The 162,221-nt window shown below is 65.8% G+C and carries 144 protein-coding genes, 2 tRNA genes, 1 other RNA gene and 3 pseudogenes (1 of these 150 cut by a window edge); 77 read left to right on the plus strand and 73 right to left on the minus strand.

All coding sequences use genetic code 11. The features are described from left to right. The 5 genes and pseudogenes from IB229_RS18850 to ppc all read right to left on the minus strand — a co-directional run. Positions 1-193: the 5' end (the start) of a DUF72 domain-containing protein gene (locus IB229_RS18850; protein ID WP_192331620.1), read on the minus strand. The gene continues 668 nt to the left of window position 1, outside the view; the window shows 193 of its 861 coding nt (coding positions 1-193); its start codon is at positions 191-193; the stop codon falls past the left edge of the window. Further along, positions 193-537, minus strand: a complete 345-nt coding sequence (locus IB229_RS18855) for a hypothetical protein (protein WP_192331435.1) — start codon at positions 535-537, stop codon at positions 193-195. The genes IB229_RS18850 and IB229_RS18855 overlap by 1 nt, the downstream gene beginning before the upstream one ends. An 85-nt stretch (positions 538-622) precedes the next feature. Then, complete coding sequence (tsaB, locus tag IB229_RS18860) at positions 623-1,300, minus strand: tRNA (adenosine(37)-N6)-threonylcarbamoyltransferase complex dimerization subunit type 1 TsaB (RefSeq protein WP_192331436.1); 678 nt, start codon at positions 1,298-1,300, stop codon at positions 623-625. An 84-nt stretch (positions 1,301-1,384) separates the two neighbouring features. Next, entirely contained in the window at positions 1,385-2,032 is a 648-nt protein-coding gene (adk, locus tag IB229_RS18865; protein WP_192331437.1) for an adenylate kinase, read from the minus strand. Between the two features lie 159 nt (positions 2,033-2,191). Next, positions 2,192-4,828: pseudogene (gene ppc, locus IB229_RS18870) on the minus strand (phosphoenolpyruvate carboxylase). Between the two features lie 194 nt (positions 4,829-5,022). Here ppc and IB229_RS18875 point away from each other — a divergent pair. From IB229_RS18875 to IB229_RS18885, 3 genes are all read left to right on the plus strand, one after another. Then, positions 5,023-5,367, plus strand: a complete 345-nt coding sequence (locus tag IB229_RS18875) for a pilin assembly protein (protein ID WP_192331438.1) — start codon at positions 5,023-5,025, stop codon at positions 5,365-5,367. A gap of 273 nt (positions 5,368-5,640) precedes the next feature. After that, positions 5,641-6,051, plus strand: a complete 411-nt coding sequence (locus tag IB229_RS18880; protein WP_192331439.1) for a DUF4398 domain-containing protein — start codon at positions 5,641-5,643, stop codon at positions 6,049-6,051. A 42-nt stretch (positions 6,052-6,093) separates the two neighbouring features. Beyond that, positions 6,094-6,870 (plus strand): OmpA family protein, encoded by a 777-nt coding sequence (locus IB229_RS18885; RefSeq protein WP_192331440.1) that lies wholly within the window; start codon positions 6,094-6,096, stop codon positions 6,868-6,870. A gap of 40 nt (positions 6,871-6,910) precedes the next feature. Here the strand turns inward: IB229_RS18885 and IB229_RS18890 are convergent, their stop codons facing one another. The 19 genes and pseudogenes from IB229_RS18890 to IB229_RS18980 form a co-directional block, all read right to left on the minus strand. Then, positions 6,911-7,258, minus strand: coding sequence for a hypothetical protein (locus tag IB229_RS18890; RefSeq protein WP_192331441.1), 348 nt, complete (start codon positions 7,256-7,258; stop codon positions 6,911-6,913). Between the two features lie 12 nt (positions 7,259-7,270). Next, entirely contained in the window at positions 7,271-8,158 is an 888-nt protein-coding gene (locus IB229_RS18895) for an alpha/beta hydrolase (protein ID WP_192331442.1), read from the minus strand. 9 nt (positions 8,159-8,167) lie between these two features. Next, a pseudogene (locus tag IB229_RS18900) lies at positions 8,168-8,296 on the minus strand (TIGR00266 family protein); the annotation flags it as partial. 116 nt (positions 8,297-8,412) lie between these two features. Then, on the minus strand, positions 8,413-9,702 hold the full coding sequence (locus IB229_RS18905) for a flavohemoglobin expression-modulating QEGLA motif protein (protein ID WP_192331444.1): 1,290 nt from the start codon (positions 9,700-9,702) through the stop codon (positions 8,413-8,415). An 11-nt stretch (positions 9,703-9,713) separates the two neighbouring features. Continuing rightward, on the minus strand, positions 9,714-10,268 hold the full coding sequence (locus IB229_RS18910) for a hypothetical protein (RefSeq protein WP_192331445.1): 555 nt from the start codon (positions 10,266-10,268) through the stop codon (positions 9,714-9,716). 83 nt (positions 10,269-10,351) lie between these two features. After that, positions 10,352-11,065: a TetR/AcrR family transcriptional regulator gene (locus IB229_RS18915; RefSeq protein WP_192331446.1), complete on the minus strand. Its 714-nt coding sequence runs from the start codon at positions 11,063-11,065 to the stop codon at positions 10,352-10,354. 290 nt (positions 11,066-11,355) lie between these two features. Next, the gene (gene lysS / locus IB229_RS18920; RefSeq protein ID WP_192331447.1) at positions 11,356-12,858 is read right to left on the minus strand and encodes a lysine--tRNA ligase; all 1,503 of its coding nucleotides are present in this window, start codon (positions 12,856-12,858) and stop codon (positions 11,356-11,358) included. 62 nt (positions 12,859-12,920) lie between these two features. Next, a protein-coding gene (gene prfB, locus IB229_RS18925) for a peptide chain release factor 2 (protein ID WP_192331448.1) occupies positions 12,921-14,016 on the minus strand; the annotation gives its coding sequence in 2 pieces (ribosomal slippage) (positions 12,921-13,943 and positions 13,945-14,016; 1,095 coding nt in all). Positions 14,017-14,118: 102 nt separating this feature from the next. Further along, a complete protein-coding gene (gene xrtQ, locus IB229_RS18930) occupies positions 14,119-15,471 on the minus strand; it encodes an exosortase Q (RefSeq protein ID WP_192331449.1) in 1,353 nt (450 codons plus the stop codon). After that, positions 15,468-17,486: a VIT domain-containing protein gene (locus IB229_RS18935; protein WP_192331450.1), complete on the minus strand. Its 2,019-nt coding sequence runs from the start codon at positions 17,484-17,486 to the stop codon at positions 15,468-15,470. Before IB229_RS18935 ends, xrtQ begins: the two co-directional genes overlap by 4 nt. A gap of 188 nt (positions 17,487-17,674) precedes the next feature. Beyond that, positions 17,675-18,718 (minus strand): autotransporter domain-containing protein, encoded by a 1,044-nt coding sequence (locus tag IB229_RS18940; RefSeq protein WP_192331451.1) that lies wholly within the window; start codon positions 18,716-18,718, stop codon positions 17,675-17,677. Then, a complete protein-coding gene (locus IB229_RS18945; protein ID WP_192331452.1) occupies positions 18,696-19,727 on the minus strand; it encodes a response regulator in 1,032 nt (343 codons plus the stop codon). The genes IB229_RS18940 and IB229_RS18945 overlap by 23 nt, the downstream gene beginning before the upstream one ends. An 83-nt stretch (positions 19,728-19,810) precedes the next feature. Continuing rightward, entirely contained in the window at positions 19,811-20,815 is a 1,005-nt protein-coding gene (locus tag IB229_RS18950) for a chemotaxis response regulator protein-glutamate methylesterase (protein WP_192331453.1), read from the minus strand. Next, complete coding sequence (locus tag IB229_RS18955; RefSeq protein ID WP_192331454.1) at positions 20,812-23,115, minus strand: hybrid sensor histidine kinase/response regulator; 2,304 nt, start codon at positions 23,113-23,115, stop codon at positions 20,812-20,814. Before IB229_RS18955 ends, IB229_RS18950 begins: the two co-directional genes overlap by 4 nt. Beyond that, on the minus strand, positions 23,112-23,798 hold the full coding sequence (locus IB229_RS18960; protein WP_192331455.1) for a chemotaxis protein CheW: 687 nt from the start codon (positions 23,796-23,798) through the stop codon (positions 23,112-23,114). Before IB229_RS18960 ends, IB229_RS18955 begins: the two co-directional genes overlap by 4 nt. Next, positions 23,795-25,039: a CheR family methyltransferase gene (locus IB229_RS18965; RefSeq protein ID WP_192331456.1), complete on the minus strand. Its 1,245-nt coding sequence runs from the start codon at positions 25,037-25,039 to the stop codon at positions 23,795-23,797. The genes IB229_RS18960 and IB229_RS18965 overlap by 4 nt, the downstream gene beginning before the upstream one ends. Further along, complete coding sequence (locus IB229_RS18970; RefSeq protein WP_263864170.1) at positions 25,036-25,542, minus strand: chemotaxis protein CheW; 507 nt, start codon at positions 25,540-25,542, stop codon at positions 25,036-25,038. The genes IB229_RS18965 and IB229_RS18970 overlap by 4 nt, the downstream gene beginning before the upstream one ends. Continuing rightward, a complete protein-coding gene (locus IB229_RS18975) occupies positions 25,539-27,161 on the minus strand; it encodes a methyl-accepting chemotaxis protein (protein WP_192331457.1) in 1,623 nt (540 codons plus the stop codon). Before IB229_RS18975 ends, IB229_RS18970 begins: the two co-directional genes overlap by 4 nt. 216 nt (positions 27,162-27,377) lie before the next feature. Then, positions 27,378-28,130, minus strand: a complete 753-nt coding sequence (locus IB229_RS18980; protein WP_192331458.1) for a tellurite resistance TerB family protein — start codon at positions 28,128-28,130, stop codon at positions 27,378-27,380. A 187-nt stretch (positions 28,131-28,317) separates the two neighbouring features. On the opposite strand from IB229_RS18980, the gene IB229_RS18985 reads away from it, so the two are divergent. The 9 genes from IB229_RS18985 (at position 28,318) to IB229_RS19025 (ending at position 37,684) form a co-directional block, all read left to right on the plus strand. Next, positions 28,318-29,229, plus strand: a complete 912-nt coding sequence (locus IB229_RS18985) for a LysR family transcriptional regulator (protein WP_192331622.1) — start codon at positions 28,318-28,320, stop codon at positions 29,227-29,229. A gap of 132 nt (positions 29,230-29,361) precedes the next feature. Next, positions 29,362-30,816 carry a gamma-aminobutyraldehyde dehydrogenase gene (locus IB229_RS18990; protein WP_192331459.1) on the plus strand — a complete coding sequence of 485 codons (1,455 nt, stop codon included), beginning with the start codon at positions 29,362-29,364 and terminating at the stop codon, positions 30,814-30,816. Between the two features lie 76 nt (positions 30,817-30,892). Further along, complete coding sequence (gene ydcS / locus IB229_RS18995) at positions 30,893-32,068, plus strand: putative ABC transporter substrate-binding protein YdcS (protein WP_192331460.1); 1,176 nt, start codon at positions 30,893-30,895, stop codon at positions 32,066-32,068. A gap of 61 nt (positions 32,069-32,129) precedes the next feature. Further along, positions 32,130-32,204, plus strand: a non-coding RNA gene (locus tag IB229_RS19000) — sX9 sRNA. 239 nt (positions 32,205-32,443) lie between these two features. Next, entirely contained in the window at positions 32,444-33,469 is a 1,026-nt protein-coding gene (locus tag IB229_RS19005; RefSeq protein WP_192331461.1) for an ABC transporter ATP-binding protein, read from the plus strand. 1 nt (position 33,470) lies between these two features. Next, a complete protein-coding gene (locus tag IB229_RS19010; RefSeq protein ID WP_192331462.1) occupies positions 33,471-34,415 on the plus strand; it encodes an ABC transporter permease in 945 nt (314 codons plus the stop codon). Beyond that, positions 34,405-35,211 carry an ABC transporter permease gene (locus IB229_RS19015; RefSeq protein ID WP_192331463.1) on the plus strand — a complete coding sequence of 269 codons (807 nt, stop codon included), beginning with the start codon at positions 34,405-34,407 and terminating at the stop codon, positions 35,209-35,211. Before IB229_RS19010 ends, IB229_RS19015 begins: the two co-directional genes overlap by 11 nt. 71 nt (positions 35,212-35,282) lie before the next feature. Continuing rightward, positions 35,283-36,707, plus strand: a complete 1,425-nt coding sequence (locus IB229_RS19020; RefSeq protein ID WP_192331464.1) for a gamma-aminobutyraldehyde dehydrogenase — start codon at positions 35,283-35,285, stop codon at positions 36,705-36,707. Positions 36,708-36,880: 173 nt separating this feature from the next. Further along, complete coding sequence (locus tag IB229_RS19025; RefSeq protein ID WP_192331465.1) at positions 36,881-37,684, plus strand: SDR family NAD(P)-dependent oxidoreductase; 804 nt, start codon at positions 36,881-36,883, stop codon at positions 37,682-37,684. Between the two features lie 24 nt (positions 37,685-37,708). On the opposite strand, the gene recJ is transcribed toward IB229_RS19025, so the two are convergent. The 5 genes from recJ to IB229_RS19050 all read right to left on the minus strand — a co-directional run bounded on the left by recJ (position 37,709) and on the right by IB229_RS19050 (position 42,722). Then, positions 37,709-39,439: a single-stranded-DNA-specific exonuclease RecJ gene (gene recJ, locus IB229_RS19030; protein ID WP_192331466.1), complete on the minus strand. Its 1,731-nt coding sequence runs from the start codon at positions 39,437-39,439 to the stop codon at positions 37,709-37,711. Positions 39,440-39,669: 230 nt separating this feature from the next. Beyond that, positions 39,670-40,074 (minus strand): DUF1330 domain-containing protein, encoded by a 405-nt coding sequence (locus IB229_RS19035; protein ID WP_192331623.1) that lies wholly within the window; start codon positions 40,072-40,074, stop codon positions 39,670-39,672. Positions 40,075-40,181: 107 nt separating this feature from the next. Continuing rightward, positions 40,182-40,721, minus strand: a complete 540-nt coding sequence (locus IB229_RS19040; RefSeq protein WP_192331467.1) for a YaeQ family protein — start codon at positions 40,719-40,721, stop codon at positions 40,182-40,184. An 86-nt stretch (positions 40,722-40,807) separates the two neighbouring features. Then, positions 40,808-41,950: a GGDEF domain-containing protein gene (locus tag IB229_RS19045; RefSeq protein ID WP_192331468.1), complete on the minus strand. Its 1,143-nt coding sequence runs from the start codon at positions 41,948-41,950 to the stop codon at positions 40,808-40,810. A gap of 211 nt (positions 41,951-42,161) precedes the next feature. Further along, positions 42,162-42,722: a rhomboid family intramembrane serine protease gene (locus IB229_RS19050; protein WP_412547799.1), complete on the minus strand. Its 561-nt coding sequence runs from the start codon at positions 42,720-42,722 to the stop codon at positions 42,162-42,164. A 141-nt stretch (positions 42,723-42,863) separates the two neighbouring features. On the opposite strand from IB229_RS19050, the gene IB229_RS19055 reads away from it, so the two are divergent. The 6 genes from IB229_RS19055 (at position 42,864) to IB229_RS19080 (ending at position 49,641) form a co-directional block, all read left to right on the plus strand. Beyond that, positions 42,864-44,060: a CaiB/BaiF CoA transferase family protein gene (locus tag IB229_RS19055; RefSeq protein WP_192331469.1), complete on the plus strand. Its 1,197-nt coding sequence runs from the start codon at positions 42,864-42,866 to the stop codon at positions 44,058-44,060. A gap of 31 nt (positions 44,061-44,091) precedes the next feature. After that, positions 44,092-45,132 (plus strand): DUF2157 domain-containing protein, encoded by a 1,041-nt coding sequence (locus tag IB229_RS19060; protein ID WP_192331470.1) that lies wholly within the window; start codon positions 44,092-44,094, stop codon positions 45,130-45,132. 82 nt (positions 45,133-45,214) lie between these two features. Next, on the plus strand, positions 45,215-45,724 hold the full coding sequence (locus IB229_RS19065; RefSeq protein WP_192331471.1) for a sigma-70 family RNA polymerase sigma factor: 510 nt from the start codon (positions 45,215-45,217) through the stop codon (positions 45,722-45,724). Further along, entirely contained in the window at positions 45,721-46,683 is a 963-nt protein-coding gene (locus tag IB229_RS19070; RefSeq protein ID WP_318652121.1) for a FecR domain-containing protein, read from the plus strand. Before IB229_RS19065 ends, IB229_RS19070 begins: the two co-directional genes overlap by 4 nt. A 211-nt stretch (positions 46,684-46,894) precedes the next feature. Beyond that, positions 46,895-49,360: a TonB-dependent siderophore receptor gene (locus tag IB229_RS19075; protein ID WP_192331472.1), complete on the plus strand. Its 2,466-nt coding sequence runs from the start codon at positions 46,895-46,897 to the stop codon at positions 49,358-49,360. Between the two features lie 116 nt (positions 49,361-49,476). Beyond that, positions 49,477-49,641 (plus strand): hypothetical protein, encoded by a 165-nt coding sequence (locus IB229_RS19080; protein WP_192331473.1) that lies wholly within the window; start codon positions 49,477-49,479, stop codon positions 49,639-49,641. Between the two features lie 67 nt (positions 49,642-49,708). On the opposite strand, the gene moaE is transcribed toward IB229_RS19080, so the two are convergent. From moaE to IB229_RS19100, 4 genes are all read right to left on the minus strand, one after another. Next, positions 49,709-50,170: a molybdopterin synthase catalytic subunit MoaE gene (gene moaE / locus IB229_RS19085; RefSeq protein ID WP_192331474.1), complete on the minus strand. Its 462-nt coding sequence runs from the start codon at positions 50,168-50,170 to the stop codon at positions 49,709-49,711. A 4-nt stretch (positions 50,171-50,174) separates the two neighbouring features. After that, a complete protein-coding gene (locus IB229_RS19090; RefSeq protein ID WP_192331475.1) occupies positions 50,175-50,420 on the minus strand; it encodes a MoaD/ThiS family protein in 246 nt (81 codons plus the stop codon). After that, positions 50,417-50,893, minus strand: a complete 477-nt coding sequence (moaC, locus tag IB229_RS19095) for a cyclic pyranopterin monophosphate synthase MoaC (RefSeq protein WP_192331476.1) — start codon at positions 50,891-50,893, stop codon at positions 50,417-50,419. The genes IB229_RS19090 and moaC overlap by 4 nt, the downstream gene beginning before the upstream one ends. Before the next feature lie 99 nt (positions 50,894-50,992). Then, the gene (locus tag IB229_RS19100; RefSeq protein WP_192331477.1) at positions 50,993-52,384 is read right to left on the minus strand and encodes a PhoH family protein; all 1,392 of its coding nucleotides are present in this window, start codon (positions 52,382-52,384) and stop codon (positions 50,993-50,995) included. Positions 52,385-52,871: 487 nt separating this feature from the next. Between IB229_RS19100 and IB229_RS19105 the strand changes: the two genes are divergently transcribed. The 16 genes from IB229_RS19105 to IB229_RS19180 all read left to right on the plus strand — a co-directional run bounded on the left by IB229_RS19105 (position 52,872) and on the right by IB229_RS19180 (position 72,769). Further along, complete coding sequence (locus tag IB229_RS19105) at positions 52,872-53,399, plus strand: cytochrome b (RefSeq protein ID WP_192331478.1); 528 nt, start codon at positions 52,872-52,874, stop codon at positions 53,397-53,399. 86 nt (positions 53,400-53,485) lie between these two features. After that, positions 53,486-54,265: a peroxide stress protein YaaA gene (yaaA, locus tag IB229_RS19110; RefSeq protein WP_192331479.1), complete on the plus strand. Its 780-nt coding sequence runs from the start codon at positions 53,486-53,488 to the stop codon at positions 54,263-54,265. 605 nt (positions 54,266-54,870) lie between these two features. After that, positions 54,871-56,181, plus strand: coding sequence for a GDP-mannose 6-dehydrogenase (gene algD / locus IB229_RS19115; protein ID WP_192331480.1), 1,311 nt, complete (start codon positions 54,871-54,873; stop codon positions 56,179-56,181). A gap of 99 nt (positions 56,182-56,280) precedes the next feature. Continuing rightward, entirely contained in the window at positions 56,281-57,762 is a 1,482-nt protein-coding gene (gene alg8, locus IB229_RS19120; RefSeq protein WP_192331481.1) for a mannuronan synthase, read from the plus strand. A gap of 27 nt (positions 57,763-57,789) precedes the next feature. Beyond that, on the plus strand, positions 57,790-58,953 hold the full coding sequence (locus IB229_RS19125; protein WP_192331482.1) for an alginate biosynthesis protein Alg44: 1,164 nt from the start codon (positions 57,790-57,792) through the stop codon (positions 58,951-58,953). A gap of 7 nt (positions 58,954-58,960) precedes the next feature. Then, positions 58,961-60,367, plus strand: a complete 1,407-nt coding sequence (gene algK, locus IB229_RS19130; RefSeq protein ID WP_192331483.1) for an alginate biosynthesis TPR repeat lipoprotein AlgK — start codon at positions 58,961-58,963, stop codon at positions 60,365-60,367. 10 nt (positions 60,368-60,377) lie between these two features. Further along, complete coding sequence (locus IB229_RS19135; protein ID WP_192331484.1) at positions 60,378-61,832, plus strand: alginate export family protein; 1,455 nt, start codon at positions 60,378-60,380, stop codon at positions 61,830-61,832. Between the two features lie 10 nt (positions 61,833-61,842). Next, entirely contained in the window at positions 61,843-63,495 is a 1,653-nt protein-coding gene (algG, locus tag IB229_RS19140) for a mannuronan 5-epimerase AlgG (RefSeq protein WP_225579180.1), read from the plus strand. Positions 63,496-63,508: 13 nt separating this feature from the next. Then, positions 63,509-64,939, plus strand: a complete 1,431-nt coding sequence (locus tag IB229_RS19145; protein ID WP_192331485.1) for an alginate O-acetyltransferase — start codon at positions 63,509-63,511, stop codon at positions 64,937-64,939. Between the two features lie 16 nt (positions 64,940-64,955). Beyond that, positions 64,956-66,068: a mannuronate-specific alginate lyase gene (locus tag IB229_RS19150; protein ID WP_192331486.1), complete on the plus strand. Its 1,113-nt coding sequence runs from the start codon at positions 64,956-64,958 to the stop codon at positions 66,066-66,068. Positions 66,069-66,356: 288 nt separating this feature from the next. Further along, positions 66,357-67,913: an MBOAT family O-acyltransferase gene (locus IB229_RS19155; protein WP_192331487.1), complete on the plus strand. Its 1,557-nt coding sequence runs from the start codon at positions 66,357-66,359 to the stop codon at positions 67,911-67,913. 11 nt (positions 67,914-67,924) lie between these two features. Next, positions 67,925-69,070 carry an alginate O-acetyltransferase gene (locus IB229_RS19160; RefSeq protein WP_192331488.1) on the plus strand — a complete coding sequence of 382 codons (1,146 nt, stop codon included), beginning with the start codon at positions 67,925-67,927 and terminating at the stop codon, positions 69,068-69,070. 101 nt (positions 69,071-69,171) lie between these two features. Next, positions 69,172-69,816 (plus strand): alginate O-acetyltransferase AlgF, encoded by a 645-nt coding sequence (locus IB229_RS19165; RefSeq protein WP_192331489.1) that lies wholly within the window; start codon positions 69,172-69,174, stop codon positions 69,814-69,816. Positions 69,817-69,989: 173 nt separating this feature from the next. Further along, positions 69,990-71,429, plus strand: coding sequence for a mannose-1-phosphate guanylyltransferase/mannose-6-phosphate isomerase (locus IB229_RS19170; protein ID WP_192331490.1), 1,440 nt, complete (start codon positions 69,990-69,992; stop codon positions 71,427-71,429). A gap of 132 nt (positions 71,430-71,561) precedes the next feature. After that, positions 71,562-72,392 carry an SDR family oxidoreductase gene (locus IB229_RS19175; protein ID WP_192331491.1) on the plus strand — a complete coding sequence of 277 codons (831 nt, stop codon included), beginning with the start codon at positions 71,562-71,564 and terminating at the stop codon, positions 72,390-72,392. Beyond that, the gene (locus tag IB229_RS19180) at positions 72,389-72,769 is read left to right on the plus strand and encodes a hypothetical protein (protein WP_412547800.1); all 381 of its coding nucleotides are present in this window, start codon (positions 72,389-72,391) and stop codon (positions 72,767-72,769) included. The genes IB229_RS19175 and IB229_RS19180 overlap by 4 nt, the downstream gene beginning before the upstream one ends. Before the next feature lie 69 nt (positions 72,770-72,838). On the opposite strand, the gene IB229_RS19185 is transcribed toward IB229_RS19180, so the two are convergent. Next, entirely contained in the window at positions 72,839-73,810 is a 972-nt protein-coding gene (locus IB229_RS19185; RefSeq protein WP_192331492.1) for a PA2778 family cysteine peptidase, read from the minus strand. Then, on the minus strand, positions 73,798-74,184 hold the full coding sequence (locus IB229_RS19190; RefSeq protein WP_192331493.1) for a PA2779 family protein: 387 nt from the start codon (positions 74,182-74,184) through the stop codon (positions 73,798-73,800). Before IB229_RS19190 ends, IB229_RS19185 begins: the two co-directional genes overlap by 13 nt. 195 nt (positions 74,185-74,379) lie before the next feature. On the opposite strand from IB229_RS19190, the gene IB229_RS19195 reads away from it, so the two are divergent. Then, positions 74,380-74,616 carry a hypothetical protein gene (locus IB229_RS19195; protein WP_192331494.1) on the plus strand — a complete coding sequence of 79 codons (237 nt, stop codon included), beginning with the start codon at positions 74,380-74,382 and terminating at the stop codon, positions 74,614-74,616. A 1-nt stretch (position 74,617) separates the two neighbouring features. Here IB229_RS19195 and IB229_RS19200 read toward each other — a convergent pair whose 3' ends face one another. Then, complete coding sequence (locus IB229_RS19200) at positions 74,618-75,514, minus strand: DMT family transporter (protein WP_192331495.1); 897 nt, start codon at positions 75,512-75,514, stop codon at positions 74,618-74,620. A gap of 146 nt (positions 75,515-75,660) precedes the next feature. Here IB229_RS19200 and IB229_RS19205 point away from each other — a divergent pair, with 146 nt between their 5' ends. Next, entirely contained in the window at positions 75,661-76,536 is an 876-nt protein-coding gene (locus tag IB229_RS19205; RefSeq protein ID WP_192331496.1) for an AraC family transcriptional regulator, read from the plus strand. A 13-nt stretch (positions 76,537-76,549) separates the two neighbouring features. On the opposite strand, the gene IB229_RS19210 is transcribed toward IB229_RS19205, so the two are convergent. The 4 genes from IB229_RS19210 to IB229_RS19225 all read right to left on the minus strand — a co-directional run bounded on the left by IB229_RS19210 (position 76,550) and on the right by IB229_RS19225 (position 79,323). Then, complete coding sequence (locus IB229_RS19210; RefSeq protein WP_192331497.1) at positions 76,550-76,873, minus strand: DUF3325 domain-containing protein; 324 nt, start codon at positions 76,871-76,873, stop codon at positions 76,550-76,552. Then, positions 76,873-78,399, minus strand: a complete 1,527-nt coding sequence (locus IB229_RS19215) for a PepSY-associated TM helix domain-containing protein (protein ID WP_192331498.1) — start codon at positions 78,397-78,399, stop codon at positions 76,873-76,875. Before IB229_RS19215 ends, IB229_RS19210 begins: the two co-directional genes overlap by 1 nt. Beyond that, positions 78,396-78,692, minus strand: coding sequence for a DUF3649 domain-containing protein (locus IB229_RS19220; protein ID WP_192331499.1), 297 nt, complete (start codon positions 78,690-78,692; stop codon positions 78,396-78,398). Before IB229_RS19220 ends, IB229_RS19215 begins: the two co-directional genes overlap by 4 nt. 151 nt (positions 78,693-78,843) lie before the next feature. Further along, a complete protein-coding gene (locus IB229_RS19225; RefSeq protein ID WP_192331500.1) occupies positions 78,844-79,323 on the minus strand; it encodes a phosphate-starvation-inducible PsiE family protein in 480 nt (159 codons plus the stop codon). A 200-nt stretch (positions 79,324-79,523) separates the two neighbouring features. Here IB229_RS19225 and IB229_RS19230 point away from each other — a divergent pair, with 200 nt between their 5' ends. The 3 genes from IB229_RS19230 to IB229_RS19235 all read left to right on the plus strand — a co-directional run bounded on the left by IB229_RS19230 (position 79,524) and on the right by IB229_RS19235 (position 81,046). Continuing rightward, positions 79,524-79,784, plus strand: coding sequence for a YebG family protein (locus IB229_RS19230; RefSeq protein ID WP_192331501.1), 261 nt, complete (start codon positions 79,524-79,526; stop codon positions 79,782-79,784). 178 nt (positions 79,785-79,962) lie between these two features. Next, complete coding sequence (locus IB229_RS22055) at positions 79,963-80,097, plus strand: hypothetical protein (protein WP_263864169.1); 135 nt, start codon at positions 79,963-79,965, stop codon at positions 80,095-80,097. A gap of 91 nt (positions 80,098-80,188) precedes the next feature. Continuing rightward, a complete protein-coding gene (locus tag IB229_RS19235) occupies positions 80,189-81,046 on the plus strand; it encodes a DMT family transporter (protein WP_192331502.1) in 858 nt (285 codons plus the stop codon). 180 nt (positions 81,047-81,226) lie between these two features. Here the strand turns inward: IB229_RS19235 and IB229_RS19240 are convergent, their stop codons facing one another. The 6 genes from IB229_RS19240 to IB229_RS19265 form a co-directional block, all read right to left on the minus strand. Then, a complete protein-coding gene (locus tag IB229_RS19240; RefSeq protein WP_192331503.1) occupies positions 81,227-82,342 on the minus strand; it encodes a dihydrolipoamide acetyltransferase family protein in 1,116 nt (371 codons plus the stop codon). Positions 82,343-82,450: 108 nt separating this feature from the next. Beyond that, a complete protein-coding gene (locus IB229_RS19245; RefSeq protein ID WP_192331504.1) occupies positions 82,451-83,440 on the minus strand; it encodes an alpha-ketoacid dehydrogenase subunit beta in 990 nt (329 codons plus the stop codon). Next, positions 83,433-84,530: a pyruvate dehydrogenase (acetyl-transferring) E1 component subunit alpha gene (pdhA, locus tag IB229_RS19250; protein ID WP_192331505.1), complete on the minus strand. Its 1,098-nt coding sequence runs from the start codon at positions 84,528-84,530 to the stop codon at positions 83,433-83,435. Before pdhA ends, IB229_RS19245 begins: the two co-directional genes overlap by 8 nt. A 108-nt stretch (positions 84,531-84,638) precedes the next feature. Continuing rightward, positions 84,639-85,661: a Leu/Phe/Val dehydrogenase gene (locus IB229_RS19255; protein WP_192331506.1), complete on the minus strand. Its 1,023-nt coding sequence runs from the start codon at positions 85,659-85,661 to the stop codon at positions 84,639-84,641. A 171-nt stretch (positions 85,662-85,832) separates the two neighbouring features. Beyond that, the gene (locus IB229_RS19260; RefSeq protein ID WP_192331507.1) at positions 85,833-86,822 is read right to left on the minus strand and encodes an NAD-dependent epimerase/dehydratase family protein; all 990 of its coding nucleotides are present in this window, start codon (positions 86,820-86,822) and stop codon (positions 85,833-85,835) included. An 89-nt stretch (positions 86,823-86,911) separates the two neighbouring features. After that, positions 86,912-87,808: a LysR family transcriptional regulator ArgP gene (locus tag IB229_RS19265; RefSeq protein ID WP_192331508.1), complete on the minus strand. Its 897-nt coding sequence runs from the start codon at positions 87,806-87,808 to the stop codon at positions 86,912-86,914. A 97-nt stretch (positions 87,809-87,905) separates the two neighbouring features. Between IB229_RS19265 and IB229_RS19270 the strand changes: the two genes are divergently transcribed. The 4 genes from IB229_RS19270 (at position 87,906) to IB229_RS19285 (ending at position 90,628) form a co-directional block, all read left to right on the plus strand. Beyond that, entirely contained in the window at positions 87,906-88,307 is a 402-nt protein-coding gene (locus IB229_RS19270) for an ACT domain-containing protein (RefSeq protein ID WP_192331509.1), read from the plus strand. A 5-nt stretch (positions 88,308-88,312) separates the two neighbouring features. Beyond that, complete coding sequence (locus IB229_RS19275) at positions 88,313-88,924, plus strand: LysE/ArgO family amino acid transporter (protein WP_192331628.1); 612 nt, start codon at positions 88,313-88,315, stop codon at positions 88,922-88,924. Between the two features lie 59 nt (positions 88,925-88,983). Further along, positions 88,984-89,826 (plus strand): EamA family transporter, encoded by an 843-nt coding sequence (locus IB229_RS19280; RefSeq protein ID WP_192331510.1) that lies wholly within the window; start codon positions 88,984-88,986, stop codon positions 89,824-89,826. Positions 89,827-90,046: 220 nt separating this feature from the next. Next, complete coding sequence (locus tag IB229_RS19285) at positions 90,047-90,628, plus strand: superoxide dismutase (RefSeq protein WP_192331511.1); 582 nt, start codon at positions 90,047-90,049, stop codon at positions 90,626-90,628. 54 nt (positions 90,629-90,682) lie between these two features. Here the strand turns inward: IB229_RS19285 and IB229_RS21960 are convergent, their stop codons facing one another. Next, positions 90,683-91,033, minus strand: coding sequence for a hypothetical protein (locus IB229_RS21960; protein WP_225579181.1), 351 nt, complete (start codon positions 91,031-91,033; stop codon positions 90,683-90,685). 293 nt (positions 91,034-91,326) lie between these two features. Continuing rightward, on the minus strand, positions 91,327-92,622 hold the full coding sequence (locus IB229_RS19295; protein ID WP_192331512.1) for an ammonium transporter: 1,296 nt from the start codon (positions 92,620-92,622) through the stop codon (positions 91,327-91,329). Positions 92,623-92,879: 257 nt separating this feature from the next. On the opposite strand from IB229_RS19295, the gene IB229_RS19300 reads away from it, so the two are divergent. Both IB229_RS19300 and IB229_RS19305 read left to right on the plus strand, forming a co-directional pair. Beyond that, complete coding sequence (locus IB229_RS19300; protein WP_192331513.1) at positions 92,880-94,943, plus strand: putative bifunctional diguanylate cyclase/phosphodiesterase; 2,064 nt, start codon at positions 92,880-92,882, stop codon at positions 94,941-94,943. A 105-nt stretch (positions 94,944-95,048) separates the two neighbouring features. Further along, on the plus strand, positions 95,049-95,786 hold the full coding sequence (locus IB229_RS19305; RefSeq protein ID WP_192331514.1) for a substrate-binding periplasmic protein: 738 nt from the start codon (positions 95,049-95,051) through the stop codon (positions 95,784-95,786). Positions 95,787-95,855: 69 nt separating this feature from the next. Here the strand turns inward: IB229_RS19305 and lptG are convergent, their stop codons facing one another. Both lptG and lptF read right to left on the minus strand, forming a co-directional pair. Then, entirely contained in the window at positions 95,856-96,917 is a 1,062-nt protein-coding gene (lptG, locus tag IB229_RS19310) for an LPS export ABC transporter permease LptG (RefSeq protein WP_192331515.1), read from the minus strand. Then, positions 96,904-98,046, minus strand: a complete 1,143-nt coding sequence (gene lptF, locus IB229_RS19315; protein WP_192331516.1) for an LPS export ABC transporter permease LptF — start codon at positions 98,044-98,046, stop codon at positions 96,904-96,906. Before lptF ends, lptG begins: the two co-directional genes overlap by 14 nt. Before the next feature lie 143 nt (positions 98,047-98,189). Between lptF and IB229_RS19320 the strand changes: the two genes are divergently transcribed. The 15 genes from IB229_RS19320 (at position 98,190) to IB229_RS19390 (ending at position 113,109) form a co-directional block, all read left to right on the plus strand. Then, complete coding sequence (locus IB229_RS19320; RefSeq protein ID WP_192331517.1) at positions 98,190-99,677, plus strand: leucyl aminopeptidase; 1,488 nt, start codon at positions 98,190-98,192, stop codon at positions 99,675-99,677. 65 nt (positions 99,678-99,742) lie between these two features. Then, positions 99,743-100,159, plus strand: a complete 417-nt coding sequence (locus tag IB229_RS19325; RefSeq protein ID WP_192331518.1) for a DNA polymerase III subunit chi — start codon at positions 99,743-99,745, stop codon at positions 100,157-100,159. Between the two features lie 113 nt (positions 100,160-100,272). Then, positions 100,273-100,758 carry a DNA polymerase III subunit chi gene (locus tag IB229_RS19330; RefSeq protein WP_192331519.1) on the plus strand — a complete coding sequence of 162 codons (486 nt, stop codon included), beginning with the start codon at positions 100,273-100,275 and terminating at the stop codon, positions 100,756-100,758. Positions 100,759-100,889: 131 nt separating this feature from the next. Further along, entirely contained in the window at positions 100,890-103,721 is a 2,832-nt protein-coding gene (locus IB229_RS19335; RefSeq protein ID WP_192331520.1) for a valine--tRNA ligase, read from the plus strand. A 56-nt stretch (positions 103,722-103,777) separates the two neighbouring features. After that, the gene (locus tag IB229_RS19340) at positions 103,778-104,236 is read left to right on the plus strand and encodes a hypothetical protein (RefSeq protein ID WP_192331521.1); all 459 of its coding nucleotides are present in this window, start codon (positions 103,778-103,780) and stop codon (positions 104,234-104,236) included. Between the two features lie 15 nt (positions 104,237-104,251). Beyond that, positions 104,252-104,548 (plus strand): winged helix-turn-helix domain-containing protein, encoded by a 297-nt coding sequence (locus tag IB229_RS19345; RefSeq protein ID WP_192331522.1) that lies wholly within the window; start codon positions 104,252-104,254, stop codon positions 104,546-104,548. A 183-nt stretch (positions 104,549-104,731) separates the two neighbouring features. Further along, a complete protein-coding gene (locus IB229_RS19350; RefSeq protein ID WP_192331523.1) occupies positions 104,732-105,694 on the plus strand; it encodes a YbgA family protein in 963 nt (320 codons plus the stop codon). Next, positions 105,694-106,629, plus strand: a complete 936-nt coding sequence (locus IB229_RS19355) for a MerR family transcriptional regulator (RefSeq protein ID WP_192331524.1) — start codon at positions 105,694-105,696, stop codon at positions 106,627-106,629. The genes IB229_RS19350 and IB229_RS19355 overlap by 1 nt, the downstream gene beginning before the upstream one ends. Before the next feature lie 10 nt (positions 106,630-106,639). Further along, entirely contained in the window at positions 106,640-108,079 is a 1,440-nt protein-coding gene (phrB, locus tag IB229_RS19360) for a deoxyribodipyrimidine photo-lyase (protein ID WP_192331525.1), read from the plus strand. Then, entirely contained in the window at positions 108,072-108,497 is a 426-nt protein-coding gene (locus IB229_RS19365) for a nuclear transport factor 2 family protein (protein WP_192331526.1), read from the plus strand. Before phrB ends, IB229_RS19365 begins: the two co-directional genes overlap by 8 nt. An 11-nt stretch (positions 108,498-108,508) precedes the next feature. Next, positions 108,509-109,291, plus strand: a complete 783-nt coding sequence (locus tag IB229_RS19370) for an SDR family NAD(P)-dependent oxidoreductase (protein ID WP_192331527.1) — start codon at positions 108,509-108,511, stop codon at positions 109,289-109,291. Further along, the gene (locus tag IB229_RS19375) at positions 109,288-110,535 is read left to right on the plus strand and encodes an NAD(P)/FAD-dependent oxidoreductase (RefSeq protein ID WP_192331528.1); all 1,248 of its coding nucleotides are present in this window, start codon (positions 109,288-109,290) and stop codon (positions 110,533-110,535) included. Before IB229_RS19370 ends, IB229_RS19375 begins: the two co-directional genes overlap by 4 nt. Next, complete coding sequence (locus IB229_RS19380) at positions 110,532-111,338, plus strand: DUF1365 domain-containing protein (protein WP_192331529.1); 807 nt, start codon at positions 110,532-110,534, stop codon at positions 111,336-111,338. The genes IB229_RS19375 and IB229_RS19380 overlap by 4 nt, the downstream gene beginning before the upstream one ends. Beyond that, positions 111,325-112,602, plus strand: a complete 1,278-nt coding sequence (locus IB229_RS19385; protein ID WP_192331530.1) for an SAM-dependent methyltransferase — start codon at positions 111,325-111,327, stop codon at positions 112,600-112,602. Before IB229_RS19380 ends, IB229_RS19385 begins: the two co-directional genes overlap by 14 nt. A gap of 9 nt (positions 112,603-112,611) precedes the next feature. Then, positions 112,612-113,109: a DUF2878 domain-containing protein gene (locus IB229_RS19390; protein WP_192331629.1), complete on the plus strand. Its 498-nt coding sequence runs from the start codon at positions 112,612-112,614 to the stop codon at positions 113,107-113,109. Here the strand turns inward: IB229_RS19390 and IB229_RS19395 are convergent. Next, positions 113,101-114,108, minus strand: a complete 1,008-nt coding sequence (locus IB229_RS19395; protein ID WP_192331531.1) for a GlxA family transcriptional regulator — start codon at positions 114,106-114,108, stop codon at positions 113,101-113,103. The genes IB229_RS19390 and IB229_RS19395 overlap by 9 nt on opposite strands. A 104-nt stretch (positions 114,109-114,212) precedes the next feature. On the opposite strand from IB229_RS19395, the gene IB229_RS19400 reads away from it, so the two are divergent. Both IB229_RS19400 and IB229_RS19405 read left to right on the plus strand, forming a co-directional pair. Further along, positions 114,213-114,761: a cysteine hydrolase family protein gene (locus IB229_RS19400; protein ID WP_192331532.1), complete on the plus strand. Its 549-nt coding sequence runs from the start codon at positions 114,213-114,215 to the stop codon at positions 114,759-114,761. Between the two features lie 140 nt (positions 114,762-114,901). Further along, on the plus strand, positions 114,902-115,210 hold the full coding sequence (locus IB229_RS19405) for a YkgJ family cysteine cluster protein (RefSeq protein ID WP_192331533.1): 309 nt from the start codon (positions 114,902-114,904) through the stop codon (positions 115,208-115,210). Between the two features lie 146 nt (positions 115,211-115,356). Here IB229_RS19405 and IB229_RS19410 read toward each other — a convergent pair whose 3' ends face one another. The 12 genes from IB229_RS19410 to IB229_RS19465 form a co-directional block, all read right to left on the minus strand. Beyond that, a complete protein-coding gene (locus IB229_RS19410; RefSeq protein WP_192331534.1) occupies positions 115,357-115,869 on the minus strand; it encodes an acyloxyacyl hydrolase in 513 nt (170 codons plus the stop codon). Between the two features lie 109 nt (positions 115,870-115,978). Beyond that, a complete protein-coding gene (gene murI / locus IB229_RS19415; protein WP_192331535.1) occupies positions 115,979-116,776 on the minus strand; it encodes a glutamate racemase in 798 nt (265 codons plus the stop codon). Then, positions 116,773-117,534, minus strand: a complete 762-nt coding sequence (locus tag IB229_RS19420; RefSeq protein WP_192331630.1) for a molybdopterin-synthase adenylyltransferase MoeB — start codon at positions 117,532-117,534, stop codon at positions 116,773-116,775. The genes murI and IB229_RS19420 overlap by 4 nt, the downstream gene beginning before the upstream one ends. Beyond that, positions 117,534-118,364, minus strand: a complete 831-nt coding sequence (gene prmC, locus IB229_RS19425) for a peptide chain release factor N(5)-glutamine methyltransferase (RefSeq protein WP_192331536.1) — start codon at positions 118,362-118,364, stop codon at positions 117,534-117,536. The genes IB229_RS19420 and prmC overlap by 1 nt, the downstream gene beginning before the upstream one ends. Before the next feature lie 130 nt (positions 118,365-118,494). Then, a complete protein-coding gene (gene prfA, locus IB229_RS19430; protein WP_192331537.1) occupies positions 118,495-119,577 on the minus strand; it encodes a peptide chain release factor 1 in 1,083 nt (360 codons plus the stop codon). Beyond that, entirely contained in the window at positions 119,574-120,842 is a 1,269-nt protein-coding gene (hemA, locus tag IB229_RS19435; RefSeq protein ID WP_192331538.1) for a glutamyl-tRNA reductase, read from the minus strand. Before hemA ends, prfA begins: the two co-directional genes overlap by 4 nt. Before the next feature lie 151 nt (positions 120,843-120,993). Beyond that, on the minus strand, positions 120,994-125,202 hold the full coding sequence (locus IB229_RS19440; RefSeq protein ID WP_192331539.1) for an OmpA family protein: 4,209 nt from the start codon (positions 125,200-125,202) through the stop codon (positions 120,994-120,996). After that, positions 125,199-131,609 carry an SdrD B-like domain-containing protein gene (locus IB229_RS19445; protein ID WP_192331540.1) on the minus strand — a complete coding sequence of 2,137 codons (6,411 nt, stop codon included), beginning with the start codon at positions 131,607-131,609 and terminating at the stop codon, positions 125,199-125,201. The genes IB229_RS19440 and IB229_RS19445 overlap by 4 nt, the downstream gene beginning before the upstream one ends. 491 nt (positions 131,610-132,100) lie before the next feature. After that, positions 132,101-134,491 (minus strand): TonB-dependent receptor, encoded by a 2,391-nt coding sequence (locus IB229_RS19450; protein WP_192331631.1) that lies wholly within the window; start codon positions 134,489-134,491, stop codon positions 132,101-132,103. Beyond that, positions 134,484-136,895, minus strand: a complete 2,412-nt coding sequence (locus IB229_RS19455) for a 7TM-DISM domain-containing protein (RefSeq protein ID WP_192331541.1) — start codon at positions 136,893-136,895, stop codon at positions 134,484-134,486. Before IB229_RS19455 ends, IB229_RS19450 begins: the two co-directional genes overlap by 8 nt. Beyond that, positions 136,892-139,258 carry an ATP-binding protein gene (locus IB229_RS19460; RefSeq protein ID WP_318652122.1) on the minus strand — a complete coding sequence of 789 codons (2,367 nt, stop codon included), beginning with the start codon at positions 139,256-139,258 and terminating at the stop codon, positions 136,892-136,894. Before IB229_RS19460 ends, IB229_RS19455 begins: the two co-directional genes overlap by 4 nt. After that, the gene (locus tag IB229_RS19465; RefSeq protein WP_192331542.1) at positions 139,255-140,043 is read right to left on the minus strand and encodes a response regulator; all 789 of its coding nucleotides are present in this window, start codon (positions 140,041-140,043) and stop codon (positions 139,255-139,257) included. The genes IB229_RS19460 and IB229_RS19465 overlap by 4 nt, the downstream gene beginning before the upstream one ends. Before the next feature lie 204 nt (positions 140,044-140,247). Here IB229_RS19465 and IB229_RS19470 point away from each other — a divergent pair, with 204 nt between their 5' ends. The 11 genes from IB229_RS19470 to IB229_RS19520 all read left to right on the plus strand — a co-directional run bounded on the left by IB229_RS19470 (position 140,248) and on the right by IB229_RS19520 (position 148,680). Further along, positions 140,248-141,192 (plus strand): LysR substrate-binding domain-containing protein, encoded by a 945-nt coding sequence (locus IB229_RS19470; RefSeq protein ID WP_192331543.1) that lies wholly within the window; start codon positions 140,248-140,250, stop codon positions 141,190-141,192. An 84-nt stretch (positions 141,193-141,276) separates the two neighbouring features. Next, positions 141,277-143,007 carry a tetratricopeptide repeat protein gene (locus IB229_RS19475; protein WP_192331544.1) on the plus strand — a complete coding sequence of 577 codons (1,731 nt, stop codon included), beginning with the start codon at positions 141,277-141,279 and terminating at the stop codon, positions 143,005-143,007. Positions 143,008-143,010: 3 nt separating this feature from the next. Further along, a complete protein-coding gene (lolB, locus tag IB229_RS19480) occupies positions 143,011-143,625 on the plus strand; it encodes a lipoprotein insertase outer membrane protein LolB (RefSeq protein ID WP_192331545.1) in 615 nt (204 codons plus the stop codon). A 9-nt stretch (positions 143,626-143,634) separates the two neighbouring features. Beyond that, positions 143,635-144,486, plus strand: a complete 852-nt coding sequence (gene ispE, locus IB229_RS19485; protein ID WP_192331546.1) for a 4-(cytidine 5'-diphospho)-2-C-methyl-D-erythritol kinase — start codon at positions 143,635-143,637, stop codon at positions 144,484-144,486. 25 nt (positions 144,487-144,511) lie between these two features. Beyond that, positions 144,512-144,586: transfer RNA gene (locus IB229_RS19490), tRNA-Gln, on the plus strand. A 94-nt stretch (positions 144,587-144,680) separates the two neighbouring features. Next, a complete protein-coding gene (locus IB229_RS19495; protein WP_192331547.1) occupies positions 144,681-145,622 on the plus strand; it encodes a ribose-phosphate pyrophosphokinase in 942 nt (313 codons plus the stop codon). A gap of 119 nt (positions 145,623-145,741) precedes the next feature. After that, positions 145,742-146,350: a 50S ribosomal protein L25/general stress protein Ctc gene (locus IB229_RS19500; protein ID WP_192331548.1), complete on the plus strand. Its 609-nt coding sequence runs from the start codon at positions 145,742-145,744 to the stop codon at positions 146,348-146,350. A 71-nt stretch (positions 146,351-146,421) separates the two neighbouring features. Then, positions 146,422-147,012, plus strand: coding sequence for an aminoacyl-tRNA hydrolase (gene pth, locus IB229_RS19505; RefSeq protein WP_192331549.1), 591 nt, complete (start codon positions 146,422-146,424; stop codon positions 147,010-147,012). A 33-nt stretch (positions 147,013-147,045) separates the two neighbouring features. Further along, on the plus strand, positions 147,046-148,146 hold the full coding sequence (ychF, locus tag IB229_RS19510; RefSeq protein WP_192331550.1) for a redox-regulated ATPase YchF: 1,101 nt from the start codon (positions 147,046-147,048) through the stop codon (positions 148,144-148,146). 80 nt (positions 148,147-148,226) lie between these two features. Continuing rightward, a tRNA-Met gene (locus tag IB229_RS19515) sits at positions 148,227-148,303 on the plus strand. Between the two features lie 92 nt (positions 148,304-148,395). Beyond that, positions 148,396-148,680 carry a hypothetical protein gene (locus IB229_RS19520; protein ID WP_192331551.1) on the plus strand — a complete coding sequence of 95 codons (285 nt, stop codon included), beginning with the start codon at positions 148,396-148,398 and terminating at the stop codon, positions 148,678-148,680. Between the two features lie 4 nt (positions 148,681-148,684). Here the strand turns inward: IB229_RS19520 and IB229_RS19525 are convergent, their stop codons facing one another. The 4 genes and pseudogenes from IB229_RS19525 to IB229_RS19540 all read right to left on the minus strand — a co-directional run bounded on the left by IB229_RS19525 (position 148,685) and on the right by IB229_RS19540 (position 150,840). Beyond that, positions 148,685-149,104, minus strand: a complete 420-nt coding sequence (locus tag IB229_RS19525; protein WP_192331552.1) for a type II toxin-antitoxin system VapC family toxin — start codon at positions 149,102-149,104, stop codon at positions 148,685-148,687. Continuing rightward, the gene (locus tag IB229_RS19530; protein ID WP_192331553.1) at positions 149,101-149,346 is read right to left on the minus strand and encodes a FitA-like ribbon-helix-helix domain-containing protein; all 246 of its coding nucleotides are present in this window, start codon (positions 149,344-149,346) and stop codon (positions 149,101-149,103) included. Before IB229_RS19530 ends, IB229_RS19525 begins: the two co-directional genes overlap by 4 nt. 69 nt (positions 149,347-149,415) lie before the next feature. Further along, a pseudogene (locus IB229_RS19535) lies at positions 149,416-150,320 on the minus strand (tyrosine-type recombinase/integrase); the annotation flags it as partial. A gap of 100 nt (positions 150,321-150,420) precedes the next feature. Beyond that, a complete protein-coding gene (locus tag IB229_RS19540) occupies positions 150,421-150,840 on the minus strand; it encodes a DUF4124 domain-containing protein (protein WP_192331554.1) in 420 nt (139 codons plus the stop codon). 233 nt (positions 150,841-151,073) lie between these two features. Between IB229_RS19540 and IB229_RS19545 the strand changes: the two genes are divergently transcribed. After that, complete coding sequence (locus tag IB229_RS19545; RefSeq protein ID WP_192331555.1) at positions 151,074-151,280, plus strand: hypothetical protein; 207 nt, start codon at positions 151,074-151,076, stop codon at positions 151,278-151,280. Positions 151,281-151,339: 59 nt separating this feature from the next. Here IB229_RS19545 and IB229_RS19550 read toward each other — a convergent pair whose 3' ends face one another. From IB229_RS19550 to IB229_RS19565, 4 genes are read right to left on the minus strand one after another with little or no spacing between them, the layout of a single operon-like run. Continuing rightward, the gene (locus tag IB229_RS19550; RefSeq protein ID WP_192331556.1) at positions 151,340-152,263 is read right to left on the minus strand and encodes a DMT family transporter; all 924 of its coding nucleotides are present in this window, start codon (positions 152,261-152,263) and stop codon (positions 151,340-151,342) included. 7 nt (positions 152,264-152,270) lie between these two features. After that, entirely contained in the window at positions 152,271-152,906 is a 636-nt protein-coding gene (gene can / locus IB229_RS19555) for a carbonate dehydratase (protein WP_192331557.1), read from the minus strand. Between the two features lie 60 nt (positions 152,907-152,966). Further along, positions 152,967-153,419 (minus strand): ribosomal protein S18-alanine N-acetyltransferase, encoded by a 453-nt coding sequence (gene rimI, locus IB229_RS19560; protein WP_192331558.1) that lies wholly within the window; start codon positions 153,417-153,419, stop codon positions 152,967-152,969. Further along, positions 153,416-154,207 carry an energy transducer TonB gene (locus IB229_RS19565; protein ID WP_192331559.1) on the minus strand — a complete coding sequence of 264 codons (792 nt, stop codon included), beginning with the start codon at positions 154,205-154,207 and terminating at the stop codon, positions 153,416-153,418. The genes rimI and IB229_RS19565 overlap by 4 nt, the downstream gene beginning before the upstream one ends. Before the next feature lie 219 nt (positions 154,208-154,426). Between IB229_RS19565 and mksB the strand changes: the two genes are divergently transcribed. From mksB to mksF, 3 genes are read left to right on the plus strand one after another with little or no spacing between them, the layout of a single operon-like run. After that, on the plus strand, positions 154,427-155,677 hold the full coding sequence (gene mksB / locus IB229_RS19570; protein ID WP_192331560.1) for an Mks condensin complex protein MksB: 1,251 nt from the start codon (positions 154,427-154,429) through the stop codon (positions 155,675-155,677). Next, a complete protein-coding gene (gene mksE, locus IB229_RS19575) occupies positions 155,674-156,378 on the plus strand; it encodes an Mks condensin complex protein MksE (protein WP_192331561.1) in 705 nt (234 codons plus the stop codon). The genes mksB and mksE overlap by 4 nt, the downstream gene beginning before the upstream one ends. After that, positions 156,375-159,194 carry an Mks condensin complex protein MksF gene (gene mksF, locus IB229_RS19580; protein WP_192331562.1) on the plus strand — a complete coding sequence of 940 codons (2,820 nt, stop codon included), beginning with the start codon at positions 156,375-156,377 and terminating at the stop codon, positions 159,192-159,194. Before mksE ends, mksF begins: the two co-directional genes overlap by 4 nt. A gap of 62 nt (positions 159,195-159,256) precedes the next feature. Here mksF and IB229_RS19585 read toward each other — a convergent pair whose 3' ends face one another. Together IB229_RS19585 and IB229_RS19590 are read right to left on the minus strand one after the other, a co-directional pair. Next, positions 159,257-159,565, minus strand: a complete 309-nt coding sequence (locus tag IB229_RS19585) for a PepSY domain-containing protein (protein WP_192331563.1) — start codon at positions 159,563-159,565, stop codon at positions 159,257-159,259. A gap of 70 nt (positions 159,566-159,635) precedes the next feature. Beyond that, the gene (locus IB229_RS19590; protein ID WP_192331564.1) at positions 159,636-161,936 is read right to left on the minus strand and encodes a PqiB family protein; all 2,301 of its coding nucleotides are present in this window, start codon (positions 161,934-161,936) and stop codon (positions 159,636-159,638) included. Between the last annotated feature and the right edge of the window lie 285 nt (positions 161,937-162,221).

Below are 162,221 nucleotides of genomic sequence, written 5' to 3' on the forward strand. Positions count from 1 at the left end.
TCTGCTGCGCCCAGCGGCGCACGCTGTCTTCGTTGGGACGGGCATAGAACGTGGTGTTGCCCTCGACCGCATTGAATATGCGGGCGTAGTGGCCAAGGGTTTCAGCGGGACGAACGGATGGCGGATAGAGCGTGCCGCGCCAGGCCTGCTCGCTCCACGACGGGCAGCCGAGGTGATAAGGCAGCAAGGGAATCAGGCGTACAGGTCGAGGCCGAGAACTTCGGCGGCGTCGCGCTCGCTGGTGAAGTTGGCAGTGCTGCCGTAGGCGGCCAATGCCATGTTGGCCTTGGCGTTGAGTGGGCGTTCCTGGCTGAGGACGTCCTGGGCGCGGGCTGGCAGGCTGTCGCTGCTGGCATTGTTGGGCTGCACACGACGCAACTGCGGGGTCTGCTCGAAACCCTGGGTACTGGCCGGCAGGGCCGGTTGCTGGTTGCGCTCCTCTACCTCGCGCTGGCTCTCGCGATAAGGCGTGACCGCACTGCCCGGACGAGGGGTGCGTTCCAGCGAATAGGAGGAGGTGAAGCCGTCGATACGCATCGGTTACTGCTCGGTTTACGTGCTGGCAATTTAGCGGCGCAGCGCGCGCTTGGCAATTCTTCGCAGAGCCAGGCCGGACGGAAGGTTAAGGCGCGGCCTTGGGCGTGGCCACCTGATCACGCAGGTACACCGGTTGCGCCTGATCCGCCGGCAACGCCTCACCGCGTTGCCAGGCGAATGTGGCGAGGCTCAGCAGGTCCTCGGCATGTGGTAGCAAGGCGCCGTCCTGGCCGCTCACCGCGACCAGGCGCGAGGCAAATGTACCCCAACCAGTTCCGGCGCCGAACCACTCGCCGGTAGCTCCACGCGGCAGGCTGGCCTGCTCTGGCGGCAGCACGGCTTCGATGCCCTGCAGGCGCATTTCCCCCTGCTCGGCCCGGTAGCAGCCCCAGTACACCTCGTCCATTCGCGCATCGATGGCCGCGGCCACCTGCTGCGCACCCTGCTCACGCAGGGCACGCTGCGCCAGCACGGCGAGGTTGGACACCGGCAGCACCGGGCGATCCAGGGCAAAGGCCAGGCCCTGAACCACGCCAATGGCGATGCGCACGCCGGTGAAGGCGCCAGGACCACGACCGAAGGCGATCCCATCCAGCGCCGACAACGGCACACCGGCCTCGCCAAGCAGGGTGTGGATCATCGGCAGCAGGCGCTGGGCGTGCAGGCGCGGAATCACTTCGTAGTGACTGATCACTTTGCCGTCGTGCAGCAGGGCGACCGAGCAGGCTTCGGTAGCGGTATCCAGGGCCAGCAGAGTGCTCATCGGGAAGTCCGGTCGTGCAGAAAAAGGCGCGCAGTATAAACGCCAACGGCCCGCAAGCGGGCCGTTGGTCGAACCGCGGGAGGCTTAGCTGAGTGCAGCCAGAACCTTGGCGGTAATTTCGTCGACGCTGCCGACGCCAGCGATGGCACTGTACTTCGGCGTGCCTTCGGCGGCCGAAAGCTTCTGGTAGAAGTCCACCAGCGGCTTGGTCTGCGAGTGGTAGACGGACAGGCGGTGACGCACGGTCTCCTCCTTGTCATCGTCGCGCTGGATCAGCTCGTCGCCGGTCTCATCGTCCTTGCCAGCCACTTTCGGCGGGTTGTGCTCGGTGTGGTAGACGCGGCCGGAAGCCGGGTGCACACGACGACCGGCGATGCGGCCGACGATTTCCTCGTCGTCCACGGCGATCTCGACCACGTTGTCGATGATCACGCCAGCTTCCTTGAGGGCCTCAGCCTGCGGGATGGTGCGCGGGAAACCGTCGAAGAGGAAACCCTTTGCACAGTCGGGCTGAGCGATGCGCTCCTTGACCAGATTGATGATCAGGTCGTCGGAGACCAGGCCACCGCTGTCCATCACGCTCTTGGCCTTCAGGCCCAGCTCGGTGCCGGCCTTGACCGCTGCGCGCAGCATGTCGCCAGTGGAGATCTGCGGAATACCGAATTTTTTGGTAATGAAACCAGCCTGGGTACCTTTGCCGGCACCGGGCGCCCCCAGCAGAATCACGCGCATCGATGTGCTCCTCAATAAATGACTAGAAATCGTCGGATTCGCCTCATGGGGCCAATCTCGCTATTCGTGTTTCGGCGTCACTGAGCGGCCAAAAGGTTGACCAAGATACACAGCAGCCCCCAGCCACACAAGCCACCGAAAGTCGGAGATTTCGGGGCCTCAACCGGTGTTGCGCAGGCCTGCCGCGATCCCCGCCACGGTGACCAGCAAGGCCTGCTCCAATGGGCTCTGCGCAGGGTCCTCGCGCAGCCTGGAACGGGCCAGCAGCTCGGCCTGGAGCAGGTGCAGGGGGTCCAGGTAGATGTTGCGCACGGTGATCGCTTCGCGGGTCTCCGGACTGTGGGTGAGCAGCTCGGACTGACCGGTCAGACCCAGTACGATAGTAGAAGCCTGCGACAATAGGTCGCGTAGGTGCGCACCCAGTGGTCGCAGGGGGTCGCCGACCAGTCGTTCGTCGTACAGGGTGGCAATGGTGGCGTCCGCTTTGGCGAGGACCATCTCCAGCATGTCGATGCGCGTGCGGAAGAACGGCCACTGCTCGCGCATCTGCTCCAGCAGGCCCTGTTCGCCACGCTGCAGCGCGTTGCCCAGCGCGGTTTCTCAGCCCAGCCAGGCTGGCAGCATCAGGCGGGTCTGGGTCCAGGCGAAGATCCACGGGATCGCCCGCAGACTCTCCACCCCACCGGCGCGACGCTTGGCCGGGCGACTGCCCAGCGGCAGGCGGCCCAGTTCCTGCTCGGGCGTGGCTTGGCGGAAGTACTCGACGAACTGCGGGTTTTCCCGCACCACGGCGCGGTAGGCCGCGACACCGTCGGCCGCCAGTGTATCCATGGCCTCACGCCAGGCTGGCTGCGGTACAGGCGGTGGTTGCAGCGTGGCCTCCAGCACGGCGGCCAGGTACAGGTTGAGGTTCTGTTCGGCCAGGTCCGGCAGGCCGAACTTGAAGCGGATCATCTCGCCCTGCTCGGTGGTGCGAAAGCGCCCCGCCACCGAGCCCGGCGGCTGCGAGAGGATCGCCGCGTGCGCCGGGCCGCCACCACGGCCGACCGTGCCACCGCGACCGTGGAACAGCAGCAGCTCGACCTCGTGTTTGCGGCAGATCTCGACTAGGGTCTCCTGGGCGCGGTACTGCGCCCAGGCGGCGGCCAGGGTGCCGGCATCCTTGGCGGAGTCGGAATAGCCGATCATCACTTCCTGCGGGCCGTGCAGGCGTGCGCGGTAGCCGTGCAGGCCGAGCAGCTGGTCGATGGCCGGACCGGCGTTGTCCAGATCGGCCAGGGTCTCGAACAGCGGCACCACGCGAATCGGCCGCTGCAGCCCGGCCTCCTTGAGCAGCAGCTGCACGGCGAGCACGTCGGAGGGCGCACCGGCCATGGATATCACATAGGAGCCGAGCGACGCCTCCGGCGCCTGGGCGACCACCTTGCAGGTGGCCAGCACCTCGGCGGTGTCGGCCGATGGGCGGTGATGCGTCGGCAGGAGCGGGCGACGGTTGTCCAGCTCGCGCAGGAGGAAGGTCTGGCGGGCGGCCTCGTCCCAGTCCTCGTAGCGGCCGAGGCCGAGGAAGTCAGTGATCTCGGTCAGGGCGGCCGCATGCCGAGCGGCATCCTGGCGCACATCCAGACGCACCAGGAACAGGCCGAAACCGGCCGCGCGGCGCAGCGTATCGAGCAGCGCACCCTCGGCGATCACGCCCATGCCACAGGCGTGCAGGGACTGGTAGCACAGTTCCAGGGGCTCCAGCAGGTCGCGGTTGTCGTGCAGCACGGCGGCATCCGGCGCCACATCGTCATCCAGTGCCGCCTGGGCCCAGGCACGGGTGGCACGCAGGCGTTCGCGCAACTGCTTGAGCACCGCGCGGTAGGGTTCCGGATGCACCCCGACAACCCGTCGCAGCTCGTCGCTGGCCTGCTGCATGGACAGCTCCGCGGCCAGCCGATCGACATCGCGCAGGTACAGGTCGGCTGCCATCCAGCGCGCCAGCAGCAGGACTTCGCGCGACACCTTGGCGGTGACATTGGGATTGCCGTCGCGGTCGCCGCCCATCCACGAGGCGAAGCGGATCGGCGCTGCACCGAGCGGCAGATGCAGGCCGGTGGCCGCGTGCAGCGCCTGGTCGGCGCGGCGGAGGAAACTCGGCAGGGCCTGCCACAGCGAGTGCTCGATCACGGCGAAGCCCCACTTGGCCTCGTCCACCGGGCTCGGCCGGTTGCGGCGGATTTCCTCGGTGTGCCAGGCCTCGGCGATCAGGCGCTGCAGGCGCAGGCGGATCTGCTCGCGCTCGGCGCCATTGAGGTCGGCGTGATCGAGGGCGCCGAGCTGGGCGGCGATGGCGTCGTACTTCTGGATCAGTGTGCGCCGCGCCACCTCGGTGGGGTGCGCGGTGAGCACCAGCTCGATGTCCAGGCGCGCGAGCTGGCGGGCCAGCTGTTCGGCGGAATGACCATCGGCCTTGAGCCGCTGCAGCAACTCGGCGAGCACACGGTTCTCGAACGGCGCCGGCTCGCCCGCCGGCCGCCGGCGGATGCGGTGGTACTGCTCGGCGATATTGGCCAGGTTGAGGAACTGGTTGAACGCCCGCGCCACCGGCAGCATCTCGTCATCACCGAGCGCGGCGAGGTTGTCGCGCAACTGCTGCTCGCCCGCCGCCGAGCCCTTGCGCCCGGCCTTGGAGCCGGTGCGGATCAGCTCGATACGGTCGACGAAGGCGTCACCGTGCTGGGTGCGGATGGTATTGCCGAGCAATTCGCCCAACAGGTGGACGTCTTCGCGCAAGCGCGCATCGATTTCAGCCATGATCGGGTTCTCCGCCGGAGATAGAGCCCTCAGCTTGCACAGCGCGACCCTTTCTTACAAGCGCACGACAAACCGCGCCTGCTGCGGTCAGTAGAGACTAGGCTGGACGATACGGGTGCCAAAAGCGTTCGTCTGCCGGCCGGTTCGCCGGAATGTGCAACCGCCTGCCACGAGTGGGCATTTCAGAGGTGTTTATGAAGATCCGAGAACTTGTTCGCCATTGGGAGCAGAACGCCAAAGGTCGCCTGACGCGTAACGAGTACAGCATCCACCTGGACCTGGAAGCGGCAGCGCGCCTGGCCGCGCTGGCCGAGATGTACCCCAAGCGCAGTGTCGAGGAATTGCTCGGTGAGCTGGTCGGCACCGCGCTCGAGGAGCTCGAGGCCAGCTTCCCCTACGTCAAGGGCAGCCAGGTGGTGGCCACCGATGAACAGGGCGATCCGCTCTACGAAGACATCGGTCCCACGCCGCGCTTTCTCGCCCTGTCACGCAAGTACCTGCACCAGCTCACCGAGCAGCGCGAAAGTACCAATCACTAGCCTGTTCGCGTGACCGCCAAAGCCCCCAATCCCGGGGGCTTTTTTTCGCCCTGACGAACAGCGCCGTGACCGGCCACAACCCGCTCGTCGCCTGGTTCGCAGCGTCAATCTGTAAATTTTGTTGAACATTCGCAAAAAGCGCCGAGTCACAAAAGGGCAAGCGGGCGCAATGCAAGAGCCGCAAAAACACGAATTTCTTCGTCGAAAAACGGCAAACAGGCGCCCATCGGGAGAATTGCCATCGGGCAATGCGACGCCGAGGACTTAAATCCAATGGAGCTGAACATCATGAAGACACGCCCAGCTGTAACCCTTCCCAGAACACTTCTGGCAGCCCTGGCGGTAAGCGGTAGCGTACTGCTGGCCGGTTGCGCAGGCACCCCGCCCACCGAGCAGTTCGCCGTCACCAACACCGTGGTGAAAAGCGCGGTCAGCGCCGGTGGCCCGGAATACGCGCCAGTCGAGATGAAGTCCGCGCAGGACAAGCTGCGTCAGGCCGAAACCCTCCTCGAGGACCATGAGTACGAACAGGCTCGCCGCCTGGCCGAACAGGCCGAGTGGGATGCCCGCGTCGCCGAACGCAAGGCTCATGCGCTGAAGGCGCAGAAGACCCTGCAGGACGCCCAACAAGGGGTTCAGCAGATCCGCGAGGAAGGCTCACGCACTCCGATCATCGTGCAGTGACCCACGCCCGCCTGACTTCGAATCGATAAGGATGATCCCGACATGAACAAGTTGATCGCTATTCCCGCCCTTTCCGTGCTCAGCCTGGCCCTGGTGGCCTGCGCCGCCAAGCCCAACCCGAACCTGGAGCAGGCGCGCGCCAACTACGCCGAGCTGCAATCCGAGCCACAGGCCAGCACCCACGCCGCGCTGGAAACCCGCGAAGCTGCCGACATGCTGTCGCGCGCCGAGCAGGCCTACGACGCGCACCAGGACACCGTGCAGGTCGACCACCTGGCCTACATCACCAACCAGCGCGTGGAAGTCGCCCGCCAGACCATCATGCAGAAGGCTGCCGAAGCCAGCCTGGCCAACGCGCCGGCTCAGCGCACCCAGGCACAGCTGGATGCCCGCAACCAGCAGGTCGACATCCTCCTGCAGAAGCTGCAGGCCAAGCAGACCGAGCGTGGCGCGGTCGTTACCCTGGGTGACGTGCTGTTCGCCATCGACCGTGCCGAGCTGACCGCTGCCGGCATGCAGAATGTCCAGCAACTGGGCAACTACCTGCTGCAGAACCCGGATCGCCAAGTGGTGGTGGAAGGCTTCACCGACAACACCGGTACCGTCGATCACAACCTGCGCCTGTCCCAGGCACGCGCCGACTCGGTGCGCAGCGCGCTGGTGGCCATGGGCGTGTCGCCGACCCGCATCACCACCCACGGTTTCGGCAAGGACTACCCGGTAGCCAGCAACGCCACGGCCGATACGCGCACGCTCAACCGCCGCGTTGAAGTGACCATCGCCAGCGGCCCTGGCCCGGTCGCACCACGCGCCCTGTAAGCGCGTCGCAACGAAAAAGCCCGCTTTTCAGCGGGCTTTTTCATGGGCGCGGCAATTGGCGCGGCACGGACCGACGCGGGGTTTCCTGACCCATGCAGCGCACGGCCTGCTTCTTGTCGTCGACCAGCACGCCGGTAAGGCCCTTCTGCTCGGTGTCGAACAGCACGAGAATGCCATCGAAGCACTGCGCCACCTGGCGAGCCGGCTTCAGCGACATCTTGTAGTCTTCGCCCGGGACGGTCTTGAGCATGGTGAACTCGGCCAGCAGCAGGGCATCCTCCTCCTTGGCGAAGTGGACGTAGCCGTAGTACCAGAGCACCAGCACGGTGCCGATGACGCTGGCGATACCGGTGAGGATCAGGGGAATGGCGTTGCGTTGTTCACTCATGGCGTTCTTCACTTACTGGGGACTGTCGGGGTTGGGGATTTCGACCAGCCGGCGCAGCCCGACGAAGCCCGTGGGGTCATCGAGGTAGCGCAGCATCACCTCGCGCCAAACCGGATCGGCGAAGGTCTGCACATGCCCGCCACGGGTCGGCTGGAACGCCCGGGGAGGCGGCGCAGCCTGATACAGACTCACGCCATTGGCAAGCGGCACCTGCTGATCGTCGATGCTGTGGTAGATCAGCACCGGCAGACCGAGCAGGCGCGGCATCGAATGGATCGCACTGTCGGCGTCGGGCACCAGCCAGGACAGCGGCACACGCAGCCAGCGGGTCGCCCAACTGCCGCTCAGGACATGCCGCGCTACATCACGGTAGCTGGCCGGCACGCCATCGAGCACCAGCGCATGCAGGCGCTCACGCCGCGCCTGGTGCTCGGCCAGGTAATGCACGGCCAGCGCACCGCCGAGGCTCTGCCCGAGCACCGTCAGCGGCGTACCCTGCACCTCCGGCGCCTGGTCGAGCCAGGCGAACGCCGCATCGATATCGGCGTACACCGCCGGCAGACCTGGCGCACCACCCGACAGGCCGTAGCCGCGGTAATCGAGCAGCAACACCTGATAGCCCTGCTCCGGCAGCCAGTAGCTGCCACCGAGGTGCGAGGCGACGTTGCCGCCATTGCCGTGCAGATGCAGCACCGTGCCCTTGACCGCCACGCCCGGTTTGGCCGGCAGCCACCAGGCATGCAGGCGTACGCCATCGGCGGTGGTCAGGTAGATATCGCGGTAGGCCAGTTCGGCGGCAGCCGGGGTGACCGGCAGCTCGCGCTCGGGGTAGAACAGCAGCGAGCTGCAGCCACTCAACAGTAGGCCGCAAATCAGCACTACCAAGCGCCGCAACATCATCTACTCCTCCATACCCATATCGAAACGCAGGCCCTCGCTCATCCCGGCCTCGCCGATTACCGCCTCGTCCGGATCGAGGATGACGTCCACGGTCTGCGCCGATGCGCCGAGAATCTCGTCGAATGTATGGCTGGGCATCGCAGGCTCCATGAAAAACGTAGGGCCACTGTAGGAGCCAGCTGGCTGGCGATCGGTTCGCTCGAGAAGCGGATGATCGCCAGCCAGCTGGTTCTACGGGTGACACGGCGCGCGCATCAGAGAATGTTGGCGTAGTCCGCCTCGATGCGGTCGAGACTCAGGTGATTGAGGAAGTTGGAGAAGCACATCCATGCCGACAGCGCATTGAGGTCGCGGAACTGCGGCGGCAGGTACTTGGGCGGCGTTACCAGTCCCTCGTCGACCAGCTGGCGCAGCGTGCGCATGTCTTCCAGGGTGGTCTTGCCGCAGAACAGCAGCGGGATCTGCTCCAGCTTGCCTTTGCGCACGGCCAGCTGAATGTAGTTGTAGATGAGGATGAAACCCTTGAGGTAGGACAAGTCCTTGGTGAATGGCAGGCCGGTCGGCGTCGAGCCGCGGAATACCCGGCTGGCGTTGCCGTAGCTCTCGGCCATGCCGTAGCCCTGCTCCTGGTAGAAGGCGTAGACCTGCAGGAAATCGGCGCCCTCCTCGGCCATGTGGATGGCGCGGGTGCGGTTGGTCAGCTTGCGCAGGCGCGTCGGGTAGGAGGCGAAGGCGATGACCTCCATGAGGATCGCCAGGCCTTCCTGGGTCACCGTCGACGAGGGCGGGCCCTTGGCCAGGAAGGTGCAGATCGGCTGGCTGAGGCCATTGAGCGTGGTGCCGACATGCACCAGACCCTCATGCACTTCCAATGCACGCACGTCGCGCTCGTTGAACATGGCGTCGGCACGCACCTTGATGTAGTCGGCACCGGCGGCGGCATCGGCGACGATGCCGTCGGACTCGAACACGCGAATGGTGTCGTCACCGAACACCCCGGCAAGGCGGGTCTGCAGCAATACCACGGCGTCCTTGGCGGTGAGGTTCTTCGCCTCGTCTTCGAGGTCGCCGCGGCTGGCGATGTTGTTCAGGTAGTCGGAGAGCATCAGGCCGAGGTCGGCGAGGGTCGGGTCACCGGCATGGAAGGCATCCGAGGCGGCGCCGTAGAGCTCCTGGGAGATCAGGCCGAAATCCGGCGTGCCGCGTGCTTCGAGCATGCGGATGACCATGCGATATTCCTTGCACATGCGCCGCATGATCTGCCCGACCGGATTGAACTGGCCGAGCTGGCGGGTGATGTCGCGCTCGATGTTCTGGAATTCGAGTTTCTTCGCCGAGGAGTCGAAGGCCAGCGGGCGATTGTCGTAATAGGCGCGGTCGACCGCCGGCATTTCCTTGCCCTTGGCCTTGAGGAAGCCCTTGCGCACGCTGTCGTCCCACTTGATCGCGTCGAGCACGCGGATCGGCGTCTGCGCCTCGACGATGCGGTCGGAGAGCGTGCGGATGGTGGCGTGATAGCCGTCGAGAGCCCTGCTTTTACTCATTCCCCACCCCGTTACTGAGCGCTGCTGCGCTGATAGCGCGCGACCTCGATGAACACGTCCGAATTGGCCTGATCGTCCAGGTAGCGGAACACCTGATCCAGCGGACTGGTGATCAGCACGCCGTCACCCTCGCTGGTTTCCACGCCCTGACCCTGCAGGGTGCCGCCACCGACCTCCTGCAGCACGCGCTCGACGTCGAGGTTGTAGATCACCAGCTCGTTGTCGCTGGTCAGCTCGAAGCCGGCAATCGCGAAATTCGCCCCCAGGCGCTTGGGCAGGCCGGCCGAGATGTACCAGCGGCGACCATGGTGGGCAACGGTGAAGCCGTACTCCTCGGCCTTGAGGGTATCCTCGTCCTCGCCCCAGGAGCGCGCCTTGTACACGTTGGAGCCGGCGCGGCTGACGCTGAGAAACTGCCGATCACCCCACTCGTCCTGGCGCTCCCAGTCGCCGAGCAGCGGCATCGGCGCCGCCTCGTTGGCCGGAATCGGGTCCTTGAAGGTCACCAGGCAGCCGCTGAGCAGCAGGCAGACCAGAGAGGCTACGGCAACGCGCCAGGCTTTCATTACGCACTCCTTGTGAGATTCGCTGAATCAGCAGTGGCGACCGTTCGCATACAAAACGCCCCGCAACAGCGGGGCGGATTTCATCAGATGCCGACGACCAGGTTGAGGAAGCGTCGCAGCACGGCGCGCTGGCCCTGCATGTCGTGGTCTTCCACCCCCTCGACGACGGCATGATATTCCATCCGAAAAATAAGCGTAGTCAACACGCGCGCATCCTCTACCGGCGCCTGCGATCCCATCGCGGTCAGCGCCATCTCGGCAAAGTGGAAACGCAGCTGCTGATGGGCCTCGGCCAGTTTGCGCAACGCCGGGTGGGTCAGCGCCTCGTGGCGGAATGCCAGCTCGGCCAATACGTCGGCGGTGCTGTTGCGCACCTTGGTCGCGACATGTTCCACGGCCAGGTCGATGGTGTGGTCGACGATCCTCTGACGCGCCTGCGGATCCTGGCGCGAGGCCTCGGCGAGGCGCTGGAATTCGACCTCGATCCCCTGCCAGAGCACGGCCAGGTTGGCCGAACTGCGCTCGACGAACAGCGCGAAGCTGTCGGTGATCAGGTCCTGGATGTCTTTGAAGTAATAGGTGGTGGCCGAGAGCGGCACCCGGGCTTCGGCAGCAACGGCGCGGTGGCGTACGCCGCGCATGCCCTCGCGCACGATGATGCGCAAGGTCGCTTCGAGGATGCTCAGGCGGCGTTGTTCGCTGCCCTGGCGGCTGGGCTTGCGGCCCTGATACTGCACATTTTCGGAGAGTTCGCTGGCCAGGCTGGCCGGACATTCCCTAACAGACACAAGGCTCACAGTCTTTCCTCACTGGGACGAAGGACCTGTTCACGATCACCTGAATCGAAACCAGACAAGGAAAAGTGATCGAGGAACACACGGCCCCGCACTCGGGTCTACGAGTTGCGAATGTGCATTCCGAGAGCAGCTTTAACCCCGCATGGCCACAGTCAGGGCGTCGTGAGCAGGTTCCAAGGCTGAAAACAGGGCCTACAGCAGTAAACCAGCTCTTTTCACTACGGACATGGCAAAGGTGGCCCTTTGCCATGTCACAGAATCCGCGAGGCTGCCCGCTCAGGGCAGACTGATCAAGCCTGTGGACGCATATGCGGGAACAGGATCACATCACGGATCGATGGCGAGTTGGTCAGCAGCATGACCAGGCGGTCGATACCGATACCCTCGCCCGCAGTCGGCGGCATGCCGTACTCCAGGGCACGAACGAAGTCGGCATCGTAGTGCATGGCTTCGTCGTCGCCGGCATCCTTATCGGCCACCTGCTGCATGAAGCGCTCGGCCTGGTCTTCCGCGTCGTTCAACTCGGAATAGGCATTGGCGATCTCGCGGCCACCGATGAACAGCTCGAAACGGTCGGTGACGCTCGGATCGTCATCGCTGCGACGGGCCAACGGCGAGACTTCGAACGGGTAGCGGGTGATGAAGTGCGGCTGCTCCAGCTTGTGCTCGACCAGCTCTTCGAAAATCATCACCTGCAGCTTGCCCAGGCCTTCGAAGCCGAGCACCTTGGCGCCGGCTTTCTTGGCGATTTCGCGGGCGCGGTCGATGTCATTGAGGTCGGCGGCGCTGATGTCCGGGTTGTACTTGAGGATCGAGTCGAACACCGACAGGCGCGCGAACGGCTCGCCGAAGTGGAACACCTTGTCGCCGTACGGCACGTCGGTGGTGCCGAGCACCAGCTGGGCCAGCTCGCGGAACAGTTCCTCGGTCAGGTCCATGTTGTCTTCGTAGTCGGCGTAGGCCTGGTAGAACTCGAGCATGGTGAACTCGGGGTTGTGCCGGGTCGAGACGCCCTCGTTACGGAAGTTGCGGTTGATCTCGAAGACCTTCTCGAAGCCACCGACCACCAGGCGCTTGAGGTACAGCTCCGGGGCGATACGCAGGAACATCTGCATGTCCAGGGCGTTGTGGTGGGTCTCGAACGGCTTGGCCGCAGCGCCACCCGGAATGGTCTGCAGCATTGGCGTTTCGACTTCGAGGAAATCGCGCTGCATGAGGAAGCTGCGAATGTGGGCGATCACTTGCGAACGCACGCGGAAGGTCTGACGCACGTCTTCGTTGACGATCAGGTCGACGTAGCGCTGGCGATAGCGCTGTTCGGTGTCGGACAGGCCGTGGTGCTTGTCCGGCAGCGGGCGCAGCGACTTGGTCAGCAGGCGCACGTTGGTCATCTCGACGTACAGGTCGCCCTTGCCGGAACGGGCCAGGGTGCCTTCGGCGGAGATGATGTCGCCCATGTCCCAGGTTTTTACCGCGGCCAGGGTTTCTTCCGAGAGGGTCTTGCGGTTGACGTAGACCTGGATGCGCCCGGTCATGTCCTGGATCACCATGAACGAGCCACGGTTGAGCATGATGCGCCCGGCAACCTTGACCGGAATGGCAGCGGCTTCCAGCTCTTCCTTGCTCTTGTCGACGTACTGTTTCTGCAGGTCGGCGCAGTAGTTGTCGCGGCGGAAGTCGTTGGGGAAGGCGTTGCCCTGCTCACGGATGGCAGCAAGCTTTTCTTTGCGCTGGGCAATCAGCTTGTTTTCTTCCTGTTGCAGTTCGTTCTGGTCGAGTTGTTGATCGCTCATGGTCATCGGTTTCCGTCACGGTGTCGTTGCCGCCCTCCTCTGGAGAGCGGAATCGAAAGGTATTACAGGCCTTGCTTGAGGCTGGCCTCGAGGTACTGGTCGAGGTCGCCGTCGAGGACCTTCTGGCAGTCGCTACGCTCGACGCCGGTCCGCAGATCCTTGATGCGCGAGTCATCGAGCACGTAGGAGCGGATCTGGTGGCCCCAGCCGATATCCGACTTGGTGTCTTCCAGCGCCTGGGACGCGGCGTTACGCTTCTGCATTTCCTGCTCGTACAACCGGGCCCGCAGCATTTTCATGGCGGTGTCCTTGTTGGCGTGCTGGGAACGTTCGTTCTGGCACGCTACCACGGTGTTGGTCGGTACGTGGGTGATACGTACTGCCGAGTCGGTGGTGTTGACGTGCTGACCACCCGCACCGGAGGAGCGGTAAGTGTCGATGCGCAGATCGGCCGGGTTGATGTCGATCTCGACCTTGTCGTCGATCTCGGGCGACACGAACACCGCGGAGAACGAGGTGTGGCGACGGGCGCCGGAGTCGAACGGGCTTTTGCGTACCAGGCGGTGCACGCCGATTTCGGTGCGCAGCCAGCCAAAGGCGTACTCGCCCTTGATGTGCACGGTGGCGCCCTTGATACCGGCAACCTCGCCCTCGGACAATTCGACGATCTCGGCACTGAAGCCGCGCTTGTCGGCCCAGCGCAGGTACATGCGCAGCAGGATGTTGGCCCAGTCCTGGGCCTCGGTGCCGCCGGAACCGGCCTGGATATCGAGGTAGGCGTTGTTCGCGTCCATCTCGCCGCTGAACATGCGGCGGAATTCCAGCTTCTCGAGGATGCCGCGCAGGCGCTCGACTTCACTGACGATGTCGCTGACGGCGCCTTCGTCGTTCTCTTCGGCGGCCATTTCGAGCAGGTCGCGCGAGTCGGCGAGGCTGCTGTGCAGGTCGTCGAGGGTGTCGACGATCAGCGCCAGGGAGGCACGCTCACGGCCCAGATTCTGGGCGTACTCGGGGTTGTTCCAGACGCTCGGGTCTTCGAGTTCGCGGTTTACTTCGACGAGACGATCATGCTTGTGATCGTAGTCAAAGATACCCCCGAATAGTCTGGGTGCGCTCGGACAGGTCCTTGATGGCATTAAGGATCGGGTTGATTTCCATGGCTGACGGCACTCGCAGGTAAAACTTCGGAAAAGCCGGCGAGTATACCCGAGTCGATCCCGCGCGGGCAGCCGGGCCGACCACTGTCCACCCGCCTGCGTGCTACAGCGCTTCGGCCACCGTCACCGCGCGCCACGGGCCTGGCGAGGCACCGGCGATGGCCGCCCAGTACCAGGCCGAGTGGTCGCTGAAGCTGCGCCCTGCGGCATCCTCGATGTACTCGCACACGCTCAGCGCCGGCCCCTTGCCGCTGGCGACGAAGCAGCGCTGCAGCCCCGCCGCCGCGGGACGCTGGCGCAGGCCGATGGCGTCGATGCGGTAGCCCAGGCCGCGAAAGCAGTCCGCCGCCGGGTGCAGCTTGCGCGTCGCTGCCGTGACGTGGCGCAGGGTCACCGCACGCGGCCCCGCACTGAAGCGGGCGATGGCACCGGGGAATTCGGCAACGAAGCGCTGCTCCACCGCCGACAGCGCCAGTGGACGCAGCAGACTGCCCTCGAAACGCTGCGGCCACTCGACGAAGACCGGCACCGCCGTTTCGCTTGGCAGTGGCCGCGTCAAGGTCGAGCACAGTCCCAGCGCCACGAACACGCCCACCGCGCTCCATTGCCACCCCGGCGCCAGTGCGCGCGACACCGCGACCGGCAGCCCTGGCCCTGTCGCCTGCGCACCGGCACTGACCACCCGCAGCACCAGTGCACAGACCGCCACGAACACCGCCAGTCCCGTGGCCTCGTGCATCCAGTCCGGCCACCCCGATTGCCCGGTTTCCTGCAGCACCAGCAGGGTGTTGCGCAGGCTGTTACCGGCCAGCACCAGTACGCCAAGCAGCGGCAAACGCCGCATCAGGTGAACATCGCCCAGACGCAGCCAGGCAGCGCTGGCGAAGGCGCAGAAATAGGCGACCCAAGCCATGTGGATGCCCGAACAGGGCGCATCGACCATCACCAGCTGGCCGCCGACATCCAGAGTGCTGCCCTGCCGCTCCACCGCCAGGCCCAGGCCACGCAGCAGCCAGACGCTGGCCTCGGCGGTGATCAACCGCAGCGGATAGCCGGCGAAGAACTGCAGCGACGAGAGAATCGGCAGCGCCAGCAGCCCCAAGCCCAGCCAGGCCAGCGCCGGTTGTCGCGGACGGCGCAGTGCCAGGGCCGCACCGAGCACCGCCAGCACGGCCAGTACGCCGCGCGCCAGGGCCGGCACCGACTCGCCAGCCGCAATCGCCAGCCCGCTCAAGGCTAACGATGCCAGCAGCCAGGCGGGCCTCGGCGTGGCGCCAACATGCTCGCGCTCGCGCCACAGGCACAGCAGCAACATCGCCAGTGCGACCACGCCATACGGATCGTCCGAGCCGTCGCTCATGCGCCGCAGACTCCACAGCCACACCGGCCACAACGCCAGTGCCGGCAACAGCAGCCACAGCCAGGCGGGCAACCTCGGCAGCCGTCCTGCGCTCATGCTCGTGCGCGCCGGCGCAGCATCCAGCCCATGCCAGCCAGGCCGATCAGCAGCATCGCCCACACGCTCGGCTCCGGCGTGCTCGGCACCTGGATCGATGTCGGCGTGCCGATGGCCTGGTTGCTCACGCCCTGCGGCAGCGGCAATGGCTGATCGACCTGCGCCGCCTGGGCCGGGTCGGGATTGCGCACCAACTGGTCCACGGCGATGAACGAGGTGTAGGGCGTCAGCAGGTTGTAGGCCAGCCCCAGGTCGAGGATCTGCTGGCTGTAGGCGTAGCCGCCCTCCAGGGTTTCCTGGTCGACCAGGCTGGCGATGCGATGCCGCGCCCACAGGTGGGCCAGGGCCTGATCACCGTCGCGCACCTGCGCCGCGTCGATCGGCACCTCGTTGCGCCAGGGCCCGGTGGCGCCGATGCCCTCGGCCCGTACCCGGCCCTTCGCCTCGCCGCGCCATTTGCCGAATACCACCAGCGGCCGCTCGGCGAACAGGTCAGGCAGCGCCACGGGTTCGACGTCGTAGGTTTCCAGGCCGTCGAAACTCAGCTTCGGCCGCGCCAGCACGGGTGCATCGATCATCTGCCGCAGGCGCTCGGCCTCGGCATCCGCCGCCTGCTCGTCGAGCACCACGAACGGCTCGCCCTGCCCGGCGCGCGCCAGGCCTTCGATCAGCTCGCGATTGACCGAACTGCCGATGCCGAAGGCGAACAGGTTGGCCTTGTCGAGGTTGCTGCGCACCAGGGCGAAGGCGTCGCGCTCCACCGTCACGTAGCCATCGGTGACCACCACGAAGCTGCGCGAGCGCTCGGCGTCCGCCGGCATCGCCAGCGCCCGGCGCAGGGCCGGTAACAGCTCGGTGCCACCGCTGCCCATCTGCGTGTCGAGCAGGCTCAGGGCCTGGTCGACGTTGGCGCGACTGGCCGGCTGCGAGCGCTCGGCCAGCACCGTGCTGCTGCCGGAGAACAGCACCACGTTGAAGCTGTCGGCCGCACGCAGACCGCCGATCAGACGGCGCAGCAGGCGCTTGGTGGTATCCAGCGGAAAGCCGTGCATGGAGCCGGAGATGTCCACCACGAAGATGTACTCGCGCGGCACGATCAACTGGCTGTCGGGGCGTTTCGGCGGGGCGATCAAGGCCAGGAAGAAGTTCTCTTCAGCCCCGCGCGACAGCAGCACGCCACTCTGGAATGCATCGCCGCCCAGACGGTAGTCGAGGACGAAGTCGCGGTCGTTGGCCTTCTCGCGCGCGTCCAGACGCACCAGGGTGCGGCCACCGGCCTGGGCATCGAGGTCAATGCGATGGCTCGGCGAGGCGACGTCGCTCAGCGCGGTCGGCGCCTGCAGGTCGACCTGCAAGGCAAACGCGCTGGCACTCGGCTGACCGGCCGCCAGGTGCTGGGTCGCTACCCAAGGTTCGGCCGCATGGCTAGGCGCACCCACTGCGCCGTTGTAGCGCGGGCCGACCACGGTGGGGAAAACGAAGCGATAGAGGCCCGCGGTGGGCACCAGCAGCTCGGTGTAGCGCAGCTCCACATCCACCACGTCGCCAGGCAGGATGTTGGCCACGTTCATCTGGAACACGTTGGCGCGTTGCTGCTCGAGCAGGGCCGCAGTCTTGCCCGCGCTTTTGGCCGCCTGGTACTCCTGCGCGGCCTTCTGCTTCTCGCGAATCTGTGCCTGCAGCTCGCGCTCGCCCAGGCGCACGGTCATGCCATGCACCGCCGCACGGGTCGAGCCGGGAAACACGTAGCGCGCCTCCAGGGCACGGCTGCCTTCGTTACGGTACTGCTGGATCACCTTCACGTCGGCGATCACGCCGAGCACCTGCACCTCGACCCGTGTCGACTTCAGCGGCAGCGCATCCACAGCCGGATCGGCGTTGTCCACGGCGAAATAGGGGCTCTCGCCCCGCTCCGCCTCGCCGGCCGCCACCAGCCCCGGCAGGGCCATCAGCGCCGACAACAGCACCACCCACGAACGCGGGACAGCCCCCGCGATGGAACGAAAGAAAAGCATACTGCGCACTCCGTGCAATCGAATACGCAGCCAGCATCGCCATCCTGTGTGGAGGGCATTGGTTGCCTGTGTGGCGATTGCGTGGAGTTATGTGGAGGGCCGGTTTGCGCCCGCTGCGACTCCTAACTCGCACCTATAGAACCACGCGGTCCTCGTAGGGTGCGCCATGCGAGATTCGCAACAGGTTCTTAGAATTTCAGGCTCAGGCGCGCGGCCAGGCTGTTGTCATGGGCGTCCTCGGCGTACTGGCCGGCGTAGGTCAGGCCCAGGTACAGGTCGCGGCTCAGCTCGTGGTCCAGGCTCAGGTCGAGGCGCAGCACGTCACGCTCGAAGGTGCGCCCCAGCAGCAGCTGCGAGTCACCTGTCAGCGTGCGCGCCGTGGCCTGCGTACGGTCATCACCATAGGCATGGCGCCAGGCCAGGCTGCCGCGGCCGACCAGGCGGCGCTGCTGCAGCTGCCAGGACGTTGCGCCGCGCCAGCCGAGCGTGAGGTAGGCGCTATCGTCCGCCGCGCCGGGCAGGCGCAGCGCCTGCACGCCGCCCTGCTCGCGCAACTCCTGGGTATCCAGGTAGACATAGGCCAGGCCGGCGAATGGCTCGATGCTGAAGGCGCGAAAATCCAGCGCATAACTGGCTTCGCCGAACAGTTGAGTCGTGCCGGCGCGGCCCTGCGCGCGCAGGCGCTCGCCGTCGACCCGACGCTGGCTGTGCAGGTCATGGCTGCTGTAGCTGCCGCCGAACTTGAAACCGAGCTGGTAGTAGCGCGTCGCCGCGTACAAGCCCAGGTGATAGGCGTCGGCGTCGCTGCGTGCGGCGTGGTCATCGGCCTGCAGCTCACTGCGGCTGAAACCGGCCATGGCGCCGGTCATCCACATGCCCGACAGCCGCCGATCGGCTCCCACGAACAGGCCGCCACCTTGCCGCTCCAGGCGCGCCGAGGCCGCATCGCCCTGCCACGCACCTTCGCTGCCATGCGCGCGCGACCAGCCCTGCCACTGTTCGGCCTCGGGTTGCGGTTCGCGGAAGGCGAAGCGGATCTGCTGCAGGCGGTCGAGCATCGCCTCGCGCGGCAGGCGGCTGTCTTCGAGCAGCAGGCTGCGCTGGCTGAGGGCGAGATGGCCGTTCTGCGGCGCGGCGTCGACCAACTGGCTGGCGCACAGGGCCAGCAGGAAGGCGACGCCGCGAGGCGTGTTCAGCGCGGCAGGAAACTCAGTTGGCGCGCAGCGTGCCATCAAGCATCGCCACCTGGTTGCGCCCGTTGTGCTTGGCCTGGTACAGGCCCTGGTCGGCCATTTCCACCAGCGTCAGCGAATCCTGACCGACAGCGGGAATCGCGGTCGCAACGCCAATGCTGACGCTGAGCAAGGAGCCCGGCCGGGGCTGGTCATGGGGAATCTTCAGCGCCTCGATGGCACGCCGCACCTTCTCCGCCAGCAGGCGCGCGCCGCCGGCCGAGGTGCCGGGCAGGACCATGGCGAACTCCTCGCCGCCGTAGCGGGCAGCCATGTCCGAGGAGCGGCTGCAGGAGGTGCGCAGGGTTTCCGCCACCTGGCGCAAGGCATCGTCACCGGCGACATGGCCGAAGGTGTCGTTGAAACTCTTGAAGTAGTCGACGTCGATCATCAGCAGCGACACCGACGACTGCTCGCGCGCTGCACGGCGCCACTCCATCTCCAGGTACTCGTCGAAATGGCGGCGGTTGGAGAGTTTGGTCAGGCCGTCCGAGTTCATCAGGCGCTGCAGGGTCAGGTTGGTCTCCAGCAACTGCTGCTGGCTCTCGCGCAGGGCGCGGTAGGCTTCGTCACGCTGCTGCAGGGCGATATAGGAGCGCGAGTGGTAACGCAAACGGGCAATCAGCTCGATGCTGTCCGGCAGCTTGACCAGGTAATCGTTGGCGCCGGCGGCGAACGCCGTGCTCTTCACCGAGGGGTCGTCCTTGGTCGACAGCACGATGATCGGCACATCGCGCAGCGCCGGCGTAGCGCGGTACTCGGCGAGCAGGATCAGGCCGTCCATGCCGGGCATCACCAGGTCCTGCAGGATCACGGTGGGGCGCAGGTTCTCGGCCACGGCGATGGCTTCGTGCGGGTCGGAGCAGAAATGGAAGTCGATGTCATGCTCGGTCGCCAGCGAGCGGCGCACCGCCTCGCCGATCATCGCCTGATCATCGACCAGCAGAACCATGACCGAGCGCTCTTCCGTGCTCGTCATTTCCGCGTAACTGCGATAGGGGTATTGCATAGCGCACTCCGAGCCCGCAGGCCTCCGCCAACATCGATCCAACCCTGCCCCACGCCGTAGCAGCAGGAAACACACCCTTCACATCAAGCGAACGCCGCCACCAGCCGTGGCGCGATACGCTCCAGCGGCAGGATCTCCACTGCCGCTCCCAGCTCGGCAGCCGCTTTGGGCATACCGTACACCGCGCAGCTCGCGCGGTCCTGCGCCAGCGTCAAAAAGCCGCGCTCGCGCATGTTCTTCAGCCCTTCGGCGCCATCACGGCCCATGCCCGTGAGCAGCACGCCGACGGCCTCACCCTTCCAGTGTTCGACGACGCTGTCGAAGAACACGTCGATCGACGGTCGATACACATGGCTGCGCGGCTCTTCGGTGTAGATCAGCTCGCCGTCGCGGGTCAGGCACATGTGGTTGTTGGTGCCGGCCAGCAGCACGGTGCCCGGTTGCGGCGGCTCGCCATCACGGGCCAAGCGTACGGGCAAGCACGACTCGCTGGCCAGCCATTCGGCCATGCCGGCGGCGAACACTTGGTCGACATGCTGCACCAGCACCACCGCGGCGCTGAAATCCGCCGGCAACTGCTTGAGCAGCGCCGCCAGGGTGGCCGGACCGCCGGCCGAGGCGCCGATGGCGACCAGGCGCTGCGGCCGGGCACTGGCGTCCTGGCTCTTGCGCACGGCAGCGCTGCGCCCCCCCTGCTGGCCGATCAGCCAGCCGATGTTGTGAATCTTGCGCAGCACGCCGGTAGCGTCCTGGGTCCTGCCGCTGCCCAGCGCCGGGGTATCGACCGCGTCCAGCGCACCGTGGCCCATGGCCTCGAATACGCGCTGCACGTGGCGATCCATATCCACGGTGACGATGAGAATGGCGCAGGGACTCTGCGCCATGATCCGCCGCGTGGCTTCGACGCCGTCCATCTCCGGCATCAGCAGGTCCATCAGGACCACGTCCGGGGTGTCGCGGCGGCAGTACTCCACGGCCTCCACGCCGTTGCTCGCGACCCAGACGATCTGGTGCGCCGGCTCCAGCGACAGCACGCGCCGCAGCGCTTCCACCGCCAGAGGCATGTCATTGGCAATGCCGATTCTCATCCCTGTGCCTCTCCGATCAGCACCATTACCGCATCCAGCAACGCTTCATCATGGAAACTGGCCTTGGCCAGATAGTAGTCCGCGCCGGCATCCAGGCCACGGCGGCGGTCCTCTTCGCGATCCTTGTACGACACCACCATCACCGGCAGTGACTGCAGACGGCTGTCGCGGCGCACCAGGCTGACCAGTTCGATGCCGTCCATGCGCGGCATGTCGATGTCGGTGATCAGCAGGTCGAAATGCTCCGAACGCAGCGCGTTCCAGCCATCCATGCCATCCACCGCCACCGCCACTTCGTAACCGCGGCTGAGCAGCAGCTTGCGCTCCAGTTCGCGCACGGTGAGCGAGTCGTCGACCACCAGCACGCGCTTGCGCTGGCCGCCGGCGGCCTGCCGGGCACTGCGGTCGACGCGCTCCAGACGCCCGCTGCCGAGCAGCTTGCCGACCGACTTGAGCATGTCCTCGACATCCAGGATCAGCACCGGCGTGCCGTCGTCGAGCAGCGCCCCGGCGGACACGTCCTGCACCTTGCCCAGGCGCGCATCCAGCGGCATCACCACCAGTGTGCGCTCGCCGAGGAAGCGCTCGACGACGATGCCGTGCAGCGCCTCGCGGTCGGCGATCAGCACCACGGCAATGCCGGCCTGTTCCTGCTTGCCCTCGGGACGCTGGAGAATCTGGCTGGCGGAAAACAGGCCGACCTGGCGGCCGTCGTGCCAGAAGTGCTGGCGACCTTCGAGCTGGACGATGTCCTCGGGCTGCAACCGGGTCATCCGCTCGATGTGCGCCAAGGGGAAGGCGTAGGCCTCGCCGCCGACCTCGACCACCAGGCTGCGCACCACCGACAGGGTCAGCGGCACCTCGACATGGAAACTCGCGCCCTCGCCCCGGCGCTGCTGCATGCGCACGCCGCCGCGCAGCTGGCGCATCATGTGCTGCACCGCATCCAGGCCAACGCCGCGCCCGGACACTTCGGTGACCTTGTCGCGCATGCTGAAACCGGGCAGGAAGAGGAAGGCCAGCAGCTCGTCCTCGGTCAGCTGGGCGCCGGTCTCGGCGGTGGCGAAGCCACGGGTGATCACCGCCGCACGCAGGCGTTCGAGGTCGACCCCCATGCCGTCGTCGGCGATTTCCAGTACCAGCATGCCGGCGTGATGACGCGCACGCAGGCGGATCAGGCCCTCCTCCGGCTTGCCCGCACGGGCACGCTGCTCGGGGCTTTCGATGCCGTGGTCGACGGCGTTGCGCAGCAGGTGGGTCAGCGGTGCCTCGAGCTTTTCCAGCACGTCACGGTCGACTTGGGTGTTCTCGCCCTCGACGTCCAGGCGTACCTGCTTGCCCAGCGCGCGGCCGAGGTCGCGGACCATGCGCAACTGGCCGGTGAGCACATCGGCGAACGGGCGCATGCGCGAGGCCAGGGCCGCGTCGTAGAGCAGCTGGGCACGCTGGCCGCCCTGCCAGCCGAACTCGTCGAGTTCGGCCATGTGCTGGGCGAGCATCTGCTGGCACTCGCCGAGCAGGGTGCGCGCCTCGACAAAGACGTTCTGCGCGTCGCCAGTGACTTCCAGAGTGGTCTCACGGGCCAGGTCGAGGGCGCGACTGGCGTTGCTCTGCAGGCGCTTGAGGCGCTGCAGCGAATCGGTCAGCGGCTTGATGCGCTGGAACTCGACCAGCGACTTGCTGGAGATATCCAGCAAGTGATCGAGACGCTCGGCGCTGACCCGTAGCACCCGCGTGCGGTCGTCGGCACGGGCATCAGCCTGGCCGAGCGGTTCGGCACTGGCCTCGACCTCACTGGCGGGCGCCTCGACCGGCGCTGGCACAGCGATGATCGGCTCGGTCACGGGCTCTACCGGCGTGGCCTGAGCAGGCGTTTCCAGCGGCGCACGGTTCGGTCCGTACAGCCCTTGCAGGCGCGCCACCAGCGCATCCACCGCGGCACGCCCGGCATTGTTGGCCCAGTCGGCGTCACCATCCGGCGGCGCGCCCAGACGCAGCAACAGGTCGGCGCCCTGCAGCAGCGCGTCGACGTGTTCGGGGCGCAGTTTCAGCCGCCCTTCCTGGGCCTCGACCAGGCAATCCTCCATGACATGCGCCACGCGCACGCCGGCGTCGATGCCGACGATGCGCGCCGCGCCTTTCAGCGAATGCGCCGCACGCATGCAGGCTTCCAGCTGGTCGGCGTCGGTCGGCTTGCGCTCCAGCACCATCAGCCCATGGCTGAGCACCTGCGTCTGCGCCTCGGCTTCCAGGCGAAACAGTTCCAGCAGCGAGGCGTCGCGCATCTCGTCCGGGGTCATTCAAGGCTCCTGGCCATGGTCTGCTGCAGCAACGCCTCGTCGAGCAGGGTGATGCTGCGCTCACGCCAGTGCACCACGCCGGCCGAGAACCGACGGGCCACCTGCACGCTACCGCGCGCGCTGTCCTGCACCGCGCGCAGGGGAATCGCATGGATGCCGTCGACCTCGTCCACCGGCACCACCACCGGGCCGCCCTGCCCGGCGATGATCAGCATGCGCGGCACCACGCGGCGCTCGGTGATGGTCGGCGCATTGGCTTCCAGCCCCAACAGTTCAATCAGTGACAGGCAGGCGACCAGCGCACCGCGTACGTTGGTCACGCCGAGCAGGCCGAGCGAACGCTGGTGTGGCAGGGAATGGATCACGCTGCGCGGCGCCACTTCCACCAGCGCGCGGGTCGGCAGGCCGAGCCATTCTTCGCCGAGACGGAAGACCAGCGTCGAACGCCGTTCGCCGACCGCCTCTTGCGCCTCGTCATCGACGGGCGCGTCGTCCTGGCGATGCAGGGCGTAGCGATCGAGCAGGCGCGTGGCAGCTTCGGCGTGCACCTCGCAGTTGCGGCAGTGCACATGCTCGACCAGACGCGCGCAAGACTGGTCGCCGCGCACGCCGATGCGGTTCCAGCAATCGTCGATGGCCGGCAGCTGCTCGGCATCGATCAGCGGCAGGCGGCTATCGATCATGCTTGTTCACCCCGGCTGGCCCGTTCCTGCAGGCGCTTCGCCCCGGCCAGGTCGCCACGCGCAGCGAGCAGCGCGGCCAGGTGTGCCAGCGCCTCGGCATGCTGCGGCTCGAGGTACAGGGCCTTGCGGTAGAAATCCTGAGCATCGTTCGCCTGCCCGGCGACATCGCTGAGCAGGCCGAGCCAGTAGAAGATCGCGGCAGACGGCCCGTGCTGCGCCAGGTAACGCTCGCAGGCGGCCTTGGCATCGGCGCTGCGGCCGCTGTTGGCCAACTGGGCGATCTCCAGCAACTCGGCGCCGCCATCGGCCTTCGCCACTGCGGCAGGGGCCAGCGCACGGACCGGGCGGGCAATGGCCGTGCGCGCCGGGGCGCGCAGCTCGCCACGTGCCGCAGGCGTGGCAGCGGCTGGCGGCGTGCTGCGCACAGCAGCCACTCGCGGTGGCGCAACCTCGCTGGCGCGGCGGAACACGAAGGCCAGGGGAATACCCAGCGCCTGCATGCCGTTCTGGCTAAGCAGGCTGGCTTCCGCCGGGCCGATGAACATGTGGCCGTCTTCGCGCAGCAGGCGCTTGAGCACTTGCAGCACCTGGGCCTGGGTCGGCCGGTCGAAGTAGATCAGCAGGTTGCGGCAGAACAGGATGTCGTAGGGCGCCTCGCCGGACAGCAGCAGCGGGTCGAGCAGGTTGCCGTGGATGAAACGGACCTTGCGCTTGACCTGATCGGCCAGGGCATAGCCCTCCTCGCTCGGCAGGAAATACCGCTCACGAAAACTCAGCGCCTCGCCGCGGAACGAGTTGCGTCCATAAAGGCCGGTACGGGCGCGCTCGATGATCTTCTCGCTGACATCCACCGCATCGACCTGAAACAGCTGCGGCGCGAGGCCGCCATCGAGCAGGGCCATGACGATCGAATAGGGCTCCTCGCCGCTGGAGCACGGCAGGCTGAGGATGCGCAGCGGGCGCCCGCCCTCCAGCAGCGGCAGGTGCTCGAAGGCCAGCTTGTTCAGGGCGGCGAAGGACTCCGGGTAGCGGAAGAACCAGGTTTCCGGCACCACCACGGCCTCGACCAGGGCCTGCTGCTCGCTGGAGGAGCCGCTCACGCGCAGCCAGTAGCCGTCTTCGTCGGCACACGCCAGCGCGGCCATGCGCTGGCGCACCGCGCGCTCGATGACTACGCGGCCGACGGACTCGGCATCCAGGCCGATGCGGCCCTTGAGCAACTGCTCGAAGCGCTCGATCATGCGCCCGCCCCCTGCTCGGCCACGGCCAGCGGAAACAGCAGCGCACGTACCACCGGCGGCAGCAACTCGGCCACGCCGACACGCTGCACCAGGCCCGAGGCGTGCTGGTAGACCGGACCCAGGTAGGCCGCCGTGCCGCTGTCGACGCCGCTGTCGCAGAATGCCTCCGGCGCACAGCGCAGGGTGTCGGTGGCCTGTTCGAGGATCAGCCCAAGCGCCTGTGCCTGGTAACGCACCAGCACCAACCGCGTGCTGGTGCGCGCGCGGGCCGGACGGCCGAATGCCAGGGCGTGCAAGTCGACCACCGGCACGGGCTGGCCGTGACGGCTGAACAGGCCGGCGACCCAGGCCGGCGCTTCGGGGATCTGCTTCAGGCGGCGCAAGGGCAGCACCTCCAGCACGTCCTGCACATCCAGCGCATAGCGGTCATCGCCCATGCTGAACAGCAGGAACAGCTGGCCGCTGGCGCGACGGGCCTGCTGGCGACTGGCGTTCACGTTCAGACCTTGAAGCGGCTGACGCCGGTACGCAGGCCGTTTGCCACCAGGTTCAGCTCGTCGATGGCGGAACTGGCCTGGCGCAGTGATTCGACCGTCTGCCCCGAGGCCTCGCTGAGCTGTACCAGCGCCTGGTTGATCTGCTCGGCGCCGGTGGACTGCGCCTGCATGCCTTCGTTGACCATCTGCACGCGCGGCGCCAGGGCCTGCACCTGCTGGATGATCTGCGAGAGTTGGTCGCCGACCTGGCCGACCTCGCCGATGCCGCGGCGCACTTCCTCGGAAAACTTGTCCATGCCCATCACCCCGGCGGACACCGCGGACTGGATCTCGCGCACCATCTGCTCGATGTCGTAGGTGGCCACGGCGGTCTGGTCGGCCAGGCGGCGCACCTCGGTGGCGACCACGGCAAAACCGCGGCCGTACTCGCCGGCCTTTTCCGCTTCGATGGCGGCGTTGAGCGACAGCAGGTTGGTCTGGTCGGCCACTTTGACGATGGTGGTGACCACGTGATTGATGTTGCCGGCCTTCTCGTTGAGGATCGCCAGCTTGGCGTTGACCAGCTCGGCGGCGCCCATCACGTGGTGCATGGTTTCTTCCATGCGCGCCAGGCCGAGCTGGCCGGAGCCAGCCAGGGTCGAGGTCTGTTCGGCAGCGCCGGAGACTTCGGTCATGGTGCGGACCAGGTCGCGCGACGTCGCCGCGATTTCCCGCGATGTCGCGCCGATTTCGGTGGTGGTGGCGGCCGTTTCGGTGGCAGTGGCCTGTTGCTGCTTGGAGGTGGCGGCGATCTCGGTCACCGAGGTGGTCACCTGCACCGAGGAGCGCTGGGCCTGGGCCACCAGGGTCTTGATCTCGTCGGCCATGCCGTTGAAACCGGTCTCGATGGCGCCGAACTCGTCCTTGCGCCCCAGGTTCAGCCGCGCGGTGAGGTCGCCACCGGCGAGGATGCCCAGGGTCTCGACCACGCGCTGCACCGGCTGGGTGATCGCGCGCATCAGGAAGAAGCCGCAAACCACGGCGGCGGCGACCGCCAGCAGCAGCGAGACGAGGATGCTCAGCTTGGCACCGGTCACCGCCGCGCCGATGTTGTCGGTGGAGCTTTCCGATACACCCTTGTTGAACTCGACCATGTCGTTGAGGATCTTGCGGCCGTCGTTCCAGTTGTCGGTGAAACTCCCGGTAAGCATGGCGATGGCTTCGGGCAGGCGCCGCTGTTCGTAGAGGGCGATGATCCGCCCCTGCTCTTCGAGCAGCTCGGTGCGCGAGGTGCGGAATTGGTCGAGCAGGGCCTGATCGGCCGAAGCGCGCACGGTGCTCTGGTATTCCTGCAGGAGTTTTTCCAGGCGCTCGTCGACCTGCTTGAGGAGCTGCCGGTCCGCATCGCCGAGGGCCTTGCCCTCGTGCAGGCCGGTCAGCTGGACCGTCTGATAGAAGCTGTCGGTCCAGGCGCCACGCAGCGAGTTGATCGCCAGCAGGCCTGGCAGGGCGTCCTGCTTCAGTTCATTGACCGAGTCCTGCACCTTGATCAGGCGCTCGAACGAGGTCACGGCCATCAGCAGCATGATGGCGATGATGATCGCGAAACTCGCCTGGATACGCAGGCGGACAGTCCAGTTCTTCACAGTGATCCCCATTGCCAGAAGCCGGTTGGTGGCCGGCGGATACAGGCCGGCGCTCGTGTGCCGGGACTCTAGAGACTCGCCCCGGCAGCTGCAAGCGATGCGCGGTTCGCGACCGCACACAGATCAAGAGTGTGGCAGATAAAAGGAGGAGTTTTTCCCGCCGACGCCGTCGGCGCATGCCCGGAGCGCGTTGCGCGCCCCGGGATCACGGTGCGCTTACTGCAGTTGCAGTTCCTGACGCACCTGCGCTTCAAGCTCCAGCTTGAGCGCCGGTTCGAGCTTGAGCTGGCGGGCGAGCTCTTCGAGGTAGGCACGTTCCATGAAGTGCTCCTCGTCGACCATCAGCACGCTGGCGATGTACATCTCCGCGGCCATTTCCGGAGTGCTGGCGGCGCGCGCCACTTCGGCCGGGTCGAGCGGCTTGTTCAGCTCGGCCTCCAGCCACTGGCTGAGTTGCGGGTCGTTGGCCAGCTTGCCCAGTTGCTCTTCGAGCAACTGCTTCTCGCGGGCATCGACATGGCCGTCGGCCTTGGCCGCGGCCACCAGCGCCCGCAGGATGGCCTGGCTGTGCAGCTCGGCCTGCGGCGCGGGCAGGCGGTCGACCGTCTGCGGCAAGGCCGGTTGTGCGGCGCCAGCGGGTTGCTGCGAAGCCTGCCAATTGCCGTAGGCCTTGTAGGCAATCACGCCGAGCGCGGCCAGGCCGCCGTAGGTGATGACCTTGCTGCCGACCTTGCGCGCGCTCTTGTTGCCCAACAGCATGCCCAGCGCACCCGCCGCCAGGGCCCCGCCGCCTGCGCCCTTGAGCAGGGTACCCAGATCGCCTCCGCCGCCACCGCTGCCGCCCTTGGCACCACCGAGCAGGCCGCCCAGCGCACCACCCAGGCCACCACCGGTGGCGCCGCCACCTTTCTGTTGCAGCAGGTCCTGGCCGGATTTGAGCAGTTGATCGAGCAAGCCGCGGGTGTTCATAGAGGTGTCCTCTGTGCTGAATGGGGTCTTGATGCGACTCATTCTAGCGGTGCACGTTACCCGCACGCGGCGGACAGAGTGCTTCCGGATATTGCCGGCGGTGCGCCGGAAGATGACCTCTACAAAAAAGAATGGAGTAGGTTATTTTCGATAAACCCCAATGCTGAACGCTGTCGGTGCCCTTTCGATGATGACCCTGCGCCAGATCCGCCATTTCATTGCCGTCGCCGAGACCGGCTCGATTTCCGCCGCCGCCCAGGCCGTGTTCATTTCCCAGTCGACCCTGACCCTGGCCATCCAGCAACTGGAGGAGGAAATCGGCGTAAGCCTGTTCAACCGCCACGCCAAGGGCATGTCGCTGACCCACCAGGGCCACCAGTTCCTGCGTCAGGCGCACCTGATCCTGGCGACGGTGGAGAATGCCAAGCGCAGCCTGCAGCAGAGTACCGACCAGGTGGCCGGCAGCCTGACCATCGGCGTGACCAGCCTGGTCGCCGGCTACTACCTGGCCGACCTGATCACCCGTTTCCAGCGCGCCTACCCCAACGTGCAGGTGCGCGTGGTCGAGGACGAGCGCCCTTACATCGAGCACCTGCTGGTCAGCGGCGAGATCGACGTTGGCGTGCTCATCCTGTCCAACCTGGAGGACCGCCACGCCCTGCAGACCGAGGTACTGACCCACTCGCCGCACCGCCTGTGGCTGCCGGCACGGCACCCGCTGCTGGAACGCGACAGCATCAGCCTGGCCGACATTGCCAGCGAGCCGCTGATCCAGCTCAACGCCGACGAGATGGGCTTGCACACCCAGCGCATCTGGACCCGCGCCGGCATGAGCCCGCACGTGACCCTGCGCACCGCCTCGGTGGAAGCGGTGCGCAGTCTGGTCGCCGCCGGCCTGGGCCTGTCGATCCAGCCGGACATGACCTACCGGCCCTGGTCGCTGGAAGGCGACATCATCGAGGCGCGGCCGCTGGTCGACCTCAGCGAGCCGATGGACGTCGGCCTGGCCTGGCGCCGCGGCACCGCTCGGCCGGCCCTGGTCGATCCATTCCTGACCCTGGCGCGCGAACAGCCGCACAACCGCAAGGTATCGATTTAATCGAACGGTGCTTTCATTTTTAAGAATTTGTCGACCGCAGGCCCGGACTCTAGTCTCAGTTCCTTATGGACGCGGGGCCTGCGGATCACCGGAGGCTCCATGGATCAAGACGCGAAAAGAAGAAATCAGAAAATGAGCGTACCCACCCTGCACAGCGCCTTGCTGATCGACGGCCACCTGGTCGACGGGGACGGTATCGCCGAGTCGATCATCAACCCGGCCAGCGGCGAAGTACTCACGCAGATCGCCGAGGCCTCGCTGGAACAGGTCGAGGCAGCGGTGATCGCCGCCCACCGCGCCTTCTCCAGCTGGTCGCGGACCACCCCGGCACAACGTGCAGCGGTGCTGCTGGCCATCGCCGACGCCATCGAGCAGCACGCCGACCCGCTGTCACGCCTGGAAGCGCTGAACTGCGGCAAGCCGTTGCATCTGGCCCGCGAGGACGACCTCAGCGCGACTGCCGACGTGTTCCGCTTCTTCGCCGGCGCGGTGCGCTGCCAGCAGGGCCAGCTCGCCGGCGAATACATCCCTGGCCACACCAGCATGGTGCGCCGTGACCCGGTCGGCGTGGTCGCTTCCATCGCACCGTGGAACTACCCGCTGATGATGGCGGCCTGGAAGATCGCCCCGGCCCTGGCCGCCGGCAACACACTGATCTTCAAACCCTCGGAACACACCCCGCTGTCGATCCTGGCCCTCGCCCCACTGCTGGCGGACATCCTGCCGCCCGGGGTGATCAACATCCTCTGCGGTGGCGGCGAAGGCGTCGGCAGCCAGTTGGTCGGCCACCCGAAGGTGCGCATGGTGTCGCTGACCGGCGATATCGTCACCGGGCAGAAGATCCTGCAGAGCGCCGCGCGCACGCTCAAACGCACCCACCTGGAACTGGGCGGCAAGGCGCCGGTGATCGTCTGCAACGACGCCGACCTCGCCGCGGTGGTCCAGGGCGTGCGCACCTACGGCTACTACAACGCCGGCCAGGACTGCACCGCCGCCTGCCGCATCTACGCCCAGGCCGGCATTCACGACCGCCTGGTCGCCGAGCTGGGCGAGGCCGTGGCAAGCATTCGCTTCGCCCGCAAGAAGGATGCGGACAACGAGATCGGCCCGCTGATCAGCGCCCGCCAGCGCGACCGCGTGGCCAGCTTCGTCGAGCGTGCCCTCGGCCAGCCGCATATCGAACGGGTCACCGGTGCCGCCGCGCATTCCGGCGCCGGCTTCTATTACCAGCCAACGCTGCTCGCCGGCTGCAAGCAGAGCGACGAGATCGTCCAGCGCGAAGTGTTCGGCCCGGTGGTGACCGTGACCCGCTTCGACGAGCTGAGCCAGGCGGTCGACTGGGCCAACGACTCCGAGTACGGCCTGGCCAGCTCGGTGTGGACGCAGAACCTGGACAAGGCCATGCAGGTCGCTGCGCGCCTGCAGTACGGCTGCACCTGGATCAACACCCATTTCATGCTGGCCAGCGAGATGCCGCACGGCGGCCTCAAACGCTCCGGCTACGGCAAGGACCTGTCCAGCGACTCGTTGCAGGACTACAGCGTGGTGCGCCACATCATGGCGCGCCACGGACAACAACTAGACTGACCCACAGCCGGCTCGGCGCCATCGGCCGAACGACATTCACTGCCCCTGATAACGAAGCCAACAAGAGGGAAATCCAATGTCCGCGCAGAAAACCGCAGCGCCGAGCGCAGCCAAACTGGCTGTGCTCAGCGCACTGACCACCGCCCTGCTGGCCAGCACCGCCATCCAGGCCGCCGAACCACTGCAATCCCTGGGCAAGGCCGAAGGCCAGCTCGACATCATCGCCTGGCCCGGCTACATCGAGCGCGGCGAAACCGACAAGGGCTACGACTGGGTCACGAAGTTCGAAGAGGACAGCGGCTGCAAGGTCAACGTCAAGACCGCCGCCACCTCCGACGAGATGGTCAGCCTGATGGCCAAGGGCGGCTACGACCTGGTCACCGCCTCGGGTGACGCCTCGTTGCGCCTGATCGCCGGCAAGCGCGTGCAGCCGGTCAACATCGCCCTCATCGGCAACTGGAAGAACGTCGACGAGCGCCTCAAGGACGCGCCCTGGCACACCGTCGCCGGGCAGCACTACGGTACGCCCTACCAGTGGGGCCCGAACGTGCTGATGTACAACACCAACGTGTTCAAGGAGGCGCCGACCAGCTGGAAGGTGCTGTTCGAGGAACAGACCCTGGCCGACGGCAAGAGCAACAAGGGCCGCGTGCAGGCCTACGACGGCCCGATCTACATCGCCGACGCCGCGCTGTACCTGAAGAGCACCCAGCCGGCGCTGGGCATCGACGACCCCTACCTGCTCAACGAGGAACAGTACGCCGCCGCGCTCGATCTGCTGCGCAAGCAGCATCCGCAGATCCACCGCTACTGGCACGACGTGACCGTGCAGATGAACGACTTCAAGAACGAAGGCGTGGTCGCCTCCAGCGCCTGGCCGTACCAGGTCAACGCCCTGCAACTGGAGAAGCAGCCGATCGCCTCCACCGTGCCGGTCGAAGGTGCCACCGGCTGGGCCGACACCACCATGCTGCACGCCGAGGCCAAGCACCCGGTGTGTGCCTACAAGTGGATGGACTGGTCGCTGACCAACAAGGTGCAAGGTGACGTGGCCGCCTGGTTCGGCTCGCTGCCGGCGGTGCCGGCCGCCTGCCAGGGTAACGAACTGCTCGGCGCCGAGGGCTGCAAGACCAACGGCTTCGACAATTTCGCCAAGATCGCCTTCTGGAAAACCCCGCAGGCCGAAGGTGGCAAGTACGTGCCCTACAGCCGCTGGACCCAGGACTACATCGCCATCATGGGCGGCCGCTGAAAGCCGCTCTGGCGGCTGCTACGCAGGCCTGATCCATGCCCGGGCAGTGCTCGGAATCCTCACGTACTTGAGTACGCTGCGGTTCCTGCGCGCTGGCCGGACACGGCTGAGGCCCGCTCGCGACGCTGCCAGAACGACTTTCGAAACTCGACGTACTCGTAGGGTGGACGACGCCTTTCCGTCCACCAACCGGCACCACTGAACCACTCGACAATCACCACGGCGGCGCACGCGTCATCCCCCACCCCCTCCCAGAGAGGGGCGTGCCGTGTCGTCCGTTTCACCGTTGTACATCCACCGCCGACCTGCCTGTCCCGTGTCGGCAAACCCTGGCGGCAACCGGCGGTGGATGGCTTTTCTCCTGGAGCGCTTTACATGACCCTTGCAGTGCAATTCACCGATGTGTCCCGCGTGTTCGGCGACGTCAAAGCCGTCGACCGGGTTTCCATCGACATCCAGGACGGCGAATTCTTCTCCATGCTCGGCCCCTCCGGGTCGGGCAAAACCACCTGCCTGCGCCTGATCGCCGGTTTCGAGCAGCCCAGTGCCGGCTCCATCCGCATTCACGGCGCCGAGGCCGTGGGCCTGGCGCCCTACCAGCGCGACGTCAACACGGTGTTCCAGGACTATGCGCTGTTCCCGCACATGAACGTGCTCGACAACGTCGCCTACGGCCTCAAGGTCAAGGGCGTGGCCAAGGCCGAGCGCCTGGCCCGCGCCGAGGAATCCCTGGCCCTGGTCGCCCTCGGCGGCTACGGCGCGCGCAAACCGGCGCAGCTCTCCGGCGGCCAGCGTCAGCGCGTGGCGCTGGCCCGTGCGCTGGTCAACCGGCCACGGGTGTTGCTGCTCGACGAGCCCCTCGGCGCCCTCGACCTCAAGCTGCGCGAGCAGATGCAAAGCGAGTTGAAGAAGCTGCAGCGTCAGCTGGGTATCACCTTCATTTTCGTCACCCATGACCAGACCGAAGCGCTGTCCATGTCCGACCGCGTGGCAGTGTTCAACAAGGGCCGCATCGAGCAGGTCGACACCCCGCGCAACCTGTACATGCAGCCGGCGACTCCCTTCGTCGCCGAGTTCGTCGGTACCTCCAACGTGCTGCGCGGTGAACTGGCGCTGCAGCTGACCGGCAGCGAGCGACCCTTTTCGATACGCCCGGAACACATCCGCTTCGCCGGACAAACGCCGGCCAGTGGCGAGGTGCAACTCACCGGCGTGCTGCACGACATCCAGTACCAGGGCGCAGCAACCCGCTACGAGCTGCGTCTGCAGAGCGGGCAGAACCTCTGCCTGAGCCAGGCCAACAACCAGTGGAACGCCAGCGATGCCAGCGTGCAGACTGGCCAGCCGGTGACCGTATGCTGGGCCCGCGACGCCATGGTCGCCCTGCGCGAGGACGCCTGAGATGAGCGCGACCCTCGCCCACCCGGCAGCCGCCGACAGCCCGCTGCGGCGCCTGTCCGGCTTGCTCTACCGCAAGCCCAACCTGTACCTGTCGCTGCTGCTGATCCCGCCGCTGCTGTGGTTCGGCGCGATCTACCTCGGCTCGCTGCTGACCCTGCTGTGGCAGGGCTTCTACACCTTCGACGACTTCAGCATGACGGTCACCCCGGACCTGACCCTGAGCAACTTCAGCGCACTGTTCCAGCCGGCCAACTTCGACATCATCCTGCGCACCGTGGGCATGGCCGTGGCGGTGTCGCTGGCCAGCGGGGTGGTGGCCTTCCCCATCGCCTACTACATGGCACGCTACACCAGCGGCAAGACCAAGGCGTTCTTCTACATCGCGGTGATGATGCCGATGTGGGCCAGCTACATCGTCAAGGCCTACGCCTGGACCCTGCTGCTGGCCAAAGGCGGCGTGGCCCAGTGGTTCGTCGACGTGCTCGGCCTGGCGCCACTGCTGCAGGCCGTGCTCGACACGCCCGGCGTCGGTGGCAGTACCCTGTCGACCTCACACCTGGGGCGCTTCCTGGTGTTCGTCTACATCTGGCTGCCGTTCATGATCCTGCCGATCCAGGCCTCCCTGGAACGCCTGCCGCCGAGCCTGTTGCAGGCCTCCGCCGACCTCGGCGCCAAGCCGCGGCAGACCTTCTTCCAGGTGATCCTGCCGCTGTCGATTCCAGGCATCGCCGCCGGCTCGATCTTCACCTTCAGCCTGACCCTGGGTGACTTCATCGTGCCGCAGCTGATCGGCCCGCCGGGCTACTTCATCGGCAGCATGGTCTACGCCCAGCAGGGCGCCATCGGCAACATGCCGATGGCCGCCGCCTTCACCCTGGTGCCGATCGTGCTGATCGCCGTCTACCTGTCCATCGTCAAGCGTCTGGGGGCCTTCGATGCACTCTGAAAAAGCTTCCTGGGGCCTGAAACTGACCGCCTGGGGCGGGTTGCTGTTCCTGCACTTCCCGATCCTGATCATCTTCCTCTACGCCTTCAACACCGAGAGCGCGGGCTTCAGCTTTCCGCCCAAGGGCTTCACCCTGCACTGGTTCAGCGTCGCCCTGGCGCGCCCGGACGTGCTCGAGGCGGTGAAGCTGTCGGCACAGGTAGCCGCCCTGGCCACGCTGATCGCCATGATCCTCGGCACTCTGGCAGCGGCCGCGCTGTACCGGCGGGATTTCTTCGGCAAGGAAAGCATCTCCATGCTGCTGATCCTGCCCATCGCCCTGCCCGGCATCATCACCGGCATCGCCCTGCTGTCGGCGTTCAAGAACCTCGGCATCGAGCCGGGTTTCCTGACCATCGTCATCGGCCACGCCACGTTCTGCGTGGTGATCGTCTACAACAACGTCATCGCGCGCTTGCGCCGCACCTCGCACAGCCTGATCGAGGCGAGCATGGACCTGGGAGCCGACGGCTGGCAGACGTTCCGCTACATCATCCTGCCCAACCTCGGCTCGGCGCTGCTGGCCGGCGGCATGCTGGCGTTCGCCCTGTCGTTCGACGAGATCATCGTCACCACCTTCACCGCCGGCCACGAGAAAACCCTGCCGATCTGGCTGCTCAACCAGCTGGCGCGCCCACGTGACGTGCCGGTGACCAACGTGGTGGCGATGCTGGTGATGCTGGTGACCATGCTGCCGATCCTCGGCGCCTATTACCTGACCCGCGGCGGCGAAAGCGTCGCCGGCAGCGGCAAGTAGTGCTTTTCCTCCCCTCGCCCTCTGGGAGAGGGACTAACTCATGAAGCAATAGCGACAACGAGGTTCAAGCGATGCAAACCAAACTGCTGATCAATGGCCAGCTGATCGCTGGCGAAGGCCCCGCACAAGCCGTGCTCAATCCCTCGCTGGGTAGCACGCTGGTGGAAATCGCCGAGGCCAGCGAAGCCCAGGTCGACGCCGCCGTGCGTGCCGCCGACGCCGCCTTCGGCGAGTGGTCGCAGACCGCGCCGAAGGACCGCGCCACCCTGCTGCTGCAGGTCGCCGACGCCATCGACGCCCATGCCGAAGAGCTCGCCCGCCTGGAGTCGGACAACTGCGGCAAGCCTTACAGCGCCGCGCTGAACGACGAACTGCCGGCGGTCGCCGACGTGTTCCGCTTCTTCGCCGGGGCCAGCCGCTGCCTGTCCGGTTCGGCCGCAGGCGAATACCTGCCCGGCCACACCTCGATGATCCGCCGCGACCCGATTGGCGTGGTCGCCTCCATCGCGCCGTGGAACTACCCGCTGATGATGGCCGCGTGGAAACTCGCCCCGGCCCTGGCCGCCGGCAACTGCGTGGTGCTCAAGCCGTCGGAGCAGACGCCGCTGACCGCGCTGAAGCTGGCCGAGCTGTTCACCGGTATCTTCCCCGCCGGCGTGGTCAACATCGTCTTCGGCCGCGGCAGCAGCGTCGGCCAGACCCTGACCACGCATCCCAAGGTGCGCATGGTCTCGCTGACCGGCTCGATCGCCACTGGCGCGAACATCATCAGCAGCACCGCCGACAGCGTGAAACGCATGCACATGGAACTGGGCGGCAAGGCGCCGGTGATCATCTTCGACGACGCCGACATCGACGCCGCCGTGGAGGGCATCCGCACCTTCGGCTTCTACAACGCCGGCCAGGACTGCACCGCCGCCTGCCGCATCTATGCGCAAAAGGGCATCTACGAGCAGTTCGTGAAGAAGCTCGGCGAGGCGGTGAGCAGCATCAAGTACGGCCTGCAGGACGAGGAAGGCACCGAGCTCGGCCCGCTGATCAGCGCCGCCCACCGCGACCGGGTCAGCGCCTTCGTCGAGCGAGCGCGGGGCATCCCGCACATCGAGGTGGTCACCGGCGGCAAGGCCGTCGACGGCCCCGGCTTCTTCTACCAGCCGACCGTGCTGGCCGGCGCCCAGCAGGACGACGAAATCGTACGCCGCGAGGTGTTCGGCCCGGTGGTCTCGGTCACCCAGTTCAACGATGAAGCCCAGGTGCTGGAGTGGGCCAACGACTCCGACTACGGCCTGGCCTCCTCGCTGTGGACCAACGACGTTGGCCGTGCCCACCGCCTCTGCGCGCGGCTGCAGTACGGCTGCACCTGGGTCAACACGCACTTCATGCTGGTCAGCGAAATGCCCCACGGCGGCGTGAAGCTGTCGGGCTACGGCAAGGACATGTCCATGTATGGCCTGGAGGACTACACGGCGATCCGCCATGTGATGTTCAAGCACTGAGCCCACGCCGGCCCCGTGCGGGGCCGGCCCTCCCTGCGCCGTCCGGCGATAGAAAAAACCTTGCGACACCGCGCAGAAAAACAATCGTGGCCCGGCTTGCCGAGAAAAATTACAGGTGTAATCTAAAAATGAATTACAACCTGAATATAACCCAGCTACCCGGAGAAACACCCATGACCTCGTCCAGCACCCTCGGCACAGCCCTCATCACCGGCGCCTCTTCCGGCATCGGCGCCACCTATGCCGAACGCCTCGCCCGCCGCGGTTACGACCTGCTGCTGGTGGCCCGCGACCAGCAGCGCCTGGAACAACTGGCCGCGCAACTGCGCGACGCCCACGGCGTGCAGGTGGACATCCTCAAGGCCGACCTGACCCAGCGCGCCGACCTGCGCGCCGTGGAACAGCGCCTGGCCAGCGACGCGTCGATCAGCCTGCTGGTGAACAACGCCGGCGTGGCGCAGAACGGCGCGCTGAGCGACGCCGACCCGGATGCGGTCGATGCGCTGATCCAGCTCAACGTGGTCGCCCTCACCCACCTGTCATCGGTGGCCGCTGCGGCGTTCGGCAAGGCCGGGCGCGGCGCGATCATCAACCTGGCCTCGGTGGTGGCGCTGATTCCGGAAATGTTCAACGCCGTCTACAGCGCCTCGAAAGCCTACGTGCTGAGCCTGACGCAGACCCTCAACCACGAAGTAGCCGGCAAAGGCGTACGCGTGCAAGCCGTGCTGCCAGGCATCACCCGCACGGAAATCTGGGAGCGCTCGGGCATCGATGCCGCCCACCTGGACCCGCGCATGATCATGGAAGCGGGCGAGATGGTCGACGCCGCGCTGGCCGGTTTCGACCAGGGCGAACTGGTGACCATCCCCTCGCTGCCCGAGGCTGCCGACTGGGCCGCCGTGGTCGAGGCGCGCACCAAACTCGGCCCGAACATGTCACGCAACGAAGCCGCCGCGCGCTACAAGGTCGCGGGCTGATCCCGACGCAACGGCCCCGTGCTCTCAGCGCGGGGCGATGTGCGCGACCATCAGCTGCACGCTCTCGCGGCCCTGGTACTCGTTGACGTCGAGTTTGTAGGCCAGCTCGACCCAACGCAGCGTCGGGTTCGGCCACAGGTCGCGGTCGATGTTGAACGCGATGCCATCCAGGGTCTGCCCGCCGCACTCGGTCTTCAGCACCAGCTTCAGGTGCTTTTCGCCGACCAGGCGCTGGCTGACGATCTGGAACACGCCGTGGAACAGCGGCTCGGGAAAGTGCTGACCCCAGGGCCCGGCATGGCGCAGCGCCTTGGCCAGTTCCAGGTGGAACTCCTCGACACCCAACTGGCCGTCCGACAGCAGGCGCTCGGTGAGGTCCTCTTCGCTCAGCTGACGGCGCACTTCGGCATCGAAGGCCGCGGCAAACGCGCCGTAGTTTTCCTGCGGCAGTGACAGGCCGGCGGCCATGGCATGCCCGCCGAACTTGCTGATCAGCCCCGGATGCTTGGCCGCCACAGCGTCCAGCGCATCACGAATGTGCAGCCCCGGTACCGAGCGCGCCGAGCCCTTGAGCAGCCCCTCGCCGGCATCGGCAAAGGCGATGGCCGGGCGGTGGTAACGCTCCTTCAGACGCGAGGCGAGGATGCCGATCACGCCCTGGTGCCAGTCCGGTTCGAACAGGCACAGGCCGAACGGCATATCCTCGACACGCAGGTCCTTGAGCTGGGCCAGCGCCTCGCGCTGCATGCCCTGCTCGATGCTCTTGCGGTCCTTGTTCAGCTCGTCGAGCTGCTGGGCCATGTCGCGCGCCAGCGCCTCGTCGTCGCACAGCAGGCACTCGATGCCCAGGCTCATGTCGTCCAGGCGCCCCGCCGCATTCAGGCGCGGGCCGAGAATGAAACCGAGGTCGGTGGAGGTGATGCGCCCATGCTGACGCCCGGCAACCTCGAGGATCGCCCGCAGACCGGCGCGTGCCCGCCCGGCACGGATGCGTGCCAGGCCCTGGTGGACGAGGATGCGGTTGTTGGCGTCCAGCGGCACCACGTCGGCGACGCTGCCCAGCGCCACCAGATCGAGTAGCTCACCGAGGTTCGGACCGGTCTGGCTTGGCCCGTTTGCTGTCGGCTCGGCGAAGCGGCCCAGCTCACGCAGTCGGGCGCGCAGGGCCAACAGCACGTAGAACATCACCCCGACGCCGGCCAGCGCCTTGCTCGGGAAGCCGCAGCCGGGTTGGTTGGGGTTGACGATGGCGTCCGCCGCCGGCAGCTCCGGCCCCGGCAGGTGGTGATCGGTAACCAGCACTTTGAGCCCCGCCGCCTTGGCCGCCGCCACGCCGTCGACGCTGGAGATACCGTTGTCCACGGTCAGCAGCAGGTCGGGCGTGCGCGTCAGCGCCACGGCGACGATCTCCGGGGTCAGGCCGTAGCCGTACTCGAAACGATTGGGCACCAGGTAGTCGACATGCGCCGCACCGAGCATGCGCAGGCCGAGCACGCCGACGGTGCTGGCGGTGGCGCCGTCGGCATCGAAGTCGCCGACGATGAGAATGCGCTGGCGCTGATCCACGGCCTGCACCAGCAGCTCGACGGCGGCGTCGATGCCGCTCAGTTGCTGATAAGGGATCAACCGCGCCAGGCTCTTGTCCAGCTCGGCCTCGGACAGCACGCCGCGAGCGGCATACAGGCGCGTCAGCAGAGGCGGCAGGTTGCCCAAGTCAGGCAGCGTGGCGGGCAGTGGGCGGGGATCGATGCGCATGAAAAAACCATGTAGAGCGGGTGAACCCGCGTGAATGATGGCTCCTACGCATGGCGTGGAACCCTTACAGGGACGCTCCGTGCCCCGGCATACCTGGGCTGTACGCGGAGCGTCCGGGCGGCGTTCCCACGCGGAGCCTGGGAACGATCAACTCTCAACCAACTTCAATAATGCCTGCCGCGCTTTGCCTGGGAAGCCTTCGTGGGACGCTTCGCGCCCGGCGAATGCCGCTAGGGCGCGACACACCCGATCAACCGCGAGTCAGCCAGCGCCGCGGTGCGGTGCACGGTGGCCGCCTGGTACTCAGCATCGGCGAGCATGCGCAAAAACGCATCCCTGCTCGGGTAACGCACCAGCAGCACCTCATCCCAGTGTTCGCCGGGCGGAGCGATCAGCGCCACGCGCGCCTGGGCCAGGACCTCCACCCTGCCGCCCACGCTCTGCACCTTGGCCAGAGCCGTGCGACTGTAACGGGCGTACGCCTTGCGGCCACTGCAGGCCTCGTGCTCACTGCCTTGCGGGTAACGCGCCTGCTCCTGATAGCGCAACAGGTTGAGCATGAGGATCGGTTCATCGGCCGGCATGCTCCGGGCAAATTCGTCCAGCTGTTCGCGGCTTGGATTGAGGGTCGACATGCGGTTCTCCATCTGGTGAAAACCAGCAGCCTGCGCAGGCTGGCACAGCGGGTCAATCTTCATCAGCGCCGGTGATGACCACATCGGGCAACACCGGCGGTAACCGATCAGCGCTCGCCAGCCAGCCACTCCAGGGGAATTTCATGCTGGCCGCGCTCGTCGGTGACGAACAGTTCGCCGTCGCTGATCATCACGCTCCAGCTGATCGAGCGCGGCAGGTCGCGGGCGAGGTTTTCCAGGGCTTCCTGCTGCACGCCAACGACGTTGATGTTCTTCAGGTTGCGCACACTGTCGAGCACCTTGGTCTGCCACACGCGCAGGCTGCCATAGGCCACCAGGCTGAACTTCTCGGTGCGTCGCGAGCACCAGGTGATGCGCTCGGCATCCGGCTGGCCGACTTCGATCCAGTGCAGCACACGGTCGTCCAGGCTCTTCTCCCACAGCGCCGGCTCGTCGATATCCGACAGGCCACGGCCGAAGGCCAGTTGCGCGTGGTACCAGAGGGCGTAGGCGATCAGGCGCACGGCCAGGCGTTCCTCGGTTTCCGACGGGTGCTTGGCGACGGTGAAACGCAGGTTCTCGTAGATGCTGCGGTCGATGTCGGTGAGGTTGAGGTCGACTTTGTAAGGCGTGGCTTGCAGGGCCATGGGCGGGCTTCTTGGCTGTCCGGAAAGGCGGCAAGTCTACTCCGAAACCACCCTTACAGGGTGCTCGCCACGCCGCGCCCGCCGCATCAGGCAGCCAGTTCGACGCGGTTGCGACCCTTGGCCTTGGCCACGTAGAGCGCCTTGTCCGCCCGCGACATCAGGCCGAACAGGTCGGCATCGGTCGGACGGGTGGTCGCCACGCCGATACTGACGCTAAGGCTGTCCGGCTGCTGGAACGGCAGCTCGGCGAAGGCCTGACGAATGCGCTCGGCCACCCGTACCGCGGTGGTCGGGTCGGCATTCTCCAGCACGCAGGCGAACTCCTCGCCGCCGAGACGGCCGAACACGTCCTGCTTGCGCATGCTGGCGGCGATGATGCGGCTGAAATCGACCAGCACCTCGTCGCCGGTGGCGTGGCCGAAGGAGTCGTTGAGGCGTTTGAAATAGTCCAGGTCGCAGACCAGCAGCGACACCGGCTCGCCGTGGGCGCGGCAGCGGTTGAGCAGTTGCTCGCCGGAAGCGATGAACGCACGGCGGTTGCCGATGCCGGTCAACGGGTCGCTGAAGGCCGCCGACTTGTACTGCAGCTCGGCGCGTTCCTTGACCATGGCCAGGGTGACGAAGGCGATGCCGGTGGCGTAAAGCAGCGTCTCGAAGATCAGCAGGGCGAAGAAGCTGCTGCTCTCGCCGTCGAGCACGCTCTGGAACGGCTCGCCCCGGTCGAACAGCACGCGCCCCGCGTAGAACGCGGTGTGCACCAGCATCAACACCAGCGCTGGACGAATCGACACCGCCAGCAACTGACGGTTGCGCCACAGCTCGAACGCAGCGAGTGCGGTGTACGCCGCGGTGAGCAGCGAGCTGAGCAGAATCCGCGCCGGCAGCGACTCGTAGAAGGCCGGAAGCAGGCAGGCCAGCAGCCAGATCGCGCTGCCGGCAGCGATGCCTGGCAGGTGCGGGCGGCGGCCGGCGAACACGCGCATGGCGGTCCAGTTCATCGCCCCGCAGAGCAGCAGCACGACGTTGCCGATGATGATCGGCACGAAGTCGATGCCCATGCCACGCAGGCTGCCGAGCACCGCGGAGAAGGTGCCGAGCAGCAGCATCGCCGCCATGTAGCCAAGCGTCGATTCCCGCCGCCCATGCCGCCAGGCATGCAGCATGAGAATACCCAGCAGGGTGAGGATGTAGATGTCGACCAGCACCAGGGTCGGAATATTCAGGCTCATGAAGGAGAGAGCGGTGCTGGAGAAGGTCGGTTCACTGTCGGCGGCTTCGAAGCGGGATGAAAATGTGAAGTGGCCGACACTTTAAGGCGCCAGAAGCCTGACGCCAAGCGACAAACGCCGAGCCAGAGCGCCGCGCGTCGAATCGCCCGCACCCAGTCGGCCCGGCTAATACCCGACGACCGGCGGCGTTCCTGACGCAAGGCTCAGGAAATCAGGCCTGCGAAGGCACCTGGCGCGGTCGACTGAACGCCGCATACAGCACCCCGCACAGCGCCCCGAACAGGTGGTACTCGAAGGAAATGCCCTGGCTCGGCAACAGGCCGAACCACCAGCCGCCGTAATAGATCAGCACCAGCAGTGCGATCAGCAGGCTGCCCAGGCTACGCTGGAACCAGGCCTGGGCCAGCAACAACGCCCACAGACCGAACAGCCAGCCGCTGGCCCCCAGGTGCATGCCCGGCCGCGCCAGCAACCAGACCAGCAATCCGCTGCCGAGGATGATGAACGCACTGGCCTGGATGAAATGACGCAACGACACCAGGCTCACCAACCAGCCCAGCACCAGCAACCCCGGCAGGTTGCCCCACAGGTGCAGCCAACCGGCATGCAGCCAGGGCGCAGCGACAATCCCCGGCAGGCTGCCCACGCTGCGCGGCAACACGCCCCAGGCATTCAGCGCCGCGCCGCTGAGGCTGTTGACCACCTGCAGCGCCACCATCAACGCGGCAATGCCGAGCAATACCTGCAGACGCGGGACGATCCAGGCTTTCACTTGCGTTGTGCTCCTTTGCTAACGATCGGTGCAGAGAGGTGTCGATTTAAGCGCAGAACGCCCGCCAGGCGACACCGCGTTCTCCCCAGGCCTGGCGCAATCGCATAGGCTTAGCGCCTGACCTACCCACAGGAACCCTCGATGACACCCAGCAAACCCCTCGCCGGCCTGAAAGTGGTCGAGCTCGGCACCCTGATCGCCGGCCCGTTCGCCTCGCGCATCTGCGCCGAGTTCGGTGCCGAGGTGATCAAGGTCGAGTCGCCCGATGGCGGTGACCCGCTGCGCAAGTGGCGCAAGCTGTACGAGGGCACGTCGCTGTGGTGGTTCGTGCAGGCGCGCAACAAGCAGTCGATCACCCTCAACCTCAAGCACGAGGATGGCCGCGCGGTGCTCAAGCAACTGCTGGCTGATGCGGACATCCTGATCGAGAACTTCCGCCCCGGCGTCCTGGAGAAGCTCGGCCTGGGCTGGGACGTGCTGCACGCACTCAACCCCAAGCTGGTGATGGTGCGCCTGTCCGGCTTCGGTCAGAGCGGGCCGCTGAAGGACCAGCCGGGCTTCGGCGCGGTCGGCGAGTCGATGGGCGGGCTGCGCTACATCACCGGGTTCGAGGACCGCCCGCCGGTGCGCACCGGCATCTCCATTGGCGACTCCATCGCCGCGCTGTGGGGCGTGATCGGCGCCCTGATGGCGCTGCGCCACCGCGAGGTGAATGGCGGCCAGGGCCAGGTGGTCGACGTGGCGCTGTACGAGGCGATCTTCGCCATGATGGAGAGCATGGTTCCGGAGTTCGATGTGTTCGGCTTCATCCGTGAGCGCAGCGGCAACATCATGCCCGGCATCACGCCCTCCTCCATCCACACCTGCGCCGACGGCAAGCACATCCAGATCGGCGCCAATGGCGACGCAATCTTCCAGCGCTTCATGCGCGCCATTGGCCGCGACGACCTGGCCGATGCGCCGGACCTGGCCGACAACGCCGGCCGCGATGCACGGCGCGACGAGCTGTACGGCATCATCGACCGCTGGGCCGCCAACCTGCCGCTGGCCGAGGTCGAAGCGGTGCTGGTCGGCGCCGAGGTGCCGGCCAGCCGTATCTACTCCGCCGAAGACATGTTCGCCGACCCGCAATACCTGGCCCGCGAGATGTTCCTCGCGGCCAAATTGCCGGACGGCAAGCCGTTCAAGATGCCCGGTATCGTGCCCAAGCTGAGCGACACACCGGGCAGCGTGGAGTGGACCGGTCCGCAACTCGGCGAACACAACGACCAGGTGCTCCGCCGCCTCGGCTACAGTGCCGAGCAGATCACCGCGCTGCGTGCCAGCGGCGCCATCTGACCCCATCGCCTGCTGCAGAAAGGAAGCCTGCATGACCCTCAAGCTCGACGCCCACGACCTCACCCGCGCCGTTAGCGCCGGCGTGCTCAACCCCGGCCAGGACCAGGCCCTGCTGGCCTTCCTGCGCCAGCAACCGGAGCAGCACGCCAGCTTCCAGCTGGCCCACGTCGCCTACTACTTCGGCGCCGTGCTGATCATGGGCGCCATGGGCTGGCTGCTCACCGAAGCCTGGATGAACGTCGGCGACATCGCCCTGCTGCTGATCGCCCTCGCCTACATCGGCCTGTTCACCGCCTGCGGTCTGAGCCTGTGGCGCCGCGGCCAGCAGATCCCCGGCGGCCTGCTCGGCGCGGTGGCGGTAAGCCTGACGCCGCTGGCGGTATTCGCAATCGAACGCCTCGCCGGCGTCTGGCCCATGGACGATGGCCAGGTCGACTACCACGATTACTACGTCTACGTGCAGGGCGGCTGGCTGGCGATGGAAGCCGCCACGGTGCTTGCCGGCCTGCTGATGCTGCGCCTGCTGCCGTTTCCGTTCATCGTCATGCCGATGGCCGTGGCGTTGTGGTTCATGTCCATGGACCTCAGCGAACTGTTTCACGGCGAGGCTTTCAGCTGGGAACAGCGCCGCGATGTGTCGCTGTGGTTCGGCTTCGGCCTGCTGCTGGTGTGCTTCGTGGTCGACGGCCGCACGCGCAAGGATTACGCCTTCTGGGGCTACCTGGCCGGGCTGCTGGCGTTCTGGGGCGGATTGAGCCTGTCCGACAGCGGCAGCGAATGGGGCAAGGCGCTGTACTGCCTGATCAACCTCGGCCTGATGGCCATCGCCGTGCTGCTGCGCCGCCCGCTGTTCATGGTCTTCGGCGCGCTGGGCGTGGCCGGCTACTTGGGCTACCTGTCGTACGAGGTATTCGAGGACTCGCTGCTGTTCCCCGTCGTGCTGACCCTGATCGGCCTGGGCGTGATCGGCCTCGGCCTGCTCTACCAGAAACGCCGCGACGCCCTCAGCGACGGCCTGCGCACGCGCCTGCCGGCAGCGCTGTTGAGGTTTCTCCCGGCTCTGCGCCGCTGAGCGGCCACCGCGCATGACGCTGGAAATTCTCATTTGAGAAGAACTACCATCCGCACACTCACAACTCTTGGGCGGCAGGCGGATGGCAGGTGAAGTTGTTCGGCTCTATAGCGACCACCACGGCTGGCTGACCGGTTGGCTGCGGCGGCGCATCGGCTGCTCGGCGCATGCCGCGGACATGGCCCAGGACACCTTCATGCGCCTGCTCCTGGCCGAGCGGGCCACGCGCCTGCCGAGCGAGCTGCGCGAGCCGCGGCATTTTCTGGTGACCATCGCCAAGCGGGTGATGGTCGACCACTTGCGCCGGCGTAGCCTGGAACAGGCCTACCTCGAAGCGCTCAGCCACCAGCCGCAGGCCGAACAGATCTCCCCGGAAGAACGCCTGCTGATCCTGGAAACCCTGCTGGCCCTGGACGCGATGCTCGACGGCCTCGGCAGCAAGGCCAAGCAGGCCTTCCTGCTGTCACAACTGGAAGGCCTCGGCTACAGCGAGATCGCCACGCGCCTGGGGGTATCGGTCAGCTCGGTGACCAAGTACATCGCCAAGGCCACCGAGCGCTGCCTGCTGTTCGCCCTGGATGCACAGCTGTGAGCGGCAGTGAAGCGCACGCGCAGCGCGCCGCCTTGAAAATGGCCGCCCACTGGCACGCCGTGCTCGGCAGCGAGCAGGCCGGCGAGGCGGACCATCGCGCCTGGCGCGACTGGCATGCGCAGCCGCTGAACCAGTGGGCCTGGCAACGGGTCGAGGCACTGCGCGTGCAACTGCGCAGCGTGCCCGGCGCCCTGGCTTACAGCACCCTGGACAACGCCCGCAGCAGCACGCCACTGCACCGGCGCAACGTGCTCAAGGGCCTGTTCGTGGTCGCCGGCGCGGGCGGCCTGGCCTGGACCGCGCGCGACAGCCTGCCGCTCGGCGAATGGCTGGCCGATTACCGTACCGCCACCGGCGAACGCCGGCGTGTCGACTTGGCAGACGGCAGCCGGCTGACCCTGAACACCGCCAGTTCGGTGGATATCCGCTTCGACGGCCAGCGCCGCCTGGTCGAACTGCGCAGCGGCGAAATCCTCATCGAAACCGCCAAGGACAGCGCCCGCCCCTTCATCGTGCAAACCCGCCAGGGCACGATCCGCGCCCTCGGCACACGCTTCATCGTGCGCCAGCACGCCGCCAGCAGCGAAGTCAGCGTGCTTGAACACGCCGTCGCAGTGCGCGGCCTTTCAGGCGCTGACGACGTCATCGTCCGGGCCGGGCAGACGCTGCATTTCGACGGCCACGCCACGCCCCACCCGCAACCTGCCGACCCGCTGCGCAGCGAATGGGCCCAGGGCCGCCTGGTGATCAGCGACTGGCGCCTCGACCAGTTGCTCGCCGAACTCGGCCGCTATCGCCCCGGCCTGCTCGGTTGCGACCCCAGCGTTGCCGGCCTGCGCCTGTCCGGCGCCTATCCACTGGATGACACCGACCGCGCCCTGGCCGCCATCGCCCGCGCGGTGCCGGTCGAGGTGGTCAGCCGCACGCGCTACTGGGTGCGCCTGGTGCCGCGCAGCTGAATCCGGCGCGTGCCGGACGGTTTTCGGTGTGGCAGTGCGCTTCACCCGTTTGCACCGCCCAGGCGCCACCGACCCCATGCGACGTGTACGCCGCCGATGAAAAAATTTTCGCTTCACCCTTGTCGGTTTCCAGGCGCTCGTACGACTCCCTGCAAAAGCCAAGAAATTCGCGGTTAGCCAGCCGTCTGCACAGCACTTTTCAGGAGTCCGCATGAAGCACACCCACGGGGCATTCACTCGCCATACGTCACCCAACCATGCTCGCCATCCGCTGGCCACGGCGCTGCTCGGCATCAGCCTGGCACTACACGGCGTGCTGCTGGCGCCGCTGTTCGTCGAAGGCTCGGCGGTGCACGCCGCTGGCGAACAACGCTACGACATCCCGGCAGGCCCGCTCGGCGTCGCCCTCAGTCGCTTCGCCGGCCAGGCCGGCGTGGTGCTGTCGTTCGACGCCCAGCTCACTGCCGGCAAGCAGAGCCCCGGTCTGCAGGGCGATTACAGCGTGACCCAGGGCTTCGCCCGGCTGCTCGGCAACAGCGGCCTGCAGGCGGTCGAGGAAAGCGACGGCGGCTACAGCCTGCGCGCCGCGGCCGAGAACGGCGCGCTGGCGCTGCCGGACGTGGCCATTACCGGCCGCGCCGACCAGGAAAGCGCCTGGGGCCCGGTCGATGGCTACGTCGCCACACGCAGCGCCAGCGCGACCAAGACCGATACGCCGCTGATCGAAACCCCCAGCTCGATCTCCGTTGTCACCCGCCAGCAGATCGAAGCCCAACAAGCCAAGACCGTGACCCAGGCGCTGCGCTATACGCCGGGCGTTACCGCCGAGATTTCCGGGCCGCAGTTCGCCACCGACTCACTGATCGTGCGCGGCTTCCAGCAGGGCACCGGGCGCATGCTGCGCGACGGCATGCGCACCTTCCTCAGTGACTATCTCGGCTGGGATGCCCCGGAGCCCTACGGCATAGAGCGCATCGAAGTGCTGCGCGGCGCCAGCTCGGTGCTGTACGGCGCCGCCGACCCAGGCGGCCAGGTCAACCTGGTGAGCAAGCGCCCACCACAGACGCCGCTGCACGCCATCCAGCTGCAGGGCGGCAGTTTCGACTACAAGCACGCCGCCTTTGACTTCGGTGGCCCGCTGGATGATCAGGGCGAGTGGAGTTACCGTCTGACCGGCCTGGTGCGTGACAGCAACGCCCAGACCGAGCATGTCGAGAACGAGCGCACCTACATTGCGCCCGCCCTGAGCTGGCGCCCGTCCGACGCCACCGAGCTGACCCTGCTTGGCGAGTACCAGCTGCAGAAAGGCAACTTCACCAACGGCGTACCAGCCCAGGGCACGGTGCTGAGCAACCCGAACGGCGACATCGACCGCGACTTCTACATCGGCGAACCCGATTACGACCGCGCCACCAACGAGAAGACCGCTGCCGGCTACGCCTTCGAGCACCGTTTCGACGAGGTGTGGAGCGTGCGGCAGAACCTGCGCTTCAGCCACTACCGCCACGACAGCAAGGAAATCGCCTTCAACGGCTGGACCGACGCCAGCCTGCGCAATGCCGACCGCTACGCCGAACTGCGCCAGGGCTCGGGCGACCTGTTCACCGTCGACAATCAGGTTCAGGCCCAGTTCGCCAGCGGCCCGGTGACGCGCACGGTACTGGCCGGCCTCGACTACAGCCACGGCGACTATGAACAGCAGCAGGCCTACGCCCTGGCCACGTCAATCGACGTGTTCAACCCGTCCTATGGCAATGGCAACCCGATCCTTTTCGAGCTGCCGGCGAGCGGCTACGAGCAGACCATCAAGCAGACCGGCCTGTACCTGCAGGACCAGCTCAAGTTCGACGAGCACTGGGTGCTGCTGCTCGGCGGGCGCTACGACTGGGTGAAGAACGACAACACCGCCGCCTGGGCCTCGGAACCGGTGCAACGCGACGAGAAATTCTCCGGTCGCGCCGGCCTGGTCTACCTGTTCGACAACGGCCTGGCGCCGTACCTCAGCCACTCCGAATCCTTCCTCCCCGCCGTGGGCAGGACTGCCGGCAATCAAGTGTTCGAACCCGAGGAAGGCGTGCAGTACGAAGTCGGCCTGAAGTACGAGCCGCCGGGCGGCAACAGCCTGTACACCATCGCCGCCTTCGAGCTGACCAAGGAGAACGTCAGCACCCCGGACCCGGAGAACCCGGGCAGCAGCATCCAGGAAGGCGAAATACGCTCGCGCGGCATCGAGCTGGAAGCCAAGACCCGCATCGGTCAAAGCCTCGACCTGCTGGCTGGCTACACCTGGAACGACGTCGAGGTGAGCGAATCGAACGAGCCCGCGATCAAGGGCAACCGACCATTCCGCGTGCCCGAGCACATCGCCTCGCTGTGGCTCGACTACCAAGTTCAGGGCGGCGCGCTAGCCGGGCTGGGCGTCGGGGGTGGCGTGCGCTACGTCGGCAGCACCTACGGCGACCGCAGCAACAGCTTCAAGGTGCCGTCATACACCGTGTTCGACGCCCTGCTGCGCTATGACCTGCGCTACCTGGACAGCAACCTGGACGGCCTCAAGCTCTCGCTGAACGCCACCAACCTGTTCGACAAGGAATACGTCGCTGCCTGCTTCAGCCTCAATGGCTGCCAGTTCGGCCAGGAACGCACGCTCTACGCCACCGTGGATTACGCCTGGTAATTCCCCCGCCGCGCAGGCCATCACGGCCTGCGCATCGCCTCCGCCTTGCTCCAGATCATCCCGGCCACGGCGTCTAGCAACTAGGGTTAGGCATAGACAGGCACGGGAGACGACTCATGGACCATTACCTCGTCATGCTGGCACTGCTGGTCGGCGGTTTTCTGCTGCTGGGCGTGGGCTTCAACAACCGCGAGCGGGAATGGGGGGTTCGCCTGATCGGCGCTGGCACCCTGGTGGTGCTCGCACCGATCGCGCTGAAGCTCTACATCACCCTGCACTAGGCCTGGCCGCACGGGCGGCGCACCCTACGGGTTTATGCCAACGCGCAGCCGTTTCGATAGCGGTGAACTAGGATTCGCCCTGCTGCCAGCGCTCGGCGGCGGCCTGGTCGCTGCCGCGGCCTTCCACCCAGCGTTCGCCGCTTGAGGTGGTTTCCTTCTTCCAGAACGGCGCGCGGGTCTTCAGGTAATCCATGATGAAGTTGCAGGCATCGAACGCGGCCTGGCGATGGGCGCTGGCGGTGCCGACAAAGACGATCGGCTCGCCCGGCGGCAGCTCGCCGACGCGGTGCACCAGCTCCACGCGCAACAGCGGCCAGCGCTGCTCGGCGTCGGCGACGATGGCGGCGAGCGCCTTCTCGGTCATGCCCGGATAGTGTTCGAGAAACATCCCGGACACCTCCTGACCATCATTGAAATCACGCACGTAGCCAACGAAGCCGACCACCGCGCCGATGCCCAGCTGCGCCGCGTGCAGGGCATTGAGCTCGGCACCGGGATCGAAGGCCGCTGTGGCCACGCGCACGGCCATCGCCTCAGCCTCCGGTGACGGTGGGGAAGAAGGCGATCTCGTCGCCGTCGCTGAGTTCGGTGTCCAGGGCGCACAGCTCCTGGTTGCGCGCACACATCAGGTTCGACTCGCCGAGCACCTGCCACACGCCACCACGGCTGAGCAGGTGCTGACGCAGCTCGTCGAGGGTACCGAGGGCGGCGCGCTGCAGCTGCTCGCCATCGAGGCCGAGGGTTTCCCGGTAGCGGGCGAAGTACTGCACGCGGATCACGAGGCGTCCTCCGCCTTGAACGTGCCGCTCTTGCCGCCGGACTTCTCCAGCAGGCGCACGTTCTCGATGATCATGCCGCGGTCCACCGCCTTGCACATGTCGTAGATCGTCAACGCAGCGACGCTGGCGGCGGTCAGTGCTTCCATCTCCACACCGGTCTGCCCGGCCAGTTTGCAGCGCGCCTGGATGCGCACGGCGTCGCGGCCTTCGGCGCTCAGCTCGAGCTTGACGCTGGTCAGCAGCAGCGGGTGGCACAGGGGGATCAACTCATGGGTTTTCTTCGCCGCCTGGATCCCGGCGATGCGGGCCACGGCGAACACGTCGCCCTTGGGGTGGCCGCCGGCGACGATCAGTTCCAGGGTTTCCGGGCGCATGCGCACCAGGGCTTCGGCCACGGCCTCGCGCGAGGTCACCGCTTTGTCGGTGACGTCGACCATGTTGGCGCGGCCTTGGGAATCGAGATGGGTCAGCACAGTCTTGCTCCGGGTGAGGTGCGCCGATTGTAACGCCGGGCACAGGGAGCGCGCTGCATTTCCCCCTCCCCGCGGGGAGAGGGAATGCGCGGTAGAGGATTACATATGGGTTTCGGCGTACTCGGCCAGCACCGAGCGCGGCACACCCTGCAGGGTGATGTGCACGCCGTGGGGGAAGTCCTTGAAGCGCTCCGTGAGGTAGGTCAGGCCGGAACTGGTGGCGGACAGGTACGGCGTGTCGATCTGCGCCAGGTTGCCCAGACAGATCACCTTCGAGCCGGTGCCGGCGCGGGTGATGATGGTCTTCATCTGGTGCGGGGTGAGGTTCTGGCACTCGTCGATGAGGATCAGGCTGTGCTGGAAGCTGCGCCCGCGGATGTAGTTGAGCGATTTGAACTGCAGCGGCACCTTCTGCAGGATGTAGTCGACGCTGCCGTGGGTGCTCTCGTCATCCGAATGCAGGGCCTCCAGGTTGTCGGTGATGGCGCCCAGCCACGGCTCCATTTTTTCCGCTTCGGTGCCGGGCAGGAAGCCGATGTCCTCGTCCAGGCCCTGCACGCTGCGGGTGGCGATGATGCGTCGGTAGCGCTTGCTGACCATGGTCTGCTCGATGGCTGCGGCCAGCGCCAGGATGGTCTTGCCCGAACCGGCGGCGCCGGACAGGTTGACCAGGTGGATGTCCGGATCAAGCAGCGCGAACAGCGCCAGCGACTGGTAGATGTCCCGCGGCTTGAGGCCCCAGGCCTCCTGATGCATCAGCGGCTCCTGGTGCAGGTCGAGGATGGTCAGGGTGCTGCCTTCGATGCCTTTGACCCAGCCGACGAAGCCCTGCTCGTCGATGATGAATTCGTTGACGTGCACTGCCGGCAGGTTGTCGGTGAGCTGCACCTGATGCCAGGTACGACCATGGCCCTGGCGGGTCTCGACCTTGCTCACGCGGTCCCAGAAGGAGCCGCTCATGGTGTGATAACCCTGCGACAGCAGGTTGACGTCATCCACCAGCTGGTCGGTGTGGTAGTCCTCGGATTCGATGCCGCAGGCGCGCGCCTTGAGGCGCATGTTGATGTCTTTGGTGACCAGCACCACCGGCGAGCCGCTGCGTCGGCTCTGCAGCTCCACCAGCTGGTTGATGATCTTGTTGTCGTTGAGGTGCTCGGGCAGCCAGGTGATCGGCTCCGCGCGCTTGCTCATGAGGATCGACAGGAAACCCTGCGGGCCGCTCTTGCCACGCTGGATGGGCACACCTTGCTCGACCTGCTCGGGGGTCGCCTCGCCCAGCACCTTGTCGATCAGGCGGATCGCCTGGCGGCATTCGGCGGCGACGCTGTGCTTGCCGGTCTTGAGGTTATCCAGCTCCTCGAGCACGGTCATGGGGATGGCGACGTGGTGCTCTTCGAAGTTCAGCAGGGCGTTGGGATCGTGGATCAGGACGTTGGTGTCGAGGACATAGAGGGTGGGCTGGGTGGAGCGGTTGCGTCCGTGATCATCCATACTCGGTCACCTTATCGAGAGGCCAGACGACGGGCAGATGCCGCCCGTCGCGAAGGGCCGCCGACCTCCCAGAACCGGCTGAGAGGCGCAAGCAAGGTGATGGCCAATGGACGCCACCTGTGCTGCAGGGTTCGGCGGTCTGTCTTCGTTAATACTCCATTCCAGATGACAGGAAAAAGACTTTTTCATCTCGATGAAGCTTTTTTGTCGCAGCGACGAATAACCCTTGGCGGGCACGTTTCACGTCGTTAAAGTCGGAAGTCCTGCGGCATCCTGTCGCGAGCTTTTCTCCCGCGTCGCCATCCCGTTCCAGCCCCGTCTCAATCGACACCTCAGACCTGCCGGCAAATATCTTGCAACGCCGCCAGCGCCGACAAAGCACCTGCCAATCGGCTACCCTCGCCCCTTGCATGACCTTTGAAACACCCGTTCTAGAGCCGCACACAGATGCCGGCCTATCATCGAATAGCCTGAGGAAAACCTTACCGTGAGCGCCTCCCGATTCACTCCCCGTCAGATCACCCTGCACTGGCTGACCGCCCTCCTGATCCTGCTGATCATCGCCCTGCCCTATGGCAGCGACTTCTTCGGCAGCTTCCTTGGCGGCGGCGGTGGCGTGTTCACCCTGCACAAGTCCCTCGGCCTGCTGGTGCTCGCCCTGACCGTGCTGCGTTTGCTGGTACGTGCCCGCGATGGTGCCCCGCACCTGCTTGGCGATGAGGCTCGCCTGCAACGCCTGATGGCCAAGAGCGGGCACATCCTGCTGTACGCGCTGCTGCTGTTGATGCCATTGAGCGGCCTGCTGTTCGGCAAGCGCCCGGTCAACCTGTTCTGGCTGGTAGAGATCGCCCCGCTGCCGCTGAGCGATGGCGCCCGCGAACTGGCCAAGACCTTCCATGTCACCGCCCAGTACCTGCTGTTCGCCCTGATCCTCGGTCACGCCGGTGCCGCACTGTGGCACCACCATGTACGCCGCGATGGCGTGCTGCGCGCCATGCTGCCCGGTCGTGACTGAGCGATAGGCAAAACCCGGCACAGCCATAGCTAGAGTCGAAGTCGCCATCAGCCTAGAATCGCCGCTCGCCGAGAGGAGACGAATGCATGCTGATGGTGATTTCCCCCGCCAAGACCCTGGACTATGAAACGCCGCCGGTAGTCGGCCGCTTCACCCAGCCCGAACACCTGGACGACGCGCAGACGTTGATCGAGACCCTGCGCGAGCTGAGCCCGCAGCAGATCGGTGAGCTGATGAGCCTGTCCGACAAGCTGTCCGCCCTCAATGTGGCGCGCTATGGCAGCTGGCAACGCCCGTTCAACCCGTCCAACGCCAAGCAGGCACTGCTTGCCTTCAAGGGCGATGTGTACACCGGGCTGAATGCCGAAGACTTCGCCGACGCCGATTTCGACTTCGCGCAAGCGCACCTGCGCATGCTCTCCGGCCTGTATGGCGTGCTGCGCCCGCTGGACCTGATGCAGCCATATCGCCTGGAGATGGGCACCAAGCTGGCCAATGCCGCCGGCAAGGACCTGTATGCCTTCTGGGGCGAGCGCATCAGCGGCTGGCTGAACCAGGCCCTGGCCGATCAGGGCGATGACGTTTTGCTCAACCTGGCCTCCAACGAGTACTTCGGCGCGGTAAAACGCAAATCCCTGAACGCGCGGATCATCGACACCGAGTTCAAGGACCTGAAGAACGGCCAGTACAAGATCATCAGCTTCTACGCCAAGAAAGCCCGCGGCCTGATGGCCCGTTACGTGATCAAGGAGCGCCTGCGCGATCCCGCCGGTCTGAAGGATTTCAGCTACCAAGGCTACCGCTTCAGCGCCGAACAGTCGAAACCGGACAGTCTGGTGTTCCTGCGCGACCAGCCGCAGGACTAGGCCCGCCGTGGCGCGAGTGCGGTTTCGAACCGGCCCGCAAGCGCGCCATTAATCCAGCGTCAAATTATTTATATATAACAAGCAGAAGTTCAAAAAATTCTTATCTGAACTTTCCCTTTGCCGAAACATCCCCCGCTGACACTTTTGAAGTGCCATCAGATTGCAACTATCTGATCCGTAGTTGAAAACACCGATCACGCCACAAAACGCGATGAACGGTCTGAACTAACGGAAATTCGCCGCACTCTTACTCTCCGTAACACATTTCTTCACGCAACTTTCAGCGTGATCAATAACTGCCCATTTAGTTCGGACCCACGTTCGACGGGCATGTTTGACCCTGCGAAAGTCATGAAGAGGAACTTGCAGTATTCCAGCCCCAGGCAACGGGCTGGGAGGCATGAGCTAGAGCCTGCGCAGGCCGAGGCTCCCAGCAGTTGAATGGGCACGGTTTACTATTACAAGCCCCATATTAGCTTCTACTTCGGAAGCGAACTTTTAATTATGCCTTTATTCGTTCAGGGCCTTTAAGGGAACTGAACCAATACAACGATAGCGGCTGTTGGCCCTATTAACTGTGCAAACGAATGGACGAGGTGAATGTGATGCGAATCAGCATCTTTGGCTTGGGTTATGTAGGTGCGGTCTGTGCAGGTTGCCTGTCGGCGCGTGGCCACGAAGTGGTCGGTGTCGATATCTCCGCAACCAAGATCGACCTGATCAATCAGGGCAAATCGCCAATTGTCGAACCGGGTCTCGAGGAACTCCTGCAGCAGGGTCTGCAGACCGGTCGCTTGCGCGGAACCACCGATGTCGCCGCCGCCGTGCGCGACACCGATGTCTCGTTCATCTGCGTCGGCACGCCAAGCAAGAAGAACGGTGACCTGGAACTGGATTACATCGAAGGCGTGTGCCGCGAGATCGGCTTCGCCATGCGTGACAAACCGGGCCGCCACACCGTGGTGGTGCGCAGCACCGTGCTGCCGGGCACCGCGAAGAACGTGGTCCTGCCGATTCTCGAAGACTGCTCGGGCAAGAAGGCCGGCGCCGACTTCGGCCTGGCGGTGAACCCCGAGTTCCTGCGCGAAAGCACCGCGATCAAGGACTACGACTTCCCGCCGATGACCGTCATCGGCGAGTTCGACACCGCGTCCGGCGACCTGCTGGCCAGCATCTACGAAGAACTCGACGCACCGATCATCCGCAAGGACATCGAAGTCGCCGAGATGATCAAGTACACCTGCAACGTCTGGCACGCGGCCAAGGTCACCTTCGCCAACGAGATCGGCAACATCGCCAAGGCAGTCGGCGTCGACGGCCGCGAAGTGATGGACGTGATCTGCCAGGACAACAAACTCAACCTGTCCAAGTACTACATGAAGCCTGGCTTCGCCTTCGGCGGCTCCTGCCTGCCCAAGGACGTGCGCGCCCTCAACTACCGCGCCAGCTCGCTGGACGTCGACGCGCCGCTGATCGGCTCGCTGATGCGCAGCAATGCCACCCAGGTGCAGAACGCCTTCGACATGATCGCCGGCTACGACAAGCGCAAGGTCGCCCTGCTCGGTCTGAGCTTCAAGGCCGGCACCGATGACCTGCGTGAGAGCCCGCTGGTGGAACTGGCGGAAATGCTCATTGGCAAGGGCTTCGACCTGAGCATCTACGACAACAACGTCGAGTACGCCCGCGTCTATGGCGCCAACAAGGACTACATCGAGTCGAAGATCCCGCACGTCTCCTCGCTGCTCAACAGCGATTTCGACTCGGTGATCGACAACGCCGACGTGATCGTCCTCGGCAATGGCGACAAGCGCTTCGCCGACCTCGCCGAGAACACCCCGGAAGGCAAGCAGATCATCGACCTGGTCGGTTTCATGTCGACCTCCAGCCATGCCGGCGCCGAAGGCATCTGCTGGTAAGCAGCCCCTCCAGCCGGACCGGACCTTGGGCGCGCCAGTACAACAACAAGAGCAGCGCCCACGCCCGAGGTTCGCCCGACGGACACGATGGATATGCATATGGACAAGCTGAAGAAAGGCCTCAACGAGGCCACGGGCTGGCTGCTCTACCTGACGCTCCTGATGTTGCTGGCGCTGGCATTGCCACGGACCGTATTCGACCCCGAATCCAAGGATTTCCTCCTGCTGATCGGCATCGTCGGTATCTGGCGCTATTCCATGGGCGCCCTGCATTTCGTGCGCGGCTGCCTGTTCCTTTACGTGGTGTTCCCGCTCTACCGGCGCAAGGTGCAGAAGCTCGGCACCGCCGCCGACCCCTCGCACGTGTTCCTGCTGGTCACCAGCTTCCGTATCGATGCGCTGACCACCGCCCAGGTGTACCGCTCGGTGCTGCAGGAAGCGATCGACTGCGGCTACCCCACCACCGTGGTCTGCTCGATCGTCGAGCTGTCCGATGAGCTGCTGGTCAAGGGCCTGTGGGCGCAGCTGAATCCGCCGGCGCGGGTCAAGCTGGACTTCGTGCGCATCCCCGGTACCGGCAAGCGCGACGGCCTGGCCTATGGCTTTCGCGCCATCTCGCGGCAGATGCCGGACAGCGATGCGGTCGTCGCGGTAATCGACGGCGACACCGTGCTCGGCGCCGGTGTGGTGCGCAAGACCGTGCCCTGGTTCAAGCTGTTCCCCAACGTCGGCGGCCTGACCACCAACGAATTCTGCGAGGTGCGCGGCAGCTACCTGATGAGCGAATGGCACAAGCTGCGCTTCGCCCAGCGCCATCTCAACATGTGCTCCATGGCCCTGTCCAAGCGCGTGCTGACCATGACCGGGCGCATGTCGGTATTCCGCGCCCAGGTGGTGACCAATCCCGAGTTCATCGCCGACGTGGAAAGCGACCACCTGGACCACTGGCGCCTGGGTCGCTTCCAGTTCCTCACCGGCGACGACAAGTCCAGCTGGTACAGCCTCATGCGCCTGGGCTACGACACCTTCTACGTGCCGGATGCAGCGATCAATACGGTCGAGCACCCGCCGGAGAAGAGCTTCGTCAAGGCCAGCCGCAAACTGATGTTCCGCTGGTACGGCAACAACCTGCGGCAGAACTCGCGAGCATTGCGCCTGGGCGTTCGTCGCCTGGGGGCTTTCACCAGCCTGGTGCTGTTCGACCAGCGCGTTTCGATGTGGACCTGCCTGCTGGGCCTGGCGGTGGCGATCATCGCCAGCATCAAGTACAGCATCGCGTTCATCCTCATCTACCTGCTGTGGATCGGCATCACCCGCCTGATTCTGACCCTGCTGCTCAGCGTCAGCGGCCACCGGATCGGCCCCGCCTATCCGCTGATCCTCTACTACAACCAGATCGTCGGCGCGATGGTGAAGATCTACGTGTTCTTCCGCCTCGACCAACAGTCCTGGACCCGACAAAACACAAAACTCAACCGCGACCTGGCCAGCTTCTCGCGCTGGTTCAACACCTGGTCTTCCCGCGCCATGACCTTTTCTGCCACCAGCGTATTCATCGCCACGCTCATGGCGTTGGTGTGACCAGCTCTCGAACAGGAATTTGAAACCATGAACACAGCCGTCAACGTCAATGTGGTCCACGAGTCGGAAGCCCAGCGTCAGCATGCCCGGGTCAAGATCCCTTCCCTGCTGCGCTTTCTGGCGAAGAACCGCGAACGCGTGGAACTGCGCGTACTCGACCTGTCCGCAGGTGGCCTGAGCTTCGCCGCGGACAAGCTGCCGATCCAGGTCGGCGACTACTACCAGGCCCGCCTGCAGTTCCAGGTCGATGGCCTCAACCTGGGTCTGGACGTCGAGTTCCAGGTGCGCTCCATCGAGGGCGGTCGCGTCGGTTGCCAGTTCCACAACCTCAAGCCACAGGATATCGCCACCCTGCGTCACCTGATTTCCGCGCACCTGGGCGGCGAGATGATCAACATCGGCGGCCTGCTCAACACCCTGCAGCGCGAGAACTTCACCAAGCCGCGCAAACAGGGCGCCGGCGGCAACGGCATGGACTTCTTCGGCCGGGTCAAGGCCGTGGGCTTCAGCGTGGCGCTGTTCATCATCGGCGTCGCCGCCTTCGCCTTCATCCTGCAGTCGCTGTACAACCTGTACTTCGTCACCCACGCCCAGTCGGCCCAGGTCAGCGTGCCGAGCATGCAGGTGACCATGCCGCGCGAGGGCACCGTGCAGAGCCTGCTGCCGCCCGGTACAGACAGCATCGAGAAAGGCGCACCGATGGCCTCCTTCTCCGCGACCATGCTGGAGATGCTCAAGGGCCACCTGACCGACGACCAGCTCAGCCCGGCCAATGTCGAGGAGCTGTTCGGCAAGCAGATGAAGGGCACCCTGACCAGCCCGTGCAACTGCAAGGTCGCACGTCAGCTGGTGGCCGACGGCCAGTTCGCCAGCAAGGGCGACGTGATCTTCGAACTGGTGCCGCAGGACAGCAACGCCACCGTCGCCGCCAGCTTCCCTTACCGCCACCTGGCCCAGGCTCGCCCGGGCACCCGCGTGCACTTCTGGGTCGCCGGTGAAGACGAGCCGCGCCGCGGCAAAATCGTCAGCACCAGCCTGCACGAAGGCGGCCTGTCCTCGGATATCCGCACCGTGATCCAGCCGGACACCCCGCTGACCAGCACCCTCGCCGGCCAACCGGTGGAAGTCACCATCGATCGCGGCCCGTCGCTGGACTGGATGATCGACAAAGCCATGGCGGCCGGGCTCTAAGGAGGGCATGACCGTGCGCAATCGCGACTTCCGAGTAACGCCGCCCCGCGGCCTGACCACGCCCCTGCTGACACTCGCCCTGGCCATCGGCCTGGCCGGTTGTGCCGGCCTGCCGGACGAGCGCCTCGCCCGCGAGGCGCTCAAGAATGGCGACGCCGCCACCGCCGAGCGCAACTTCCGCCTGCTGGCGGACATGGGCTACGTCGACTCCCAGGTTGGCCTCGCCGACCTGCAGGCCGCCAGTGGTTCCCCGGAAGACCTGGAGAAGGCTGAACAGACCTATCGCCAGGCCATGGACGAATCGCCCCGCGCCAAGGCGCGCCTCGGCAAGCTGCTGGCGCGCAAGCCCACCGCCACCCCGGATGAACGCCGTGAAGCCGCCGAGCTACTCAACCAGGCATTTGCCGCTGGCGAAGTCAGCAGCCTGATGCCCCTGGTGATGCTCTACCTGCAATTCCCACAGGATTTTCCCGGCATGAACGTACAGGAAAAAATTTCCACCTGGCGCCAACAGGGCCATCCGCAGGCCGAGCTGGCGCAGATCCTCTTCTACCGCACCCAGGGCAATTATGCGCAGCACCTGGGCGAGATCGAGCGTATCTGCCAGAACCTGGTCGCCCAGGAAGCGGTGTGCTACGTCGAACTGGCCACCGTCTACCAGATGCAGGGCAAGACCGACGCCCGCGACCAGTTGATCGAGCAGATGATGGCCGGCTATCGCAGCGGCAGCGTGCCGGCGCAACGGGTCGACGCCGTCGCCCTGGTGCTGGCCGATGCCGAGCTGGGCAAGCCGGACGAGAACAAGGCCAAGGAGCTGCTCGAAGAGGTCGCCCCGGCTTACCCGGCGTCCTGGGTCAGCCTGGCACGCCTGCTCTACGACTACCCCGGCCTGGGCGATGCGGAAACCATGATGACCTACCTGGACAACGGCCGCGCCGCTGCCCTACCGCGCGCCGAGCTGCTGCTCGGGCGCCTGTACTACGAAGGCAAGCTGGTGCCGGCCGACCCGCAGAAAGCCGAAGAGCACCTGCGCAAAGCCGCCCCGAGCGAGCCGACCGCCAACTACTTCCTCGGCCAGATCTACCTGCGCGGCTACCTCGGTGACATCTACCCGCAGCAGGCGCTGGATCACCTGCTCAGCGCCGCCCGCGCCGGCAACATCAACGCCGACTTCGCCCTCGGCCAGATGTTCTCCCAGGGCAAGGGCATCGAGCCCGACCTGGTCAACGCCTTCGTGTTCAGCCAGCTTGCGCTGCCGAAAAACACCCCGCAGGCCAGCGAGCTGGCCCGCACCGTGGCCCAGCAGCTGACGCCCGCGCAGCAGGCACAAGCCCAGCAGCGCCTGCGCGATGAACGCCAGCTGCGCGGCAGTGCCTGGCAGACCGAAGCGCCCCTGAATGCGACCCTCGAGTAAGGACACCACGATGAAATTGAATCGGATTACCACAGGACTGGGTTTAAGCGTGTCGTTGTTGTCGGCCAGTTCGGCCTGGGCAGTACAGCTCACCGATCAGAATTTCGGCCTCGACATCAAGATCACCGCACAGTCGGAAGACGACCGTGACCTCGGCACCCAGCGCGGTGGCGACGTCGAGGGTATCGGTCTGGACGTGCGCCCCTGGGCCTACGGCCAGCGCGGAGACTGGAGCGCGTTCGTCATGGGCCAGGCGGTTACCGCCACCGACATCGTCGAAACCGACACCATCGAATCCAGCGACCTGGACTCCGACTCCGGCTCGAACAGCAGCGACAACGGCCGCCAGCCCGACAAGAGCTACCTGGCCCTGCGCGAATTCTGGGTCGACTACGCCGGGCTCACGCCCTACCCCGGCGAACACCTGCGCTTTGGTCGCCAGCGTGTGCGCAGCGACGAAGGCACCTGGTGGGACACCAACATCGAGGCCCTGCGCTGGACCTTCGACACCACCCTGCTGCAGGCCAACGTCGGCCTCGCCGAACGCTACTCCGACTACCGTACCGACCTCGACGACCTGGCCCCGGAAGACGAGGACCGCCAGCACCTGTTCGGCGACCTCAACTACCAGTGGACGCCCGGCCACTGGGTCGGCGCCAAACTGCAACACAGCCGCGACGATGGCGACCTGGCCAACCCCGGCGAGGAGATCGAGGAGCTCGACAAGCGCTACACCGGCGACCTGACCTGGCTCGGCCTCAACGCCGACGGCGACTTCTTCAACCCCAACTCGAAGAACCCGCTCAACTACTGGGCGCAGGTCACCTGGCTGACTGGCGACACCGACCAGCTGGAACAGACCGTGGTCGGTGACGAGCGCATCGCCACCGGCTCGCGCAACCAGGACGTCAACGCCTGGGCCGTCGACCTCGGCCTGCGCTACACCCTCGACGAGAACTGGAAGGTCGGTGGTGCCTACGCTCGCGGCAGCGGTGGCGGCGACGAGGACAAGTCCGAGCAGTTCATGCAAACCGGCCTGGAGAGCAACCGCTCGGCCTTCACCGGCGTCGACTCGCGTGTGCACCGCTTCGGCGAAGCCTTCCGCGGCGAACTCTCCAACCTGCAGGTGGCCACCGCGTTCACCTCCTGGAAGCTGCGCGAAGACTACGACGCGAGCCTGGTCTACCACCGCTTCTGGCGCGTCGACGACAACCAGGACATCGGCCAGAGCGGCATCACCGCACCGCTGGAAGATGGCGAGAAGGATGTCGGCCAGGAACTCGACCTGGTCGTCACCAAGTACTTCAAGCAGGGCGTAATGCCTACCTCAATGACCGAGCACCTGGACGACCGTTCGGCCCTGGTGCGTTTCCGCGGCGGCGTGTTCAAGCCCGGCAATGCCTACGCCGGCGGCACCGACTCGCTGATGCACCGCGCCTTCGTCGACTTCATCTGGCGCTTCTGAGGACATGCTCATGCAGGCACGCATATTCAGCGCAGGGCCGGTGCATACCGCGCCCTCCCCTCGCGGGCTCTTCCCGCCCACGGCCACCACCAAGCGCCGCGCCTTGGGCCTGCTGTGCGGCAGCGCCCTGCTGTGCGCCTTGCAGGTGGCCGAGGCAAATACCAGCGCACCGAGCGTGGCCGCCGCGCCAGAGCCGACCAAGGAACTCAAGGAAACCGACAACTACACGGTGACCAGTGCGCCCATCGACCAGCTGCATTTGGCCAAGCCGAAACTGCCGGACCTGAGCGGCTACACCCGCCAGGCGGTGGACGCCAAGATCGTGCGCAAGCCCGGCGGCAGCGTCAGCGTGAAGCGGATGATGCAGCAGGACGCCCTGAAGGACTTCATCGGCGGCAACGAACGCCTGCGTGAATGGGTCACCCGCCAGCGCGGCATGCCCCAGGCGATCTTCATCGAGGGTGGCTACATGACGCCCAAGGACCTGGCGAAGAAACTGCCGGCCAGCCAGTTCGAGGAAACTGCGCCGGGCGTGTACATCGCCCGCCTGCCACTGGTGGTTGCCCAGGGCGCGACCTTCCATGTCGGCCCCGAGGTCAAGGACCTGCGCCTGTCCCAGGAGCGCGGCGCGTTCGTGGTCAACGACGGCCTGCTGTTCATCACCGGCAGCAAGCTGACGGCCTGGCGCGAAGCGGACAAGGGCCCGGCGACCTTCCGCAAGGCCAACGAATTCCGCCCGTTCCTGGTCTCCTGGGGCGGCAGCGAGCTGTACATCGCCGACAGCGTGGTCACCAGCCTCGGCTACAACACCAGTAAGTCCTACGGCGTCTCCATCACCCAGTACACCCCCGGCATGCACGCGCGCCTCAAGCGCCCGGAGCCGACCGGCTGGCTGATCGACTCGGAGTTCGTCGACCACTGGTACGGCTTCTACTGCTACGAAGCCGAAAACGTGGTGATCAAGGGCAACACCTACCGCGACAACATCGTCTACGGCATCGACCCGCATGACCGCTCCCACGGCCTGATCATCGCCGAGAACACCGTGTTCGGAACCAAGAAGAAGCACGGCATCATCATTTCCCGCGAGGTCGACGACAGCTGGATCATCAACAACAAGACCTACGACAACAAGCTCTCGGGCATCGTCATCGACCGTAACAGCGTGAACAACCTGATCGCCTACAACGAGGTTTATCAGAACCACGCCGACGGCATCACCCTGTACGAAAGCTCGGACAACCTGCTGTGGGGCAACCAGGTACTGAACAACGCCCGCCACGGCATTCGCATCCGCAACAGCGTGAACATCCGCCTGTACGAGAACCTCTCGGCAGGCAACGGCCTGACCGGCATCTACGGCCACATCAAGGACCTCTCCGACACCGACCGCAACATCGAGCTGGACCCCTTCGACGCCAAGGTGTCGATGATCGTGGTCGGCGGCAAGCTCGCCGCCAACGGCTCCAGCCCGCTGTCGATCGACTCGCCGCTGTCGGTGGAGCTGTACAACGTCGATCTCATCGCGCCGACCAAAAGCACCGGGATCAGCTTCGCCGGCATCCTCGGCGAGAAGCAGGAAGAAATCCTCGACCTGATGGTGCGGCGCAAGCTCGCCGTACTCATCGACCCCGTCGAAAGCCAGGCCGAACTTCAGGATTGAGGGAGCACCATTCATGAAACCAGCAACCACACCCCGCTTGCCGCTGCGCCACCTGGCGCTGGCCATCACCCTGGCCGGCGCCGCCGGTGCGGCCGTGGCCGAACCGCAGTACCAGGTGCAGCGTGTCGGCCCGCTCTGCCCCACCGCCCAGGACCCGAGCCAGTACAACACCAAGTACCTGAGCTTCTTCACCGCCCTGGTACAGGGCAAGGGCGACTGGCTGTTCCGCACCCGCTACGACCTGCGCACCGACTTCGGCACCACGCCGCAGGGCTATAGGGAATTCAAGCGCCTCGCCGATGCCCTCAAGGCCAAGGGCGTCGAGCTGATGATCGTCTACCAGCCGACCCGTGGCCTGGTGAACCGCGAGCAGCTCACCGAGGACGAGAAAGCCAATTTCGACTACGACCTGGCGAAGAAGAACTACCTCGAGGCCGTGGCCAACTTCCGCAAGGCCGGCATCTGGGTCACCGACCTGTCGCCGCTGTTCGACGAGAAGGACGTGGGCACCGATTACTACTTCAAGGCGGACCACCACTGGACCCCGGCCGGTGCCGACCGCACCGCCAAGCTGGTGGCCGAGACGCTGAAGGAAATCCCCGGTTTCAACGATATCCCGAAGAAGGAATTCGAGAGCAAGGTGGTCGGCCTGCTGCCCAAGGCCGGCACCCTGCACAAGACCGCGGCGAACTTCTGCGGCACCACCTACGCCACCCAGTACGTCGAGCGTTTCGAGACCGAGCCGGTCGGCGAAGCCGGTGGCGACAGCCTGTTCGGCGACGAATCCAACCCGCAGATCGCCCTGGTCGGCACCAGTAACAGCGGCCCGGCCTACAACTTCGGCGGCTTCCTCGAACAGCACGCCAAAGCCGACGTGCTCAACCTGGCGGTCAGCGGCGGCGGCTTCGACAGCGCCCTGCTGCAGTACATGAGTGGCCAGGAATTCCACGACAACCCGCCGAAGATCCTCATCTGGGAATTCGCCACCCACTACGACCTGGCGCAGAAGAGCTTCTACCGCCAGGCCGTGCCGCTGGTCAGCAACGGCTGCGCCAACGGCACCGCGGTGATGAAGAACAAGGTCACCCTCAAACCGGGCGCCAACGAGGTGCTGGTCAACGGCGAAGACAAGCTGCGCACCCTGCGTGGCGGCGACTACCAGGTCGACCTGACCTTCAGCGACCCGTCCGTGCACGACTCCAAGGCGACCATCTGGTACCTCAACGGCCGCCGCGAAAACTTCAAGATCGAGCAGAGCGATCGTGTCGATACCGGTGGGCGTTATGTCTTCGAGCTGCGCAGCGACGATGACTGGCCCGACCTGAACATGCTCGCCCTGGAAATTCACAGTCCGGAACAGATGCCGGCCAACCTCAGCGTGGAAGCGACGTTGTGCAAACGTCAGGACGCCGGGGGCAAACCTCTAACGGCCAAGGCCGAATGAGGCAGGAGGTAACGCAATGAAGTATCCAACCTGGTTCAAACCCGTGCTGCTGGCGCCCTGCATTCTCGGTGCCGGGCTGCTCGCCCAGCCGGCCTTCGCCGCCAGCCTGGTGCCGCCGCAGGGTTACTACGCCCCGGTGGACAAGGACGACAGCAAGCCGCGTCACTGCAGCGCACCGCCCAAGCCGTACACCGCCAAGCTGGAATTTCGCAGCAAGTACGAAGGCTCGGACAAGGCCCGCGCCACGCTGAACAAGGACGCCGAGAAGGCCTTTCGCGACAGCACCGCGGCCATCACCGAGATGGAGCGCGGGGTCAATCAGCAGATCATGGAATACATGCGCGAGGGCCATCAGCAGCAGCTGCAGTGTGCGCTGCAATGGCTCGGCAGCTGGGCCCAGGCCGATGCCCTGCTCAGCACCGAAGGCAACCACACCGGCAAGTCGATCCGCAAATGGGCACTGGGCAGCCTGTCTTCCGCCTACCTGCGCCTGAAGTTTTCCGAGTCGCGGCCGCTGGCGCCCTACGCGCAGCAGTCGCAGATGATCGAGTCGTGGTTCGTCAAGATGGCCGAGCAGACCGTTACCGACTGGAGCGATCTGCCGCTGAAGAAGATCAACAACCACAGCTACTGGGCAGCCTGGTCGGTGATGGCCACCGCCGTGGCCACCGACCGCCGCGACCTGTTCGACTGGTCGGTGGACCAGTTCCGCATCGCCGCCAACCAGGTCGATGACCAGGGCTACCTGCCCAACGAACTCAAGCGCCGCCAGCGCGCCCTGGCGTACCACAACTATGCCCTGCCGCCGCTGGCGATGGTCGCCGCATTTGCCAAGGCCAATGGCGTCGACCTGCGTGAAGAGAACAACGGCGCGCTGAAACGCCTAGCCGAACGGGTCATGCAGGGCGTCGACGACGAGGACGTGTTCCAGGCCCGCACCGACGAGAAGCAGGACATGGAAGACCTGGAGAAACGCGCCAAATTCGCCTGGCTGGAACCCTATTGCAGCCTCTACGCCTGCTCCGCCGAGCTACAGGAAAACCGCAAGGAAAAGGGCCCGTTCAAAACCTTCCGCCTCGGCGGCGACGTGACCCAGGTGTTCGATCCGAATGAGGAAGGCGGGAGTTGATCTGCGCCGCCCTCCCCTCACCCCAACCCTCTCCCGGAGGGAGAGGGAGCTGATCCGCAGTGGGTGAGAGATTGCCGCCAGGCGCCTAACCGCCACCCTGCCGGCCTCAGTGAAACAGGCAACACGAATACCCCCTCTCCCTCCGGGAGAGGGCTGGGGTGAGGAAAATTCTCCTCGCACCAAACCACCGACCCGCACACCAGACGCGGGCGGACGCAACACCTTGCAGCACCGGGGAGGAATGGGTGGGCCGGATGGCCCTGACAATTCTTCGATGGAGAGACGCGGATGGTTTTCTCATCCAACGTGTTCCTGTTCTTGTTCCTGCCGGTCTTTCTCGGCCTGTACTACTTGAGCGGAAACCGCTATCGCAACCTGTTGTTGCTGATCGCCAGTTACATCTTCTACGCCTGGTGGCGTATCGACTTCCTGGCACTGTTCATCGGAGTCACGGTATTCAACTACTGGATCGGCCTGCGCATCGGCGCGGCCGGGGTGCGCACGAAAGCGGCGCAGAAATGGCTGATCTTCGGCGTGGTCGTCGACCTCTGCGTGCTCGGCTACTTCAAGTACGCCGGCTTCGGCGTGGAGAGCCTCAACGCGATCATCACCTCGTTCGGTTTCGAGCCGTTCATCATCACCCACATCCTGCTGCCGATCGGTATCTCGTTCTACGTGTTCGAGTCGATCAGCTACATCATCGACGTGTACCGTGGCGACACGCCAGCCACGCACAACCTGATCGACTTCGCGGCGTTCGTGGCGATCTTCCCGCACCTGATCGCCGGCCCGGTGCTGCGCTTCCGTGACCTGGTCGACCAGTTCAACTACCGCACCCACACCGTCGACAAGTTCGCCGAAGGCTGCACGCGCTTCATGCAGGGCTTCATCATGAAGGTGTTCATCGCCGACAGCATCGCGCCGATCGCCGACCATTCCTTCGCCCTGGCCGACCCCAGCACCGGCGACGCCTGGCTCGGCGCGCTGGCCTACACGGCGCAGCTGTATTTCGACTTCGCCGGCTACAGCAGCATGGCCATCGGCCTGGGCCTGATGATGGGTTTCCGCTTCATGGAGAACTTCAACCAGCCCTACATCAGCCAGTCGATCACCGAGTTCTGGCGGCGCTGGCACATCAGCCTGTCGACCTGGCTGCGTGACTACCTGTACATCAGCCTCGGCGGCAACCGCGGCAGCACCTTCGCCACCTACCGCAACCTGTTCCTGACCATGCTGCTGGGCGGTCTGTGGCACGGCGCCAACTTCACCTACATCATCTGGGGTGCCTGGCACGGCATGTGGCTGGCAATCGAGCGCGCCCTTGGCGTGGACGCCGCTCCGCGGCGCATCCAGCCGCTGAGGTGGGCATTCACCTTCCTCCTGGTGGTGATCGGCTGGGTGATCTTCCGCGCCGAGAACCTCGACGTAGCCTGGCGCATGTACTCGGCCATGTTCAGCTTCGGCGACTGGCGTCTGTCGGAACTCAACGCCGCACAGCTGACCAGCCTGCAGGTAGCGAGCCTGGTGCTGGCGTACCTGGCCATGGCCTATTTCGGTATCCGCCAGTTCTACGCCAACCCGCTGAAGGGCGCGCCCAAGGCCAGGGCCGAGGAGCATGTCGAGGCCGACGGCCCGGCTACTGCACAGCCGCGCAGCGCCGGTGCTGCGCAGGCTGACCCGGCGGCCATCGCCTACTCGCCGAGCGGCGCACTGGTCTACCAGCCGTCCTGGCTCAGCCAGCTGCCAGTGGTGGCCACCCGCGTGGCGGTGCTGCTGCTGTTCGCCGCTTCGGTGCTGAAACTCTCGGCGCAGAGTTTCTCGCCCTTCCTGTACTTCCAGTTCTGAGGAGCGCCGAGATGACGACTCGTACCGGCAACATCATCTACTCCGCCGCCTTTGGCGTCAGTCTGGTGGCCCTGGCCATCTGGTCGACCAAGAGCTTCACCGACTTCTCGGCGGCGGACGACACCCCCGTGCTCAACGGCAAGCTGACCCACGCCTTCGAGAAGCACTACGACGAAGAATTTCCGATCAAGCAGTTCAGCACCAACGTCTGGGCGCTGCTGGAATACAAGCTGTTCAATGAAGGCCGCCCCGGCGTGGTCATCGGCGAAAACGGCTGGCTGTACTCCGACGAGGAGTTCAAGCCGGTCGCCGAACAGACGCAGAACCTGCAGGACAACCTGGCCATCGTCCAGGGCGTGCGCAACGAGCTGAGCAAGCACAACGTGCAGCTGGTCCTGGCCATCGTGCCATCCAAGTCGCGGCTGTACCCGGAGTACACCGGCGACAACCGCGCCACCGCGCTGCGTCAGGACCTGTACCAGAGCTTCCGCAACACCGTGCGCGGCAACGGCATCCCGGCACCGGACTTGCTCAGCTCGCTGCAGCAGGCCAAGGAACGCGGCCAGGTTTTCCTGCGAACCGACACCCATTGGACGCCGCTGGGCGCCGAGGTGGTCGCGCAGCAGGTCGGCAATGCCGTGCGCGGTGCGGTGCAGCTCGATGGCGAGGCCCAGGCGTACGTCACCGAAACCACCGAGCGCAAGGACTACAAGGGCGACCTGACCCGCTTCCTGCCGCTCGATCCGCTGTTCGAAAACCTCATGCCCAAGCCGGACGACCTGCAGCAGCGCGCTACCCGCGCGACCGGCGAAGGCGACGGTGACGACGCTCTGTTCGCCGACAGCAGCATGCCGGTGGCACTGGTTGGCACCAGCTACAGCGCCAACCCCAAATGGAACTTCGCCGGCGCCTTGCGCCAGGACCTGCAACGCGACCTGAGCAACCACGCCGAGGATGGCCACGGGCCGATTCTGCCGATGCTCAAGTACCTGCAGAGCGACGACCTGAAGAATGCCCCGCCGCAGGTGGTGATCTGGGAATTCCCCGAGCGCTACCTGCCGATGGCCAATGATTTCAGCGATTTCGATCCGGACTGGATCGCCGAACTCAAAGGCAGCAGCGGCAGCGAACGCCTGGCTACCACGGCCAGCCACTGATCACCTTTCTCCGCGGGAGAAAGGCCATGGGTAAGGAATTTCCCTCACCCGGAACAACGGCCTGAACAGGCCATTCGATAGGCAAGATGGAGGAACACCTCATGACCAGACAGACCAACCGCAGCTGGACGTCGTATGCCTGCGCGCTCGCCCTGAGCATCGGCGCCCTGCACGCCCACGCCGACGAAGGCGGCCTCTACGGCCCGCAAGCGCCCAAAGGCTCGGCCTTCGTGCGTGCCTACAACGCCGGCAACACGGAACTCAGCGTCAACGTCGGCAACACCGCACTCAACGACATCGCGCCGCAAGGTTCCAGCGACTTCAAGTTCCTCCCGGCCGGCAGCTACAGCGCCCAGGTCGGTAGCAGCAACCTGCCGGTGAAGCTGGAGTCCGACCAGTACTACACCCTGGTCAGCCAGCCGGGCGAGGCGCCCAAGCTGGTCGAGGAAGAGCCCTTCAAGAACAAGCAGAAGGCGCTGATCCGCGTGCAGAACCTCAGCGACGCCAAGCTCACCCTGAAGACCGCCGACGGCAAGACCCCGGTGGTCGATGCAGTGGGCCCGGACAGCAGCGGCGAGCGTGAAATCAACCCGGTCAAGGTCGGCCTGGCCCTGTTCGATGGCGACAAGAAGGTCAGCGACCTCAAGCCCGTCACCCTCGAGCGCGGCGAAGTGGTCTGCCTGTACGTCACCGGCACCAGCGGCAAGCTGTCGCCGGTGTGGGTCAAGCGTCCGGCGGAATCTTGAGTGACAGCTGCGCGTCCAGCCGCGTTGGCGACAGCCCGGCAGGATCTGCGCAGCGAACAGAACAACAAGTACAGCGTGCCCGCCGCAGCAGAGGGCGGGACGCAGCAACACGATTGGATAAGTGATTGGAGCAGTGGGGAAATGGCCATTAACAGTTTTCAGGAGATACAACCATGATTCCAGTGATCCTTTCCGGCGGCAGCGGCTCGCGACTTTGGCCCCTCTCGCGCAAGCAATACCCCAAGCAGTTCCTCGCCCTCACCGGTGAGCACACGCTGTTTCAACAGACCATCCAGCGCCTCGAGTTCGACGGCATGCAGCCGGCCGTGCTGGTGGCCAACAAGGAACACCGCTTCATCGTCCTCGAACAGCTGGAACAGCTGCAGCTGAAAACGCAGCTGCTACTGCTCGAGCCTTTCGGCCGCAACACCGCCCCCGCTGTCGCCATCGCGGCCATGCAACTGGTCAACGAAGGCCGTGACGAGCTGATGCTGGTGCTACCCGCCGATCACGTGCTGGAAGACCAGCGCGCCTTCCAGCAAGCCCTGGCCCTGGCCACCGTGGCCGCGGAAAAAGGCGAGATGGTGCTGTTCGGCGTACCGGCGACCAAACCGGAAACCGGCTACGGCTATATCCGCTCCGAGGCCGGCGACATCGCCCTGCCCGAGGGCGTCAGCCGCGTCGCGCAGTTCGTCGAGAAACCCGACGCCGAGCGCGCCGCGGAGTACGTCAAATCCGGCGACTACTACTGGAACAGCGGCATGTTCCTGTTCCGCGCCAGCCGCTTCCTCGACGAGCTCAAGCACCACGACCCGGACATCTACGACACCTGCCTGCTGGCCCTGGAACGCAGCGAGCGCGAAGGCCAGCAGATCACCATCGACCCGGCCACCTTCGAGTGCTGCCCGGACAATTCCATCGACTACGCGGTGATGGAAAAGACCACCCGCGCCTGCGTGGTGCCGCTGTCCGCCGGCTGGAGCGACGTCGGCTGCTGGGCCTCGCTGTGGGACGTGCACGCAAAGGACGAAGACGGCAACGTGACCAAGGGGGACGTGGTCGTGCGCGACAGCCACAACTGCCTGGTGCACGGCAACGGCAAGCTGGTCTCGGTGATCGGCCTGGAAGACATCGTCGTGGTGGAAACCAAGGACGCCATGATGATTGCCCACAAGGACCGCGTGCAGGAGGTCAAGCAGCTGGTCAACACGCTCAACGAGCAGGGCCGCTCCGAGACCCAGAATCACTGCGAGGTATATCGCCCGTGGGGCTCGTACGACTCGGTGGACATGGGCGGACGCTTCCAGGTCAAGCACATCACGGTCAAGCCGGGGGCGCAGCTGTCGCTGCAGATGCACCACCACCGCGCCGAGCACTGGATCGTGGTCTCCGGTACCGCCGAGGTGACCTGCGACGACAACACCTTCCTGCTCACCGAGAACCAGTCGACCTACATCCCGATGACTTCGGTACACCGCCTGACCAACCCCGGCAAGATCCCCCTGGAGATCATCGAGGTGCAGTCCGGCAGTTACCTGGGCGAGGATGACATCGAACGCCTGGAAGACGTCTACGGGCGCAGCCCGGAAATCCGCAACGTCCCCGTGCGTTGACCCCGGTCGCGCCGCCCCTGGCGGCGCGCCACCCACTTCCCGTGTATGGCCCGCCGGGCCATACACGTCATTCGCGCCTTGTGTAGGATGGCTGGCATTGCCCGTGCCATCGACAATCACAAGGAGCGCTGCATGAGCCACCCCGTCGTCCTTATCACCGGTTGTTCCAGCGGCATCGGCCGTGCCCTGGCGGACGCCTTCAAGGCAGCCGGTTACCAGGTCTGGGCCTGTGCGCGCAAACCCCAGGATCTCGCTGCCCTCGGCGCCGCAGGCTTCACCGCGGTGGAGCTGGACGTCAACGACGCCGACGCCCTGCAGCGCGTGGCCGAACGCCTGCGCAGCGAAGCCGGGCGCCTCGACGTGCTGATCAACAACGCCGGTTACGGCGCCATGGGCCCGTTGCTCGACGGTGGCGCACCGGTGCTGCGCCAGCAGTTCGAGACCAACGTGTTCAGCCTGATCGAGCTGACCCGCACCTGCTTCCCGCTGCTGCGTGAAAGCCGCGGTCTGGTGGTCAACATCAGCAGCATTTCCAGCGTACTGATCACCCCGTTCGCCGGCGCCTACTGTGCGTCGAAGGCCTCGGTGCACGTGCTCTCCCGCGCGCTGCGCATGGAGCTGGCGCCGTTCGGCGTGGAGGTCATGGAAGTGCAGCCGGGTGCCATCGCCTCGAGCTTCGGCAACAACGCCACTGCGGCGGCGGAACAGGTAATCAGCGAACAGTCGCCCTGGTGGCCGATCCGTGACGGCATCCGCGCCCGCGCCAATGCCTCGCAGGAAGATGCCACCCCGGCCAGCGTGTTCGCCGCCGAACTGCTGGCCGGCGTGCGCAGCGCCAAACGCCCGCAGCTGATGCGCATCGGCAACGGCAGCCGCAAGTACCCGCTGATGGCGCGCTGGCTGCCGCAACGTCTGCTCGACGGCATGCTGCGCAAACGCTTCGGCCTCGACCGCCAGCTGTGAACGCCCTGCCGCGCCGCTTCGCGCTTTACCAGTACGTGCTCGTCGCGGTAGCCGCGGCCTTCCTGTTCAACGTGCTGCTGCGCGCCGGGCTGAAGATCGGCGGCATGCCGGCGACCGTGCTGGCTGCCGTGCTGATCGCCTTCGCCCTGCGCTGGGGCTTCGTGCACCTGGAGCGCCGAATCTCCAGCATCGGCGAACGTTGGAGTTTGGTGGCGCTGTACGGCGGCGTGCTCGGGCTGATCTACCTGATCATCTTCGGCCTGATGTGGCTCAAGGATGAACCGGGCGACATGGGCCAATTGCTGTTCTTCCTGCACTACCTCTGCTACCCGACGGCACTCGCGCTGATCCTGCACATCGGCCGCCGTACCGGCTGAGCACCGGCACACAGTACGCCGTGCGCACAGAAGGCTCGTGAATGGCTCACGCGCCCTACACAGCCGAACTCAGTTCAGCGGGCACTTCGGTAGTGCGCTGCAGCCACTGCTGGCTTTGCCGGCGGCCTCCAGCGGGGCGCTGAAACGGGTGTCATCCGGCGCCAGCTGACGGGCGCATGCACGCGCCGCCGAGGCCTGCTGCGGGCAGCCGCGCTCATTGAGCAGCTGCCCCAGGTTGAACCAGCCCACGCTGAAATCCGCCTTGCGCTGCAGGCTGTCGCGCAGCGCCGCCTCGGCGCCTGCCTTGTCGCCCTCGGCGTAGCGCGCATTACCCAGCGCCAGCGCCGGCATGGGTTCACCCGGCCAGCGCTCGGCAGCCGTGCGATAGGCGCGTTCGGCGTCGGCACGGCGACCGGTTTCCTCAAGGTCACTGGCGGCCTGCAACCAGGGTTGCAGCCTGGCCTCGGCAGGAAGTTTGTCAGGGGGTACGGTGACGACCGCCCAACGCTGGGCACGCGCCCAGGTACGGTCGAAACTGCTGAAATCGGTGGTCCAGCGTTCGACGGTGGCCGAGCGCAGGATCAATTCGCTCTTCGCTCGGTCGAAGCCGACCAGCACGGCGAAGTGCCATTGCGGGTACCAGTCCAGGCCGAGGTTCTGCATCACCAGCACCGGGTTGCCGGCAGCCACCTGGGCCAGCAGTGCATCCAGCTGCGGCTCAAGCGGGTAGACCAGTTGCCCGTGCTGCCGCGCCGCGGCGACCAGTTCCAGCTTCAGGCTGCCCTGCCGGCCTGGCAGGTAGACCTGGGGCTTGAGCTGCTCGGGCGAGGTCTGCACGCCACGCTGGACGAGCATGGTGGCCAGCGCCGCCGGCCCGCACTGGAATTCTTCCTGCGGGTAGAACGGCACCTCGCTGAGTTCGACCCGCTGCGGCAGGCGTTCGCTCTGCGCGGGCAACTGCACCTTGCCGGCGCAGCCTCCCAGCACCAACGCCAGCGCGACCAGAAACGACCGCGCCGGCCAGCCTGTCAGCGCAGGCATTTAACGAAGCTGAAGATGTCCGTGGCGCAGAGCATGTCGGTGATGATGAAGATCACCAGAAACAGCACGATGACACCCGCCACGCTGGCACCCGCCGGCTCGTTGGCCAGTTGCTGGTTGAACTGCGCCAGCTCGGCCGGCGTCAGGCTGTTGATGCGCGCTTCGACCTGGGCGCGGTCGACACCCAGCTCCTCGAGTTTCTGCTGCGCCTGCTGGTCATCCAGCATGCTCAGCAACTGTTGCCGATCGACCTGCTGCTGATGCTCCTGCAGCACCTGCGGGGTGCCGATCATGGCCGCGTTGGCCAGGGGAACATGAGCGAACAGAACCAGTTGCAGTGCGACCAACAGGGCCGCCAGAGGACGTTTGAACATGAGGATGACTCCAGGTGATTGTTATCAGGGGATACCCTCAATGCTTGACCCTGACCGCCGCCCGTCGGTTCCACCAATCGCCGCGCGGGTCGTGGCCTGCAGCGCTGCCGACGGCATCCATATCGAACCGTCGGCAACGCCTGTCGGTCGCACTAGGTAACCAATACCCGCAACCGACAGGGCAGGACAGGCGCCATGGATTATCTCGACCTCGTGCAATGGCCCGCCATGCTGGTGACCGTGGCCGCCGCCTGGCTGGTCGCGTCGCACCGCCGCGGGCGGCGCAACCTGGGTTTCTGGGTGTTCATCGCCAGCAACGTGCTGTGGGTGATCTGGGGCCTGCACAGCGGCGCCTACGCGCTGATCGCGCTGCAGCTGTGCCTGGCGGCGATGAACATCCGCGGCGCGTTCAAGACCGAACCACCAGGCTGACTCAGCCTGCCGCAGCGGGTACGGCAACCGGCCTGGGCTTGCGGAATACCAGCACGTTGCCGGCCATCACCAGCAACAGGCCGAACAGGGCCGGGGCCGTCCACTGGTAACCTTCGACGAATACCGAGATGTTCAGCGCCACCACCGGGAACAGCACCGTGCAGTACGCGGCCCGCTCCGGCCCCATGCGCCCGACCAGGGTCAGGTAGGCGGTGAAGCCAATCACCGAGCCAGGGATCGCCAGGTACAACAACGAGCCGATGTAGCGCGTGCTGGTCTCGAAGGTGAGGGGCACGTTCGTCAGCAGGCAGAACGCCGTCAGCAGCAGCGCCCCATAGAGCATGCCCCAGGCATTGGTGGTCAGCGGCTTGAGCCCGGCCTGCTGCTGCACGCTGGAGAGCAGGTTGCCGGCGGAAAAGCACAACGTGCCGAACAGGGCCAGGCCCAGACCGAGCAGGGTTTCGTGGCTGGCAGCGTGCCCGCGCAGTTCCGGCCAGAACAGCAGCGCCAGGCCGGCCAGGCCGAGGCCACCGCCGAGCAGCACGTTGGTGGCGATGCGCCGGCCCATGAACAGCCGAGCGTTGAGCGCGTTCCACAGGGTCGAGGTGGAGAAAATCACCGCGATCAGGCCGCTGGGGATCCACTGGCTGGCGGTGTAGAAGCACATGAAATTGAGGCAGAACAGGCACAGGCCCTGGGCCAGGCAGAGCAATTGGCCGCGGCGGTCGACACGCTGCAGGCGCCGGCTGAGCAGGAGTACAACGAACAGCACCAGCGCCGCCAGGGCGAAGCGATAGGCAATCGACAGGGGAATCGCCACCGTACCCAGTTGCAGCTTGAGGGCGATCCAGGTGGTGCCCCAGATCAGGACGGTGAGCAGGTACAGCGACAGGTTCATGGCCAGGCTCCGCGGAACAGGCCTGCAGTGTCCGCTGCCGCCGGTCTGCGCACTTGCACAAAGTTGCGCTTATTCGCGCCGCACCCGCTGGCAGGCCGATCCGCGCGGAGTAGGATTGCAGCACGCCCCTACCGACACCCGCGCCCGTGGCCGCACTCGACCAGCTCCAGGTATTCCAGTCCCTCAGCAACTCGCCGCACGCGCGTCTCGAGCATGTCGCCGAGCTGGGCGATGACCTGGCCGCGGCCCTGTGGAGCAACCACCACGACGCCCGTGACTACCAGGGCCCGAGCCATCACACGCTGTCCTGCTACCTGGCCGGCGGCACCGGCACCTTCCGCCGCGAGCAGCCGTCGAGCAAGGGTGCCCCGGACAAGCTGTGCATCCTGCCGGCCGGGCATGAGTCGTCCTGGGTGATCAACGGCGAGATCCGCCTGGCGCACCTCTACGTCAGCCCCGAGCGTTTCGCCGCCGGCGCGGTCGCCCTGCTCGACCGCGAACCACGCGAGCTGCAGTTGCGCGAGAGCACCTTTCTCGATGACGCCCGCCAGGCCGCGCGCTTCCGCCAACTGGTCCACCTCAACTGGCACGAGCCGGGCGAACGCCTGCTGGCCAGCAGCCTGGCCCACGAGATGATCGACCACGCCCTGCTGACCCAGGCGGGCCTGCGCGAAGGGGTGAAGGTCAGGGGTGGGCTGGCGCCGTACCTGCGCCGCCGCCTGGTCGACTACATCGAGCAGAACCTGAGCGAGGCCGTTAGCCTGGGCGAGTTGGCGAACCTGGCGGCGCTTTCGGAATACCACTTCGCGCGGATGTTCCGCAGCAGCTTCGGCATGCCGCCGCACCGTTATGTGCTGCAACGCCGCCTGGCCCGCGCACGCCAGCTGTTGCTGGAAAGCGACCTGGCCCTGGGCGATATCGCCATGGCCTGCGGCTTCGCCAGCGCCAGCCATTTCAGCAACCGCTTTCGCGACGCCTTCGGGGGCGCGCCGGGCCTGCTGCGCGCCAGTCGCATGCGCTAGATCGCAGAAACCCTCAAACCAGCAGGCTCAACCCGCCAGCCACCGGCAGCAGGGCCGCCAGCGGCAATACCCAGCGCGCCCTCCAGGCCAGCAGGGCCACCAGCAGCAAGCCGGCCAGCATCAGCTGGCAGAGCCAGACCACACCGCCGATCTCGCCGCCCAGGCTGTCCATGCACAGCATCAACGCCAGGCCCACGCCGATCACCGCCAGCCCCCGCAACAGGCGTTGGCGACCGGAGCCCGGCGCGCCCTGCAGGAGCAGCTTGTGGTGACGCGACATGGCCAGGCACAGCGCCGTCATCGCCAGGTAACTCAGGGCAAATCCGAGCAGCAGCATCAGGCAGCCTCCTCGACGATCAGCACCCGACGGCGCGGCGCGCTCTGCACCTGGGGCCGGCTGAAGCGCCAGGCGAACAGCGCACAGAGCAGGCCGCTGAACAGCAGGAACAGATCGATACCCGCCAGGCTCCAGGCGCCTTGCGCGAGGGTCGAGAACAGGTCGCCCTGCAGGGTCACGAACAGATTGAGCACCGGCAGCCCCAGCGCCAGCAACGCGCCCAGTGCCAGCTGGTTACGCAGCAGGGTGCGCGGCTGGTTGCGCTGCAGCACTGACCACAGCGCGACCAGTAGCCAGCTGCCGACGAACACCCAACCCTCGGCGACCGCACGCTCGGCCATGCCAGCCGGCAGCAGGCGATTGCCCCAGAGCAGTGCCAGGCTGGCCAGTGGCAGACCGGCGAACACCGCACCGTTCAGCGAACGCACCACGGCGATACCGGCACCGCCGCGAGCCTCACGCTTGCTCAGCCAGACCTTGAGCCCGCCGATCAGCATCGCGCAGCCCGCCAGGCCCATGACGAAATACAGCAGGCGCACCAGAGTGCCGCCGAACTGCGCCATGTGCAGGCCGGAAAGCCAGCCATACACGCGGTAGCCGGTCGGCGGCTTCTGCTCGTTTAGCAGCTCGCCGGTGCCGACGTCATAGGTCATTGCCGAGCGGGAGATGCCGATGCGCGACGGGTTGTATTGGTTGATCTGCACCGTGCCGGCGATGTCGTCCGGGTGATGCACGCTGATCCAACCCGCGTCGCCCCCGCCCCAGTGCTCACGGGTGCGCTCGACCAGTGCATTTAATGAATGCGGCTGCGCCAGCGGCTGGTGTATGCCCTCGCGGTTGTAGCCGCCCATGACCTCGCTGAAGAAGCGCTCGACATCGCTTTTGTAGGCGACCTGCGCGCCCGCCGGCATGTACGACGCGACGAAGATCGCCACGCCGGTGTAGGCCAGTACCAGGTGGAAGGGAAAGCCGACCACGCCGAACAGGTTGTGCGCATCGAGCCAGGCGCGCTGGCCATTGGCAGCAGGCCGCAGGGTGAAGAAGTCCTTGAAGATGCGCCGGTGGATGATCACTCCGGACACCAGCGCCACCAGCATGAACATGCCGGCCAGGCCGACGACGTACATACCGATCAGACCGCCATGCAGGTTGTAGTGCAGGGTGAAGAAGAAATCGCCGCCGACGGTTTCCGGCACGGGCTGGCGGGTCTGCGGGTCGAACGCCACGGAATGGATCTCCTCGGTCGCGTCGATTTCCCAGCCGAGTTTCCAGTAGGGCTCACGAGCCGTGGGCGCGTGCATCCAGAGGGCGTGCAGCTCGTCCTTGACGTTACTTTTCAGCCAGGCACGCACGTCGTCGGCGCTCATGTTGGCGCCTTGCGCGTCATGCAGCGCCGGGCGCATCCAGTGATTGAGTTCTTTGTCGAAGCAGGCGATGGTGCCGGCGAAGATGATCACGAACAGCAGCCAGCTCGGCAGCAGCCCGCCCCAGGTGTGCAGACCGGCCATGGATTGACGCAGGCTCATGGGCGGACTCCCAATTCGCTGGGCAGGAACGCCGCCAGGCACATCAGCGTGGTCAGCCCCACCAGCCACAACCAGGCGCGGGTCGCACTCTTCGCCGCGAACACGTAGATCGCCGCCGCCGTCCACACCGCGAAACAGCTCAGGCTGGCGTAGACCACGCGGTCGGCGCGATCCAGCGGCAGGTACACGGAAAAGAACGCGGTGAAGCCGTACGCCACGGCATAGCCACCGAGAATGGCGGCCAGCACGCGCGACGCGATACTCCAACGTGTCAGGGGAAGGTTCTTGCTCACGGTCGGCTCGTTTCTTTGATTGGGACGCGGGCGCACGCCACGCGTGGTCCGCAGAAAGGACCCGCACATAATATTGAGAAATATTTGCACTGGAAAGCGATTGCCAGGCGTCCCGTCTGACCGGCGAGTCGAGCGACTCGCCGGGTCTTGCTCAGCTCTCTCCCGCTTCGCGATCCGGCTCGCGCCCCCGGCGCGGTGGTACCTGCACCGAAGGGAAGCGTGAAGAAGCGAAACGCACCACCAGAATCGCCAGCGCCAGCAGCAGGATCGCCCCGGAGATGTACACCACACCCATGTCCGGGCGGTTGTGGTGCGACACATCGGAAATCAGCAGACGTGTCAGCGCGGTGATCGCCACATAGATGAGGAAGCGCACCGGCATGTGGTTGGTCTTGAAGTAGATGCCGACCATGGCACCCAGCTCCAGGTAGATGAACAGCAGGAGGATGTCGTCCACCGTGATGTGGCCCTTCTCCAGCATGCCGAGAAACGCCATCACCGAGGCCCAGGCAGTGATCGCGCCGATGGCGAACAGCGCCAGGTAATGAAAGGACTCCACCGCCAGGTTGCCTAGGGACTGCGCCATTTCATGCATGCGCTCGCGCAGCTCGTCGACTCGTTTCAGGCTCACCCGCCACTCCTTGTTCATGATTGCGATGCCATGCTGCGTCGCGCAGATGACAGTCAGGAGTATGCAGGATGAAGGCCAGGCGCAAAGTCTTCTAAAGTACTGACACCGGGCATCTGGCACAGGACTTGCGGCGGACAGCGCCGACCTATACTGTATGTAAATACAGTTATTTCCACACAAGAACAGGAATGAGGTGATGAATGGCCGTCGAAGTGGTGTATCGCAGCAGTCGCGATCTGGAGCGCTTGTTCATGGATAAGGCCGAAGCGGATCGTTACGACAAGATGCTGGAACTGGCCGAGGCGCTGTCCGACGCCCTGCAAAAGGCCGTGCCGTCACTCAGCGAGCAGCAGGTCGAGGAGCTCGGCATCTTCATGGCGAAGAACCGCGACACCTTCGCCAAGGCCTTCAAGAACCAGCCAGATGCACTGGCCGAGCTGGACGCTGCCGTCGAGGAATAGCTTCCGTAACTGCAGGCGCGCCTGCCCAGGTGCGCCGCGCGTTCGTATATTGGGAGTTGCAGCAGGCGCCGCGCCATCTGTGCTGGCTGCATGACATCCGCTTCGCTCCAGATTGACCGAATGGCCAGGAAACGTTAGTTTTCCACCCAGCCCACCTTCGGCTCAACGGACCACCGCCATGCCGCTTTTCGACCGTGCAGACCACCTGATGATCACCGATCTGTTCGGCGATTACGCCTGCCCGGCCCTGTGCTCCGTCTCCCCTCCTGTCGATCCGCCCAGCGGCCGCACGCCGCCACCGCCGGCTCACTGACCGGCTACTCCTCACGCTTCGTTACGGGCCCCGCGCCTGACCACATCGTGCTGGCAACGAAGCCTGCTGCGTTTTTCGACAGGTATCGATCATGGATTTCAACAAGAGCTTCTGGGGCGCCTGCGCCTCGACTTCGCTGTTCGTGCTGCTCTGGAGCAGCGGGGCGATCTTCGCCCGACTCGGCCTCGACCACGCCTCGGCCCTGGCCTTTCTCATCCTGCGCTTCGCCGTGGCGCTTGGCGCCCTGGCCCTGTTCGCGCTGTGGAGCCGAACCTGGCTGCCGCAACCCGGCACACGCCTGCGCACCGCCGGCACCGGCCTGCTGCTGATCGCCGGCTATTCCATCGGTTACCTGCTGGCGCTCGACAACGGCATCACCCCTGGCGTGCTGGCCACCCTGCTCGGCGTGCAACCGATCCTGACCCAGCTGTTGCTGGAACGGCGCTTCCCACTCAACCGCCTGCTCGGCCTGGGCATGGCCCTGCTCGGCCTGGTGCTGGTGGTGTGGCAGAGCATCGGCCTGGCGCATTTTTCCACCCTGGGGATGAGCTTCGCCCTGCTCGCGCTGGGCTGCATGACAGTGGGTGCGATCCTGCAGAAAGGCTCACAGCAGGCACCATTGCAGACGCTGCCGCTGCAGTACGCGGTGAGCCTGGGTGCCTGCGCGTTGCTGCTGCCGTTCAAACCGTTCGAGGTGCAGTGGTCGGTCGACTTCCTGATCCCGCTACTGTGGCTCGGCCTGGTGATCTCGGTGGTGGCGCAATTGCTGCTGTACCGGCTGATCCGCGCCGGCAACCTGGTCAACGTCACCAGCCTGTTCTACCTGGTGCCGGGGGTGACGGCGGCGATGGACTACCTGTTCCTCGGCAATCGCATGTCGCTGCTCAGCCTGGCCGGGATGGTGGCGATCCTGATCGGCCTGGCGCTGGTGTTCCGGCAGAAACGCTAGGCGTGGGTGGTGGAAAATGCTGCACAGCTTTCCACCCGACGTCAGGTCGCCGCGGCGAGCATGCCTGCAATGCAGGGTGGATAACGCGCTGCCTATCCACCAGCTCTTGCCGCGCTTACCCAGCAAACAAAAACGCCCGCGGCATCACTGCCGCGGGCGTTCGCGTTTCAGTGCGACGAATCAGCCTTCCGGCGCCTCCAGCGCCGCGACCAGCGCCTTGAGGAAGCGCGCCGCCTCGCCGCCGGTGGCCGCGCGATGGTCGACGGTCAGCGACAGCGGCAGGATCGGGTGCACCGCCGGCTTGCCCTCCCAGGCCACCACTTCGTCGCGAATGCCACCGGCACCGATGATCGCCACCTGCGGCGGCACCACGATCGGGTTGGCGTAGCGGCCGAATAGCGTGCCGAAGTTGGACAGGGTGATGGTCGCCCCCATCATTTCCTGCGGCGGAATCGAACGCGCCTTCACGTCCGCACGCAGGCGCGCCATGCCGTCCTTGAGGTCCGCCGCATCACGGGTGCCAACATCACGCAGCACCGGGACGAACAGGCCGTCCGGGGTGTCGACGGCGATACCCAGGTCGAGCTTGTCGTGCTGGCGGATCGACAGGTTCTTGCCGTCGAACCAGCTGTTGAGCACCGGTTCCACCGTGCACGCGTGGGCAATCGCCTTAGCCAGGCGGATCAGTGGGTCTCGCGCCTGGCCCCAGCGGTGCAGGTCGGCATCGCCGTAGATAGTCACCGGCACCACCTCGGCATGCGACTTGGCCATGTTGATCGCCATGCTGCGGCGCACGCCGCGCACCCGCTCGCCGCCGAACTTGTCGCGCGCGGTCTGCGCCGCCGCCTCGACATCGGCACTGGTGACCAGGCCATCGGCGCCGCTGCCGGCCAGCGAGGCCAGTTCCACGCCGAGCTTGCGCGCCAGCTGGCGTACCGCCGGAGTCGCGCGTGGTGCCAGGTGCTCGCGGGTGGACGGCGCGGCGCCCACGAAGAAATTGTCCTCCTGGCTGGCGCCATGTCCGCCGCCATCCAGGCGACCAACCACGGTGCCGGCGTCGTCTTCCCCTTCGTAGGCCAGCAGCGGCTCGCCAACGTGGAGGATGTCGCCCTCGCCGCCGAAGCACTTGCCCACCACGCCGTCATAGGGCGCGGGGATGTCGACGATAGCCTTGGCGGTTTCCACCGAGACCAGCAACTGGTCGGTCTTCACCGTGTCGCCGGCCTTGACGTGCCACTCGACGATCTCGGCTTCCTGCAGGCCTTCGCCCAGGTCGGGCAGTTTGAAATATTTCATTATTGTTCTCCTTGTCTCCCATCTCCCTCAGGGAGAGGCGCTGGGGTGAGGGCAAGCCCGCCCAGGCTCGCCACCCTCACCCCAACCCTCTCCGGGGAGAGGGTGTGATCATGCGTAGTTGAGGGTGCTGTCGCAGGCGGCCAGGATGTCGTCGACGCCGGGGATGTAGAGCTGTTCCAGGCGGTACAACGGCGGCGGAATGTCCGGCGCGGTAACCCGCTGGATCGGCGCCTGCAGATCGAGCAAGGCGCGCTCGTAGAGGCTGGCGGCGATCTCGGCGCCGACCCCGCACGAACGCGGCGCCTCGTGCACGATCACGCAGCGCCCGGTCTTGCGCACCGAGGCCTCTAGGGTGTCGAGGTCGAGCGGCTTGACGCAGGCGACGTCGATCACCTCGGCGGACACGCCCTGCTCGGCCAGTCGATCAGCGGCCTGCAGGGTTTCGTGCACGCTGGCACCCCAGCTGATCAGGGTGATGTCGCTGCCCTCGCGCAGGGTGAAGCAGGTGTCGAGCGGCAGGCGCTTGCCATCGTCGACCAGCACCTGCGGGTTCATCCGGTACAGCCGCGTCGGCTCGAGGAAGATCACCGGATCGGGATCGTCGATGGCCGCCAGCAGCAGACCGTAGGCACGTGCCGGCGAGGACGGGATGACCACACGCAGGCCCGGCACGTGGGCAAACAGCGCCTCGGTGCTTTCGCTGTGGTGCTCCGGCGCACGGATACCGGCGCCCATCGGGCTGCGCAGCACCATCGGGCAACTGAGGCGCCCGCGCGTGCGGTTGCGCAGGCGCGCGGCGTGGGTCACCAGGTGTTCCATGGCAGCGAAGACGAAGCCGAGGAACTGGATTTCCATCACCGGTTTCAAGCCTTGTGCGGCCATGCCCACGGACAGGCCGGCGATCATGGTTTCTGCCAGCGGTGTATCGATCACCCGCTTGAAGCCGAAGCTGTCGCGCAGGCCGGCGGTGGCGCGGAACACCCCGCCGTTGACGCCGACGTCCTCACCGAGCACCACCACGTTTTCGTCTTCTTGCATGGCGCGGTGCAGCGCCAGGTTGACCGCATCGAGCAGGGCGTACTTCTTCACGTCACTCATGGCCAGCACCTCCCTCGCGGCGCGCCGCCCGCTCGAGCAACGCCTCGCGCTGGTCGGCAAGCACCGCCGGCCACTGCGCGTAGACGTGGTCGATGATCGACTCCACCGGCTGGTTGCCGGCGCTTTCGAAGTTGTCCACGGCCTGCTGCACCAGGGCCTGGCATTCGCCGATCAGCGCCTGCTCGCGGCCTTCGTCCCACACGCCCTGGCTGGCGAGGAAGGTCTGCATGCGCTTGATCGGTTCTTCCTCCCAGGCTTTCTTCACCTCGTCGGCACTGCGGTAGCGGGTGGCATCGTCGGCAGTGGTGTGGTCACCGAGGCGATAGCTCAGGCATTCGAGCAGCACCGGGCCCTTGCCCTGGCGGGCGCGGTCCAGCGCCACCTGCATGCGGTCGTAGACGGCGAGGATGTCGTTGCCGTCGACCTGTTCACCGTGGAAGCCGGCGCCAATCGCCTTCTGCGCCAGGCTCGGCGCGCCACTCTGGATGCGCCGCGGGGTGGAGATCGCCCACTGGTTGTTGTTGACCACGAACACCACCGGCAACTGCCAGGCACCAGCGACATTGAGCGCCTCGAGGAAGTCGCCCTTGCTGGTGGCGCCGTCACCGCAAGTGGTCACGGTGGCGCGGTGTTCGCCGCGGATCTTGAACGCTGTGGCCACGCCGCAGGCATGCAGCGACTGAGTGGCGATGGGCACGCACAGCGGGAAGTCCTCGGCCACCGCCGGGTCAACGTAGACGCTGCCGCGCTCGTCGCCGCCCCAGTAGAGGAGGATCTCTTCCATCCTCACCCCGCGCATCAGCTGCACGGCGGTGTCGCGGTAGTACGGCACGAGCACGTCGTCGCCGCGCATCAGGCTGCCAATGGCGACACCGATGGCCTCCTGGCCGAGCGTCGGTGCGTAGGTGCCGATGCGCCCGGTGCGCTGCAGGGCCACCGCCTTCTGGTCGAACAGGCGGGTGAGGACCATTTGCCGGTACAGGCGGGTGAGCAGGTTGAAGTCGTCGGCCCAGGCGGGAAGCTCGCCGGTGAGGCGGCCATCGGGCGCTAGATAGCGGGTGTACGGGAGGTCGATCTTGTTATGGGTCATTGCGTGCATCCTCAGGACTCGCGTCCTCAACACACCGGTGGGTGTGATGGCGTTACCCCGCTGCTTGTGGCGGCGGGAGGGTTTGGCGGCCAGGCTTCGGGTAGAAGCCTAGCCGCCGTAAAGCAGGTGCTCGGCCAGCGCATCGGCGATTCGCGCGGGTGAGCGCTTGTCGGCCTGAGCGTGGGCGTAGATGTCGCTCAAGCGTAACCCGATCTGCGCCAGATGGGCAGTGACGGCCTGCAAGCTTTCGCCACGGTGGGTCAGGGCCACATGGATCAGGCCGCCGGCGTTGATCACGTAGTCCGGCGCATAGAGGATGCCGCGCGCGTCCAGCTCGTCGGCGATCTCCACACTGGCCAATTGATTGTTGGCGGCACCGGCGATGGCGGCGCACTGCAGACGCCCGACGCTCTCGCCATTCAGCACGCCACCCAGGCCGCACGGGGCGAGGATGTCGCAAGGCACGTCGAGCAGCTCCGCGCTGTTCACCGCCACCGCGCCAAGCTCCTCCACCGCCAGTTGCACGCGTCCGCCATCGAGGTCGGCGACCACCAGCTCGACGCCAGACGCCGCCAGCTGTTCGGCGAGGGCGAAGCCGACGTTACCCAGACCCTGGATCGCCACGCGCAGGCCCTGCAGGTCGGTACTGCCAAAGCGCGCTTCTGCCGTGGCGCGAATGCCGGCGTAAACGCCCAGGGCGGTGTGCGGCGACGGGTCACCGGCAGCCGTGGTGCTGGTGACGTGGCGGGTGTGCTGGGCGATGCAGTCCATGTCGGCGCTGGAGGTGCCGCTGTCCATGGCGGTGATGTAGCGCCCGCCCAGGGTGTCGATCATGCGGCCGAAGGCTTCGAACAGCGCGCCGCGGTTGTCCACATGCGCCGGGCGGATGATCACCGCCTTGCCGCCGCCCTGGGCGAGCCCGGCCAGCGCGGCCTTGTAGCTCGTCCCCGTAGCCAGGCGGATGGCATCGCGCACGGCGCTGTCGGTATCGGCATAGGCGAGGTAGCGGCAGCCGCCGAGTGCGGGGCCGCGACGGGTGTTGTGGATGGCAATGATGGCCTGCAGGCCGGTGAGCGGGTCCTGCGCCAGGTGCAAGGCTTCGAGCCGGGCGCTTTCCATCAGGGCGAACATGCGGGTCTTTCCTGGCGGGTTTAACAGCCAGTATAGGCAGCACGCCGCGGCGGCCTGGGTCGACTGGGCATAAGTTCGGCCCGGTTGATAACCGAACCTTAGGGTGCGCCGCGCGCATCAGAAGCCACCGCATTGTCAGCGAAGTGCACGGCGCCCCCTACATCCAGCAGCTCAGCGGCCCTGTACCTTCCACCACTGGCAGAACTCTTCCAGTGCCGTCCACACCGGCACCTGCGGGTCATAGTCGAGGTACTGGCGGGCGCGACTGATATCGAGGGAGAAGTCGCGCGCCATCACCGCCACGCCGAGGCGGAACAGGCTTGGCTCGGGCCGACCGGGCAGCAGCTTGCACACCGTCTCGTTGAGCACGGCCGCTCCGTAGGCCACGCCGAACGGCATGTGCCGGGTCACGGGCGGCAGGTCGAACTGGCGCAGCACGAAGTTGACCACGTCCCACAGCGGCAGCGGCGTGCCGTTGCTGATGTTGTACACCTTGCCGAGCGCCGGGCCGGCGGCCAGCAGGCTGCTGAGCAAGGCATCGTTGAGGTTCTGCATGCTGGTGAAGTCGACCTTATTCAGGCCGTTGCCGATGATCGCCAGGCGCCCCTTGCGGTGCATGTTGATCAGCCGCGGGAAGATGCTGGTGTCGCCGGCACCGGTGACGAAGCGCGGGCGCAGGGCGACCACTTCCAGGCCGAATTCCTGTGCCTCGAAGACCTTCTGCTCGGCGATGTATTTGGTCGCGCCGTAATGGTCGACGAAGCGCTTGGGCACCTGCTCTTCCTTGAGGCCGACATGCGACTTGCCATCAAAGTACACCGACGGCGAGGACAGATGCACCAGGCGGCGCACGCCTTGCCCCAGGCAGCCCTCAATGATGTTCTGGGTGACCACCACGTTGGCCTGGTGGAAATGCTGATAGCTGCCCCACACGCCGACCGCGCCGGCGCAATGCACCACGGCCTCGACATCGCGGCACAGGCGGTGCGCCAGGTCGGGATCGTCGAGGTCGCCCTGGACGAACTCGGCGCCGCGGTTGGTCAGGTGCTTCACCGCGTCCGGGCGGCGGCCGGTGACCCGCACCGTCAGCCCCTGCTCCAGGGCGAAGCGGGCGAAACGTCCGCCGATGAACCCACTCGCCCCTGTCACCAGAATCTTCATTGCACGCTCCCCATTGATTCTTCTTGTGCCTGCGACTCTAGCAGTCGCCTTGGCGCACCGCGCTGACCATCCGAGCCAAGCGCATGGCCCTAACCCGGCAACGGCACCAGCCAGTGCTGCGCCTGGCGCTGCAGGTGGGTGGTCAGCTCCGCCAGCAGCTCGCCGCCGCTGCGCCAGTGGTGCCAGTACAGCGGCACATCCAGCGGCCGCCCCGGAATGATCTCGACCAGCGCACCCCGCGCCAGTTCGTCCTGCACCTGCAGTTCCGGCACCAGGCCCCAGCCGAAACCGGCCTCGGCCAGGCGCACGAAGCCTTCCGACGATGGGCACAGGTGATGGGCGAAGCCGCCACTGACGCCGAGATCGGCGAGGTAACGGTGCTGCAGCAGGTCGTCCGGGCCGAAGACGATGGCCGGCACCCGCACCAGCCGCTCGGGCGCCACGCCCTGGGCGAAGTGCCGGGCGACGAACGCCGGGCTGGCCAGAGCACGGTAGCGCATGGCGCCCAACGGCAACGACCGTGCGCCGGCCACCGGGCGTTCGGCCGCGCACACACAGGCGGCCACCTCACCGGCGCGCATGCGCTTGAGGCCGACCTCCTGGTCCTCCACCACCAGATCGAGCAGCAGCCGTTGCTCGGCGCAGAAGTCACCAACCGTGCCCGCCCACCAAGTCGCCAGGCTGTCGGCGTTGAGGGCGATGCGCAGGCGCTCGGGCAAGCCGCCTTCGTCCAGTGCTGGCACCTGGCCCTGCAGGTCGCGTTCGAGCAGGCGCACCTGCTGCACATGGTTGAGCAGGCGCCGGCCGATCTCCGTTGGCGCGGGCGGCGTGGCGCGCACCAGCACCGGCTGGCCGACGCGGGCTTCGAGCAGCTTGACCCGCTGCGAAACCGCCGACTGCGACAGGCCGAGCAACTGCGCCGCGCGCTCGAAGCCGCCCTGCTCCACCACGGCGGCCAGGGCGGCAAGCAATTTGTAGTCGAACAAATCAGTTTTCCTAATGAGCGATCAGCATGATTAATTTTTCTTATACAGCGTTGCGCCCCAGACTGGCCACCATTGCTCATCCACAGGACGTATCGACATGACCGGCGAAACCTCACTCGCAGTGCTGCTGCGCAGCCTCGCACCCCACCTCAACGAGGGCGACTACGTGTTCTGCAGCGTGCACGATGCGGCCCAGGTGGCCGGCGCCGAGCTGATCGGCAGCATCCGCGAGGCGGAAGGCCTCAGCGTGATCCTCGCCCGCGGCGAAGCTGATCGTCTCGGCTTGGCCTACGACTACATCGCCGCCTGGATCAGCCTCACCGTGCATTCGGCGCTGTCGGCGGTGGGTTTGACCGCGGCCTTCGCCAACGCCCTGGCGGCCGAAGGCATCAGCTGCAACGTGATCGCCGGCTACCACCACGATCACCTGTTCGTTGCCCGCGCAGACGCCGAGCGCGCCATGGCCGCCCTGCGCCAGCTGGCCGCCGGCAGAGCGTGATCGAGATGTGGCAGAGCTACTTCAACGGCGTGCTGGTGGCCGCCGGCCTGATCGTCGCCATCGGAGCACAGAACGTCTTCGTCCTGGCGCAGAGCCTGCGCCGTGAACACCACCTGCCGGTCGCCGCCCTGTGCGTGCTGTGCGATGCGCTGCTGGTTGCCGCCGGGGTATTCGGCCTGGCCGCGCTGCTGACGCAGAGCCCGCAACTGCTGGCGGTGGCACGCTGGGGCGGCGCGGCCTTCCTGCTCTGGTACGGGGGCAAGGCGCTGCTGCGTGCGCTGCGGCCGCAAGCGTTGCACCAGGATGACGAGCAGGCGCCGCGCTCGCTGCACGCAGTATTGCTGGCCGCGCTGGCGGTGACCCTGCTCAACCCGCATGTGTACCTCGACACCGTACTGCTGATCGGCTCGCTCGGTGCCCAGCAGCCACAGCCGGGCGCCTATGCCCTCGGCGCGGCGAGCGCATCGCTGCTGTGGTTCTTCAGCCTGGCCCTCGGCGCCGCCTGGCTCGCCCCCTGGCTGGCACGCCCGGCGACCTGGCGCGTGCTCGACCTGAGCGTGGCGGCGATGATGTTCGCGGTGGCCTGGCAACTGATCGTCCACGCCCCCGGCGCATGACCACGAGCCGCCGCGGCGTTATGCTGCGGCGCTCGACACCAGCCTGGGAGCGATCATCCGTGGATACGACCGTGTTTGCCGTGGTGATGGCCGCCGCGGTGTTGCACGCGGGCTGGAACGCCCTGCTGAAGATCGGCCTCGACCGTTTTCTCACCGCCTCGCTGATTCAGATCGGCGCCGGGCTGGTCGCTCTGCTGGCGCTGCCCTTCGTCACCCTGCCGGTCGCCGCCGCCTGGCCTTACATCCTCCTCTCCGCGCTGCTGCACATCGGCTACAACCTGTTCCTCTCGCGGGCCTATCAGCACGGCGACCTCGGCCAGGTCTACCCGCTGTCACGCGGCAGCTCACCGCTGCTGGTGGCCCTGCTGGCGCTGCTCGCCGGCGATGCCCTGCGCCTACAACAATGGCCGGGGCTGCTGGTGCTGGTCACCGGCATCTGGCTGATGGCCTGGCGCGGCGGACAACGTGGCACCCGTCTCGACCGTCGCCTGCTGGGCAACGCCCTGGCCACCGCTTCCTTCATTGCCGGCTATACCCTGGCCGATGCCCTCGGTGCTCGCGCCAATGCCGACGCAATCGGCTATGCGGTGTGGCTGTTCGCGGTCAACGGCCTGGTCATGGCGGCGGTCATCGCCCTGCGCCGCGGCCCGCGCATCTTTCTTCAGCTCGGCCCGCACTGGCGCGGCGGGCTCGCGGGCGGCGCGATGTCGATGCTGGCCTACAGCCTGGTGATCTGGGCGATGACCCATGCGCCCATCGCCCTGGTTTCCGCCTTGCGCGAGACCAGCGTGCTGTTCGCCCTGCTGATCGGCTACCTGTTCCTGCGCGAGCCCATGCCATTGCCGCGGCTGCTTGCCTGCGCAGTCATCGTCGTCGGTGTGGCGCTGATGAAACTGGCCTGAAGCAGTTCGCACTTCCAGCGCCGTCGCCGGTCCCAATCAAGAGCCTGCGAAGCGCCTGGCATCGGCTTTCCCACACAGTTGCTGCGTGGATAAGGCCCAGGCCCGGTGCTATGATCGCGGCCTTGCGGTGAAAAGAGTACAAACTCGAAGCCGCCATTCGGCCGCCCGTGAACGGCCTCGCGCTAGTCGCACATCCCCGCCCTGATGAAGGAGATAGACCATGGCTTTCGAATTGCCGCCGCTGCCGTACGAGAAAAACGCCCTCGAGCCGCACCTGTCCGCCGAGACCCTGGAATTCCACCACGACAAGCACCACAACACCTACGTCGTGAACCTGAACAACCTGGTGCCCGGCACCGAGTTCGAAGGCAAGAGCCTGGAAGAAATCGTCAAGACGTCGTCCGGTGGCATCTTCAACAACGCCGCTCAGGTCTGGAACCACACCTTCTACTGGAACTGCCTGAGCCCGAACGGCGGTGGTCAGCCGACTGGCGCCCTGGCCGACGCGATCAACGCAGCCTTCGGCTCGTTCGACAAGTTCAAGGAAGAGTTCAGCAAAGTCTCCATCGGCACCTTCGGTTCCGGCTGGGGCTGGCTGGTGAAGAAAGCTGACGGTTCCCTCGCTCTGGCCAGCACCATCGGCGCCGGCAACCCGATCACCAGCGGCGACACCCCGCTGCTGACCTGCGACGTCTGGGAACACGCCTACTACATCGACTACCGCAACCTGCGCCCGAAGTACGTCGAGGCGTTCTGGAACCTGGTCAACTGGGACTTCGTGGCGAAAAACTTCGCAGCCTGAGTCACCCAGCGCTAACAAAAAACCCGGCCTTTGCCGGGTTTTTTGCATTCTGCCTCAGAGCAATTTCTGCGGCGCCATCGCCAGAGCCAGACGCTCGGTCTTCTGCACCGCGCGGGTCAGCACCTGGTCGGCCGTGACCGGGCCGAGGTACTCGCACAGCCCTATATAAAGCAGGTTGAGCAGCATGCGCAGCTGCTCCAGGCCCAACGCGGTCAGCCCCAGCGTACCGCCCTGCTCCAGCCAGCCACGCAGCCGCAGGCGCAACTCGGTATCGACCTGCATGCCATTGAGGTTGCCGGCGGCGAAGCGGCGCAGGCGCGGCACCATCTCTGCGTCGAGCAGGCCAAACAGCGTCTCGGTCAGCGCCTCGAAGGTTTCCCGTGCCTGCGCATCCGGGCCGGACACCTCCTCCGCGCCCTGGCCATCGCCCCGGCGCCAGGCGCAGACGCGGCGTCGGGTCCGGCAACAGGGCCGAGGCCGGCCCGGTCAGCGCGCCGACCAGCTCGCGGTACAGCCGCGCACGCTCCAGCTTGCGCTCGCTGCGCTTGACCACCTCGGCGAGGAACTCGTTGAGGGCGAACGGCGGCTTGTCCGAATACTTGGCCTCCCACAGGGACAGCAGCGGCAGCAGCTCTTCCTCGGGGAAGTGCCCGGCCAGGCCGGTGTAGATCGCACGGCGGCGGGTTGTCAGGCTCATCTCAGCTCCTCCGCAACAGATCGGCGCCGTCGAACGTCACCGTCTGGTTGAACTCGGGATAGCCCACTTCCGCGTGCTCGGCGAAATCCAGACCGCGCTGCTCGTCCTGGGTCGAAGTGCGCAGGCCGATGGTCTTGGCGATCAGGAAGTAGAGGATCAGCGCCATCGGAAAGGCCCAGGCGAACGCCATACCGGCGCCGAGCAGCTGCACGCTGACACGCGTCCAGCTGAACAGATCACCGGTGAAGAACAGCCCGGCGGCCACCGTGCCCCAGACACCGGCGAAGCCGTGTACCGACACCGCGCCGACCACATCGTCAAGCTGCCAGCGGTCGAGCAGGCGCATACCGAATACCACGACAAAGCCGGCAACCAGCCCGGTGAGCATGGCGTAGCCCGGCAGCATGGTGGCGCACCCGGCGGTAATGCCAACCAGGCCACCCAGCGAACCATTGACCGTGGAGGTCAGGAGTATCGGCTTGGACGTGGTACGCAGGGCAAGCATCGCGCCGATCGCACCGCAGGCCGCCGCCAGGTGTGTATTGAGGGCGATCAGGCCGAGGCTTTCGGTCATGCCCAGGGTGCTGCCGGCGTTGAAGCCGAACCAGCCGAGCCACAGCACGAAGCCACCCAGGGTGACCAGGCCGAGGTTGTGCCCGGGAATCACCCGCGGCGTGCCGTCAGCGGCGAAGCGACCAAGGCGCGGGCCGAGCACCAGGATGCCGGCCAGGGCGCACCAGGCGCCGACGCTATGCACCACGGTCGAACCGGCAAAGTCGATGAAGCCGAGCTTGGCCAGCCAACCCTGGCCGCCGTAGATGCCGCTCCACACCCAGCTGCCGAATACCGGGTAGATGAAGCCGCTGATCACCACAGCGCCGATCATGTAGGCGCCGTAACGCGTACGCTCGGCCATGGCGCCGCTGGCGATGGTCGCGGCCGTGGCAGCGAACATCATCTGGAACAGCAGGAAGGTGAAGTCCCAGGGTTGGCCTTCGTGCGGGGCGAAGTGGCTCATGCCGAACCAGCCGGTGAGGTTGCTGCCGAACATCAGGCCGAAGCCGACCAGCCAGAACACCACGCCACCGACACAGCCATCCATGTAGTTCTTCATCATCACGTTGACCGCATTCTTGGTCCGCGACATGCCGCTTTCCAACAAGGCGAAACCGGCCTGCATGAAGAACACCAGGGCGCTGGCCAATACCACCCAAGCGGTGCTGGTGGCGCTATCGCTGGCCGCGTGAGCGGTCGGCGCGAAAAACAGGGCACTCAATGACAAGAGATAGATCTTCATGGCCAACCCCCGTTAACTGGTGAGGTAGTGGTCATCGCAACTCTTGTGCCACAGTACGAGGGCCTGCACAGGCCTGCCGATGCGTTCTGCGCACCATTAGTGAGCAAGCAAAGCGTATCAGCCGCTTTACACGCGCCATGCCTGAACAGCCGTGGAAAATTCTGCTATTAAGCGTACTGGCCCTTTGACGGCTTCCCCGCATTTGCCAATACTCACAAGCGATCAGACGCCTCCGGCAGAGAACAAGGAATCCGCATTTGAAGCTGGAACTTAAAAATAGCCTCTCGCTCAAGCTGCTCCGTGTCGTCCTGTTGTCGGCGCTGGTCGTCGGTGTGGTCCTGAGCTGCGCGCAGATAGTCTTCGACATCTACAAGACGCGCCAGGCAGTGGCCAACGATGCGCACCGCATCCTCGGCATGTTCCGCGACCCCTCGACCCAGGCCGTCTACAGCCTCGACCGCGAGATGGGCATGCAGGTCATCGAGGGTCTGTTCCAGCATGAAGCCGTGCGTTTCGCCGCCATCGGTCACCCCAACGAACCGATGCTCGCCGAGCGCGAGCGCGAGCTGGTCGAATCGCCCACCCGCTGGATGACCGACCCGATCCTCGGTAAAGAGCAGGCCTTCAGTACCCAACTGGTCGGCCGCGGCCCTTACAGCGAATACTACGGTGACCTCAACATCACCCTCGACACCGCCAGCTATGGCGAGAACTTCATCACCACCTCGGTGATCATCTTCATCTCCGGCGTGCTCCGCGCACTGGCCATGGGCCTGGTGCTGTACCTGGTCTACCACTGGCTGCTGACCAAGCCGCTGTCGAAAATCATCGAGCACCTGACCAACATCAACCCGGACCGGCCCAGCGAACACAAGCTGCCCATGTTGCCGGGCAACGAGCGCAACGAACTGGGCCTGTGGATCAACACGGCAAACCAGCTGCTCGAATCGATCGAACGCAACACCCACCTGCGCCGCGAGGCCGAGAACAGTCTGATGCGCATGTCGCAGTACGACTTCCTCACCGGCCTGCCCAACCGCCAGCAACTGCAGCAGCAACTCGACCAGATCCTCGACGACGCCGGTCGCCTGCAACGTCGCGTGGCCGTGCTCTGCGTCGGCCTCGACGACTTCAAGGGCGTCAACGAACAGTTCAGCTACCAGACCGGCGACCAATTGCTCCTGGCCCTCTCCGACCGCCTGCGCAGCCACAGCAGCAAACTCGGTGCGCTGGCCCGTCTGGGCGGCGACCAGTTCGCCCTGGTCCAGGCCGACATCGAGCAACCCTACGAAGCCGCCGAACTGGCGCAGAGCATTCTCGACAGCCTGGAAACCCCCTTCTCGCTCGAACGCCAGGAAGTACGCCTGCGCGCCACCATCGGCATCACCCTGTTCCCGGAAGACGGCGACACCACCGAGAAGCTGCTGCAGAAAGCCGAGCAGACCATGACCCTGGCCAAGAGCCGCTCGCGCAACCGCTACCAGTTCTACATCGCCAGCGTCGACAGCGAGATGCGCCGCCGCCGCGAGCTGGAAAAGGACCTGCGCGACGCGCTCAAGCGCAACGAGCTGCACCTGGTCTACCAACCGCAGGTCGATTACCGCGACCACCGCGTGGTCGGCGTCGAAGCCCTGCTGCGCTGGCAGCACCCGCAGCATGGCCTGGTGCCGCCGGACCTGTTCATCCCGCTGGCCGAACAGAACGGCAGCATCATCGCCATCGGCGAATGGGTGCTCGACCAGTCCTGTCGCCAGCTGCGCGAATGGCACGACCAGGGCTTCACCGAACTGCGCATGGCGGTCAACCTGTCCACCGTGCAACTGCACCACACCGAGCTGCCGCGCATGGTCAACAACCTGCTGCAGGTGTACCGCCTGCCGATGCGCAGCCTGGAGCTGGAAGTCACCGAAACCGGCCTGATGGAAGACATCACCACCGCCGCCCAGCACCTGCTCAGCCTGCGCCGCGCCGGCGCGCTGATCGCCATCGACGACTTCGGTACCGGCTACTCCTCGCTGAGCTACCTGAAGAGCCTGCCGCTGGACAAGATCAAGATCGACAAGAGCTTCGTGCAGGACCTGCTCGAAGACGAGGATGACGCCACCATCGTGCGCGCCATCATCCAGCTCGGTAAGAGCCTGGGCATGCAAGTTATCGCCGAGGGTGTGGAGACCTCCGAACAGGAGGCCTACATCATCGCCCAGGGCTGCAACGAGGGGCAGGGCTACCTCTACAGCAAGCCATTGCCGGCGCGTGAAGTGACGCTCTACCTGAAGCAGGCGCGCCGCCTGAGCAACGCTGGTAACCCCGCCACGCTTTGATAGTCCGGGTGGCAGGAGCCACCCTTTCTCATCGCCCTACTGCCCAGCAGCGGTGTGTGTTGTTCCAGCTCGGACGCATCACCCTGTTCTGATCACGCCACCACGATGAAGAAAGCCCTGCCTCTGCTGGCGCTCCTTTGCGCCCCACTCGTCTGCGCGGCCAACAGCACGGACTGCCACCTGCGCGTCGGCTGGGAAGAGTGGTACCCCCTGATTTACCAACAGAACGAACAACTGGTCGGCAGCGAGTACAGCGAGCTGCAGGCGCTGGCGCACGATGCCGGCTACACCCTGGCGTTCATCGAAGAGCCCTGGGCCCGCGCCCTGCAAAAGCTGAAACAGGGCCGTCTGGACCTGCTCTACGGCGCCAGCCATTCGCTCGAGCGAGAGGCCTTCGCCCGCTTCAGCCAGCCGTACCGGGTGGAAGAGATGGTGCTGGTCATCGCCGGCGTGCCGTCCGCGCCGCCCGTCGCCAACCTGTCGCTGCGCCAGTGGCTGAACGAGCCACGCGCCGACGGTCGCCCGCGCACCCTCGGGGTGATTCGCGGCTTCTACTACGGCGAGGAGCTGGAACCCATCGTGCGCGACCCGCAGGCAACGGCGCAGCGCCTGGAAGTGCGCTGGGATCAGCAGTTGCTGGACGTGCTGGCACGCGGGCGCATCGACGGCTACCTGCTCGAGGACAGTGTCGCTCGCGCCATGCAGCGCGAGAGCACGCAACCGCTGCAAAGTTTCGGGGTCAGCGAGCACACCGAAGAACCCATGCACCTGATGTTCTCGCGCGCCGTGCCGGAGAGCGTGGTGCAGCGCTTCAACGCCGCCATCGCCCGCCGACCACGCTAGATATCCGCACCGAAAACGCAGAAGGCCCGTCTCCTCGCGAAGACGGGCCTTCTTGGGTGACGCCTAGAATCAGGCAGCGCGACGCAGCAACACCACCCCGGCCAGGCCACAGATCAGCGCCGGTACCAGCACCGCCAGCAGCGGCGAGAAGCCGAACACCAGGCTCGACGGACCGAGCAGGTCCTGGGCGATGCGGAACACGAAGCCCACCAGCACGCCGGTGAAGATACGCTGGCCCAGGGTCACCGAGCGCAGTGGGCCGAAGATGAAGGAAATCGCCATCAGCACCAGCGCGGCGGTCACCAGCGGCTGCAGGACCTTGGTCCAGAACGCCAGCCAGTAGCTGCCGTTGTTCAGCCCCTGCGCAGCGAGGTAGTGGATGTAGCGCCACAGCCCGGTCATCGACAGCGCTTCCGGCTCCATGACCACGGTGCCGAGCAGTTGCGGGTTGAGTTCGATGTCCCAACGCTCGTTGTCGAGCTCTTCCACCTCGGTGGTGCGATCACGGAAGTGGGTGGTGGCGACGTCTTCCAGCTGCCAGTGATCGCCCTGGTAGACGGCGCGCTTGGCGAAGCTGGCCGAGAGCATGTGGCGCTGGTCGTCGAACTGGTAGCGGGTCACGCCGTACAGGCGACCGTTGGGCTGCACGGCGTTGATGTGCACGTACTCGTGGCCCTGACGGTGCCACAGGCCGCGCTTGGAGCTTTGTGCCTCCCCGCTGCCTTGGGCCATGGAGCGGCTGGCCTGGGCCAGGTTCTCGGTCCAGGGCGCCACGTACTCACCGATCAGCACGCCGGCCAGCATCAGCACCAGCATCGGTTTCATCACCGCCCAGACGATGCGCCCGACCGAAACCCCGGCGGCGCGCATGATGGTCAGCTCACTGTTGCTGGCCAGGGTGCCGAGGCCGATCAGGCAGCCGATCAGCGCCGCCATCGGCAGCATCTCGTAGAGCCGGCGCGGCAGGGTCAGCAACACATAGATCAGCGCCTCGAAGGTGCCATAGGTATCGCTGACATCGCCCAGCTCGTCGATGAAGGCGAACAGCAGCGCCAGGCCGACGATGATCCCCAGCACCGCGAGGATCGCGTAGAACACACTGCTACCGATGTAGCGATCAAGCCTGAGCATGAGCCATCTCCTTGCCTGCGCGGCGACTCGCCAGCTTGAGTTGCAACGGGGTCCAGAAGAACAGCCCCAGACCGATCAGCAGGAACAGGCCATGCACCCACCAGAGGCCCAGGTCTTGGGGAATCTTGCCCTTGTCCAGCTGCCCGCGGGCGCCGATCAGCAGCGCCAGGTAAGCCATGTACAGAAGAATCGCCGGGAGCAGTTTGAGGAAGCGCCCCTGGCGTGGATTGACCCGCGCCAGCGGCACGGCCAGCAGGGTGACGACGAACACCAGCAACGGAATCGACAGGCGCCACTGCAGCTCGGCCTGATGGCGCGGGTTGTCGCTGCCGATCAGTTCACGGGTCGGGATCGCCTCGCGCTCGCCGATCTCGCTGCTCACTGCCGGCTTGGGCAGCAGCACGCCGTAGGTGTCGTACTTGATCGCACGGTAGTCGGCCTGGCCAGGGTTGCCGTCGTAGCGGTAACCGTTCTCCAGAATCAGGTAGCGACTGCCGTCGGTCTGGATCTCCTGGCGACCGCTCTCGGCGACCAGCACGGCAATGCCCGGCTCCTTCTTCTTGCCCTTGTCGTTGTTGTCGACACGCAGGCGCTTCTCGGAAATGAACACACCGGACAACTGGCCGCGGTCCTCGGACAGCGCCTCGGTGTAGGTCACCCGCGAGCCGTCCTTCATCGCCTGGAAGCGACCCGGCACCAGGGTGTCGAATTCGGTGAGGGCATCCTGCTGGTTGAAGATCCGCGTCACTTCGGCGACACCCTGTGGTGCCAGGCCGAGGCTGAGCCAGGCAACCAGCGCGGCTACCAGCGCGGCAGGCGCCATGGTGTAGGCCAGCAGACGTTTGTGGCTCATGCCGGTGGCCGACAGCACGGTCATCTCGCTGTCGAGATAAAGACGGCCATAGGCCAGCAGGATGCCGAGGAACAGCCCCAGCGGCAGGATCAGCTGCAGGAAGCCAGGCAGCCGAAAGCCCATGATCATGAACAGCACGCCCGGGTCCAGCAGCCCCTGCGCAGCCTGCGCCAGGTACTTGATGAAGCGGCCGCTCATGATGATGACGAGCAGCACGGCGCTGACTGCACTGAGGGTCAGCAGCAATTCGCGCGAGAGATAACGGAAGACGATCAAACCAGACACTCCAGGGTTGTCAGGCTCAGGCGGCTACACGCAAACTAGCCGCACCTTTGCCGGCCTGCCGCTCGGGCAGGCCCTCGAAAAAATAGCGGGCATTATCCGCCAAACCCGACTCTTTGTCTTGGGGACAGCTCACCATGGAATTCCTTGTCAAAAGCGTTCGCCCGGAAACCCTGAAGACCGCCACCCTGGTCGTCGCCATCGGCGAAGGACGTAAACTCGGTGTTGCGGCCAAGGCCGTGGACGAAGCCAGCGGCGGCGCCATCAGTGCCCTGCTCAAGCGCGGCGACATCGCCGGCAAGCCGGGCCAGACCCTGCTCCTGCACAGCCTGCCGAACCTCAAGGCCGAGCGCGTGCTGCTGGTCGGCAGCGGCAAGGGCGAGCTGTCTGACCGTCAGTTCCGCAAGTTGGTTGCATCGGTGCATGGCGTGCTCAAAGGCCTCGGCGGTAGCGATGCGGTGCTGGCCCTGGGCGAACTGCAGGTCAAGTCGCGTGACGCCTACGGCAAGGCGCGCCTGCTGGTGGAAACCCTGGCCGATGGCGGCTACGTGTTCGACCAGTTCAAGAGCAAGAAGGCCGAACCCAAGGCGCTGAAGAAACTCACCCTGATCGCCGACAAGGCCGAGCTGGCCGATGTCGAGCGTGGCAGCCTGCATGCCCGCGCCATCGCCACCGGCATGGCCTTCACCAAGGACCTCGGCAACCTGCCGCCGAACCTCTGCCACCCGAGCTACCTGGCGGAAGAAGCCAAGGCCCTGGCCAAGGCGCACAAGAACCTCAAGGTCGAGATCCTCGACGAGAAGAAGCTCAAGGAACTCGGTGCCGGCGCCTTCCTCGCCGTGGCCCAGGGCAGCGACCAGCCGCCACGGATGATCGTGCTGCAGTACACCGGCGGCAAGAAGGACGAAAAACCCTTCGCCCTGGTCGGCAAGGGCATCACCTTCGACACCGGCGGTATCAGCATCAAACCGGCCGCCAGCATGGACGAAATGAAGTACGACATGTGCGGCGCCGCCAGCGTGTTCGGCACCCTGCGCGCCGTGCTCGAACTGCAACTGCCGATCAACCTGGTGTGCCTGTTGGCCTGCGCCGAGAACATGCCGAGCGGCGGCGCCACCCGCCCCGGTGACATCGTCACCACCATGAGCGGGCAGACTGTGGAAATCCTCAACACCGACGCCGAAGGCCGCCTGGTGCTGTGCGACACCCTGACCTATGCCGAGCGCTTCAAGCCGCAGGCGGTGATCGACATCGCCACCCTCACCGGCGCCTGCATCGTCGCCCTGGGCAGCAATGTCTCCGGCCTGATGGGCAACGACGATGCGCTGGTTCAGCAGATCCTGCAGGCCGGTCTGAATGCCGACGACCGCGCCTGGCAACTGCCGCTGTACGACGAGTACCAGGAGCAGCTCGACAGCCCGTTCGCCGACATCGCCAACATCGGCGGGCCGAAGGCCGGCACCATCACCGCCGGCTGCTTCCTCTCGCGCTTCGCCAAGAGCTACAAGTGGGCGCACCTGGACATCGCCGGTACCGCCTGGATCAGCGGCGGCAAGGACAAGGGCGCCACCGGCCGCCCGGTACCGATGCTGACCCAGTACCTGCTGGACCGCAGCAAGGTCTGACGCGCCCAACGAGCGGCCCTCCAACCGGGAGGGCCGCTCGCCTCCATCGCCCCACGAGCCCACTCATGCGCGTCGAGTTCTACGTTCTCTCCTCCAGCAACCCGGCCGACCGCCTGCGCGCCGCCTGCCAGCTCGCGCTCAAGGCCTGGCGTGCCGGCATGCCGGTGTTCGTTCGCGCAGCCGATCAGGCGCAGGGCGAGGCGCTGGATGCGCTGCTGTGGAGCTTTCGCACGGAAAGCTTCGTGCCGCACAACCTGCACAGCGACGATGCGCAGGCTCCAGTGGTGATCGGCATCGACGAAACCCCGGCCAAAAGCCAGGGCTTGCTGATCAATCTGCACCCGCAACTGTCCGCGCAACTGGCGCAGTTCAGCAGGGTGATCGAGATCGTCAACCAGGAGCCACAGCTGCTGGCACTGTCTCGCGAGAACTTCAAACTGTACCGCCAGCAGGGCTTCGCCCCCCAGCGCGTCGAACTTTGAACAGCCAAACGGCATCGAAATACACGACGTGACGGCGTAGAATCGGCGGCCCAGCCTCTACCCGCCTTGCCCGGCACGCGCTTGCGACGACTCCGCACAGGCCCGATCGAACCATGGACAGCTCCAAACCTTCCAAGCCCGCCCACCTGCTGGACGACCTCGAAGCCATCCGCCAGCTGCTGGAAAAGGATCAGCTCGAGCCGCCGCTGCTGACCGAATCACTGGACGACGACCTGCAGATTCCGCTGCTTTCCGACATCGTCGAGCCAGCGCCGCAGACCGCCAGCGTGCCACCGCCAGCCCCGAGCATCGCGCCGCTGCCCTACCCGGTGCGCCCGGCTGCAGCAGTGCCCGCCACCATGGTGCCAGCAACAGTGGCGCCGGCAGTTGCACCAGCGCCGCCCCACCCCGCTCCGAGCATCGCCAGCAGCGTGCAGGAAAGCGTGCTCAACCGCAGCCGCCTGGACGCCGAACTGCGCGCCGCCGCGCAACTGATCCTGCAGGACGTGATCGACGATTTCGTGCCGCAGATCGAAGCCGAACTGAAACGTCGCCTCGACGCTCGTCTCGACCGCCTGATCAAGGCGCCGAAAACCTGACCGCCGGGCGTGCCCGCCACGCCCACTGCTCCGCCAATCCGCTTCCCTGCCAGCGGCCTTACGCCTCGCGCGCCATCCCCGTTATACTTCGCGGCTTTCCGATCAGTTGCCAATACGGTCCCGCCGCACCCATGGACAAGACCTACCAGCCCCACGCCATCGAAACCGCCCTGTACGAGAACTGGGAAGCGAACAACTACTTCGCCCCGCAAGGTTCCGGCGAGCCCTACACCATCATGATCCCGCCGCCGAACGTCACCGGCAGCCTGCACATGGGTCACGGCTTCAACAACTCGATCATGGACTGCCTGATCCGCTTCCGCCGCATGCAGGGCCGCAACACCCTGTGGCAGCCGGGCACCGACCACGCGGGCATCGCCACGCAGATGGTGGTCGAGCGCCAGCTGGCCGCCGACGGAATCGGTCGCCACGACCTCGGTCGCGAGAAATTCCTGGAGAAGGTCTGGGAGTGGAAGGAACAGTCCGGCGGCACCATCACCCGGCAGATCCGTCGCCTGGGCTCGTCGGTGGACTGGTCGCGCGAGCGCTTCACCATGGACGAAGGCCTGTCCGAAGCGGTTAAAGAAGCCTTCGTGCGCCTGCACCAGGACGGCCTGATCTACCGCGGCAAGCGCCTGGTCAACTGGGACACCAAGTTCCACACCGCCATCTCCGACCTCGAAGTGGAAAACCACGACGAGAAGGGCCACCTGTGGAACCTGCGCTACCCGCTGGCCGACGGCAACAAGACCGCCGACGGCAAGGACTACCTGATCGTCGCTACCACCCGCCCGGAAACCATGCTCGGCGACAGCGCCGTGGCCGTGCACCCGGAAGACGAGCGCTACAAAGCCCTGATCGGCACCTTCGTCGAACTGCCGCTGGTGGGCCGCCGTATCCCGATCATCGCCGACGACTACTGCGACCCCGAGTTCGGCACCGGCTGCGTGAAGATCACCCCGGCCCACGACTTCAACGACTATGAAGTCGGCAAGCGCCACAACCTGCCGCTGCTCAACATCTTCGACAAGAACGCCGCCGTGCTGGCCAAGGCCCAGGTGTTCAACATCGACGGCAGTGTCAATAGCGAGCTCGACGGTAGCCTGCCGGCCGAATACGCCGGCCTCGACCGTTTCGTCGCGCGCAAGCAGATCGTCGCTGCGTTCGAAGCCGCCGGCCTGCTCGAAAGCATCGACGACCACGCGCTGAAAGTGCCGAAGGGCGACCGCTCCGGCACCGTCATCGAGCCGTGGCTGACCGACCAGTGGTATGTCTCCACCAAGCCACTGGCCGAAAAAGCCATCGCCGTGGTCGAGAGCGGCGAGATCCAGTTCGTACCCAAGCAGTACGAGAACATGTACTTCAGCTGGATGCGTGACATCCAGGACTGGTGCATCAGCCGTCAGCTGTGGTGGGGCCACCGCATCCCGGCCTGGTACGACGACGCCGGCAACGTCTACGTCGGTCGTGACGAGGCGGAAGTTCGCGCCACGCACAACCTCGGCGACGCCAACCTGCGCCAGGACGAAGACGTGCTCGACACCTGGTTCAGCTCCGGCCTGTGGACCTTCTCCACCCTCGGCTGGCCGCAGCAGACCGACTTCCTCAAGACCTTCCACCCCACCGACGTGCTGGTCACCGGTTTCGACATCATCTTCTTCTGGGTCGCCCGGATGATCATGCTGTCCACCCACCTGACCGGGCAGATCCCGTTCAAGACCGTCTACGTCCACGGCCTGGTGCGCGATGCCCAGGGCCAGAAGATGTCCAAGTCCAAGGGCAACGTGCTCGATCCGCTGGATATCGTCGACGGCATCGAACTGGACGCCCTGCTGGAGAAGCGCACCAGCGGCATGATGCAGCCCAAGCTGGCCGATAAGATCGCCAAGCAGACCAAAACCGAGTTCCCGGACGGCATCGCCGCCTACGGCACCGACGCCCTGCGCTTCACCAACCTGGCGCTGGCCTCCACCGGTCGTGACATCAAGTTCGACATGGGCCGCGTCGAGGGTTACCGCAACTTCTGCAACAAGCTGTGGAACGCCGCCAACTTCGTCATCGAGAACACCGATGACAAGGACACTGGCGTCAACGGCGAAGCGGTCGACCTGTCACCGGTGGATCGCTGGATCATCTCCGCCCTGCAGCGCTGCGAGCAGGACGTGACCCGCCACCTCGACGCCTTCCGCTTCGACATGGCCGCGCAAGCCCTGTACGAGTTCATCTGGGACGAGTACTGCGCCTGGTACCTGGAACTGGTCAAGCCCGTGCTGTGGGACGAGAATGCGCCGGCCGAGCGCCAGCGCGGCACCCGCCGCACCCTGGTGCGCGTGCTGGAAGTGATCCTGCGCCTGGCCCACCCGTTCATGCCCTTCATCACCGAAGAGATCTGGCAGCGCATCAAGGGCCAGGCCGGCATCAGCGGCGAGACCATCATGCTGCAAGCCTGGCCGGTGGCGAACGAGAGCCGCATCGACGCTGCCGCCGAAGGCGACATCGAGTGGGTCAAGCAGCTGATGCTCGGCGTACGGCAGATCCGTGGCGAGATGAAGATCTCCATGGCCAAGCGCATCGACATCATCGTGCAGAACGCCAATGCCGAAGACCTGCGCCGCCTGGCCGACTTCGAGCCGCTGCTGAGCAAGCTGGCCAAGCTGGAATCGGTGCGCGTGCTGGCCGCCGGCGAAGAAGCACCGATGTCCGCCACCGCTCTGGTCGGCGAGATGCAGGTGCTGGTGCCGATGGCCGGGCTGATCGACAAGGACGCCGAACTGGCGCGCCTGGACAAGGAAATCCAGCGCCTGGACGGCGAGGTCAAACGCGTCGGCGGCAAGCTGAGCAATGAGGGCTTCGTCGCCAAGGCGCCGGCCGAAGTGCTCGACAAGGAGCGCGCCAAGCTGGCCGAAGCCGAACAGGCGCTGACCAAGCTGGTCGAGCAGCGCGAGAAGATCGCCAACCTGTAACCGCGAAAGGCCCGCTCATGCGGGCCTTTTTTTGCGCCAAGGAAAGCGAGGCCACGATGATCCACCTGCGTTTCGAATCCACCCTGCCCGCGCGCCCCGACGTGGTCTGGCGCTGGATCACCGATGTGCGCTGCCTGCGCCGGGATATGCGCCCCTGGCTGTGGATGTGCATTGCCCGTGGCATCCGCAACCTGCAGGACCTCCAGGTGCAGCCCGGCACACCGCTGTTCACCAGCTGGCTGTGGTTGTTCGGCGTGCTGCCGCTCGGCACCTCGCGGCTGACCCTGCTGGCACTCGAGCCCGGCAGCGGTTTCGTCGAGCCATCACCAATGACCGGCATGCGCCTGTGGCGCCACGCACGCAGCCTGCATCTGCAGAACGACGGCACGCGGGTGGTCGACCAGCTGACGGTCGACCCGCTGTTGCCGGCATTCGTCGTGCGCGCCTTCCTGCAGCTGTTCTTCACCAGCCGCCACCGTGCGCTGCGCCGGCGCGCCGCACGCCAGGCCTGCTGACTCAAGGAGCACACCATGGACGTGAGCAAGACCAAGACCAGTTTCTACCGCCGCCTCTACGTGGCCTGGCTGATCGACAGCGGCACGGCCACCAGCGTACCGGCGCTGATCGACGCCACCGGCATGCCCCGGCGCACCGCCCAGGACACCCTGCTCGCGCTCGGCGAGCTGGATATCGACTGCGTGTTCGAACAGGGCGCCGGCGAGCGCAACAATGCCGGGCACTACGTGATCCGCGACTGGGGCGCCATCGACAAGCACTGGGTCGCCAACCACCTCGACCGGATCAAGCGGCTGCTCGGCTATCCCTGACAGCCCTCCATACCCCTTGAGCGCCTGACGCTGCCACCGCTGCGTCAGCGCGTCGTGCCGCCCGCCCGGCAATATCGATACAAAAGCTGTACAAATAATTTGACCTGTACATATCAGGACCTATGATGAGACGAAGTTGTACAGAAATCAGATTCCGTACAAGAAATCCTCACAGGTCCCGCCATGCTCGACGCCAACGGCCACCCCTTGAAACTCGGAATCAGCGCCTGCCTGCTGGGTGCCGAAGTGCGCTACAACGGCGGCCACAAGGAATCGCGCCTGTGTAGCCAGGTGCTCGCCGAGCATTTCGAGTTCGTTGCCGTCTGCCCGGAAATGGCCATCGGCCTCGGTACCCCGCGCGAGGCCATTCGCCTGGTGGGCGAGCCGGATGCACCGCGCGCGGTCGGATCGCGTCATCCCGAGTTGGACCACAGCGAAAAGCTGTACAACTTCGGCCAGCGCATGGCCGCCGAACTGGATGACCTGTGCGGCTACATCTTCATGCAAAAGTCGCCGTCCTGCGGGCTGGAGCGGGTCAAGGTCTACCAGGCCAACGGCTACCCGGTGGAAGGCGGCGGGCGCGGTCTCTACGCCAGCGCGTTCTGCCGCGCGCGTCCGGACCTGCCGGTGGAGGAAGACGGTCGCCTCAACGACCCGGTGCTGCGCGAAAACTTCCTCACCCGCGTATTCGCCTACGCCGAATGGCAGCGCCTACTCGCCAACGGCCTGAGCCGCCGGGCGATCACCGATTTCCATGCGCGCTACAAGTACCAGCTGATGGCCAACAACCCGCTGCAGTACAAGGCGCTCGGCCAACTGCTTGGCAACCTCGGCCAGCATGACCCGGCCGAGCTAGGCCCGCGCTACTTCAGCCAGCTGATGGCCGCCCTGGCCCGCTGCGCCACCCGCGGCACCCACAGCAACGTGCTGCAGCACCTGTGCGGCTATCTGAAGAACGCCCTCAGCCCCGCCGAGAAGCAGGAGCTCAATCACCTGATCGAGCAGTACCGCAACGGCATCGTGCCGCTGGTGGTGCCGCTGACCCTGCTCAAGCACCACTTCCGCCATCACCCGGATCACTACATCGCCCGTCAGGCCTACCTGCAGCCGCATCCGGAAAACCTCAGCCTGCGGAACGCCATCTGATGAACGACCCGCTCGACGACTACCAGACCGCCCTCGCCCAGGGCTATCTGCCGATCCGCGAGGTGGCGCGCAGTACCGGGGTCAACCCGGTGACCCTGCGCGCCTGGGAGCGCCGCTACGGTCTGGTGGTGCCGCACCGCACGCCCAAGGGCCACCGCCTGTACTCGCGCGAACATGTGGCGCGCATCCAGGCGATCCTCACCTGGCTTAACCGCGGCGTCGCCGTCAGCCAGGTCAAGGAACTGCTCGACAGCCGCACCCCGCCCAGCCCGCCGAGTGGCAACGACTGGGATGAACTGCAGCAGGACCTGCTGCGCGCCATCGCGCGCCAGGCCGAACGCCAGCTCGACGACGGTTTCAACCGCGCACTGGCGGTCTACCCACCGCACACCCTGTGTGCGCAACTGCTGCTGCCGATGCTCGGCGAGCTGGACCGGCGCTGGCAGGGCAGCCAGATCGGCAATCAGCTGGAGCGGGTGTTCTTCTACAGCTGGCTGCGCAGCAAGCTGGGCACTCGCCTTTACCACAGCAACCGCCAGCAGCAGGCCGCCCCGCTGCTGCTGGTGAATGCCTCGGCGCAACCGCTGGAGCCCGGTCTGTGGTTGTGCGCCTGGCTGGCCAGCAGCGCCGGCTGCCCGGTGGAGGTGTTCGATTGGCCCCTGCCGGCTAGCGAGCTGGCACTGGCCATCGACAACATTGGCCCGCGCGCACTGCTGCTGTATTCCAGCCAGGCCCTCGACAGCCAGCAACTGCGCCGCGACCTGCCGCGCCTGCTCGCGGCCTCGCCCATTCCGCTGCTGCTGGCTGGCCCGGCCGTGGCGATCCACCACGACGACCTGCTCGCCCTGAACGGCCTGCACCTGTCCGCCGACCCCCTCGCCGCCCTCGCCCAGTTGCAGACGCTCGACCTGCTCGGCGGCCACCACCATGAGTGAACGAGAAACCATGCGCCAACTGATGTGGTTCCGCAGCGACCTGCGGATACAGGACAACACCGCACTGGCCGCGGCCATGGGCAACGGCCCGACCGTGGCGCTGTACCTGATCAGCCCGCAGCAGTGGCAGGAGCACGACGACGCGCCGTGCAAGGTCGACTTCTGGCTGCGCAACCTGAGCGCCCTGGCCGGCGAACTGGCCCGTCTCAACGTGCCCCTGCTGGTGCGCAGCGCTCCGCACTGGCATGACGCACCCAAGGTCGTGGCCGAAGTGTGCCGCGAACACGCCATCGCCCAGGTGCAGGTCAACGACGAATACGGCATCAACGAGGCCAAGCGCGATCAGCAGGTGGCCGCCGAACTGACGAAGATCGACGTGGGCTTCCACGGCCACCTCGACCAGTTGTTCTTCCAGCCCGGCAGCCTGCTGACCAAGAGCGGCGGTTACTTCAAGGTCTTCAGCCAGTTCCGCAAGACCTGCTACCAGCGCCTGCACACCGCGCTGCCGCAACGTGTCGCCACACCTGGCGCACAGGCGCCGCTGGATATCGCCAGCGACAGCGTGCCGGACCAGGTAAAGGGCTTCACCACCCCGGACGACGCCCTGCGCGCGCTGTGGCCAGCCGGTGAAGACGCCGCCCTCGAGCGCCTGGCGACCTTCGCCGACGAGCAGATCGACGACTACCAGGTGCAGCGCGACCTGCCGGCCAAACCCGGCACCAGCCAGCTTTCCGCCTACCTCGCCGCCGGCGTGCTGTCGCCGCGCCAGTGCCTGCACGCGGCGCTGCGCAGCAACCAGGGCGAGTTCGAGACCGGCAGCGCCGGTGCCGTCACCTGGATCAACGAGCTGCTTTGGCGCGAGTTCTACAAGCACGTACTGGTCGGCTACCCGCGCGTCTCGCGGCACCGCGCCTTCCGCCCGCACACCGAGGCGCTGCCCTGGCGCCACGCACCGCAGGACCTTGCCGCCTGGCAGGAAGGTCGCACCGGCCTGCCGCTGATCGACGCTGCCATGCGCCAGCTGCTCGCCACCGGCTGGATGCACAACCGCCTGCGCATGGTGGTGGCGATGTTCCTGAGCAAGAACTTGCTGATCGACTGGCGCGAGGGCGAGCGCTTCTTCATGCAGCACCTGATTGACGGCGACCTCGCCGCCAATAACGGCGGCTGGCAGTGGAGCGCCTCCACCGGTACCGATGCGGTGCCCTACTTCCGCCTGTTCAACCCGATCAGCCAGTCGCAGCGTTTCGACCCCGACGGCCGCTTCATCCGCCACTGGCTGCCCGAGCTGGCTAGCCTGAGCAACCGCGACATCCACAATCCGGCGGGGGCCGGCGGGCTGTTCGGCCCGGCCGGCTACCCCACGCCGATCGTCGACCTCGCCGCCAGCCGCGACCGCGCCCTGCAGGCCTTCAAGGGCCTGCCGCGCCAGGAGCCCGAAGATGACTGACTTCCTCCAGCGTTTCGCCGCCGGCTTCGCCAGCCTGAACAAGGACAACCTGCAGCGCGTCGCCGAGCTGTACAGCGCCGATATCCACTTCCGCGACCCGCTGCATGATGTGCAGGGCCTCGATCCGCTGCGCGCCTACTACGAGCAGCTCTACGCCAACGTGCGCGAGCTGCGCTTCGACTTTCACGGCTACGACACGCTGGCCGACGGCGAAGGCTACCTGCGCTGGACCATGCACTACCGCCACCCGCGCCTGGCCGGCGGCCGCCCGCTGCAGCTCGATGGCTGCTCGCACCTGCGCTGGCGCGCGGAGCGGGTCTACTACCACCGCGACTACTTCGATGCCGGCGCGCTGCTCTACGAGCACCTGCCGCTGTTCGGCGCACTGATCCGCTGGCTCAAGGGCCGACTGGCATGACGGAGGTCGACATGACGCAGCACGACAGTGGCCAGCGCATATGGCTGACCGGCGCCAGCAGCGGCATCGGCGCCGCCCTGGCCGAGGTTCTCCTGCAGCAGGGCCACCGCCTGGCGGTGAGCGCACGCAACACCACGGCACTGCAGGCCCTGGCCGACCGTTTCCCGCAGCAGGTGCTGCTGGCGCCCGGCGACCTCACCGACGCGGCGCAGGTCAAGGCCATCGGTGAGCGCATCGGCCAGCGCTGGGGCGCGCTGGACCAGGTGATCCTCAATGCCGGCACCTGCGAATACATCGAGTCGCGACAGTTCGAGGCAGCGATGATCGAGCGGGTCATGCGCACCAATGTGTTCGCCACCAGCCACTGCATCGAGGCTGCCCTGCCCTTGCTGCGCCTGAGCCCGGCGCCGCACCTGGTCGGCGTCGCCAGCTCGGTGACCTACCTGCCGCTGCCGCGTGCCGAAGCCTACGGCGCATCCAAGGCCGCCATGCGCTACCTGTTCGAGGCGCTGCGCATCGACCTGGCTGCCGACGGCATCGCCGTGACCCTGGTCAGCCCCGGCTTCGTCGACACCCCGCTGACCCGCGGCAACGACTTCCCCATGCCGATGCGCTGGCCGGCGGACAAGGCCGCGCAGTACATCGCCCGGCGGCTGCCCAAGCGGCCCCACGAAATCGCCTTTCCCACGCCCTTCATCGCCACCCTGAAGCTGCTCGCCAGTCTGCCTACCGGCCTGCAACTGGCGATCGGCAAACGCCTGGCCCGCAGCGGCAAACAGGATTCCAACGCATGAAAATCGCCATCATCGGCAGCGGCATCTCCGGCCTGACCAGCGCCTACCTGCTCAACCGCCAGCACGACATCACCCTGTTCGAGGCCGGCGACTGGGTGGGCGGGCACACCCACACCGTCGACGTGCAAGTGGACGGGCGCGACTACGCCATCGACACCGGCTTCATCGTCTTCAACGACTGGACCTACCCTCACTTCATCAAGCTGCTCGACCAGCTCGGCGTGGCCTCGCAGCCCACCGAGATGAGCTTCTCGGTGCACGATCCGGCCAGCGGCTGCGAGTACAACGGCAACAACCTCAACAGCCTCTTCGCCCAACGCGGCAACCTGCTGTCGCCGGCGTTCTGGGGCATGCTGCGCGACATCCTGCGCTTCAACCGCGAGGCCCTCGACGACCTCGAACAGCAACGCATCGCCAGCACCACGACCCTCGGCGACTATTTGCGCATGGGCCACTACGGCACGCGCTTCATCGACCACTACATCGTGCCGATGGGCGCGGCGATCTGGTCGATGTCGCTGCAGGACATGCTCGCCTTCCCGCTGCAGTTCTTCGTGCGCTTCTTCAAGAACCACGGTCTTCTCTCGGTCAGCAATCGCCCGCAATGGCGAGTGGTCAGCGGCGGCTCGCGCAGCTACGTGGCACCGCTGAGCGCATCGTTCAGTCAGCGCATCCGCCTGAACTGCCCGGTGCAGCGCGTCGAGCGCGATGCCGAGGGCGTCACCGTCTACAGCAGCGCCGGCAGCGAGCGCTTCGACAAGGTGGTGTTCGCCTGTCACAGCGACGACGCCCTGGCCATGCTCGCCGCGCCCACCGTCAGTGAGCGCGAGATCCTCGGCGCCCTGCGCTACGCCGACAACGATGTGGTCCTGCACACCGACACGCGCCTGCTGCCCGACCGCCGCCTGGCCTGGGCCAGCTGGAACTACCGCCTGGGCGGTGCGCGCCATCAGCCCGCCGCGGTGACCTACGACATGAACATCCTGCAGGGCATCGCCAGCGACACCACCTTCTGCGTCAGCCTCAACCAAAGCGCGGCCATCGACCCCGCGCGCATCCTCGGCCGCTACACCTACCGCCACCCGCAGTACAGCCTGGCCGGGATCGACGCCCAGGCGCGCTGGGGCGACATCAACGGCCAGCAGCACAGCTATTTCTGCGGCGCCTACTGGGCCAACGGCTTTCACGAGGATGGCGTGGTCAGCGCCCTGCGCGTGGCCGACGCCTTTGGCGAGCGCCTGTGAACAGCGCCCTCTACAGCGGCTGGGTCAGCCATCGGCGCTACCTGCCGCGCGGCCACGCCTTCCGCTACCGCATGGGCATGCTCTACCTCGACCTCGACGAGCAGGAACAGGTGCTCGGCCTGTCGCCTCTGGCCGGGCGCAGCCGCTTCGCCGCCTTCGCCTTTCGCGAGCGTGACTACCTGCCGCAGTTCACCCGCCACGGCACGCGCCTGATCGACGCCGTGCGCAGCCGCGTCGGTGCCGCCCTCGGCCACACGCCGCAGGGCCCGGTGTGCTTGCTGACCCAGCCGCGCAGCTGGGGCCTGGCGTTCAACCCGGCGAGTTTCTTCTACTGCCACGAAGCCGACGGCAGGCTGGCGGCGATTCTCTGCGAAGTCAGCAACACGCCCTGGCGCGAGCGCTACCACTACGTGCTGCCGCTGCCGGCAGAAGGCGCTGCGCAGTTCGCCGTGGCCAAGGCCTTCCACGTGTCGCCGTTCTTGCCGCGTGATGTGGAATACCGCATGCGCTTCAGTGCGCCGGACCAGCAGTTGCACATCCAGATGGAGGACTGGCAGGGCGCGGATCGCCTGTTCGCAGCCGGCCTCGGCCTGCAGCGCCAGCCCCTGACTCGCGCCGGCCTGCACCGGCACCTGCTGAGCTTTCCCTGGATGACCGCCAAGACCGTGCTGGCCATCTACTGGCAGGCCCTGCGCCTGTTGCTCAAACGCACCCCGATGTTTTCCCACCAGCCCGCGCAGGGTGATCTGCGCGTGGCCGAACCCCGATTCGCTGCGCAGGAGACCACCGATGAAAAGCCCTAGCCTGACCACCGCAAAAACCGCCCTGTTCGCGGGCAACGGCGTGGGCGCCGGTTTGCTGCGCAGCCTCGTCCTGCGCCAGCTCGGCCTGCTGCAAAAGGGCCAGCTGACGGTCATCGAGAACGGCGAACACCTGCTGTTCGGCACGCCCGGCAGCGGCCCGCATGCGGAGATCGACGTGCTCGACCCGGCGCTGTGGGGGCTGATCGCCGGCAACGGTTCGATCGGTTCCGGCGAGGCCTACATCCACGGTTACTGGACCACACCAGACCTGACCGCGGTGATCCGCCTGTTCGTCAGCAACCTCGATGTGCTCGACGGCATGGAGCGCGGCCTGGCGCAGCTCTTCGGCCGCCCGCTGATGCAGGGCCTGCACTGGCTCAACCGCAACACGCGCCAGGGCTCGCGCAAGAACATCGCCGCCCACTACGACCTCGGCAACGCGCTGTTCGAGCAGTTGCTCGACCCGACCATGATGTACTCGGCGGCGATGTTCACCCGCGACGAGGACAGCCTGGAGCAGGCCCAGCTGAACAAGCTCGAACGCATCTGCCAGAAGCTCGACCTGCAAGCCGACGACCACCTGCTGGAAATCGGCACCGGCTGGGGCGGCATGGCCCTGTACGCGGCCAGCCACTACGGCTGCCGGGTGACCACCACGACCCTGTCGCGCGAGCAGTACGCCTACACCGAACAGCGCATCGCCGAGCAGGGCCTGCAGGAGCGCGTCACCCTGCTGCTCAAGGACTACCGCGACCTCGACGGCCGCTACGACAAGCTGGTTTCGATCGAGATGATCGAGGCGGTCGGCCATCGCTTCCTGCCCACCTACTTCAAGCAGTGCGCACGCCTGCTCAAGGACGATGGCCTGATGCTGCTGCAGGCCATCACCATCCGCGACCAGCGCTATGAGCAGGCGAAGAACGCCGTGGACTTCATCCAGCGCTACATATTCCCCGGCGGTGCCCTGCCGTCGGTGCAGAAGATGTTGCAGGTGATCACCAAGGACAGCGACCTCAACCTGCACCACATGGAAGACTTCGGCCTGCACTACGCCCGCACCTTGCGCCTGTGGCACGACAACCTGCGCCGCGCCCGGCACACCCTGGAACAGCTCGGCTACGACGAGCACTTCTACCGGCTGTGGGAGTTCTACCTGTGCTACTGCGAGGGCGGCTTCCTCGAGCGCACCATCGGCACCGCACAACTGCTGCTGGCCAAACCCCAGGCGCGCCCGGCGCCGCTGCTCGGCCACTTCGGCGCCTGAGTGAACGCAATCCAGCGCAACCTGGCCAACGCCGCGCTGTTCCAGCTCGGCTGGTTCACCTGCGTGTTCGGCGCGCAGCGGCCCTGGCTGTTGCTGGTCGCGCTCGCCTGCCTGTTGCTGCACCTGTTGTGGCTGGCCGGGCCGCGGGAGTGGCGATTGATCGCGGCGGTGACGTTGCTTGGCAGCACGCTGGACTCGCTGCTGCTCAACCTCGGCGTGTTCGACTTCGCCGGTGACAGTGTGCTGCTGCCGCTGTGGCTGGCCCTGCTCTGGGCGCTGTTCGCCAGCACCCTGGCCCACTGCCTGGCCTGGACTGCACGCCCCTGGTGGCTGGGAGCCCTGCTCGGCGCGCTCGGCGGGCCGCTGTCGTATCTCGCCGGATCACGCCTGGCCGATGTCGCGCTGCCACTTGGCACGCTGCCAACCCTGGCGCTCCTGGCGCTGCTCTGGGCCGGCGTGCTGCCGACCTGCCATGCCCTGGCGGATCGGTTCAGGCGGTTACGCTAGTTCGGTCCTTTCCCCGTTCGGCGCGCTCACACCGAAGCGCTTGCGGTAGTCGCTGGGGGCCAGGCCGGTGATCTTGCGGAAGGTACTGCGGAAGGCGCCGGGGTCCTGGTAGCCGACGACCCAGGCGATGTGGTCGACCGTGTCGTTGGTGAATTCGAGCATCTCGCGCGCCTTGCCCACCCGCACGTGCTGGCAGTACTCGGTGGGCTTGAGCCCGGTGGCGGCACGGAAGCGGCGCAGGAAGGTGCGCTCTTCCAGGCCCGCACGCTCGGCCATGCTCGCCAGCGACACGTCCACTGCGCCGCTGGCCTGCAGCCAGTGCTGCACCTTGAGCACGGCGGCGTCGCCGTGGCTGAGGATCGGCGAGAAATTGCTGCCGCACTCACGCGCGCTGTCACTGTGCTCGACCATCAGGAAACGCGCGGTGTGCGCGGCAATGCTCGGGCCCATCAGGCGGTCGACCAGGCGCAGGCCCAGCTCGGCCCAGGCCATCAGCCCGGCGCTGGTGATGATGTCGCCATCATCGACGATGGGCGTGTCGAGCTGCACGCTGATGCTGGGGTAGCGCTCGGCAAGGGTCTTGGCACTGGTCCAGTGGGTGGTCACCTTGCGCCCGTCGAGCAGGCCGGTTTCCGCCAGCAGGAACGCCCCCAGGCACACCGAGCCCACGGCTGCGCCAGCAGCATGCCGCGCACGAATCCACTCGGCCAGCAGCCGCAGCGTCGCCCCCTCAGGCGGCTCGGCCAGCGAAGGCGGCAGCAGCACGGCAACCAGCGTGCTGTCGCTGCCGGGCAAGCTGTCGAAGCCACGCTCCAGCGCCCGGCCCTGGGCATTCAGACGCCAGTGGCTGATGCGCAGGCGTGGCACTTGCGCCGCGCCCTGCTCGCTGGCCATGCGGTTGGCCACCTCGAACAGGTCGGTCAGGCCGCCCACTGCCGAGGTCTGCGCGCCGGGATACACCAGCAGGCCGATCTCGGCGATCACTTGGGGGGTGTTCATTGTCAGTTTACCCACGCTAGTTGTCGTTCCCGCCAATCCCCGGAGGCCGTGCCGGGCGCAATACTGGCCCCAACACGAACACACACCCATCCGAGGAAACCATCATGTCCAAACAAGCGCTCATCGTAGTGGATATCCAGAACGACTACTTCCCCGCCGGCAAATGGCCTCTGGTCGGTGCCCACGCCGCGGCCGACAACGCAGCGAAGATCATCCAGGCGCACCGCGCCGCCGGCGACCTGGTGGTGCACATCCGCCATGAATTCCCCAGCGACGACGCGCCGTTCTTCGTGCCGGGCTCCGAAGGCGCACAACTGCACCCGAAAGTGCTCAACCGCGCCGACGAGCCGGTGGTGGTGAAGCAGCACATCAACTCCTTCCGCGAAACCGAACTCAAGGCCGTGCTCGACCAGCACGGCATCGACACCCTGGTGGTGGTCGGCAGCATGAGCCACATGTGCATCGACGGCATCACCCGCGCCGCGGTCGACTTCGGCTACCCGGTGACCGTGATCCACGACGCCTGCGCCACCCTCGACCTGGCGTTCAACGGCGTCAAGGTGCCGGCCGCCCAGGTGCATGCCGCGTTCATGGCCGCCCTGCAGTTCGGCTACGCCACCCTGCTGTCCACCGAGGAGTTCCTGGCCGGCTGACCGGACCGGTTCGTCACCCGCCGATAGCGGCGCAGCGCCTCGGTGCTGCGCCGTTTTTTCCTGTCACCGCCGAATGAGCCGGGAGCGGCGTCGGTCGCCCCGGCGCGCGATTCGCCGGCGCCTGCCGTACACTGCGCGGCATGAGTCAGATTCCCCTCACCCAACTCCCCACCACGCCACGTGTCACCTGTTCCACCTGCGCCGCCTGCTGCTGCCAGCTGGAAGTCATGCTGATCACCGATACCGGCGTGCCGCCACGCTTCATCGACACCGACGACTGGGGCGGCGAAGTGATGCGCCGCCTGGATGACGGCTGGTGCGCGGCGCTGGACCGCGACAGCATGCGCTGCACGATCTACGAGCTGCGCCCGCTGATCTGTCGCGAATTCGAGATGGGCTCGCCGGAGTGCGTCGACGAGCGCGGCGGCATGGGTGCGATCTACCGTTAACCTTATGCGCAAGGCGTCGTATACGCGGGTAGGCACCCATGGCTGATCAGAGCCACGCAGGCTCCCGGCAGGACACTCCGCCGAAATGGCGGCCATAAAAAAGCCGGGCATCAAGCCCGGCTTTTTTCCATGCCATACGGCTGCGCTTAGAAGCTCATGCGGTAATGCAGGCTGTACGCCTCGACGCCATCGTTCGGCTGCTTGATGCCGGCGTTGGAGTAGTGGATCGCACGGATGCCCACTTCCTGCCCCGAGAAACGCAGGCCTGCGCCAATGCGGTCTTCGAACTGGAAGGACGAACCGAGGTTGTTGCTTTCCAGCTGAGTGTTCTCGAAAGCGGCCACACCGATACCGGCTTCCAGATACGGCTTGACGTTTTCACCGGCGAATTCGTAAACGAATACCGGGGTGAACGACAGGCTGTGGTTGCTGGATGTCTCGTCGCCATCCCAGAAGGTGTAGGCAGCATCCCAATAGCCGGTCAGACGGCCGACGTCGCTGGCGAACCAGCTTTTGTCCCAATTCCACTGCGCACCCAGGCGATAGACCATGGTGGAGTCACCGGATTGGCCGACAGCGGCGGTGAAATCAACCGCCTGCGCAGAAAGGCTGCCCATGCTCAGAGCAGTGGCAGCAACCAAGGAAAGGATCTTCTTCATGTAAACGTCCTGTACCGAAGGGAGTGATAAGGCTAAGTCACACGCCAGAGGATTATAGAAACCTCCGAGGGCTCGGAAAGCCCGAATCACAGATAATTCAGAGTATTTTTTAAGTCGATAGCGCCAAAACCTCGACCATTTCCGACCACAGCACCGGCAGCACGCGCTGCAGCTGCTGCACGTCGCCACTGGACCACAGCCGGGTGGCCACGGCGCTCCCCGACTCGGCGCGCAGTTCACGCTGGTCGAGCAGATTTTGCAACTGGCGTGCCACGGCAGGGCCGGTGTCCACCAGGCGCACCTGCTCTGGCACCAGCTCGCGCAGCAGCGGCTTGATGAACGGGTAATGGGTACAGCCGAGAATCAGTGTGTCGCAGCCTTCGGCGAGCAGCGGCGCGACCCAGCCCTGCAGCAGTTCACGGGTACGCGGGGTGTCCAGCTCACCCGCCTCGATCTGCTCGACCAGGCCCGGGCACGGCTGGGTGACCACGCGCACATCGCTGGCGAACCGGTCGAGCAGAGCCGCGAACTTGGCGCTTTTCAGCGTACCGGTGGTGGCCAGCACGCCAACCACGCCACTGCGCGTGGCGGCCGCCGCCGGCTTCACCGCCGGCTCCATGCCGACGATGGGCAGATCCGGGTAGCGCTCGCGCAGGTCGGCCACCGCGGCGGCGGTGGCGGTGTTGCAGGCCAGCACCAGCGCCTTGGCGCCCTGCCCCAGGAGAAACTCGGTGATGCGCTGGCTGCGCTCGCGGATGAACTCCGGGCTCTTTTCGCCGTAGGGCACATGCCCGCTGTCGGCGACGTACAACAGGGATTCGTCGGGCAGACGTGCACGAATCTCGTGCAGCACCGAGAGCCCGCCAACGCCGGAATCGAACACGCCGATCGGCGCCGCATTGCTCATGGCCGCGCTCCACACACGCTGCATCCGGGGTCGCGCTTCATGCGCAATTCGCGAAAGCGCGAGTCCAGCGCGTCGATCAGCAGCAGCCGGCCCACCAGCGGCTCGCCGAAACCGGCCAGTAGCTTGAGCGCCTCCAGCGCCTGCAGGCTGCCGACCAGGCCTACCAGCGGGCCGACCACGCCGGCCTCGCTGCAGGTCAGTTCGCTGTCGTCGCCGTGGCCGAACAGGCAGTGGTAGCAGGGGCTCTCGGCCCGGCGCGGATCGAACACCGCCAGCTGCCCCTGCAGGCGGATCGCCGCACCGCTGACCAGCGGCACCCCGGCAGCCACGCAGGCGGCATTGACCGCAGCGCGGGTGGTGAAGTTGTCCGAGCAGTCGAGCACCACGTCGACGGCGGCCACCGCGGCGGCCAGGGAGTCTTCATCCAGCGCGGTGCGGTGGGCACGCAACGCGATCTGCGGGTTCAGCACACTCAGCCGGGCCAGCGCCGAGTCGACCTTGCTCACGCCGAGCTGCGTGTTGTCGTGGATGACTTGCCGTTGCAGGTTGCTCAGGTCGACCGTGTCGAAATCGGCCAGGTGCAGTTCGCCGACCCCCGCCGCCGCCAGGTACAGCGCCACCGGCGAGCCGAGCCCGCCGAGGCCGACGATCAGCGCGCGGCTCTGCTTGAGGCGCAGCTGGCCGGCGATGTCGATCTGCGGCAGGAGGATCTGCCGGCTGTAGCGCAGCAGTTCCTCGTCGTTGAGTTCCAGGTTCATCAGGCTGGCCATTGCCCCAGGGAAATTCGTTGGTGGCCGCCGAGGTCATGGCGGCTTTCGACAGCGCTGAAACCGCGCGCGAGCAACAGTGCGCGCACCGCCTCGGCCTGATCATAGCCGTGTTCGAGGAGCAGCCAGCCAGCCGCGTCGAGGTAGTCCGGCGCCTGTTCGACGATCAGGCGAATGTCGTCGAGACCATCGGCACCGGCCACCAGCGCGCTCAGCGGTTCAAAGCGTACGTCGCCCTCGCCCAGGTGGCGATCATCGGCGGCGATGTACGGCGGGTTGCTGACGATCAGGCCGAAGCGCTCGCCCGCCAGCGCGGCAAACCAGTGGCTGGCACGGAACGCGGCATTGGCCAGCTGCAGGCGCTGGCGATTGCGTTCGGCCAGAGCCACGGCGTCGTCGATGCGGTCGACGCCGGTAACGCGCCAGCCCGGGCGCTCACTGGCCAGGGCCAGGGCGATGGCACCGGTGCCGGTGCCCAGGTCGAGGGCGCGCAGTGGCGTGGCGGGTAGCAACTGCAGCGCGGCTTCCACCAGCAGCTCGGTGTCCGGGCGGGGAATCAGGGTGTGCGGGGCGACTTCCAGATCCAGGCTCCAGAAGCCCTGCTGGCCGAGGATGTAGGCCACCGGCTCACCGCTACGGCGGCGCTGCAGGGCCGTGGCGAAGGCGGCCTGCTGCTCGGTGCTCGGCTCACGCTCCGGCCAGGTGCGCAGGTAGCTGCGCGACTTGCCCAGCACGGCAGCCAGGAGTAGCTCGGCATCCAGGCGCGCGCTGGGCGAGTCAGGCAGATCGGCGCTATCGAGCAGGGATTGGATGGTGGCCATGGGTCTCTCGTGAAGCGGATCGAAGCACGTCAGCGATCCACCGTACGGGCTTGTTGATGGATGAACAGCGCGTCATCCACCCTACGCGCGATGCTCTGCGCCTCCTCTCCCTCCGGGAGTGGGGTGTAAATCAATCGCCCAGGGCGGCCAGCTGGTCGGCCTGGAATTCCTGCAGCAGCGGTTCGATCACCGCCTCCACACCGCCGGAGAGCACGTCGTCCAGGCAGTACAGGGTCAGGTTGATGCGGTGATCGGTGACCCGCCCCTGGGGGAAGTTGTAGGTGCGGATGCGCTCGGAACGGTCGCCGGAGCCGACCAGCAGCTTGCGCGTGTCGGAGATTTCCTTGTGCGCGGCGGCGTCCTGCTGGTCCTGCAGCTTGGCCGCCAGCCAGGCCAGGGCGCGGGCGCGGTTCTTGTGCTGCGAACGCTCTTCCTGGCACTCGACGACCATGCCGGTCGGCAGGTGGGTGATGCGCACGGCCGAGTCGGTCTTGTTGATGTGCTGGCCGCCGGCGCCGGAAGCGCGGTAAGTGTCCACGCGCAGGTCGGCCGGGTTGATCTCGATGGCCTGCTGCTCATCCGGCTCGGGCAACACCGCCACGGTGCAGGCCGAGGTATGGATGCGGCCCTGGGATTCGGTTTCCGGCACGCGCTGCACGCGGTGGGCGCCGGACTCGAACTTGAGCTTGGCGTAGACATTGTCGCCCTCGACACGGGCGATCACTTCTTTATAGCCGCCGTGCTCGCCCTCGTTCTCGGAGAGCACCTCGACGCGCCAGCCCTGGCGCTCGGCGTAGCGCGAGTACATGCGGAACAGGTCGCCGGAGAAGATCGCCGCCTCGTCGCCACCGGTGCCGGCGCGGATTTCGAGGAACACGTTGTGGCCGTCTTTCGGGTCCTTGGGCAGCAGCATGCGCTGCAGGCGGTTTTCCAGTTCAACCAGTTGCTCGCGGGCGCTGGCGGCTTCTTCCTCAGCCATCTCGCGCAGGTCAGGGTCGCTGTCCTTGAGCAGCGCCTGGGCGCCTTCGAGGTCGGCCTGGGCCTTGCGGAATTCGCGATAGGTGGCGATCACCGGCTCGACTTCGGCGTACTCCTTGGAATAGGCGCGGAACTGGGTCTGGTTGCTGATTACCTCGCCATCGCCGAGCAGCGCGGTGAGCTCCTCGTAGCGGTCCTGGAGGATGTCCAGCTTGTTCAACAGTGAGGCTTTCATTGCTTCGACTCGCCCTCATCGAGGGCAAAAAGTTCCTGGGCCACGGCGAGCGCATCGAAGCGGCCGTCGGCGGAGATTTTCTTCAGTTGCACGCTCGGCGCATGCAGCAGCTTGTTGGTCAGGCCGCGGGCCAGCTGGGCCAGCACGTCTTCGGCAGCGCTGCCGTTGGCGAGCATGCGCTGGGCACGGGCCAGTTCCTCGTCACGCAGGCGCTCGGCCTGCTGGCGGTAGGCCTTGAGCACATCCACCGCGGCCAGCTCGCGCAGGCGCACCATGAAATCGCCGGCACCGGCGCTGACCAGCTCCTCGGCGGCCTGGGCGGCACCCTGGCGGCTCTTGAGGTTTTCTTCGATGACCTCGTGCAGGTCGTCGACGGTGTACAGGTAGACGTCATCCAGCTCGCCGACTTCCGGCTCGATGTCGCGCGGCACGGCAATGTCGACCATGAAGATCGGCTTGTGCTTGCGCTGCTTCAGCGCGCGCTCGACCGCGCCCTTGCCGAGGATCGGCAACTGGCTGGCGGTGGAGCTGATGACGATGTCGCTGTTGGCCAGCTCCTGCGGGATGTCGGCCAGCAGCACCGCGTGCGCACCGAACTGCTCGGCCAGCTGACTGGCGCGCTCCAGGGTGCGGTTGGCGACGACGATGCGTTTGATGCCCTGGTCGTGCAGGTGACGGGCGACCAGGCTGATGGTCTCCCCGGCGCCGATCAGCAGCGCCTGGCTGCGGTGCAGGTCGGCGAAGATCTGCTTGGCCAGGCTCACCGCGGCAAAGGCCACGGACACCGGGTTCTCGCCGATGGCGGTGTCGGTGCGCACGGTCTTGGCGGTGCTGAAGGTGGCCTGGAACAGGCGGCCGAGCAGCGGGCCGACGGTGCCGGCCTCGCGCGCCACGGCGTAGGCGGACTTCATCTGGCCGAGGATCTGCGGTTCGCCGAGCACCATCGAGTCCAGGCCCGAGGCCACGCGCATCATGTGACGCACGGCGGAATCGTCCTGGTGGATGTAGGCGCAGGCGCGCAGGTCGTCGACACTCAGGTGGTGATAGTCGGCCAGCCACTGCAACACGTCGTCGGCGGCCAGCTGGTCCTGCTCCAGGTACAGCTCGCTGCGGTTGCAGGTGGAGAGGATCGCCGCTTCCCGGCTCGGCGTGTGCCGACACAGCAGCTGCAGGGCCTCGACCAGTTGCTCGGGGGTAAACGCCACGCGCTCGCGCACGTCCACCGAGGCGGTCTTGTGGTTGATGCCGAGAGCGAGAAAAGCCATGCAGGGTCGCTACAGGAAACGGGAGGCGCGCAATTGTCCTACTTCATCCGGTGCGGGACAACCACCCCACCGTGTATTGACTCGATAGTCAGTCGCCAGGGCGCCCGTCCGCCACCCGCCAGAGCCTGTCGCCTGGCGGGTGGACGCACCGTCAGTACTTGCCGACGGCGTTGAAGAACCAGCCCTGGCTGCGGTACGACAGGTCGGTCAGGTCATCGCTGAAGTCGCTGAAGTTGTAGCCGACGCCCGCCTTGAAGTGGTTGCCGAAGTGCCGATACACGCCCACCAGGGCGCCGGTGCGGCTGTCCTTGGCGGCGAACTCGTCACGTCGGCGCACTTCCGCCATCAGGTCCCACTTCTTCACCACGTGCCAGTCCACACGCGCGGCGATCAACTGACCACGGCTGTCGAACCAGTCGGCCGAGGTGTCGCGGCTCATGCGCAGTTCGCTGAGGCGATAGGCGTACTTGCCGCCGACGCTCCAGCGCTCGTTGAGGTCGTAGATGCCGTCGATGGCGAAGACGTGGCTGCGCTGGGCGTAGTCGACCGTGCTGCCGGTGGCCGTGGACACCTGATCCGGTGGCGGCAGGTCCGCCAGGTAGGTGTACTTGGTCAGCAGGTTGAGCTTGTCGTTGAACACCGGGCGGTAGGCATAGCCGAGCGACGCCTCGACGAAGTCGCCGTCGAAGTAGTCGCCGCGGTCGGAATCGCCCACCGAGAAGTCCAGCTTGCCGATGAAACGCCAGTCCGGGTTGACCTTGTAGCTGATGTTGTTACGCATCAGCCACACGCTCAGGTCCTGCACGTCGCTGCTGTCCTCGCGGTACTCCAGGCGGCTGGCGTAGCGCAGGTCGCCATTGCTGTAGCCGACCTTGCCGCCGATGGCGCGGCGTTTCAGTGCGTAGTCGGTGTCTTCGTTGAAGGTGCCGAACTCGGTGGTGACGCCGTAGCTCCAGTGGTCATCCGGGGCGAAGTCGAGGCCGTAGCCCTGGATCAGCCCGGCCTGGTCGCCGTGCTGCACGCGCTGCTCGGCGTACACGCTGGTGCTGTCGGTCCAGCGCGAACGGGCGCCGGAGACGAACTGCCCGGTGCGGCCGCTGCCCTCCAGACCGCTGCGGCTGGCGAAGCCGTCGTCGCTGCGGTCGCTGTCCAGCTGGTAGTTGAGGTAGACGTTGGTGCGGTCCGAGGCGTCGTAGCCGACCCCGGCCTTGGCGCCCACGCCGAGGTTGCCGCCGGACAGTTCACCGTTCAGCGAGGTGCGCTCGTTGAGCCGGTAGTCGCCACCGACGCCCAGGCGGTTGTTGGCCTGGCGCCCGCCGTCACGGCTGACGGTGCCCTGGCCGAAGCCGTACACCGACCAGTCTTCCTCGGCGTGGTAGAGCGCCTGGACCAGTGCATCGCTGCGCTCGCCCTCGTCGTAGCTGCCGCTGTCGTAACCGGCGTAGGTGCCGGTGTAGAGGTTGCGGTACGAGCTGCCGTAGGTCTGCCGGTCATTGCGCAGGCCGGCGGACAGGCGCCAGGCGTCGCTCAGGTCGTAGGCGACAATACCTTCGGCGGCGCGGCGCGAGCGCCCGCCGTCTTCCTCGGTCTGGTCGGCCTTCAGGGTGATTTCGGTCTTCTCGCTAAGCGGCGCGGTGTAGCTACCGCCGACCTGGTCGCTGGCCAACTCGGACAGGCGCCCTGGCGCGGAGAAACCGGCATCGCGGCTTTCGTAATAGAAGGTGCCGCGGCCATCGGCATCGTCGACCACGTCCTTGAGGTCGAAGGCAGTCTCGATGCGGTTGGCACGGGCGCGCGAATCGGTGCCGGCGACTTCCTGGCCGAAGCCGAAACCGCCGTCGTAGGAGAAGCGCTGGTCGAGGCTGTCGCCTTCGCTCTGCGCCGACTCCAGTTTCAGCCAGGTGCCTTCGCTGTGGCGCAGCAGCAGGTCGCCGCCGCCCAGGGTCTGGTCTTCGCGGCCGGTCTGTTCCTGCATGCTGCCAGTCACGCCGACGCGCACCTTGTCGTTGACCCAGTAGGCCGCGCGGCCGCCGTAGGCCAGGTCGTCGAGCTGATCCAGACCCGGCGAGTATTCATAGCCGACGACGAGGAACGCCGGGTTGCCGGACAGGCTGCCGCCGGAGCGGATCAGCGTGCTGCCATCAGCGGTGGCCGACAGCGGCTGGGTCAGGATCACCCGGCCTTGCAACGCGTTGACCTCGTAGTCGATGCCGGCGACCAGGTCCTGACTGTGCAGCACCAGCCCGGAATCCTTGTCGCGCACCTCGATGCGCACGCGCTCGCTGCCTTCGGTGACGTCCTGGTGGCGCAGGTAGTAGAGGGAACCACCGGTACCACGGAAATCCTCGCGGGCCGAGGCGGTGCCCGGCTCGGCGGCGAAGCCTTCGACCTGCAGGCGGCGCTCGCCGAACGCGGTGAAGGCGTCATCGCGGTAGCGCACCTGGGCACCATAGAGGCTGCGGTCGATCTGGGTCAGCTCGGTCTCGCGGATCTGCTCGCGGAAGTTGCCCCACATGGCGTGGGACTTCTCGTCCTCGACCTTGACGTAGAACTTGCCGCGGGTCGGCGCGTCCTCGACCAGGGTCGAATCGTCGCCGAAGGTCGCCCAGCCCTTGTCCGAGTCGGAACTCATGCGCCGCAGGAACTCGCGCGGGTCCTTGTCGTTGAAGTTGCTGAACAGGCTGTCGGCCGGTGCCTCGCCGGTGTCGACGCTGCCGGTGATGGTGTATTTGTCGTCCACCTTGCCCTTGGTATAGAACGCCAGGCGGCCGTCGGCATACAGCTTGTCGTCGTAGTAGCGGTCTTCCTGGGTGACCAGGCGCGCCGGGCCACTGGTGTCCTGCTGGCCGACGGTGAAGTCGGCAATGGCCACGGTGAACCAGTCGTTCTGCGGCAGGCGCAGGTCGCGGCGGTAGATGCGCCCCTTGCCTTCGTCGTCGAGCACCGCCACTTCGACGGTGTGCAGGCCACGCGGGATGATCTGCGCACTGGCGAAAGTGCCACTGCCGTCCACCGGCACCGGGCGCCCCATGACGAACACGTGCTGGCCGTCCTTCACCTGCTTGCCGTTGATGGTCACCGTGCCGCCAGCCACTGGAATGGTGTGGCGCTGCAGGCGGTTGCCACCGTAGCCGGCGAGCAGGTCGGCGGCGATGTCCTCATCCGACTCTTTCGCCAGTTCACCACGGGCGACGTTGAGCAGCTGCACGCTGGTCTCGTCGTAACGGCCTGCGGCGTCGTACACGCGCAACTGGTAGTGCACGCGCTCGGGCGTGCCGGCAGGCGGCGTCCAGCTGCCGTTGAGCTGTGGGTCGAGGGCGATGGTTTCCAGCACCTGCGGCTCGCCGAACAGACGACGCTTGCCGATGATGCGCACCTCGGCACGCTCGATCCAGTGCAGGTAGTTGCTGTAACCGCTGAAGGCCAGCGGTTCACCGATGCGCGCCACGCGGGCACCGGACACCAGGTTCAGGCGCGGCTGCGCCGAGAGGTTGTCGAAACGCACCTGCAGCAGGTCGTGGGCCAGGGCGACGTCGACACAGCGCTGGGTATCGGCGCTGCCGGCCGTACCATCCGTGCCCTGCGGCTGGCCATCGACACTGATGCGAAACGGCGCCACGCCCTCCTCGGCCACGCTGCCCGGCGCGCAGGCCTGTGGTTTGGCCGGGGTGCTGACCACGGCTTCGTCGTACCAGATTTCCACTTCCACACGGCGGTTCAGCGCCCAGGCTTCGGGGCTGTCACCCTGCAGCAGCGGCTCGCGCGGCCCGCGGCTGTCGAGCTGGATCTGCTCGGCCTTGAGGTTCAGGCGCTGGCGGAAGATCTCGCCCACTTCCTTGGCGCGTTGCAGACCCAACCCCTGGTTGTCGTTGTAGATGGCCTGGCTGCGCTGCGACAGGTGCTGCGGATCGGTATGGCCGATCAGGCGCAGGCGCAGGTTGCGCTTGCCTTGCAGGCGCGCCATGAGCGTGTCCAGGGCATCGCTGTCGCGCTCGGGCACTGCCGAGCGGCCTGAGGCAAAGCGCACCACCGGCAGGCCATCGCGCAGCACCACCGAGCTGACCTGCTCGTCGCCCACGGCGACCAGTTGCTCGCGCTCACCAAGGGCGCCATCGAGCTGCCAGAGAATCAGCTTCTCGCGCGGCAGTTCACGCTCGGCGTTGGCCGGCAATGCCGGCAGCCCAGCGGCAGTGAAGGGCCGGCGCTGCAGCAGCGACTCGTCCTCCATCGCCCCACGCGGCCCTTGCAGGCCACAGCCCTTGCCAACTTCACACTGCTCGGCGGCGATCGACACGGCGACGGCCAGCGGGTTCAGGGTCAGTGCGGCAATACCGCACACCAACAGGTTACGCATGCTCATCGGATCACCTCCACGCTATCAGTCGCCGGTACGATTTCTTCCTCCAGTTGCAGGTCGTAACAGCAGTCGTGGGGCTCCCAATGCTCCTTGATCCAGTCCTTCACATAGGTCACGCGTTTGCGCGCGTCGCTTACCTCACCCTCCACCGGCATGCGGTAGGCGATGCGCAGGATCGACGGTTCGGCGTACAGCAGCGTGAGCACCTCATCGAGACGCGTGGCGTACTCGGTGGTCAGCTTGTTGTCCTGGCCAAAGGCATCGCTGCCCAGGTCCAGACGCACCACGCGGTGGATACTCGCGCCGAAGTTGGCCTTGACCAGGCGACCCTGGGTCATGCGCACCACGCGCGGGTTCTCGGTGATCACGCGGTAGCCGCTCGGCAGCGTGCGCTCGTCGACCTTGAGGATGAAGTTGCTGCCACGCATCTCGCTGGGCACGTCGGCGCAGGCAATGTGGTAGCGGCCGTACTCGTCGGTGGTCACCAGCCAGCCCTTCGGCGTGGCCAGGCGCACGCCGGGAATGCCGGGCTCGCCTTCGTCCTGGTAGCCGTTGCGGTTCTGGTCATCGAAGACCTTGCCGATCAGGTCGGAACAATCGAACGTCGGGTCGGCGACCACCCGCACACTGGCGGTGGCGACGTTGGACACGCGGGAATTGGCGATCAGGTTCAGCGCCCAGGCCTGGTTGACGTACTCGTTGAAGCCAACCCCGGAGCCCACCACCAGCAGCAGCTTGATGGTCACCACCTGGCCACCGCTGAGGGTGCGGTCCGGCCAGCGCAGGCGCCGCCCTTCGACCTGTGGCTCCATCGGCACGCCGTCGATCTGCGCGGAGTTCTTGATGTACTTGAAGCCCGGCGGGATCTGGTCCTCGATGGCGATGTTGGCCAGCGTGCTGGACAGGGTGTTACGCGCGGTCAGCACGTAAGGCACCAGCTCGCCGCGGGTCACGTTGACCTTCGCCGTGTTCTTGGTCATGACGATGGCGCCGCCAAGGATCGGGTCGAGCGGGATGTGGTTGTTGATCACATCGTCCGAGGCCGGATTCATGTTGAAGCTCAGGTAGTACTGGGTGCTGCCGCTGCCGGCCGGCAGGCCGCCGGAGATTGCCGGACATGCCGCCGGGTCATGCAGCGCGGAGGCCGTACCCGGCGCGGTTGCCTGGTTCTGCACCAGTGCCGGCGCACCGCTGCTGCCGACACTGAGGGTCGCCTGGCAGGCGGGGATCAACGACGAGACATCCGGCAGGTAGCCCGCCGGTGGCGTTACTTCCAGGCCGTAGTTGCCCGCGGGCGCAGCCAGAGTCAGGAAGAACTGGTAGAACCCGTCATTCCCGGTGCTCTGCACGGCACCCGCCGTGCCACCGACCAGGTGCAGCGCCGGATCGAAGCCGGGCGGCCCGACCAGGCGCACCACCGCACCGCCAACCGGCTCGCGGGTGACCGCGTCATACACCACGCCGGACGGGTCGACCGGCAGGTTCTGCTCGACGATGTTCGCGCCGCCGGTGACGGTCAGGTTGATGACCCGCGCACCACTGTCCACGGTGCCGTTGACGGCGCCGTTCGGGTCCTGGGCCACCGGTGTACCGTAGAGCGCGCGGCTCACCGGGTGCGAGAACGACAGGCTGTAGTTGCCGGGCAGCAGGTTGAAGCTGTAGCTGCCGTTAGCGCCGGTGGTGGCGGTGGCCATCAACTGCCCCGCGCTGTTGCGCGCTTCGACCAGCCAGCCTTCGAGGCCACGCTCGCTGGCGTTCTGTTGCTGGTCGCGGCTGGCCGACTCGAACCACACCTTGCCCGATACCTGGGCGCTGGTCGCGACACCGTCATGCTCGCCGAACAGATAGCCCGACACGTCGGCCCCGTTGATGCTGACGCCGCTGATCACATCGCTACCCGGACCGCCTGGCGTGCCACCACCGGTGCCGGCCGTGTCCTTGCCATCCTGATGGGCCGCCGGTTGCGTCTCGGTCACCTGGTAAGTGCCGTTGGGCAGGCCGTCGAAGCGGTAACTGCCGTCCGCGCCCGTCACGGTGGTACAGGCAGACAGCGGCAACACCGTACCGCACACCTGCACGCCATCAGGCGTGGTGCCGGTCAGGGTGATGGTCACGCCTGGAATGCCCTGCTCGTCCGGGTCACGCAGGCCGTCATCGTTGCCGTCGAGGTACACCAGGCCGGAAAGGCTCGATCCGGTCTCGGCGAAGTCATAACCGGTGCCCACGTCATCGGCGTCAACCTGGATGCCACTGATGCTGTCGCTGCCAAGCGGGCTGTCGTTGGCCGTGCCACCGAGCGTGCCGGCACTTTCGCGGCCATCGCGGAAGGCGTTCAGTGGCGAGCTGGTGTTGGCCTGCTGGGTCAGGGTGTAGCCGCTGGCATCGCTGGCCGGCACTTCGACGCGGTAGGCGCCCGAAGCGTCGGTCAGCACCGAGCAACTGGGCAGCACGCTGCAGACATCCAAGCCGTTCGCGGTGGTCCCGGACAGGCTGATGGAAACGCCCTGAATGCCCTCCTCACCAGGTTCGCAGATGCCGTTGTCGTTGCGGTCGACGCAGACCCGACCCGACAGGCTGGCGATCACCAGTTCGCCAAACAGATAGCCGGTAGCCGCGGTGTCCCGACCGAGCGCGATCACGTTGATCAGGTCGGTGGAGCTGACAGTGGCGTCCTGCGCGTGGGTGCCGCCGGCCGTGCCAGGGCTGTCCAGACCGTCGAAGTAACCGGTTGGCAACGGCTGGGTCAGGACGTAGCCATTGGCGTCGGCCGCGTTCAGATAGCCCAGCGCATCGCGCTGGCTGCCGCCGTTCTGGTTATCGAAGAGGAAGCTGCCGTCGGCGGCGGTATTCACGCTGAGGTCGACGTCGTTGCCGTAGGCATCCGAACCGCTCAACTGCACCGGGGTGTTGGCAATGCCCAGCTCGCCGGTGTCCTGAATACCGTTGTTGTTGCGGTCGACGTAGACCACCCCGGCGATGCTCGAGCGGATCACGCTGGCCGTGCCGCAGGCACTGACGTTGTTGCCCGACACCGGGTCGACCTGGTTGGTGGTCGCGGTCGCGCAGGTCTGCCGGCTACCGCCGCTCGGGTAACTGACGAAGCGTACCGGTGCCGTGACCACGGCCACCGCATCGTCGCTGACCCGGCCGAAATCGCAGCTCAGCGCCTGCCCGCTGACGCTGCAGGTACCGCTGGTGCCATCGACCGCGTTGCTCCAGGTCACCGGTGAGCCGCTGATGAAGGCCATGTCGGCATGCAGGGTGCTGCTCAGGTCGGTCTGACCGGAAGCGCCCGGGCCATTGTTGGTGACGTTGAACACCCAGTTGAACGGCTCCAGCACCTCCACCGGGCCCTGGTCGGGCACCGCGATGGCGATGTCCGAACGCACGCGGATGGTGGTGCTTTCCTCGCTGACGTCGTCGTCGAGGTTGGTGTCCTGCTCGTTGACGCGCACGGTCGCCTGGGTCTCGACCACGTAGCCGGCCTCGTCCGGAATGGTCAGCGCACGGAAGCGCAGATGACGGCTGATGGAGCCGCCTGCCGCGAGCTGGGCATCCGCTCCGGTGAAGTCGCAGCTGATCGTCAGATCACCACCGGTCACGGTGCTACCCACCTGGTCGCAGGTCAGGTTGGCGCCATCGACGCCGATGAAACGCAGGGTCTTGCCGGCCGGCGTGCGCATCCGGTAGGTGAAGCCCAGGCCGGTCGCCCGCGACGGTCCCTGGTTGTTGACTCGGACCAGGTAGCGGATGTCGTTGTCGGCGTTGTCGCCGCCATTGGCCGGGTCGAAGCCCAGCGGGTCCGGACCGGCCGGATCCTCGTCGTTGGTGACGATCAGCACGTTGAGCTGGGCGTTGTTGACGTTCAGGGTGGCGCTGGCGAAGTTGCCCAGGGCACCACGGGTCACGCTGGCATCCGTGCCGATATCGTTGATCGCGCCAGCCACCACCTCAGGCGTGCTGGTGCTGTAGATGCGTGCCTGGTTCTGCAGCGCAACCGAGCCTTCATTGCCGGTCTGCCAGTTCGGCCGGACCACCACACTGACCGTGCGCTGCTGCCCGCTGTCGAGGCTGAAGCCGCTGCAGGTCAGGCTGTGCCGGCCGGCGCTGGTGTAGGAGGTGCCCGCCACCAGGCCACTGCAACTGCCACCACCCGTGCCGGTCAGGTTCGCCGAAACGAAGGTGAAGCCGGGATCACCGGACGCCAGGACGAAGTCATCCTTCACCACCACGTTGCTCGACGCGTCCGGGCCCTCGTTGCGGAAGGTCACCACGTAGGTCGCCGCCACGCCGGCCTGGACCGGGTTGGGCGTGACCGTCTTGCTGACCATCTGCAGGTCGGCGATGGGGTCGATGCGCAGGTTGACCGAGGCCACGTTGTCGGCCGGGGTCGGATCGCCCTGGGTTGTCGAATAGACGCTGGCCTCGTTGACCCAGGCCGTGCCGGCACGCAGCGGCCGGGCGATACCGATGGTGATGGTCGCCGTGTCATCTTGCTTCAGCACGGTACCGCTCTGCTGGGTGCAGGTCAGGGTGCGACCGCTGCGGGCACAGGCGAACACCGCATCGGAGCCGTTGGTGCTGCTGGCGCTGACGCTTGCCGGAATGGTCACACCGCTGCCGGTGACCAGGAAGTCCGGCAGGTTGTCGGTGATCACCAGGTCCGAGGCGTCTACCGGATTGCCATCCCTGTCGCCCTTGTTGGTCACCACCAGGGTGTAGGTGCGGTTGGTCTGGGCATTGCTCAGGATCGGGTCGTCGACCGATTTGCTGATCGCCAGGTCCGGCGAGTTGGTGCCGGCGGTCGCCGTGACCTCGGCCGAAATGATGTTGTTGCGGTTCGGGTTCCAGTTGCCGTCGTGGTAGATCTGCGCCTGGTTGACGAGCTGTCCGCTCTGCTCGGCGCGGGTACGGATGGTGAACTGGCTGTTGCCGCCCATCGGCAGCGCGGCGTTGTTGGTGCAGGCCACCGACGTGCGGCCCGCACTTGGCACGCCCGGCTGTGCCGAACAGCTCCAGGGGCCGCTCACACCCAGGTAGCTTTCCTGTGCATCGTTGAGCACGTCGGTCAGGGTGATGCTGCCGGCTGCCGCCGCGTAAGGGCCCTGGGCGTTGGTGATGGTGAAGGTGCTGGTGATCTCGCTGCCAACGGCCACCGGGCTCGGCGCCTTGACCTTGGTGAAGGCCAGGTCGACCGCGTTGGACGGCGTCACCAGCACGTTCTGCCGCGCGCTGTTGTTCGTCGGGCGCGGATCATCCGGGCCGCCCGCGCGACCGGTGACGGTTGCCCGGCTGTCGTTGGTGCCGTTGTACTGGGTCGGCGCCGTGTCATTCGGCGCGGTGGCGGTGACGCTGATGGTTTCTACGCGGCCACTGGTGTAACTGCCGCTGTAGGGGCAGGTCAGCAGCTGACCCGCCCAGCTGCAGGTACCCCAGCCACTGCCCGACGGCGTTGGCACTCCGTTCGGGGTGAAGCCTGGCGGCAGCTGGAAGACGACGTCGAGCCCGGTGTTGGCCGCGCTGGGACCGTTGTTGGTCGCGGTCAGGGTGTAGCTGACCGTGCCACCGGGCGTGACCTGGGCCGAGCCAACCGCCACACCGACCTGCAGGTCGGCACCGGGGGTGACCGTCACGGACGCCGTCGAGGTGTTGTTGGCTGGCACCGGGTCGGCGGTGGCCGAGCTGATGCTGCCGCTGAGCGTGACGCTGCCGCTGGTCACCGAGCTGGCCAGGCGCGAGACGATGGACAACTGCGGGTAGGCGGCACTGACCGCCAGCGAGCCACTGCGATTGCAGGTGACGACCTGCCCCGCCGCCGAGCAGCTCCAGCCGGAGCCGGAGGCGGACTGATAGCTCAGGGTGTTGGGCAGCGTGGTGACGAAGGTCTGGCCGTTGGCCGGGTTCGGCCCGGTGTTGCTGCCGTTGACCAGCCAAGTGATGTCGCTGCCGCCGGGCACGCTGGCCTGCGAGGAACTGATGGCGGCCGACAGGTTGGCGCCATTGTCGATGGTCGCGCTGCAGGAGCGGGTGTTGTTGGCCGGGATCGGATCGTTGTCACCCGATCCGGCGGTGAACAGCGCCTGACTGCTGATGCTGGCACCGGTTGCCGCGGTGGTACGCAACTGCAGCGACACCGAGCCCTTGGCACTGCCCGTCAGGGTCGGGAAGGTACAGACCACGGCGCCAGGGCTGGCACCGTCATGCACGCAACCGGACGAGGCGGACCCGGCCACATACTCGGTCGTGGCCGGTAGCGGAATGCGGATGCTCGACCCGGTCGCCGGCGCCGATGAGCCATTTTCGTAGTTGAGGGTGAAGGCCACCTCGCCGCCACGCGCCGCCGGGTTGGGCGCAGAAAGGCACTGGGTCAGGCTCAGGTCGACACTGGCAGCCTGGGCGCCTCCCGACACTAGCCAAAGACCTGCTACCAGCCACACCGGCCGTAGCGCTCGGTGAATCGACCATGACGACATGCACTTCCCCTTGCATCAGTGCCAAGAGGCCTGCCGGTCGCATCAGTCCATTCACCGCTTTTGCCTGTCCCGTCTGCTGGGCAGGCTTGCGCAGCTTCGCCCTGCTGCAAGCACGACGAAGTCCGATATGTGTTCAGGGCTGAAGCGAAGAGAGCGGGCAAACCTGCGGCTTTAAATAAAGGCCGCCAGTTTCGTCACGGGGGCGCTGCCAACAAGGTCCGCAGCAGGGAAAGTCGATGGCGCAAAATGGTGCCATTTGCCGCTCAGGCAAAGGCCGCCAGCGTCACTGCTCATCGGGATGCGCCAGTGAGCACCCGGCGTAAAAGGCCCTGGCGCTGCTGAGCAAACCCGCCCGGCCTTTGCCACAGCGGGCGAGCTGCCGGGCAAGACCGCTGCGGCATCGGCACAAACCGACGAACGACCGGGAACTACCAGCGCGTTCGCACAGTCATGCCGACGCTGCGCGGGTCGCCGGTCAGCACGCCGTAGTCGCCGGCACCGAGCTGGGCGTACACCGCCGTGATGTACTCCGTGTCGAACAGGTTGCGCGCCCACAGCTCGGTTTCCCATTGCCGATCGCTGCGACGCAGCCCCAAGCGCAGGTTGGTCAGGCCATAGGACGGCTGGTAACTGCCGGCGCCGCCTTCGAGCGTGCCGTAGTAGCCGCTGCGAACGCTGTAATCGAGCACGCTGAACAGCTCCAGCCCCTGCTCCAGCGGGTAGCGCTGTTCGATGCCGGCACTGGCGTTCCACTCCGGCGCGTTGAACAGACGCTTGCCGCTCAGGTCGCACGACCACTGCGCGCTTTCCGGCGAGCAGGGCGCATTGGCAAAGTCGCGGTAGCGGGCATCGCTCCAGGCGACCCCCAGGCGCAGGTCGATGCGCTCGCTGGCGCGTAGCAGGCCATCGAGTTCGATGCCGCGCAGGCGCACCTTGCCGACATTGATCAGGTTGTCGCGGATCGGCGGCGCGAATTCGTCGACTGGCGCGCGATTGGTCAGCGCCTGGTAGTCATCGACATCGGCCTGGTACACGGCCAGGTCGAGTGTGGCGCGCTCGTCCCACAAGCTGCTTTTCAGGCCGACCTCGAGCGACGTCACCCGCTCGGCGCCGAAGGTCGGTTCGACATTCGGCCCGACCACGTCGAGATTGATGCCCCCGGCCTTGTAGCCGCGCGACCAGCTGGCGTAGCCGAGCAGGTCGTCGCGGAACTGGTAGCTGAGCGCCAGCTGCCCGGACAGGTTGCTCTCCTCGATCGCATCGCGCCGGTAGTACTCGCCGCCCAGGGCCGTGCTGCGCAGCAGGTTGCCCGCGATCTGCGAGACCAGGTCCGGGCCGAGCGGCGCCAGCCCCGACACACTGCGCGACAGCCAGCCCTGCTTGCGTTCACGGGTGTAGCGCAGCCCCGGCGTGATCGCCAGGCGCTCGCTGGCGTGCCAGGTGATCTGGCCGAACAGCGCGCGGCTGTCGGTGCGCTGCTCGCCATCGAAGGCCTGCTGCGCGCCCTGCAATAACGAGGCGGGAATCATCGCCGGGGTGATGCCGAGCAGGTCGACTTCCGGGCGGTCGCCGAGGAAGAACGCCGCCGCATCCTTGCCAAAGCGCACGCCGAGTTCGCGATTGAGCGTCTGTCGCAGGTAATAGGCCCCGACCACGTAGTCGATGTGCTCGTTGGGCGAGTCGGCCAGGCGCAGCTCCTGGCTGAACTGATGCTGGTTGAGCTGCACCGCGACGTTCTCGGCGATCGACAGCGCCGTGCCATCGCCATCCTGGTCGGCGTCGTAGCGCCAGTCGCGGTAGCCGCTGATGCTGGTCAGCGTGGCGCCGTTGTCCAGCAACCGGTTCAGCTCCAGGGTGGCACCGGTCTGCAGCGTCTTCACCGTGTTCGGTTCGTCCTGCTGCACGCGACGGGCATAGGGGTCGATGGGCAGTTGGCGGTAACCGACGAACGCGGCGCGCTTGATGGTCGAGGCGCTGTAGTTGCTGGCGGCGAAGCTGTTGGTCTGCTCGTCCTGCCAGGCGTACTCGCCGATCAGGCGCGCACTGAACACCTCGCTCGGCGTCCACAGCAACTGCCCGCGCAGGCCCTGGCGGTTCTGCTCGCGCAGCTCGCTGCCGTCGTACACGTTGTCGATCAGGCCATCGCGCTCGACGTCGTAGGCGGTCAGGCGTCCGGCCAGCACACCGTCGACCAGCGGCCCGGAAAACGTGCCGCGGTACTGGCGCAACCCCGCCTCGCCCATCGACACCTCAGCGCTGCCTTCCGGCGCGAAGGTCGGCGCACGGCTGCTGACATTGATGGCGCCGGCCGTGGTGTTCTTGCCGTACAGGGTGCCCTGCGGGCCGCGCAGCACCTCGACCCGTTGCACATCGACCAGATCACCCAGCGACATGCCCTGGCGCCCCAGGTACACGCCGTCGAGAAACACCCCGACGCTGCCATCGATGCCGTCGTTGTACGAACTCGAACCGAGCCCGCGGATGCCATAGCTGGTGTAGCGCGCATTGGGCACCGACACCAGCAGGCTCGGCACGCGCTGCTGCAGGTCTTCGCTGCGCAACAGGCCGGCGTCGTTCAGCTGCTCGCCATCGAGCACGTTCATCGCGATGGGGACGGCCTGCGCGCGCTCCTCGCGGTGACGCGCACTCACGGTCACCTCGTCGAGCACCAGGGCGGGTGCGGCGTGGCCGGCGAGCGGTTCGCCAGGGTGCTCGGTGTGACCGGGAGCGGCAGGTGGGGCGGCATGGGCCGGGGTCAGGCAGGACAGGCATAGGAAGCAGAGCAAATATCCACCGCGCAACGCGGCGGACTCAATCATCCAGAACACGGGAAACCTCTTGGTGCGGACCGCTACCCGCCGGGTAGGCAGGACCGGGAGCCAGCTGCTCGATAGTCGCGAGCAACGCGGTGACATCGCACGGCTTGAGCAGGACGGCATCGAAATTCAGATCGGCCGGATAGGCCGGTGGCCGCCGCGGCGGCGCGGAAGAATAAAGCAGCACGGGCAGCCTCGGCCAGCGCTCACGCACAGCCGTCAGCACGGCCCAGCCATCCATGCCCGGCATCCGCTGGTCACTGATCAGCAGGTCGCAGGCGGTGTGCTGCAGCAGCGCCAGCACGTCTTCACCCCGTGTGGCAGCCGTGACATCGAAGCCGTAGCCGCCGAGCAGATCGCTCAGCCATTCGCGGTTCTGCTCGATGTCGTCCACCAGCACGATATGCCGACCGGCACCGCTGACCCAGGCGCCGCGGCTCTCGGCAAACGACAGGTCGAGGTCCTCTTCACCGGCGCAGGCGAACACGGCCTCGAAACTGAAACAGCTACCACGGGGCAGCACCTCATCCAGCACCAGGGCGCTGTCCATCTGCTGCAGCAGTTCACCGACGATGGACAACCCCAGGCCACTGCCGGCATAGCGTTCGGCTTCGCGCCCCCGCCAGAACGGTTGCAGCAGCTGCCTGCGCTCGTCGGCGGGAATGCCGATGCCGCTGTCGCTGACGCTGAAGCGCAGCCGCACCGCCTCATCGTCAGCGGCCAGGCACTGCACCTCGAACAGTACCTGGCCGTCGCGGGTGAACTTGGCGGCGTTCGCCAGCAGGTTGATCAGCACCTGGCGCAAGCGGCGGAAGTCGGCCTGCACCAGGGTCGGCAACGTGCTATCGAGACGGCACTCGAAGGTGTTGTTCTGCTGGGCCGCGAGAAAGCCACCCTCTTCTTCTATTTCCCGCAGAAAGCCATAGAGGTAGCCGGGTGCCAGGATGATCTCGAGCTGGTGCAGCTCGCTGCGCGAGAACTCCAGCAACTCGTCGATCAGCTCCAGTTGCTGGCGGGCATTGCGTTCGATCTTGCGCGGGTAGTCCTGTACCGGCTCGGGCGGCAGCAGGCGCGCGTAGTTGACGATGCTCACCAGGGGCGAACGCAGGTCATGGCTGATCCGCGCCATCAGCAGGCTGCGCGCCTGCAGGGAGTCGCGCAGCTGCCGGGTGCGCATCGCCACCGTGCTTTCCAGGCGCTCATGCTCGGCCTTCTGCTGGTTATCGAGATCGGCGAGGGCGCGCCGCTCCCGCGAGCGCACGCGCTCCACCTCCATCACCAGCGTGCAGGCCAGCAACAGCAGGCCCGGCAGGGTCGAGGCCAGGCTCAGGTTGTCATCCGCGGCCTGCCAGGGCACGCCGGCCACGGCCAGCAGACGAAACACGCCCTGCAGCATGAGCAGGCCACAGACCAGGTAGACCAGCCAGCTGTAGGCGAGCCGCAGGCGCCAGCCGACCAGCAGGGCCGCGGGTATCAGCACATAGGCGCAACGCCGCACCCCATCCTGCAAGACGCGCCCCGTCACGTTGTCGACCAGCATCCACAGGTAGCAGGCGAGCACCGCGAGCATGAACAGGTTGAAGGCCTGCCCCCAGGCGGGCGGCAACTGCCGAACCTGCAGCAGCACGCGGATGTAGACGATGAACAACAGGTACTGCACCAGCCCCAGCAGCCACAACAGTTCGCGCGTCCAGGGCAGCAGTGCAGAGGCGTAGACCAGATAACCGTTGACGATGCTGACCAGCAGGGCGTACCCCAGTACCGACAGCGCATGGGCGACCAGCAGGCGCGAGCGCAACAGCCAGCCGACGACGAAGGCGAACGGCACCATCAGCAGGGTGATACCCAGCGTCATGCCATCGACCAGGGCACTGTCCTGGCGGTGATCGAGCAGCCCCGACTCTGACCACAGGCGCGGCTCGATGATGATCATCGAGGTGCTGGCCACGCGTATCAGTACCGTCAGCTCCTGCGCCGCCGGCAGCTCCAGGGGGAAGGTCGGCTGCCGGGCCCGCACAGGCCACTCGCTCAGGGGATGGGCGCTGCCGGCTCGCATGCGCTGCCAGGCCTCGCCCTGGTGCAGGTACACCTGGACATCGGTCAGGCGCGGGTCGCCCACGGTCAGCCAGCGCTCGCATTCGTCGTCGACATCGCCCTGCAAGCTCAGGCGCAACCAGAACGCGGAATCGCTGTAGCGCCGCACCCGCTGCTCACGGGTAGCCGGCCCGAACGCGTCAGCGGACAATGCCAGCACCTGGTCGGCGCTCAGCGTGCCTGCGGGGTCTTCGAGGAACAGCGCCTGGTCGGCCAGTTCGAGCCGCTGCACCTGGCAAATCGAGGCCGCCGTCGCGCCGCCTGCCAGCGCCATTCCCAGCCACAGGATCAGCCCCGGCAGCCAGCGCTTCACGGCAGCGGAACCAGCAGTTGGGCGACCCGCTCCAGCAGTTCGCCGCTGTCCGCCGGTTTGAGCAGGGCGTCGTCGAACGCCAGTACCGGCGACACCTTCGCCGGGCGCAAGGGTGGCGCGGCGGAGTACAGCAGCACCGGCAGCTGCGCCCCGCGCTCACGCACCTGCTGCAGCAGCCACCAGCCATCACGCACGGGCATCATCTGGTCGGTGATCAGCAGGTCCACCGGGTGCTGCGCCAGCAGCGCCAGGGCCTGCTCGCCGTTCGCCGCGGTCAGCACGTCGAAGCCGTAGCCGCCCAGCAGATCGCTCAGCCCTTCGAGGTTCTGTGCGATGTCGTCGACCAGCAGGATGCAGCGCCCGTCGCCGTGAATCGAGGCGCCCATGCCTTCCACCACCACGTCCAGCTCTTCTTCGCTGGCCAGCGCCAGCTGCAGCTGGAAGCTGAACTGGCAACCGCGCGCCGCCGGGCTCGACGTCAACTGCAGCTCGCCGCCCATCTGCTGCAGCAACTGGCTGACGATCGACAGGCCCAGGCCGGTGCCCTCGACATTGCCGGCATTGCGCCCGCGACTGAACGGCTGCAGCAGACGCTCGCCCTCGTCCGGGTGGATGCCGATGCCGCTATCGCTGACGCGAAAGAGCAGGCTCACGCGGCTTGCATCGCCAGCGACCCGCTGCACCGCCAGCTCGATCTGCCCGTCGCGGGTGAACTTCGCCGCGTTGCTCAGCAGGTTGATCAGGATGCGGCGCAGGCGGCTGAAGTCGGCCTGTACCAGTGGTGGCAGGTCGGCGGCGAAATCACAGATGAACCGGTTGTGCTGCCGCTGGGCGAGGAAGCGTCCCTCGTCCTCGATCTCGTGCAGGAAGCCATACAGGTAGCCGGGCGCCAGCACCTGCTCCTGCTGTTGCAGCTCACTGCGCGAGAACTCCAGCAGTTCGTCGATCATCTCCATCTGCCGGCGGGCGTTGCGCTCGATACGCTGCGGATAGTCCTGCTGGGTTTCCTCGCGCAGCAGGCGGGCGTAATCGATGATGCCGGCCAGTGGCGAGCGCAGGTCGTGGGTGATCCGCGCCAGCAGCGAGCTGCGCGCACGCAGGGATTCGCGCAGCTGCTCGGTGCGCCGCTCCACGGTGCTTTCCAGACGTTCGTGCTCGGCGCGCTGCTGCGCATCCAGCTCGGCCAGGGCCCGCCGCTCACCCTGGCGGCTGCGGTTGAATTCCATGATCAGGGTACAGACCAGCAGGAACACGCCCGGAAGGCTGGAGACCATGCTCAGTGGGTCTTCACCGAAATGCCAGGGCGCATTCTTGTCACCCAGCACATGCCGACTCAGCCCTTGAGCCACGAACATGGCAGCCAGTAGCCAGGCCAGCCAATTGGGTTTCAATCCCTTGTACCAGGCGAGCAGACAGGCCATCGGGACCAGGAAATAGGTCAGCCAGCGTGTTTCGTTGAACAGCATCCGCGTCTGGATATAGTCACCGACCAAGCCCCATAGCAGCATCCCTCCCATCGTCGCAGTGAACAGCGCCCACACCAGCCGCCACCCCAGCCCGAGCAGGTACAGCCTGAACAGCACGTACACGTAAAACGTGAACAGCAGCGTGGCCAGACAGGAAAGTACGCTCACGACCTCCTGAACCCAGGGCAGCAATACCGGCAGATAGAGCAAATACCCGGTAGCCGCACAGACCAGCAGCAGATAGGCGAAGATGGCCAGTGCGTGCACCAGCAAAAGACGCGAACGCAGCATGAACGCGAGGACCAGGCTGAAGGGCACGATCAACAGGCCGATGCCCAGGCATAACCCATCCAGCAGGGCACTGCGCTGGCTGGCATGGAGTTGCTGTACCTCCGTCCACAATCTGGGCTTTACCACCATCACGCTGTCGCTGACGATGCGAACGACCACCAGCGCCTCCTCCCCCGACTCCAGGGACAGGGCGAACAATGGCTGCCGAGCCAGAATGGCCCAGCCTGGCAGCGGATAGCGGCTGCCAGCATGCATCTCACTCCATTCGCCATTGCGCCGCACGTTCACTTGCACGCTATCGAGTAGCGGCTCCCCCACCGACAACCAGCGCGAGCAGGGACGGTCACTGTCATTGCGCAAGGTGAACCGTAGCCAGAATGCGGAAGCCACATAGTCACCGTTCGGCCAGGCATCTGCCGGCTGGAAGCGCTCATCCGCAAGAGCGGCGACCTCGATGGCAGTCATCTCACCGCTCGGATCCTCCAGCCCCTGGGCGGCTATTTCCAAGTCACCCTGCGTCGAGGCACAAAGCATCGGCGCAGCCAGCGCCTGGGTCATCAGCAGCGCTAGCAGCATGCCGGTGGCCAGCTGCACGATCCTCTTCACGTGCCGACTGACTCGCCCTGCGCCTGCTGGCGGTACTGGCTGGGTGTCAGCCCCTGGCGCTCACGGAACGCTGTGGTGAAGTTGCAGGCGCTGCGAAAACCGACGAGTTCGGCGATGTCCTGCACGCTCAGCTGGCTGTCCGCGAGCAACTCCTGGCCCTTGCGCAAGCGCACTTCGCGCGCATAGGCGAACACCGTGGTGCCCAGGTGCTCGCGGAAGATGCCCGACAGGCGCTTGTCATGCGTTCCGACCTTGCGCGCGATCTCCGTCAGGGGCGGCAGCTCGCCGAGGTTCTGCGCGATGAAACGCATCGCCGCACGCAGCATGACCTGATCGGTATCCTGCGTGGACGGCGCAGCCTCGACCGGTGCGACCACCTCGTCGCGCCAGGCCAGCTGCAGGTGGATGCGAATGCGCGCGAGCACCTCTTCGGCAGCGAACGGCTTGAGCACGTAATCCACACCGCCCAGGCTAAGGCCTTCAAGGCGCTCTTCGACGGTACCGGCCGAAGACAGGAAGATCACCGGCGTGCGCCGGGTCGCCGGCGCTTCACGGAGCAGGCGACACAGCGTGAAGCCGTCCATGCCCGGCATGCGCACATCGAGCACGATCAGATCCGGACGCAGGGCCAGGGCACGCTGATAGCCCTGGCGCGGGTCGCTGGCGAGCGTGAGTCGCCAGGGTTGCCCGCGCAGACTGACCAGCAGCGAGCGAATGTCCTCGGGGGAGTCGTCAATTACCAGAATATGCGGCACATGCTCTGCCGCCCTGCCCTCGTCCAGCATTGTTGCACCGCCTCTATTTCATGTAGCCATTGCCAACTGCAACGCGATATCGCGCCTGGATCCGGCCAAACAAAGCCGCGGTCCGCCCAAGCAAAGGCCCCAAACAAAACGGGGGCATAAGATAACGCAAAGGTCAGGGCGGCAGACACCTGCGTCCGTTGCGCCCACAGCAACACAGCATTCCACCAGATGGGACAGTGAGCGATGATCCAGGCCAACTTGCTGAGCGATCTGTACTGGTTCACCCGCGTGGTCGAGGCGGGCAGCTTTTCCGCTGCGGCAGAGAACACCGGCATTGGCAAATCCAGCCTCAGCCGCCGCATCATGCAGCTGGAGCAGCGCCTGGATGTGCAGCTGCTCAATCGCAGCACGCGCCAGTTCACCATGACCACCGTTGGCGAGCAGATCTACCGCCATGCGCTGGACATGCTTGCCGCCGCCGAAGCGGCGACCCTCAGCGCCCAGGAAACCCTCGGCAGCCCGAGCGGCCTGGTACGCCTGGCTGCGCCCGGCATCCTCGCGGACTGGCTGCTCGAGCAATTGAGCGGGTTTCGCGAACATTATCCCAAGGTGAGCTTTGCGCTCACCCGGGCAGACGCCCTGCTGGAGCTGCGCGCCCAACGCCTGGACCTGTCCCTGAGCCTCGGCGACACCCCGAGAGACAGCGGCGAAATCGTCGCCCGCCCCCTGGCCACGCTGGATAACGTGATCGTCGGCAATCGCGCCCTGCTGGATCGCCTGCACCACCCGCGCGATCTCGTCGCCGTCGAGGATGCGAACCTGCTCGCCCAGGGCTCGCCCCATGCCCTGCAACCCTGGCGCCTGGCAGGCCGGCAACGCACCCTGCTTTCGCCCGCGCTGAGCGCCGACACCCTGCTGTCACTGCGGGATGCCGCGCTCGCCGGCGTCGGCCTGGCCTGCCTGCCTCTCGCCGCCTGCGTCGACCAGCTGCGCAGCGGCGCCCTGCTCAGGGCCTGCCCCGATGAGCACCCGGACGCCACCACGCTGTATGCGCTGACGCCGTCCTACCGGGGCATCACCCACACCACACGCAACCTGCTGCAGTTCCTCCGCGAGCGCCTGGCCGCCGAGCCGCGCCAAGGCATTGAACCGGCGGCGGCCGGGCATGGTCACAACGGCGAGAAGTAGCCGAGCGATCACGCCAGCCCCGTTGGGCTTGCCAGACTGCTTGTGTCATGATGCCCGGACCGCAGGTTAGTCGCATTTTCCCCCATGAATAGATCCTTAGCGTTGCTGACCGCCCTGGCGTTTCTCGGCGGCTGTCAGACCCTGGCCCCCTCTGCTCCCGATGGCACGCCACCGGTAGAGGAAACGGCTGCCACGCCGGCACCGAAAGCGCCGCAGACGTACGCTTCGTTCAGCGAAGAAACCCTCTATTCCCTGCTCGCCGCCGAACTGGCCGGCCAGCGCAACCGCTTCGACATCGCCCTGGGCAACTACGTCCAGCAGGCCAATGCGACCCAGGATGCAGGCGTCGCCGAGCGCGCCTTTCGCATCGCCGAATACCTCGGTGCCGACCAAGCCGCCCTCGACAGCGCGCTGATCTGGGCCAAGAACGCCCCCGAGACCCTCGACGCGCAACGTGCCGCCGCCGTGCAACTGGCTCGCGCCGGGCGCTACGACGAAGCCATGCAGTACATGGAGAAGGTGCTGCAGGGCCAGGGCGACACGCATTTCGACTTCCTCGCCCTGTCCGCCGCGGAAACCGACCCGGACACCCGCGCCGGCCTGCTGCAGAGCTTCGATCGCCTGCTGCAGAAGTACCCGGAGAACGGCCAGCTGCTGTTCGGCAAGGCGCTGCTGCTGCATCAGGACAACCGTGCCGGCGAAGCCCTGGAATTGCTCGAAAGCCACGACTCCAGCGCTAGCGAAGTGCCGCCCCTGCTGCTGCGCGCACGCTTGCTGCAAGGCGAGCAGCGTGGCGAGGAAGCACTGCCGTTGCTGAAGGAAGGCATCAAGCTGCACCCCGACGACAAGCGTCTGCGCCTGGCCTACGCACGCCAGCTGGTCGAGCTGCAGCGCATGGACGAGGCCAAGTCCGAGTTCGCCGGCCTGGTCCAGCAATTCCCCGATGACGACGACCTGCGTTTCTCCCTCGCCCTGGTCTGCCTCGAGGCCGAGGCCTGGGACGAAGCCATCCTCTACCTCGACGAACTGGTCGCCCGCGGCGCCCATGTCGATGCTGCGCACTTCAACCTGGGTCGCGCCTATGAGGAACGCAACGAGCCGGAGAGCGCGCTGATCGAATACGGCCTGGTCGGCCCGGGCAGTGACTACCTCGCGGCGCAGATGCGCCAGAGTGAAATCCTCCTCGACGCCAACCGCGCCGACGAAGCCGCTGCGCGTCTGAACAAGGCCCGCGAAAGCCAACCCGACTACGCCATCCAGCTGTACCTGATCGAAGCCGAATCGCTGGCCAACCGGCAGCGCACCGAGGAGTCCTGGCAGCGCATCCAGCAAGGTCTGGAGCAGTTCCCGGACGACACCAACCTGCTCTACACCCGCGCCATGCTCGCCGAGAAACGTGGCGACCTGCCGGGCCTGGAGCGCGACCTGCGCAGTATCCTCGAACGCGAGCCGGACAACGCCACCGTCCTCAACGCCCTCGGCTACACCCTGGCCGACCGCACTACGCGCTACGACGAGGCCAGACAACTGATCGCCAAGGCGTACGCATTGAACCCGGACGACCCCGCCACCCTCGACAGCATGGGCTGGGTCAACTATCGCCTGGGCAACCTCGAAGAGGCCGAACGCTACCTGCGCCTGGCCCTGGAAAAATTCCCCGACCACGAAGTCGCCGCCCACCTCGGCGAAGTGCTCTGGGCCCAGGGCAAGCAGAAGGAAGCCCGCAAGGTCTGGGCCGCCGCCTTCAAGGACGAGCCCGACAGCCCCATTCTGCGTGGCACCCTGCTGCGCCTCACCGGTTCCGAGACACTCTGATCGATGCTTCGCCAACTCGCCGTCATCTGCCTTGTATCCCTGCTCGCCGGCTGCGCCGGCCTCACCAGCCGTGAAGCCATCGAAGGCCAGGGCAATGCGCAACAGTGGAAAGCCCACAAGGCGCAGATCGCCGGCCTCGATGCCTGGCAAATCACGGGCAAGGTGGGCATCCGCGCGCCACGCGATTCGGGCAGCGGCACGCTGTTCTGGCTGCAGCGCCAGGATTATTACGACATTCGCCTGTCCGGCCCGCTCGGTCGCGGCGCCGCGCGCCTGACCGGCCGCCCCGGCAACGTGGTGCTGGAAGTGGCCAACCAGGGCCGCTACGAAGCCGAGTCACCGGAAGCCCTGCTGGAAGAACAGCTCGGCTGGCGCCTGCCGGTGTCGCACCTGTTCTGGTGGGTGCGTGGCCTGCCTGCACCGGACAGCAAGAGCAAGGTGACACTGGACGGCGCCAGCCAGCTCGCACGCCTGGAGCAGGACGGCTGGGACGTGGAGTTCCTCGCCTATGCCGAACAGAACGGCTACAGCCTGCCGCAGCGCATCAAGCTGCACGGCGAAAACCTCGACGTGACCCTGGTGGTCAAGGACTGGCAACCGCGCCAGCTCGGCCAGTAAGAGTCCGCCATGCACGACGCGCAACTGATCCTGCCGGCACCGGCCAAGCTCAACCTGATGCTGCACATCCTCGGCCGCCGCGCCGACGGCTATCACGAGCTGCAGACCCTGTTCCAGTTTCTCGACCACGGTGACCAGCTCGGCTTCCGCGCGCGCAGCGATGGACAGATTCGCCTGCACAGCGAGATCGCCGGCGTCCCCCACGACGACAACCTGATCGTGCGCGCCGCGCGCCGCCTGCAGAGTGAAAGCAGCTGCACCCAGGGCGCGGATATCTGGCTGGAAAAGCGCCTGCCCATGGGCGGCGGAATCGGCGGCGGCAGCTCGGATGCGGCCACCACCCTGCTTGGCCTCAATCACCTTTGGCGACTCCAACGCGACGAAGAAAGCCTTGCCGCACTAGGACTGGCCCTGGGTGCGGATGTGCCGGTGTTCGTCCGCGGACGCGCCGCATTCGCCGAAGGCGTGGGCGAAAAGCTCGTCGCGGTGGATATCGAGGAACCCTGGTACCTCGTCGTCGCACCGCAAGTATCTGTCAGCACAGCAGAAATTTTCTCCGACCCGGAGTTGACACGAAATACCCCGGCTATTACAGTGCGCACCGTTCTCGCACAGGGCGGTCGTAATGACTGTCAGTCGGTGGTCGAGAAGCGTTACCCGGAAGTACGTAACGCTTTGATCTTGCTAAACAATTTTGTTTCGGCTAGATTAACCGGCACTGGTGGTTGTGTGTTTGGGTCCTTCCCAAGCAAAGTCGAAGCTGATAAAGTCGCGGCCCAACTTCCAGCCTCCCTGCCAGGGTTTGTGGCCAAAGGTAGTAACGTTTCGATGTTGCACCGCACGCTGCAAAACCTGATCTGAGAAGCGGATGTAGTGTCATCCTTTTAGGGGCGTCGCCAAGCGGTAAGGCAGCAGGTTTTGATCCTGCCATGCGTTGGTTCGAATCCAGCCGCCCCTGCCATATTCCATGAAGCTGTTCAAAGTCGCTGCCAAGGTAGCCATTTTGAACAGCTTTTTAATTCATCAGGTCCACCCTCAGCCGGCAGGTACTGCGCGTGTCCAAGATGATGGTCTTCACGGGGAATGCCAACCCCGACCTGGCGCGCCGCATCGTGCGCCAATTGCACATCCCCCTCGGTGACGCCTCCGTGGCCAAATTTTCCGATGGCGAGATCAGTGCTGAAATCAATGAGAACGTCCGCGGTAAAGACGTCTTCATCATTCAGCCGACCTGTGCACCTACCAACGACAACCTGATGGAACTGGTGGTGATGGCCGATGCCTTCCGCCGCTCCTCGGCGACTCGTATCACCGCCGTGATCCCCTACTTCGGCTATGCCCGCCAGGACCGCCGCCCGCGCTCCGCTCGCGTGGCCATCAGCGCCAAAGTCGTGGCCGACATGCTCACCGTGGTCGGTATCGACCGCGTACTGACCGTCGACCTGCACGCCGACCAGATTCAAGGCTTCTTTGATATCCCGGTAGATAACATCTACGGCTCCCCGGTTCTGGTGGACGACATCGAAGATCAGCGTTTCGACAATCTCATGATCGTCTCCCCGGACATCGGTGGCGTTGTGCGCGCACGCGCCGTGGCCAAGTCCCTGGGCGTCGATCTGGCGATCATCGACAAGCGTCGCGAGAAAGCCAACCACTCCGAAGTGATGCACATCATCGGTGACGTGGAAGGCCGCACCTGCGTACTGGTCGATGACATGGTCGACACCGCCGGCACCCTCTGCCATGCCGCCAAGGCACTGAAAGAGCACGGCGCGTCCAAGGTCTTCGCCTACGCCACGCACCCGGTTCTGTCCGGCCGCGCGATCGAAAACATCGAAAACTCCGTGCTGGACGCACTGGTGGTGACCAACACCATCCCGCTGTCCGCCGCGGCACAAGCCTGCGCCCGTATCCGTCAACTGGACATGGCCCCGGTAGTGGCTGAAGCGGTTCGCCGCATCAGCAATGAGGAATCGATCAGCGCGATGTTCCGCTGAGGCAACCGCCTCGACGACACGCCTGATCTCAATGCCCCGCCTCGTGCGGGGCTTTTTGCCCAACCGTCCGCACGCTGGTCGCAAGCGTAGAGGCGGTTTGGTTATTTTGGAGAAATGCAATGACTGAGTTTGCCCTGAATGCCACCGTGCGTTCCGACCTGGGGAAAGGTGCGAGCCGCCGCCTGCGTCGTAACGAAGCCCTGGTTCCTGCCGTAGTCTACGGTGGCGAGAAAGCCCCGCAATCCATCAGCCTGCTGGCCAAAGATCTGGCCAAGCTGCTGGAAAACGAAGCTGCCTTCAGCCACGTACTGTCCCTGGACGTCGCTGGCGCCAAGGAATCCGTACTGATCAAGGCCCTGCAACGTCACCCGGCCAAAGGTTTCGTGCTGCACGCTGACTTCGTTCGCGTCGTCGCTGGCCAGAAACTGACCGCTCACGTACCCCTGCACTTCATCAACCAGGAATCCTCGGTTGGCGTGAAGCAGCAAGGCGGCGAAGTCTCCCACACCATCGCTGAAGTTGAAGTTTCCTGCCTGCCGAAAGACCTGCCGGAATTCATCAACGTCGATCTGGCTAAAGTGGAAGTCGGCCAAATCGTTCACCTGTCCGACCTGACCCTGCCGAAAGGCATCGAGCTGGTTGCACTGGCGCACGGTAACGACCTGGCAGTGGCCAACATCCACGCCTCCCGCGTTGCCAAAGACGAAGAAGAAGGCGCCGCCGAGTAATCCACTCGCATCGCCGGAAAACAGCCCAGCCGCCACCACGGCTGGGCTTTTCCATATAAAGGGCTCCCGTCATGACTGCCGTACAACTGATCGTTGGCCTGGGTAATCCCGGCCCCGAATACGACCAGACCCGGCACAATGCAGGGGCCCTTTTCGTTGAGCGCCTGGCCTCCCAGCAAGGTGCCAACCTCAGCGTTGATCGCAAGTATTTCGGCCTGGTCGGCAAGTTCAGCCACCAGGGTCGCGACGTTCGCCTGCTCATCCCCACCACCTTCATGAACCGCAGCGGCCAGGCCGTGGCGGCGTTGGCGAATTTCTTCCGCATTGCGCCGGAAGCCATTCTGGTGGCGCACGACGAACTCGACATGCCGCCCGGTGTTGCCAAGCTCAAACTGGGCGGCGGGCACGGCGGGCACAACGGGCTGCGCGACATCATCGCCCAGCTCGGCAATCAGAATAACTTCCACCGCCTGCGGCTCGGCATCGGCCACCCCGGGCACGCCAGCATGGTCTCCAACTTCGTCCTCGGCCGCGCTCCGCGCAGCGAACAGGAACTGCTGGACGCCAGCATCGACTTCGCCCTCGGCGTCGTCCCCGAGATGCTCGCTGGCGACTGGACCAAGGCCATGCAGAAGCTGCACAGCCAGAAAGCCACCTCCTAACTCTTTACCGCCATATCGCGCGAGGGACACACCATGGGATTCAACTGCGGCATCGTCGGCCTGCCCAACGTCGGCAAGTCCACCCTGTTCAACGCCCTCACCAAATCCGGTATCGCGGCAGAGAACTTCCCCTTCTGCACCATCGAGCCGAATAGCGGCATCGTGCCGATGCCTGACGCGCGCCTGGCTGCACTGGCGGAGATCGTCAAACCCGAGCGCATCATGCCGACCACCATGGAGTTCGTCGACATCGCCGGCCTGGTCGAAGGCGCCTCCAAAGGTGAAGGCCTGGGCAACAAGTTCCTCGCCAACATCCGCGAGACCGACGCCATTGCCCACGTCGTGCGCTGCTTCCAGGACGACAACGTGATCCACGTTGCCAACAGCGTCGACCCCAAGCGCGACATCGAGATCATCGACCTCGAACTGATCTTCGCCGACCTCGACAGCTGCGAGAAGCAGCTGCAGAAAGTCAGCCGCAACGCCAAGGGTGGCGACAAGGAGGCCGTCGCGCAGAAGGCCCTGCTCGAGAAGCTCATCCCGCACTTCACCGAAGGCAAACCAGCGCGCACCCTGCTGCGCACCCTGGGCGATGACGAGAAGCAACTGGTACGTGGCTTCCACCTGCTCACCAGCAAGCCGGTGATGTACATCGCCAACGTCGCCGAAGATGGCTTCGAGGGCAACCCGCTGCTCGACGTGGTCAAGGCCATCGCCGACGCCGAAGGCGCGATCGTCGTGCCCGTATGCAACAAGATCGAAGCGGAAATCGCCGAACTCGACGACGGCGAAGAGAAGGACATGTTCCTCGAAGCCCTAGGCCTCGAAGAACCCGGCCTGAACCGCGTGATCCGCGCCGGCTACGAGCTACTCAACCTGCAGACCTACTTCACCGCCGGCGTGAAAGAAGTACGCGCCTGGACCGTCAAGGTCGGCGCGACCGCCCCGCAAGCCGCCGCCGTAATCCACACCGACTTCGAAAAAGGCTTCATCCGCGCGGAGGTCGTCGCCTATGACGACTTCATCCAGTACAAGGGCGAAGGCGGCGCCAAGGAGGCCGGCAAGTGGCGCCTGGAAGGCAAGGAGTACATCGTCAAGGACGGCGACGTCATGCACTTCCGCTTCAACGTCTAAGCACTTGATCGCGCGCAGAAAAACTCCCGGAACAAGGCTTGACAGCCCTCCCTCCACCGAGAATAATGCGCGCCTCAAACGGCTACGTAGCTCAGTTGGTTAGAGCACGGCATTCATAATGCTGGGGTCCGGGGTTCAAGTCCCTGCGTAGCCACCAAACAAAACAAAGGCTTACCTTCGGGTAGGCCTTTGTTGTTTCTGGGGTAGTGACTACGGCTTGCCCACACCTCTCGAAATGGCAGGATGCCAATGAAAAAAATCGCCATATTCCTCTTCTGGGTAAGCCTCTCGTTTGGAGTGCTTGGATGGCTGGCCCTGACTGGGCTATCAGCTGATTGCTACTTTTCCTCCAAAGCCGATCAAAGCGACGCGACTCGTTGCTATGCAATAGCGCTCACATTAAGCAGCTTGCTGTTTTTTACTGCAGTAGCGTTATCAGCCATTGCATATCTATGGCTTCCGTTTAAAAAGCAGCGTTTAACTGTTTTCATCGTTATTCTTCCAGGCGTGTTTTTACTCACGCACCTCTTTTGAGAACTCAGGCTTCCCAAGGGTTGACCAGGGAAACGTCCAAGGACTCGAAGTGGCGAGTATTGCGGGTGGCAATTACAGCCCCATGCAGCCGACCAATAGCTGCGATCTGCATATCTGCCATATCGACCGCCCTGCCCTTGCTTTCACTGTCAGCAGCCATCGCGGCATAGTGCCCGGCAGCCTGCTCATCAAACGACATAATGGCTCCGGCAAAATCCTGCTCAAACATCGCCGCAGCCATTTCCAGAAGGCTTGCCTTGCGCTTCCCCTCTGGCAAACGAGCGATGCCATAGAGGATTTCTGCGACGGTGATCGAGCAAATCACGAACTCACTCGACGGTTGCGCATCGACCCAGGACAGCACTTGCGGATCAGGCTTGGCACGCATCAGCTCCGACAGCACATTGGTATCAAGCAGGATCATTCATCGAAGCTCGCAGCGCGGGGCTTGTTCTGACACTCCGGCAATTCCAGATCCGCCCCGCCCGATGTAGCAAAGCGATTATGGATACGGCTGCCCAGCCCACCTTTTGAGCTCATGCGCGAAAGAGCCTGACGAATGATCACCCTCGCCTCTTCTTCCATCGAGCGGCCGTGACTGGCAGCCACAACACGAAGCTGAGCCTTGAGGTCATCATCCAGGTTACGAATAGTGATGCTGGCCATAAAGCCCTCCAAACGCTATCAATGCAATCATTGATAGCATACAAGTTACTTGCTCACATGCATACATGTTCACTCGTAACAGCCAGCCCGAGCTGGGCAATGGGGGGACAGGCGTAATGCTGACTGCAGGTGCTTAGGGGACAGATGCGCGTAACGCATTGTCATGGCGATGGATCCGCTGCAGGGTAAGAATGTCCCCTCCTCCCATCGTGTAGTGACTGCCGAAGATGTGACGCAGGATGTGGGTTAGCTGCCCTGGGGTATCGAGGGCACAACGCTTGTAGGCACTTCGGAACGCCGCTCGGCACGACATGAACAGCCTGCCACTGCCGGCATGAACACCTTAAACGCAGCTTCTTCGACCTCCATCGGAATCGGCACCGACCGCGATTGGCGATTCTTCGTCCGGTGGAAATGTGCTTTACCCCCCCGAAGATCGCATTTCGCTGGATCGTCTCGGCTTCATCCCAACGCACACCCGTTGCCAGACAGAGTAGGGCCACTGGATAGGTGTGGTTGTTGGTCGACTTGCGACATTCATCCAGCAGCAAGCCGACCTGATCCGGCGTCAAAAATGACAGCTCGGTCTGGTCCGTTTTGATCTGACGGATCTTCGCTAACGGGTGGAGCCGGACCACGCACCCAAGCGGATCAGCTCGGAGAAGACGGCCGACAGATAACGCTGTTCATGGTTGACCGCCTGCGGTGCGGCATCTTTTAACCGCCACTGCCGGTAGCGAGCCCATGCCAGCGCATCGAACTCGGAAGCACGCGGATTACCCAGCATTTCGACCACGGCCAGCGTGCAAGACAGGTGATGCTTTTCATCCTTCGAGCAACCGTGCAGGGAGTGCCACCAGATCCGCGAGACGGTCATCAAACGATCTGCCAGTCTGGTTCAGAATGGCGAAGAAGTCCGACTCGTAACGCTGAGCAGCCGTCTTCGCGAGAAAGCCTTTCTTACGGATACGCCGACTTCCCAAAGAGCGAGGGAAGCGTCTAGGGCCTTTGAAATTACGAGTGCTACGTCGGGCAATCACAGCCCTACGCAATCGGCCAAAACTAAGCGGCGATCTATCGAGCGCGAGGCGCGCTGATGTCTTTGCCGTAGAGGCCAGAGTTACGCACGGCATTTCGTGCGTCCTGCAATCGCCGAGCCTCTCTGTCTTCAGCTGCTTTTTGCGCCTCGGCTGCCAGCTTTTGCCTGCGCTCTTGCATAGCGTTTTGCGCGGCAATATCTCGACTACGCGCCTGCTCTCGCTGCCTCTGAGCTCGGCGTTCGTCCAGGCCCCTCTGAGTGTTTTCAAGCTGAGTCTGGTCTTGCTGCACGAAACTACCCTGCTTGACTTGAACCTCCTGCGCGTCCACCACGGTGTCAGGCTTCACATTGGAGAAGTGCTGTTTGCCATTCTCGTCCGTCCATTTGTAGATCTCGCCGAAAGAGGCGGTAGAGAGGAGCGCCGTCAGGAGGAGTACACAGGTCTTGGCTTTCAATTTTTCAGTCCTTTGAGGGTCGAGGTAACCACCGTTGAATCGATATTACACAGCCTCAAGAGATGCTGACTACACAGCTGGTCTTTCTGGAAAGCCCTGAATCGTGTGTTTGAAGAGCCCCTGGAGGCCGCGCGTCACGGGCACATGGGCACTCTCTGGCGAAAGGCCTAACGAGCCCAACATCAGCCAGGCATAATCCTCACCCCTGCTCCACCCGCCGCCGAGGCTTTGCCATGAGAGATGACTTTTCCAATCTGCGCGCCGAGCGTGATGAACCGGCACGGTATCGCGACACCTATAGCCCGCCGCCCAAGCGCCAGGGCAACCTGACGCTGCAGATCGCACTGGGTATCTGGCTCGGTGGCGTGGCGCTGGGGATCACCGGCTTCATCGCCAGCCTGCTGCTGGCCACGTTCGGCATGACCATTCAGCTGCCGTAGACAGACATCCGACCAGCACCTATCGCGGCGATCAGCACACAGCCTTGAGAGCAGCAACTTCAGGCCGACCGTTTGCCCAGCCAGTTGGGCAGTAGCAAGCCAGCGAATATCAGCGCGCCGCCGAGCCAGTGATAGGGCTGCAAGCCTTCGTCGAGCAATAGCCAGCCGAGCACGGCGGTGAACAGCGGCATCAGGTAATTGCTCATCGATGCGCGCGCCGCGCCGAGCACTGCCACGCCGCGGTTCCACAGGAAGTAGGCCAGCAGCGAGGCGAAGAGCCCGGTGTAGCCGATTGCCGCCAGGTTGCCAGGGGTTAGCGCCAGGCGCGCGCCACCGGCCAGCTCCATCAGGTACAACGGCAACAGCATCGGCACGCCGCAGAAAATCATCGCGCCCAACAGAACGATCCCAGGCACCTCGGCGAAGTACCTGGCCCAACGGCGCAACAGCAGGGTGTAGAGCGCCCAGTCGACCACCGCCACCAGCATCAGCAAGTCGCCCGGATTGAAGCTCAGCCCCACCAGTGCAGACCAACTGCCGCGTGTCAGCAGTAGCAGCAGACCGGCGCTCGCCACCAGCATGCCCAGCCAGGCGCGGGACGCCGGCCACTCGCCCAGGAGCAGGCCGGCGCCAACGTAGGCAGCCAGCGGCAGGCAGGTGTTGACCAGAGTGATATTGAGCGCAACGGTGCTGTGCGCGGCGCTGTAGAGAAAGCTGTTGTAGCCGCAGATGCCCAGCGCCGAGACCACCAGCAGGCGCCATCCGGCATCCCGCAGTACGGCACGGTGTCGCCATAGCGGCAGGGCAATGAACGGCAGCAGCACGAGTAGCGCCAGGCACCAGCGCCAGAAGGCCAGGGTAAACGGCGCGATGCTGTCGCTTAAGGCACGGGCGATGAGCGCGTTGCCGGCCCAGCACAGGTTGCCCAGCGCCAGGCCCAGCCAGGCGACCAGGAGGGCCGAGCGCTGCGGCGTGTTCGTCACGCGCGCTTCAGACCGGGCGCAGACGGTATTGCGGCGGCAGCTGTTCGAGGCCGCTGACCGTCACGTTGAGGTTCTTCCAGCGACCATCCTTGATGCCGTAAATGCAGCCATGCACGGACAACTCCTGGCCGCGGTGCCAGGCGTTCTGCACGATGGTGGTGTGGCTGACGTTGGCCACCTGCTGGATCACGTTGAGCTCGCACATGCGGTCCACGCGCTCCTCGTCGCTGGCGAACTGGGCGAGGTGCTCGCGCTGCTCGTAGTACAGGTCGCGGATGGTCCGTAGCCAGCCGTCGATCAGACCCAGCTGCACGTCCTGCATGGCCGCGCGCACACCACCGCAGCCGTAGTGGCCGGTGACCAGGATGTGTTTGACCTTGAGCACGTCGACGGCGTACTGCACCACGGACAGGCAGTTGAGATCGGTGTGCAGCACCACGTTGGCGACGTTGCGGTGGACGAAGATATCGCCCGGCAGCAGGCCGACGATTTCGTTGGCCGGCACCCGGGCATCGGAACAGCCGATCCAGAGGAATTCGGGCGTTTGCTGCTTGGCCAGCTTGGCGAAGAACTGCGGATCGTCTTCCTTGACCGCCTCGGCCCAGCGCGCGTTGTTCTCGAACAGCTGCTGTAGGTCACTCATGGTTCATCTCCCGCAGGGTGCCGACCGTGGCCAAGCGCCGTGAATGCCGCGCCAGGTGGTTCAATCGATCAGGGTACAGGCCATCACCAGCGCATCCTCGCGCCCACCAGGTGCCGGGTAGTAGTCGCGGCGCCGGCCGATTTCGTTGAAACCGTAGTGCTCGTACAGGCGATAGGCCGACTGGTTGCTGGCGCGAACCTCGAGGAAACATTCGCCGGCCTTCATCGCGTAGGCACGGCGCATCAGGTGTTCGAGCAGTTGCAGGCCGTAGCCCTTACCCTGGCTCTGCGGGTGCACGGTGATATTGAGCAGATGGGCCTCGTCGATGATCACCTGGATCACACCGTGGCCAACCTGCTCCTCGCCGGCGAGCATCACCCAGCAGTCGTAGGACTTGAGCCCATCGGCGAACAGGTTGCGATTCCACGGATGGCTGAAGGCAGCGGCCTCGACCTGCACCACGCGGTCAAGGTCCGCCTCGGTCATCGGGCGGAAGCTGATGGCACCACTCATACGCTCGGCTTCCAGCGCTGCATGATCCGACGCATGGCCTGCCACAGCTCGCGCTTGCGCTCCGGCTCGTCCATCAGCAGCTCCAGGCCGGGCAACGCCCAGGCCGGGCCGAGGCCGCCGATGTTCAGCTCGCGGTTATAAGCCTGCTCATCCGCCTCGCCGGCGAAACGCACCGCCGGCAGGCCGATCAGCCACAGGCAGGCGCACGGCTGGCTTTCCAACTGGCCAGCCAGTACGCCCTGCACGTAATCGCGGGCGGCATCCGGGCCCTGGTCAAGGTTGCCACGCGACAACAGTGGCCAGCCGATCGGTGAGCCATCGCCAACCTGTTGCGGGCTGTCCGGCAGGCCGGCGGCGCGCAGCAGGTCTTTCAATAGTAGATAGGCCGGGTCGCGGCTCTGGAAGGATTCGCCGGTAGGCAGCTCGACCAGCACGGCGCAGTCACCGGCGCGCAACAGCTGCAGGGCGAAGCGCGGCGGCGCGACGGGCGCAGCCTTGGTCGGCTCGGCAGGCTCGGCTTCATCCACAACCGGTGCGGCCTTGGCCAGCGGCCGAGGCATCTGCACCGTAGGGCGGGGCACCTCGATGGTCGGCCGCGCGGGAGTGATCGCCTCACGCACCACCGGCGCCTCCGCGACAGCGGTGACCTCGACGGGCAGCGCCTCCTCGACCGGCGGCTGCAGCAGTTCGGCACGCGACGGGGCGGCAAACGGCAGCACATGGCGCGGCAGCCAGCTCACCACCTGCATGGCGGTCAGATAGGCGCGGCGACGGGTTTCTTCGATCAAGACTGAGAGTTCCTGTGGGCGGGCAACGACCCGCACTGATGGCCGGGAATTGTGGCTTGAATCGGCGTTGCGGGAAAGGCCGAAGGCCGTTTCGACACCCGGTCGGCTTGCCCGCGACCTTTGCAGTACAATTCGCCGCCGTTGAACATGTTGATGATCTCGCGAGTTTGCGCCAGACGAGGCGCGGCAGATCATATATGCAGCCTGCAGGATGCCCCGATGATTGACCCCAAGCGCGTATTGCGCGCCCTCGCCGAGCACTGGACGCTACTCGAGCCGCTGTGCGAGCGCTTCGACGCCGGCACCCTGAGCCTGGTCGAGCTGCGCAACCAGCTCGGCGCCCAGTTGCCCGAGGGCAGCCCCGCCGACATCACCGCCCTGCTCGACCAGTGGATTCGCCTGGATATCCTGGTGCCGGTGGCCAAGAGCCCCAACCGCTTCGAGCTGAACGCGCAGATCCACGACTTCCTCGCCTACCTGCGCCGTGAGCATCGCCTCGGCCTGTGCCTGGAGATCGAAGCCTACCTGCGCCACCTGGAACGCCTGGCCGGCTATATCCAGGATGCCTTCGAAGTGCGCGACGGCAACGACCTCGCCCGCCAGCTGCGCCTGCTCGATATGCGCGTGCGCGATGTGCTGAAGAAGCTCGGCAATGACGAACAGGCACTGATCGGCGTGGCCGAACGGGCCAAGACCAGCGACCGGCAGATCCCGCTGCGCCAGCGCTACGCCGAAGTGCTGGCGACCTGGGACGAATACGTCGAACCGATGATCCAGCTGGTGGCCGCCGACGGCGCCTTCGAGCAGGGCGTACGCCGCGTCGAGCAGGTGCTGCTCAAGCTGCTCGGCGAACAACAACGTCTCGGCCAACTGGTCGACGACGACCTGCTGCTGCGCACCCACGCGCGCATCCTGGAAATGCAGACCACCGCCCAGCTGACCCTGCGCAAGGCCCGCGAGCTGTTGCTGCCACTGCGCGAGGAAGCGCGACGACACAACGCCGTGACCCGTGGTGCGGCGCTGGCCCTGGCGGCGATCCGCAAGAAGGGCCTGGACGCCGTGCCGCAGGCCTCGCTGCCGCTGCACACGCGTCCACAAAGCACCTTCCTCGGCACCGCCTCGCAGGTCGAGGCCTACGTCTACGCCCTCGCCCGCTTCGAGCCCAAGCCGTCGCAGTTCCCCAAGGCCAGCACCACGCGCAAGGGCGAGCCGCAACGTGCACCACGCACCGCGCGGGAGATGATCGAGCGCTGCGAACAGGCCCTGCCGCTGCCGGACCTGATGGGCTGGCTGCTGGAGCAGGAGCCCACCGGCGCCACCGACGAATTGCTCTACTGGTTCTCGCGCCTGTCCCGCGACAGCCGCTTCCAGCGTGAGCGCCTCGAGCGCCGCGACTACCTCACCCGCGAGCATCAGGTCAGCCTGAGCTCCTACGCCCTGATCAAGCCGGCCGGGACCACCACTGCATGAATATCGACCTGAAAGAACTGACCCAGCTGGCGCCGATCTTCCGCGAGCTGTTCAAGGGCTACCACATCAGCCGCCGCGACCCGGAGCTGTACACCCAGCTGTCCAACCTGCAGGACCAGTATCGCGCGCTGTTCAAGTCGCTCGGCTACGAGCTGACCTGCGACACCCGCGGCTTCTACTACTTCGTCCCCGAGCAGATGGGTGCGCAGGTGAACAAGACTGCCCAGCGCCTGGCGCTGTTCACCTTCATCCTGGTCGAGCACCTCGCCGACCAGGGCCGCGACCCGCTGGCCGTGCTTGATGGCGGCAGCCTCGGCCGCGACGAGCTGCCGCCGCTGCTGGAGAAGTACAAGGACCTGTTCCTGCAGGCCGAAGTCACCACCCAGGAGGAACTGGAAGAGAAGGTCATGCGCCGCCTGACCCAGCTCGGCTTCGCCAGCGAAGACAACGGTATCTACCGCTTCCTCGCGCCGATGCACCGCTTCCTCGACGTGTGCCTGGCCGTGCAGCAGGACCGCGACCTCGCCGCCAGCCTGCACAGCACCCTGCCGCTGCCGACGCCGGTACTGGTCGCCGATGAGGCCGAAGACGACATCGTCATCATCGAGCCCGTCGCCGAAGCCGCTGTAGAAGAAAGCGAAGAAGACGCCCTGGCCCGCGCCATGGCCGAAGAACGTGAAGCCCAGGAGATCGACGCATGAGCCAGGAACGCTACGGCATCCGCCGCTTCGCCCTGCTGAACACCGCCGGCTACAGCCTCGGCCTGTTCCCGTTGGAAAACCCGCTGTCGGTATACGGCGCCAACAACCTGGGTAAATCGGCGTCGATCAACGCCCTGCAGTTCCCGATCCTGGCGCGCATGTCCGACATGAGCTTCGGCAAGTACAGCCTGGAAGCCTCGCGCAAGTTCTACTTCGCCAGCGACACCAGCTATATCCTCGTCGAAGTGTCCCTGCCCCACGGCCCACACGTGATCGGCGTGGCCGGTCGCGGTCCGGGTGGCGGCTTCGGTCACCAGTTCTTCGCCTACCAGGGCGAGCTGGACCTGCAGCACTACCAGAGCAACGGCACCTGCCTGCGCCAGCGCGAGCTGTTCAACAACCTCGGCCAGGCCGGCATCGTCGCCTATGAGCTCAAGCCGGAAGAGCTGCGCCGCCTGCTGGTTGGCGGGCATACGTCGATTCCGCTGGACCTGACCCTGATCCCGCTGCGCTCCACCAGCGAGCAGAGCCTGAAGACCTTCCGTGCGCTGTTCATCAACCTGCTGCACATGCGCGAGATTACCGCGGCCAAGCTCAAGCAGCTGTTCCTCGATGCCTTCGAGCACAGCCTGCGCTCGGGCAGCGTCGACTATATCGCCGCCACCGAAGAAGCCTTCCGCGACGTGCGCCGCATGGAGCAGGACTACCAGGCGCTGGTCACCGCCGGCCCGCTGATCGAAGCGCTGTCCGCCGGCGTGGCCCAGCGCGAAGTGCTGCGCGGCAAGCTGCATCGCCTGTCGCCGCTGCTGGATAACCTGCTCGGCACCTGGCAGGACTACTCCGGCGCGCGCCGCGACGAACTGCTGGCCCAGCACGAGCACTACCGCGCCGAGCAGGACGGCCTGCAACATGAACAGCGCGGCGGCACCCAGGAACTGATGCGCCTGGAGCGCGAGATCAGCGAAATCCAGCGCTGGATGGGCGAACTGGCGGTGCTGAAGAATCGCTTCGCCCTGGTCGACGATGTGAAGGTGCTGGAAGCCCAGCTGCTCGCCGCCAAAGACGCCCACGACGAACTGGCCGGCGCCCTGGCGCAGTCGCGGCAGTTCTCCGCCGAGGATCTGGACGAACGCCTGCGCGACCTGGAGAAACGCCTGAAGTCGGTCAAGCAGCAGCTCGACCACGCCGACAACAACAGCTACTCGCGCCTGCGCGAGGAGTTCAGCCAGGCCGATGTCGACCGCCTGATGCGCCTGTTCAACGGCCAGCTGTTCAGCCTGCCGCTGGGCGAGAAAGGCATCCAGGCCGAGGGTGAGGATTGGGTCAAGGCCATCGAAGCGGTTCTGGATCGCTTCAAGGGCGAGCTGTTCAGCGTGCCCGGCCTGACCATCGACCTCTCGCACATCGAGCCGCCGGCCCTGCAGGCCCTGGCCGACCGCGCCGCCCTGCGCGATCAGCGTGATCGCCTGGAACGCGAGCTCAAGCAACTCAAGACCCAGCAGGCGGTGGCCGCCGACCGCGCAGCGAGCAAGGCCCAGGCCGAGCAGCTGTACAAGGACGTGCTGGACGCACAGAAGGCGCTGGAAGACTTCCGCCGCTGCCAGGCCCTGTCCGCCGAAGACGCCAGCAAGCTGGAGCAACTGGCGCAGCTGGAAGCCGCCCAGGACGAACTCAAGCGCGCTTCGGACGCCTTCACCGAGCGCGTGCAGCAGCTGTCCGCCAAGCTGCAGCTGGTCGGCCGCCAACTGGCCGATCTGGAAGCCAAGCAGCGTACCCTGGAAGACGCCCTGCGCCGGCGCCAGCTGCTGCCGGCCGACCTGCCGTTCGGCACGCCGTTCATGGACCCGGTCGACGATTCGCTGGACAACCTGCAACCGCTGCTCAACGACTACCAGGACAGCTGGCAGGCGCTGCAGCGCATCGATGGGCAAATCGAGGCACTGTACGCCCAGGTACGCCTGAAAGGCGTGGCCAAGTTCGACAGCGAGGACGACGTCGAGCGCCGCCTGCACCTGCTGGTCAACGCCTACGCGCACCGCCAGGACGAGGCCCTCACGCTGGCCAAGGCGCGCCGTGCGGCGGTCACCGATATCGCCCGGACCCTGCGCAATATCCGCAGCGACTACGACAACCTGGAACACCAGCTGGCCCTGTTCAACCGCGAGATCAACAAGCGTCAGGTGTCCAACCTGGAGAGCTTCCGCATCGTCCTCGCGCCGAACAAGGACGCGCTCAAGCATATCGACCAGATCATCCACAGCGCCGGCCAGTACGAGGAAGGCGAGACCCTGTCGGTGTTCGACCTGCAGCAGAGCGGTGATCAGGACGCGAAGAACGAGGAAGCCAAGGAGTACCTGGCGCGCCTGGTGGCGGCCAACCACAACCAGCTGGGTCTCAAGGACCTGTTCGAGCTGGCCTTCGAAATCACCAAGGTCGGCGGTCAACCGGTGATGCATACCGACATCGACGGCGCGGCGTCCAACGGCACGACCATGACCATCAAGGCGCTGACCAACATGTACCTGCTGCTGCACCTGATGGACCGCGAGCAGGCCGGCAAGGTACGCCTGCCCTACTACCTCGACGAGGCGGCGGACATCGACGAGCGCAACCAGCAGGCGCTGATCGAGACCAGCCTGCAGCTCGGCTTCGTGCCGATCCTCGCCTCGGTCAAACCACAGGTCTCGGCTACCGTGGCCATCGACCTGGAGGGCGGCAGCGGGCCGAACGGCATCTACATCGACGAGGCCGACTGGAAGTACATCAAGCGCCGCGAAACAGTGAGGGCTGCCGAGCCGGAGCAGGAACCGGCGTAAGCCTCGTCATGCAGAAACGACAAGGGCCGCTCATGCGGCCCTTTCGTTATCCAGCGGGATGATCAGTTGTCCTGCTGATCCTTGAGGATCTGCCCGTTGGTGGCATCCAGCTCCAGGTCCCACTGCAAGCCCTGGGCGTCACGCAGTTCGACCTGGTAGATGTAGCGGCCGTATTCCTCTTCCAGTTCGGTCTCCTCGACCTTGCTGCCGGGGTGTTTGGCGATGGCCGCGGCATTAAGCTTCTCGAAGCTCTGGATGGTGCCGGCGTCGCGCAGTTTCAGCGCCTCGTCCGGCCCCAGGTCACGTGCCTGGGCAATACCGGCGGTGGCAGCGAGCGTGGTGATGGCGAAGAGTGCAGTCAGCTTGTTCATGGGTGTTACTCCGTAGTGGGTTTCGACAGGGCCCAAGATACCGACCCCGACTTAACTCAAACTGAACAGGCTATTTCGCCAGAACGATCTTCGGCGCCCACTTCAACCACTCCTCGTTGACCTCCTCGTTCAGCGCGAAGGTCTGCCCCGGTTGAGCCGGCCCGCCCATCTGCGGATTGTTCGGCGTGGCGAAAGCGATGCCACCCTCGAGCAGAGCCTCCAGGGACTCGGTGCGGACCTTCAGGCCTTTGAACAATCCGGCGTCGACACCGATGCCACTGGCATTCCAGAAGCGGCTGCCGCTGCGCACCAGAGGCGCATAGCGCGGCTCGATCAGCACATGCACGAGCACGCGGTCAGAGGTCTGTCCCAGCTCGAAGTGAGTGACCTTGCCCACCGGCACCTCGCGGTAGCTGACCACCACCCCCGGCTTGATCGAGCCCCGGCGCGCAGTGCTCAGGACGACCTTCAGCCCCGCCTCGCTGACTTCTTCCGCCGGCACCTGCTTGCGCGCTTCGAAATAGCTTTGCGGCTTGGCGCCTTTCGGCCCCGGCAGCACCTCGAGGTACTGGCCGCTGACCAGCGTGCCCAGATTCGCGGTGCGCACCAGGCCCAGCTCGGGCTTGACCACCCAGAACGCACTGCCGGCACTGGCAACCCGTCCTGCCGCCTTGGTGATGCGTGCAGTGAGAACCACCGCTTGCAGGTCGTCCGTGAGCTCGACCGTCTCGACCTTGCCCACCTCGAGTCCCTTGTAGCGGATCGGCGTGCCCGGATTCAGGCCATCCGCCGTGGCGACCTTGATCTTGATCTCGGTGCCTTCCTGCAAGGCGCTTTCACGGTTGTCGTGCAGGGTGAAGCGCTGGATCTTGCGCTCAACGGGCGCCTTCATGTTCGGTGTCTCGAATGCCACGCCTCCTGCAAGCAGGCTCTGCAACGATTCGCTCTGCACCTCGATCCCGGACAGGCCGCCACTCAGGCGAATACCACTCGCACTCCAGAAGCGCGTAGAGCTGTTCACCAGGTTGGCGTACTCCGGCTCGATATGCGCGCCCAGTACCACACGTTTCTGATCGCGGGAGAACTGGTAACTCTGAATACTACCGACCTTGACCTTGCGATACAGAATCGGGCTGCCAACCTCCAGCGAATTCAGTGTGTCGCTGAACAACACCAGGTGCATGCCGGGGGCGCCCAGGTCGAGCGGTGGTGCCTTGGCCCGGGCAATGAAGTCGCGCTTCGGCGGCGCATTCTTCTCACCGGGACGAATCGCGATGTAGTTGCCTTTGACCAATGCCTCCAGGCCGGTGATACCCGCGAGGGAAATCGATGGCCGCACCACCCAGAAGTCGGTGCCTTCCACCAGATAGTCCTCGGTACGCGGGTCGAGCATCAGCTCGGCGGTGGCACCACTGAGGTCCTCGTTGATCTTGAAGGTCTTCAGGCTGCCGACCTGAACGCCCTTGTACATCACCGGGGTGCGCCCGGCCTCCAGACCATCGAACTCATTGAGCTTGATCGTCGCCTTGATACCGGCCTGAGCGGCATCGTAGTCGTCGTAAAGGCGAAACGGCAGGCTGGGGTCGGTTGGCGGACTGTCCTTGCGGTGCTCGGGCGTGGAGAAGGCAATGCCGCCCGCCACGATGCTGGTCAGCGACTCGGTACGAACCTTGACGCCGGAGAGCCCTGCATCGATCGACACGCCGCTGGCGTTCCAGAAACGCGTGTGCTTGCGCACCAGATCGGCGAACTCCGGCTGAATGAACACCTTGACCTCGACAATGTTCTGGTCGGCGGAGAGTGCATAGCTCTTCACCCTGCCCACTTGGATCTGCTTGTAGAACACCGGGCTGTCGCGGTTCAGCGAGCCCAGGCGATCAGCCTTGAGCGTCAGGTGCAGGCCGGGAATGGTATCCGCCAACGGGGGCTCTGAACTCAGTGCAACAAACTTGCGAGTAGGCTCGCCATCGCCAGGGCTAACAGTGATGTAATTGCCGGATACCAGCGTTTCCAGGCCCGTGATACCGGCCAGCGACACGCTTGGCTTGACCAGCCAGAAGCGTGTATTGGTGCGCAGATGCGGCTCTACGCGCTTGTCGACTTCAATGGTGGCGCGTACGCCGCGCTGGCTGCCCTTGTCGTCGAGCTCCATGCCGGTGACCTTGCCAATCGGCATGCCTTTGTAAATCAACTCGGTCTTGTTGACCTGAATGCCCTCCCCGCTGGGGAAGAACACCTCGATCTCGATCCCCGCCTGGTCATAGGCCCGCCATGCCAACCACCCGCCGATCAGCAGAGCAATCAGCGGCAGTATCCAGATAGCTGACCAACTGGTGGTGCGACGAGTTGAAGCTGTTTTCAGCTCGGTCATGATCGAGATCAGACTCCATTCCGTAACAGACGACTGAAGCCCCGCCTGTATGCGGGATGCTCTTCAGCCAAGACGATAGTTGCCCGGCGTAAATATCGTGCACGGGCAGGTCCACGAGTAGACCAACAAGCCCGCTGCGCTGCAAGCGCACCTGAGCTCTTAGGTTACAAAGGTGCGAGTAAGGTTCAGCGTGCTGGTAGGCTCGATTGCCTGTTGAGATTTTCCATCGCCCAAAGCCAAACCCCCAACCCGATTTCTCGGATTGGGGGTTTGGGGATAGGAGCT

Origin of the sequence: Pseudomonas sp. PDM14 (assembly GCF_014851905.1) — a bacterium.
Lineage (GTDB): Bacteria > Pseudomonadota > Gammaproteobacteria > Pseudomonadales > Pseudomonadaceae > Aquipseudomonas.

What these genes read in the sequence shown, in the direction of transcription:
- IB229_RS18855 (WP_192331435.1), bottom strand. Translation starts at nt 537, where the DNA reads ATGCGTATCGACGGCTTCACCTCCTCCTATTCGCTGGAACGCACCCCT.
- tsaB (WP_192331436.1), bottom strand. Translation starts at nt 1,300, where the DNA reads ATGAGCACTCTGCTGGCCCTGGATACCGCTACCGAAGCCTGCTCGGTC.
- adk (WP_192331437.1), bottom strand. Translation starts at nt 2,032, where the DNA reads ATGCGCGTGATTCTGCTGGGGGCGCCCGGTGCCGGCAAAGGTACCCAG.
- IB229_RS18875 (WP_192331438.1), top strand. Translation starts at nt 5,023, where the DNA reads ATGAAGATCCGAGAACTTGTTCGCCATTGGGAGCAGAACGCCAAAGGT.
- IB229_RS18880 (WP_192331439.1), top strand. Translation starts at nt 5,641, where the DNA reads ATGGAGCTGAACATCATGAAGACACGCCCAGCTGTAACCCTTCCCAGA.
- IB229_RS18885 (WP_192331440.1), top strand. Translation starts at nt 6,094, where the DNA reads ATGAACAAGTTGATCGCTATTCCCGCCCTTTCCGTGCTCAGCCTGGCC.
- IB229_RS18890 (WP_192331441.1), bottom strand. Translation starts at nt 7,258, where the DNA reads ATGAGTGAACAACGCAACGCCATTCCCCTGATCCTCACCGGTATCGCC.
- IB229_RS18895 (WP_192331442.1), bottom strand. Translation starts at nt 8,158, where the DNA reads ATGATGTTGCGGCGCTTGGTAGTGCTGATTTGCGGCCTACTGTTGAGT.
- IB229_RS18905 (WP_192331444.1), bottom strand. Translation starts at nt 9,702, where the DNA reads ATGAGTAAAAGCAGGGCTCTCGACGGCTATCACGCCACCATCCGCACG.
- IB229_RS18910 (WP_192331445.1), bottom strand. Translation starts at nt 10,268, where the DNA reads ATGAAAGCCTGGCGCGTTGCCGTAGCCTCTCTGGTCTGCCTGCTGCTC.
- lysS (WP_192331447.1), bottom strand. Translation starts at nt 12,858, where the DNA reads ATGAGCGATCAACAACTCGACCAGAACGAACTGCAACAGGAAGAAAAC.
- xrtQ (WP_192331449.1), bottom strand. Translation starts at nt 15,471, where the DNA reads ATGAGCGCAGGACGGCTGCCGAGGTTGCCCGCCTGGCTGTGGCTGCTG.
- IB229_RS18935 (WP_192331450.1), bottom strand. Translation starts at nt 17,486, where the DNA reads ATGCTTTTCTTTCGTTCCATCGCGGGGGCTGTCCCGCGTTCGTGGGTG.
- IB229_RS18940 (WP_192331451.1), bottom strand. Translation starts at nt 18,718, where the DNA reads ATGGCACGCTGCGCGCCAACTGAGTTTCCTGCCGCGCTGAACACGCCT.
- IB229_RS18945 (WP_192331452.1), bottom strand. Translation starts at nt 19,727, where the DNA reads ATGCAATACCCCTATCGCAGTTACGCGGAAATGACGAGCACGGAAGAG.
- IB229_RS18950 (WP_192331453.1), bottom strand. Translation starts at nt 20,815, where the DNA reads ATGAGAATCGGCATTGCCAATGACATGCCTCTGGCGGTGGAAGCGCTG.
- IB229_RS18955 (WP_192331454.1), bottom strand. Translation starts at nt 23,115, where the DNA reads ATGACCCCGGACGAGATGCGCGACGCCTCGCTGCTGGAACTGTTTCGC.
- IB229_RS18960 (WP_192331455.1), bottom strand. Translation starts at nt 23,798, where the DNA reads ATGATCGATAGCCGCCTGCCGCTGATCGATGCCGAGCAGCTGCCGGCC.
- IB229_RS18965 (WP_192331456.1), bottom strand. Translation starts at nt 25,039, where the DNA reads ATGATCGAGCGCTTCGAGCAGTTGCTCAAGGGCCGCATCGGCCTGGAT.
- IB229_RS18980 (WP_192331458.1), bottom strand. Translation starts at nt 28,130, where the DNA reads ATGAACACCCGCGGCTTGCTCGATCAACTGCTCAAATCCGGCCAGGAC.
- IB229_RS18985 (WP_192331622.1), top strand. Translation starts at nt 28,318, where the DNA reads ATGATGACCCTGCGCCAGATCCGCCATTTCATTGCCGTCGCCGAGACC.
- IB229_RS18990 (WP_192331459.1), top strand. Translation starts at nt 29,362, where the DNA reads ATGAGCGTACCCACCCTGCACAGCGCCTTGCTGATCGACGGCCACCTG.
- ydcS (WP_192331460.1), top strand. Translation starts at nt 30,893, where the DNA reads ATGTCCGCGCAGAAAACCGCAGCGCCGAGCGCAGCCAAACTGGCTGTG.
- IB229_RS19005 (WP_192331461.1), top strand. Translation starts at nt 32,444, where the DNA reads ATGACCCTTGCAGTGCAATTCACCGATGTGTCCCGCGTGTTCGGCGAC.
- IB229_RS19010 (WP_192331462.1), top strand. Translation starts at nt 33,471, where the DNA reads ATGAGCGCGACCCTCGCCCACCCGGCAGCCGCCGACAGCCCGCTGCGG.
- IB229_RS19015 (WP_192331463.1), top strand. Translation starts at nt 34,405, where the DNA reads ATGCACTCTGAAAAAGCTTCCTGGGGCCTGAAACTGACCGCCTGGGGC.
- IB229_RS19020 (WP_192331464.1), top strand. Translation starts at nt 35,283, where the DNA reads ATGCAAACCAAACTGCTGATCAATGGCCAGCTGATCGCTGGCGAAGGC.
- IB229_RS19025 (WP_192331465.1), top strand. Translation starts at nt 36,881, where the DNA reads ATGACCTCGTCCAGCACCCTCGGCACAGCCCTCATCACCGGCGCCTCT.
- recJ (WP_192331466.1), bottom strand. Translation starts at nt 39,439, where the DNA reads ATGCGCATCGATCCCCGCCCACTGCCCGCCACGCTGCCTGACTTGGGC.
- IB229_RS19035 (WP_192331623.1), bottom strand. Translation starts at nt 40,074, where the DNA reads ATGTCGACCCTCAATCCAAGCCGCGAACAGCTGGACGAATTTGCCCGG.
- IB229_RS19040 (WP_192331467.1), bottom strand. Translation starts at nt 40,721, where the DNA reads ATGGCCCTGCAAGCCACGCCTTACAAAGTCGACCTCAACCTCACCGAC.
- IB229_RS19045 (WP_192331468.1), bottom strand. Translation starts at nt 41,950, where the DNA reads ATGAGCCTGAATATTCCGACCCTGGTGCTGGTCGACATCTACATCCTC.
- IB229_RS19055 (WP_192331469.1), top strand. Translation starts at nt 42,864, where the DNA reads ATGACACCCAGCAAACCCCTCGCCGGCCTGAAAGTGGTCGAGCTCGGC.
- IB229_RS19060 (WP_192331470.1), top strand. Translation starts at nt 44,092, where the DNA reads ATGACCCTCAAGCTCGACGCCCACGACCTCACCCGCGCCGTTAGCGCC.
- IB229_RS19065 (WP_192331471.1), top strand. Translation starts at nt 45,215, where the DNA reads ATGGCAGGTGAAGTTGTTCGGCTCTATAGCGACCACCACGGCTGGCTG.
- IB229_RS19075 (WP_192331472.1), top strand. Translation starts at nt 46,895, where the DNA reads ATGAAGCACACCCACGGGGCATTCACTCGCCATACGTCACCCAACCAT.
- IB229_RS19080 (WP_192331473.1), top strand. Translation starts at nt 49,477, where the DNA reads ATGGACCATTACCTCGTCATGCTGGCACTGCTGGTCGGCGGTTTTCTG.
- moaE (WP_192331474.1), bottom strand. Translation starts at nt 50,170, where the DNA reads ATGGCCGTGCGCGTGGCCACAGCGGCCTTCGATCCCGGTGCCGAGCTC.
- IB229_RS19100 (WP_192331477.1), bottom strand. Translation starts at nt 52,384, where the DNA reads ATGGATGATCACGGACGCAACCGCTCCACCCAGCCCACCCTCTATGTC.
- yaaA (WP_192331479.1), top strand. Translation starts at nt 53,486, where the DNA reads ATGCTGATGGTGATTTCCCCCGCCAAGACCCTGGACTATGAAACGCCG.
- algD (WP_192331480.1), top strand. Translation starts at nt 54,871, where the DNA reads ATGCGAATCAGCATCTTTGGCTTGGGTTATGTAGGTGCGGTCTGTGCA.
- alg8 (WP_192331481.1), top strand. Translation starts at nt 56,281, where the DNA reads ATGGACAAGCTGAAGAAAGGCCTCAACGAGGCCACGGGCTGGCTGCTC.
- IB229_RS19125 (WP_192331482.1), top strand. Translation starts at nt 57,790, where the DNA reads ATGAACACAGCCGTCAACGTCAATGTGGTCCACGAGTCGGAAGCCCAG.
- algK (WP_192331483.1), top strand. Translation starts at nt 58,961, where the DNA reads ATGACCGTGCGCAATCGCGACTTCCGAGTAACGCCGCCCCGCGGCCTG.
- IB229_RS19135 (WP_192331484.1), top strand. Translation starts at nt 60,378, where the DNA reads ATGAAATTGAATCGGATTACCACAGGACTGGGTTTAAGCGTGTCGTTG.
- algG (WP_225579180.1), top strand. Translation starts at nt 61,843, where the DNA reads ATGCAGGCACGCATATTCAGCGCAGGGCCGGTGCATACCGCGCCCTCC.
- IB229_RS19145 (WP_192331485.1), top strand. Translation starts at nt 63,509, where the DNA reads ATGAAACCAGCAACCACACCCCGCTTGCCGCTGCGCCACCTGGCGCTG.
- IB229_RS19150 (WP_192331486.1), top strand. Translation starts at nt 64,956, where the DNA reads ATGAAGTATCCAACCTGGTTCAAACCCGTGCTGCTGGCGCCCTGCATT.
- IB229_RS19155 (WP_192331487.1), top strand. Translation starts at nt 66,357, where the DNA reads ATGGTTTTCTCATCCAACGTGTTCCTGTTCTTGTTCCTGCCGGTCTTT.
- IB229_RS19160 (WP_192331488.1), top strand. Translation starts at nt 67,925, where the DNA reads ATGACGACTCGTACCGGCAACATCATCTACTCCGCCGCCTTTGGCGTC.
- IB229_RS19165 (WP_192331489.1), top strand. Translation starts at nt 69,172, where the DNA reads ATGACCAGACAGACCAACCGCAGCTGGACGTCGTATGCCTGCGCGCTC.
- IB229_RS19170 (WP_192331490.1), top strand. Translation starts at nt 69,990, where the DNA reads ATGATTCCAGTGATCCTTTCCGGCGGCAGCGGCTCGCGACTTTGGCCC.
- IB229_RS19175 (WP_192331491.1), top strand. Translation starts at nt 71,562, where the DNA reads ATGAGCCACCCCGTCGTCCTTATCACCGGTTGTTCCAGCGGCATCGGC.
- IB229_RS19185 (WP_192331492.1), bottom strand. Translation starts at nt 73,810, where the DNA reads ATGCCTGCGCTGACAGGCTGGCCGGCGCGGTCGTTTCTGGTCGCGCTG.
- IB229_RS19190 (WP_192331493.1), bottom strand. Translation starts at nt 74,184, where the DNA reads ATGTTCAAACGTCCTCTGGCGGCCCTGTTGGTCGCACTGCAACTGGTT.
- IB229_RS19195 (WP_192331494.1), top strand. Translation starts at nt 74,380, where the DNA reads ATGGATTATCTCGACCTCGTGCAATGGCCCGCCATGCTGGTGACCGTG.
- IB229_RS19200 (WP_192331495.1), bottom strand. Translation starts at nt 75,514, where the DNA reads ATGAACCTGTCGCTGTACCTGCTCACCGTCCTGATCTGGGGCACCACC.
- IB229_RS19210 (WP_192331497.1), bottom strand. Translation starts at nt 76,873, where the DNA reads ATGCTGCTGCTCGGATTTGCCCTGAGTTACCTGGCGATGACGGCGCTG.
- IB229_RS19215 (WP_192331498.1), bottom strand. Translation starts at nt 78,399, where the DNA reads ATGAGCCTGCGTCAATCCATGGCCGGTCTGCACACCTGGGGCGGGCTG.
- IB229_RS19230 (WP_192331501.1), top strand. Translation starts at nt 79,524, where the DNA reads ATGGCCGTCGAAGTGGTGTATCGCAGCAGTCGCGATCTGGAGCGCTTG.
- IB229_RS22055 (WP_263864169.1), top strand. Translation starts at nt 79,963, where the DNA reads ATGCCGCTTTTCGACCGTGCAGACCACCTGATGATCACCGATCTGTTC.
- IB229_RS19235 (WP_192331502.1), top strand. Translation starts at nt 80,189, where the DNA reads ATGGATTTCAACAAGAGCTTCTGGGGCGCCTGCGCCTCGACTTCGCTG.
- IB229_RS19240 (WP_192331503.1), bottom strand. Translation starts at nt 82,342, where the DNA reads ATGAAATATTTCAAACTGCCCGACCTGGGCGAAGGCCTGCAGGAAGCC.
- IB229_RS19245 (WP_192331504.1), bottom strand. Translation starts at nt 83,440, where the DNA reads ATGAGTGACGTGAAGAAGTACGCCCTGCTCGATGCGGTCAACCTGGCG.
- pdhA (WP_192331505.1), bottom strand. Translation starts at nt 84,530, where the DNA reads ATGACCCATAACAAGATCGACCTCCCGTACACCCGCTATCTAGCGCCC.
- IB229_RS19255 (WP_192331506.1), bottom strand. Translation starts at nt 85,661, where the DNA reads ATGTTCGCCCTGATGGAAAGCGCCCGGCTCGAAGCCTTGCACCTGGCG.
- IB229_RS19260 (WP_192331507.1), bottom strand. Translation starts at nt 86,822, where the DNA reads ATGAAGATTCTGGTGACAGGGGCGAGTGGGTTCATCGGCGGACGTTTC.
- IB229_RS19270 (WP_192331509.1), top strand. Translation starts at nt 87,906, where the DNA reads ATGACCGGCGAAACCTCACTCGCAGTGCTGCTGCGCAGCCTCGCACCC.
- IB229_RS19275 (WP_192331628.1), top strand. Translation starts at nt 88,313, where the DNA reads ATGTGGCAGAGCTACTTCAACGGCGTGCTGGTGGCCGCCGGCCTGATC.
- IB229_RS19285 (WP_192331511.1), top strand. Translation starts at nt 90,047, where the DNA reads ATGGCTTTCGAATTGCCGCCGCTGCCGTACGAGAAAAACGCCCTCGAG.
- IB229_RS19295 (WP_192331512.1), bottom strand. Translation starts at nt 92,622, where the DNA reads ATGAAGATCTATCTCTTGTCATTGAGTGCCCTGTTTTTCGCGCCGACC.
- IB229_RS19305 (WP_192331514.1), top strand. Translation starts at nt 95,049, where the DNA reads ATGAAGAAAGCCCTGCCTCTGCTGGCGCTCCTTTGCGCCCCACTCGTC.
- lptG (WP_192331515.1), bottom strand. Translation starts at nt 96,917, where the DNA reads ATGCTCAGGCTTGATCGCTACATCGGTAGCAGTGTGTTCTACGCGATC.
- IB229_RS19320 (WP_192331517.1), top strand. Translation starts at nt 98,190, where the DNA reads ATGGAATTCCTTGTCAAAAGCGTTCGCCCGGAAACCCTGAAGACCGCC.
- IB229_RS19325 (WP_192331518.1), top strand. Translation starts at nt 99,743, where the DNA reads ATGCGCGTCGAGTTCTACGTTCTCTCCTCCAGCAACCCGGCCGACCGC.
- IB229_RS19330 (WP_192331519.1), top strand. Translation starts at nt 100,273, where the DNA reads ATGGACAGCTCCAAACCTTCCAAGCCCGCCCACCTGCTGGACGACCTC.
- IB229_RS19335 (WP_192331520.1), top strand. Translation starts at nt 100,890, where the DNA reads ATGGACAAGACCTACCAGCCCCACGCCATCGAAACCGCCCTGTACGAG.
- IB229_RS19340 (WP_192331521.1), top strand. Translation starts at nt 103,778, where the DNA reads ATGATCCACCTGCGTTTCGAATCCACCCTGCCCGCGCGCCCCGACGTG.
- IB229_RS19345 (WP_192331522.1), top strand. Translation starts at nt 104,252, where the DNA reads ATGGACGTGAGCAAGACCAAGACCAGTTTCTACCGCCGCCTCTACGTG.
- IB229_RS19350 (WP_192331523.1), top strand. Translation starts at nt 104,732, where the DNA reads ATGCTCGACGCCAACGGCCACCCCTTGAAACTCGGAATCAGCGCCTGC.
- IB229_RS19355 (WP_192331524.1), top strand. Translation starts at nt 105,694, where the DNA reads ATGAACGACCCGCTCGACGACTACCAGACCGCCCTCGCCCAGGGCTAT.
- phrB (WP_192331525.1), top strand. Translation starts at nt 106,640, where the DNA reads ATGCGCCAACTGATGTGGTTCCGCAGCGACCTGCGGATACAGGACAAC.
- IB229_RS19365 (WP_192331526.1), top strand. Translation starts at nt 108,072, where the DNA reads ATGACTGACTTCCTCCAGCGTTTCGCCGCCGGCTTCGCCAGCCTGAAC.
- IB229_RS19370 (WP_192331527.1), top strand. Translation starts at nt 108,509, where the DNA reads ATGACGCAGCACGACAGTGGCCAGCGCATATGGCTGACCGGCGCCAGC.
- IB229_RS19375 (WP_192331528.1), top strand. Translation starts at nt 109,288, where the DNA reads ATGAAAATCGCCATCATCGGCAGCGGCATCTCCGGCCTGACCAGCGCC.
- IB229_RS19385 (WP_192331530.1), top strand. Translation starts at nt 111,325, where the DNA reads ATGAAAAGCCCTAGCCTGACCACCGCAAAAACCGCCCTGTTCGCGGGC.
- IB229_RS19395 (WP_192331531.1), bottom strand. Translation starts at nt 114,108, where the DNA reads ATGAACACCCCCCAAGTGATCGCCGAGATCGGCCTGCTGGTGTATCCC.
- IB229_RS19400 (WP_192331532.1), top strand. Translation starts at nt 114,213, where the DNA reads ATGTCCAAACAAGCGCTCATCGTAGTGGATATCCAGAACGACTACTTC.
- IB229_RS19405 (WP_192331533.1), top strand. Translation starts at nt 114,902, where the DNA reads ATGAGTCAGATTCCCCTCACCCAACTCCCCACCACGCCACGTGTCACC.
- IB229_RS19410 (WP_192331534.1), bottom strand. Translation starts at nt 115,869, where the DNA reads ATGAAGAAGATCCTTTCCTTGGTTGCTGCCACTGCTCTGAGCATGGGC.
- murI (WP_192331535.1), bottom strand. Translation starts at nt 116,776, where the DNA reads ATGAGCAATGCGGCGCCGATCGGCGTGTTCGATTCCGGCGTTGGCGGG.
- IB229_RS19420 (WP_192331630.1), bottom strand. Translation starts at nt 117,534, where the DNA reads ATGAACCTGGAACTCAACGACGAGGAACTGCTGCGCTACAGCCGGCAG.
- prmC (WP_192331536.1), bottom strand. Translation starts at nt 118,364, where the DNA reads ATGGCCACCATCCAATCCCTGCTCGATAGCGCCGATCTGCCTGACTCG.
- prfA (WP_192331537.1), bottom strand. Translation starts at nt 119,577, where the DNA reads ATGAAAGCCTCACTGTTGAACAAGCTGGACATCCTCCAGGACCGCTAC.
- hemA (WP_192331538.1), bottom strand. Translation starts at nt 120,842, where the DNA reads ATGGCTTTTCTCGCTCTCGGCATCAACCACAAGACCGCCTCGGTGGAC.
- IB229_RS19440 (WP_192331539.1), bottom strand. Translation starts at nt 125,202, where the DNA reads ATGAGCATGCGTAACCTGTTGGTGTGCGGTATTGCCGCACTGACCCTG.
- IB229_RS19450 (WP_192331631.1), bottom strand. Translation starts at nt 134,491, where the DNA reads ATGATTGAGTCCGCCGCGTTGCGCGGTGGATATTTGCTCTGCTTCCTA.
- IB229_RS19465 (WP_192331542.1), bottom strand. Translation starts at nt 140,043, where the DNA reads ATGCTGGACGAGGGCAGGGCGGCAGAGCATGTGCCGCATATTCTGGTA.
- IB229_RS19470 (WP_192331543.1), top strand. Translation starts at nt 140,248, where the DNA reads ATGATCCAGGCCAACTTGCTGAGCGATCTGTACTGGTTCACCCGCGTG.
- IB229_RS19475 (WP_192331544.1), top strand. Translation starts at nt 141,277, where the DNA reads ATGAATAGATCCTTAGCGTTGCTGACCGCCCTGGCGTTTCTCGGCGGC.
- lolB (WP_192331545.1), top strand. Translation starts at nt 143,011, where the DNA reads ATGCTTCGCCAACTCGCCGTCATCTGCCTTGTATCCCTGCTCGCCGGC.
- ispE (WP_192331546.1), top strand. Translation starts at nt 143,635, where the DNA reads ATGCACGACGCGCAACTGATCCTGCCGGCACCGGCCAAGCTCAACCTG.
- IB229_RS19500 (WP_192331548.1), top strand. Translation starts at nt 145,742, where the DNA reads ATGACTGAGTTTGCCCTGAATGCCACCGTGCGTTCCGACCTGGGGAAA.
- pth (WP_192331549.1), top strand. Translation starts at nt 146,422, where the DNA reads ATGACTGCCGTACAACTGATCGTTGGCCTGGGTAATCCCGGCCCCGAA.
- ychF (WP_192331550.1), top strand. Translation starts at nt 147,046, where the DNA reads ATGGGATTCAACTGCGGCATCGTCGGCCTGCCCAACGTCGGCAAGTCC.
- IB229_RS19520 (WP_192331551.1), top strand. Translation starts at nt 148,396, where the DNA reads ATGAAAAAAATCGCCATATTCCTCTTCTGGGTAAGCCTCTCGTTTGGA.
- IB229_RS19525 (WP_192331552.1), bottom strand. Translation starts at nt 149,104, where the DNA reads ATGATCCTGCTTGATACCAATGTGCTGTCGGAGCTGATGCGTGCCAAG.
- IB229_RS19530 (WP_192331553.1), bottom strand. Translation starts at nt 149,346, where the DNA reads ATGGCCAGCATCACTATTCGTAACCTGGATGATGACCTCAAGGCTCAG.
- IB229_RS19545 (WP_192331555.1), top strand. Translation starts at nt 151,074, where the DNA reads ATGAGAGATGACTTTTCCAATCTGCGCGCCGAGCGTGATGAACCGGCA.
- can (WP_192331557.1), bottom strand. Translation starts at nt 152,906, where the DNA reads ATGAGTGACCTACAGCAGCTGTTCGAGAACAACGCGCGCTGGGCCGAG.
- rimI (WP_192331558.1), bottom strand. Translation starts at nt 153,419, where the DNA reads ATGAGTGGTGCCATCAGCTTCCGCCCGATGACCGAGGCGGACCTTGAC.
- mksB (WP_192331560.1), top strand. Translation starts at nt 154,427, where the DNA reads ATGATTGACCCCAAGCGCGTATTGCGCGCCCTCGCCGAGCACTGGACG.
- mksE (WP_192331561.1), top strand. Translation starts at nt 155,674, where the DNA reads ATGAATATCGACCTGAAAGAACTGACCCAGCTGGCGCCGATCTTCCGC.
- mksF (WP_192331562.1), top strand. Translation starts at nt 156,375, where the DNA reads ATGAGCCAGGAACGCTACGGCATCCGCCGCTTCGCCCTGCTGAACACC.
- IB229_RS19585 (WP_192331563.1), bottom strand. Translation starts at nt 159,565, where the DNA reads ATGAACAAGCTGACTGCACTCTTCGCCATCACCACGCTCGCTGCCACC.
- IB229_RS19590 (WP_192331564.1), bottom strand. Translation starts at nt 161,936, where the DNA reads ATGACCGAGCTGAAAACAGCTTCAACTCGTCGCACCACCAGTTGGTCA.